The 165,025-nt window shown below is 29.0% G+C and carries 151 protein-coding genes, 1 other RNA gene and 2 riboswitches; of the genes, 59 read left to right on the top strand and 93 right to left on the bottom strand.

Annotated elements, in window-relative coordinates:
• Positions 1-301: Wzz/FepE/Etk N-terminal domain-containing protein (locus I6E17_RS04535; protein WP_235235843.1), on the bottom strand; the 301-nt coding region annotated here is incomplete at its 3' end.
• A 360-nt stretch (positions 302-661) separates the two neighbouring features.
• Here I6E17_RS04535 and I6E17_RS04530 point away from each other — a divergent pair.
• The 18 genes from I6E17_RS04530 (at position 662) to era (ending at position 18,395) form a co-directional block, all read left to right on the top strand.
• Positions 662-1,258 (top strand): hypothetical protein, encoded by a 597-nt coding sequence (locus I6E17_RS04530; RefSeq protein WP_235235841.1) that lies wholly within the window; start codon positions 662-664, stop codon positions 1,256-1,258.
• A 179-nt stretch (positions 1,259-1,437) separates the two neighbouring features.
• On the top strand, positions 1,438-4,851 hold the full coding sequence (locus I6E17_RS04525) for a DNA polymerase III subunit alpha (RefSeq protein ID WP_235235839.1): 3,414 nt from the start codon (positions 1,438-1,440) through the stop codon (positions 4,849-4,851).
• 71 nt (positions 4,852-4,922) lie between these two features.
• The gene (locus I6E17_RS04520) at positions 4,923-5,345 is read left to right on the top strand and encodes an acetyl-CoA carboxylase biotin carboxyl carrier protein (RefSeq protein ID WP_176829640.1); all 423 of its coding nucleotides are present in this window, start codon (positions 4,923-4,925) and stop codon (positions 5,343-5,345) included.
• Between the two features lie 24 nt (positions 5,346-5,369).
• Positions 5,370-6,710, top strand: coding sequence for an acetyl-CoA carboxylase biotin carboxylase subunit (gene accC / locus I6E17_RS04515; RefSeq protein ID WP_176829639.1), 1,341 nt, complete (start codon positions 5,370-5,372; stop codon positions 6,708-6,710).
• A gap of 76 nt (positions 6,711-6,786) precedes the next feature.
• Positions 6,787-7,152, top strand: a complete 366-nt coding sequence (locus I6E17_RS04510) for an Asp23/Gls24 family envelope stress response protein (protein ID WP_176829638.1) — start codon at positions 6,787-6,789, stop codon at positions 7,150-7,152.
• A 22-nt stretch (positions 7,153-7,174) separates the two neighbouring features.
• On the top strand, positions 7,175-7,684 hold the full coding sequence (gene amaP / locus I6E17_RS04505) for an alkaline shock response membrane anchor protein AmaP (RefSeq protein ID WP_176829637.1): 510 nt from the start codon (positions 7,175-7,177) through the stop codon (positions 7,682-7,684).
• Between the two features lie 11 nt (positions 7,685-7,695).
• Complete coding sequence (locus I6E17_RS04500; protein WP_176829636.1) at positions 7,696-7,905, top strand: DUF2273 domain-containing protein; 210 nt, start codon at positions 7,696-7,698, stop codon at positions 7,903-7,905.
• Positions 7,906-7,920: 15 nt separating this feature from the next.
• Complete coding sequence (nusB, locus tag I6E17_RS04495; RefSeq protein ID WP_176829635.1) at positions 7,921-8,316, top strand: transcription antitermination factor NusB; 396 nt, start codon at positions 7,921-7,923, stop codon at positions 8,314-8,316.
• Between the two features lie 106 nt (positions 8,317-8,422).
• Entirely contained in the window at positions 8,423-9,553 is a 1,131-nt protein-coding gene (locus tag I6E17_RS04490; RefSeq protein ID WP_176829634.1) for a cyclically-permuted mutarotase family protein, read from the top strand.
• 82 nt (positions 9,554-9,635) lie between these two features.
• Positions 9,636-10,232 (top strand): hypothetical protein, encoded by a 597-nt coding sequence (locus I6E17_RS04485; RefSeq protein WP_176829633.1) that lies wholly within the window; start codon positions 9,636-9,638, stop codon positions 10,230-10,232.
• A gap of 92 nt (positions 10,233-10,324) precedes the next feature.
• Positions 10,325-11,146: a transketolase gene (locus tag I6E17_RS04480; RefSeq protein WP_176829632.1), complete on the top strand. Its 822-nt coding sequence runs from the start codon at positions 10,325-10,327 to the stop codon at positions 11,144-11,146.
• 36 nt (positions 11,147-11,182) lie between these two features.
• Positions 11,183-12,109, top strand: coding sequence for a transketolase family protein (locus tag I6E17_RS04475; protein ID WP_176829631.1), 927 nt, complete (start codon positions 11,183-11,185; stop codon positions 12,107-12,109).
• 151 nt (positions 12,110-12,260) lie between these two features.
• Complete coding sequence (locus tag I6E17_RS04470; protein ID WP_235235838.1) at positions 12,261-13,091, top strand: cell division protein FtsX; 831 nt, start codon at positions 12,261-12,263, stop codon at positions 13,089-13,091.
• Positions 13,088-14,194 carry a murein hydrolase activator EnvC family protein gene (locus I6E17_RS04465; protein ID WP_235235837.1) on the top strand — a complete coding sequence of 369 codons (1,107 nt, stop codon included), beginning with the start codon at positions 13,088-13,090 and terminating at the stop codon, positions 14,192-14,194. Before I6E17_RS04470 ends, I6E17_RS04465 begins: the two co-directional genes overlap by 4 nt.
• A gap of 20 nt (positions 14,195-14,214) precedes the next feature.
• Complete coding sequence (locus I6E17_RS04460; protein ID WP_235235836.1) at positions 14,215-15,027, top strand: NAD(+)/NADH kinase; 813 nt, start codon at positions 14,215-14,217, stop codon at positions 15,025-15,027.
• Positions 15,021-16,682 carry a DNA repair protein RecN gene (gene recN / locus I6E17_RS04455; RefSeq protein WP_235235835.1) on the top strand — a complete coding sequence of 554 codons (1,662 nt, stop codon included), beginning with the start codon at positions 15,021-15,023 and terminating at the stop codon, positions 16,680-16,682. Before I6E17_RS04460 ends, recN begins: the two co-directional genes overlap by 7 nt.
• Before the next feature lie 3 nt (positions 16,683-16,685).
• Positions 16,686-17,498 carry a tyrosine-type recombinase/integrase gene (locus I6E17_RS04450; protein WP_235235834.1) on the top strand — a complete coding sequence of 271 codons (813 nt, stop codon included), beginning with the start codon at positions 16,686-16,688 and terminating at the stop codon, positions 17,496-17,498.
• 3 nt (positions 17,499-17,501) lie between these two features.
• Positions 17,502-18,395, top strand: coding sequence for a GTPase Era (era, locus tag I6E17_RS04445; protein ID WP_176829626.1), 894 nt, complete (start codon positions 17,502-17,504; stop codon positions 18,393-18,395).
• Between the two features lie 72 nt (positions 18,396-18,467).
• On the opposite strand, the gene I6E17_RS04440 is transcribed toward era, so the two are convergent.
• From I6E17_RS04440 to trpS, 3 genes are all read right to left on the bottom strand, one after another.
• Entirely contained in the window at positions 18,468-19,784 is a 1,317-nt protein-coding gene (locus I6E17_RS04440) for an NCS2 family permease (protein ID WP_235235833.1), read from the bottom strand.
• Between the two features lie 34 nt (positions 19,785-19,818).
• A riboswitch (purine riboswitch) is annotated at positions 19,819-19,920 on the bottom strand.
• Positions 19,910-20,401, bottom strand: a complete 492-nt coding sequence (locus I6E17_RS04435; RefSeq protein ID WP_235235831.1) for a nucleoside deaminase — start codon at positions 20,399-20,401, stop codon at positions 19,910-19,912. (Overlaps the previous riboswitch by 11 nt.)
• Before the next feature lie 232 nt (positions 20,402-20,633).
• A complete protein-coding gene (gene trpS, locus I6E17_RS04430) occupies positions 20,634-21,614 on the bottom strand; it encodes a tryptophan--tRNA ligase (RefSeq protein ID WP_235235829.1) in 981 nt (326 codons plus the stop codon).
• Between the two features lie 398 nt (positions 21,615-22,012).
• On the opposite strand from trpS, the gene I6E17_RS04425 reads away from it, so the two are divergent.
• The 8 genes from I6E17_RS04425 to I6E17_RS04390 all read left to right on the top strand — a co-directional run bounded on the left by I6E17_RS04425 (position 22,013) and on the right by I6E17_RS04390 (position 30,376).
• Positions 22,013-22,960, top strand: coding sequence for an ROK family protein (locus I6E17_RS04425; RefSeq protein WP_235235827.1), 948 nt, complete (start codon positions 22,013-22,015; stop codon positions 22,958-22,960).
• Between the two features lie 119 nt (positions 22,961-23,079).
• On the top strand, positions 23,080-23,523 hold the full coding sequence (locus I6E17_RS04420) for a PTS sugar transporter subunit IIA (protein ID WP_176829621.1): 444 nt from the start codon (positions 23,080-23,082) through the stop codon (positions 23,521-23,523).
• A 437-nt stretch (positions 23,524-23,960) separates the two neighbouring features.
• A complete protein-coding gene (gene putP, locus I6E17_RS04415; RefSeq protein WP_235235824.1) occupies positions 23,961-25,403 on the top strand; it encodes a sodium/proline symporter PutP in 1,443 nt (480 codons plus the stop codon).
• Between the two features lie 391 nt (positions 25,404-25,794).
• Complete coding sequence (locus tag I6E17_RS04410) at positions 25,795-27,252, top strand: UDP-N-acetylmuramoyl-L-alanyl-D-glutamate--2,6-diaminopimelate ligase (RefSeq protein WP_235235822.1); 1,458 nt, start codon at positions 25,795-25,797, stop codon at positions 27,250-27,252.
• A gap of 1 nt (position 27,253) precedes the next feature.
• A complete protein-coding gene (gene kdsA, locus I6E17_RS04405) occupies positions 27,254-28,096 on the top strand; it encodes a 3-deoxy-8-phosphooctulonate synthase (RefSeq protein WP_176829618.1) in 843 nt (280 codons plus the stop codon).
• Positions 28,097-28,228: 132 nt separating this feature from the next.
• Positions 28,229-28,387, top strand: a complete 159-nt coding sequence (locus tag I6E17_RS04400; protein ID WP_235235820.1) for a DUF2147 domain-containing protein — start codon at positions 28,229-28,231, stop codon at positions 28,385-28,387.
• Between the two features lie 186 nt (positions 28,388-28,573).
• Positions 28,574-29,371 (top strand): zinc transporter ZupT, encoded by a 798-nt coding sequence (gene zupT / locus I6E17_RS04395; protein ID WP_235235819.1) that lies wholly within the window; start codon positions 28,574-28,576, stop codon positions 29,369-29,371.
• 21 nt (positions 29,372-29,392) lie between these two features.
• Positions 29,393-30,376 carry a D-cysteine desulfhydrase family protein gene (locus I6E17_RS04390; protein ID WP_235235817.1) on the top strand — a complete coding sequence of 328 codons (984 nt, stop codon included), beginning with the start codon at positions 29,393-29,395 and terminating at the stop codon, positions 30,374-30,376.
• Between the two features lie 109 nt (positions 30,377-30,485).
• Here I6E17_RS04390 and I6E17_RS04385 read toward each other — a convergent pair whose 3' ends face one another.
• From I6E17_RS04385 to hpt, 10 genes are read right to left on the bottom strand one after another with little or no spacing between them, the layout of a single operon-like run.
• Entirely contained in the window at positions 30,486-31,394 is a 909-nt protein-coding gene (locus tag I6E17_RS04385) for a DMT family transporter (protein ID WP_235235848.1), read from the bottom strand.
• A gap of 41 nt (positions 31,395-31,435) precedes the next feature.
• Positions 31,436-35,767, bottom strand: coding sequence for a PolC-type DNA polymerase III (locus I6E17_RS04380; RefSeq protein WP_235235815.1), 4,332 nt, complete (start codon positions 35,765-35,767; stop codon positions 31,436-31,438).
• A 37-nt stretch (positions 35,768-35,804) separates the two neighbouring features.
• Entirely contained in the window at positions 35,805-36,368 is a 564-nt protein-coding gene (locus I6E17_RS04375; RefSeq protein WP_176829614.1) for an RNA methyltransferase, read from the bottom strand.
• A 5-nt stretch (positions 36,369-36,373) separates the two neighbouring features.
• Positions 36,374-36,895, bottom strand: a complete 522-nt coding sequence (locus I6E17_RS04370; RefSeq protein WP_176829613.1) for a gamma carbonic anhydrase family protein — start codon at positions 36,893-36,895, stop codon at positions 36,374-36,376.
• Positions 36,895-37,623, bottom strand: a complete 729-nt coding sequence (gene trmD / locus I6E17_RS04365) for a tRNA (guanosine(37)-N1)-methyltransferase TrmD (protein WP_176829612.1) — start codon at positions 37,621-37,623, stop codon at positions 36,895-36,897. The genes I6E17_RS04370 and trmD overlap by 1 nt, the downstream gene beginning before the upstream one ends.
• Before the next feature lie 53 nt (positions 37,624-37,676).
• Entirely contained in the window at positions 37,677-38,216 is a 540-nt protein-coding gene (gene rimM / locus I6E17_RS04360; protein WP_176829611.1) for a ribosome maturation factor RimM, read from the bottom strand.
• A 13-nt stretch (positions 38,217-38,229) separates the two neighbouring features.
• A complete protein-coding gene (locus tag I6E17_RS04355; protein ID WP_176829610.1) occupies positions 38,230-38,469 on the bottom strand; it encodes a KH domain-containing protein in 240 nt (79 codons plus the stop codon).
• A gap of 22 nt (positions 38,470-38,491) precedes the next feature.
• The gene (locus I6E17_RS04350) at positions 38,492-38,731 is read right to left on the bottom strand and encodes a DUF4911 domain-containing protein (protein ID WP_176829609.1); all 240 of its coding nucleotides are present in this window, start codon (positions 38,729-38,731) and stop codon (positions 38,492-38,494) included.
• Between the two features lie 19 nt (positions 38,732-38,750).
• Entirely contained in the window at positions 38,751-39,545 is a 795-nt protein-coding gene (gene rsmA / locus I6E17_RS04345; protein ID WP_176829608.1) for a 16S rRNA (adenine(1518)-N(6)/adenine(1519)-N(6))-dimethyltransferase RsmA, read from the bottom strand.
• A gap of 15 nt (positions 39,546-39,560) precedes the next feature.
• Positions 39,561-40,085, bottom strand: a complete 525-nt coding sequence (gene hpt / locus I6E17_RS04340) for a hypoxanthine phosphoribosyltransferase (RefSeq protein WP_176829607.1) — start codon at positions 40,083-40,085, stop codon at positions 39,561-39,563.
• Between the two features lie 180 nt (positions 40,086-40,265).
• On the opposite strand from hpt, the gene I6E17_RS04335 reads away from it, so the two are divergent.
• From I6E17_RS04335 to I6E17_RS04315, 5 genes are read left to right on the top strand one after another with little or no spacing between them, the layout of a single operon-like run.
• Positions 40,266-40,970, top strand: a complete 705-nt coding sequence (locus tag I6E17_RS04335) for a PASTA domain-containing protein (RefSeq protein WP_235235813.1) — start codon at positions 40,266-40,268, stop codon at positions 40,968-40,970.
• Between the two features lie 21 nt (positions 40,971-40,991).
• Positions 40,992-41,885, top strand: coding sequence for a ribosome small subunit-dependent GTPase A (rsgA, locus tag I6E17_RS04330; RefSeq protein WP_268825935.1), 894 nt, complete (start codon positions 40,992-40,994; stop codon positions 41,883-41,885).
• On the top strand, positions 41,872-42,513 hold the full coding sequence (gene rpe, locus I6E17_RS04325) for a ribulose-phosphate 3-epimerase (protein ID WP_176829604.1): 642 nt from the start codon (positions 41,872-41,874) through the stop codon (positions 42,511-42,513). Before rsgA ends, rpe begins: the two co-directional genes overlap by 14 nt.
• A 4-nt stretch (positions 42,514-42,517) precedes the next feature.
• Entirely contained in the window at positions 42,518-43,195 is a 678-nt protein-coding gene (locus tag I6E17_RS04320; RefSeq protein ID WP_176829603.1) for a MarR family transcriptional regulator, read from the top strand.
• Positions 43,196-44,827 carry an Rqc2 family fibronectin-binding protein gene (locus tag I6E17_RS04315; protein ID WP_235235811.1) on the top strand — a complete coding sequence of 544 codons (1,632 nt, stop codon included), beginning with the start codon at positions 43,196-43,198 and terminating at the stop codon, positions 44,825-44,827.
• A gap of 55 nt (positions 44,828-44,882) precedes the next feature.
• Here the strand turns inward: I6E17_RS04315 and pfkA are convergent, their stop codons facing one another.
• From pfkA to accD, 3 genes are all read right to left on the bottom strand, one after another.
• Complete coding sequence (gene pfkA / locus I6E17_RS04310; protein WP_176829601.1) at positions 44,883-45,848, bottom strand: 6-phosphofructokinase; 966 nt, start codon at positions 45,846-45,848, stop codon at positions 44,883-44,885.
• 143 nt (positions 45,849-45,991) lie between these two features.
• The gene (locus tag I6E17_RS04305; RefSeq protein ID WP_235235810.1) at positions 45,992-46,936 is read right to left on the bottom strand and encodes an acetyl-CoA carboxylase carboxyltransferase subunit alpha; all 945 of its coding nucleotides are present in this window, start codon (positions 46,934-46,936) and stop codon (positions 45,992-45,994) included.
• Between the two features lie 17 nt (positions 46,937-46,953).
• Positions 46,954-47,838 carry an acetyl-CoA carboxylase, carboxyltransferase subunit beta gene (accD, locus tag I6E17_RS04300; RefSeq protein WP_235235809.1) on the bottom strand — a complete coding sequence of 295 codons (885 nt, stop codon included), beginning with the start codon at positions 47,836-47,838 and terminating at the stop codon, positions 46,954-46,956.
• A gap of 127 nt (positions 47,839-47,965) precedes the next feature.
• Here accD and I6E17_RS04295 point away from each other — a divergent pair, with 127 nt between their 5' ends.
• Genes I6E17_RS04295 through I6E17_RS04285 form a run of 3 tightly spaced genes read left to right on the top strand, consistent with a single transcriptional unit; the run spans position 47,966 to position 50,026 of the window.
• Positions 47,966-48,700 carry a chorismate mutase gene (locus tag I6E17_RS04295; protein WP_235235808.1) on the top strand — a complete coding sequence of 245 codons (735 nt, stop codon included), beginning with the start codon at positions 47,966-47,968 and terminating at the stop codon, positions 48,698-48,700.
• 17 nt (positions 48,701-48,717) lie between these two features.
• On the top strand, positions 48,718-49,350 hold the full coding sequence (locus tag I6E17_RS04290; RefSeq protein ID WP_235235807.1) for a hypothetical protein: 633 nt from the start codon (positions 48,718-48,720) through the stop codon (positions 49,348-49,350).
• Between the two features lie 31 nt (positions 49,351-49,381).
• A complete protein-coding gene (locus tag I6E17_RS04285; RefSeq protein WP_235235806.1) occupies positions 49,382-50,026 on the top strand; it encodes a toxin-antitoxin system YwqK family antitoxin in 645 nt (214 codons plus the stop codon).
• 66 nt (positions 50,027-50,092) lie between these two features.
• Here I6E17_RS04285 and I6E17_RS04280 read toward each other — a convergent pair whose 3' ends face one another.
• From I6E17_RS04280 to I6E17_RS04090, 40 genes are all read right to left on the bottom strand, one after another.
• Positions 50,093-50,590, bottom strand: a complete 498-nt coding sequence (locus I6E17_RS04280; protein ID WP_235235805.1) for a GNAT family N-acetyltransferase — start codon at positions 50,588-50,590, stop codon at positions 50,093-50,095.
• Positions 50,591-50,877: 287 nt separating this feature from the next.
• Positions 50,878-52,503, bottom strand: coding sequence for a Na/Pi cotransporter family protein (locus tag I6E17_RS04275; protein WP_176829595.1), 1,626 nt, complete (start codon positions 52,501-52,503; stop codon positions 50,878-50,880).
• Between the two features lie 107 nt (positions 52,504-52,610).
• Positions 52,611-53,117, bottom strand: coding sequence for a GNAT family N-acetyltransferase (locus I6E17_RS04270; protein ID WP_235235803.1), 507 nt, complete (start codon positions 53,115-53,117; stop codon positions 52,611-52,613).
• A 138-nt stretch (positions 53,118-53,255) separates the two neighbouring features.
• Positions 53,256-53,654, bottom strand: a complete 399-nt coding sequence (locus I6E17_RS04265) for a universal stress protein (protein ID WP_235235801.1) — start codon at positions 53,652-53,654, stop codon at positions 53,256-53,258.
• A gap of 101 nt (positions 53,655-53,755) precedes the next feature.
• A complete protein-coding gene (locus I6E17_RS04260) occupies positions 53,756-55,105 on the bottom strand; it encodes a WG repeat-containing protein (protein WP_235235800.1) in 1,350 nt (449 codons plus the stop codon).
• A gap of 106 nt (positions 55,106-55,211) precedes the next feature.
• Positions 55,212-56,411, bottom strand: coding sequence for a CaiB/BaiF CoA transferase family protein (locus I6E17_RS04255; RefSeq protein WP_235235799.1), 1,200 nt, complete (start codon positions 56,409-56,411; stop codon positions 55,212-55,214).
• A gap of 353 nt (positions 56,412-56,764) precedes the next feature.
• Positions 56,765-57,736, bottom strand: a complete 972-nt coding sequence (locus tag I6E17_RS04250) for a hypothetical protein (RefSeq protein WP_235235798.1) — start codon at positions 57,734-57,736, stop codon at positions 56,765-56,767.
• 54 nt (positions 57,737-57,790) lie between these two features.
• A complete protein-coding gene (locus I6E17_RS04245; RefSeq protein WP_235235797.1) occupies positions 57,791-59,068 on the bottom strand; it encodes an MBOAT family O-acyltransferase in 1,278 nt (425 codons plus the stop codon).
• Positions 59,069-59,494: 426 nt separating this feature from the next.
• Entirely contained in the window at positions 59,495-60,652 is a 1,158-nt protein-coding gene (locus I6E17_RS04240; RefSeq protein WP_235235796.1) for a Coenzyme F420 hydrogenase/dehydrogenase, beta subunit C-terminal domain, read from the bottom strand.
• On the bottom strand, positions 60,652-61,728 hold the full coding sequence (locus I6E17_RS04235; RefSeq protein ID WP_235235795.1) for a polysaccharide pyruvyl transferase family protein: 1,077 nt from the start codon (positions 61,726-61,728) through the stop codon (positions 60,652-60,654). Before I6E17_RS04235 ends, I6E17_RS04240 begins: the two co-directional genes overlap by 1 nt.
• Before the next feature lie 142 nt (positions 61,729-61,870).
• Positions 61,871-62,161, bottom strand: a complete 291-nt coding sequence (locus I6E17_RS10045) for an EpsG family protein (protein WP_419180976.1) — start codon at positions 62,159-62,161, stop codon at positions 61,871-61,873.
• 274 nt (positions 62,162-62,435) lie between these two features.
• The gene (locus I6E17_RS04230) at positions 62,436-63,215 is read right to left on the bottom strand and encodes a glycosyltransferase (RefSeq protein ID WP_235235794.1); all 780 of its coding nucleotides are present in this window, start codon (positions 63,213-63,215) and stop codon (positions 62,436-62,438) included.
• 11 nt (positions 63,216-63,226) lie between these two features.
• Positions 63,227-64,240 (bottom strand): alcohol dehydrogenase catalytic domain-containing protein, encoded by a 1,014-nt coding sequence (locus tag I6E17_RS04225; protein ID WP_235235793.1) that lies wholly within the window; start codon positions 64,238-64,240, stop codon positions 63,227-63,229.
• Complete coding sequence (locus tag I6E17_RS04220; protein WP_235235792.1) at positions 64,233-64,955, bottom strand: 2-C-methyl-D-erythritol 4-phosphate cytidylyltransferase; 723 nt, start codon at positions 64,953-64,955, stop codon at positions 64,233-64,235. Before I6E17_RS04220 ends, I6E17_RS04225 begins: the two co-directional genes overlap by 8 nt.
• Positions 64,952-66,073, bottom strand: coding sequence for a CDP-glycerol glycerophosphotransferase family protein (locus tag I6E17_RS04215; RefSeq protein ID WP_235235791.1), 1,122 nt, complete (start codon positions 66,071-66,073; stop codon positions 64,952-64,954). The genes I6E17_RS04220 and I6E17_RS04215 overlap by 4 nt, the downstream gene beginning before the upstream one ends.
• Complete coding sequence (locus I6E17_RS04210; RefSeq protein WP_235235790.1) at positions 66,073-67,272, bottom strand: glycosyltransferase family 4 protein; 1,200 nt, start codon at positions 67,270-67,272, stop codon at positions 66,073-66,075. Before I6E17_RS04210 ends, I6E17_RS04215 begins: the two co-directional genes overlap by 1 nt.
• A gap of 13 nt (positions 67,273-67,285) precedes the next feature.
• Positions 67,286-67,930: an acetyltransferase gene (locus tag I6E17_RS04205; RefSeq protein ID WP_235235789.1), complete on the bottom strand. Its 645-nt coding sequence runs from the start codon at positions 67,928-67,930 to the stop codon at positions 67,286-67,288.
• Positions 67,931-67,988: 58 nt separating this feature from the next.
• Complete coding sequence (locus tag I6E17_RS04200) at positions 67,989-68,264, bottom strand: hypothetical protein (protein ID WP_235235788.1); 276 nt, start codon at positions 68,262-68,264, stop codon at positions 67,989-67,991.
• Entirely contained in the window at positions 68,243-68,653 is a 411-nt protein-coding gene (locus tag I6E17_RS09985; protein ID WP_235235787.1) for a hypothetical protein, read from the bottom strand. Before I6E17_RS09985 ends, I6E17_RS04200 begins: the two co-directional genes overlap by 22 nt.
• Positions 68,650-69,258 (bottom strand): sugar transferase, encoded by a 609-nt coding sequence (locus I6E17_RS04190; RefSeq protein ID WP_235235786.1) that lies wholly within the window; start codon positions 69,256-69,258, stop codon positions 68,650-68,652. Before I6E17_RS04190 ends, I6E17_RS09985 begins: the two co-directional genes overlap by 4 nt.
• Positions 69,259-69,260: 2 nt before the next feature.
• Positions 69,261-70,514: a DegT/DnrJ/EryC1/StrS family aminotransferase gene (locus I6E17_RS04185; protein WP_235235784.1), complete on the bottom strand. Its 1,254-nt coding sequence runs from the start codon at positions 70,512-70,514 to the stop codon at positions 69,261-69,263.
• 143 nt (positions 70,515-70,657) lie between these two features.
• Positions 70,658-72,133, bottom strand: a complete 1,476-nt coding sequence (locus tag I6E17_RS04180; protein ID WP_235235783.1) for a lipopolysaccharide biosynthesis protein — start codon at positions 72,131-72,133, stop codon at positions 70,658-70,660.
• An 88-nt stretch (positions 72,134-72,221) separates the two neighbouring features.
• A complete protein-coding gene (locus I6E17_RS04175) occupies positions 72,222-74,366 on the bottom strand; it encodes a polysaccharide biosynthesis protein (protein WP_235235781.1) in 2,145 nt (714 codons plus the stop codon).
• A 290-nt stretch (positions 74,367-74,656) separates the two neighbouring features.
• Positions 74,657-75,955 carry an ATP-binding protein gene (locus I6E17_RS04170; protein ID WP_235235779.1) on the bottom strand — a complete coding sequence of 433 codons (1,299 nt, stop codon included), beginning with the start codon at positions 75,953-75,955 and terminating at the stop codon, positions 74,657-74,659.
• A gap of 243 nt (positions 75,956-76,198) precedes the next feature.
• Positions 76,199-76,548: a transfer-messenger RNA gene (gene ssrA / locus I6E17_RS04165) on the bottom strand.
• 58 nt (positions 76,549-76,606) lie between these two features.
• Positions 76,607-77,047 carry an SsrA-binding protein SmpB gene (gene smpB, locus I6E17_RS04160; protein ID WP_176829180.1) on the bottom strand — a complete coding sequence of 147 codons (441 nt, stop codon included), beginning with the start codon at positions 77,045-77,047 and terminating at the stop codon, positions 76,607-76,609.
• A 343-nt stretch (positions 77,048-77,390) separates the two neighbouring features.
• Positions 77,391-79,520: a ribonuclease R gene (rnr, locus tag I6E17_RS04155; protein WP_235235777.1), complete on the bottom strand. Its 2,130-nt coding sequence runs from the start codon at positions 79,518-79,520 to the stop codon at positions 77,391-77,393.
• Positions 79,517-80,086 carry a bis(5'-nucleosyl)-tetraphosphatase (symmetrical) YqeK gene (gene yqeK, locus I6E17_RS04150; protein WP_235235774.1) on the bottom strand — a complete coding sequence of 190 codons (570 nt, stop codon included), beginning with the start codon at positions 80,084-80,086 and terminating at the stop codon, positions 79,517-79,519. Before yqeK ends, rnr begins: the two co-directional genes overlap by 4 nt.
• Positions 80,087-80,158: 72 nt before the next feature.
• A complete protein-coding gene (locus I6E17_RS04145) occupies positions 80,159-80,779 on the bottom strand; it encodes a GerMN domain-containing protein (protein WP_235235772.1) in 621 nt (206 codons plus the stop codon).
• Between the two features lie 14 nt (positions 80,780-80,793).
• On the bottom strand, positions 80,794-81,816 hold the full coding sequence (locus I6E17_RS04140) for an N-acetylmuramoyl-L-alanine amidase family protein (RefSeq protein ID WP_176829184.1): 1,023 nt from the start codon (positions 81,814-81,816) through the stop codon (positions 80,794-80,796).
• A 93-nt stretch (positions 81,817-81,909) separates the two neighbouring features.
• The gene (gene yajC / locus I6E17_RS04135) at positions 81,910-82,179 is read right to left on the bottom strand and encodes a preprotein translocase subunit YajC (RefSeq protein WP_176829185.1); all 270 of its coding nucleotides are present in this window, start codon (positions 82,177-82,179) and stop codon (positions 81,910-81,912) included.
• Between the two features lie 95 nt (positions 82,180-82,274).
• Positions 82,275-83,438 carry a molecular chaperone DnaJ gene (gene dnaJ / locus I6E17_RS04130; protein WP_176829186.1) on the bottom strand — a complete coding sequence of 388 codons (1,164 nt, stop codon included), beginning with the start codon at positions 83,436-83,438 and terminating at the stop codon, positions 82,275-82,277.
• A 23-nt stretch (positions 83,439-83,461) separates the two neighbouring features.
• Positions 83,462-84,340 (bottom strand): aldose 1-epimerase family protein, encoded by an 879-nt coding sequence (locus tag I6E17_RS04125; protein WP_235235771.1) that lies wholly within the window; start codon positions 84,338-84,340, stop codon positions 83,462-83,464.
• Positions 84,341-84,352: 12 nt separating this feature from the next.
• Positions 84,353-84,823 (bottom strand): methylated-DNA--[protein]-cysteine S-methyltransferase, encoded by a 471-nt coding sequence (locus I6E17_RS04120; protein ID WP_176829188.1) that lies wholly within the window; start codon positions 84,821-84,823, stop codon positions 84,353-84,355.
• 85 nt (positions 84,824-84,908) lie between these two features.
• Complete coding sequence (dnaK, locus tag I6E17_RS04115; RefSeq protein WP_176829189.1) at positions 84,909-86,732, bottom strand: molecular chaperone DnaK; 1,824 nt, start codon at positions 86,730-86,732, stop codon at positions 84,909-84,911.
• Positions 86,733-86,810: 78 nt separating this feature from the next.
• Positions 86,811-87,380 carry a nucleotide exchange factor GrpE gene (gene grpE, locus I6E17_RS04110; protein WP_235235770.1) on the bottom strand — a complete coding sequence of 190 codons (570 nt, stop codon included), beginning with the start codon at positions 87,378-87,380 and terminating at the stop codon, positions 86,811-86,813.
• 11 nt (positions 87,381-87,391) lie between these two features.
• Positions 87,392-88,423: a heat-inducible transcriptional repressor HrcA gene (hrcA, locus tag I6E17_RS04105; RefSeq protein ID WP_176829191.1), complete on the bottom strand. Its 1,032-nt coding sequence runs from the start codon at positions 88,421-88,423 to the stop codon at positions 87,392-87,394.
• 304 nt (positions 88,424-88,727) lie between these two features.
• Entirely contained in the window at positions 88,728-89,519 is a 792-nt protein-coding gene (locus I6E17_RS04100) for a hypothetical protein (RefSeq protein WP_235235769.1), read from the bottom strand.
• Between the two features lie 20 nt (positions 89,520-89,539).
• Positions 89,540-90,337 carry a hypothetical protein gene (locus I6E17_RS04095; RefSeq protein ID WP_176829193.1) on the bottom strand — a complete coding sequence of 266 codons (798 nt, stop codon included), beginning with the start codon at positions 90,335-90,337 and terminating at the stop codon, positions 89,540-89,542.
• Positions 90,338-90,434: 97 nt separating this feature from the next.
• On the bottom strand, positions 90,435-91,370 hold the full coding sequence (locus I6E17_RS04090) for an SPFH domain-containing protein (protein WP_419180975.1): 936 nt from the start codon (positions 91,368-91,370) through the stop codon (positions 90,435-90,437).
• A gap of 277 nt (positions 91,371-91,647) precedes the next feature.
• Here I6E17_RS04090 and I6E17_RS04085 point away from each other — a divergent pair, with 277 nt between their 5' ends.
• The 7 genes from I6E17_RS04085 to thiE all read left to right on the top strand — a co-directional run bounded on the left by I6E17_RS04085 (position 91,648) and on the right by thiE (position 97,292).
• Positions 91,648-92,223: a TetR/AcrR family transcriptional regulator gene (locus I6E17_RS04085; protein WP_176829195.1), complete on the top strand. Its 576-nt coding sequence runs from the start codon at positions 91,648-91,650 to the stop codon at positions 92,221-92,223.
• 52 nt (positions 92,224-92,275) lie between these two features.
• Positions 92,276-93,628, top strand: coding sequence for an OmpP1/FadL family transporter (locus I6E17_RS04080; RefSeq protein ID WP_235235768.1), 1,353 nt, complete (start codon positions 92,276-92,278; stop codon positions 93,626-93,628).
• Positions 93,629-93,704: 76 nt separating this feature from the next.
• Positions 93,705-93,807: riboswitch (TPP riboswitch) on the top strand.
• 101 nt (positions 93,808-93,908) lie between these two features.
• Positions 93,909-94,121, top strand: a complete 213-nt coding sequence (gene thiS, locus I6E17_RS04075; RefSeq protein WP_235235767.1) for a sulfur carrier protein ThiS — start codon at positions 93,909-93,911, stop codon at positions 94,119-94,121.
• 115 nt (positions 94,122-94,236) lie between these two features.
• Positions 94,237-95,013, top strand: coding sequence for a thiazole synthase (locus tag I6E17_RS04070; protein WP_176829198.1), 777 nt, complete (start codon positions 94,237-94,239; stop codon positions 95,011-95,013).
• Entirely contained in the window at positions 95,013-96,119 is a 1,107-nt protein-coding gene (thiH, locus tag I6E17_RS04065; RefSeq protein ID WP_176829199.1) for a 2-iminoacetate synthase ThiH, read from the top strand. The genes I6E17_RS04070 and thiH overlap by 1 nt, the downstream gene beginning before the upstream one ends.
• A gap of 10 nt (positions 96,120-96,129) precedes the next feature.
• Positions 96,130-96,666 (top strand): sulfur carrier protein ThiS adenylyltransferase ThiF, encoded by a 537-nt coding sequence (gene thiF, locus I6E17_RS04060; protein ID WP_235235766.1) that lies wholly within the window; start codon positions 96,130-96,132, stop codon positions 96,664-96,666.
• Complete coding sequence (gene thiE, locus I6E17_RS04055; RefSeq protein ID WP_235235763.1) at positions 96,663-97,292, top strand: thiamine phosphate synthase; 630 nt, start codon at positions 96,663-96,665, stop codon at positions 97,290-97,292. Before thiF ends, thiE begins: the two co-directional genes overlap by 4 nt.
• A gap of 80 nt (positions 97,293-97,372) precedes the next feature.
• Here the strand turns inward: thiE and I6E17_RS04050 are convergent, their stop codons facing one another.
• The 3 genes from I6E17_RS04050 to I6E17_RS04040 form a co-directional block, all read right to left on the bottom strand.
• The gene (locus I6E17_RS04050) at positions 97,373-98,053 is read right to left on the bottom strand and encodes a TIGR02206 family membrane protein (RefSeq protein WP_235235762.1); all 681 of its coding nucleotides are present in this window, start codon (positions 98,051-98,053) and stop codon (positions 97,373-97,375) included.
• A 17-nt stretch (positions 98,054-98,070) separates the two neighbouring features.
• Positions 98,071-98,679, bottom strand: coding sequence for a viroplasmin family protein (locus tag I6E17_RS04045; protein WP_235235759.1), 609 nt, complete (start codon positions 98,677-98,679; stop codon positions 98,071-98,073).
• 113 nt (positions 98,680-98,792) lie between these two features.
• Positions 98,793-99,608 (bottom strand): MerR family transcriptional regulator, encoded by an 816-nt coding sequence (locus I6E17_RS04040; protein WP_235235757.1) that lies wholly within the window; start codon positions 99,606-99,608, stop codon positions 98,793-98,795.
• 108 nt (positions 99,609-99,716) lie between these two features.
• Here I6E17_RS04040 and I6E17_RS04035 point away from each other — a divergent pair, with 108 nt between their 5' ends.
• The 5 genes from I6E17_RS04035 (at position 99,717) to bioB (ending at position 105,776) form a co-directional block, all read left to right on the top strand.
• Positions 99,717-101,081 carry an MATE family efflux transporter gene (locus tag I6E17_RS04035; RefSeq protein ID WP_235235756.1) on the top strand — a complete coding sequence of 455 codons (1,365 nt, stop codon included), beginning with the start codon at positions 99,717-99,719 and terminating at the stop codon, positions 101,079-101,081.
• Between the two features lie 289 nt (positions 101,082-101,370).
• Entirely contained in the window at positions 101,371-103,986 is a 2,616-nt protein-coding gene (locus I6E17_RS04030; protein WP_235235754.1) for a cation-translocating P-type ATPase, read from the top strand.
• Between the two features lie 29 nt (positions 103,987-104,015).
• Complete coding sequence (locus tag I6E17_RS04025) at positions 104,016-104,381, top strand: hypothetical protein (protein ID WP_235235753.1); 366 nt, start codon at positions 104,016-104,018, stop codon at positions 104,379-104,381.
• Between the two features lie 62 nt (positions 104,382-104,443).
• Positions 104,444-104,650, top strand: a complete 207-nt coding sequence (locus tag I6E17_RS04020) for a hypothetical protein (protein ID WP_176829208.1) — start codon at positions 104,444-104,446, stop codon at positions 104,648-104,650.
• Between the two features lie 148 nt (positions 104,651-104,798).
• Entirely contained in the window at positions 104,799-105,776 is a 978-nt protein-coding gene (gene bioB, locus I6E17_RS04015; RefSeq protein ID WP_235235751.1) for a biotin synthase BioB, read from the top strand.
• Positions 105,777-105,836: 60 nt separating this feature from the next.
• Here bioB and phnW read toward each other — a convergent pair whose 3' ends face one another.
• The 5 genes from phnW to I6E17_RS03990 are packed head-to-tail and all read right to left on the bottom strand — an operon-like array spanning position 105,837 to position 111,559.
• The gene (gene phnW, locus I6E17_RS04010) at positions 105,837-106,964 is read right to left on the bottom strand and encodes a 2-aminoethylphosphonate--pyruvate transaminase (RefSeq protein ID WP_235235748.1); all 1,128 of its coding nucleotides are present in this window, start codon (positions 106,962-106,964) and stop codon (positions 105,837-105,839) included.
• 24 nt (positions 106,965-106,988) lie between these two features.
• Positions 106,989-107,792 (bottom strand): phosphonoacetaldehyde hydrolase, encoded by an 804-nt coding sequence (phnX, locus tag I6E17_RS04005; RefSeq protein ID WP_176829211.1) that lies wholly within the window; start codon positions 107,790-107,792, stop codon positions 106,989-106,991.
• A 10-nt stretch (positions 107,793-107,802) separates the two neighbouring features.
• Positions 107,803-109,518, bottom strand: a complete 1,716-nt coding sequence (locus I6E17_RS04000; RefSeq protein ID WP_176829212.1) for a putative 2-aminoethylphosphonate ABC transporter permease subunit — start codon at positions 109,516-109,518, stop codon at positions 107,803-107,805.
• A 2-nt stretch (positions 109,519-109,520) separates the two neighbouring features.
• Positions 109,521-110,501 carry an ABC transporter ATP-binding protein gene (locus I6E17_RS03995; RefSeq protein WP_235235746.1) on the bottom strand — a complete coding sequence of 327 codons (981 nt, stop codon included), beginning with the start codon at positions 110,499-110,501 and terminating at the stop codon, positions 109,521-109,523.
• A gap of 32 nt (positions 110,502-110,533) precedes the next feature.
• Positions 110,534-111,559, bottom strand: a complete 1,026-nt coding sequence (locus tag I6E17_RS03990) for a putative 2-aminoethylphosphonate ABC transporter substrate-binding protein (RefSeq protein ID WP_235235744.1) — start codon at positions 111,557-111,559, stop codon at positions 110,534-110,536.
• Positions 111,560-111,757: 198 nt separating this feature from the next.
• Between I6E17_RS03990 and I6E17_RS03985 the strand changes: the two genes are divergently transcribed.
• From I6E17_RS03985 to I6E17_RS03965, 5 genes are all read left to right on the top strand, one after another.
• Positions 111,758-113,044 carry a hypothetical protein gene (locus I6E17_RS03985; RefSeq protein WP_235235742.1) on the top strand — a complete coding sequence of 429 codons (1,287 nt, stop codon included), beginning with the start codon at positions 111,758-111,760 and terminating at the stop codon, positions 113,042-113,044.
• Between the two features lie 240 nt (positions 113,045-113,284).
• A complete protein-coding gene (locus tag I6E17_RS03980) occupies positions 113,285-114,004 on the top strand; it encodes a DUF5058 family protein (protein ID WP_176829216.1) in 720 nt (239 codons plus the stop codon).
• Between the two features lie 26 nt (positions 114,005-114,030).
• Positions 114,031-114,723 (top strand): hypothetical protein, encoded by a 693-nt coding sequence (locus tag I6E17_RS03975; RefSeq protein WP_176829217.1) that lies wholly within the window; start codon positions 114,031-114,033, stop codon positions 114,721-114,723.
• A 21-nt stretch (positions 114,724-114,744) separates the two neighbouring features.
• A complete protein-coding gene (locus I6E17_RS03970) occupies positions 114,745-115,863 on the top strand; it encodes a M20/M25/M40 family metallo-hydrolase (protein ID WP_235235740.1) in 1,119 nt (372 codons plus the stop codon).
• A gap of 18 nt (positions 115,864-115,881) precedes the next feature.
• A complete protein-coding gene (locus I6E17_RS03965) occupies positions 115,882-117,201 on the top strand; it encodes a M20 family metallopeptidase (RefSeq protein ID WP_176829219.1) in 1,320 nt (439 codons plus the stop codon).
• An 85-nt stretch (positions 117,202-117,286) separates the two neighbouring features.
• On the opposite strand, the gene I6E17_RS03960 is transcribed toward I6E17_RS03965, so the two are convergent.
• On the bottom strand, positions 117,287-117,619 hold the full coding sequence (locus tag I6E17_RS03960) for a DMT family protein (protein WP_176829220.1): 333 nt from the start codon (positions 117,617-117,619) through the stop codon (positions 117,287-117,289).
• Between the two features lie 134 nt (positions 117,620-117,753).
• Positions 117,754-119,154 (bottom strand): potassium/proton antiporter, encoded by a 1,401-nt coding sequence (locus I6E17_RS03955; protein ID WP_176829221.1) that lies wholly within the window; start codon positions 119,152-119,154, stop codon positions 117,754-117,756.
• Positions 119,155-119,359: 205 nt separating this feature from the next.
• Between I6E17_RS03955 and I6E17_RS03950 the strand changes: the two genes are divergently transcribed.
• On the top strand, positions 119,360-120,088 hold the full coding sequence (locus I6E17_RS03950) for a hypothetical protein (protein WP_235235738.1): 729 nt from the start codon (positions 119,360-119,362) through the stop codon (positions 120,086-120,088).
• Positions 120,089-120,146: 58 nt separating this feature from the next.
• Here the strand turns inward: I6E17_RS03950 and I6E17_RS03945 are convergent, their stop codons facing one another.
• The 3 genes from I6E17_RS03945 to I6E17_RS03935 are packed head-to-tail and all read right to left on the bottom strand — an operon-like array spanning position 120,147 to position 125,757.
• A complete protein-coding gene (locus I6E17_RS03945) occupies positions 120,147-123,203 on the bottom strand; it encodes an efflux RND transporter permease subunit (RefSeq protein WP_176829223.1) in 3,057 nt (1,018 codons plus the stop codon).
• 12 nt (positions 123,204-123,215) lie between these two features.
• A complete protein-coding gene (locus I6E17_RS03940) occupies positions 123,216-124,340 on the bottom strand; it encodes an efflux RND transporter periplasmic adaptor subunit (RefSeq protein ID WP_235235736.1) in 1,125 nt (374 codons plus the stop codon).
• Between the two features lies 1 nt (position 124,341).
• The gene (locus I6E17_RS03935; protein WP_235235734.1) at positions 124,342-125,757 is read right to left on the bottom strand and encodes a TolC family protein; all 1,416 of its coding nucleotides are present in this window, start codon (positions 125,755-125,757) and stop codon (positions 124,342-124,344) included.
• 233 nt (positions 125,758-125,990) lie between these two features.
• Here I6E17_RS03935 and I6E17_RS03930 point away from each other — a divergent pair, with 233 nt between their 5' ends.
• From I6E17_RS03930 to I6E17_RS03905, 6 genes are all read left to right on the top strand, one after another.
• Positions 125,991-126,677: a pseudouridine synthase gene (locus I6E17_RS03930; protein ID WP_235235732.1), complete on the top strand. Its 687-nt coding sequence runs from the start codon at positions 125,991-125,993 to the stop codon at positions 126,675-126,677.
• Positions 126,678-126,693: 16 nt separating this feature from the next.
• Positions 126,694-127,194 carry a GDSL-type esterase/lipase family protein gene (locus tag I6E17_RS03925; protein ID WP_235235730.1) on the top strand — a complete coding sequence of 167 codons (501 nt, stop codon included), beginning with the start codon at positions 126,694-126,696 and terminating at the stop codon, positions 127,192-127,194.
• A 30-nt stretch (positions 127,195-127,224) separates the two neighbouring features.
• The gene (locus I6E17_RS03920; RefSeq protein ID WP_235235729.1) at positions 127,225-128,052 is read left to right on the top strand and encodes a putative RNA methyltransferase; all 828 of its coding nucleotides are present in this window, start codon (positions 127,225-127,227) and stop codon (positions 128,050-128,052) included.
• Between the two features lie 261 nt (positions 128,053-128,313).
• Positions 128,314-129,636 carry a YjiH family protein gene (locus tag I6E17_RS03915; protein WP_235235727.1) on the top strand — a complete coding sequence of 441 codons (1,323 nt, stop codon included), beginning with the start codon at positions 128,314-128,316 and terminating at the stop codon, positions 129,634-129,636.
• Positions 129,637-129,846: 210 nt separating this feature from the next.
• On the top strand, positions 129,847-131,193 hold the full coding sequence (locus I6E17_RS03910) for an MATE family efflux transporter (protein WP_328225657.1): 1,347 nt from the start codon (positions 129,847-129,849) through the stop codon (positions 131,191-131,193).
• A gap of 30 nt (positions 131,194-131,223) precedes the next feature.
• Positions 131,224-131,694: a CAP domain-containing protein gene (locus tag I6E17_RS03905; protein WP_176829230.1), complete on the top strand. Its 471-nt coding sequence runs from the start codon at positions 131,224-131,226 to the stop codon at positions 131,692-131,694.
• A gap of 81 nt (positions 131,695-131,775) precedes the next feature.
• On the opposite strand, the gene I6E17_RS03900 is transcribed toward I6E17_RS03905, so the two are convergent.
• From I6E17_RS03900 to I6E17_RS03800, 21 genes are all read right to left on the bottom strand, one after another.
• Positions 131,776-133,968, bottom strand: coding sequence for a helix-turn-helix transcriptional regulator (locus I6E17_RS03900; RefSeq protein WP_176829231.1), 2,193 nt, complete (start codon positions 133,966-133,968; stop codon positions 131,776-131,778).
• A gap of 158 nt (positions 133,969-134,126) precedes the next feature.
• Complete coding sequence (locus I6E17_RS03895; protein WP_176829232.1) at positions 134,127-134,702, bottom strand: LUD domain-containing protein; 576 nt, start codon at positions 134,700-134,702, stop codon at positions 134,127-134,129.
• 13 nt (positions 134,703-134,715) lie between these two features.
• On the bottom strand, positions 134,716-135,354 hold the full coding sequence (locus tag I6E17_RS03890; RefSeq protein ID WP_235235723.1) for a lactate utilization protein: 639 nt from the start codon (positions 135,352-135,354) through the stop codon (positions 134,716-134,718).
• Positions 135,355-135,382: 28 nt separating this feature from the next.
• On the bottom strand, positions 135,383-136,813 hold the full coding sequence (locus tag I6E17_RS03885) for an MFS transporter (protein WP_176829234.1): 1,431 nt from the start codon (positions 136,811-136,813) through the stop codon (positions 135,383-135,385).
• A 31-nt stretch (positions 136,814-136,844) separates the two neighbouring features.
• Positions 136,845-138,035, bottom strand: coding sequence for a glycoside hydrolase family 88 protein (locus tag I6E17_RS03880; RefSeq protein ID WP_235235721.1), 1,191 nt, complete (start codon positions 138,033-138,035; stop codon positions 136,845-136,847).
• A gap of 19 nt (positions 138,036-138,054) precedes the next feature.
• Entirely contained in the window at positions 138,055-139,464 is a 1,410-nt protein-coding gene (locus I6E17_RS03875) for a sulfatase (protein ID WP_235235719.1), read from the bottom strand.
• 247 nt (positions 139,465-139,711) lie between these two features.
• Complete coding sequence (locus tag I6E17_RS03870) at positions 139,712-142,123, bottom strand: polysaccharide lyase 8 family protein (protein ID WP_235235718.1); 2,412 nt, start codon at positions 142,121-142,123, stop codon at positions 139,712-139,714.
• A 26-nt stretch (positions 142,124-142,149) separates the two neighbouring features.
• On the bottom strand, positions 142,150-146,109 hold the full coding sequence (locus I6E17_RS03865) for an autotransporter outer membrane beta-barrel domain-containing protein (RefSeq protein ID WP_235235717.1): 3,960 nt from the start codon (positions 146,107-146,109) through the stop codon (positions 142,150-142,152).
• 293 nt (positions 146,110-146,402) lie between these two features.
• Positions 146,403-147,365 (bottom strand): OmpG porin family protein, encoded by a 963-nt coding sequence (locus tag I6E17_RS03860; protein ID WP_176829239.1) that lies wholly within the window; start codon positions 147,363-147,365, stop codon positions 146,403-146,405.
• 274 nt (positions 147,366-147,639) lie between these two features.
• Positions 147,640-149,211 carry an extracellular solute-binding protein gene (locus tag I6E17_RS03855; RefSeq protein WP_176829240.1) on the bottom strand — a complete coding sequence of 524 codons (1,572 nt, stop codon included), beginning with the start codon at positions 149,209-149,211 and terminating at the stop codon, positions 147,640-147,642.
• 217 nt (positions 149,212-149,428) lie between these two features.
• Positions 149,429-150,265, bottom strand: coding sequence for a 5-dehydro-4-deoxy-D-glucuronate isomerase (kduI, locus tag I6E17_RS03850; protein ID WP_235235716.1), 837 nt, complete (start codon positions 150,263-150,265; stop codon positions 149,429-149,431).
• 59 nt (positions 150,266-150,324) lie between these two features.
• Complete coding sequence (kduD, locus tag I6E17_RS03845; RefSeq protein ID WP_235235845.1) at positions 150,325-151,098, bottom strand: 2-dehydro-3-deoxy-D-gluconate 5-dehydrogenase KduD; 774 nt, start codon at positions 151,096-151,098, stop codon at positions 150,325-150,327.
• A 240-nt stretch (positions 151,099-151,338) separates the two neighbouring features.
• Positions 151,339-153,300, bottom strand: a complete 1,962-nt coding sequence (locus I6E17_RS03840; RefSeq protein ID WP_176829243.1) for a polysaccharide lyase family 8 super-sandwich domain-containing protein — start codon at positions 153,298-153,300, stop codon at positions 151,339-151,341.
• Positions 153,301-153,538: 238 nt separating this feature from the next.
• Positions 153,539-155,536, bottom strand: coding sequence for a polysaccharide lyase family 8 super-sandwich domain-containing protein (locus I6E17_RS03835; protein WP_235235715.1), 1,998 nt, complete (start codon positions 155,534-155,536; stop codon positions 153,539-153,541).
• Between the two features lie 210 nt (positions 155,537-155,746).
• Positions 155,747-156,421 (bottom strand): deoxyribose-phosphate aldolase, encoded by a 675-nt coding sequence (gene deoC, locus I6E17_RS03830; protein ID WP_235235714.1) that lies wholly within the window; start codon positions 156,419-156,421, stop codon positions 155,747-155,749.
• 31 nt (positions 156,422-156,452) lie between these two features.
• Complete coding sequence (locus I6E17_RS03825) at positions 156,453-157,643, bottom strand: phosphopentomutase (protein ID WP_176829246.1); 1,191 nt, start codon at positions 157,641-157,643, stop codon at positions 156,453-156,455.
• A 22-nt stretch (positions 157,644-157,665) separates the two neighbouring features.
• Entirely contained in the window at positions 157,666-158,376 is a 711-nt protein-coding gene (deoD, locus tag I6E17_RS03820) for a purine-nucleoside phosphorylase (protein ID WP_235235712.1), read from the bottom strand.
• A gap of 22 nt (positions 158,377-158,398) precedes the next feature.
• On the bottom strand, positions 158,399-158,797 hold the full coding sequence (gene cdd, locus I6E17_RS03815) for a cytidine deaminase (RefSeq protein WP_176829248.1): 399 nt from the start codon (positions 158,795-158,797) through the stop codon (positions 158,399-158,401).
• Positions 158,798-158,818: 21 nt separating this feature from the next.
• A complete protein-coding gene (locus tag I6E17_RS03810) occupies positions 158,819-160,042 on the bottom strand; it encodes a NupC/NupG family nucleoside CNT transporter (RefSeq protein ID WP_176829249.1) in 1,224 nt (407 codons plus the stop codon).
• Positions 160,043-160,073: 31 nt separating this feature from the next.
• Complete coding sequence (gene udp, locus I6E17_RS03805) at positions 160,074-160,853, bottom strand: uridine phosphorylase (protein WP_176829250.1); 780 nt, start codon at positions 160,851-160,853, stop codon at positions 160,074-160,076.
• Between the two features lie 220 nt (positions 160,854-161,073).
• Positions 161,074-161,817 carry a GntR family transcriptional regulator gene (locus I6E17_RS03800; protein ID WP_176829251.1) on the bottom strand — a complete coding sequence of 248 codons (744 nt, stop codon included), beginning with the start codon at positions 161,815-161,817 and terminating at the stop codon, positions 161,074-161,076.
• A 297-nt stretch (positions 161,818-162,114) separates the two neighbouring features.
• Here I6E17_RS03800 and I6E17_RS03795 point away from each other — a divergent pair, with 297 nt between their 5' ends.
• On the top strand, positions 162,115-163,464 hold the full coding sequence (locus I6E17_RS03795) for an MATE family efflux transporter (protein WP_235235710.1): 1,350 nt from the start codon (positions 162,115-162,117) through the stop codon (positions 163,462-163,464).
• 89 nt (positions 163,465-163,553) lie between these two features.
• On the opposite strand, the gene I6E17_RS03790 is transcribed toward I6E17_RS03795, so the two are convergent.
• Complete coding sequence (locus I6E17_RS03790; protein ID WP_235235709.1) at positions 163,554-164,552, bottom strand: esterase-like activity of phytase family protein; 999 nt, start codon at positions 164,550-164,552, stop codon at positions 163,554-163,556.
• 54 nt (positions 164,553-164,606) lie between these two features.
• The gene (locus tag I6E17_RS03785) at positions 164,607-164,867 is read right to left on the bottom strand and encodes a hypothetical protein (RefSeq protein ID WP_235235707.1); all 261 of its coding nucleotides are present in this window, start codon (positions 164,865-164,867) and stop codon (positions 164,607-164,609) included.
• Positions 164,868-165,025: the final 158 nt, after the last annotated feature.

Genomic DNA, 165,025 nt, shown 5'->3' with positions numbered 1-165,025 from the left:
CATTTATTTCTTTATTACTAATAAAACCTTCTAATCTTTCTATATTAATTTCTAATTCATCAAAAGTAAAAGTTTTATCTTTTTCTAATAATACCATATTTAAAAAATTATTTCTTAATATAATTTCTGCTGAATAGATTTTAGGCTGATTATTTTTATAAAAAGCAAAACCACTTGCTATAATAGTACATAATATTGTTATTACAATAACTATTTTTCTTTCTTTGATTATTGTTTTTAAAAGTTCTGTTAAATCAATTTCATCTTCTTCATATTGTTTTTCAATATCATATCTTTCCATTTTTTCTCCTAATATTCTTAATGTATATAAATTTAAAAATTTTTATACATATAGTTATCAATGGGAAAATGCTTATTTTATTAATAATTTTCTTTAAAAATATATAATAATATGATATTATTATAAGTAAATTTAAAAGTATAAAAATTTTTAAGTTTTTATACACTTTACTATAAATCTGTTTTATTTTTAATTATATCATAAAAAAATTTTTTAAAAGAAAGAATCTAATTCAAAGGAAGAAATTCTATAAGCAATATTGAACAAGAATTTATATCATTAGAAGATAAAGTTGAAATACAAAATATTTATGAAGAAATCAATTTTTTAAAACAAATAAATCTTACAAAAATAGAAAATATGGTAAAAGATTATAAAATAACAAAAAACCCAAATGAACTTATGATAAATTATAGACAGAAGCTTCTTGATTTAGAAAAACAAAAAGAGCTTGCTACAGGAAAAATACAACAGCTTGAATCAATGATAAAAGCTTATAAACTAGATGATAAAAATATTGTTATAATGAATAATGGAAATTCTGAAAAAATTAATACAAATACTGAAAACTACTATACAGAATTTTTAAGACAACTAGCTGATGAGAAAATCAAACTTTCAAATATCCTAGTAGAAATTAAAGATATCAATAAAAAAATGAACCAAACTTTAAATACTGATTCTTCAAAAATAGAAGAAATTAATAAAGAGTTAAACTCTGTAATTACTTCTGCAAATATAAATTTTGAAAAAATTAATAATCTTACTGTTAAAAATTATAATAAAAAATATTCAGATATAATAAAAATAACAGAATCTGTAACAACAAAATCTTCTTCAAAAACTATGTTTATTACTCTTATAGGATTTATTCTTGGAGGATTTTTAGGTATATGCTATGTCCTTATTAGAAATTTTATTTTTGAAGAAAAGAAAAAACAAAAAAACAATATTTAAATATTTTTAAGACATAATTCAAAAAAGGGATATAATTAATAACTTATATCTCTTTTTTTATTTTGTTTCTCCCTCTTTGTTCACTGTATAAATTCAGATTACTATATTTTTTCAGATGATTTTTAATTTGGAATAATGTATAATATATGGTAAGTAAAACTGATTAAGGAGGAAAAATTATGAAAGATACTTTTACACATCTGCATTTACATACAGAATACAGCCTTCTTGACGGTGTAGGAAAAATAGATGATTATTTAAAAAGGGCCAAGGAACTTGGCATGAAAAGTATAGCTATCACTGACCATGGAAACATGTTTGGTGCTATAGAAATGTATAAAAAAGCAATAAAAAATGGAATAAAACCTATCATAGGAATAGAAGCTTATATCTCTGAATTTGAAAAAGAAAAAAAAGAGGGAAGAAATTTCCATCTTATTCTTCTTGCAAAAAATGAAAAGGGATATAAAAATTTGATGAAAATAAGCTCTGAGGCATATATCAACGGATTTTACTATAAACCAAGAATAGATAAAGAATATTTAAAAAATCATAACGAAGGAATTATTTGTCTTTCTGCTTGTATGCAAGGTGAAATTTCAAGAAGAATTCTTGACAGAGAACCTGAAGAAAATATTGAAAAATCTGTCACATCTTATATAAATATTTATGGAAAAGATAATTTCTATATTGAAATTCAAGGAAATGGTATTGAAGGACAAAAAGAACTTAATAAGCAACTTGCTGCCCTTGCAAAAAAAAATAACATAAAGCTTGTGGCTACAAACGATACTCACTATGTACAAAAAGGCGATCATACTCTTCAAGATATTATGATATGCATACAGACAGGAGCAAAAATTTCTGATGAAAAAAGAATGAGAATTGAAACAGAAGAGCTCTATCTAAAAAGCAGAGAAGAGATGATAGAATCTTTAGGAGAAGAATATACAGAGGCTGTTGATAACACAACAGAGATAAGCAGTAAATGTAATTTAAATATTGATTTTGGAACTTTTAAATTTCCTTATTATGAGCTCCCTACATGTACTAAAAACATTGAGGATTTACTTAGAAGACTTGTTTATCTAGGGCTTGAAAACAGATATCCAAGTGGACTCACTGAAAAAATTTTAGAAAGAGCAGAATATGAACTTTCTGTTATAAATAAAATGGGATATGCTGAATACTTTGTTGTTGTTTGGGATTTTATTACTTATGCAAAACAAAAAAGAATTCCAGTAGGTCCAGGAAGAGGTTCAGCTGCAGGAAGTCTCGTATCATATGCTCTTAAAATTACAGATCTTGATCCTATAAAATATAATCTTATTTTTGAAAGATTTTTAAATCCTGAAAGAATATCTATGCCTGATATTGATATAGATATTTGTCAAGAAAGGCGTCAAGAACTTATTGATTATGTTACAGAAAAATATGGAATGGATAAAGTAGCACAAATTGTAACTTTTGGTACTCTTAAAGCAAGAGCTGCCATTCGTGATGTAGGGCGTGTTCTTGATATACCCCTTTCAAAAATAGATAAAGCTGCTAAACTTATTCCATTCAATTATTCAATTGATACAGCTTTAAAAAACATACCAGAACTAAATAAACTATATACAACAGACAAGGATATTAAAAATGTTATAGATATATCCTCAAGAATTGAAAATAAAGTAAGACATACTTCTATTCATGCTGCTGGAATAGTTATAACAAAAGATCCTCTTAATGAAACTGTTCCTCTTTACTGTGATAAAGATAATGTTATTTCTACACAATATCAAATGAAAGAACTTGAAGACTTAGGTCTTTTGAAAATGGACTTTTTAGGACTTAGAAATCTTACGAATATTCAGAGAGCTGTTGATTACATTGAAGCTGATACAGGAGAAAAAATTATTCTTCATGATATTCCTCTTAATGTAAAAGAAGTTTACGACATGCTTTCAAAAGGAGATAGTTTAGGTGTGTTCCAACTTGAATCTAATGGAATAAGAAGGATCCTTACTAAACTTAAACCAGAAAGATTTGAGGATATCATCGCTCTTCTTGCTCTTTACAGACCAGGACCTCTAGGATCTGGTATGGTTGATAACTTTATTAACTGCAAAAATGGAAGAGAGGAAATAAAATATCCTCATGAATCTTTAAAGAATATTCTTCAAGAAACTTATGGAGTCATCCTTTATCAAGAACAGGTAATGAAAATTGCTAATATTATGGCTGATTATTCCCTTGGAGAAGCTGATCTTTTAAGAAGAGCAATGGGAAAAAAGAAAGCTGAAATCATGGATGAAAATAGAGAAAAATTTATTTCCCGTTCTGTTGCAAAAGGATATTCTGAAGAAAAAGCTACAGAAATTTTTGACCTTATTGATAAATTTGCAGGATATGGGTTTAATAAATCCCACTCAGCTGCATATGCTCTTATTGCATATTGGACTGCTTGGCTGAAAAAAATGTATCCTAAACATTATTATGCAGCACTGATGTCTTCTGAAATAAGTCATATAGAAAACATTGCTGTCTATGTTGAAGATGCTAAAAATCATGGAGTAAAACTTAAATTTCCTGATATAAATAATGCTGCATCAAAATTTAAAGTTGATAGCAATGGAATTATATTTGCACTGTCTGCTATAAAAAATGTTGGAGAAAAAGTTGCAGAAGGAATAAAAAAAGAGTATGATGACAACGGCGAATATAAAACATTTGATGATTTTATATTTAGAACAAAACAATTTGGTATGAATAAAAAAGCTGTTGAAGCTCTTATTTATTCAGGAGCATTAGATGGTGTTCCTGGAAATAGAAAAGAAAAAATAGAATCTTTAGGAAAAGCTCTTGAATTTGCAACAAAAAGACTTAAAGAAGACGAAATACAACAGATGAATCTTTTTGGTGAAGCTAAATCAAGTATAAATGGTTTTTCTCTTGCGAAAACAGAAGACTATTCTATGGATGAAAAACTTGAAAAAGAAAAAGAATTTCTTGGCTTTTATTTCAGTGCTCATCCTCTTGATAAATATAAAGCTATTCTTGAAGCATATAAAAGTGATAAGATACAAGATATAAAAGATGAAGACGATAATAGACCTGTAAAAATTTTTGGAATTTTAAGAGATACAAAAAAAATAATTACTAAAAAATCTGGAGAAATAATGGGAGTCTTTGAACTTGAAGATTATTTCAATAGAATTTCAGGAATTATTTTTCCAAAAGATTTTTCTAAAAATATCGGAAGTTTTTTAGAAGGAAACGTTGTTTTTATATCTGGTTTTCTTCAAACAGACTATTTTAACGGTACAGAAAATAAAAAACTTATAGCTAGAGAAATTATTTCAGCTGATGTTCTTGCGTATGAAAAAGGATACACTGTATATATTCTTGTAAAAGATGATGACAAAGGAAAACTTCCTAAATTAAAGAGAATTCTTCACTCTTATAGAGGAGAAGCTCCTGTAAGTCTTGCTGTAAAAACAGAAACTGAAAAAAAAGTTGTAAGAACAAAAACTTATGTATCACCTACAAATGACTTCATTAAAGAAATAATAACCCTTATGGGAGAAGGGAGTATAGTTATTAAATAACAAATGTAATTTAATCTTGATACATTTTTAACGGTATGGTAAAATTAGTAAAACTAAAACAGGAGGTTTCCGTGGATAAAGATAAGCAGTTAATAGATGAATTAATCAGAATTCTTAGTGAAAAAGAACTTTCTGAAATTAATTTTGAGGAAAAAGATTTTAAAATAAAAATTAAAAAAGATTTGACTGAAGAGATACAGACTGAAACAATTGAAGAAGAAATTGTTCAAGAGCCTGAAAAAGATGAAAGCATAAAAGATATAAAATCAAGCAACATAGGAAAATTCTATTTCTATGATAAAGATGGCAAAGCAATTATTTCAATAGGACAAAGTATAAAAGCTGGACAAACTATAGGATATATCTCTACTGTAGGAATAAAAACGCCTATTAAGTCAAAAATTGCTGGAACTATTGAAGATATTCTTCTTAAAAATGGAGAAGCGACAGATTATGGAAAGATACTGATAAGAGTTAAACAGTTATCTGACTAAAGTTTTGTATTGGAGGAAAATTAATTGAAAAAGATACTTATTGCAAACAGAGGAGAAATAGCTGTAAGAATAATAAGAGCTGCAAAAGAACTTGGTATAAAAACAGTTGCAGTATATTCTGAAGCAGATAAAGAAAGCCTTCATGTTAAACTGGCTGATGAAGCTGTATGTATTGGTCCTGCAAGTGTGGGAGAATCATATTTAAAAATACCTAATATCATAGCTGCTGCTGAAATAACTGAAGCAGACGCTATACATCCAGGATATGGATTCCTATCTGAAAATGCCCGTTTTGCAAAAATATGCAGAATTCACAATCTTATCTATATAGGGCCAAGTCATGAATGTATTAAAAATATGGGAGACAAAGCCACTGCAAGACAAACTGCAATAGATAATAATGTCCCTGTAACAAATGGAACTGGTATTATCACAAATATTGAGGATGCTAAAAAAGAAATTGCAGAGAGAATAGGATATCCTGTTATGATAAAAGCTACTGCTGGTGGAGGCGGTAAAGGTATGAGAATTGCCAGAAACGACAAAGAACTTGAAAGAAATGTCGTTGCTGCTCAAAACGAAGCTGAAGCTGCTTTTAATAATCCTGATGTTTTCGTTGAAAAATATGTTGAAAATCCTAAACATATAGAAATTCAAATTCTTGGAGATAAACATGGAAATGTTATTCATCTTGGAGAAAGAAACTGTTCTATACAAAGAAGACATCAAAAGCTTATAGAAGAATCACCTTCATTTGGACTTCCTGAAGAAGTAAGAAAAGAAATGGGTGAAGCTGCTGTAAGACTTGCAAAAGCTATAGGATATGATTCTGCAGGAACGCTAGAATTTCTTGTAGATGATAAAAATAATTTCTATTTTATGGAAATGAATACAAGAATTCAGGTTGAACATACTGTTACTGAAGCTGTAACTGGAATTGATATTATAAAACTTCAAATTGCTCTTGCTGAAGGAGATATTCTTAATATTTCACAAGAAGATGTAATTCTTGATGGACATGCTATAGAATGCAGAATAAATGCTGAAGATACTGAAAATGGTTTCCTTCCTTCTCCTGGAAAAATTACTAAATATATAGCTCCAGGTGGAATAGGAGTAAGAATAGATTCACATTCTTATCAAGGTTATGAAATTTCTCCATATTATGATTCAATGATCGGTAAAATAATTACATTTGGTATGGACAGAGAAGAGGCTATTACAAGAATGGAAAGAGCTCTTTCTGAATATGTTATAGAAGGAGTTGACACAACAATTCCTTTCCATCTTCAAGTCCTTAAAAATAAAAATTATAGAAAAGGAAATGTAACAACTGCTTTTATTGAGAAAGAATTTGGGTTATAATATAGGATATAAAGGAAACAACTTTTATATAGGAAATCATAATACAAAATAATTACATTTGTAAGGAGGACACATTATGAACAATCTAGGAAATATAAAAATTGCAGATGATGTTGTAAAAGCTATTGCTGCCAAAGCGACTGAGGATGTAGAAGGAGTTTACAAACTTGCCGGAGGTGTAGCTGACGAAGTAAGTAAAATGCTTGGTAAAAAAAGAGTAACTAACGGTGTAAAAGTTGAAGTGGGAGAAAAAGAATGCAGTATTGATACTTTCATCATAATTGATTATGGTTATCCTATTTCTGAAGTAGCTAAAAAAGTTCAAGAATCTGTTTTAAAAGCTGTATCTGAACTTACTGCACTAAAAGTTGTTGAGGTAAATGTATTTGTACAAGATATAAAAATCCATGAAGAGAATACAGTAGAACCTGAAATTTTATAAAATTTTAAAGGGCGTGATATTTATGCTTAGAAAAGTTATATTCTTTTTTGCATGGTTAGGGATATTTGTTCTATCAATTGTAGGAATTGTTTATGTAGCAGTTCCTGGATTTCTTGTTAAATTCAATATAGATGGATTTATGTGGAATGCAGCTGTTGTTGTTATTTCACTTATATATCTTTTTATATCTCTTTTAAAATTTACTTCACTTTTTTCTAAAGAAGAAGGTTATGTTATAAAAAATGAAAACGGAGAAGTAAGAATCTCTATTGATTCTATAAAAAATATTATAAAAGAGATTTTAAACCGTGACAAAGATGTAAGAAATGTAAAAATAATCTGCGGCAGAAAAGGTAAAAAACATACTGTTACTATTTATATGGACATGGAAACTAACAAAAGTATTGCTGAAAAAACTTCTGAAATACAAAATGCTGTTAAATATGAACTTCAAGACAAACTTCAACTTGATGTAAATGTTGTTGAAGTTAAAATCAAAAAACTTTCATTAAAAAACAGCCCTAATGCATAAGAGGTGATTTCATGCTGGAAGATATGATAGTTTCTTTTATAGAAAACAGAAAAAAAATATTCGGTGCTGTTGCAGGATTTATAATCGCTGTCCTTTTAGTTGAGTATGGATTAATTTCTACAATTTTCATACTTTTAGTTACTTATCTTGGTTACAGAATAGGAGACAGCACTGTTATTAAAAAAATAAAAAAGAAAATAATTGAAAGATTACAAGATTAATTTAAAGGGGACAAAATGAGCAGAAGGCTAGCTAGAGAAGAATTATTTAAAATTGTATTTGAATCAGAAATAAACGGAAAAGATTTAGACACAGTTTTAGCCTCTTACTTAGAAAGAGAAAATGAGGTAGAATTAAATGAGAAAGGAAAAGAATTTTTAGTTGAGTATGCAAAGGGAATTTCTGAAAATCAAGATAAAATCCTTGCAGAACTTGATGAAAAAATGGAAGGATGGAGTTTTGAAAGAGTAGGAAATGTTGAAAAAGCTCTTTTAAAAATATCTGTTTACGAAATCTTATTTAAAGATACTCCAAAAGAAATTATAATTAATGAGGCTGTAGAGCTTGCTAAAAAATACGGTGATGTTAAAACTTATGAGTTTGTCAACGGAGTTTTAGCTAAACTTGTATAGTTTATAAAAAAAATAGCAAAATTTAAAGATAAGCTGGAAATAAAGTTTTTAATAAAATTTTATTCTCCAGCTTTATATTTATTCTTAAAGAGGTAGAGGTATACAAATGAAAAAAATTTTAACAGGATTAATTATTTGTGGAATTTTCACAGGTTGTTTCTCTTCTCCTGTAAAAAATCCAGAAGTAGAAAAACAAATTGCATGGGAATATGCTGGTTCTCTTCCAGCTCCTGAAGGATATAATAAAAATATAGGATTATCAGGCATGATGGCAGGTAATATTGAAAACTTTGTAATTGTTGGAGGAGGAACAAATTTTCCTGAAAAATCTATTCTTGACGGGGGAGAAAAAAAGTTTTATTCAGATATTTTTATTTTTGAAGATATAAATGATTCTCTTTCTATAAAAAATCATATAAATTTTAAAAATACTATTGGTTATGGTGCTTCTGTTAAAAATGAAAAAGGAATATTTTATATTGGAGGAAGCTCTAACTCTGAAGCAGATAATGACATTTTATTTTTCTATATGGATAAAGAGAAACTTGCTTATAAAAAAATCGGAGATTTACCTTTTTCTTTCAGACAGGGAGCTGCTGTTGAAAAAGATGGAAAACTATATATTATTGCAGGATTTCAAAATGGAATACCTACAAATAAAATGTTTGAATTTGATATAAATTCTGGAAAAATTAAAGAACTTCCATCTGTTCCTGGAGCAAAAGGAAGAACTCAATGTATAGCACAAATTCTAAATGATTGTATCTATGTTTTTAGTGGAGGTAATCTTACTGCTTTTACTGACGGATATAAATATAATTTCAAAACAGGAAAATGGACAGAAGTATCTTCTGTTGAATATAATGGAGAAAAACTTTCTCTTCTCGGTGCTTCTTCTGTTAAATTAAATGAATATGAAATGCTTGTAATAGGAGGATTCAACAAAGAGGTTTATGATAATGCAGTTAAAAATATGGGAATTTTAAGAGGGCAAGAACTTTTAAAATTTAAAGCTTCTTATTTTGAAAAAGATCCAGAAGAATTTAAATGGAATAAAAATATATTAATTTATAATGCAAAAACAAATAAATGGAAATCAATAGGAGAACTTCCTTTTAATGCTCCTTGTGGAGAAGGACTAGTGCTTATTAAAAATAAAATTTATTCTATTGGAGGAGAAATAAAACCAGGAATAAGAACTTCTAAAATATACAGAGGAGAAATATTAAAAAAATAAAGGCATAAATTTTTTAATTTAGTGATTTTTTTCTAAAAATATAGTAAAATAGAAATGTATGAAACATTAAACGGAGAGATATATGGAAATATTTTTAGAATATGTGGACAAAGTGGGTCTTATAGGTATAATCGTAGCTATTACAGCTTTCCTTACTGGAATTAAATTTCCAGACTGGGATTTTAAATTAAAGCTGCAGCACAGAAGTATTTTAACACACAGTCCACTTTTTTTATTTCTGCTTATTGAACTTTATAAAAAAGAAAAAAATGATACTTTCAGATTTTTCATAGCAGGATTTGCTTTAGCTCTCGCAGTTCATTTTATTTTTGATTTTTTTCCAAAAGGCTGGAGCAGAGGAGCTCTTCTGCATATTCCTATTGCAAGAATCGCTCTTTCTCCAAAAATAAGTAAAATTCTTTTTATGCTTTCAATAATAATATCAGTATACATTACTGTTAATATGACAAAATCATTTGAAGAATTTCTTTTTTTAGGAATTCTTGCTCTTTGGACATTTCTTAAGCATACAATTAAAGAAGAAAAATTTTTCAGACCTTGTATTCTTTTTACTTTAATCTTTCTTTTTATAGGAAGTTTTAAATTTGATGAAATAAATAAAAATCTGAATAAAAGCAGAAAATATATTATAAGCTATGTAAAAGAAATAAAAAAATAAAATTTATTTCTTTTTAGATGCACCTATTTTCTTGACAATTTTATTACTGAAATAATATAATTTAATTAAATATATATTTGAAAGGAGAAAAAATGAAGGATATTAATCTTTTATCAAAAACAGCAAACGAACTTAGAAAAAATGTTGTAAAAATGATTTGCAATGCTAAATCAGGACATCCAGGAGGGTCTTTATCTGCAGCAGATATTGTCACTACATTATATTTTTCTGAAATGAATGTAGATCCTAAAAATCCAAAAATGGAGGACAGAGACAGATTTGTTCTTTGTAAAGGACATGCAGCTCCTGTACTATATGCAGCACTTGCAGAGAAAGGATATTTTGAAAAAGATTTATTAATGACTTTAAGAAAATATGGTTCACCTCTTCAAGGTCACCCAGATATGAAAAAACTTCCTGGAGTTGATGCTTCTACTGGTTCTCTTGGACAAGGACTTTCTATTGCAAATGGAATGGCTCTTGCAGGAAAACTTGATAAGAAAAATTACAGAGTTTATGCTCTTTTAGGAGATGGAGAACAACAAGAAGGACAAGTATGGGAAGCAGCTATGACAGCAGCTCATTATGGACTTGATAATCTTTGTGCTTTCCTTGACTCAAACGGTCTTCAAATAGACGGTGAAGTTGAAAAAGTTATGAATGTTACACCTTTAGAAGAAAAATGGAAAGCTTTTGGATGGCATGTTATTGAAATAAACGGACATGACTTTAAAGAAATTATTGATGCTTTAGATGAAGCTAAAACTGTTAAGGGAAAACCTACAATGATTATAGCTAAAACTGTTAAAGGTAAAGGAGTTTCTTTCATGGAAAACCTTGCATCTTGGCATGGAAGTGCACCTAATGCAGAACAAGCTGAAAAAGCATTGGAAGAATTATCTAAAAACGACTAAAAAATTGCAGGAATTTACCTAGGAGGAGATTAGAAGATGATAAAAAAAGCGACAAGAGAAGCTTACGGAGAAGCTTTAGTTGAGCTTGGAAAAATAAATGAAAATGTAGTAGTGTTAGATGCAGACCTATCTGGATCTACAAAGACAAGTATGTTTAAAAAAGCATTCCCTGAAAGACATTTCAATGTGGGAATAGCTGAAGCTGATCTTATTGGAACAGCTGCTGGTTTTGCTGCTTGTGGAAAAACAGCTTTTGCTTCAACATTTGCTATGTTTGCTGCTGGAAGAGCATTTGAACAAATAAGAAATACTGTAGCATACCCTAAATTAAATGTTAAAATAGCACCTACTCATGCAGGAATATCTGTAGGAGAAGATGGAGGATCTCACCAATCTGTTGAAGATATAGCTATAATGAGAGCTATTCCTGGAATGGTTGTTTTATCTCCTGCTGATGCTGTTGAAACTAAAAAAATGGTTTTTGCTGCTGCTGAATATGATGGACCTGTTTATATCAGAATGGGAAGATTAAATGTTCCTGTTTTATTTGATGATAACTATGATTTCCAAATTGGAATTGCAAACACATTAAGAGATGGTAAAGATGTTACAATAGCTTCTACAGGTCTTATGACTGCTGAGGCTCTTAAAGCTGCTGAAGAACTTGAAAAAGAAGGAATTTCTGTAAGAGTTATAAATGTAGGAACTATTAAACCTCTTGACGGAGAAACAATATTAAAAGCAGCAGAAGAAACTAAATTTATAGTTACTGCTGAAGAACATTCTGTTATAGGAGGACTTGGTTCTGCTGTGTCTGAATTTTTATCAGAAGTTCACCCTACTAAAGTTAAAAAAGTAGGTATCTATGATAAATTTGGTCAAAGTGGAACTGGAGAAGAACTTCTTCAAAAATATGAACTTACTGCAGAAAAATTAATATCTGTTATAAAAGAAAACTTATAATAAGTATATTTAATTAAAATAATTCTAAAAGCTGAATAATAAAATTTTCTATCTAAAAATATCAGCTATTTTTAAATCTTGAAAATTTTATTTTCAGCTTTATTTTTAAATTAAATTTTATCTATACTATAAAGAAAGGCAGAGTGCTGTTATGTTTAAGACTAATGAAAAAAGAGAAATTAATAATTTTACCGGAATAAGAAGAGGATTCTTTGGAATAATTGCTGCTGCTTTTATTTTCAATATGTTCTTTGCTGGTTTTTTAAATATCTCTTCTCATATAAAAGAACTTAAAAATAAAAATTTCATAATGGCTGAACTTCAAAGCAGCCTTTCTCAGTCTAAAAAAGAAGAACTGGAACAAAAATTTTTAAACCTTAAAGAAGTTCAAAAAGTTACATATGTAGACAGCTACACAGCTTTTCAAGATCTACAGAAAAATTTAGGAATAGTTATACCAAAAGGAGAAAATCCTCTTCCTGATTCCTTAAGAATATATTTCAAAAATGCAGAAGATGTTGAAAAACTTCAGTCTGTTCTTGAAGAAACTCAAGAAATAAAAGAATTTTTTATTGATGGAATATATATATCTGAAATAAATAACAGAGTAAGAATTCTAAATCTTTTCGGTATAATTTTTGCAGCAGGTATAGTCTGCTCCCTTTTTATTCTTAACTCTGTTTTCAAATTTCAAATTGAAACAGATTATCTTATAAATATTATGACAGACAGCACAAATCCAAGAAATCGTATTAAGGCTAAAAATATAAATTTACTTCCTTTTACTGTTGCTGTGTTTATAAGTCTTTTGCTTTTCTTTAATTTTTATGTCATAGTAAGAAAAGCATTAATTCAAGGAGTAATTTTTACAGATGTGCTTAGTCTTTTACAAATACTTTATCTTCAGACAGGGGCAGCTGTTCTTATAGTTCTTTATGCTTGGTTTATGCCCGTCTATAAAAGAACAGGAGTCAAAAGATGAAAACAGAAGTTATGAAAAAAACTCTGGTTTTTTTTCTTGCTTTATCTTTTGCAGCTTCTGCAGCTTCTGTTGATGATATGAAAGCACAGCTAAAAAAACTAGATAATGAAATAAAAGCTAAAAATGAAAGAATTGAAAATATAGATATAGAGAAGAAAACAATAGCTCAGCAAATAGAAGAAATAAAAAAAGATATTGAATCTATTGAAAGAGATAAAGATAAAATAGAAAAAGATATTGAAGTGGTTTCAAAAAATATTGACTATGGACAAAGAAATATGACTTTTAATTCAAATGAGCTTCAAAGAAAAAAAGCTCTTTTTGATGCAAAAATTATTGCTTGGTCAAGGAGAAGTAAAAGTCATACTGGCTTTGAAGAAGAAAGTGTCATTAAAAGACAGTTTGCAAGAGTTCTTTATGAAGATTTAAATAGAATGACAAAAATTAAAGATGTTCAAGCTAATATTGCCACTGTTAAAGCTGACATTGAAAAAGAAAAAAGAAAACTGAGCTCACTTAAATCACAGCTTAATGATAAAAAAAATCAGATTGCAAAAAAACAACAGCAACATAATGCACTTATTCAAAAGCTGAATTCAGAGAAAAACAGCCATATAAAAACTATAAGTAATCTTCAAAAAGAAAAACAAAGAATAGAAAAAGAAATTGAAGATATCATTAAAAAAAGAACTACAATATCAAAAGATGTTGATTTTGCAAAAGCACAAAAGAATTTAGGAAAAGCTGTCAAACCTGCAGCAGGAAATATTGTTGTCAGATTTAAGCAGGAAAAAGCAAAATCAGTTCTAAGCAACGGTATTGAAATAAACTCAAATCTTGGTAACAGAGTAAGAGCTTCTATGAAAGGAAAAGTTATATATGTTGATAAACTTCAAGGACTTGGAAAAGTTATCATGATAGACTATGGATATAATACCATAGGTGTCTATGGAAATATAATTTCAGCAAAAGTTAAAGTAAACCAAAGAGTAGAAGCTGGAGAACCTATTGGAATTCTTGGCCTTTCAACAGAAGGAAAACCAAATTTATACTATGAAGTAAGATTTAATCTTAAACCTATAAATCCTGAAATAATGTTTTAGTTCTGCCTATAGGAGAGACTATGAAAAAATGTGTTATTTTTTATAATGAAGAAAAAAGCAGTGCTGTTATCTGCTTTAATAAAGTTAAAAAATTTTTAACAGAAGAAAATGTTGAAATTCTTTCTGAAAATTGTATAGAAAAAGCTGATTTTGCAGTAGTAATAGGAGGAGATGGAACTCTTCTCCGTGCTGCTCAGAAAATTATAAAAAATGAAAATATTATAATTATTGCTGTAAATGCTGGTAGTCTTGGATTTCTTACAGAAGTTAAGGCAGATGAAGCTGTTGATGCATGTAAATTATATCTTTCAGGAAAATATAATATAGATAACAGAGGGCTTCTTGACATATGGGTTAATGGAGAAAAAAGATCTGTTCTCAATGAAGCTGTTTTTTCAAATGGAGGTATGGCAAGGCGTCCTGTTAAAATAGGACTTTATTCTGATAAAGGAAAAATAAATTCATACAGAGGAGATGGAGTAATTATTTCTACTCCTACTGGTTCTACTGCTTATTCTCTTTCAGCAGGAGGACCTATTATTTCCCATTATCTTGATGCTGTTTTAATAACTCCTATTGCGCCTCATAATCTTACTACACGCCCTATTGTAATAGATATAAAAAGAGAAATATATGTAAAAGTTGAAGATGATCCTGAAAGTAAAAGAGAAAGCTATATAATTGCTGATGGAGATTCATGGAAAAAGATAACCAGAGATGATGACATTAAAGTAAAATATTCTGACAAAAAATTAAAACTTCTTTGTCCTGAAAACAGAAATTATTATTCTGTACTTAAAGAGAAATTAAAGTGGGGAGATAATCTATGTTAAAAGAACTTCAGATAGAAAATTTAGCTATAATTGAAAAATTGGATTTAGAATTTGGAGACGGACTTATAACTCTTACAGGGGAAACAGGAGCAGGAAAATCCATAATTTTAAGTGGTATAAATCTTCTTATTGGAGAAAAAACAAATATAGAAATGCTCCGTGATGGAGAAAAACTTCTGGTTGCACAAGGAGTTTTCAGTGTAAACAAAGAGCAGGAAAAAGAACTTGAAGAACTTGGAATAGAAGCTGAAGAGGGAGAAGTAATTGTAAGAAGAACAATGGACAGCAAAGGAAAAGGAAAAGCCTTTGTAAATAATATGAGAGTTCCTGTCTCTGGACTTAAAGAAATAATGGGAACACTTGTTGATATTGTAGGGCAACATTCACATCAAATGCTTCTTAACAAAGAAAATCACATAAAGCTTCTTGATAAATTCACTGAAGATGAAACAAAAGAAATAAGAAAAAATCTTGAAACTGCTCTTGATGACTTTACAAGACTTGACAGAAAAATTGAAAGAATTGATGAAGAAAAAAAAGAACTGAGAGAAAAGAAAGAATTTTATGAATTTCAACTTGATGAAATAGATAAAGTAAGTCTTGTTAAAGATGAAGATGAAATTCTTGAAAATGAATATAAAAAACTTTTTAATGCTGGAAAAATAAAAGAAAAACTTTCTATGGCTGAAGCTTGTCTTAAAAATGGTGAAGTTAATGCTTTAAGCATAATATATGCAAGTAAAAAAAATATAGAATCAATAGCTGACTATGGAGAAGAATTTCAAGAAAATCTTGAAAGATTAGAAAGAGTTTACTATGATCTTGAAGACTGTGTCAGTTCTATGGAACGCCTTAATGAAGAAATTGAAGTTGATGAAGGAAGACTTGAAGAAGTTATTTCAAGACTTGATGCTATAGGAAAATTAAAAAATAAATATGGAAGTACTATTGAAGAAATTTTAGAATATAGAACTGAAATAGATAAAAAACTTAAAAATCTTGATGAAAGTAACTTTCAAGTAAAAAAACTCATAAAAGAAAGAGAAAAAGCAAAAGAAAATTATTGGAAATCTGCACTTGAATTAAGAGAAATAAGAAAAAAATGTATTAAAAAAATAGAAGAACAGCTTGGAGATGAGCTTACATATCTTAATATGAAAGATGCAAAATTTGAAATTTCTCTTGAAGAAAAAGATACTATGACAAAAAATGGTTCTGATAACATAGAATTTTTTATTTCTACAAATGCAGGACAAAAACCAAAGCCACTTCAAAAAATTGCTTCTGGTGGAGAGGTCAGCAGAATTATGCTGGCTCTTAAAGTTATTTTCTCTCATGTTGATAACATTCCTATCCTTATTTTTGATGAAATTGATACAGGAGTTGGAGGGGAAACTGTAAGAAAAATTGCAGGAAAATTAAAAGAAATTGGAAGGAATGCACAGGTTATATGTATTACCCATTCACCTGCTATTGCTTCTAAGGCTTCAGAACAGTTCTTTATTGAAAAGAAAACAGAAAACGATAAAACGGTCACAACAGTAAGAAAGCTTGATGATAAAGGCAGAGTTAATGAAATTGCAAGAATGCTTGCAGGAGAAAATGTTTCAGAAGCTGTTATAAGTCATGCAAAAGAATTACTGTCAGAGGAGTAATTTATGGAACAAGATTTACTTGAAAAATTTTTAAAAGCATCATATGAAAAACAAACTGTTTCAGAGATAAGTCTCAGCATGTATAAAAAAGATTTGGTTGATTTTAAAAATTTTTTAGGAGAAAAATCATATGAATCTGCAAATAAGAATGATATAGCAGATTATATAAAATACATGGAAAAAAAATATCTTGAAAACTCTATTATCCGTAAAGTAAGTTCTATTAAAAGTTTTTATAAATTTCTTTTAAAAATAGGAGTAATTTATGAATCTCCTGCTGAAATGATTAATATGTCAAGAAAGGAGAAGAAAACTCCTGAAAGAAAAATAGAACTTAATGAACTTAAAAGTATTTTAGATTGCTGTGGAGAAGACAGCAAAGGGAAAAGAGACAGAATTATTATAAAACTTCTTTCTGAAACAGGAATGCAGATAACAGATATTCTTAATCTTAAACTTTCTGAAATGGAAGAAAAAGATTACCATTCTTTCGCTGTAAAAACAGGAAATGAATATATTATTGCAGAACTTACAGAAGAATCCTCTTATGAATTAAAGGAATATGTAACAAAATATAGAAATAATATAGTAAAAGATACTTATGATGATAAAATTTTCTGCGATTTAAGCAGACAAAATTTCAGAGCAAGATTTATAAAATATGCTGAAAAAGCTGGACTGGAAAGAGGAGTTCTTCCTCATATGATAAAAAATAGATGTCAATATGAAAGACACGAAGCACCTTACGAAAAAAAAGATGAACTTTTAAAAAAAATAAAAGAAGAATATATTAGAATAGGAATAGGAGATGATTAATCAATGAAGGCTGGATTTATAGCAGTTGTAGGAAGACCTAATGTTGGAAAATCTACACTTATAAACAAACTTGTAAGTGAGAAAGTTGCTATCGTTTCTGATAAAGCAGGAACTACAAGAGATACTATAAAAGGAATATTAAATGTAAACGGAAACCAATATGTTTTTATTGATACTCCTGGAATACATAAACCTAAACACCTTTTAGGAGAATATATGACAAACAGTGCTGTCAAAATTCTTAAAGATGTTGACCTTATTCTTATGATTCTTGATGGGACTCAAGAAATAAGCACTGGAGATGAATTTGTAATGGAAAGAGTCATGGAAGCGAGAAGAACTCCAAGGATTCTTGTCATAAATAAAATAGACAAACTTACAGATGAACAGCTTCAGGCTAAAAAAGAAGAGGTTGCAGAAAAACTTGGAAAATTTGATGGAATAGTTGAAATTGCAGGAGAATATGGTATTGGTCTTGCTAAACTTTTAAATGCAATAGATCCATTCCTTGAAGAAGGAATTCAATATTATCCTGAAGATATGTATACTGATATGCCTGTTTACAGAATAATTACTGAAATAGTAAGAGAAAAAATTCTTCTAAAAACAAGAGATGAAGTTCCTCATTCTATTGCTATTGAAATAATAAATGTTGAAAGAAGAGAGAATGGAAAAGATAAATTTGATATAAATATTTATGTTGAAAGAGATTCTCAAAAAGGTATTATTATTGGAAAAAATGGAAAAATGCTTAAAGAAATAGGTACTGAAGCAAGAAAAGAAATAGAAATTCTTCTTGGAAAAGAAATATATCTTAACCTTTGGGTTAAAGTAAAAGAGGACTGGAGAAAGAAAAAACCTTTCCTTAAAGAACTTGGATATTTTTCAGAAGATTAATAAAATTTTTAAAATCTCTATAATAAAAGGGCTAATTTCTCAGCCCTTTTATTTTTATATTTATATAATTTTTTAAATCAGTAAGTTTATAACAGAAAGAGCTCCTATTACCCACATTGTTAAAGAAATCTTTTTAAAATCCATACATGCTACATTTATTATGATATAAGATATAAATCCAAAACTAAGCCCTATAGCTATACTATGAGTCATAGGCATAAAGATTATAGTCATAAATGCAGGTATTGATTCTTTCATGCTTGATAAATCAAGATGTGCCACATTTCTAAACATAAATATTCCTACTATAACAAGAGCTGGAGCAACTGCAAAAACTGGAATAGCTTCAACTATTGGTGCTATAAAAAGAGCAAGAAGAAAGAATAATCCAGTAAATATAGAAGCAAGACCTGTTTTAGCTCCTACTTTTATACCTGCTATTGATTCCCCGTAAGTTGTAACTGTACTTGTTCCTAAAAGAGCTCCTATAATTGTAGATGAACAGTCAGCAAGAAGCATTCTTCCAAGACCTTTCTTTCTCTCTTCTTCATTTCTGAATTGTACTTCTTTATAAGTGAACATAAGAACACTTAGTGAGTCAAAAAGATCTATAAACATAAATGAGAAAATAGCTCCAAGAAGACTTACTTTCATTACTCCAAATACATTAAGTTTAAATAGAAGTGGTGACATGCTTGGAGGAGTTGATAAAAGTTTTTCAGGCATAGGAACTTCTCCTAGAATCATTCCTACTATTGAAATAACAATAATACTTATAAGTACTCCACCTTTTACTTTTTTCATATCAAGAATATACATTAAAAATAAACCAGCAAATGAAAGAGCAACTGGAAGTGTAACAGGTGCTATTTTTACAAGAGTTTCAGGATTTGCTTCTATTATTCCCATACTCTTAAGCCCTATAAGTGAAAGAAAAAGTCCTATTCCTACTGTTGCTGCTGTTGAAAGCTGCTGAGGAATAGAATTTATAATTTTTTCTCTTATTCCACATATTGCAAGTACAAGATAAAATACTCCAGAAAAGAATACTACTCCAAGAGCATCTTGCCAAGATATTCCATTTCCCATAACAAGTGTAAAAGTAAAGAAAGCATTAAGTCCTACTCCTGGAGCAAGAGATATAGGAACATTTCCTAAAATTCCTCCAAGAAAAGAACCAATTGCTGTTGCAACACATGTTACAGTTACAAGAGCCCCTTTATCCATACCTGTAAGTGAAAGAACTGCCGGGTTAACAAATATAATATAAGATATTGTTAAAAAAGTAGTAAGTCCTCCAAAGAACTCGCTTCTTATACTCCCTCCTCTTTCTGAAATAAGAAATTTTTCATCCAGAAACTTAACTATTCCGCTGTTATTTTGTGACATTTTTTATATTTCCCCCTTAAAAATTTATGGGGCAGACTTTATTAAGTCAGCCCGTAGTAGATTTATTTATGGTAAATCTGTAGAGACTTTTGATCCTTATTATCAAAATTATACGAGCGTCTCTCTTATTTATTCCAATATCCTATATGAGCTCTTGCTATTTCTTTTGCAAGTTCTTCATCTGCTATAGGTCCGATTACTTCAATTGGTTTTTGCCCTTTTGCAAGTATCTCTCTGCAAGGCATATCAAATGTAGGATTATCTTCATCTGCACCTGTAAGAGCAAGAAGATCTTTCTCACTTATTCCATAGACTATTCTTCCTACATTTCCCCAATAGATAGCACCTGTGCACATACAACATGGTTCAGCTGTAGAGTATAAAGTACAATCCCATAAGAATTCTCTTGAATAAAGTTTTACAGCTTTTCTCATTGCAGTTGTTTCTGCATGACCTGTACATTCTTTTTCAGTAACTTCAATATTTCCTGATTCAACAATAATATTTCCCTCTTTGTCAACTATTAAAGCTCCAAAAGGGTGATTCCCTGCTGCAACAGCTTCATCAGCAATTTCAATACATCTTCTGATGTATTGAAAGTGGTCTAAATTTGTCATTTTTTCCTCCTGAAAATAAAAAATTATAAAATAAAAAAAGCAGCCTCATGGGCTGCCATATATTTTTACTCACACTCCACCCATGCAAGATGAGCAGTTTCTACACCTGCCTAATGAGTCTCTTGTGGGCGCCATGTTACCTATTTGTTTTTGAATGAACATGAAAATATATTAACTGATTTTTACAATGTTGTCAACAAAGAAATATTTTTGAAATAAAAATTTTTTTCTTTTATTTGTAGATATTTCCCATTAGACCTACTATTTTTTTAGCTTCTGATATTTTTTTACTTGCTATTGCACGAGCTTTTTCTGCACCTTTTCTCAATATTTCATCTACAAGCTCAGGATTTTTTGCAAGTTCTTCTCTTCTTGCACGAGCTTCTCCAAAATATTCAAGAATCATTTCAAGAAGTTCTTTTTTAGCATGACCGTATCCATAATTTCCTGCCATAAATTTATCTTCCATCTCTTTTACTTGTTCTTTTGTTGCAAAAAGCTTATAAAGAGCTGTTATGTTATTATCAGGATTTTTAGGCTCTTCCAATGGAGTTGAATCTGTTACAATACTCATAACCTGTTTTTTTAAAATATTTTTTGGAGCAAACATATTAATTACATTTCCATATGATTTACTCATTTTCTGCCCATCTGTTCCAGGAACTACTGCCACACTTTCAAGTATCATAGGTTCTGGAAGTTTAAAAAAGTCTGTTTTATATTGCTGATTAAATTTCATTGCAATATCTCTTGCAAACTCAAGATGTTGCTTTTGGTCTTTTCCTACTGGGACAACATCTGAATCATAAATTAAAATATCTGCTGCCATAAGAATAGGATAAGTCAAAAGTCCAGTATTAGGAAAAAATCCTTTTGCTATTTTGTCTTTGTATGAATGCCCTCTTTCCATAAGTCCTACAGGGGTAACATTTGATAAAAGCCATGAAAGCTCTACATGCTCAGGAACATCTGACTGAAGAAAAAGTGTAGATTTTTCAGGATCAAGTCCTAATGCAAGGTAATCAAGAATAATATTTCTTGTACTTTCTCTTAAAAGTTCTGGATCTGTAAGAGATGTAAGTGAATGGTAATCAGCAACAAAATAAAATCCTTCAACCTTATCTTGATTTTCTATAAATTGTTTCATAGCTCCAAAATAGTTTCCTAGGTGAAGAGTTCCACTTGGCTGAATTCCAGATAAACTTCTTTTCATAAAATCCTCCTAAAAATAAAAATGTATCTATTCATTTTCTTTGAACATATAAATTCTGACAAAAAAGCCTGTGATAAAAGTACCACAGGCTAAACTAATTTATTTTTTAGATAGTGATACAATTTCATTTAGTTTTACATTACAAAATGGTTTGTATCTTTAACTTAATACAAACTTTTTCTAGCACCACCAATATGAAATTGCGTAATAATTTATTTTCATGACACTACCTCTTTAACTTTTCAATAAAATTAGTATATCACTATATTTTTTATTTATCAAGAGGTTTGTAATTTTTTCTTTCCTACTGTATGAAAATAATTTAAAGTTTATTGCTAAAAATAAAAATATTAATTATAATGTCAATATATGAGTATATTATGAACGGAGGAATATATATGAGTTATATTGCAGGTGTTGATATTGGAGGAACAAATACAAAAATAGGAATTGTTACTGAAGAGGGAGAAATTCTTGTAAAAAAAAGTATTAAAACTCTTTCTCTTGAAGGTGCTGAAAAAACAATGACAAGAATATGGGAAACTATAAAAGAACTTTTAAGCACTCTTAATATAGATGAAAAAGATTTAAAAGGAGTTGGAATGGGAATTCCAGGCCCTGTTATGAATAAAAAAGTCGTTGGATTTTTTGCAAACTTTCCATGGGAAAGAAATCTTAATGTTTCACAGATGTTTGAAATCATAAGTGGAAAAACTACAAGACTTGACAATGATGTTAATGTTATCGCTCTTGGAGAAGCAAAATATGGTGCTGGAAAAGGGGCAAGCTCAAGTGTAACTATTGCTCTTGGAACTGGAATCGGAGGAGGGATCTATGTAGATGGAAATCTTATCTCTGGATTTACTGGTGCAGGTGGAGAAATAGGACATATGAAACTTGTAAAAGATGGTAAACTTTGTGGATGTGGACAAAAAGGATGTTTTGAAGCTTATGCTTCTGCAACTGGAATAGAAAGAGAAGCTGTTTCCAGACTCCTTGTTAATAAAACAAATCTTCTTTATGAAAAAATAAATGGAGATATCAGTAAGCTTGAAGCAAAAGATGTATTTGATGCAGCCAAAGAAGGAGATGCTTTTTCTCTTGAAATAGTAGATTATGAAGCTGAATACCTTGCTATGGGTATAGGAAATATTTTAAATATTATAAATCCTCAAAAAGTTATTCTTGGAGGAGGAGTTGCTCTTGCAGGAGATATTCTTCTTGACAGAGTAAAAGATAAACTTCCTAAATATGCCCTTGCTGTAACTCTTAATGATTTTAATATTGTCCTTGGTACTCTTGGAAATGATGCAGGAATAAAAGGAGCTGCTGCCCTTATTTTATAGATTCTTCAAAAAGATATTGTTCCTTATATTATAGTTTTAATAATTTTAGCATAAAATATTTTAAGATTAAAAAAAATATGGTATAATTAAGAGAACAAAACGGCGGGAGATGATACTTTATGTTAGAAAAAGATATAAGAAGTAAAGTTAATATAATTGATAGTATTGAAAATTGGGAAAACGCTATAAGACTCGCTGCAAAACCTTTGCTTTTAGATAATTCTATAACAGAAAATTATGTAAGATCAATGGTAAACAATGTAAAAAAATTTGGAGCATACATTGTAATCAACGATACAATAGCTCTTGCACACTCAAGACCTGAAGACGGAGTTTCAAGAAACTGTCTTTCTCTTTTAAAAATTAATGAAGGTGTAGTGTTTGATGAAAATCTTGGAGATAAGGTTTATCTTATCTTTGTTCTTGGTGCTGTAAGTAATAGAAGTCATATAGATATACTTTTAAAACTTATGGAAATAATTGACAACCAAGATATGATAAAGAGACTTATTGAAGCAACAAGTATAAGTTCTCTGATTGAAATACTTGAAGAAGTTTTATAAAAATTTGACATTTAAATTAAAAGTGTGTATAATCAGATTTATACAAAATAAAATTAAAGGAGATAAAAAATGATTAAAAAAGTTTTACTTTCAATTACTCTTAACCCCATGGTTCCGTAGAAGGAATTTGTGTTTGTGATTTTTCATAGATGCAAATTCATTTTGTGATTAAAGACGGATTGAATTTGCGTCTATGGAACTGTAATTGAAGAAAAAACTTAATTTATATTTTTTATTTCTTAATTATGAGACCATTTAGACGCATATAAGTATGCTCTGAATGGTCTTTTTATTTTAATTAAAACTTTATGGAGGATAGATATTTATGAAAAAAATAAAAAACAAATTTCCCGAAAGGGTAAAAGCAGAAATTAAATACTATATAATTGGAGAAAAAGATAAAATTTTAGAATGATATTTTTAGGAGGAAATTTAAAATGGCAAAAATTGAAACTTTAGTTACTTTTGGAATATATTTATTATTTTTAATGGGTGTAGGAGTTTATTTTTATAAAAGAACAAAAAGTTCTGAAGATTATATAATTGGTGGAAGAGGACTTGGTTCTTGGGTTACAGCTCTTTCTGCACAAGCCAGTGATATGAGTGGATGGCTTCTTATGGGACTTCCTGGTGCTGTTTATCTTTCAGGTATGAGTCAAATATGGACAATTATTGGACTAGCACTTGGAACATATTTAAACTGGAAATTTGTTGCTGCAAAATTAAGAGTTCAAACAGAGGAAACAGACACTATGACTATTCCAAATTTTTTAAGCAGAAAATTAGGAGATGAAAAAGGATATATAAGAACATTTTCTGCTGTTGTCATACTTTTCTTTTTTACAGTTTATTCTGCTTCAGGACTTGTTGCTGCTGGAAAACTTTTTGAAAGTATACTTGGAATAGATTATAGAACTGCTGTCCTTATTGGAGGATTCACTATTATATTTTATACTTTTATGGGAGGATATCTTGCTTGCTGTTGGACAGACTTCTTTCAAGGAGCACTTATGTTCTTTGCAATTATAGTTGTTCCTACTGCTGCATACTTCCATGGAGGTAAAATTGATGGAATACAGTCTGCTATGGAAGTAAGAAATATTTCTTTAAGAATTTTTAACGGAGGAGGAACAGCAGAAATTCTTACAATGATTTCATGTATTGCATGGGGGCTTGGATATTTTGGACAACCTCACATTCTTATAAGATTTATGAGTGTTAAATCTGTTAAAGAACTTACAAAAGCAAGACACATAGCTATGATATGGGTTGTTATTTCACTTATTGGTGCTGTGGCAGTAGGAATTACAGGAATTTCAGTTTTTAAATCTGTTAATGAACTTGGAGGAGATTCTGAAAAAATATTCATATATCTTATTTCAAAACTTTTCAATCCTTGGATAGGAGGAGTTCTTCTTGCTGCAATTCTTTCTGCAATAATGTCAACTATAGATTCTCAGCTTTTAGTTTCATCTTCAACACTTACTGAAGACTTCTATAGATATATTAAAAAAGATGCAAGTGAAAAAGAAAAAATCTGGACTGGAAGAGCTGGAATAATTCTTATTTCTGCTATAGCTTACATACTTGCATTAAATCCAAATGCTAAAGTTCTTTCAATGGTTGCTTATGCATGGGCTGGATTTGGAGGAGTTTTTGGTCCAGCTGTTCTTATGACTTTATATTGTAAAAAACTTAATTGGAAAAGTGTTTTCAGTGGAATGATTGCTGGAACTATTGCCATTATTTTATGGAAATATTTAGGATATGGGGATTATTTATATGAAATTATACCTGCTTTCATTCTTAATGGAGCTGTAATTTATATAACAGAAAAAGTTTTCTTTGGAGTTAATGAAAAAAGTCTTGTAAGAAATTAATTTTTTATAAAGGGCTGTTACATTTTCTAATTTATACAAATAAAATTTTAGAATATTGAAAATATTTTTGTAATTTATGAAGTGAGTTGAACGCTGAAAAATGACACTGTCTGAGTGAAACGAGTTTGTCATTTTTAGTGAAACGAACAATATAAATAAAAAATATTTTCACAAGATAAAATTTTATTTTTATAGATTTGTAACAGTCCTTTATCTTTAATTTCTATCATGTACAAAAAAAATGAACAAAAATATTATAAACTATATAAGAAAATATACCGTCAAAGATAAAAGTATGAACATAACAAATATATTTTTGGAGAATTCAAGAGAAATAATAAATATTATATAATATAGTATTGAGATATAAAACAACAAGGAGAGTAGCACAATGGAAATAAAAAGAATTTTAAATGGAATAGATTATGAGATACTTCAGGAAATAAACCAAGATTTTTCTGCAAAAAGTATGGAATATGATTCAAGAAAAATAAATAAAGGCGATATTTTTATTGCTCTTGAAGGACATACTGTTGACGGACACAACTTTATAGAAAAAGCTGTTGAAAATGGAGCTGAAACAATTTTTGTATCTAAAAAGGATATTCCTCTTATTGAAGGAATAAATTTCTACTACATAAAAAATTTAAATGAAGATATGGGAAAAATTGCTTCAAACTTTTATGGTTATCCTCAAAATGCTCTTAAAATAATAGGAGTTACTGGAACTAATGGAAAAACAACTACAACTTATATACTTGAAGCTCTTCTTGGAGAAGACAAAACAGCAAGACTTGGAACTGTAGAATATAAAATAGGAGATGAAATAATTCCTGCTCCAAATACAACTCCTATGTCACTTGATATTGTAAAAATGTGTAAAAAAGCTGCTGATAAAAATTTAAAATATTTAGTAATGGAAATTAGTTCTCACGGACTTGAACTTGGAAGAGTAAATATGCTTAAACTTGATGTAGCTATATTCACAAATCTTACAGAAGATCATATGGACTTCCATAAAAATATGGAAAATTACTTTAATGCTAAGAAAAAAATATTCTCTCTTTTAAAAGATACAAGAAACTCTGTTATAAATATTGATGATAAATATGGACAAAAATATATAGAATATACAAACGGACTTTCTTATGGACTTGAAAAAGGAGATATAACAGGAAAAATTGAACATATTTCAAGACATGGTCAAAAAGTTGAACTTAAAATATTTAATAATAAATATGAAACTGAACTTAAACTTCTTGGAAAATTTAATCTTTATAACCTTCTTGGTGCAATCGGAGCAGTTAAGTGCATGGGTATGAAAGATGAAGATATCCTTGAAAAAATAAAGTATATACATGGAGCTCCAGGAAGATTTGAACCTGTAAATATTGATGCAGATTTCACTGTTATAGTTGACTATGCACATACAGGAGATGCCCTTGAAAATATTTTAAAAAGTGTAAATGAATTAAAAACAGGAAAAGTTATTTCTGTGTTTGGATGTGGAGGAGACAGAGACAGAGAAAAAAGACCTGTTATGGGAAGAATTGCTGAAAAATACAGTGACTTTACAATTGTAACTTCTGATAATCCAAGAACAGAAGATCCTCAAGAAATCATAAGAGAAATTGCTGCAGGTCTTCAGAAAGATAACCATGTAATTCAGCCTGACAGAGCAAAAGCAATTGAGATAGCAGTGCAAAATGCAGAAAAAGATGATATAATAGTTATAGCTGGAAAAGGTCATGAAACTTACCAAATTATTGGAAGAGAAAAAAGACATTTTGATGACAGGGAGGCTGTCAGAGAAGCTCTGGCTAATCTAATTTTAAGAGGAGAAAAATAATATGATAGAAAGCTTACAAATGACAAAAGAAGTAAAAGTCGGAAATTTTACAATTGGAGGAAATAAGAGATTTGCTCTTATAGCCGGACCATGTGCCATTGAAAGCGAAGAAATGTCTCTTGCAGTAGCAAAAAAAATTAAAGAAATTTGTGACAAATTAGGAATAAATTATATTTTTAAATCTTCTTTTGACAAAGCAAACAGATCTTCTATTCATTCTTTCAGAGGTGTTGGAATGGAAGAAGGGCTTAGAATATTAAAAAAAGTTAAAGATGAAGTTGGAGTTCCTGTTATAACTGATGTACATGAACCTTGGCAATGTGAAAAAGTTGCTGAAGTTGTAGATATGCTTCAAATTCCTGCTTTTCTTTGCAGACAGACAGATCTTATAATTGCAGCAGGAAAAACAGGACTTCCTGTAAATGTTAAAAAAGGACAGTTTCTTGCTCCTTGGGATATGAAAAATGTTGTGACTAAAATGCAGGAAATAGGTAATGAAGGAGTTCTTCTTTGTGAAAGAGGAAATGTTTTTGGATACAATAATTTTATTGTTGATATGAGAGGACTTTTAGAAATGAGAAAATTTGGAGTGCCTGTTGTTTTTGATGCAACTCACTCTGTACAAATCCCTGGAGGACTTTCAAGCTGCTCTGGAGGGGAAAGAAAATATGTTTTCCCTCTTATGAAAGCTGCTCTTTCAATAGGAGTTGACGCTATATTTGCTGAAGTTCATCCTAATCCTGACAGTGCTCCTTGTGATGGGCCAAATATGCTGTTCCTTGATGATTTAGAACAAGTTCTTACAACAGCTGTAAAACTTGATGATATTGCAAAAGGATTATAAAATAAAAAAGCTGCTGCTGAAATTTAAAATTTGCAGCAGTTTTTATTTGAAGATTTACTTTCACAAATAAAAATCTTTTAATTTTATTCTAAATATGTTTACTCTAAAAAATTTTGTGATATAATAAAACATATGTTATTTTATTTTAATGACAAATTTGAAAATGGAAAAATCTATAATCCTATCAACGGAAAAACATACAACAGCTATATGAAACTTCAAGATGATGGAAAACTTCTTGTTAAAGGTTCTATTGATAAAAAGGGACTAATAGGAAAAAAACAGATTTAGACAAGATATGAATAATTAATTTTAAGCCAAAAATACATTTTAAAATTTTTTCTCTATAAATTTTGTATTTTTGGCTTTTATTTTTTTAATAATTCCTTATCTTTTTAGTAATTAAATATGTATTTAAAATATCAGAATTTATGGTATAATAATGATAGAATAAATTTACACAAAAAGGAGACTAACATGGAAACAGGAAATATCTTAACAGCATTTGCATTGACTTTGGCTGCAGGTCTTGCAATGGGAATAGGAAGTATTTTTTCCTTTGCAGGGAAAAAAAGTAATAATAAATTTCTTTCTGCCTCTCTTGGTTTTGCCTGCGGAGTTATGATATATGTAGCATTTATTGAAATTTTTCCTGAAGCAAGAGAAAGCCTTGCTGAAGGATTTGGAGAAACAAAAGGACTGTGGTTTGCTATTACTTCATTTTTTGCAGGAATGATTTTTATGATTTTTACAGAAAAATTCTGCCTGAAAGAACATGAAGAAAAAGAAGAAGAACATGAAGACTGTTGTCACTGCTGTAACAATAAATCATTATATAGAATGGGGGTTATGACTGCTCTTGCCATTGCTATTCATAATTTTCCTGAAGGTATTGCAATATTCACTTCTGTTTTAAAAGACACTGCCCTTGGCTTTTCTGTGGCAGCTGCAATAGGAATACATAATATTGCTGTCGGTATTGCTGTATCTGCACCTATATATTATGCTACAGAAAATAGAAAAAAAGCCTTTGCCTTTGCTTTGTTTTCAGGACTTTCTGAACCTTTAGGTGCTGTATTTGGATATATTCTTTTAAGAAATTATATGGATGAGATTTTCTTTGGAATACTTCTTGCAGCAGTATCTGGAATTATGGTTTACATTTCTCTTGATGAACTCCTTCCATCAGCACAAAAAAATGGAAATCATCATACTGCAACTTACAGTATGATATTTGGAATGGCTGTTATGGCTGTAAGCCTTATTCTTATTTAAAAATTTTTCGGAGGTAAGAAAATGATATCAAAAAAATTAAAACTTGGAAATTTTCCAACAAAAATTGAAAGACTAGAAAAACTTTCTACTATGCTTAAAGAAAATATTTATATAAAAAGAGATGATCAAACAGGAAGTGAAGTTTCAGGAAACAAAATAAGAAAGCTTGAATTTTCAATAAATGAAGCTATAAATAATGACTGTGACACTCTTATTACATGTGGAGGAATCCAATCAAATCATGCAAGGGCTACTGCTGCTGCTGGAATAAAGCTTGGACTTAAATCTGTTCTTGTTTTAAGATCTGATGAAACACCTGAAATGGAAGGAAACTACCTTATTGATAAAATAATGGGAGCAGATATAAGAATTATTTCCAGTGAAGACTACAGAGAAAGAAGACAGGAAATAATGGAAAATATCCTTAAAGAACTTGAAGAAAAAGGCAGAAAAGGTTATATAATCCCTGAAGGAGCTTCAAATGGAATAGGAACTTTTGGATATATAAATTGTTTTAAAGAAATTCTTGATCAGGAAAAAAAACTTGGAATAACTTTTGATACAATAGTTACTGCAGTAGGATCAGGAGGAACTTTTGCTGGACTTTATCTTGGAAATAAACTTACAGAAAGTAATAAAAAAATTGTAGGAATAAATGTATGTGACAGTGCAGAATATTTTAAAGATAAAGTGTGCTCTATTCTTGAAGAAGTAAAAACTTATATTCCTGATAGAAAATTTGAAATTACAAAAGATGATATGCACATAATAGATGGATATGTAGGAGATGGATATGCTCTAAGCAGACCAGAAGAACTTGAATTTATTTGTGATTTTGCTGAAGCAGAGGGAATAATACTTGATCCTGTATATACTGGAAAAACTATGAGAGGACTTTATACTGAACTTAAAAAAGGAACTTTTAAAGACTCTAAAAATATTTTATTTATTCATACTGGAGGAATCTTCGGACTTTTCTCTAAAAGAAATCAATTTGGATTTTAAATAACTTATAAAATTTTATAAATTTTTATAATAAAACAAGGATTGTTGCATTTTCTAATCTATAAAAATAAAATTTTAGAATATTGAAAATGCAACAATCCTTAATTTTTTATTTTTGATTTTTACTTATCTTTAATATTGCAAAAATAAGAGCAGCAGCTCCTGCAAACTGCACTGGTGTAAGAAGATGTCCATTAAAAATATAATCAAAAACAACTGAAGATATAGGAAAAGAAAGTTCACATATTGTTGCAACACTTGCATCAATATATCTAAGTCCTCTGTAATAAAGAAGAATAGCCCCACTTCCACTTGTTATTCCTATAACTGCAAATATCAGCCATTCAAAAGGTGTCACACTAAATATAAGGTTAAGCTGACTTTCTGAAAGAACAATAAATAAAGTTATTACAGTTGTGAAAAAATATCTTGTATAAAGTGCTGTAACAAAACTTGAATGACTTAATATTCTCTTTCCAAAAACAGTAGCACTTCCAAATGAAAATGCTGCAAGAAGAGCATATAAAACAGCTTTCCATATGTTGCTTGAACTTACCTCTACCATTCTTGGCAGAGTAAATTCAAAAGTCATTATATATCCTCCAATAAGTGCAAATATAACCCAGCTTAAAAAATTCTTTCCAAGTTTTTCTTTTAAAATAATCCTTGCTAAAATAAGAGCAAATATAGGTTGTGCTTTTTGAAGAAGAGTAACCACTGTAAGATGCTGAAAGTTTACAAGGAACAAAGATTTTACTATTGAAAGAGTTCCTATACATCCTCCAAAAAGTGCCACAAGAAAATAAAACATTATATCTTTTTTAGGAAGAGCTGATATATTTTTCATTTCCCTCTTTCCTATGAAAATACTCATTACTAAAAAAGGAAGGCAATGTACCATAAACACCACAAAAGGAACTTTTAAATGGAACAGCCTAGGAGTAAGAACTATTGAATCAAATCCCCATAAAGAAGCTGCAAAACACACAAGGATTGTTCCTACATATTTTTTATCCATTTTTTTTAAAGTAAACATCATTTTTCTCCTGCTTTTAAAATTTAGAAAAGTGTAATCTGGTTAGTATCATTTAGCCCTTTTATAGCATCTAAACTTTTTAATTTTTCAATTATTGTTGAAGACATTTTTGTTCTTCTTTTTAAATCTTCATAAGAAAGGAATTTTCCCTCTTCTCTTTCTTTAAGAAGATTTTCAATTACAGCCCCTCCAAGACCTGCAATTCCTAAAAGAGGAACTCTTATTTTTCCATCTTCAATTGTAAATCTGAAACCTTCAGACTTATAAAGGTCTATACCTAAAAACTCATATCCTCTTGCATGCATTTCTGTTATTATTTCACAAAGTGCAAGCTGAGTTTTCTTTTTAACATCCAGTTTAACTTCTTTCTTTAATTCATTCATTTTTTCTTTAAGAGATTTTTCATTTCCCATAATTTCAAAATCAAAATCTTCTATTTTTCTTGTAAGGTATGCTGCATAAAAGGCAAGAGGATAGTGTACTTTAAAATAAGCTATTCTCATTGCCATCATAACATAAGCAACAGCATGTCCTTTAGGGAACATATATTTTATTCTTTTACATGATTCTATATACCATTCTTTTATGTGGTGCTCTTTCATAAGATTTGAATATTCTTCCCATTGTTCAGGTTCTTTAGAAGGTCTTCCTTTTCTTACAAATTCCATTATTTTAAATGCTTTTCCCTTATCAAGCCCCTGAGCTATAAGATAGTTCATTATGTCATCACGAACTGTTATTATATCAGAAAGTGTTGCTTCTCCACTTCTTACAAATTCCTGAGCATTATTAAGCCATACATCTGTTCCATGAGAAAGCCCTGAAATTCTTACAAGTTCAGCAAATGTTTTAGGAAGAGTATCCACTAGCATCTGTCTTACAAAAGAAGTTCCAAATTCAGGAACACCAAATGTTCCTACAGTTGAATCTATTTGTTCAGGAGTTATTCCAAGAGCCTCTGTTCCTGAGAAAATTTTTAAAGTTTCTGGATCAGCAATAGGAATATCATAAACATTTACTCCTGTGTATTCCTGTAACATTTTTATTGTTGTAGGATCATCATGCCCAAGTACATCAAGTTTTACAAGCTGTTCATCCATTACATGATAATCAAAATGTGTTGTGATAGACTCATTTGTCATATCGTTGGCAGGATGCTGTATAGGACAGAAATCAAATACAGATTTTTCACCAGGAACAATAACCATTCCTCCTGGATGCTGTCCTGTGGTTTTCTTTGCCCCTTCACATTTAGCTGCTTTTCTTATAATTTCAGCTTTACTAACATGAAGATTATTATCTTCATAAAATTTCTTTACATAACCAATAGCATTTTTTTCTGCTAGAGTTGATATTGTTCCAGCTTTAAATACATTTGATTTTCCAAAAAGTTCTTCACAATATCTGTGAATTTCTGATTGATACTCTCCTGAAAAGTTAAGGTCAATATCAGGAACTTTATCTCCATTAAATCCCATAAATACTTCAAAAGGTATAGAATGTCCATCTCTTCTTAAAGGCCTTCCACATTTTGGACATATTTTTTCAGGAAGGTCTACTCCTGCTCCTGGTTTATCTGTAAATTCTGAATATTTACATTCTGGATTATCACAGATATAGTGAGGATATAAAGCATTAACTTCTGTTATCCCCATCATATAAGCTACTAGTGATGAACCTACTGATCCTCTTGAACCTACAAGATATCCATTATCTAAAGATTTTTTTACAAGTTTTTGTGCAGAAAGATATAAAACTGAGAAACCATTTCCTATAATAGCATTTAATTCTCTTTCAAGTCTTGCACTTACAACTTCAGGAAGAGGATTTCCATATATTCTGTATGCCTTTTCATAGGTCATACTTCTTACTGTTTCTTCTGCATTATCAAGATGAGGTGGGAAAAATCCACTAGGTATTGGCTGAATTTTTTCTGTCATATCTGAAATTTTATTAGTATTTTCAACAACTATTTCTTCAGCCTCTTTTTCACCAAGATAACTGAACTCTTCAAGCATTTCATCTGTAGTTCTAAAATAAAAACCATTATCTGTCATATATTGGCTTGCTTTAAATACATTCCCACTTCCATAAAGAAGAATACTTCTTATATCCTTTTCTTCTTTATCAAGATAATGGACATTTGAACTTGCTGTAACAAGAATATTATGTTCATGACATATATCATAAAAATATCTGTTCATTTTTTCAACTGCTTTATAAGAAGAAAGTCTGTTAGTTCCATCCTCATCAATAAATTCATTATAAGCTTCTTTAGGAAGAAGCTCTACATAATCATAGAAATCAATAGCTTTTTCTACATCTTTAAAATTATAATCAAGATAATCTAATACAAGTTCACTTGTATTCATAAAATGCACTGTATTTGAAGCACCTATTATAAGTCCCTCTCTCAGTCTTTTTAAATCACTTCTTGTTACTCTTGGTTTTTTATTTCCAAAATTATCTTTATGAGCTATTGATACAAGCTGATACATATTTTTTAGCCCTGTAAGATTTTTTACAAGAACCATTACATTTGATGTATCTTGTTTTTGAATATTTAGAGGAAAACCTCCATTTATATCCTTTATATTTTTTATTCCTTTTTCAAGATATTTTTCAAGGAAAATTATAAACATTCCTGCTGTTGCCTGAGAGTCATCAACTGCTCTATGGTGATTTTCAAGAGCAACACCAAGTTTTTTTGTAAGACTTCCAAGTCCATATCCTTTTAAGTCAGGCATTACATCTCTTGCCATTTGTAGAGTGTCTATAACAGAAGGATCATAATCTATTCCCATTATTCTTTTGCATTCTCTTCTTATAAAACTCATGTCAAATCTTGCATTATGAGCAACCATTGTAGCATCTCCTACAAACTCTAAAAATTTAGGAAGCACCTCTTCAATAGTTGGCATATTTGCAACCATAGAATTTGTTATACTTGTAATCTCCTGTATTTTTTCAGGAATTGGCATTCCAGGGTTTATGAGCTGAGAAAAACTATCTACAATTCTTGTTCCCTGAACTTTTATAGCCCCTATTTCAATTATAGGATGTTCATGTGAGTTAAGTCCAAAAGTTTCAAGGTCAAATACTATAAAAGTTTCATCTTCAATTAATTTATCTTTAGGATTTTTTACCATTGGTTTTTCATCATCAACCATATACATCTCACATCCTAAAATAACTTTGAAGTTTTCGTCTTTCTTAGTTTCTTTATATGCAAAAGGGAAGGTATGAACAACTGAATAATCTGTTATTGCCATACTTGTATGTCCATAAGATTTAGCTCTTTTTATAAGATCTTTTATATCTGTAACCCCTACCATTTCACTCATCTTACTATGAGTATGAAGTTCTGCCATTTTTACAGGAGCTTTATCTTCTTTTGTTTGTTTTGAATATTCAAGTTTATTTATACTGCTTAACATAAGAATTTCTTCATTATCATCAAACTTATCTATCTGTTTTCTTCCATTTACTTTTATATAATCTCCAACTTTTACATCTATGTCTTCCCCTTTAGAAAACATTTTAGTTGTAACTGAATTAGAGTTATCTGTAATTCTTATTGTGTAAAGAATATTTCCTGTTTTTAATTCCCTTTTATCAACATTAAAAACTTCTCCTTCTAATACACAAACATCATTTTCATAGATTTCTCCAAATTCATCAAGAGGAATAGAAGTTCCTTTTATATCTTTTGTTTTTCTGCTTGAAACAGCTGTGTATCTCTGTCCTTGAGACATATTATCACTGCTTTGTTTCTGAGAAACTGAATTTTTAAGATTTTCTTCATCCATTTTTTTAGTAAGTGTTATCATAACTTCATCAAGCTTACTGTTTGCAGCTTCCAGCTCTTTTGAAAAATCTCCAGGAACAAAATGTACCTGAAAATCTTTTATTCCATATTCAGATAAAAGAGATTCTAATTTTATATTTATTTTTGACTCGTAAAGAGTTTCTATAGCTAGTTCATTCTTAAGTTCAATAATAATTTTTCTCTCTTCTATTTTTATTCTGTATAGATAAAGAAATGACCTTGATACTGCATTTTTCTTTTTAAGTTCACTGATTACTTTCTCTGTAATCTGCATAAGGTCATTTCTTGTTATTTCATTATTTTCATATTCTATTTCAAATTCTATGCTCAAACTGTCTCCAAACTTTTTATGGAGGTCATTACAGACTAAATCAGTTTCGCATATATAACAAGGTCCTCCAAGAGTGCAGAAAATTTTAAGCTTTTTTACTCTCTCATCAAACATTATTTCTTTAACTTTTATATTTTCAGCACCTGCATTTTTAAAAAAATCAGATCTTGTTTTTATAGTAACTCTCTTTCCCATTCTATATATCCTCCAAAATTAAGAAACAGAGCTGGGATTAATTTTCTCCCAAAACTCTGTCTAAGATAATAGCAACAGCGGCTCTTACAGAAAGGTGATTATATTTTGTATTCCCTCTTATAGGCTCTAAAATATAATCAGACATATCCATAACTTCCTGAATTAATCCCCAACCTGTACCAAAAAGGAAAAGATAAGGTTTGTCATCTGAAAATACTTTTTCAGAAAGCCCTTTGTAGCTTATTGAATTAGGAAATGTGTGGGCAGATGTTGTTATTATTACAGGCTTCTGTCCTTCTCTTGCCTCTATATCTGCAATACATTGTTCTATTGAATCTTTTACTCTTGTTATTGTAAATGCAGATTCTCTGTCTTTATTGTATTCTCCTCCAGTTCCATCTTGCCAATATCCTATGATTCTTTCTGTTAATTGTTTTTGAGCCTCTACAGGAACAATAAGATTATATTCTTTTACATCATATGTTTTACAGCTTCTTGATATATCATGAATATCAAAGTTTGTAACAGAAGTGCATACAACTTCTTTTCTTTTATTATAAACAGGGTAGTGTACAAGCCCTAAATATATTTTATCTCTCATCTGAATTATTTCACCCTTTCTAATTTATTTGCATAAACATCTATTTCATCAACATAAAGATCAGCAGCATCTTTTAAATATTCCTGCTGTTCCTTTGGAAGTTTTTTTACACTTTTTGCTGGACTTCCTATAATAAGAGTTCCCTCTTCAGCTTTTAATGAAGGAGTTACAAGAGAATGAGCTCCTACAAGAGAATTTGGTGGAATTACAGCACCATTAAGAATAGTAGATCCCATTCCTATTACACAGTTATCCCCTATTGTGCATCCATGTATAATGCAGTTATGACCAATCGTAACATTTTTTCCTATCACTACATCATGCCCTTTATCTCCATGAATTGTGACATTATCCTGAATACTTGTTTTTTCTCCCACATATATACTGCATACATCTGCTCTCATTACAGCAGAAAACCATATAGATACATCTCTTTCTGTTGTAACTTTTCCTATAAGAGCAGCTGTATCTGCAATAAAATTATTTTCTCCTATAACAGGTTCAAAACCATTTAGTCTGTATATCATTATTTATCCCCCTCTGCTAATTCTTCAAGAATTTCTTTCATAAACTTTGCTTCCTCTTTAGAAAACTTTCTGTTTTTTAAAAGGTCGGGACGCCTTAAATATGTCCTTTTAAGACTCTCTTTCATTCTCCAGTCTTTTATTTTTTTATGATTTCCTGAAATTAAAACATCAGGAACTTTAAGCCCCATATACTCTGCTGGTCTTGTATACTGAGGATAATCCAGAAGTCCATTGAAAAATGAATCATTTTCATAAGATGCTTTTGTAATAACACCTGGAATAAGCCTGGCTACTGCATCAATCATTACCATAGAAGGTAATTCTCCTCCTGTAAGCACAAAATCTCCTATTGAGACTTCCATATCCACTTTATTTTCAACAACTCTTTCGTCTATTCCTTCATAATGTCCAGCTATTATAGTTATTTCTTCCTCATCTTTCAGCTTAAGAGCAAGTTCCTGATTAAATGTAACTCCTTGAGGAGAAGTATAAATAACTTTTCCTCCACATTTTTCCAAGGCTCTGAAAAGAGGTTCAGGTTTCATTACCATTCCTCCCTCTCCTCCAAAAGGAGTGTCATCAGCCTGCTGATGTTTGTCAAAACAAAAATCTCTTATATTTATAATATTTATCTCTATAAGATTATTTTTTACTGCTCTTCCTATTATACTTTGTGACTTAAAGGCTGTAAAAAGTTCAGGAAATAAAGTTAAAATATTTATTTTCAAAATTTTTTCTCCTTTAGCAGAACTTAAATAAATTATATTTAAACTAATATAGTTTAATCAAGCTCATCATTTTCTGAAACACTTCCCTTAACTTCTCTCATTCCTTCAAGAATTTCTACATAAATTTCTTTTTTCTCAAAATCTATATCTTTTACAAAGTTCTCAATATTTGGAATAAGAGTTTCTGTGTTTTCATCTTCAACTACAATTATATCATGTGCTGCTGTATCAAAAACATCAACAACTTTTCCGATACTTTCATTTTCTGCTGTTATAACAGTCATTCCTAAAAGGTCTTCAAGAAGGTATTCATCTTCAGACATACCTAGAATATCTCTATTTATTTTTATAAAACTTCCTGCAAGAAGATTTCCTTCTGTCTTATTTGTGATTTCTTCAAACTCTATTACAACCTTATCTCCAACAAGATTTGAAAGTTTTTTTACACTTAAGATTCTTTTTTGCCCATCAGGTTTTTCTGCCATAACTCTCTCACCAACTATAATTTCAGGAGTGCTTAAACTTATATTAGCTTTTACAGCTCCTTTAAGATGGTGAGTTCCTGTTATTTTTCCAATAGTAACCAGATCCATTAAATCACCAGACCTAGTCTAAAAATTCTACATTGACATTTAATTTATCTTTTACTCCTGCAGCTTGCATAACTCCTCTTATTGCATTTGCAGTAAGTCCATTTTTACCTATAACTCTTCCCATTTCTCCTTCAGCAACATTTACTTTAAAGATAATAGTATCATCTATAAGTTCATAAGTAATTCTTACTTCATCTTGTTTTTCAACAAGTCCTTTTAAAATATAACTTAACAGATTTTCTAATTTTTCCATTCTGTACAAATCCTCCTAAATCTTAAAGGACTCCTTTCCAAAGTCCTTCTTCAAGTATTTCAGCTTTCACATAATTTTTTCCTAAATCTAAAATTATATCTCTTGCTAGATCTTTATAATCTGTTGTGCTTATAATTGTGATAAGTCCTCTCTGAGCATCATTTGTTCTTACAACTCCCACTTCTTCATAAGCTTCTATTATTTTATTTATAAAGTCTATATCTTCTTTTCTGCTTTGTATTTTAAATTCGTAGCTTTGCATTAATCCTCCTGAAGCAGTTTTAATTTTTTTCAAAACATTCTGCCAGTTTTATAAATTGCTCTATTGTTAAATTTTCAGCTCTTTCATTTGGAGAAATATTCAAAAGTTCAAGTTTTTCTTTTACAACATCTTTTGAAATTCCAAGTGTTGAAAGATTATTTACAATATTTTTTCTTTTATTTGAAAAAGCAGCTTTTACATATTTAAAGAATATATCTTCAGGAATAAGCTTTTCGTATCTTCTGTCATTGTAAAACTTGATTGAGATAAAACCTGAATCAATTTTAGGCACAGGATTAAAGAACTCTTTAGGAATAGTAAAAAGATATTCACCTGTTCCATAATATTCAACAGCAAGAGTAAGAACACTTCTTTCTTTTCCTGAAGAAGCACAGACTCTTTCTCCCACTTCTTTCTGCACCATAAGATATGCTTCGTCTATTTTGTCTCTGTTTTCAATAAGTTTATTTATAATAGGAGATGTTATATAGTAAGGTATATTGGCAACTACTCTTGTATGAGGAGCAATAACTTTATCAAGTTCTACTTTCAGAATATCTTCCATTATAAGATTGAATTTTTCATTTCCTGCAAATTTTTTTCTTAAAATTTTTTCAAGATCTGTATCTATTTCAACACATGTAACTTTTTTTGCTTTTTCAAGAAGGAGCTCTGTTAAAGCTCCTTCTCCTGGTCCTATTTCAAGAATTTCTTCATGAGGCTCTATTTTAGAAACCTCCATAATTTTTTCCAGCACAGCGTTCTGATCAGTTAAAAAATTCTGACCGTATTTCTTTTTATGCTTAAACGACATCATAAACTCCGTTTCTTATTTTTTTACAAATTTTCCAACAAAAGGAATGTTTCTGTATTTCTCATCAAGGTCTAATCCATATCCAACAACAAATTCATCAGGAATTTCAAATCCTACATATTCCCCTTTAACTTCCACTAATCTTCTGCTTGGTTTATCTAAAAGTGTACATACTTTTACTGAATTTGGATTTTTCTTACTTAAGAAATCTTTTACATTTACTATTGTAAGACCTGTATCAATAATATCCTCAACTATAAGAACATCTTTTCCTGTAAGATCTAAATCAACATCTTTAAGGATTTTTACAACTCCTGTTGAGTTAGTTCCACTTCCATAACTTGATACTTTCATGAAATCAATTCTTAAATCAAGATTTATTGATTTTATAAGATCAGACATAAACATTACAGAACCTTTTAAAAGCCCCACACATACCAAATTTTTACCAGCATAATCTTTTTCTATCATTGCTGCTAGTTCACTGATACGCTCTTCAACTTTCTCCCTAGAAATTAAAACCTCAACAATACCTTCCATTTTTTCCTCCTAAAACATTCTATCTTAAATAATTTTTGATTATAAAAATCTGTGGAATAATACATTTTATTTTATCATTTAACACAAGTTTTAGCAAGTAATTATTGATATTTTGAGGTTCATATGTTATCATTTTAGTAAACGAATTAAATTCTTTCAGAAATAAATTTAGGAGGATAAATGAAGAAATTTTTCATAATTTTTTCTTACATCTTATCATTCTGCCTTATTATGTTTTTTGGAATAAATATATTTTTAAATAACTATTTTAATAATTATTTTTATAAAACTCCAAACCTTATCGGGCTGACTGTTGAAGAAACAGAAAAAATGATACCAAAAGGAACTGTAGTTGTAGCAGTAGCAGGTAAAGATTATTCAAATCTGCCTGAAGGTCAAATCTTCATGCAAGAACCTGTTGAAAATAAAGTTGTAAAAAGAGGAAGAACTGTAAAAGTTTGGGTAAGTGCTGGAGAAAATTATTTTGAAGTTCCTGACTTTTATGGACAACAGCTTTTTGAAGTCCGTTCTCTTTTAGAAGAAAAAGGAATTAAAATAAAAGAAATTTCAAGAACAAATTCAGATCTTGCATACAACTGTGTCATTGCTACTACTCCAAGAGCTGGAAGCATTGTAGATATGAATGAAGGAATATCTATTCTTGTAAGTAGCAGAGCATCTTCAAAAACAGTAAGAGTTCCAGATGTTGTAGGATATACTCTTAATGAAGCTACTGCCCTTATTAAATCTCAGTCTCTTTTTGTAGGAGAAATTACAAAAATGGAAGTTCCTGGACTTGAAAGTGGAATAGTTGTTGATACTAGTATCAGTGCAGGAAGCAGAGTTTCTGCAGGTTCAAATATAAATCTTGTGATAAGTAAATAATATAAGGAGATGAAAAAATCGTTGATTAAAGGAAGAGTAATAAATAAAATTCAGGGATTCTATTATGTTGATGACGGTACAGAACAACATGAATGCAGGCTAAGAGGAGTTTTAAAAAGAAAAGACAAAAAAGATAACTGTGTTGTAGGAGACTATGTTGAAATTTCTGAAGATAATTTTATTATGAATGTCTTTGAAAGAAAAAATATAATCAACAGACCTCTTGTTGCAAATATTGATTATCTTGTTATTCAGTTTGCTGCAAAAGATCCTGAAATTGAGCTGGATAGGTTAAACAATCTTATTCTTAACAGCATTTATCACAAAATCTCTCCTATTGTTGTTATAAATAAAACAGATCTTTTATCTGAAGACGAGAAAGAAGAACTTACTGAAAAACTTTCTTATCTAAAAAATATAGATATACCTTTATTTTTAGTTTCAACACTAAAAAATGAAAATATTCATAAAGTAAAAGAAATTATAAAAGGAAAGACTACTGCTTTCGGAGGACCGAGTGGTGTAGGAAAATCAAGTATTTTAAATATTATACAAAATAAAAAAGAACTTGCTGTTGGAGAAACAAGCAAAAGATTAAAAGCTGGAAAACACACAACAAGAGACAGTAATCTTATAGCACTTTCAGAAGGAGGGTATGTTATTGATACCCCAGGATTTTCTTCTTTGGAACTTCCTCCCATTGAAAATGCTGAAGAACTTGTATCTCTTTTCAAAGAATTTACTTTTGAAGAGGGATATTGTAAATTTCTTGACTGCTGCCACATAAATGAACCAGGCTGCGTCATAAAAGAAAAAGTAATGCAAGGAAAAATATCAAAAATAAGATATGATTTTTATAAAAAAGTATATGAGAAATTAAAAAACGAGAGGTGGAACAGATATGAAAAATATTAAAATTGCCCCTTCTATACTATCAGCTGATTTCAGCAAACTTGGGGAAGAGGTTAAAGCAATAGATAAGGCTGGTGCAGATTGGGTGCATATTGATGTAATGGATGGAATCTTTGTACCAAACATAACTTTTGGACCAGCTGTAATGAAATCAATAAGAGACAAAACTGACCTTGTTTTTGATGTTCATCTTATGATAACACAGCCTGAAAGATATATTGAGGACTTTGTAAAAGCTGGAGCTGACATGATTACTATTCATGTGGAATCTACACTTCATCCTCATAGAGTTATACAACAAATAAAATCTTATGGTGTAAAAGCTGGAATAGTTCTAAATCCAGGAACTCCAGCAGAATCTGTTAAATATCTTATAAATGATGTTGACATGGTTCTTGTTATGAGTGTTAATCCAGGATTTGGAGGGCAATCATTTATTGAAAGTGCTGTTGAAAAAATAAAAGAATTAAGAGCAATGAATCCAAATGTTGACATTGAAGTTGACGGAGGAATTACTGATGAAACAATCGGAAAATGTATAAAAGCAGGAGCAAATATCTTTGTTGCAGGTTCTTATGTTTTCAAAGGAAATTATGCAGAAAGAATAGCCAACCTGAAAAAGGAGGGATAGTTAAATGTCATCTTACGGAAGAAAAGTAAATACTGTATTTGAAAATTTCTATAAACTATTTTACGAATCAGAAGATTTAGCTCTAAAAAGAGGAATTAAATGTCTTACTCATACAGAACTTCATATTATTGAAGCTATCGGAAAAGATTCAGTTACAATGAACGAACTTTCTGACAGACTTGCAATAACAATGGGAACAGCAACTGTTGCAATAACAAAATTAGGAGAAAAAGGATTTGTTGTAAGAGCTCGTTCAAGTACAGACAGAAGAAAAGTTCATGTTTCTCTTTCAAAAAAAGGTCTTGAAGCTCTTAACTATCACAATAATTATCACAAAATGATAGTTTCAAATATAACTGAAAATATAGATAAAGATGATCTTGAACATTTCTTGAAAATTTTTGAAAAAATTCTTGAAAACTTAAAGGGACAGTATGAATTTTTAAAGCCTCTTCCTGTAACAGAATTTAATGTCAAAGAAAAAGTTTCAATAGTTGAAATTAAAGGAACACCTATAGTACTTGACTATTTCAGAGAACATGGAATTGAACATTACACTGTTCTTGAAATAGCTGAAACAAAAGAAGCAGATAAAATAGCTCTAAAAAAAGCTGACGGAACTATTTTAGAGATAAATATTTTAGATGCTAAAAACTTAATAGGAATCAAGGCGGAAGATTAATTGCTTTATCTTGACGGGATATCTATCTCTAAAATAAAAGATGAACTTATAAACTGCCTTCAAAGCAAAAGAGTTGGAAAGATTTTTCAAAATTCAACTCTTTCTTTGTCTATACACTTTGGCAGAACTTCATTATTTTTCTCTTGTAATCCGTCTCTTCCAATATGTTATATAAACGAAGATAAAGAGGAAAATTTTATGGAAGAAAACTCAAACTTTCTTCTGCTTTTAAGAAAATATCTTTTAAATGCTTCTCTTTCAAATATAGAGCAGCTTGGTTTTGACAGAATTTTAAAATTCCATTTTTCAAAACTTAATGAACTTGGAGAAATAAAAAACTATTTTCTTTATTTTGAAATTATGGGTAAACATTCAAATATTATTTTTACAGACGAAGAAAATAAAATAATTTCTCTTCTTAAAAAGTTTTCCTTAGAAGAAAATTCTCTTCGTATTCTTTTTCCTGGAGCAGAATATGTTCAGCCTGTTGTGGAAAAAAAGATAAGCCCACTTGAAATAGAAAGCACTATCTTTGAAGATTATCTTGAAAATAGTAATGTTTTTCATAAAGTGGAAGGACTTGGAAAAAGAACACTTGAATTTATTCATTCTTATGATGATTTAAAGAAAATACTAAATGATAAAATAGCTCCTAAAATCTATTTTAAAGAAGATGTTCCTGTTTTTGCTTCTGTTTTAAATATAGAACCTAAAGCATGGGACAGTGTAAAAGAATATAAAAATTTCAGTGAAATGGTAAATACATATATTAAAATGTGCTCCCTTTCAAATTCTTATAATCTTTTAAAAACAAGACTTATTTCTTCTGTACAAAAAGAAGTTAAAAAAACAGAAAAGATTATTTTAAATATTGAAAAAGATATTGTTCTTATGTCTGATCACGAAAAATATAAAAATATAGGAGATATTTTAGCATCTGTTTTATATTCTATTAAAAGAGGGGATAACTCTGTAAAAGCTTATGATTTCTATGAAAACAAAGAAATTATAATTCCCCTTGATCCACTTTTAAATCCTCAGGGAAACCTTAATAAGGTATATAAAAAGGCTTCAAAAATGAAAAGAGGTCTTGAAATAAGCAGAGAGCGTCTGATATCTTTTAATCAAAAAATTATTTATTTGGAAAGTGTCCTTTCTTTCATAGAAAAGTCTTCAGACCTTAAAGGGCTTAAAAATATTGAAGATGAACTTATTGGTGAAAAAATAATTAAGCCTAAAGAAAAAACTCCAAAAAATAAAAGCAAAAATAAAGAAAGTGAAAATTATGGAACTGCAGTTATAGGTGAAAAAACTGTATACTTTGGAAGAAATAACAAAGAAAATGATTTCCTTACTTTTAAATTTGCAAGAAAAGACGACATTTGGTTTCATGTTAAAGATATACCAGGATCACATTTTATTGTAAAAAAAGAAGATTTTAGTGAAGATGATAGTTTTGTTAAAAAAGTTGCCCTTTATGCTGCTTTTTATTCAAAAGCATCAAAGGGAGATAAAGTTACTGTTGAATACACTGAAAAGAAAAATCTTAATAAACCAAAAGGAGCACCTTTAGGTTTTGTTACATATAACACAGCAAAAACTGTTACTGTTATAGTTCCTAAAAGTTTATAATTGTAAAAAAGGACTGATGTAATTAAAACTACTCAGTCCTTTCATATTTTTTATTTTATCTTGATAAGATATCTGCCATACGATATAATTCTATTACATCGTTTTTCTTAGTTCCTTCCCAAGCATAAGAGATTTCGTGAGTAACTACATGACCATCTTCTATTCCAATCATTACTCCTCCCTCATCTGCTTCTAAAACTTCAACTGCTTTTGCTGCAAGTCTTGTAGCAAGAACTCTGTCACGACCACTTGGAGTTCCTCCTCTTTGAACATGTCCAAGTACAACGCTTCTTACTTCTGTTGATACTCTTTTCTTAAGCTCTTCTTCTATCTCATTAATATTTCCTACACCTTCAGCAACAAGAACTATATCATGAAGTCTTCCTGTATTTCTTCTTTCTTGAATTTGATATGCAAGCATTTCAATAGGGTTCTCCATTTCAGGAATAAGAAGTCCATCTCCTCCTCCTGCAAGACAAGCATGAACTGCTAAGTCTCCTGCTCTTCTTCCCATTACTTCAACAAGAATTGTTCTTTCATGAGATGTAGCTGTATCTCTTAATTTAGAAATTGCATCAAGTATTGTATTTAAACAAGTATCAAATCCTATTGTAAAATCTGTTCCTATAATGTCATTGTCAATTGTTCCAGGAAGACCTACAACTTTAAATCCATGTTCTTTAGAAAGAAGATCTGCCCCTCTGTAAGAACCGTCTCCACCGATAACAACTATTCCTTCTATTCCTCTTCTTTTTAAATTTTCTGCTGCTATTGCTCTGAATTTAGGATCTTTGAACTCTGGACATCTTGCTGTTAATAAAGCAGTTCCTCCTCTATCAATTATCCCTGAAATAAAACGCCCATCCATTGGAAATATTTCATCTCTAAGCATTCCGTGATACCCTCTTCTTACCCCGTATACTTCCATTCCTTTGTACTGTGCCATTTTTGCTGCTGCTCTTATAGCTGCATTCATACCAGGAGCATCTCCACCGCTTGTTAATATAGCTATTCTTTTCATGCTCTTTTCCCTCCTAAAAAATTTATAAGTTAATTTTTTATTTACAAAATAATAAAAATTACAGCAGAACTTTTTTTCAAAAACATCTTTTTTCAAAATAATTCTTGATTATTTAATAATCTGCTCATTATTAAATAACAGTTCTACTCACCCATAAAAAATCCAATTCTTCTAAACTTATTATATCTTTTTTCAAGTAAAGTATCTATTTTTATTTTTTCAAGTTCAGAAATTGATAATAAAACTACTTTTTTTAGGTTAATTTCTGCACATTTTGGATCTTTATGTGCTCCTCCGAAAGGTTCTGGTATTATATCATCTATGACACCTAGCTTTTTCAAGTTCTGAGCTGATATTTTCAAATTCTTTGCAGCTTTTTCAGCAAGGCTTCCATCTTTAAAAAGTATCGCTGCACATCCTTCTGGAGAAATTACAGAATAAACTGCATGCTCCATCATATATACTCTGTCAGCTACACCAAGAGCAAGAGCTCCTCCACTACCACCTTCTCCTATTACAACTGCAATTATTGGAGTTTTCAGACCAGACATTTCCATTAAGTTTCTGGCAATAGCTTCTCCCTGACCTCTTTCTTCAGCTTCCATTCCAGGATAAGCTCCTGATGTATCTATTAAAGTAAGAACAGGTATATGAAATTTTTCTGCCATTTTCATAAGTCTTAAAGCTTTTCTATATCCTTCAGGATTAGACATACCAAAATTTCTCTCTATTTTTTCTTCAACAGTTCTTCCTTTTTGAATTCCTATTACCATAAATTTTTTATCATCTATTCTGCAAAGACCTCCTACAACAGCACTGTCATCTCCAAAAAGTCTGTCTCCATGAAGTTCAACAAAATCTGTTGTTATTTCATTTATATAGTCAAGAGCATAAGGTCTTTCAGGATGTCTTGCTATTGAAACTTTATCCCAGTCATTAAGCTTTGAATAAGCTTCTTTTGATTTTGCAGCATATATTTTTTTCTGTTTTTCTATCTCTTTTGATAAATCAACTTCTTTTTCCTCTGCAAATTTTTCAAGTTCTTTAATTTTATTTTCTATATCCAAAAGTTCTTTTTCGTATTTCACAATAAACCTCCGTAAATTTATACAATATTTCTTAATATTTTTACAAGAGTAGCTTTCATATCTTCTCTTTTTGTAATAATATCAATCATTCCATGTTCCAGTAAGAATTCACTTGACTGGAATCCTTTAGGAAGTTTCTGTTTTATTGTTTCTTCTATAACTCTTTTTCCTGCAAAACCTATAAGTGCATTAGGTTCTGACATGATTATATCTCCAAGCATTGCAAAAGAAGCTGTTACTCCTCCTGTAGTTGGATTTACTGGAATTGATATAAAAGGCTGTCCTGAAGCTTTAAGTCTTTCAACTGCTGCTGAAGTTTTAGCCATCTGCATAAGAGAAACTATTCCTTCGTACATTCTAGCTCCTCCTGAACTTGACACCACTATAACTGGAATTTTTTCTGTAATTCCTCTTTCTATAGCTCTTGTTATTTTTTCTCCAACAACAGAACCCATACTTCCTCCAAGGAAACCAAAGTCCATAACAGCTATACTTACTTTTATCCCTTCAATGTTTCCTATTCCTGAAACTACTCCTTCATTAAGTTCTGTTTTTTCTTTTGCAGAAGCAAGCTTTTCTTTATAACCTTCAAATTCAAGAAAATCTTCACTTGTAAGATTTGCATCCATCTCTTCAAATGAACCTCCGTCTATAAGAAGTTTTATTCTGTCTCTTGCCCCCATTTTATAATAATAATCACAGTTCGGACATTTATGCATATTTCTTCCGATATCTTTTTTTATTATTATCTCAGAACATCCTGGACATTTTTCCCAAAGCTCTGATACTTCCTCTGTTATTCCGCTTTTTTCTTTTTCTTTTTCTATAAATACTTGTGGTTCTTCATTCTCTTTTAAAGTCAGTGTTGCATATTTCTTTTTCTTTAGAGAAAAAAACTTCATTTTTCTCCCTCCTTAATTTTTTTATACTGCATTTAATTTTATAGGATTTTTAATTATATTTCAATATTAAATTGCTTTTAATTACATTATAATATAAAATAAATTCATAAACTTTTATAAAATGTAGGTGATTAAAATTAATAACGATTTAAAAAATTTGCGTATTACTCTTGATAATATCAATAATAACATAGCTGCTCTTATTTCAGAAAGAGTTGAGACTGTAAAAATGGTAGGAAAAATAAAAAAACAGAAAAAAAATTTTTATGTTCCTGAAAGAGAGAAATTTATCTTAAAAAATCTTTCAGAAAAATTTCCTGAACTTGATAAAGAAATTATAAAAAGTCTCTTTACTCAAATTATTTCAGGATGCAGAAGCTATGAAAAGATATTTGAAATAGGTCTTAGGGAAGATGTCCATTCTCTTTCTGCTCTTATAAGCATTTTGGGCACATTTACATCCAATCATTTCTTTAAGGATAATGATTCTTTAAAAGAAAAATATAAATCCTTAGACTATATCCTTATCAATTTAGATGGTAATTTTGTTCCTTTAGTTGAAAATATTCAAGATATTTTTACAATAAACTATTGTGAAAATAAAAATGGAAAATTTCTGCTTATGGGAAAAACAGAAAATTCTGAAATCATGTCAGGAAAGATAGGATTTTTATTGAAAAAAAATAACTTTGCCAAAATAGAAGATAGATTGTATAATCATCTATATAATACATATATTCTTTCAGAGGAGTATCTATATCTGGAAATTAATTTTTCTGATGAAAAAGACATTCAAAATATAAAAGAAATGCTCTCTGTTCCTTATAAATATATGGGAATATATCCTGACAACAATTTTTAGTTTTTGGAGGTTTTGTAATGAAAAAATTTTTAGTTTTATTTATTGCTGTAATAATTGCAGGATGTACTAATCTTCCTTCAACTCTTACTCCTGTTGGAATCAGTGTAGTCTCTCAGGAAAAAATAGCTGCTGCTGTTTCAAAATCAGAACTTTATGCAGTAGGAAGCTCTAAAATAGATACAGCAGGTTCTTTTGTTGCTGAAGGAAAAGCCAGAACTCAAGCAAGAGAAAATCTTAAAACAAAAATTTCAAATGAAGTTGCTACAATATTCAACAGCTATATGCTTAATGTAGATGCAAATACTAAAAAAGTATATACAGCAGCTCTTCCTGATTTAAGAAATTATACAACTGATACTCTTCTTTTAAAAGCAACAGAAAAAATTGCTCTTGTTGATGACAACAGATCATATGTTGCTCTTGCTGTAAAAAAAGAAGATATTGCCAAAGAATCTAAATTTGTATTTACTGAATACACTTCAAGTGTTATAAAAAGACTTGAAAATATAAAAACTCTTGTAGGAAACAGCAATGCTGGAATCCCTATTGAAATAGACAGTGTTCCTGTTTCTGTTCCTTCTGAAACAGAAAACATTGTTAATACAAGAAGTAATTTTCCTTCTATTGACGAAGATCCGTTATTCAATTAATTAAGTTAAATAAAAAAGGAAGGCATTTATAATGGTAAAAAAATTATTTTTCTTTCTTGCTGTACTTTTTATAGCAGGATGCTCAAATACTCAAAATCAATTAAAAGATATGGAAAATGCTGTTTTTTCTCTTGATAAAACAAATTCAGGAAGAGTATGTGCACTTTATCCTGATAAACAAAATATTAAAACTTTCGGTACTCTTATAAATGGAAAACTTCAAGGGAGATACACTGAATATTATAAAAATGGCTCTCCTCTTTTAATAACATATTATAAAGATGGAAAGCAAAACGGAACTGCTAGAAAATTTTATGAGAATGGAAATATTCAAATAAAAGGTTTTATGAAAGATGATCTTGCTGAAGGAAAATTTACATTTTTCTATGAAGAGGGAGGACGCAGTTCTATAAAAAACTTTAAAAATGGTATCTATAATGGTTATTATATGGAATTTTATCCTAATGGTGCTGTTAAAGTAAAAGGAAATTACGATAATGGTTTTAAAAATGGTCTGTTTTCTTTCTACAATAATGAAGGAAAAAAAATTCAGGAAGGACAGTATCTTAACGGTATAAGATATGGTGTTTGGAAAAACTTTGATGCTTCAGGAAAAGTTGTTTCCTCTGTTAATTATAAAGATAAAGGATATATAACTCCTGAAGATAGAATCTAGAATATAAAAATATTTATTAAATCTAAAAAAGCTGCCTAAGATATAAATCCTAGCAGCTTTTTTATTTTAATGGACAACTTCACTTCTTCTTTCCATAAGAATTGAATCTTGCCATCTGTCATGTTTATCTTTTGCTATTTTTTCCCTGTATCCTACAAGTCTGAATCCACAGCTTTCATGGAGTTTTCTGCTTGAAAGATTATTTGCTAAAATAACAGACTGAAGAGTCCAAATGTTATTTGCTTCAGAAACTTCTATAACCTTTTGAAGAAGTTTTTTTCCTATACCAAGAGATTTATAATCTTCGTGGACATAGATGCTAACTTCATTTACACCTGCATAATCTTCTCTTGCTGATGTAGCACTTAAAGTTACCCATCCTACAATCTTCCCTTCATATTCTGCAACAAGTCTTCCTATTTTTGATTTAGCCTTGTCCCAATATTCAAAGTCTGGAACATTTTTCATAAAAGTTGCTGTTCCACTGTCTATCCCCTGTTTATATATAGCCTGTACTTCTTCCCAATCTTCATCTCTCATTTCTCTTATTAAAACTTCACTCACTTTTCCTTCCTCCTAAGTTTTGTGTAAAATATTTTAAATATCTTAAGCCAAAATTTTTCGGATATCAGATATAAATTTTTATGCAAACTTAATAAATCTTTTAGAACGGCTTCTTGTATATAATATTTAGGAGCTTATCTATTAGAAAAAGTTTTTGCTTAATATTTCATATATATAATGATAATACAAATAAGAAGAAATTAAAAATATATATTATTTATAATATATCTATTAGTTTTTTTAATAGCTGATTTTTTGGTTTTTTCAAGTTTCTTATCTATAATTTTTTATCTTGTGAAAACTTCAATAACATTAAATATATGGTCTCTTATTCTTCTATAGTGATTTAAGATATCCATATAACTTGTACTGAACATAGCTGACGCTTCAACTTTTGCTGTATTTTCAAGGTGATATGTTCTTGTTTCTCTAAATTTATCTGTAATATGATTTGCAAGAGCAATTGCTTTTATAAACATTTCTCTGTCTTTTGTTTCATATGCTGTATTTACATTTTGGAAAAGTGTGCTTACAGCATTATTAAGATACATTAATTTTTTAATTTTTTCTTCACTTAAAACAATTTCATTGTCATGAAGTTTTCTAAGTGTTTTTGCAATTCTTACAAGATAGTCACTGATTGTTTCATATTCATCACAGATTTCAAGATTAAGTCTTGTTTCTTCCTTCATATTTTCATCTAAATCTTTATTTAAAATTTGGAAGTTTACATCTGTTATTTCTTGCTGATAAATATCAAGCTTATCTTCTATTTCTTGAAGTTTTCCAACCTGCTGTTCACTTATATCTTCTTTTTTTCCATATACTTCTTCTAAAGTAAATATCATTTCTTTTATATTTTGTCCCATATTAAGAACTTCTATTTTAGTCTGACCTACAACTACACTTGGTGTTCCTATCATCAGTTTATCAAGTTGTGTAACTTTTTCTGATGAACTGCTATCATCTTTTACAATAAAACATAAGAACTTAGCAAGATATCCTACAAAAGGCGTAAATAATATTACATTAATCACATTAAACATTGTATGTGCTGTTGCTATAGCCATAGTCATATTTACTGTAGGATCTGCAAAATTTTCTAAAAATTTAATATAAAATGGGAATATTGTAGTTGCCCATAAAACTCCTGTTATATTAATTATAGTATGAGCATAAGCTGCTCTTTTTGCATTTGCATTTGCATTTAATGTTGCAAGAATTGCTGTAACAGTAGTTCCTACATTTTCTCCTAAAACAAGTGCAACTGCTGTATTGTAATCAATAAGCCCTTGAAGAGCAAGAGTTATTGTAATACCTAAAGTTGCTGAAGATGACTGCACAATTCCTGTTATAAGTGCTCCTATACATGCTGTTTTTACTACACCAAAATATGTATCAGCATTAAACATATGGAACAGTCTTATAAATTCAGGCATACTTCTTACAGGTTTTAAACCATTACTCATAAGTTCAAGACCTAAGAATATCATTCCAAGTCCCATTACTGTAAGAGCTCTTGTTCTTGCTTTGTCTCCTTTTAAGAAAACATAAGCAATAGCTGCTGCTCCTGCAATAGGAAGTCCATATTTTCCTATATTTAAAACAAGAATCCAACCTGTTATTGTTGTACCAATATTTGCCCCTAATATTACCCCAAGTCCTTGCTTAAGTGTTAAAAGCGAAGCGTTTACAAACCCAATTGTCATTACAGTACTTACAGAAGATGACTGTACAAGCATTGTTACAAAAAGCCCCATAAGAACTGCTATTACTCTATTTGTTGTAAGCACTGCCAGTATTTTCTTTAATCTTTTTCCTGCAAGTTTCTGCATTCCCCCTGACATATTTTCCATTCCGTATAAAAATATCCCAAGTCCTCCAACGATTTTACATAAAATCTCTAAATACATTTTTCCTCCCTGAATTTTTTCTGAATATTAAATCCATGTAAAAAAATTTTAACAATTTTTTACACGACATTCAAATTTGTTTACAATATTTTTACATTGGAAATATATTATAGTACTTTTTCATAAGCAAGTCTTTCACTGCCATCTTCAACATATATAATTCCACAATATTCAAAACCATTTTTAAGGATTAGTCTCTGCATTGATTTGTTGTCTTGATGAGTATCTATTCTTATACTTTTTATTTCTTTTCCTCTGCACATTTTTTCTGCTTCTTTTACAAGAATACCTGAAAGTCCTTTTCCTTTAAGAGAACTTCTTACAGCTACCCTATGTATTACTGCATAAGGAGTATTTGTTTTCCAGCTTCCTTTCTCTATTATAAGATAATTTTTTTCTCCCCTGAATGAAATTGCACATGAAGCTATTATTTTTCCTTCTTCATCACATAAGACATAGTTTTCTCCCTCTTCTATATCTTTTAAAATACTTTCTTCATTTGGATAACCATTCTGCCACTGATCTATTCCATTATTTTTGAAATAATCTTTTGCTTCATTGATTATTTCCATTATGCTTTTCACATCTTTTTTTTCTGATTTTCTAAATAACATTATCTCTCCCTTAATTTAATAAATTATAAAATACAATATTGCTTTTTACTAAAAAAATCCCTGCATTGAAAAATAGTTCATTATTAATGTAATAAACAAAATTAATAGAACTATTTTTCATTAACAGGGTAAGTTTTTTTATTCAGGAACTATCATTACAATACAAGGAGCATTTCTCACTACATAACTAGTTACAGAACCAATCATACGAGTAAGCCCTTTTTTCGTTGATTTAGTCATTATAATGATATCTATGCTGTTCATTATAGCTCTTTTTACAATTTCGCTTCCTGGATCAATAAGCCCAAATTCACAAGTCAACTTATATCCCATAAGCTCTTTTACAGCAGGAGCTGTCATTCTCTGCATATCTTTTTCAGCTGCTATAAGGTCTTCTTCCATAATCATGTTCTTAACATCCTCTTTTATATACAAAAGAGTAATCTCAACTTCATCTTTATTATAAAGATTTTTCACAAGGTCTATTGAATGCATGCTTCTTTCTGTTCCGTCAAGCGGTATAAGTATTTTTTTCATAACAATCCTATCCTCCTTTGAGATGCAGCCACATAATAAATTTACTCTCGTAAATTCTTTACTTATTTTTCTATAGTTTTTTAAAATTTCCTTTTTTAGATTTAATTAAAAAGATATATTTTTTTCTTAAGATTAAGCTGTCCATTATCTTTCCATTCTTTTTGAATATCTGAAAGCTTTACTGAAAGAATTTCTTTTCCTGCATAATTAAATATTTTTACATTATCTTTATCTATAACTTTAAGAGCATTATCTCCAAAAAATGTTATGCTGTAATATTTTGCAGGTATTATTTCCCTTCCTTTTTTATCAAAAACACCTACTCCTTTTTCTGTTCTTAATATATAAATATTATCTTTTATTCCTATTACTTCCATATATTCAGGCATAACAACAACCTGTCCTTTTATATCTATTACTCCTTCTTTCCCGTCAATTCTGAAAATTGCTCTGTCTTTATAAAAAGGAGTTAGTTCTTTAAAAGCTGCAGGAACAACTATATTTTCCATTCTATCCATATATCCATAATTTTTTCCCTCTTTAAAAAGAATAAGGTCATCTTCTTCAAGGGAAAGCATCTGATATTTAGGCTCTATAATAACATCTCCCTCTTCATTTATAACACCCTCTCTGCCATTTCTATCCTGAATAACTGCCATTTGATTTGTAAAATCACTTACAACTTTATATCCAGAACCTATAAGTTTCATGTCATAACTTGTAAGATTTAAAAGAAAATCATCTTCTCCTTTTTTTACTATACTCATATGTGGGCAGAAAGATAAAACTCTGTCATATTTATCTGAAAGATCCAACTTTGCTTCAGTGAAATCATTATCGCTTCCTATTATGTGATACTTTCTGCTTTTTTCTGTAAGTCCTATATATGTTTTTCTGTTAATCTGATTAAGAGCTATAAATTTAGGAGAAAGTATTGTATTTCCAAAAGAATTTGCCACACCATAAAACATTCCTTTTTTTACAATATATTTTCCATATTTCGTCTCTGTAATTCCATCATATTCAAGAGGCAGAATAATATTATTTTTCCAATTCACTATCCCCCATTTTCCAGCTTTACATACTATGAAATTTTTAGCATATTTTACATATTTTACAAAATCATATTCAAGAGGAATTATAATATCCTGATGTTCATTTATAACTCCTGTTTTCTTTCCTCTTTTTACAATACTATGCCCATTTTCATTAAATTTTTCTATGCTGTCCCACACAGGATCTGCAGCTATAGTTGTATCTATTCTCATAAGTCCGTATTTTCCGTTTTTCTTTATTATAAAAACTCCATTTTCAAATTTTCCCACTTCTTCTATATCTTCAGGAATTTCTACATATGGATATTTTGGGTATATAGTTTCAGCTTTTTTAAAAACAAAAAATACTAAAACAACAAAAATAGCTGAAAATACTATTATTGTTTTCTTTCTCAATAAATCACCCCATTTTATCTTATTCTTATATTAAATTATACCTTAATTTTTTTATTTAATGAATAGATTTTATATAATTTTTTATGAATAAGATAAACACAGAAAATTATTTTTTATAAATTCCAACAGCTTTTTTTTCTTCAAATTTTTCTATTTCTTCTATACTGTATCCCATTTTTTTTAAAATTTCCTCAGTATGATATCCTAAAGGATAACCTGTTTCTTTATACTCTATAGGACATTCTGAAAGCTTTAAAGGTGTTCCCATCTGTTTTACTGTTTTTTCTTTTTCCCCTGCAACTTTTACATCATTTATAAGATTTCTCGCTTTTATATGTTCATCTTCAAGAAAAGCTTCTTTCAATGTAAGCACAGGTTCAACACATACATCTTGTCCTTTAAAAATTTCATTCCATTCTTTAAGATTTTTTTCTAAAATTCTTTTTCTTATCTTTTCCTTTAAAGAATTTACATTCTCAGGCATAACTGTTTCAGATATAAGTTCAGGAAGTTCTATACACTCACAAAAATTTTTCCAGAACTTAGGCTCAAGAGAACCTACACTTAAATATCTATGATCTTTTGTTTCATAAAAATCATATGCACTTCCACCATTAAGTCTTGTTTTCTCTCTTTCAGGTTCTGCACCATTTACTAAAAATGCTGCTCCTTCCATTGCATTAAAAGGAATAAGTCCATCAGCCATAGAAATATCTATATATTGCCCTTTTCCTGTTATCGTTCTATGATATACTGCTGAAAGAATACCTATTACAGAATAAAGAGAACCTGCACCTATATCAGCCATCTGCATATTTGTAAGAACTGGCCCTGTTTTTTCTCTTCCTGAATAATTCATATTACCACTTCTTGCAAGATAATTTATATCATGTCCTGCACTATCTCTCATAGGCCCTGTCTGTCCATAACCTGTAAGAGAGCAATATATCACTTTTGGATTCACTTTTTTAAGTTCCTCATAACTAAGCCCTAAACGCTCCATAACTCCAGGTCTGAACTGTTCAACTACAATGTCATATTCTTTTACCAGCTCTTTAACTATATCCACTGCTTCCTTTGTTTTTAGATTCAAAAAAATATTTTTTTTGTTTCTTCCAAGCCATGCCTGATTTGCAGAAAGATTTGTCCCTTCTATATAAGGAGGATAGTCTGCTACTATATCAGCTTTATCTGGTGAACTTATTTTTATAATATCTGCTCCTAAATCTCCAAGTATAAGTGTTGCAAAAGGCCCTGGAAGTAGTGTTGAAAAATCAAGTATTTTTAACCCTGTAAGTGCTCCCATTTTTTATCTCCTTTCAATATTTGCTGTTTTTTATTTATATCTTAACATAGTTTTATAAATTTATCATAGATATATAAATAAAAAATGAGACAAATGATTTTTCAGATAGAAATAAATTTATTTGCCTCATTAATTATATTGTTATACTAAAATATTATCTATATAGTCTCTTTTAAAAATATATTTATAATAATTTTTTTATATTATAAATATAAATTATAATAATTAATATTATTTTTTATTTTAATTTTATTAATTATTTTTATAGAAATATATATTATAATATCTTTTACATAGATAATATTTAAATTTAGCTATTAAGAATAATATAAAATTTACATATCTTTTAAAATTTATTTTTTATTTACTATACAAACAAAATCATTAGGAATATTAACTACTTCTTCTGTTCTAAATTTATCTTTAAAAATAGTTTTTAATATCATTTCACCTACTATTATTCTAAAATGACTTGTTTCATACCAATAATAATTATTTTTTGAAATGCTATTATTTGAACTAAAATCAAAAATCTCACTTTTTAAAGTTTTAAATATTTTTTCTTTTATTGCAATACATTCTTTTTCATTATTATTTATAAAAGCTGTACTATGAAGAGGATTAAAAATAAAAATTACTTTTATTCCATTCTTTATACACAAGTTTTCTATATCTTTCAAAGTTTCTATATTTTTATCTATATTGATAAAATTTTTATTTCCATAACTTGTTTCTAAAAAAATTTTTTTAGAAATGTGCTGTTCTACATTTTTTTCTATTTCTTTTTCTATAGAGATTGTTTTTTCTGTTATATTTGAACCTGTTTTATAAATATTACTATAATCATTTGAGTAATTTCTTTTTATAATTTCTTTTAATGTTAAAAAATTATAGCTGTTTAAAGGATTAATAAAAAGATAATTTTTTAATATTTCTTTATTTGATAGTTCTTGATAAGGAATTCTCATAGGTTGGCTAAAATGTTCTCTGTCATCTACTTTAAAAGATATATCATCTATTCCTATTATTATCATATTTATAGCTACATCGTTTTCTATAAAAGTATTTATTGTTTTTAACCATTCTTTTGGAAGTCCCTCTGAATAAGTCATATTATAAAATCTGTATCCTGATATTTTTTCTACTGGAATTACTCCTACTCTTGAAGAACCAAAAATAAAAGCATCATACTTATCTTTATTTTTTAAAATATATTTTGTTTTTAAATAATTCTTATTTGGTTCTAATATTTGTTTACTTATGTCTTTTTTAAATATACCATAAGGATCAATAACAAAATTAATACCTAATAAACATATTAACAAAATAAAAATTTTTAATAATATAAAATAGAATCTTTTTCTCATTTTATTTCCCTTCTAAAAATTAAAATATAAAAACACACTAATATTATTAAAAAGTAAAATAGATAAGGAAAATAAAAAAGCTATTTTCCACTCTATATATTGAGAAAAAATATTTTTATTATTTTCAAAACTATTTTTAAAGAAAAACGCAATTAACATTGAAGTTATTAAAACTATTATATTAGTTATTGTTCCCATATTACCACTGGCAAAAGTTCTGTAATCCAAAGTCATTTCTTTTATTTTTTCTAAATGTGTCATCATATAAATCAGACTTGAAATATCAACCATTCCTTTTAATACTTTAACTGCACTTTGTAAGTTTTCTGCTCTGAAAAACACCCAAAATATATTTACTAAATTTATCGTAATAAACCAGCCAATTAATTTAGGTAGTTTTCTTTCAGTATTTTTCCAAATTCTATGGATTAATATACATATTCCATGTAACATTCCCCAAATTACAAAGTTCCACCCTGCCCCATGCCATATTCCACTAGCTAGAAATACTATAAAAAGATTTCTTAAAGTTTTTAGTTCTCCTTTTCTATTTCCTCCTAGAGGGATATACAGATAATTTGTCATAAATCTTCCAAGAGTAATGTGCCATTTTCTCCAAAATTCCTGAATGTTAGTTGATTTGTATGGAGAATTAAAGTTAATTGGAAGAATAATATTAAACATCATTCCTATTCCCATTGCCATATCACAATACCCGCTGAAATCAAAGTAAAGTTGCAATGTATAAGATACTGATGTAAGCCATGCCTCTACAAAATTTAAACTTGCCATCATATCAAATCCTGCATTGGCAAAATGAGCTATTGTATCTGCTATTATTACCTTTTTTGCAAGTCCTATTGAGAACATATAAAGTCCCCTATTCATATTTTCCCAATTTACTTTTTTATTTTTTTCACTTTCAAATTGAGGAAGCATTTCTGCTGGAAGAACAATAGGTCCTGCAATCAGTTGTGGAAAAAATGTTACAAATAAACAATAACTTAAAAAATCATAATTAAGATTTTTTCTGTGATAACTATCTACTACATAAGAAAGTTGCTGGAATGTAAAAAATGATATTCCCAAAGGAAGCATAATATGCAATAGATTAAAATTAGTTTTAAAAATATAATTTATATTTTCTATAAAGAAATCATAATATTTAAAATATCCTAATGCTCCAAGATTAAATAATACTCCAAATATTAATAAAACTTTTCTTCTGATAACATTATTAGCTTTCATATTAAGTTCAGTACCAATAAAATAGTTTACAAGTATTGACACAATAATAAGTATCAGATATGATTTATTAAAATAGGAATAAAAATAAAGTGAAGCAATAACAAGCCAAGACTTTGCTAAGATATTCTTATTATATTTATTTAATAGAAAATATATTATCAAAGTTATTGGTAGAAACAAAAAAATAAATTCATACGAATTAAATAACAATTTTTCCTCCAAAGTATAAAAAATTATAATTATTTTTACAGTCTGAAAAATTAAAAATCAGACTGTTTTTTTATATAAAAAATTAATAGTATCACAAAAATTTATTATAATTTTCTCTTTAAAAATTAGTATAAAAACTTATAAGTTTTTATACTTAAATATTGCTTATATAGTGAAATATAAAAAATATTGACGACAGGGAAGAATTGATAAAAAAGAACCTATCTTTAATTTATTTGCCATCAAACTAAACTTCTTTTATAAACTTTTTTTTATAAACCTTAAAATTCTTATTGGAAAACTTAATATTCTTTTTATTCTTCTTTCCATTAGACTTGGAACTCTGAAATATTTATTTGACAATTCATTAAAACTTAATTTATCAAAGTCTTTATAGAACATATCTCTTTCTTTTGGTCTTGTACAACTTTTATAAAAAGACTGATTTCCTTTTATTCCTGTTTCAAGAGAAACCTCTTTAAAAAATATTTTATTTTTTATTTTGGAAAATATCTCTTCTCCTTTTTCGTTATTTGTAATTACAAGTGATACTCCGTTTTTGTTAAACAGTTCTTTAGGAACTCCCCAAAAATCAGCTAAAGTTATATCTGCTTCTCTTTTTTCTCCATTTTTTGTTCCTTTAAATTTACAAGCATAACATGGTTCATTAAGATAAATATCTTTCAAAAAACCGAAGAAAAATTTATCCATGTAATGGTAATTATTCTTTAATATATTAGTATAATATATTAAAGAAAAATTTATCCACCCAGTCCCCTTACTTCTGAAATCTACTTTTGTTACAGGATTTTTAAACTCTTCATCACAATATTTTTTATAAGATTTATATGAGGGCATTCCATGGCAAATTAAATCTACAGTTATTAAATTATCGCTTTTTACTATTTTATTTAAAGCTGCAATCTGACATGGTGTCCCTGAAAATAAAACCTTTTTATTATTTTTTAAGTCTTCAACTACATTTTTATATGAATTTCCCACAAAACTTGGAAGATATTTAGAACCTCTTAAATCTTTTAAATCTTCTTTTTTTTCTATTCTTTTATGCTTTACATTTCCATTTTCCCAAGAAGCGCCATAAATAATTCCATTTTTGTTTAAAATTTCAAGTGCCATTTCTGAGAAAATTCCACCTGAAGAACTGTTTAATAAAATTTCTTTACTGTTTGACCATGCTCCATAGACTTTTACATATTTATTATTATTCCTATTTTTTATTACAGGACACACTTTTTCACATTTCCCGCATTCAATACAATTTTCCAAAATATTTGGTTTATAAAATCCCTCTTCATCATATTTCATTTCTATTGCATTCACAGGGCAGATGTTATAACAGCCAAAACATCCTGTACATTGTTTATTTCCTATAATATTTATTGCTGTTTTTTTCATTAATCCTCCAATGCTTTTTTCAAAAAATCCATTGAGTATTTTCTGTGAACTTCCAATTTTTTATCAACTTCGTTATAGTCTATTTCTTTATCTAAAATTTTACTTTTTACTACATCTTTAATATCTGTAAAAAATCTATCTTGCAAACCTACTCTATTTAAAAGAGTTTCAAGTCTTGCAACTCCTCTTGCTTTATTTGCCACAACAACAAATTTTTTATGAAATATTAAAGAAAATACCGTACAGTGAAAAGAGTCTGTTATTATAAATTCAGCATCTTTTAAATATGTAAGCCACTGAGAAACTTTATTATAAAAAGTTATATCTCTTCCTAAAATTTTAAATGATTTCCCTTTAATATAATTAATATTTGCTTTCAAATAATCTGCTATATTTTGGCTCTCTCTTTTTAATTCTGCTGTATCATCTAAAAGCATATGAGCAATATATTTTTTCTTTAAATGACTTTTATCCTGCCAATCATCTAAAATTAGCTGGTAATCTTCTCTTGAAATCATAAGAGTTGGATCAAGAACACAAACTACATTATCTATTCCAAAAGTATTTTTACAAATATCTATTCCACTTTCTTCACGAACTGAAATATGATCAAATCTTTTAATTAATGGTTTAATTTCTTCTGTTAATTCAGGAGTTCCTTCCCAATAATCAACTCCAAAACTTGCAGCATAAGCTATTTTCTTTTTATTATCATTTACAAAATCAAAAAAATAATGTAATGATTTTTTTTCAAACCATATGGGACGCCAAACTTGATCACTACCTACTACAAAAATATCAAATTTATTATTTAATTTATTAAACTCTTTTATATCTTTTATTTTCTCTGTTAAATTTAAAAATTTATTATTATATTCTCTAAAATTTCTTGTTGTAAAAAAAGTTAATAATCTCCCTTTTAAATTTAAATTAGTTGGATTAAAATCAATTATTTTTATATTTTCAGTTTTTAAAATTTTATTTAATAATTTTCTACAAGCATAAGATTGTAAACTAGCTCCAAAATTTTGATTACTTGCCCATTGAAATGTTAATATCCCTATTCTCATTTTCATATTATACATAGAAAACTATATATACCTCCCTATAAGTCAATTTTTTTATTTTCTAGCAATACTAAAATACTTAAAACAATAAATAAAGATGCTATTGAACTTCTTAATACATTAAACATTGAAAAATAAAAGTCATTTGTTGTTATTGATAAAAAAATGAATAATGGATATTTTTTATAAAAAACTTTTTATAAAAGATATTAAGTATTTTATAATATAAAATTATTTGTATCATAGCTACTGTTATGAACATAACTCTTTCATTGTCAAAAAATTTTTTTAAATGCAATATTAAGATTTTAAAAAGAGGACCTCTTGAATAATTAAAATTTATTTTTTGATTAAATATTTCTATATAACTATAGTAATCTGTTCCTATCCCATTTTGAAAAGCTAATATTAAAAAAATAGGAAAGATTTCTAAAAAAACTATTATTTTTTTATTTGATATTTTTTTAAAAATAGGATATGTAAAAAGTATATAAAGTAATATTAAATATAATATGTTTTATCCTCTTTCTTTTTTAGGGAACTACTTATTTTTTTCAAAAGGAAATATAATTTGAGTTTTCTAATAAAAAAACTAAATTTTTTATAATAAAAAATTATAATTTTTCCTTTTAAATTTATAAATTTCATATTTTCAAACATTTTTCCATAAATATTTATATACTTTTTAACATCTTCTTTTGAAACTTGATTAGGATTTAGCAAACTAAAAAAAACATTTTTAATTCCTGAATAATAAAAATTTTGAAAAAATATTTCATTACATATTTATCTTTTAGAAAATTATTCTTTTCTAAATAATTATAAATTTCTAAAAAACTAATTTTACTGTCTAATTTTTTATCTAAATTGTAAATAGAATTATTTCCATGTAAAATATAATTATATAATGGTCGTTGTACTATTGAAATCTTTTTTGTTAAAACTAGATTTTTAAAAGAAAAAACTAAATCTTCACAATAATGTGTTTTTAAAGGAAATTCTATTTGATTATTTTTTAATAAAGATTTCTTAAATAATTTATTCCATACATATGATGGTTTATTTCTTATATCTAAATATTCATATTTGTTTTGTGGTATAAATAAGTTTTTTTTATCTGAAAAAATATATTTAAAACCACATATAACTATATCTGATTTTTCTTTTAATACTTTATTATACATCTTCTCATACATTTCTTTTTCTATATAATCATCACTATCTACAAAAGCAACATACTCTCCCTGTGCCAATTGTATTCCTAAGTTTCTTGTTGCACTACAACCTATATTTTTATTATTTATGTATTTTATTTTTTCAGGATATTTTTCTACATATTCCAAACAGATATTATGTGAATTGTCTGTTGAACCGTCATTTATTAAAATTATTTCAATTTCTTGCAATGTCTGGTTTACAATACTTTCTATACATTTTCTTAAAAATTTTTCTGTATTGTAAATTGGAACAATTACACTTACTTTTATTTCACTCATAAAAAAATCTCCTACAAATCCCATTTAAAAACTGTCTTAAATGGATTACTTAAATCCTTTCTAAATATTTTATGGATATCTTCTATCGTTTTTAGTTCTTCTTTCTCTTGAATTATCATTTTTAATCTCATTTGAAATTTTTCATCTTGCATTAGTTCCACTGCTTTTTCAAAATCTCTATATCCTGAACGGCTACATCCAACAAAAGTAAGTCCTTTTTCTAATACATCTCTTGTATTTATAGGAACTTTATTTTCACTTACTCCCATTAATATTACAGAACCTTGAGGCTTTATATATCTTATTATGTCATCTATTGCATAACTGCTTCCCTCTCCTCCTGCACATTCAAAAGCATGGTCTATTTTATAATTTTCAGGAATGTTATCTACTAAAATAGTTTCATCTGCAAAAGAGAAAAGAGAAAGTTTTTCAGGATTTTTTCCAAAAATTATTATCTTAGAATTTGGAAATTCTTTTTTTAAAATATTAGAAACTACAAAAGCTAAACTTCCATCTCCCCATATTCCTATTTTTTCTTTATTAGAATGAGATATTTTTTTAAACCTTTCCAGAGCATGAGTTCCTACACTTACAAATTCTGTTATCGCTGCTGTTTCAAGAGGAATATTTTCAAATGGAACTAATCTGTCTTGCGGAATATTTATATATTCCCTCATAAATCCATCATAACCGCTTGATAAAAATTTTGCTCCCTCTCCATAATTTTCATAAATTTCTTCATTAAAATTTCCCGGAACATTTGGAATTAAAACAACTTTCTGCCCTTTTTTAAATTTTTTAGATTTATCAAAAACAACCTCCCCGCAACATTCATGTATAAGAGCCATTGGAAGTTTCTTACTCAAGATTTTTTTATCTCTATTTCCTGTATAATATCTTTGGTCTGCATGACATATTGCCATATACAGTGGTTTTACTATCACATCACTATCAAAATTTATATTTTCATATTTTATTGAAATTACTCTCGGACTGACTAACTGATATACATAATTAATCAATTAAGTTTCCCCCTATCATAGCCTGAGCTATTTTATAATCACTTGGAGTTGTTATTTTAAGATTTGATATTTCACCATTTACAAGATACACAGGATAATTTTTTACAACACAAATCTTACAGGCATCTGTTAATATTTTCTTTTCATCTTCAGAAAGTTCATTATAAAGTTTTTTCAAAATAGAAATTTTAAAACTTTGTGGAGTTTGTCCTTGATACATAAATTCTCTGTTTGGAATTTCAGAAATAATTTCTTTATTATTTGAAACAACTATTGTATCAATAGCAGGAACAACAGTATCACAAGCTCCATATTTTTTTGCAAATTCTATATTTTCATTTAATATTCTTGATGTTACAAAAGGTCTTACTGCATCATGAGTTACTATTATATTATTTTCATTTTCTCCAAACTTCTTTTCTATATCATTTACAATATTCATAATAGTTTCATTTCTGTCTTTTCCCCCTGAAACTAAAACTATTCTTTTTTTATTGTCTTCATCAAAAATATATTTATTGATTAAATCTTCCATATATAAAATCCAGTCTTTATGAATTCCTATATATATATAATCAAATTTTTGACATAATAACATTTTTTGTAATGTATGAATAATTATTGGTTTATCTCCCAATAATAGAAATTGTTTTGGCATATCAGTAATATTCATTCTTGAGCCAATACCACCTGCTAAAATTGCTCCAAATATCATTTTTCTTCCTCCCACAATCCAATTTCTTTTAAAACTCTTTCTGTAGAATTTCCATCAAAAGGATTAAAGAAATATCTTGCAAATTTTTCTATTCTTTCTAAATCCCAATCTTTATTTATAATTGAATTTATTACTTCTTCTGTTGTATAGTTTATTTTATTCGGAATAAATTCATAATAGTTATAATAAAATCCTCTGTCTTTAATATATTCTTCAACATCATAAGAATAAAATAAAATTGGTTTCTTCATAATTGAAAATTCAAATATTATTGATGAATAATCACTTATTAAAATATCTGATACAATTAATAAATCTGAAACCTGTTCATATTTACTAAAATCATATGAAAAAATATTATCCACTGAAATATCATCTTTTTTAATGTTTGGGTGTAGTCTTAAAAATAAAACATACCCTAATTTTTCCAACTTTTCTTTCATTAATTCAATATCTAATTTTAATTTAAAATCACCTTTGTCGTTATCCCTAAAAGTAGGAGCATACATTATTATTTTTTTGTTTTTTAATTCAGGATATTCATTAAAAAATCTTTCTTTCACTTTTAATTTTTCATCTTCTTTAAAAAATATATCTGCTCTTGGCATTCCTAAATTCTTAACTTTTAATTTATCTATTTGGAATGCCTCGGTGTAAACATCTATCACTTTATCAGAAGAAACACTTAAAATATCTATTACTTTATTTTTTTTTATATGGTAATCTTTTTTTTCTAGTTCTATACTATAACCAAACTTTTTAAATGCACCTGCTCCATGCCATAATTGAATATTAAGTTGAGAATATCTTTTGGGTAAAAAATTAAAAAAACCTTCATTTGCAATTAAATATTTAGCTGTAGCTATATGAAAAAGTCCCCTCAAATCAAAAAATGAATAATGTTTTAAATTTGGATATTTTACATTACTTTTATAAAATTCTACTAAAATAAAAGAATATTCTTTATAGTTTTGCAATTTTTTAAAAACTGCTCCACAATTTCCAGACATTTTTTCTCTAGTTCCTTCTATAAAGACTATTTTTTTATTATTTAGTTTATTTAAAGTAAAAAACATAAATAATGTTTTAAATATAAATTTAATTATATTTCTTATCATTATTTCTCTCCTAATATTTTTTTTATTTTTTCAAAAATTATTTTATAGCTTTTTTTTCTGTCAAATTTTTCTTCAGCAAATTTCTTACAATTTTTAGAGTATTCTTCTAATCTTTCTTTATCTTTTAGTATTTCTAAAATTTTTTCCTTTAGCGATTCAGAATTTTCAGGAATATAATTTAAACCCAATTTTCTATTTTCTATAAGATTTAAAACTTCTTTTGATTGACAACAATTTAATATTGGTAACCCTGCTGAAACATAATCTCCAAATTTATTTGTTATTGTTTGCAAAGCTTTTCCTCTAATAGCATTTAATGCTATATCACTATTTTTTAAATAATCTATCATATCTTCATAAGGTAACATTCCCTTAAAAAATATTGTTTTATCTAATAATCCCAATTCCTCTGCTTTATCTTTTAATTTTAAAAATTCTGGTCCATCTCCTAAAATATATAATTTTATATTCTTATTTTCTTTTAACATGTCAAAAGCCAAAATTGCTGTCATAATATCATAACTATGACTTAATGTTCCTATATAAGTTATCCAAATTTCATCATTTATTTTTTTAAATTTTACATTATCAAATTTATTTCCTTCTGCCCCTATATATACAGGTATAAATTCTTTTGCTTTGCTATTTTTTACTCTTCCTCTTTCTACATATGTTTTCGATACTCCTATCATCAAATCAGCCATCCTATATATTGCATTAGCATATAATGTAAATGGATACATCAATATCTTTACAATATAATTATCTGTATTTATTCCTGCTGATATAGATTCAGGCCAAGTATCTTGTATGTCTAAAACAAAAGGAATATTATTTTTTTCAGCATATTTTCCCATAAAAAATGCTGATGTCATCATAGGATATGCACAATAAATCAAATCTGGTTTTTCCATTTTTTTAATTTTTTTCTTTAAATTTAAAGCAAAAGTTATATGCGAAATTGCTCTTTTTACTGAAATATTTTTCTTATAACCAGTTTCGTGTATTAAATGAACATTATAAGAATATTTATTTTCTACACTTTTATCACAAAATTCTTTTTTTATATGGATAAAATCAGAGGTAAATAAATGAATTTCATAATTTTTACTTAACTCATTTGCAATATATTGAAATCTATTTCTATTTTTTATATTTTCTATCTCTGTAAATGGGGCCATTACCCAAATTTTTTTCAATTCTTTCACCCCTTTAATTTTTCTTTACTATTCTTGCAGGATTTCCTACAACTGTAACATTATTTTCTATATCTCTTATTACAACTGTTCCTGCTCCTACTATTACATTTTCTCCTATTGTTATTCCTTGAATAACTTTGGTTCCTGTTCCTATTGTTGTATATTTTTTTGTTATTGTATTTCCTGAAAGATTTACACTTGGAAGTATAGTTGCATAATCTTCAATAATTGAATCATGTCCCACTGTACAGTCGAGGTTTATTATTACATGATTTCCTATTTCAATATTCACTGTAATAATTGTTCCTGCACAAATAATCGTTCCTTCTCCTATTTTTACTTTTTCAGATATAATTACTGATGGATCTATTAAAGTGGCAAAATGTACATTTGAGTAATCTTTTAATTTTTCAGTAATTTTTTCTTTTATCTTTGCTGAGCCAATAGAAATAACTACATAAACATCTTCACTTAAATTTTTAAGATATTCACAACCACCTAATACTTTGTAGTCATTTTCTATCTTCCCATGTAAAGATTTATTGTCATCAATAAATCCTTGAATATCCCATATTTTTTCTTTTTCATTTATACGATTTATAAGCCATAATACTTCTCTGCCAAATCCACCTGCTCCAATAATATATAATTTTTTCATGCTGCAAACCTCTTTACAGCATTTTTCTTGACTTCTAAATATAATATTTTACTAGGGTTTACCCCCCCCCATTCATTTTTTCTATTTTCATTTCAAGCCTTTCTGCAGGTATTCCTACATATGTTCCTGCCTCATTTATATTTTTTACTACTACTCCACCTGCACCTATCAGACAGTTATCACAAACAAAAACATTATTTTTTACAGCTGCTGAAATTCCAATCCAACTGCATTCTCCTATTGTTACTGTTCCTCCTGTTTTTGCATTAACTGATATATGAGTATAATCTCCTACCCTGTTATCATGCTCTACTATGCAGGAAGTAAAATACAATGCTTTCCTATTTTTGAATAAGAATTTATCACAGCATTAGCCATTACAACCGTTCCTTTTTCTATTTTCACTTCATTTCCTATTACTGCCATAGGATGAATTGCTGTATAGTAATTTAATTCTGAATATTTCTCTGCTATCTTTTTTCTTACCAAGTTATTTCCAACAGCGATAATATATTCATAATTTTTATTTTTAAATTCTTTTATTAAATTTGTATTTCCTAAAACAGGAATATTAAATATTTTTTTGTATTCTAAATCTTGAAAATTATCATCTAAAAAACCAATAATACTAAGTTCTTCTTTTAAAATTTCTTTTCTTTTTAAAATAATATCAGCAACTACTTTTGCATGTCCTCCAGCACCAATAATTACAATATTTTTCACTTTATTTCACCTGTAAATTTTTCCATAGTTGCATTTCCTTCTTGTGATATGCCTTCTTTAACAACTATTTTCTTTATTGTTAAAAAAACTATTTTCATATCTAAAAGGAAATTTAATTTATCTACATATTCAATATCATATTTAAATTTTTCTTCCCATGATATTGCATTTCTTCCATTTACTTGTGCCCAACCTGTTATTCCTGGTCTTACTTCATGTCTTCTTTTTTGTTCATCATTGTATCTTTCAAGATATTCAACTAAAAGTGGTCTAGGACCTATAAGGCTCATATCTCCTTTTAACACATTTATAAATTCAAGTATTTCATCTAAGCTTGTTGCTCTTAAAAGTTTTCCAAATTTTGGAAGCCTTTCTACATCAGAAAGTAGTTTTCCATCTTTATCTTTTGCATCAGTCATACTTCTAAACTTATACATTGTAAATATTTTCCCATTTAATCCTGGTCTTTGTTGTTTAAAAATAACAGGAGAACCTAGTTTTCTTTTTACTAATATTGCTACTACAATGTATAGCCACCAAAAACATAGAATAAATCCTAAAGAACAGATAACATCTAAAATTCTTTTAAAATATTTTCTATACATTTTTATTCCTCAAAACACTTTCTTATTATTTCTATTACAATATCTTGCTCTTCTGGTGTCATTTTATTATCGCTTGGAAGGCATAATCCTCTTTCAAATATATCCATTCCAATATCAAGTGGTCTTCCATCTTTTCCTAACATTCCACCAGAGATATAAGCATTAGTTTTTGCTCTTCCGCTTCCTTCTCTTGTTACAAATCCATTCATTCTATAGATTGGCTGCATATGCATTGGTTTCCAAATCGGTCTTCCTTCAGCATTATATTTTGCAAGAGTTTCCAGTATCTCTGTAGGACATGATTTTCCTTTTTCAGAAATATATAATGCTTCATTTTCTCCACGAACTTGTTTACACATTGCATCTTTATCAATTATCATGCAACTAAGCCAAAAGTTAGGAACTGAATTTATTTCATCAAAAGGATTCATTTTAACAGGAAGTCCTTTAAATCCCTCTTTATATCTTTCATAAATAACTTTTTTCTGCGCTATATGCTCATCAAGATGTGGAAACTGTCCTCTTACAACTCCTGCGATAACATTACTCATTCTATAGTTGTAACCAATCTCTTCATGTTGATACCATGGGGCATTTTCTCTCGCTTGAGTTGACCATTTTCTCACTTTTTCAGCAGCTTCTTTACTGTTTGTAAGAAGCATCCCTCCTGATGAACCTGTTATTATCTTATTTCCATTAAAAGAAATTACATTATAATTTCCAAAAGTTCCTGTTTCTTTTCCTTTGTATGTTGCTCCTAAAGATTCTGCAGCATCTTCAATCAAAGTTGCTCCATGTTTATCACAGATATTTTTAATCTCATCTATTTTTCCTGGAGTTCCATATAAATGAGCGACTACTACAACTTTTATTTCTGGATATAATTCAAATGCTTTTTCTAAAGCAACTGGATCCATATTCCAAGTATCGTATTCTGTATCAATAAATACAGGAATTCCACCTTCGTATACAACAGGGTTTACTGTTGCACAAAATGTCATATCAGAGCAAAATACTTTATCACCTGGTTTAACTCCTGCAAGTTTTACTGCTAAATGTAAAGCTGCTGTTCCTGCAGAAAGAGCCACTGCATATTTACAACCTATTTTTTCACAAGCTAATCTCTCTACTTCATTAATATTTTCTCCAACAGTAGACATCCAATTCGTTTCATAGGCTTCTGTAATATATTTAAGTTCTTCTCCGTGCATAGTAGGAGTGCTAAGCCACACTTTTTTTTCAAAAGGTTTTATCATTTTTATCCCCCTTACAAATTTAAAATTATTAATTACTTTATAATTTTTTTAATTTCATTCATCTTAAAATTCCTTTTTACAAATTTATTTTCTAAGATTTTAAATACTTTAACTTTTGTCTTTTTATTTAATTTTATTAAATCTTAATTAACTTTTAAAGATTTTAAATTTTTTCTAAAATCTCTATTAGTTAAAAATATAATAAATGTAATTATAAAAGTTAAACTTCCTACTATTATTCCTTGTGTTACCCACTCAAAGCAAGAACTAACACTTTTTAAAGAAATAAATTTAAATACAAAGTTACAACTCCATAATGAAAAAATCACTAAAACTAAGTAATTTCCATAAATTCTTATATAATCTTTTATTCCCTTGTTAAAGCATCTTTTAAATACTAAAATTGGTTTATAAGTTAATACTACAATTACATTTGAAGCTATAGTACCTATTATAATTCCATCTAATCCTAGTTTTAATCCCAATACTATTGATACTGTTAAATTTATAACACTTTCTAAAATTGGAGATTTTATATCATCAAAAAAACCTGCTCCTGATTTAAAAATTTCTAAATTTCCTCTAAATAAACTTATCAATAAATTAATGCATATTAATTTTAAAGTAAATTTATTTAAAATTAAATCACTTCCAATCCATAGTTCAACAAATGAATCCATTAATATAAAAGTACAGTAAGCAAAAATTACAGCAATAAAAGAAAATAAAATATTATATTTCTTAAAGCAAATATAAACTTCTTGTTTTGTATGTTCAGCTATGTATTTTCCTATTTTAGGAGATAATACATTTAAAAATATATTTGTTATTGTTGATAGAACTTGGCATACCATCTGATAACTTGCGTATATTCCAACTATTTTCAAATTTACAAATTTTGAAATAAGAATTAAGTCTGTATTAAATACTATTAACTTACCAATCTTATGCCAAAATAAATTTTTTATATCATTTTTTATTCCTTCATATTTTTCTTTTACCTTACTTATATAAGAATATTTTTTTCTATAATGTCTTCTAAAAAACATCCATTGAGTTAATCTATATAAAATCATTAATAAAATATAAATAAAAAATGAGTGGAATCTTATTATACAAAAAATTTGTATAACTCTTAAAACAAATTCACTTATGCCTTGAAGGGTTCTTACATATAAAAACTCTTGATTTGCAGTAAATAAAATTATATATTTTATAAAAAAATAACTTAAAACCGTATTTAATACATATAATATCCAATAAAAATAGATTTTATTTGAAAATTCTGATATCTCTATAAAAAAAGGAATGGCTGGTATACATAAAACTCCTAGCCCAAATAATAAAATTCCTATTTTATTATATATATTTTCTATAGTATTTACAATTATACTTGCCTGCTTATAATTTTTTTCTGCTAATGGTTTATATAATGCAAAAGCTGAAGCTGAGCCAAGTCCCAATTCAACAATATTAAGATAAGCCAATAACTGAGAAAATAACTTCATCATTCCTAAAGTTTCTATTCCCATATAATAAATAAAATATCTATTTTGAACAAATCCCATTAGGCTTAAAGTTATTGTAAATATAAAATTTAATATTATTTCTTTTTTCATTTATATTTAACCTATCCCTTAAAAGATTATTTTTATGTTATTAATTTTAATTTAGAATAAACTTTTTTAATTCTATTTCTCCCTCAATTTATTCATATTTAACTTCTTTATAAGACACAACAAGTTGTTTCATAACTTTTTTAATCTCATCAATATTTGGATTTTTTATACATTCTTCCAATTTGTCAAAGTATTCAGTTATATCAACTACACCGTCTTCTATTTTTGTAATAAATATTTTTTTATTCTCTGTCTTTATTGCAGAATTTACATCATAAAGAAGCTCTTCAAAAAGTTTTTCTCCAGGTCTAAGTCCTACAATGTCAATTCCTACATTTGCATTAGAAAGTTTTATCATACTCATTGCAAGATCATAAATTTTTACTGGTTTTCCCATATCTAGAATAAATATCTCTCCACCTTTTCCAATTGCTCCAGCTTCTATTACAAGCTGAGCTGCTTCAGGAATAGTCATAAAATATCTTGTTATGTCTTTATGAGTTACTGTAAGATTTTTTCCCTCTGAAATAAGTTTTTTAAATATTGGAATAACTGAACCATTACTTCCTAAAACATTTCCAAATCTTACTGCCATAAATTTTGTATTTTTAGAAACTTTATTCATATGTTCTATTACAAGTTCACAGGCTCTTTTACTTGCTCCCATAAGATTTGTAGGATTAACAGCCTTATCTGTAGAGATAAGAACCATTCTTTCTACACCATATTTATCTGCACACTCTGCAACTTTCTTAGTTCCAAATATATTATTTTTTATAGCTTCTTCTGGGTTATGCTCCATAAGAGGTACATGTTTATGAGCTGCTGCATGGAACACTACATTTGGTTTGTATTTATTAAAAAGAAATTCAAGTTTATCTTTTTCCCTTATATTACATATTTCAGAAACTAAATCTAAATTTGGATATTTTCTTTTAAGTTCCAATGCTAAAAAATATGTATCATTTTCATTTACATCAAGAGTTACAAGTTTTTTAGGATTAAACTTTGCTATCTGTCTTGCAAGTTCAGATCCAATACTTCCAGCTCCTCCTGTAACAAAAATAATTTTTCCTTCAATAAGTCCTCTTATGCTTCCATCGTTTATTACAATCTCATCTCTTCCAAGTAAATCTTCAATTCTTACATCTCTTATTTGTGAAGCAAGAGATTCATTATCTAAAATTTCTGATATAGTTGGAACTGTTTTTATTTTTACTCCATCAAGTTTTTGAACTCTTTCAACAATTTTTCTTATTTCAAGGCTATGAATAGATGGAAGAGCAAGTAAGATATCCTCTATCTTTTCATTTTTTACTATCATTTCAAGACTATCTTTATTTCCTAAGACTTTAATATTATATATTTCACTTCCTATTTTCTTTTCATCATCATCTATAAATCCAATAAGTTCATACGGAAAATATGGATTAGTCATAGATTCTCTTGCAAGAATTGCACCTGCTTCTCCTGCACCATAAATTAAAGTTCTCTTTATATCTTTTGTATTCTTATGAGGTCTTCCATAATATCTTTTAAGTCTGAAAATATATCTTCCAAAAAGCTGCATAGATATTGAAAGAATTATAGTCATCATAAGTGTTGTATCTGGAAAACTATGAACATTACTTATATACATAAAAATAGCAAAAATAATGGCTGTTGCAGTATTTAAAACTAAAATATTTAAAACATCAAGAATATTTGTATAACTCCAGCTTTTTTCACTCATATTTTTATATACATATCCAACAAGAAAAATTCCAAGATATGTTATAATATATTCTATTTTTATATATTCATCCCATACAAAAGAAAACTTAAGAATAAAGGCTAAAATAATTCCAATAATAACACTTAAAGAATCTATAAGGAACTTAATTAAATTTCTCTCATTAAGAAACTTTGGTGCATATCTGTTATTTTTCCCATAAGATAATTTTTTTAATATTCTATATATAATCATTTGAAAAACAGAAAAAACTAAAAATACTGTAAAAATAGAAATATTTTTATAGAAAAAAATAAATATCATAAAGATAATGATATTTATAAAAATAGGATTTTGTTTAGATTTTTTATTAAACTGTAAATTATCAGTGGAATAGTAAAAAAAAGTAAGAACAGCAAAAAGACCATACACAGCTGTATTAACACTAAACCCCATAATTTTAAACATTATTTGATAAACAATAAAAAGTAAAGCTATATAAATAAATGCAAGTTTATCCATTGACTTCTCCCTTAAAGTTTTTTTATTTTTCTTATAACTTTTAAATAAATTAAAAATTCTTTTATAAGTATATTGATTTTTTCATTTTATTATACCATATTTTTATAAATTTTTATTGTTTTTATATTTTTTATTTTTTTCTACCAAAAATATATCATATATAATTCTTTCATCTTTTATTTTTAATAATACAACTGCAATAAAAAATCACCTTATAAAAACTAAACAAAATTTTAGTTTTAAAGATGATTTAATTATTTCTGTTATACTTATAAAAATCTATAAAAAACTTAAATGCAAAATATAGCATATAAAGGAACACTCTTTATTCCATTTTCAAATCCAAAATTCTTGCTTGAAACCTTTATAGCATATTCTGGCTTATATTTCTTTATATAGTTTTCAAGGCTTTTTGCTCTTGTGTTATCTGCTGATTTAACTTCCACAGGAATTATTTTTCCCTCTCTCATTATTATAAAGTCAACCTCTGATGTCCCTTTTGGAGCTTTCCAATAGTATTGAGTATACCCGTTAATATTTAGATGAACATTAACATAATTCTCTGTCATACCACCTTTGAAATCATTAAGTTCTTTAGAAAGATACAAAATATCTTCAGGAACTATTTCTTTCTTAGCGCATAAAAGACCTATATCTGATACATAAATCTTAAATGAATCTACATTCTTATAATTTTCTAAAGGCTTTTGTATATCTTCAAGACCATATATTTTAGAAGTTATTCCAGAAAGAGTAAGCCATTCTATTGCATTTTCAAATTCAGAAGCTCTTCCTCCTGTTTTAACCAATTTATATTGAAATCTTGTGTTCACTTTAGAAAGTTGAACTGTAATGTTATCATAAACAAGTCTTGTTTTTTTAATTTCATTTATTACATTGTATTTACTCATATCGTTAAGATAGCTCAGTAAAATCATATCCTGCGTGTGTCTTATTAAAGTATAGTTCCCTGTTTCTCTGAATTTACTAACACATTCAGGCATTCCACCAACAACTAAATATTTTCTATAATATTCCATTGCAACATCATGTAAAACTGACGGCATAGAGGTATTTTCTTCAAAAGATTTTTTTATAGCTGCTATAAGTTCATCTTCTCCCATTGCCATTAAGAACTCTTCCATATCCATAGGATATAAAGTTTTCATATCAACTTTACCTACAGGAAAAGAAAACTGCTGTCTGTTTACTGCTATTCCTAATAAACTCCCTGCAACTACTATATGATATTCAGGAGCTTGCTCACAAAAATATTTAAGTGAAGTCAAAGCTCTTTCACAAAGTTGTATTTCATCAAAGAATATAAGAGTTTTTTCTTTTATAATAGTTTGATTAGAAAGCCTTGAAAGAATTGGAATCAAGTAATCAGGGTTTATGTTTTCTTCAAAGGTTTCTTTCAACCTTGTATCTGTCTCAAAGTTAAAATATGCCACATTTTCATATTCTTGCTTTCCAAAAGTAAGAACAGAATGAGTTTTGCCCACTTGTCTTGCACCTTGTAAAATAAGAGGCTTTCTATATGGACTTTCTTTCCATTCTTTTAAGTATCTAAAAATTTTTCTATACATGAAAACAACTCCTTTTTTATTTCTATTATATCTTTTTTGGAATAAAATGTAAATTACATATATTAATAAACATTATTTTTTGATAAAATAGTACCTATTTATACATAATTAGTAAAAAAGATAGTTATTCCTTAATATATAAAAAAAGCCACACCTATCACTTGAATATCCTCAAGAAAGGTGTGGTATTTTATTATTATATAGACATTTTTATAATAATTCTTACACAAATATAACTAAAAATGGTGGAGCTGACGGGAATCGAACCCGTGTCCAAAACATAAAGCACCATAAGCTTCTACAAGCTTAGTCTGCGATTAATCTCATACTACCCAACTGCACAGACACAGACAGATAATACCAGTCTTTTTAATTTCCTCAAAACATCAAGACTCTGCTCTGAGTAATCCGTAAATTTGGTTATACCCCTTGGAATTCTCTTAACGGCCTTGAGAAAACCGGAGCAGCTGACTTTATTAAGCAGCTAAAGCGTATTCGTTGTTTCCATCTAAAACGATGAGTTGACCTCTCACAGCGGTCACCCTGACCTGCTGCCTATGACCTTCATGCCCTGTCGAAACCTTTGCAGCCCCAATATTCAATTTTTTATTGCATTATATTATAACACTTCTTTTTTATTTAATCAATATTTTATCTTACTTTCAGCATTCTGTCCATATCTCTCTTCTGGTCTTTTTTAGCAATACTTTCTCTTTTATCATATGTTTTCTTACCTCTTCCCAGAGCTATATCAACTTTTACATATCCTTTTGAAAGATGAACATTAAGAGGAACTATTGTATATCCCTTCTGAGTTACTTTTTCATGGAATTTTTTAATTTCTTTTTTATTAAGAAGAAGTTTTCTTACTCTTTTTTCTTCAGGATTATATACACTTCCATATTCCCAAGGAACTATTGACATTCCCATAATAAAAACTTCCCCATTTATTATTCTTACAAAAGCTTCTTTTATACTTACTTTTCCTGCCTTTGCAGATTTTACTTCGCTCCCTACAAGTTCAATCCCTGCTTCCAGTGTATCTTCTACAAAGTAATCAAAATATGCTTTTTTATTATTTGCTAATATCATGCTTCCTCCATATATATCTTAAAAAGCTTGTTCATTTTCTTTGTACAAACAAAGAAAACGAACCAAAAGAAAATTGCTCTGCTACTAAAAAAATTTCTATTTATTTTGCTCGTTTCATTAAAAATGATAAACTCGGGCTTTGCCCTCAAACATATCATTTTTTAACATTCAACTCACTGCATAAATTACGAAATTTTTTTCAATGCAGGAAAATTATATTTATAATAAAGAGGCTTTGGGAAAGAATTATATTAATGTAAAAAATAAAATTTTATTTTTATAATACTAGCTGTTCTTTCCCAAAAATCACTCCCCTGCCAAGGCTTTTTAATTTTTATCTTTTTTATCTTCTAAGTCCTGTCATAAATTCTTCTGTATAAGGGGCAACTTCTATTTCAAGTTCTGCCATATCAGATCTTACAACTATTACATCAAGTCTGTCCCCAAGGCTATATACAGCACCATTATCTTTATCAGTCATTATATAATTTATTTCATCAAATTCATAGTAGTGAGGTGAATTTGTTACATCCCACATACATTCAACAAGTTCATCTGTCTCAATAAATACTTTTCTGTTAGAAAATCCAGTAATTGTTCCTTTAAATACTTCTCCAACTTTATCAAGCATAAATTCAACAACCTTAATTTTTACACTTTCCTCTTCAGCTTTCATTGCATCTCTTTCTGTTTTAGAAATTGCAAGACAAATTCCTCCAAGAGTTTCTTCAAGTTTTTTAATATATTTTTCTTTAGGGTATCCATGAAGGACTGATCCTAAAATTCTGTGTATCATAAGATCTGAATATCTTCTTATAGGTGAAGTAAAGTGTGTATAATAGCTTGAAGCAAGACCGAAGTGTCCTACATTTTCAGGAGTATATCTTGCTTGTTTAAGTGCCATAAGTATCATTTTATGAACTATAAGGCTTAAACCTTTTTCTTTGGAATCTTCTATTATTGCCTGAAACTTTTTAGGATGAATTCCTTCTGCTGAATGAATTCTATAACCAAATTTTCCTAAAACATCATTAAGAGCTTCTATTCTTTCACTGTCAGGCTTTTCATGTGTTCTGTAAATACTTGGAATCTCTAGCCAGAAAAGTTTCTCTGCAACTGCTTCATTAGCTTCAATCATAAAATCTTCTATTACTTTTTCAGCTTCTCCTCTGTCTCTTCTTCTTAAATATTCAACTTTTTTATTTTCATCAAGAACAACTTGAATTTCAGGAAGCTCAAAGTCAATGCTTCCTCTTTTATATTTTACATCTCTTATAATTTTTGAAAGTTCAAGCATTGTAAAGCACATATCTTTTATGCTTTCATACTCTTTTGTAATTTCTTCGTCTCCCTCAAAAATTTTATTTACATTGTCATAAGTCATACGAAAAGCTGTTTTTATTACAGATTTATATGTATCAGCTGAAACAACTCTTCCTTCAGGAGTTATTTCCATATCACAAGTAAAAGTAAGTTTATCTTCATTGGGATTTAAAGAACATATTCCATTTGAAATTTCTTTTGGAAGCATTGGAAGAACTCTGTCTACAAGATAAACTGAATTCCCTCTCTTAAGTGCTTCTTTATCAAGAGCTGTCCCTTCTTTTATATAGTGACTTACATCAGCAATACTTACTATCAGTCTATAGTTTCCATTTTGAAGCTTTTCTGCATAAACAGCATCATCAAGATCTTTTGCATCTGCTCCGTCTATTGTTATGATAGGAAGATTTCTTAAATCTCTTCTTCCTTGAAGTTCTTCTGAAGAAATTGTTTGACTGATACTTCTTGCTTCTTTCAATACTTCTTCAGGAAATTCAGGATTTAACCCTGTTCTTTTTATAAGGGCTTCTATCATTACATCACTGTCTAAAGGATTTCCAAGTTTTTCTATAATCTTTCCTTCAGGCTTTCTTGTTTTATCTCCCCAGAAATCAATTTTTACAAGAACAAGATCTCCATCTCCTGCCATCTTTAAAAATTTCTTAGGAATATATATATCCTGTCCAAAAGAGTGTGTAGGCACTACAAATCCGAAATCTTTTCTTTTTGAAAGAATTCCTACAACTGTATCCCTTTCTCTTTTAAGAATTTTATAAACTTCTCCCTCTTTTTTTCCTTTTTCAAACTTACTTTCTGTTATTCTTGCAAGAACAGTATCTCCATTAAGTGCTCCATTAAAATCTCTTCTTGGAATAAAAATTCCTTCTGTTTCTGTATCAACAAAGGCAAATTTATTTTTTACAACTGAAAATACCCCTTTTACAATTCCAACATTTTCAGGAGTATTATATCTTCCTTTATTATTTTTTACTATTTCCCCAGCTTCTATCCACGATTCTATAATCTCTCTGTTTTCTTTTTTAAATTTAGGAGACCAGTTCAATAAGCTGTAAATCTCATCAAGAGTTAAAGATTTTTTTCTTTCATTTAAACATTGTTTTAATTTTAATAAATCTTTTTCTATATTCATTTTCTCATCTCCCTTTCTTTTAATAAGCTGTCTCTCATCTTAATTGTATTTATATGTATTATACCACCTTTTTCCTCTAAATATTCTGTTTTTCTGTTAACTTCCATAATAATTCCTGAATCTAAATCTTTAAGAACTTCTGCTCTTATTTCATCTACACAAGGATAATTTCTTCCTTCTTCAACAGCATCTCCTATATATACTATTTTTTCAAGAAGGCTCATATTTTCTCTCCCAATAGTATGATACTTAATAGCATTTAAAATATCTTCATCTTCTATGTTAAATTCTTTTTTAGCAACCATTGCTCCTGCAAATCCATGAAGAATTTCAAGAAGAGTTTCATATCCTTTTATTTCAGGTACATCTTTACACATATCCTTTAAAATTTCAATATTTGTTTCTTTCATATAGTCATGAAGAAGGGCTGCTATCCTTGCTTTTTCTATATTTTCACCATATTTTTCAGCAAGAATCACACACATTTTTTCAACTCCAAGAACATGTTTAAATCTCTTTGCTGATAGCTTTTCTTTTACTTTTTCTCTCAATTTATCTATATTCATTTTCCTTTTACTCCTTTTTTCTAAAAAAAGCTGTTGTATTATTGTAAGAATAAAATACAACAACTTTTATTATTAAATATCTTTTTTATATGTATAATCTTTTAAAAGATTAGCATATTTTACTTTTTCTAAATCAGCATTATTTATAAGAATTCTTACGCTTTCTATTCCATTTATATTAGTAAGAGTATTTACAAAAGAATAGATTATAAGAAGTTCTGATTTAGCATTTTTTACATTATCAAAAATCTTTTCTGGCAAATCCAAATATATTTTTTTATCCGTCACATAATAACTTACATCTTTTAATTCTACTAAAGGCACAGTTCCTGTTTCCTCAAGTTTTTTTACTGTTGCTGTAATTGTTGCTTTTAAAAGTTCATCTTTTGATTTAACTTTTGGAATTAAAATTTCTGTATCTTTAATACTGTTATTTTCAGGATAATATATGTATATTTTATCATTAACTTCTTTAGGAGCTTCATCTGTTCTTGTAAAAACTATTTCAGGAACTTTTGCTCTTGCTTCCATTCTATTGTTTACAAATCCAAGAATAACTACAATTCCCCACATTACTCCCATTATTATATATCTTTTTCTTTTTTTTATGCTCTCTTCCTTTAATTTTTCTTCAGGTGTTTTTTCTATATTATTTTCTGATTTTAAATTTTCTTTTTTCATTTTATTAAACATTCCTGTCTCCCAAATTAATAAAAATATTTTCTCACATGCTCAGCAATCTTTTGAGCCATTATTTTTTGATTTGTTTTATTTGTCATTTTTCTATGATCTTCAGGATTTCTTATAAATCCAAGTTCTATAAGAATACCTGGACTGCTTATTCCTCTTAAAACTGCAAAGTTTGCTCCATGTATTCCTCTGTTTTTCATTCTCATTCTTGCAGAAAGATCTTTATTAAGTCCCTCTGCCAGTTTTATTGATTTTTCTTGATTTTTATTATATGCTATCTGTCCCATTATCTGAACTATACTGTTTGTATCTTCACCATATTTTGCTCCAACACTGTTTTCAAAATCAGCTATTCTTTCAGCATAAGGAGATGATTTTTTAGAAAAATAAAATATTTCCATTCCACTAAGTTTTGAATTTTCAGCAGAGTTTATATGAACACTTATAAAAAGATCTGCTCCAACTCCATTTGAAACTTTGCTTCTGTTTGTAAGAGTTATAAACTCATCACTGTCCCTTGTCATAACAACATTAAAATCTTTTTTAAGTTCATCTCTTAAATATTTTCCAACAGCAAGGGCTATATCCTTTTCTTTCGTTCCATTTATTCCAACAGCTCCAGGATCTTTTCCCCCATGTCCTGGATCAATTACTACAGTATACTGTTTATTCTGAGCATTTTTAGAAAAATCAACTACAACTCTGTTTGGATTTTTTCTTAAAGACACTTTATGAAATATATTCTTTTTAAGAGTTACAAAATATCCACTGGAAGTTCCATAATCAACTCTTTGAACTTTTTCTACATATCTAGGAAGTCCATTTCTTGTACTTTTATCCTTTGATGAAGCATTTCCTATGTCTAAAAAAAGAAGCCTGTTATATTCATCATAATCTGTGGAATAAGCAGGAGCATCTTCACTTAAATCAAATACCATTTGAGGAGGATATTCATTAAATCTTACCTTTTCCACCACTGATCCAAACGAAAAAACTGCTGCTGTAAAAAACAGCAATACAGCAACTATTTTTTTGTACATTTTCTGTTTCCTCCTGACTCATTCCATAAATTACAAAAAAGAGGACAACATCAAATAAAATATTCAAGCTGTCCTCTTTAATTTTTTATTTAACTATTTTAAAACTACTGCTACTGCTGATTTTCTTATAGTAAGGTTAACACCTTTATCTACTCTTATTTGAATAAAATCATCTTCAACTGATGATACAGTTCCTTTTATTCCTCCAATAGTAACTATTTCATTTCCTTCTTTAATAGAATCAAGCATTTCTTTTTGTTTCTTTTGTTTCTTTTTGTTAGGTAATATCATAAAGAAATAGATAATTGCAATCCATACAGCAATCATTATGAAAGTACCATATTTTGCTAATATTTCATTCATACTTTTAGTTTCCTCCTAGAAATTTTTGTGCTTTATCAACCTAAAGTATACCACAGACAAAGCTATTTTTCAATAATTGATTGATTTCCCTTATTTTATCCTCTAAAGAAATCTTTGAATCTGTCTATAAAGCTTTTATTCATTTTATAATTTTTATCTTTTAAACTTTCATCAAATTTTTTCAATAATTCTTGTTGATCTTCATTAAGATTTGTAGGAACTTCTATTATAATTTTTACAAGTTGATCTCCAGGGGCATAACCTCTTGGATTATTTATTCCTTCACCTTTTAATCTGAAAACTTTTCCATTTTGAGTTCCTGCAGGAATTTTTATGCTTTTCTTTCCTTTTAATGTAGGAATATCAACTTCTCCTCCAAGAGCAGCTTTTGCAAAAGTAATAGGTATTTCACAGATTATATCATCTCCATGTCTTACAAAGAAATCATGTTCTTTAACATGAATGAAAATATATAAGTCCCCGTTTGGTCCTCCTTCTCTGCTTGCATCTCCCATTCCTGTAAGTCTTAATCTTTGTCCATCTTCTATTCCTACTGGAATTTTAACTGTTTTCTTTACAGTTTCTCTCTCAAGACCTGTTCCATTACAACTTTTACATTTTTTCTCAGGAATTTTTCCTTTACCTTTACACTTATCACATTCTTCTACACTTTGGAAATCTCCGAAAATAGTTCTTTGATTTACTTTTACTCTTCCTGTTCCGTTACATTTATCACAAGTTTTCATGTTGCTTCCAGGTTCTGCACCTGTTCCATTACATGTTTTACATTTTGCTTGTCTTCTATAGTTTATCTCTTTTTCAACACCTTTTGCTACATCTTCAAGAGTTAAAGTTACATCAACTCTTAAATCTGCTCCAGGTTCAGGTCCTCTTCTTCTTGAACCTCCTCCTCCAAAAGGACTTCCTCCACCGAAGAACGAAGAGAATATATCTTCAGCATTTCCGAAACCTTCAAATCCGCCAAAGCCACCGAATCCTCCAGCTCCTCCGCCTCCATTTTCAAATGCAGCATGTCCAAATCTGTCATATTTAGATCTCTTATCAGGATCAGAAAGAACCTGATATGCTTCGTTTACTTCTTTAAACTTTTCTTCAGCCTCTTTTTTCTCTTTTTCGCTGGCATTGCTGTATTTATCAGGGTGATATTTCATAGCAAGTTTTCTATAAGCTTTTTTAATATCATTTTCACTGGCTGTTTTCTCTACCCCTAAAAGATCATAATAATCTTTTTTGCTCATTTTCATTTCCTCCAAACTAAATTTTAAACCTCAAAAATAGTGATTTCTATGGCTCTTTTATATATTTCTTTTCCTTTTATTTTTTCAATTCCTGTTTTTTCTTCAAGTTTTCCAGAACAATCATCAAAATCAGAAATTCCATTCCAAGATTCAAAACATACATATTCTGCTCCAGGAATATTCCAGAAAGCTATATATCTGAATCCATCATATTCAAATCCTATTTTTCTGTTATTTTTCGTATTCTTTAAGTATACTGTTTTTGAGTTTGTTTTTTCAAATATTAATGCATCATTTATAAATCTTTCTTTACTTAGATTCATTATCTTGCCATTAAATATATTTTCTGTCTTTCCTGATGCAATAAGAGCTCCATTTAAAACTTTTGCATCTCCTTTTTCATCTTTTTCAAATTCAATATAATAATCTGAATAATCAAGTCCATCTTTTAAAGGTGTTGAAAATGCAGGATGTGCTCCAAGAGAAAAATACATTTCTTCTTCTCCTAAATTTTCCACTCTATATTCTATTCTTAATTTTCTTCCTTCTAAAACATATTTCATGAAAAAATTAAATTCAAAAGGATAAAGTTTTTTAGTGTTTTCGTTTGAACTAAATACAAATTCTATAAAGTTTTCTCCTTCATCTGACACCTTATGTTCATAGTCTCTAGCAAAACCATGTTTAAAAGGAAATTCATAAGTTTTATCTCTATATGAATATCTGCTGTCTTTTAATCCTCCTACAAAAGGAAATAATACAGGAGAAGATTTTGCCCAGAATTTAGGATCTTTCTGCCACATATATTCTTCATTTGTTTTTAAATCTTTTATACTTGTAAGTTCTGAACCGAAACTATTTATTTTAACTTCTAAAAAATCATTCTTTAATGTATGTTCCATTAATTTTCTCCCTTATATGTTATTTTTTTCCAGTTCAAGCAGATATTCTTTTGTTTTTATTCCTCCACAGGAACTGAAGCCGTTCATTGTACCTTTTTTCCCTATCACTCTATGACATGGAATTATTATAAGTATTGGATTATCTCCATTTGCCTGCCCAACTGCTCTTGCTGCTTTTGGATTTCCTATTCTCTTAGCTTGCTCACCATAAGAAATTGTTTCTCCATATGGAATTTTTAAAAGTTCATTCCATACTTTTTTTCTGAAATCACTTCCTTGAAGATCAAGCTTTAAATCAAAAGTTTTTCTTTTTCCTTCAAAATATTCTTGAAGCTGTTTTTGGCATTTCTCTGTTTCAGGACTTTTTATTATAAAAATTTCAGGCTTTTTATCTGTAAGAGTTACAGAGCTTATTCCATCTCTTTCTTCTTTTATGATAAAGTATCCTAAATCTTTATGTTCAAGATAATCTATACCTTTCATAATCCCTCCAAATATTTCCGTATATAAAGTAAATTGGGAATAGAGAACCCTCTATTCCCAACTAAATCTTATAACTTAACTGTTATTAGTCTACTATTTCAGCGTCCTCTATATCATCATCTTTTTTAGCATTGTTTGCTCCTGCTTGACCTGCTGCACCAGCTTGTTGTTTTGCCTGAGCTTCTTTGTAAACTTCTTCAGCTAGTTTTTGTGCTACTTTTGATAATTTTTCTATTGCTGCTTCAATTGCTGCTTTATCTTCTTTATCTTTAACTTGTTTTAATTCTTCAAGTGCTGCTTCAATTGCTTTCTTTTCTTCTTCTGTTACTTTTCCAGAGTGATCTTTTAAAGTATTTTCAGTAGAAGCTATTAACATGTCAGCTTTGTTTCTTGTTTCTATTAATTCTTTGAATTTTTTATCTTCAGCTTCATTAGCTTCAGCATCTTTTTTCATTCTTTCAATTTCTTCAGCAGATAAGTTAGTTGAACCTGAAATTGTTACTGTATTTTCTTTACCAGTTCCTAAATCTTTTGCTGATACATGAACTATACCATTTGCATCAATGTCAAATGTAACTTCAATTTGAGGGATTCCTCTTGGTGCTGCTGGAATTCCTTCAAGGTTAAATTCTCCTAATTTATGGTTATCAGCTGCTTTTGCTCTTTCACCTTGTAATACATTGATTGTAACTGCAGGCTGATTGTCTACAGCTGTTGAGAATACTTGAGATTTTTTAACTGGGATAGTTGTATTCTTTTCAATAATTCTTGTGCAAACTCCTCCAAGAGTTTCAATTCCTAATGATAATGGTGTTACATCAAGAAGTAATACATCTTTAACATCTCCCATTAAAACTCCACCTTGAATTGCTGCTCCTGCTGCAACAACTTCGTCAGGGTTAATTCCTTTATTTGGTTTTTTACCGAAGTAAGATTCTACCCATTCTTGAACTGAAAGCATTCTTGTTGATCCTCCAACTAATAATACTTCGTCAATGTCAGATGGTGATAATCCTGCATCAGAAAGAGCTGTTCTTGTTGGTCCTTGAGTTGCTTCAACAAGATCTCTTGTTAAGTCATTAAATTTTGCTCTTGTTAATTTCATTTCTAAGTGTTTTGGTCCTGTTGCATCCATTGTAATGAATGGTAATGAAATTTGAGCTTCCATCATTGTTGATAATTCTTTTTTAGCTTTTTCAGCTGCATCTTTTAATCTTTGGTAAGCCATTTTATCATTTGATAAGTCAATTCCTTGTTCTTTTTTGAACTCAGTTACTAACCAGTCAATTATTTTTGCGTCAAAGTCGTCTCCACCTAAGTGGTTGTTTCCTGCTGTAGCAAGTACTTCAATAACTCCGTCTGCTATTTCAAGAATAGATACATCAAATGTACCTCCTCCTAAGTCAAATACAAGAACTTTTTCATCTTTGTTTTTGTCAAGTCCATAAGCAAGAGCTGCTGCTGTTGGTTCGTTTATAATTCTTTTTACTTCAAGACCAGCAATTGCTCCAGCATCTTTAGTAGCTTGTCTTTGAGCATCTGTAAAGTAAGCTGGTACTGTGATAACTGCTTCTTTAACTTCTTCTCCTAAATATGCTTCAGCATCTTTTTTTAATTTTTTAAGAATCATTGCTGATATTTCTTGAGGAGTGTAATCTTTTCCATTGATATGTACTTTGTAATCAGAACCCATATGAGTTTTAATTGATAGTACTGTAGAAGTAGGATTTGTTATTGCTTGTCTTTTTGCAATTTCCCCTACAATAATTTCTCCGTTATCTTTTATATTTACAACTGATGGAGTAGTTCTTGCACCTTCAGCATTTGTTATAATGCTTGCAGAACCTCCTTCCATTACTGCCACACAAGAGTTTGTTGTTCCTAAGTCAATTCCTATAATTTTTGCCATTTTAATCTAGCCTCCTAATGTATCCTTAAAATTAATATTTTACATTTTTAATTATTGTTTTTAAATATATTTTTTAAACTATTTCTTACAAACTTTAACCATTGAAGGTCTTATAACTTTACCCTTCATCTTGTAACCTTTTTGAAGTTCCATAATGATTTTGTTGTCATCATGTTCAGGACTGTTTTCAACCATAACAGCCATATGTTCATGAGGATCAAATTCAACATTTTCTGTATTTATTTCCTCAACACCTTCTGACTTCATAATATCTTTTAAATTTCCAAGAATAATTTCAACACCTTTTACAAGTCCATCAAAGTCTTTTGTTTGAGCTGCTGAATTTATTGCTCTTTCAAGATTATCTATTCCATCAAGAAGTCTTGTTACTATTTTTTCTGCAGCATATTTTCTAAGCTCTTCCATTTCTCTTTCTTTTCTTTTTGTAAAGTTTTGGAAGTCAGCCTGCTTTCTCATATATGATTGTTTCCAGTCATCAAGCTCAGCTTTAAGCTTTTCTATTTCTGCATTTTGTTTTGTCTCCTCTGCTTGTTTATCATTTGTTTCATCAGTAATTTCTGCTTCAGGAGTCTCCATAGTTTCCTTTTCAATTTCCTCGTTTAATAATTCTTTATCTTGTGCTGACATTTTTCAACTCCTTATCTTTTTTTATTTTTATTATTTGATAATAGCTTTTCGCTGTTTACTACTTTTTCTACCTCACTGCTTACATATTGAATAAGTCCCATTGTCTTTGAATAAGGCATTCTCTTAGGACCTATTACTCCAATTACACCTTTTGCATCTCCTTGCTTATATACTGAATATACAAAACTGTAATCCTCAAGTCCTTTAATAGGAAGTTCATCACCTAGGATTACATTTACCTCTCCGTCTTCTGTGTGTCTTGAATTTACCATTTCTTCAAAAATTTCTTTTACATCTTTTTTCTTATTAAAAAGTTCAAGAACATCTAAAACATCACTGACATTTTTATCTTTAAAAATACTTGATGAATTATCTACGAAAAGTCTTCCTTCTATATCCTGATATATTTCTTTTTCAAGATCTGCATACTTTTGATAATTTGTTTTTATGAATTCCTCAATTTCATAGCTTTTTATACTATTAGTCTTGATTTTTTCATTTAAAGTTTGAGATAATTTTTTTAATTCATCTTTTGTGATACTTTCTTCAAGCTTTATTTTTTTAGTTACTACACTTAAATCTTCTGTAACTATTATTGCCAAAATAATATAATCATCTATATGAACAAGCTCTATTTTTTTTATTCTTTCTTTTCTATAGTCAGGCTCTATAACTATTGAAGCATAAGATGTAAGCCTTGAAAGAAGAGAAGATGTCTGTTGAAGTATGTTATCAAGTTCATTTACTTTCTTTTCATACTCTATATTTATTCTATTTTTTTCTTCTCTTGAAAGTTTTTCAATTTTTAATAGCTCACTTAGATAATATTTATATCCAAGATCTGTAGGAATCCTTCCTGAAGATGAGTGTGTCTTTTCTATAAAACCTCTGTCTTCAAGGTCTGACATTACATTTCTTATTGTTGCTGAAGATAAATCAATATTATATCTTTTTACTAGAGTTCTGGAACCTATTGTCTCTCCAAATCTCAGATAAAAATCTATTATGGCATTTAAAACTAATTTTTCTCTGTCTGTCAACATACCACCTCATCCTCCTGTTAGCACTCATTTATTAAGACTGCTAACCACATACATAATTTACTATACTTTTATTTTTTTGTCAATATTTTTTTAGCCACATTTATATCTACCTGCTAAAATCAACTTATAACTTATTATTTTTTCAATTTATAAAACAGTAGCCACCAGCTAAAAATTTTTTCAAAAAAACAAAAAAGGCTGTTACATTTTCTAATTTATAAAAATAAAATTTTAGAATATTAAAAATATTTTTATATATTTGCAACAACCTCTTATATTTCTATTTCTCAAAGAAAAATAATAATTAACTATGATATTCAAGTATATAAATTATGTCCTGCTCTGTGTCTGCAAAGGCTATAGCAGTTCCTCCCCAGCATGTAAATCTAAACCCTTCTGCTGCACACACTGCCATATCAGGAGAAAGTCTGTATCTATTTTCTAAATTATATTTTATATTTAGAAAAAATTCCTCAATGCAGTAAGATATATCTTCAATAGAAAGAAGAATGTCACTTTCATCATGTCCATAATTTTCTGTAAGCTCATTTATATGACAAAATTTTCCTGTTTTTTCAAAATAATATTTTGTAAATTCATAACAATAAAAAGCCTCTGCAAAATACTGTGGATCTTGCTCTTTAGTAAATCTTGCAGTATTTTTTATAGTCTCTTTATTTTTTGTATAATACTCTTTATAGCCTACTTTGTTTTCAAAATAAATTTCTTTATTTTTAGAAAAATCTTTTTTTAAAACAGAATAAAGTTCTGTAAAATTTGAATTTCCAAAAGTTTCTGTTTTTCCTAAAAAATGATATTTACCTTCTGAATATTTAAATCCCCAAAAATGTCTCTCAGAATTTAAAAATACTTCTTCAGGAAATATTCCATCTGTTGAAAGAAGGTGAATTATATATTCTTTGCCTAAAATGTGTTTTTTCACACTTAAAAGAGGCTTAAAATAGCATTCAAGACTTGGATCATGAAAAACTTGAGCTGCAGGGGGAAACAAAGTTATACCATTAAATTTTTCTTCATCTGATTTTTTTATTATATTCTTTTTCATTTCTTTCTTTTCTGATTTTGTTAAATTCATAAATCACACCCCGTATTTACCTAATTTTCAGCACCAAGCAATCTTTTTAAACCTGCTTTAGGAAGGCTCATTATTTCAAGTCCTTTAGTAACTCCATACATTAAAATTTTTGTTCCATATCCTACATTTTCAGATGCTGTCACTTCTTTACCTTCATACAGTTTTCCATTTTCATTAGTATAGTATCTCACTTTTGACTTTGTATATCCTTCAAGATGTTTTTCAAGAAATAACGGACTGTTTACAGAAATAATATCCAATTCCATATCTCTTATCTTTTCATCAAAATAATTTTCACGGCAGTACTTAAGTTTTACATAATGAAGAGCATCCATTACATAATAATTTTCATTTTCATTTGCTATTATATGAAGCTTTTTATCCTGAAGATTCCATATAATTTCTCCAAGAGTAACAGCTTCATCACTGTATTTTCTAATATCTGAATATCCATCTTCTTTTATAAATTTTTTATAAAAATCATTTGTCATTTTTTCATAACTTTCAAAATTATAAATTATAAATATCTTATTTTTTCCCTGAACAGCCCTTTCATCATAAAAATAAAGTATTTGCTCTTTATCATCAAGAATAAGTTCTCTTGGTATTCTTAATTTTTTTGCAATAAGTTCCTTTTCAGAAATATCAGAAATATTTCTATCAGGTTCATTACTTGTTATCATAAAACCTACAAGAATTTCTCCATTTTTTACATAAGGAGCATAAATTCCCTGTGTCTTTCTAGGTTTTTCAATTATGGTGCTTGTACAGCCACAAATTATAAATGTGAATATAAAAAATAAAAAGATTTTTTTCATTGCTTTTTCTCCTAAAGTTTAAGTAAGTGTTTCCTAAATATTTCCAGTAAAATTATTTCTACAAAACTAAAAATTCAAGCAAGATTTTTTTATTTTTCTATTTATTAACTTCTTCCTTTTTTAGCATTTCTCCAAAAACTGATGTGAAAGAAGCAAGATTTTGAAGTTCTGAAGGTATTATAATCTTAGTTGACTGACCATCTGCCACTTTTTCAAATGTTTCCATTCCTTTAAGAGCAAGAACTTCTTTAGTTGCTCCTGCTTCATTTAAAGCAACAATAGCTGCTGCTTTCGCTTTTTGAATAGAAAGTATTGCTGCTGCCTGTCCTTCTGCCTCTTTTTCAAGACTTTGTTTTTTAGCCTCAGCTCTTAAAATAGCTGCTTCTTTTTCTGCTTCGGCTCTTAAAATTTGAGATGTTTTTTCTCCCTCTGCCACAAGTATTGCTGCTTCTTTCTGTCCTTCTGCTCTTCTTATTGCTTCTCTTTTTTCTCTTTCAGCTTTCATCTGTTTTTCCATAGCATCTTGAATTTCTCTTGGAGGAATTATGTTTTTAAGCTCTATCCTGTTTATTTTTATTCCCCAAGGATCTGTTGCTTCATCAAGAACTGCCCTCATTTTTGTATTGATTGTATCTCTTGAAGTAAGAGTTGTATCAAGTTCCATTTCTCCTATAATATTTCTAAGAGTTGTAGCTGTAAGGTTTTCAATAGCACTCATTGGATGCTCTACTCCATAAGTATAAAGCTTAGGATCTGTTATTTGAAAATATACAACAGAATCTATCTGCATTGTAACATTATCTTTTGTAATTACAGGCTGAGGTGGAAAATCTATAACCTGTTCTTTAAGAGAAACTATTTTTACAATTCTATCAACAAAAGGCATTAAAATATTAAGCCCTACTTGCCATGTTGTAAGATATCCTCCAAGTCTTTCTATAACATATGCTTTAGACTGAGATACTATTCTTACATGAAGTGCAAGAAGAACTATTATTAAAAATATAAATATAAAAATAAATAAAATGCTCACTTTTTTCCTCCTTGTAATACTTTTTTCTTTTAGAATATTATACTATAATTCTCTTTTCATTTATATCTTTTAATTTATTTTTTCTTTTTTTACAAAAATTTTATAATAATGTTATGAAATATTTTAAAACAGTGTTATGAAATAATTTTTTATATACTTCTATATTGTTTGAATTTACTATTGATTTAAAACTTTTTTTACGATATAATAACTTTTGTAATTGTTATAAAATAATAAAAAAATATCATTACTTTGTTATGAAATTTATGGAGGAGGAATGGCAAGAAATTTAAATTTTTCTAAAGAAGAAATTTTAAATGTTACCTATAAAATTCTTATTCAGGACGGAATGAAGAGCATTACTGCAAGAAATATTGCAAAAGAACTTGGATCTTCAACTATATCTATTTATTCTAATTTTGGTTCTATGACAAATTTAAAAAATGAACTTTCAAGAATGGCTAAAAATAAACTTCTTGATATTACAAAAATAGAATATACCGATCAAGGGCTTTTAAATATTGGAATAGGAATATGTATATTTGCCAAAAAAGAAAAAGCTCTCTTCAGATCTATTTTTTTAAGAGAAGATCTTTCAAAAGATTTTATAGATGAAATAATAACAGACTTAAAAAATCTTATTATTGCAAGTTTCAGAGCAGATGAAAGATATAAACATCTTCCTGATAAAGCTATTGAATGGATGCTTAAAAAAGGTTGGTGGTTTGTTCATGGTTATGCTTCTTTAATCTGTTCAGGTTTCTATAATCCTTCTGATGAGGATATAGAAAAAGAATTAAGAGATATGGGATCTGTTATCGTTCACTCATGTATAGACAGAAATATTTCTTAATTTAATTTTAGGCTATGTTATTTAATTTAAACTTTAATATATAGGGGGACTAATGAAAAAATCTTTAATAATTTTATCACTTTTAGCTTCTGCAAGTGCTTTTGCAGGAAGTATTGACTATCTTGCGCAACAGGATGCAGAATATTTTGCACACCCTGCTATGATAGGTAAAGTTGGAGTATCAGGGGCATACTATAACCCTGCTGGAACTGCTTTCCTTGAGGATGGGCTTTATATTCAGCTAAACTCACAAACTTTATTTAAAAATTATGAAATGCAGACAGAAATTAACAAAAAATTAAATCACGAAAGTGACCATCCATCTGCTTTTGTTCCAAGTTTACAAATGGTAAAAAAAGAAGGAGACAGATCATATTTCTTACATGCAGGAGCTGCTGCAGGTGGAGGAACAGTAAAATATAAAAACGGAATCTCTGCTTTTGAAGTAATTGGACAAGAAATAGAAAATGGATTAATTGAAAAAGGATTAGTTGGAAGTAAAGTTGAATATTTAAACGGTTCTACTGTTAATGGTTCATCTTATTATATTAATACAACTTTTGGAATGGCTCAAAAAATCACTCCTAAATTTAGTGTCGCTGGTGGATTAAGATTTATGTATGCAATGAGAGAACTTAATGGTAAAGCTAATTATGAATTAACTACACCTAATTTTACTGGAAATAATAATTTAGGTAGTGCTCTTTCTGGAGATGTAAAAGTAGATATAGATTCTGAGAGAACTGGTTGGGGAGTTGGAGGAGTATTTGGTTTCCACTATCAACCTACAGAAAAATTAAATATTGGTTTTAAATATGAAACAGAGGTTGAATTAAATTTAGATGCAGATGGAAAAGTTGATACTACTTCTTCTCACCCTGCTTTTGATACAGGAAAAGGAGGGATTGTTGATAATATTGATGGGAATTTAGAAGCTCACCCTGTTATTGCTGAATGGCTTGAAGATGACAGAAGAAATCTTCCTGCTATGATGGCTCTTGGAATTTCTTATGAACTTACAGACAGAATCACACTTCTTACATCTGGAAACTATTACTTTATAAAAGATGCAAACAGAAATGGATGTTATGAAAACTATGACAATGGATATGAAATTTCTGTTGGAGTTGACTATAAATTAAATGATAAATGGACTTTAATGGCAGGATACCAATACACTGATACTGGAGCAAATGAAAGAACATATAAAGATACTGACTTTGCCCTTGATGCAGATATGTATGGACTTGGAGTTAAATATACTCCTGATGAAACAAAAGAATTTATAGTTTCTTATGCTTATGTTGACTACAAAAATGGAACTGCTAAAAATGGTGATATAGAAACTACAACATTTAAAAAAGAAGTAGATGCAATAGGACTTTCAGCTATATTTAAATTCTAATTCTTTTTCAAAAATATAATTCTATTGACAACCTAAAAATATAATTATATAATTTTAAATGGAAAAAATAATAAATACATGTTACTAGGGGAGCCTTAACCGGCTGAGAGGAGATTCGTTCTCGACTCTTATTACCTGAACTGGATAGTGCCAGCGGAGGGAAGTATTAAAACTACTTTACTTTTATAGTATGGCAGATTTTAAGCTCTAACTTCGGTTAGAGCTTTTTTTATACCTTCGTCATTGTATTTTATTATAAAAAAATTTTTAAGGAGGTAAAATGGAAATCATACTAAATGGTAAAAAGATTCCTCTTGAAAAAGAGATGACTGTGGCTGAATTTATTCAGAATCTAGGAAAAGAAAAAAATATGAACCTTTCAGGTGCTGTTGTTCTTATAGATGATAATGTAATAAAAAAAGCCGACTGGGATAAATCCTTTGTAAAAGCTGGAGCTGCTGTTGAAGTTCTTGCATTTGTATCTGGTGGATAATATATAATAAAAATAAAATTTTATTTTTATTTAATTACTTTTACCCACTTAATTAAAATGCAGAATAACTTCAATAACAAAACAAAAAATAGAAAATTGGATTCGGAGGAATAAAATGGATAAATTAGTTTTAAAAGGACATGAATTTGAAAGCAGACTGCTTACAGGAACTGGTAAGTTTTCTGATAAAAATCTTATTGCCCCTATGCTTGAGGCAAGTAAATCAAACATAATCACTATGGCACTTAGAAGAATAAATTTTGAAAATCCAAAAGAAAATATTCTTAACTATATACCAAAACATATAACTTTACTTCCAAATACTTCAGGAGCAAGAAATGCAGAAGAAGCTGTTAAAATTGCAAGAATTGCAAGAGAAGCAGGATGTGGAGATTTTATAAAAATTGAAATTATAAACGATATGAAATATTTAATGCCTGATAATGAAGAAACTGTAAAAGCTACAAAAATCCTTGCTGATGAAGGATTTATAGTCCTTCCTTACATTATGCCTGACCTTATCACAGCAAAAAAACTTGAAGAAGCTGGAGCTGCTGCTGTAATGCCTCTTGGAGCACCAATAGGATCAAATAAAGGGCTTCTTACAAAACCATTAATAGAAATGCTTAATGATAACAAAAGACTTCCAATTATTGTTGATGCAGGAATAGGAGCTCCTTCACAAGCTGCTGAAGCTATGGAAATGGGAGTTGACGCTGTTCTTGTTAATACTGCAATTTCAACTGCAGAAGATCCTGTTATGATGGGAAAAGCGTTTGCTATGGCTGTTGAAGCTGGAAGAATGGCTTACCTTGCTAAACTTGCAAAAACTTCTAAATATGCAAATGCATCTTCACCTCTTACAGACTTCTTATTCAGAGGTGACAAATAATGGGATTTTATGATGTCATTACACAGTGGAAAGATTTTGACTTTGAAAGATATTTTGCAGAAGTTACTGATGACGATGTTCTTAACAGTATCTATAAAGAAAAACTTACTGAGTATGATTTATTAAATCTTCTTTCTCCAAAAGCAAAGAATCATCTTGAAAGAATGGCAAGAAGAGCTCAGGAAATTAAAACACAACATTTTGGTAATGTTATTTCTCTTTATATGCCTATATATATTTCAAACTTCTGTACAAATAACTGTGCTTACTGTGGATTCTCAAAGAAAAACCATATTGTAAGAAAACACCAAAATCTTGAAGAAATTGAAGAAGAAGCAAAGGAAATTGCAAAACAAGGTGTTGAACATATTCTTATGCTTACAGGAGAAGCACATGGACTTGTTACTTTAGAATATTTAAAAGATGCTGTAAAAGTTCTTAAAAAATATTTTAACTCTGTCTCAATAGAAGTTATGCCTCTTGAAGAATGGGAATACAAAGAATTAGCTGATATTGGTGTAGATGGACTTACTGTTTATCAAGAAACTTATGATGAAGAAATTTATGATAAAGTTCACTTATCAGGTAAGAAAAAAGATTATCATTTCCGTCTTAACACTCCTGAAAGAGGAGCTAAGGCAGGACTTAGAACAATAGGAATAGGACCTCTTTTTGGACTTAGTGAAATTAAAAAAGAAGCTTTCTTTGCTGGACTTCATTTAAAATATTTAACAGATAAATATTTAAATTCATCTTTTGCTATTTCACTTCCAAGAATTAACCCTGCAGAAGGAGGATTCCAACCTGATCATCCATTGGACGATATCACTTTCGTTCAGTTTATGACTGCATTCAGACTTTTCCAAGTAAAAGCTGATATAAATATTTCTACAAGAGAAATTGCAAGTTTCAGAGATCACTTAATGCATATGGGAATTACAAAAATGTCTGTAGGTTCAAAAACAGATGTTGGAGGATATACTGAACATGATCCGTCTACATGCCAATTTGAAATAAGTGACAACAGAAGTGCTGAAGAAACTATTCAAGCTATAAGAGACAACGGATTCCAGCCTATATATAAAGACTGGCAGCAAATTAAATAAGGAGAAAATTATGAAAATAGGAATTGCAGGCTGCGGAGGAATAGGTTCAAATGTTGCCTGCCATCTTGTAAGAGCAGGAGTTGACCATTTAAAATTTGGAGATTTTGATAAAATTGAAAAATCTAATTTAAACCGTCAGTTTTTCTTTAAAAATCAGATAGGACTTTATAAAAGTAAAACTCTTGCTGAAAATCTTTCTGCTATAAACCCAGAAGGAGAATTTCAATGGGAAATTATAAAGTTTGACAGAACAAACATTAAAGATTTTTTTGCTGAATGTGATATTGTCGTTGAGGCTTTTGACAAAAAAGAAAATAAAGCTATGCTTATAGAAGAACTTCTTCCTATGGGAAAAATTATTGTTTCTGCCTCTGGAATAGGGCATTGGGACACTAACAAAGTAAGTATAAAAAAAATCGGAAAAAATCTTACTGTTATAGGAGATTTTGAAAAAGATACTGATGATTATAAAACTTATTCTCACAAAGTGGGAATGATTGCTGCTATAATGGCAGGAACAGTTCTTGAAAAAGGAGGATATTTATGAGAGAAAGAATAATTATTCCTCAAGGAATTTATGGAATAACAGGAGATAATTTTGCCCATGGAAAAAGCAATCTTGAATGTGTAAAAGCTATGATTGAAGGTGGAATAAAAATTATCCAATACAGAGATAAAACTAAATCAATTAAAGAAAAAGTTAAAGAAGCAAGAGAAATAAGAGAGTTATGCAGAGAACATGGTGTTGTTTTCATTGTAAATGACCATGTTGATATTGCTATTCTTGTTGATGCTGACGGAGTCCATATTGGTCAAGATGATATGGATCCAAGTGATGTAAGAAAACTTATAGGAGACAATAAGATAATTGGACTTTCAACTCACTCTGAAGAGCAAGGAATGAAAGCATATCTTAATCCTGATGTTGATTACATTGGAGTTGGACCTATTTTCCCAACAACTACAAAAGATACTGCTCCTGTTGGTCTTGGATATTTAGAATATGCAGTTAAAAATCTTCACCTTCCTTTTACAGCCATTGGAGGAATAAAAGAACATAACCTGCATGAAATAATTTCAAGAGGAGCAAAAAATGTCTGTCTTGTAAGTGATATTGTAGGAGCTGACGATATTGCTGAAAAAGTAAGACAACTTCAAAAACTTATAAAATAAAAAATTATAATAAAATTTTTGCCGTTAATCCCTTACCTATATAAAAGCCAGACTAAGCATTTTAGTCTGGCTCTTTATTATTATATATTTGTATATTTAAAATGTCTCTTTCTAAAAGGAAGATAACATAAAAGTCCTAAAACAACATAGATTATTTCTACTATTATTATGTAGTGAGGCCACGGACCAAAATAATCAAGTGGTGACTGAAAAGCAGGCTTATAATTTATATACATATAATTTGTTCCTAGAATTTCATTTATTTTAAATACAATTCCTGCAAAAATATTTATCCACACAAAAGAAGCAAAAAATCCTTTAAGTGTAGGTCTGTATCCTGAATAAACCATTTGATATACTACTGCAAAAAGTATAAAAAAGTGAGTAACAAAAAAACTTATTCCCACAAAATTAGGAAAACCTACCCTTGAATCAGGGAAAAGAATAGCTGCCACAGCTCCTATTGACCAATAATAAATTATCTGAAAAACATTCTTTGAAGGAAAAATCATTGTTATTACAGCTAAAATCAATGTCACATTACAAAGATGAATAGGTATAAGCTGCTGTATTGTTTCTCCGTACACTCCATTTCTTATTACCAGTTCTGCTGTTTTCATTATGACAATAAAACATGAAATCACTGTTGCAAAACTCTTTTTTGAAAAAAACTGAGACACAAAAAGAATAATCAAATAAAAAAGAAGATACCCTCCTATGCTCAGAATATGTTCTGTTGAAAAAAGACCAAAATGACTCATTCTGTTCCTCCTGTATTTTATTTATGAAACCCTAAATCTGCTGGATTATAATCTCCTGATATATGGGTAATTGTTCCTCCTATACTTTCAAAAAACTCCCTTTTCTTTTTTACTTTTAATGCAAGTTCATAAGTTTTTGGAGTTACATTATCTTTCTTTATAAATCCCTTTGACCAATAATCTATCACAAGGGAACTGTCTCCATATATATTAAACATTCCTTCTTTAACTGCTATTTCTATTGCAAAATTTATTCCTGCAAGTTCTCCCATATTATTTGTTGAACCTAGAGGCATAAGAAAATTTCCAAATTCATTTATTCTATTTTCAGGAAGATATCTATTAAGAATAGAATTTCCATCTTTAAAAGTTACTCTTACTTCAACTCCTATCCCTCTTCCTGTTCCTGCATCAAAATATATTCCTTCTGGAAGTTCTTTTTTTATATCTTCTTTCTTTATGTATTCAGCTCCAGCTTCAAGCCATTTTTCAGCTTCATCTCTCGTTTTAAAAGATTTATAACGAGCTTTGTTTCCTTGAACAATCTCTTTACATTTATCCCAATTGTCGCATATACCTTTAATTTCTGAAGAAATAATATAATATGCATAATATTTTTTTGCCATAATACCTCCATTATAATAAAGATTATAACTTGGAATTCTATATTTTTCAAGAACTATATATTTATGCTTTCATTTTCTTTGAACATATAAAAAATATGCTCATTAAAAATTCTTTATTTATATGAAATAGGAATTTGTATTTCCATATAACTTCCTGCCCCTTTTCCTAAAAATATAATTGCATCTGAAGATATCTCTCTGGAATCTCCACTTATTTTATAGCCTTTTTCTTCTATAAAGTCTATCAACTTACGATAAGTATATTTTATATTATCATATATATCCACATGTTTCATTGAAACAAAAGTTCCTCCTTCAATAATTTTCACATTTGGATAGTCAAAGTCCAAAGGAATTATTGCTCCAATATAATTTATCATTAAATCACTTTTGTAATTTATATTTTCTTTAAAAATGGAAGAAAAAAACTTCATAGTTTCAAAAGGTAAATCTTTTACAATATTATTAAGTTTTTTAGCAGCAATTTCATATTCAAAAATATCATAAGGATATTTCACTTCAACAGGAATTATTTTTATTTTTTCTAATTCTTTTATTATAGGAACAGGATTTTCACTTTCAATAATTTTATTAAGTTCATATATTTTTTTCTCAATAGCTTCTTTTGATTTTAAAAGTTCTGAAATTTTTCCTTCTATATCTAAAATTTTTTCTTTTAAAAAAGAAAGGCTCTCTTCAGGATTTCTACTTTTAAAATATTCTTTTATATTATTAAGTGAAAATCCTGAATTTTTTAAAGAAATAATAAAATTAAGTCCTGAAAATTGATCTCTTGAATAATATCTATACCCATTTTCATTATCAATGAAAGCTGGCTTAAAAATATCTATTTTATCATAATATATAAGAGTCTGCCTTGAAATATTAAAAAATTCTGCAATTTCACTTATTGTATAAAATTTTTTCATAAAAATTCTCTCCTAAAAAATTAAAAATTTTTATTGACTATATAGTATACTATATAGTTTATAATGACAATAGTCAAAAAATTTATATTTATTTTATAGAGGTAAAAAATGAAAAAAGTCAGTCTTGAAAATGGAAGTGTGAAAAAACTGTTCTTCAGTTTTGCTATTCCAAGTATTATTGGTATGCTTATTGTATCTATGCAGATGATGATAGATGGATTTTTTATTGCTAACACTGTAGGAGCACAAGGTCTTGCTGCAATAAATCTTTCTATCCCTGTTGTAAACTTTGTAATGAGTACTGCAATGATGATTTCTGCAGGAGGAGGGGTTTACTGCTCCATCGCTCTTGGAAATAACCAAAAAAGAAAAGCTAATGAAATATTTTCTTTTACATTTGCAACTTATATTACAATCTTAGGAAGTCTTGCTCTTATAGGAATTATCTTTATTGATGAAATTATAAATATTCTGGGAGCAACTCCATCTTTGGCACTTATGGTAAAACCATATCTTTTAACTATGCTTACTCTAAATATTTTTTATAATTTTCCTATTTTTACAGAAACATTTATAAAAATAGCAAACAAGCCTCAATTTGTTTTTGTAAGCTGTTTCACTTGTTTTACTGGAAATGTGATAGGAGATTATATCTTTATTGTTAAACTTGGAATGGGAGTTTTCGGTGCAGCTCTTGCAACTTGTTTAGCTGATGGAATTGCAGGGCTTATTCTTATGAGACAATATATAAAATCAAGAAGTGCAGTTTCTCTTGTAAAACCAAAAGGAGATAGAAACCTTTTAGGAAAAATTTTATACAATGGAAGTTCTGAAATGCTTACTGTTGTCTCAAGTGCTGTTGCAACTTTTATTTTCAACCTTATTTTAATGAAAAGAATTGGAGAAATAGGTGTTTCTGCACTTACTATTGTTTTTTATGTAAACTCTGTTGTTAATATTTGCCTTTATGGACTTTCTCAGGCTCTTCAGCCTATAGTTTCATATAATCTTGGAGCAAAAAGAATTGATAAAATAAAAGAAGTTCTAAGAACTGCTTTTATAACAGGAGCTGGAATAGGAATTTTCTTTTTTGTTATTATGAAATTAAAAAGCTCTTTTATTGTAGATATGTTTTCCAAGGGGAATAAAGAACTTGAACTTCTTACAAAAGAAGTTTTAAATATTGTTGTATTTCAATATCTTTTTTCTTTTGTAAATATAACTGCAAGTTCATTTCTTACTGCTATAGAAAAGCCTCTTGAATCAGGTGTAGTTGCTTTTGCAAGATCTCTTGTTTTTACAGCAGGATTTCTTCTTACTCTTCCTCTTATTTTAGGAAACACAGGTTTATGGCTTGCTCTTCCTGTAGGAGAATTTTTCTGTATGACAGTAAGTATCCCTCTTATGATTTTTTCTTACAAAAAAATAAAAACTAAAATTATGAAAAGCATTGACAAATCAGCTAAAATATAATACTATAAATTAAATATCAAAGGGGAGTAGTTGATAATCACAGTGTCAACAATCACGGTTAATCTTTAGGGTTAATCTGGTACTGTGAACCTAGTTTCACTTAGTAGGTAACGAGACTTTTAATATAATTTTTTGGTGTGCCCAGAAAATTATATTGGGAGTCTTTTTTTTCTATGTAAAAACAAATTAAGAAATTTTATTTATTAGGTTTATTAAATTTCTTGATTTACTTATCTATATTAAATTAGCAAAAAAATAATTTTTAAAAATTTTATAAAAGGAGTAATGTATGAAAAAGTATTTTTTTAAATCAACGGAAGAAGTCTTAAAAGAATTTTCTGTTACTGAAAAAGGTCTTACTAAAGAAAAAGCTGAACTTTCTAGAAATCTTTATGGTGTTAATGAACTTCAAGAACACGAAAAAGAAAAAGCATGGGTTATTTTTCTTTCACAATTTAAAGACTTTCTTGTAATAATCCTTATCATAGCAGGTATTATTTCTATGATGACTGGAAATATTGAAAGTACTGTTGTTATTTTTGCTGTTATTATTATGAATGCAATTTTAGGAACTGTTCAACATTTAAAAGCAGAGTCATCTCTTGAAAGTCTTAGAAACATGGCATCTCCAAAAGCAAAAGTAGTAAGAGATGGAATAAAAATAGAAATACCTTCAAAAGATGTTGTTGCTGGAGATATTGTTTATCTTGAAGCTGGAGATATTGTTCCTGCTGATGGAAGAGTCCTTGAGAGTTTCTCTCTTATGGTAAATGAAAGTTCTCTTACAGGAGAATCTGAAAGTGTTGATAAATTTTCAGAAGCTATAGCTGAAGAAAATATTCCTCTTGGTGATCAAAGAAATATGGTATTCTCAGGAAGCCTTGTTACATATGGAAGAGGGGTTGTTATTATAACAGCTGTAGGTATGAAAACAGAGCTTGGAAAAATTGCAAGTCTTATGAAAGAAACTAAAGATAAAGCTACACCTCTTCAAGTTTCACTTGATAATTTTGGTAAAAAGCTTTCTATATCTATTCTTGTTCTTTGTGGTGTAGTTTTTGCAATAAACCTTTATCATGGAGTAAATCTTCTTGAATCACTTCTGTTTGCTGTTGCTCTTGCTGTTGCAGCGATTCCTGAAGCTCTTGGTTCAATAGTTACTATAGTTCTTGCAATAGGAACTCAAAAAATGTCAAAAGAAAATGCTATTATTAAAAAACTTAAAGCTGTTGAGGGGCTTGGTTCAATATCTGTAATCTGTTCAGATAAAACAGGTACTCTTACTCAAAATAAAATGACTTCAAAGAAAATCTATGTAAATGATAACCTTGTTAATGCAGAAGATATTAATATAAATGATAAATATCAAAGAATGCTTCTTGATTTTGGTGCTTTATGCAGTGATGCTGTTAGTGAAGGAGGAAAAGAGATAGGAGATCCTACTGAAGTTGCTCTTACAAATCTTGTAAGAAAATTTGGTTTAAGTGAGCTTGACATCAGAAAAGAATATCCAAGACTTTCTGAAATTCCTTTTGATTCTGATAGAAAACTTATGAGTACTCTTCATAAAATTGACGGTAAATTCTACATGGTAACAAAAGGAGCTCTTGATATCCTTCTTAGAAGAACAAAATATATCTATGACTCTAATGGAATAAGACCTGTTACAGATGAAGATATTGTTAAAATTGAAAATACAAACTATGAACTTTCAAGCAATGGTTTAAGAGTTCTTGCATTTACATTCAGAAACTTTTCTCTTGAAAAAGAACTTACAAAAGAAGATGAAAATGATTATGTTTTCCTTGGACTTATCAGTATGATTGATCCTCCTAGAGAAGAATCAAAAGAAGCCGTTAAAAATTGTCTGAAAGCAGGTATAAAACCTGTTATGATAACAGGAGACCACAAAGTTACTGCTGTTGCAATAGCTAAGGAAATAGGAATATTTAAAGAGGGAGATGAGGCTCTTAACGGAATTGAATTAAGTTCTATGACTGAGGAAGAACTTCATGAAAGAATTGAAAAAATTTCTGTTTATGCAAGAGTTTCTCCTGAAGATAAAATAAGAATCGTTTCTGCATGGCAAGCAAGAGGAAAAATTTGTGCTATGACAGGAGATGGAGTAAACGATGCTCCTGCTCTTAAAAAAGCTGACATTGGTATTGCTATGGGAATTACAGGAACTGAAGTTTCAAAAGATGCTGCTTCTATGATTCTTGCTGACGATAACTTTGCTACAATAGTAAAAGCTGTGGCAACAGGAAGAAATATTTATGCTAATATAAAAAATTCTATAAGATTCCTTCTTTCTGGAAATATGGCTGGAATTCTTTCTGTTTTCTATGCTTCAATAGCTGGACTTGCAATGCCTTTTGCACCTGTTCATCTTTTATTTATAAATCTTGTTACAGACAGTCTTCCTGCTATTGCTATTGGAATGGAGCCTGGAAAAGATAATGTTCTTGAAGAAAAACCAAGAGATATAAATGAACCTATCCTTGATAAAAATCTTTCTGTTAAAATTATGCTTGAAGGATTCCTTATAGCTGTATTTACTATGACTGGATATTATATTGGTCTTAAATCAGGAGGAGCAGGAGTTGGAAGCACAATGGCATTTGCTATACTTTGCCTTGCTAGATTATTCCATGGCTTCAACTGCAGAGGAAAAAATAGTATAATAAAATTAGGACTTATGTCAAATATTTATTCAGTTCTTGCATTTTTAGTAGGCACTTTCCTATTAAATGTGATATTATTTAATCACAGCATTGGAAATCTTTTTGAAGTTGCTGAACTTACTGGAAAACAATTTATGTATATCTATATCCTTGCATTTATACCTACTATAGTAGTTCAGATATGCAGATTCATAAAATATGATTTAAAAGAAAAAAACTAAGACTATGAAAAAATAAAAGGAGCAGAGATATGAATTTTAAGAAAAATATTTTATATTCTAAAAAATTTATAATATTTTTATTTATGATTTTCTCATATGCAGTATCATATTCTGCTCCATTTTCTAACTCTTCTGAAATAAAAAAAGAAACAGAAAAAACTTTTATTATAAAAACAGAACCTCATAACCCTGTTGAATACTATATTGCTGCAGGAAAAACTGATACAGCAGTACATTTTTATGAAAATAAAAGTGAACTTCTTATCATTCCTCAGAAAATAAAAGATTTTTTTGTTGAAGAAGAATATGCAGAGTATATTAAGCCCTATGCTGAATCTTTGCTTTCAGATCTTTATGATATAGCTACAGATATAACCCGTTCCATGAGAAATTAAAATTTTTCGGTTAAACAAAATAAGAACTAAATTTAATCTTTATTTAATCGGAGGAAATTACTATGGGAACTATGAAAACAACATTAACTGATGACTTAAGAAATGACAGAGCCCGTTATCTTAGAAATCTTGAAAAAAGCAGAAATGAAAAATACTATAAAATGGATACAGAAGCTGTTGTAAGCTCTTATGCTATCTTTTTTGCTTATGTGGGAATATGTTTGTTTTATCTGTATCTTTTCTGTGAATATCTTCTTACATTAGTGTAAATATAAAATTAATTAAAGAAAGTAAGCTGTTGCATTTTATAAATTATAAAATACAACAGCTTTTTTAATGTTAACCTTTCTCTTAATAAAAGTATACTTTTTTATATATTCTTTTTAAAATATATTAAGCAGGAGGTTTGATATTATTATGAACTTTGATATAAGAAAATATATTGATAAAGAAATAACAAAAAAAGAAGCATTTAATCTATGTAATTTAAAGGGAAATGACCTTCTTTATCTTTTTGCTGCAGCAGATGAAGTAAGAAATAAATATTGTGGAAATGTTTTAGAAATATGTACAATTACCAATGCCAAATCAGGAAAATGCAGTGAGAATTGTAAATTCTGTGCTCAGTCTGTTTTTTATAATACAGGAGTAAAATCATATCCTTTAAAAGATAAAGAAACTTTAAAAAAAGAATTTTATGAAGCATATAAAAATGGAAGTACAAGATTTGGAATTGTGACAAGTGGAAAATCTTTTGAATATGGGACTTATGATTTTAATGTAATTATTGATTTTATAAAAGAAATTATGTCTGAAAAACCTGAAGCTGAAATATGCTGTTCCTTAGGACTTCTAGGAGAAAAGGAAATGTCAGCCCTTAAAAAAGCTGGAGCTTCAAGATATCACTGCAATATTCAGACTTCTTCTGAAAAATATTCTGTTTTTGCTGCTTCTACACACTCTTTTGAAGATAGAATTAATACTGTTAAAAATGCTCAGAAATCTGGGCTTCAAGTATGCTGTGGAGGAATTATAGGAATGGGAGAAACATGGGAAGACAGAATAAATATGGCATTTGCATTAAAAGAACTTAATCCTCAGGGAATTCCTATTAATATTTTAAATCCTATAAAAGGAACTCCTTTAGAAAACAGAAATTTTCTTTCTCCTGAAGAAGTTTTAAAAACTATTGCTATTTTCAGACTTATTTTAAAAGATAAAAATATAAAAATAGCTGCTGGAAGAGAAAGTGTTTTTAAAGATTTCATGGGAAGTGGTTTTTTATCTGGGGCAAATGGAATGCTTACAGGAGGATACCTTACAGTAAAAGGACGAAATATTGAAGATGATCTTAAATTTATTAAAAATATTGAAAATTTATGGAATAACATATAGTATAAATTAAAAGAAAGTGCTGTATTCCTATTTATAGGTTTGCAGCACTTCATTTTTATTTTATTTCCAGTCTATTGATTTTTTTACAGCTTCAAGAAGTTCTCTTATATCCTGAGAATAAACCTCTCCAATATTTCCTATTCTAAAGCTTTCTATTTCTGTTACTTTACCAGGATATATTACAAATCCTTGCTTTTTAAGATTTTGGTAAAATCTTTCAAAATTATATCCTTCTGATTCAGGAGCTATAAAAGATGTAATTATAGGAGACTGATATTCCTCTGAAATAAGAGTTTCAAATCCTAGTTCTTTCATTCCCTCTCTTAAAATCTTATTATTTTCTGTATATCTAGCTTCCCTTGCCTTTATTCCTCCCTCTTCTCTTAATTCTGCAAGTGCCTGATAAAAGGCTCTCACTGTATGAGTTGGAGAAGTAAAACGCCATTTTCCATGATTCTCTTCCATTGTTTTCCATTGATTATATAAGTCAAGTGAAAGGGAACGAGCCTGACCTGAACATTTTTCAAGAACATCTCTTTTACATATTATAAATGAAAATCCTGGAACACCCTGAATACATTTATTTGAAGAACTAATTATAAAATCTGCCTGAAGTTCTTCAAGGTCTATACATACTCCTCCAAAACTTGACATAGCATCAACTATAAAAGTTTTTCCAAATTCTTTTACTACTTTTCCTATTTCAAAAACAGGATTTAATATTCCACTTGTTGTTTCACTGTGAACTACTGAAACATGAGTAATTTCAGAATCTTCTTTAATAATTTCTCTTACTCTTTCAGGATTTACAACAGTTTTATCTCCAAATTTTTCTATTCTGAAATTAAGTCCTAAAACAGAAGCAATTTCACCCATTCTATTTCCATAAGCTCCATTTGCAAGAACAAGAAGTTTTCCTTTTTCTTTAGGAACTGCTGTTCCTATTACTGATTCCACTCCAAAAGATCCACTTCCTTGCATAAGAACTGCTGTATATTTTTCTCTGTTTTCTTCTTTTACACAAAGGCTTACAAGTTCTTTTCTTATATCCTCAACTATATTATTATAATCTTTATCCCATGTACACCAATCTTTAAGCATTGCAGTTCTTACTCCTCTGCTTGTACTTAAAGGCCCTGGAGTAAGTAAAAGATAAGGTCTTTTTAAACATTCATCAAGTCTATCCATTTTATTTCTCTCCCCCCTTAAAAGCTAAGCTCTTTCTCCCATTTGTAATCTATTATTTATAATTTCTACTGCCATAGGAACTTTTGAAATATCTTCAATAACCATATGTGCCCCTGCAGAAATCATCTTTGCAGCAACTTCTTCCATTTTTTCTTTAAGTTCTTCTTCAGAAAGATTTTTTACTTCTTCTTCAGTTAATCCAAGCTCACTGCTTCCTTTTAAAACTCCAACAGTCCATACTTTAGCATTTCTTCCCTCTTTTATATCTGATATTGTATCTCCTACTTTTAAAACACAGTCTAAATCACCTGTTTTTAAATAATCCATATTTTTAAATATCATATATGGATATGGTCTCCCTGCTGCAACAGAAGAAGGAGTGATATAAAAATCTGGTGAATATCCTTTTGCAGCTGCACCAGGAACTACTATATCCATCATTTCTTTTGTATAACCTGTTGTAGAACCTATTTTTATTCCACTGTTTCTAAGAAGTGTCACTGTTTCTATACAATGTGGAACAGGAGTTGTATATTCAGCAAGGATTTTAAAAAGTTTTTCCTCAAAATTTTTATACATTTCATTCACATCGTTCATATCCCATTTTCTTCCGTATTTTTCTTTCCATAAATCAGAAATTCTTTTTCCTGAAAGCATTGCTTTTATATGATCTATTTTTAAAAGCCCCATAGGTGCTCTTGCTTCTTCAAGAGTTACATCTATTCCTTTCTCTTTAAAAATTTCTAAAAATACTTTTACTGGAGCAAAACATCCATAATCAACAGTTGTTCCTGCCCAGTCAAAAATAACAAGTTCAATATTTTTCATTTCTCTCTCCTTAATCTTTATTTTTTAATTTTCTTCTTTTTAATACTTTCAAAATTATCTGATAAATTATTTTTATCACTATATTTGTTCCTAAAATTACAACTGACATTGCTGATGCCTTTGCTATTTCTCCTGCATCATCAAGGTTTACAACTGCCACAGCTAAGAGATTAAGATTTGAAGTATAAAGAAATACCAAAGCTGAAATTGTAACCATTGAATTTACAAAATAATAGAAGAATATTTCAAGAACTGCATCCATACACATAGGAAGTGTTACATGAATAAATGTTTTATACCAAGGTATTCCTATTGAAAGAGAAACTCTTTCAAATTCTTTATCTAATTTCTTTAAAGCTGTATTTGCTGTAAGAAATGATATTGAATAAAAGTGAATTACATTGGCAAGAACCATAATCCATATTGTTTTATACAGAAAATGAAAAGGATTTGTCACTGCAACATCTGTAAAAGGAATAGTAAAAGCCGTTTTATTAAAGAAAAATATAAAAGCTATACCTATTACCATTCCAGGAAGTGCAAGAGGAATTATTGATAAAAAATAAATCATCTTATCAACTATGGTTTTCTTTTCTTTTTTCTCTGTAAGATAAGCACTCATAAAAGTAAGAACTGTTCCTGCTATTCCTGATAACAAAGCCAATATGAAAGAATTTTTAAAAAATAGAAAAACTCCTCCGTTATAATCATAAAACTTAAAGTTTTTTAGACTAAAACTTAAATCATATGGCCATAGTTTTGAAAACGCTGAAACAAAAATTGTAACAAATACTGAAATAATACTTAGACAAATAATTGTCATATAGATGTAATAAAATGTATCTCTTATTTTATCTTTCTTAGGAACATATGCCTTTGATTTAGCATTAAATACAACACTTTGTTTCTTCTGAACTTTCTGGTCTATTATAAAAGCTATCACAGAAGGAATAAGAAGTATTATACTTACAACTGCTCCCATTGCCATATTGTTCTGTCCAACTACTTTTATATATACATCTGTTGCAAGGACACTGTAATTTCCTCCTACAACCTTAGGAGCTCCAAAATCTGTAAATGTCAGAATAAATGCAACTATAAACGATGATATAAAACCATATTTAATATTAGGAAGAGTTATTGTAAAAAACTTCCTTATATTTCCAGTTCCTAACATATCTGCTGCTTCATAAAGTCTGTAGTCAGTAACAGAAAGGGCTATATTAAGCACTAAAAATACTTGTGGAAATATAAATAAAACTTCTGCTATTATTATTCCTATTGGTCCGTAAAGATTAATATCAAATGCAAGAGATGGAAAATTATCAAAAAATCCAGTAGTAACTGCACCTTTTCTTCCAAACATATATACAAGAGCTATTCCATGCATCATAGTGGGAGCAAAAAGAGGAAGCATACCTATATATTTAAAAATCTCTTTAAACTTTATTGTTGTCCTTTGAATTCCATATGCAAATATAAAAGCTAAAATAATTGATATAACACTTGAAATCGTTGAAACAAACAAAGTATTTTTTAGAGAAATAATCATATTTCTGCTTGTAAAATAATCATAAAAATTTTTAAGTCCTACATATTCTCCACTGTTATTCTGAAAAGATTTACATATAAGCATTCCAATAGGAAAAATTATAATTATTATAAGAAATGCAAGAATAAATAAAGTGAGAATCTCTTTTATAATTTCATCTTTTGTTTTTTCCATTTTTACACCCTATTAAAATTCATATAATAATTTTTATCAATTTCTAGAAGAAATTTATTTCCTACACATAAATTTTTTTCATCTATCATTTCACAAGGAACTTCAACTTTTAAAAGTTCTTTATTATTTCTGAAAAATAATCTGTATGAAGGCCCTAGATATTCCCAGCTTTCTACTTCTCTCATAACAGTTTTGTTTTCTGTTTCGCTGTCTATTTCAGAAACTATTTTTATATGCTCTGGACGAATTGAATTTCCGTCACTTAAAAAATTAATTTTTCCAATAAAGTCTGCTACAAAAAGTGAGTTTGGTTTCTCATAAATCTCTCTTGGAGTCCCAACCTGCATAACTTCCCCTGACTGCATAACCATTATTTTATCTGATACAGAAAGAGCCTCTTCCTGATCGTGAGTTACCATTATTGTTGTAAGTCCTAATTTTTTCTGAAGCATCTTTATGTCATTTCTTAGTTTTTCCCTTACTTTTGCATCAAGAGCTGAAAGAGGTTCATCAAGAAGCAGAACATCAGGTTCAAGAGCTATTGCTCTTGCAAGGGCAACTCTTTGCTGTTGTCCTCCACTCATTTCATTTGGATATTTATTACTTATTCCTGCAAGACCTACCATTTCAAGAACTTCCAACACTTTATTTTTTATTTTATCCTTTGGCATTTTTTTATTTTCAAGTCCATAAGCTATATTTTCCCATACTGTCATATTTGGAAATAATGCATATGACTGGAATACTATTGAAAAGTTTCTTTTTGAAGGATGAAGATTTGATATATCTTTTCCTTTTAAAAATATATGTCCTGAATTAAGTTCCTCAAGACCTGAAATTGTTCTTAAAAGAGTTGTTTTTCCACAACCTGAAGGGCCTAAAAAAGAAATAAATTCTCCTTTTTCAATAGTTAAATTTATATTTTTTAATGCCTGAAATTTACCATAATATTTATTTACATTTTTTATTTCTAAATAACTCATCAATTCCTCCGTTTTCAAAGCACAGAACCATATTATTTTTGTTCTGCTTTAGCTCCGAATTTATCACTCCATTTATCAAGAATTTCATCTTTATGTGCTGCAAGCCATGAAAAATCATTTTCAACAAGATGAGATACAGGATCTTTTGGATATCCTTCAGGAACTGGATTTCCTATATCCACACTTGTAATTGCATATTGTGTTCCATACAGTTTCATCACTTCATCTGAAACAGCCCAGTCTAAAAATATTTTCGCTTCAGGTTTTATATTTTCTTTCTTTATAAGAGCATTTGCTTCTGAGTCCCAACCTGATCCTTCAGGAGGAAATACTACAGCTATAGGATTTCCCTCATTCATAAGTTTTACACAAGGATAATCATAAGATATTCCTATAGGATATTCTCCGCTTGTTGCCTGTTTTGCAGGTTTTGATCCTGAATGTGTATAAACTCCTATATTTTCATGAAGTTTTTCCATATAATTCCATGCATTATCTTCACCCATAATTTGTATAAATCCTGCTACTGCTAAAAATCCTGTTCCTGAAGAAGCTGGATGAGGCATTGAAATAAGACCTTTATATTCTGGTTTTAATAAATCTTCATATGTTTCAGGAACTGGAAGATTTAATTTTTTCATTTCTTCTTTATTTACTGCAAAAGTTGCCATCCATGCATTGTTTCCTACCCATACAGGAACTTCTGATGAATCTTTAAATCTTGGATTTACTCTTTCTATTCCTTTTGGAGCATAAGGCTCTAAAAGTTTTTCATTATCAAGCATTAAAAGTCCTGAAGCTGCTGTTCCCCATACAACATCTGCCTGAGGATTATCTTTTTCTGCTAAAATTTTAGTTATTACAACTCCTGTAGAATCTCTTGTTATGTTAACCTTAATATCTGGGTAATGTTTTTTAAAATTTTCTAAAAATAATGGAATTTGTTCATTTTCAAGTGCTGTATATACATTTATTTCTTTTACTGCTTTTTTGCTTTCTTCTGCACCACAACCTGTTAAAATAAGTCCTGTCAATAAAACTGCTGCTAATTTTTTCATTTTCATCCTCCAATGTTTAATTTTTAATAATTTTAGCACGACAATGTAAAAAAATTTTTTATCATATGTAAAAAAAATGTAATTTTTATATAGATATACCTCCTTCCTTTTAATATCATTTTTATTATGAATATCCTATTAAGTATGCTATAATTGTAATGAATTTTAATTTAATAATTTACACAGAGGTATTTATTTATGAAAATTGCAATAGTAGGAGCTCCAGACTCTGCTGAAAAAATTTATTCAGCTCTTGCTCCTTCGTATGAAGAGACAGACTTTATTATCCGTACTGCTGAAAGAGTAGAAGATATGATAAATCTTATTCAAGATATAGAAGAAGATGTTGATGGATTTTATCTTACTGGTACAGCAGTTTATTATGCTCTAAATGAAAAAACAAATATTACAAAACCTGTTGTTTATACTAAAAGAGGAATTACAGGAGTCATTAAATCATTTTGGGAATTTCAAGAAGATAAAAATAAAATTTGTAATTTAAAAGATATAAAGCTTGGTCTTGATGTAGTTGAAGAAAAAAATTTCCTTGAAGCTCTTAAAGAGTTTGATATAAAAATAAAAGATTATTATCTTCAAAAATACAACTATCACAAAACAGAAGCTGATTATCTTAAAGAATATCTAAATAAATTTAAAAATAAAAAAATTAACTGTGTTTTTACAGCATTTGGATATATCTATAAAGCCTTAAAAGAAAAAAATTTCCCCGTTTATAGACTTCAGGCAACCAATGTTGAAATCAGAGAAGAATTTAAAAATCTTCAGACTAGAATTAAAATGACTAAAGCAGAAAACAGCAGAATCAGTGTAGAAATAATAAAAATTTTAAAATCAGAAGGTATCTCAAATAACATACTTGCTGATAAAGTTCAGTTTGAAAAAGATTTACTTCAATATTCACAAGAGGTTGATGGAAGTATCCAGTCTGCAGGAAATGATGAATATCTTATTCTTTCTAACAAAGGACTTTTAAATAATCCTGAAAATATTAATATACTTCTTTCTATTATAAAGAAATATACTTCAAAAGGATTTGCTGCAGCTGTTGGAATTGGAGAAGGGAATACTCTTTTCTTATCAGAAAAAAATGCAAGATCTGCACTTAAAATAAGCAGCTCTGAAGGTCAAAGTAATATTTTCTTTTCAGATGGGACTCAAATAAAAGGGCCTTTAATGGAAAAAAGAGAGATAGTATATAAAAATTCATCTGATGAAAAAATATTAGAAATATCAAAAAAAACAGGAGTGAGTGCTCTTTATTTAGAAAAAATAAAATCTGTTATAAAAAGACAGGAAAAAAATTCTTTTACAAGTTCTGAGCTTGCTGAATTTTTAAACATCAGTGAAAGAAGCACAAATAGAATCATAAAAAAAATTATTGAAACAGGTTATGCTTCTGCAGTCAAATATGAAAATTCATCAGGAGCAGGAAGACCTAGAAGAAAAACAGAATTTCATTTTTAATACTTTTCTATAAAAGACAGAATTATTGAGTAAAATTCATATTCTGTCTTTTTTTTTATTATTTTTTCTATATTTTTATATAAAATAATAATATATTTTTACTATTTAAAAACATGTTTTTTGTATTTTATTAAGATTTTTTGTATTTTTTATTGACATTTAAAGAAAAATAATATATACTCATTTTATAATAAAAGTCCTATTAAGGACACAGACTAAAATTAAGTTTTGGGAGGAAATATGGAACATTTAGATCAATGGTTTTATGCAAAGCACCCTTTAATGTGGGCAGTTGCTATTTTTGGAGTGGCTCTTACTCTTATACAATCTACACTTATTATGAGAAAATCTATTAAAGCTGGTTATGAACTTGGTATCACTAAAGAAGAAATGAGAAGAGGAATAAAAACAAGTGCAATTTCAAGTATCGGACCTGCAATGGGAGTTGTTGGAAGCTTACTTGCACTTCTTGTTACAATGGGATCTGCTGTATCTTATGTTAGACTTAGTCTTATTGGTGGATCTAACTACGAGGCAATGGCTGCAAACTTCGGAGCAAAAGTTTTAGGTTCTGAACTTTCTACAAGTATGTCTCCTGTAGTATTTACAAATGCTCTATGGACAATGGCACTTGGACTTTTTGGATGTCTTGTTTTCGTTTTCTTATTCGGACATAAAATGGATTCTGTTAATAATCTTCTTACTAACGGAAGAAAAGCTCTTCTTCCAGCTGTAAGTCTTGGAGCTATGCTTGGATCTTTTGCATATTTCAATGTTGATAATGTTTTAAAAATAAAAACTAATCCTAGAGTAGCTTTATCTGCTATATTCGGTGCAGTAGTAATGTTTGCATGTCAAAAAATAGGAGACAAAAGTCCTAAATTAACTTGGCTTAAAGAATGGTCTTTAACATTTGCAATGTTTGGCGGAGCAATAGTTGCTACACTTATTGTAAGATAAAATTAATTGAGGAGGATTTTTAAATAATGATTAACGAAAATCAAATTTATGATAATTATTTAACTGGTATCACTAAAATAGGAAGAGCAACTATGCTTTTAGGAATGCTTGCTACTTTACTTCCTGCACTTTTAATGACTTTCTATTTTGGATATAATCCTGGTATTTCTGCAATAATTGCAGGAGCTGTTTGTCAGATTTCTGTTTCAGGAGCTTTCTGGTTCAGTGAACCTATAAGTTACTATCCAATAGTTGGAAGAGCTGGTTTATATATGACTTTCCTTTCTGGAAATACAGTTAATGTTAGAATACCTGCAGCTATTTCTGCACAACAAGCTTCTGGACATACTTCAGGAACAAATAAGGGTTCTATCATGGGAACTGTAGGTATGGGAGTTTCTGTATGGGTTTGTGCTATTCTTCTTACTTTATCTATTATTGCAGGAGAAGCTATTCTTTCAAAAGTTCCAGCTTCATTTATGACAGTTTTAAGTCTTATCATTCCTGCTCTTTTTGGAGGAATCTTTACTCAGTTTGCTATAAAATCTCCAAAAACTGGAGTTTTTGCTCTTGCAGTATGTTACATTATGATGCAGGTTGTTAAAATTCTTCCTGGAAACTTATCTTTCCTTATTACTGTTGTAGCTGTTTTCTCGTCTATTTATGTTGCTAAAAAACTAATGGACAAAGAATTAAAAAAAAAAGGAATAGAAGAGTAAATCTCTTTAAAGGAGGCTGTCTTGAACAAAGAAAGAATTATTGATGATTTTATAAAAATGATAAAAATTCATTCTCCTTCTAAAAAAGAAAAAGAGTTTGCTGATTACATGGTAAATCTTTTAAAAGAATTAGGAGCTGAAATATACTTAGATAATGGATTTAAAAATTATGGGGGAAATGCTCCTACAATATTTGCAAAAATAAAAGGAAATATTGAGGGAGAAGGAGTAACTCTTGCAGCTCATATGGATGTCATAGAGCCAAACTCAAATGTAAATCCAATTATTGAAAATGGAATCATAAAAACTGATGGAACTACCACTCTTGGAGGAGACGATAAAGGTGGAATTGCATGTATTGTTGAAACTTTAAAAACTCTTAAAGAAAATAATATATCACATGAAGATATCTATGTTCTTTTAACTCCTTGTGAAGAATCTGGGCTTCAAGGGGCTAAAAATGTTGACTGGACTCTTGTTCCTGAAAATATAAAACCTGCTAAAAATATGCTTGTTATTGACAATGCAGGAAGAGCTGGAATAATTGCTCATACTGCTCCAAGCAAATATGACTTTGAAATTACTTTCAAAGGAAGAAAAGCTCATGCAGGAATTGAACCTGAAAAAGGAATAAATGCTGTATGTTTTGCTGCCCATGCAATTTCTCAAATGAACATAGGGCGTATTGATTCTCTTACAACTTCAAATATAGGAATAATTAATTCTAATTCACCTACAAATGTTGTTCCTGACACTTGTTTTGTAAAAGGAGAAATCAGAAGCCATTCTGAAGAAAAAATTCTTGAAATAATAAAAGAATATGATTTAGCATGTAAAAAAGCTGCAGAGAAATTTGAAGGTACATATGAATTTAATTATATATGTGATTTCCCTACTTTAAAACCTAAAGATAATTTAAAATTTGCAAAGGAATTTGCTGCTGTTTATGAAAGCCTTGGAGTAGAAACAGAATTAAAAGTTATTGGTGGAGGATCTGACAGCAATATTTTTGCAAAAGAAGGATATAATTCCATTATTATAGGAGTTGGTATGAACAATGTTCATACTGTAGATGAATACTTGGAAATAGAAGAGCTTTATAAAACTACAGAAGCTGTTATTAAATATATTTCCAAATAATCAGAAAGAGGATTTCAAATGACAAAAGAAGAATTAAAAGAAAAAGTAGTAAAAGCTATTGAAGAAAACAAAGATATTATTATTGCTGCTGGAAGAAAAATATATTCAAATCCTGAATTTGGATATAAAGAGTTTGAAACAACAAAAACTGTAAGAGAATTCTTTAAAAATGAATTTAATATAGAAACTGAAGATAAAATTGCTTACACTGGATGCAGAGCAAGAATAAACGAAGATAAAGAAGGGCCTAAGATTGCTCTTCTTGGTGAACTTGATGGTATTTCATGCAGTGAACACTGTGATGCAAATAGTATAGGAGCTTCCCATACATGTGGGCATAATGTTCAAATTGCAGGTATGCTTGGAGCTGCTGTTGGTCTTATTAAATCAGGAGTGTATAAAGAACTTGATGGAAAAATAGATTTCATGGCAACACCTGCTGAAGAATTTATTGAGCTTGCATATAGAAGTAAATTAAAAGAAGAAGGACATATAAAATTTTTCGGTGGAAAACAAGAGCTTATAAGAAGAGGAGCTTTTGATGATGTTAATATGGCTATGATGTTCCATGTTCTTGACACTGGAGATAAAAAAGTTCTTACAGGTCCTGTAAGCAATGGATTTATTGGAAAAGAAGTTAAATTTATAGGTAAGGAAGCTCATGCAGGTTCTGCTCCTTATGAAGGAATAAATGCTTTAAATGCTGCAATGCTTGCAATAAATAATGTGCATGCTCAAAGGGAAACTTTTAAAGAAGCTGACAGAGTAAGATTTCATCCTATCATCACAAAAGGAGGGGATATTGTAAATGTTGTCCCTGCTGATGTAAGAATGGAATCATATGTAAGAGCAAGAACTATTGAAGGAATGATAGATGCCAATACAAAAGTAAACAGAGCCTTAATAGCAGGAGCTATGGCTGTTGGAGCTCAGATTGAAATAACTGAACTTCCAGGATATCTTCCTATTTTAAGACATGACAACATGGAAAAAGTTCTTAGAAAAAATCTTGAATATTTAGGTCTTAGCGATAATGATATTATTGAAGGTGGAGATTTTACAGGTTCTTTTGACTTTGGAGATGTCTCTCATATTATTCCTACTCTTCATCCTATGTTTGGAGGAATAAAAGGAGCACTACATACAAGAGAATATAAAATAACTGATGAGGAATATGCTTATCTCACTCCTGCAAAGGCAATGGCACTTACTGTTGTTGATCTTTTATTTGATGAAGCAAAAGAAGCAAAAAATATTCTTCAAAATTTTAAACCTGTAATGACTAAAGAACAATATCTTGCTTTCATGGAATCAAATGATAAAACTATAAAAGCATAATAAAAAAAGAATAATCATTTTTTTCATAAAACAAACCAACCATAAAGAAAAAAGGAAGCCTTTAAAGCTTCCTTTTTCTTTTTAATTATTTTTTAAACATAAAATATACAGCTCCTATCATACAGATAAAAGCATAAAGGTAATTAAGTTTTATTTCCTGTTTTAGATATAAAACTGAAAATCCTGCAAAGACTACAAGAGTAATTACTTCCTGAATTATTTTAAGCTGAGCTACTGAAAAAAATTGAGCTCCTATTCTGTTTGCAGGAATAGAAAAACAATATTCAAAGAAAGCTATCCCCCAGCTTAAAACTATTGTTATAAAAAGTGCACGGCCAGTATGCTTCAGATGTCCATACCATGCAAAAGACATAAAAATATTTGATATAAAAAGCATTACCACAGGTAAAAATTTCATCTCTCTTCCCCTTATCTATTCTAATTTATTTTTCATAACTCTAAGTTTATAACAAAAGCAGAAAATATTCAATAAAATTTAAAAAATATTTTAGCTTGTTTTATTTCTTTTTTCAAAAAATAAATATATACTGATTATCTCATTGAAAATAGTATCTGATCTCCTGGAAGAAGTTCTAAAGAACCATTTGGAGTTAAATATGAGTCTCCTCTCTTTACTGAAATAATATGCATTTTGGCTGAAAGATGAAGTTCTTTTATCTGTTTATTTGCATATTCTGAATTTCTTGTAAGATAAAGTTTTTTAACTGCCAGTTCTTCAAGTTCATCAACTTCAACTTCTATATCATCTGTATGACTTTCTTCTTCTAAAAGTCCCAGCCATTTTGCCACATGTTTAAGAGTCATTCCTTGTAAAATTACAGAAAATACAACCATATAGAAAATCATATTAAACATCATCTGTGCATTATCAAGATTTTCACTTACAGCAAAGATTGAAAATATAATAGGCACAGCACCTTTAAGTCCTGCCCACGAAATAAAGAATTTTTCCTTTCCTGTAAGTTTAAAAGGAATAAGCACTAAATACACAACTATAAATCTTCCTACAATTATAATTAAGATTGCAAGTATACTTCCTTTTATTATTACTGAAAGAAGCTGTGATGGAAATACAAGAAGTCCCAAAATAATAAACATGGTTATCTGCATAAGCCACGAAGCTACTCTCATATTTCTCATAAAATTAATTCTATATTCAAATCTTTCATTTCCAATAAATATTCCCATAATATATATTGCAAGGAATCCATTTCCTTTTAAAATTGTTGTCAGAGAAAAACATATAAACAAAAATGATACTATATGAATAATCATAAATTCTTCTCTTTTTATCTGCATAAGTCTGCTTATAGGAACTGTAATTTTTCCAAATAATGCCCCAAAAGCCAAACCTAAAACTATCTGTCTTATAAGAAAAATTATTCCCTGAAAAATGTGCATATCTCCTGATGTGGCTTTATACATTGAAAGAAAGAAAAGAATAAGTGCATATGCCATTGGATCATTGCTTCCTGATTCAATCTCTATTATTGTTCTTATTCTCTTTTTTAATTTAGATTCTCCTAAAATTGACATTACTGCAGCTGCATCTGTTGAAGATACAAATGCTCCAAAAATAAGTGATTCCATCATAGAGAAATTTGTTAAAAAATAAGTGAAAAGAGCTGCTATTACAGCTGTTAAAAATACTCCTAAGGTTGCAAGTATTCCACTTGGATAAAGTGCTGAAAGTGCATCTATCTTTTTAGTTTCCAATGCTCCTGAAAAAAGAATAAATAAAAGTGCAAAATTTCCTATATTCTGAGCTGTTGTAAAATCATCAAAATAGATTCCACCAATTCCTTCTGATCCTGCTACTATTCCTATAAACAAGAACATTATAAGCAAAGGCACTTGTGCTCTTCTGGCAATTCTTATAGAACACAGACTGAAAAATAATAAAATACCACAAATTAAAATTTTGTATTCCATAGTCCCTTAATCAACTCCTTATATATTTTTCCCTACAAATTGATTGTATCACAATTCAATACTGTTTTTGAACAAAAAAATATTTTTTCTGTTATATGACTTATCAGTCAAATTTATCTTGACTATATGGTCAAAATGGTTTATAATCTTCTGATGTAATAGTTTAATTTTTTTATTTTATGAGAGAATATCGGGGTTGAGAACATTGGCTAAGAAAAACATTAAGGAAATAAAAAGTAAGATTTTAAGCATGCTAGCTGAACATTATTCTGATTTCAAAATCAGGAAAGAATGTCTTTCTTTAATTCATGAAGGGCAGTTTGCTAATGCTGCTGTGTTCAGATATAAAGATGATAATAATTTAGATATTACTATAAAAGACTTTTCTGGTTCTCCTTGGATTATAAGAAACACTTTAGGAAAAATTTTTATTAACATTGAAGGGCATAGTATGATTAAACTTTCTGACAATCCTTCTGTTACAAAAGGAGTAGTTTTTCTTTCACCATATACTGTTGCTTTTAATTTTATTGAAGGAAAAGCCATAAAAGAATTTTCACATGGAGAAATTCCTAAGGAATTTTTTCTAACACTTGAAGAGAATGTAAAAAAAATGCATAAAAGAAATATTGTGCATTTAGATTTAAGAAATCTTGGAAATGTAATAATGAGTAAAGAGGGGTATCCTTATATTATTGACTTTCAATCTTGTATTTCTACAAAACATCTCCCTAAAAAATTAAGAAAAATTCTAAGAGATTCTGATATGACAGGAGTCTATAAATGTTGGAAAAATAGGTGTAGTGAACCTCTTGACAAAGAGAGAGAAGACTTTTTTAATGAATTTCAAAAAATAAGAAAACTTTGGGTGCTTAGAGGTTATCCTCTTCATAGATTTGTAAAACATCTGAAAGAAAAACTTTCACATAAATAAATTATAAGAAAAAGAGGCTGTAGATTTACAACAACCTCTTTTTATATAAAATTAAAAGTTAATTTTCACTTTCCTCTATGTGAAATGCCACAGAATAAACAACTGGAAATATAAACAGAGTAAGTATTGTTGACACAAAAAGCCCAAAAACTATTGTGGCTGCCATATCTCCATAAAGAGGATCTCTCATAAGAGGAAGCATTCCAAATATTGTTGTCACTGCTGCAAGGCTTACTGCTCTTATTCTGCTCACTGCAGAATCTATAAGAGCCACAAATTTATCTTTTTTAAGCACATTTATTTCATATCTTATTTCATCAACAAGAACTATCATATTTTTTATCATCATTCCTGAAAGAGAAATAACTCCTACTGCTGACATAAAACCAAAACTTTTTCCTGTTATAAAAAGCCCTGGAACAATTCCTATAAGACACAGAGGAAGTGTGGCAAAAATTAAAGCTGGTATTTTTACACTTGCAAATAAAAGCACACATATAAGGAACATTGCCATTACAGGAACTGGAACTGCCTCTAAAAGTGAATATACATTCTTAACTTGTTCTTTATATTCTCCCAGCCATTCCATAGAATATCCCTTAGGAAGTTCTATAGCTTCTATCTCTTCTTTAAATTCCTCTCTTACATCAAGAGCACTGACTCCAATAGGGACATCTGCCTGAACAGTCATTGTTCTCACTCTGTTTCTTCTCCATACTTGTCCCTCTTCAAATTTTAAGTTTCCATTTTGTATTATACTTGAAAGAGGCTGAGCTTCTAAAGTCATTCCCCATATAGGAGTCTGCTCTATATTGTTTATTTCATTTCTATTTTCTTCACTATGTTCTTTTAAAACAACTGTTACAAGTTTATCTTTATCTTTTAATTTTCCTATAGGCATTCCATCTCCTGTTCTCATAAGAGAGGTTGCCACATCAAAAGAAGTAAGTCCTGCTCTTGAACTGTCTGCCTGAGAATAATCTCCTTCCCATGTAAGCAGCTTATTTCTCCAGTCTGTTTTTATATTAAGAACATCAGGATATTTTTTCATAATATTTATTGCTTTATCTGAAAGATCTCTTAAAATCTCTGGATCTGGCCCTGAAAATGCAATTTCTAAAGGATACTGAACTGTTACTCCATTAGGATATTTTTTTACACTTACCATTACTCCAGGAAGATTTTCATTAGCAAAATCAAAAGCTTCCTGCCCTACTTTTTCAACACTTTTAACTTTATCCACATTTATAATAAGTTCTCCAAAAGATGTATTTGGCATTTCTGGAGTTGTAGAAACATAATATCTTGCAGGAGAAGCTCCTATTGTAGTTGTAATATTTATAACGCTCTCATTTTTCATAAGATGATTTGCTAATTTTCCTGCAGCTTCTTCAACTACATCTATTTTGCTTCCTTCAGGAACCCACATATTAATCGTAAATCCTTTTTTATCTGAATCAGGGAAAAATATCTTAGGTATTTTCAAAAATAATATTCCTGATAAAGCTAAAGCTATTAATACTGCTGTCAGAGTCAATTTTCTTCTTTTTAAAAGGAAATAAAGAAGTTTTCTGCATTTTTCATAAAACTTTTTCTCTCTTTCTCCTGGCTCTTTAACAGGTTCAGAAGCAAGATAAAGTTTACAATAAACAGGTGTTTGTGTAAGACATAAAACCCAACTCAGCATAAGGGAAATTCCTATTACCCAAAATGATGAACCTACATATTCACCTACATATGTAGGCATAAGATAAGCTGGAAGAAAGGCAAGAGCTGCTATTGCTGTTGCACCAAGAAGAGGCATTGCTGGTTTATGAGCTGCCTCTGAAAGAGCTTTTTCCATTTCCATTCCACTATTTTTATTTACAAGAACATTATCCACAACAACAATGGAATTATCTACAAGCATTCCCATTGCAATTATAAAAGAAGCAAGTGATACTCTCTGAAGATCTATTTTCATTGCAAGCATAAAAATAAGAGTTCCAAGTATAGAATATACCAGAGCACTTCCTATTATAAGTCCACTTCTCATTCCCATTGTTACAAGAAGAACTCCTACAACTGTTATAACAGATAAAATAAGATTTATTACAAAATTATTTATTGCTGCTGTTACAAGCTCAGGCTGATAATAAATTTTTTCAATATTTATACCAACAGGAAGTTTTTCCTTTAAATCTTCTATTTTTTTATCTATAACCTTTCCTGCATCAACTACATTTGCTCCAGCTTCAGGAGAAAGAGATATTCCCATTGCCATTTTCCCATTGAAATACATTTTCTGAGTTACAGGCTCTGTATATCCTTTTTTCAACTCTGCTATATCTCCAAGCCTTACAATTTCGTTAGTGCCATCAGGAAGTTTTTTAGAAAAAATTATCATATTTCTAAGTTTTTCTATATTTGTTATTTCATTGTTAAGATTAAGGTTTACACGAAGAGTTCCATAATCAACAGCTCCTCCCCCTGCTATAAGGTTTTCAGAAAGAAGAGAACCTGCTATAAGTTTTGTACTTATTCCAAGAGAATTTATTTTTTCTCTGTCTATTATAACTTCAACAACCTCACTTTGCTTTCCAAACTGAGCTGTCTGAGCTATTCCATTTATTGAATTCAATTCTTTTAAAATATAGTCTGTATATTTTGAAAGTTCTGAATAACTATAACCATCACTTGTTACTGCAAGAAATATTCCATACACTGCACCATAATCATCAAGAACTATTGAAGGAATTGTTCCAAGAGGCATATTAATCTGAGCATCTGATATTTTTTTTCTTACATTATCCCAATACTGATCCAACTTTTCACTTGGAACTGATTCCTGAAGTTTTATTTTTACTTGAGAATATCCTGGCTTTGAAACACTTTGAAGGTAATCTATATTAGGAATTTTCTGAAGAGCTTCCTCAACTTTATTTGTTACCTGAAGCTCTACTGAATGAGCATCCTGCCCTGGATACATGGTAATAACCAAAGCTTCTTTTATTTTAAACTCAGGATCTTCTAACTTTCCAAGTTTAAAATATGAAAAAAGTCCTCCGATAATTAAAAGAGCTACAAAGAATCTTACTACTGATGTATTTTTTATTGAGTAATCTATAAATTTCATATTAAACCACCTCTATAGCATATCTCCCACATTTGTTTCTGAGAACGGCTCAAGAAGATTTACTTTCTGCCCTTCTGTCAGTTCGTGAACTCCTTTAGTAACTATTTTTTCTCCTGCTTTTATTCCAGTAACTATAACCATTCCATCAGCATAAGGCTTTATTACATTTACATTTTTTTCACTTACCTGACCATCTTTATATACCCAGACTTTTATATCTCCTTTTTTTTCAAAAAGACTTTCTGCAGGAATTAAAATTCCCTTATCTAAGTCATTTGTGTTAAAAGAAATTTTAACAATTCCATTTGAATCTGATGGTATATTTTTAGTGTTACCTTCAATATCAAAGGTAACTGGATAAGCAAGCTTTACTGTTCCTTTTACTTTTCCTACATCAGAAAGTTTTAATTTATATTCTTTTCCATTATGAATAAAGACAGCTTCTGAAATATTATTCATCTTATCCATTTCCTTTTCAGAAACACTTATTCTTGCCCTGCTGTTTCCAAGTGAAGAAATTGCAGCAACAGGAATTCCTGCTCCTGCTACAGCTCCTGCTCCTAAAAACTTTTTACTGATATATCCACTGTAAGGAGCTTTTAAAAGTGTGTCTTCAAGCTGATTTCTGCTGTTTATTTCTCCTTGCTGTGCTGCCTGATACTGAGCAAGATTAGCAAGTTCTGCAGCTGTTGCAGCTTTTACTCCTGCAAGAGCTTCATCGTAAATTTTCTTAGGAACAGCCTTTTCTCTGTAAAGAGTTTCAACTCTTTTAAATTGTTCTCTAGCATTTACTGCAACAGCTTTTGCTGCCCTGTAAGCATTTTCTGCAGCTGCTGCTTTTCCTTTAGAAGCTTCAAGCTGAACTTCATAATCTCTTTTATCCATTTCAGCTATTATATCTCCCTCTTTTACATAGCTCCCCACTTCAACATTCATAGTTTTTATAGGTCCTGCAACTCTAAAAGCAAGGGGAGCTTCTTTTTCTGCTATTACAACAGCAGGATATTCATAAGTAAGTTTTTCAGGAATAAGAATTGCTTCTTTTGTTTCTACAGGTCTTATAATAGGTTCTGTTTTTTTACCACATCCTGCAAAAATAAGAACAACCATTATTCCAGCAATCAATTTAAGTCTCATTTTATTTTCCCTCCTCAAAAGGATTTTTTCCCATAGCTATTTTTAAACTTCCAAGAGCCATTGCATATTGAAAATCTGCTTTTTTCTTCATGCTCAAAGCATTTTCATAAGAAGAAAGAGCACTGAAATATTCCTCATCTCCTATAAGGTCTACACTTCTTTCAGCTCTTTTTTGACGAAGTCTTCCCTCTTCTGCTTTAAAATTAAGACTGCTTATATATCTTAATTCCTGAGCCTTTTCAACATTTTGATATGCTCTTGCTGTTTCAATAATTATTGTCATAAATTCTTTTTCAAGTTTTAATTCTGATATTTTTTCTCTTCTCACTGCTTTTTTATACTCATTTATATTTTTAAATCCATTAAAAATACTTAAAACTCCACTAACATTTCCATATAAAAAATCAGGATCTGAAAGAATTTCACTGCTATTATTTAAATATCCTCCCCCAAGAACTATTTTAGGAAGAAAATTAGTTATAGCTATTTTTTTTATATCACTGCTTACTTCTTTTCCTGTTTCTGTTATTTTTAAAATTTCATTCCCTGAAACTGCTGCATAAATACAGTCTTCCATTGAAGGAAGATTTTCTGGGAAAATAACTTCATCATCAAGTTCTACATCTTCAAGAGGATTAAGATTTAAAGTTCTCATAAATTTCATTTTAGCAGTTTTTAAATCTCTTTCATTTTCACTTAAAGCATATTCCTTAGCTTTAACAAAAGCTTGAGCTTTTTCATATTCCCAAGGAAGAACAGCCTCAACTTTTAAAGAAATTCTCACTTTATTTTCCAATTCCTTAGCTGATTTCACTTCATTTATAAGGGCTTCGTGTTCTGATTGAAGTGCAAGTATATAATAATATTCTCCCATAACCTGAAGCTGAAGCATTTTATCAGCAAATTTCTCTGCCAGTTCACTTATTTTTTCCCCTTTTTGTCTTGCACTGTAAAGGTACCATGTTGAAGGAACAAAAACAGGAATCTGAGCTGATACTCCAAAAGTATAAAAAGATTTATCTACAAATCTTGAAGGCATAGAAGATGGAAGTATAGCTCCAAGCATAGGATTTATACTTGATATTCCTGACTTTAAAGCACTTGTATCCACATCAAGATTTATTTCATCATTTAACTGAGTATATCCTCCCATAATATTAATAGAAGGAAGAAAATTACCAAAAGCTGTTTTTTTATCAAGAGAAGCTATCTCTCTTTCAAGACTTTTTACTTTTAAATCAAGATTTCTTTCTCTTGCTACAGAAATTGCCTCATCAAGAGATAAAGTTTTTCCATATACTGCAAGATATTCTTTTCCTGCAAGAGCTGATATTTTTTCGGCTGGCTCTTTAGTCTTTGTATTTGAACAACCTGCCAGAATTATAAGACAGAAGATTATTAAAAATTTTTTCTTCATAACAGCACTCCTTCTATGTTTTTTTATTCTGCCTGTAAAGTTAAAATAAAAATTACAAAAATATAAATTTTATAATATCTTATTACCTGATTATTATACCACTTTTGTTTTTAAATAAGCAAATAACTGTGTAATTTAATAAATTTCTATTTTATAAAAAACAAAATATATTTTGTTTCATCTTTATGATATAATTTTATAAGAAGTACATTTTTTATATATAAGGAGAATCAGTGAGACTTGAAAAATATCTTGTTCAGTGTGGAACTGGAAGCAGGAGAGAAATAAAAGAATATGTTCTTTCAGGAAGAGTTAAAATAAATGGTGTATGTGCATTTGATGAAGGAATAAATATAGACGAAACAGATGATATTATAACTATTGATGATAAAAAAACTAAAAAGAAAATATTAAAATATTATATTCTTTATAAAAAATCAGGATATGTTACATCTGCAAAAGATGAAGATAATCCCGTTGTAAATGATCTTCTCCCTGAGTGGGTTGATAAAAAAGCTCTTTTTCCTGTAGGGCGTCTTGATAAAGATACTGAAGGGCTTCTTCTTTTTACTAATGACGGTGAACTTAATTATAAAATGACACACCCTGATAAAAAATTCAGCAAAAAATATTATGCTGAACTAAGAAAAGAAATATCAGATGAAGATATAAAAAAAATAGAAGAGGGAATAGATATAGGAAGCCATAAATGTCTTCCTTCACATATTGAAAAAGTTGGAGAAAGATCTGTTTATATAACTATTTTTGAAGGAAAATATCATCAGGTAAAAAGAATGTTCAAAGCAGTTAATAATAAAGTTATTTATCTTAAAAGAACAGAATTTGGAAATCTTTCTCTTAAAGGAATGAACCCAGGAGAAGTAAAGGAAATTAAAAGGGAAGATATTTTTATTGATTAAAAAGAGGTATTTATTTATGGAAAAAAATATTATTTTTTTGGGAGACAGTATAACAGCATGGAATTCTCAGTTAAAAGAAATTGAAAACAGTGATAATTTTGGTGTTCCTGGATTTATTTCAAGGGATATTTTCTGGCAGCTTCAGGGAGATGATGAAGAAACAATATCAGGTCATACAGCTTGTCTTATGATTGGAGTAAACGATATTATGATGGGAATATCTATTGAAAAAATCATTATCAATGTTCAGGAAATTATTTCAATTCTAAAAAAAAGATTTGAAAAAATTATTCTTATTTCTGTTCTTCCTATTGATAATTTAAAAATGAATTATGAAATAAAAGAACTGAATAAAAATCTTAAAACTTTTTCAGATGTTGATTTTTTAGATGTTTATAATTTATTTTTAAATGAACATGAAATAATTGATTATAAATTTACAACTGACGGAGCACATTTAAGCAATTATGGATATGAAGTTTTAAATAAAGAACTTTTTAAAGTTCTGAATATATAATTACATAAATTACAACAGGAGTTAAATAAAATGATAATTTGCCCTATCTGCAAAGAAAAATTAATAAAAGAAGGAAGAACATACAGATGTTCAAAAAATCACTCTTTTGATTTATCAAAATCTGGACATGTAAATCTTCTTCTTGATAATCAAAAACACAGTAAAATGCCTGGCGACGACAAAGATATGGTTCTAAGCAGAAAGCATTTTCTTGAAAAAAATTACTACAAAGGAATTTCTGATAAACTTAATGAAATTATCCTTAGAAATATTCCTGAAAATTCAGATAAAAAAATAAATATTCTTGATATAGGATGTGGAGAAGGATATTATACTGGAAATCTTAAAAACTTCCTTGATAAAAATAATATTCAAAGTGAAATAATTGGAATAGATATATCAAAAGAAGCTGTTATTTCAGCTTCAAAATCTCATAAAGGAATTAACTGGATAGTTGCCAGTGCCACAAATATTCCTGTCTGCGATGAATCACTTGATTTTATAATCTGTATGTTCGCAAAAATAATTCCAGAAGAAAAAATGAGAACTCTAAAAAAGGGAGGAAAACTTATTATTGTTTCAACTGGAGAAAATCATCTTCTTCAAATGAAAGAAGTTGTTTATGAGAATGTAAGAAAAGATTTTTATTCTCCAATTGAAGATTTAAAAATATTTAAGTATTTAGAAACAATCAACTGCACTTACAAAACTTTTATAAGAGAAAATGAAAGTATAAAAAATCTTTTTAATATGACACCATATAGATGGAGAAGTCCAAGAGAAGGAATTGAAAGATTATTTTCCTTAAATGAGCTTGAGACTTTTGTTGATGTTAATTTTGATATTTTTACAAAATAAATATTATTTTAATATATAAATTTTCTTTGACATCATTCAAGAAATATAATATAATCAAAAGGTTGAAAAATAAAAAAAGAGGTTAGTCTGTTATTACAAAAGGAGCCTAAGGCTGATGGCTATGATACTTGTAAAAAAACGGATTAAATATTACGAAGCTGCCATAGTAATATGCTTATTTGATGAGTTCTCAGGGCATACCATTTTATATGTTATGCCTTTTTTATTTGGCAATGATAATAATTAACTTGGAGGTTTAAAATGTCTATACTTAAATTTTTATTCTATTCTATTCTTGGAATAATAGCATTTTTGGCACCTGTTACCATTGGAGGAGAATCATCAATTCTTATGGGGCATATTAAATCTATTCTCATAGATGGTTATTCTGAGAGTATAAAATATCTTATTGTTTTAGTTTCAGCAATAACTATTATAGGTACTATTATTGGAAAAATTAAAAAACAATTTAAAAATCCTGTTCTTCAGGAATTATTTATCTGTGGACCTATTAATGGAGCTGTAAGAATCGGAGGAAGTATTTTCTTCCTTATGGTTCACTTTGGTATAGGACCTAAAGCTGTCCTTGATCCAAATACAGGAGGAATGATGGCTGGAGACCTTCTTCCTTCTCTTATGGTAACTTTCTGTGTAGGAGTAATTCTTATGCCTCTTCTTACATCTTTTGGTCTTGTAGAATTTGTAGGAGTTTTAATTGCTCCTTTTATGAGAAAAGTTTTTAAAGTTCCAGGATATGCAGCTGTTGATGCTATAGCTTCCTTCCTTGGAGATGGTACAATAGGAATAGTTGTTACTGACCAGCAATATCAGAAAGGATACTATACTCAAAGAGAAGCTGTTATTATTGCAACTTCATTTTCAATAGTAGGTATTTCTTTTGCTGCTGTTGTTGCTGATTTCTTAAGATTTTCATCTATATTTATTATTTTTTATAGTACTATTGCAATTTCTACTGTAGTTGCTGGAGTAATTATAGCAAGACTTCCTTTGAAAAAATTTAAAAATGAATATTATGTTAAAGGAAAAGTTGAAGAAAAAGATATTATATCTTTCTCTCTTGCTCTTAGAAAAGCTGCTGCTGTTGCTGAAAAAGCAAAAGAACTAGAAATTATGATAGACTCTGTTAAAAAAGTGGCTGTTTTATATATAACTTTTATTCCTGTTATTATGTTTATGGGAACTGCAGGACTTATTGTTGCTGAATATACAAATATTTTTGGAATTATCTCTATGCCTCTTATTCCTTTTCTTCAGCTTCTTGGATTTTCAAAAGAAGTTGCAGGAAGTATGGCTCCTTCAATGATAGTTGGATTTTCTGATATGTATCTTCCTTCACTTCTTATAGAAAGTGTTCAAAGTGATATGGCAAGATTTGTTATTGGAACTCTTTCTTTTGCACAACTTATATTTTTAAGTGAAACTGGAATGATTTTGGTTGCTTCAAAAATAGGATTTACTTTCTGGGATGCCCTTAAGTTTTTTGTTCTTAGAACCATTATAACATTCCCTGTTATATATGGAATAGCAAAAATCCTTTTATCAATGGGAATTCTTCAAAATTAAAAAATATTATTTCTATATAAAAAAAATTTAAACTTTTTATTATATATGAGAGTCTTAAAATTAAAGTAATAAAAATCTCCCCCGATGAATTACAATAAAAACAGAGCTGTTTCTTATAAAGCAGTTCTGTTTTTATTTTATAATTTTTTAATATCATATAGATTTTTTTAATGATTTGATATAAAATACATTGTAAAATTAAAATATTTTATATTTTTTAGGGGAGGGGTTAAAATTAAAGAGAAATCATTTTTATCACTGGCATTTCCTATATTTTTGGAACTGCTTCTTGTTAATGTAGTTGGAAATGTTGATACTTACATGCTTGGAAAATTCAGTGATGATGCTGTAGGAGCAGTAGGAGGAATAAGTCAAGTACTTCTTATTCAAAACTCTGTCTTTGGTTTTATTTGTCTTGGAACAAGCATACTTACTGCACAATTTATTGGAGCTAAAAAAAGTCTTAAGATAAAAGAAGTTATTGCCACATCACTTCTTATGAATCTTATTTTTGGACTTATAATAGGAGCTGGATATATAATTTTTTCTGAAGCTATCATGAAAGGAATACATCTTCCTGAAAAACTTATGGATATAGGAAGAACTTACTTTAAACTTGTTGGAGGGCTTTGTGTCTTTCAAGCTCTTACTCTTACATGTGGAGCAGTAATGAAAAGTTTTGGAAATACAAAACAAAACCTTTTTATTAATGTAGGAGTCAATATATTAAATGTAATCGGAAATGGAATGTTTATCTTTGGTTGGTTTGGAGCACCTGTTCTTGGAGCAACAGGAGTTGGAATCTCAACAGTCTTTTCAAGATTTATTGGGTGCATAGTTGCTGTTTTTGTTATGAAACATTATTGCAATTTTAAATTTGATATAAGACTTTACAAACCAATTCGTTTTAAAATTATAAAAAATATACTTGGAATAGGAATTCCTACAGCTGGAGAGAATGTAGCATGGAATATAGGACAGCTTCTTGTTATGTCTATGGTAAATACTATGGGAATAGCAAGTATTACTGCAAGAACATACCTTATGCTTATATCAACTCTTATTATGACATTTTCAATAGCTGCAGGGCATGGTTCTGCTATTCTTGTAGGGCGTCATGTGGGAGCTCATAATTATAGAGAAGCTTATGACACTGCAATAAGAAGCCTTAAAATATCACTTCTTCTTGTAGGAGCTGTTTCTCTTATAATTACAATTTTCAGAGTTCCTGTCATGAGATTTTTCACAGTAAACCCTGATGTATTGGCTGTTTCAATGAAAATTTTCAGATGTATACTTATACTTGAAGTTGGAAGAACATTTAATATAGTTATTATAAATAGTCTTCATGCTGCAGGAGATATTAAATTCCCTATGGTTGCAGGAGTAGGTTCTATATTCTGTGTAGCAGTTTTTCTTTCATGGCTTTTTGGAATAAAACTTGGATATGGACTTCTTGGAGTATGGATTGCAAATGCTGCTGATGAATGGACAAGAGGACTTATTATGATGTGGAGATGGAAAAGTAAAAAATGGCAAAACAAAGGTTTTGTCTAAAAATAAAAAAATTTATGGAGGCAAAGTTCTATGAAAATAAAAAAATATTTTTCAAAAATTTTTATTTTTTTATTTATATTTATTTTTTCTGTGTCAGCTTTTTCTTCAGTAAGAACAGAGAAATCAGATATAATTAAAATGGTAAACAATGTAAGAGCAGAAAAAAATCTTCCACCTCTTGCTGAAAATAAAAAACTTAATGCACTTGCTGATAAGAAAGCACAGATTATGGCAAAAGAAAATAATTTAAGCCATACTGCAGGAGGATATAGTTCTTTTTCAGGAATACTTAAGGAAGCTGATGTTAAATATCTTGCAGCTGGAGAAAATATTGCAAGAAACTGGAAAACTCCTGACGATGTTATGAAAGCATGGCTTAAATCTTCAGGACACAGAGCAAATATTCTAAGTAATAAATTCACTCAGATAGGTGTTGGAAAAGCTGTTAATTCAAAAGGAGATGTTTATTGGGTTCAACTTTTTATAAAAGAAAGAAAATAAACATAAAAAAGGACTGTTGTATTTTCTAATTTATAAAAATAAAATTTTATTTTTATAGATTTGCAACAGTCCCCTTCTTATTTATTCTACTATTCCAAAATATTTTCCAGGTGATATACCTTCATATTTTCTGAATATTCTTATAAAAGTATTTGAACTATTATAACCTACCAGTTCAGCCAAATCTTTTATTCTTAAACCTTCATTTTCTTGCATAAGTTCTTTGGCTTTTTCTATTCTATAAATACTTAGATAGTTTTTAAAATTATCTCCCATTACTTTTTTAAATAAAACACTTGTATATTTAAAAGAATGTCCTAAATAATCTGCAAGATTTTCTAGTGAAATATCTATCATATAGTTTTCATCAAGATATCTTTCAATTTTTATTTTTACACTTTCAATATCATTTTCTTCTTCTATTTTAGTTAACTTACATATTTCAAGTATCTTAGACTGAAATACTTCTTTCAATTCAGCCCCATCATTTATTGCAAGAATTTCATTGATATTATAATCATTTACATCTATATTTTCATTTATTTCTTCAAGCTGAATAAATATTCTGTTCAAAGTATTATAAAGAAGAACTCCGAACTCTTTTATATATTTTTTATCCATAGAACTGCTGTTTTTTTCATTGAACATCTCGTCAATTATTCTTTTTACACTTATTTCATTTGAACTTAATGTTCTTAAAATAAGTTTTGATTCAAGCTCTATAGGATAATAATATTTATTAAAGCTATTCTCTTTTATTCTGTCTTGGAAAATAACTCTTTCTTGTTTAAAAATATATTTATAATCAAGTATTTTTTTAGCTGTTCTATATGCTTTAGGCATTTGTGAAATATCATCATAAACATTTGTTGCAACAACAGTGAATTTCAATCCAAAATTTCTATCAATATGACGAACAAGACATTTTAAAACTTCTTCTAAATCTTCTTTAGGAAGAAGCTCTTCCATTATAAATGCTATACTTTTATAATCTATATCCACGACTTCACATATAACCTCTTCTGAAAAATATTTTAAAATTAATTCCTTTGACATATTAAATTTATCAAAAATATTTTCCACTGATTCAAGATCATATATTTCCATTATCATTACTCTGTAATTTTTTACTTTAAATATTTCAGATTCTTCTTTAAGATTAGTAATATCACTGTGTTCTGAAATACCAATAAGATAATCTTTTATTTTTTTCTTTCTCTGATAACTTCTCAAAGCTGAAAGTCTTGTCTGAAGAGTCTTATTCATTGTTTCTATTTCTTCTATTCTATGTTCAATATATTCTAACTCTTTTTCATCTTTATTTTTTATATATCCCATTTTTTTAGCAAGTTCTTTCATAGGTTTTACTACAAGAGAAAGAAGAAGCATAAAACTTCCATATAAAATACCAATAACTAAAAATACTTTAATACTTTCTCCTGCAATTATTGCTGGAATATTTATAAGAGGCTGAAGATAAAATATTGTAAAATCAAAAGAAGAATCATAGAAAATATAAGCTCTTTTCCCTATAATTCTAGAAGTATAACTTCCTGATGTCATTATATTAAACTTATCTTTTTCAAGAATCTTTATTATACTTTTCTTTATTTCTGAAAGTTTTTTATTATTATCTCCAAGATTAAGAAGTTTCCCTCTGCTGAAAACATACCAGTTTTTTGCTTCTGGTATAAGTTCTCCAAAAAAAGCATTTCTATCTAAAGAAATTATATATGTTATTGTTTCATTATTTGGACTTATTTTTTCATCATTAAAATAAAGATTAATATTTCCTTTATATAAGTTCATAAATTTTTTTCTGTTTTTAATATCTTCTGGAAAATTAAGACTTTTAAAAAATGTTTTTTTATCAACTGTTCCATGAGGAGTAATTACAGATTCTGTCATACTGTCTGTAATATTTAGATAATATCCAACTTTCCCATAAATATTATTTCTTTTTTTCATATCTTTAAATAATCTAAGTCTGTTATAAGGAAGCTCATAATCATCAGATAAGCTCATTATATAATTTGAAAATTCATTGCTGGCTTTTAAATCATATAAAGTCATATTAACCATTTCTGATTTTTTTCTTATACTCTCATAAAGTCTTTCTGTTTTTATTTTTGTGTTTTCATTTATTTTTTCTATTTTATTATATGTATTTACTGCTATTATCACAACTGAAAAGATCATAACAGCTAAAAATGTCAATTTCTTCGTTTTATTTTTTAATTTTTTTCTTATCAACGAATTTATATCCTTTAACATATTTCCTTCCTTTGAAAAATAATTTTATTATCTGATAATTCATATATCAATAATTAATATATTATATCATTTTTTAAAAAGTTCCTACAATTTTAAAAAAAGCAAAAAACAGTTTTTCAGTATAAATTAAAATATTTCATACTGAAAAACTGAATTTATTAAAGCCCTGTATTTTCAACAGACATTACAACAGATATTCTCTTTTCAAATTTTTTCCCATTTTCAATTATCCCTATGCTGAAACCTTCATTTATGTTATTAAGTCTTCTAGCTCTCAGCTGATAATATTTTTCATTTTCTTTTATCTTATCAAATCCTGTATTTACATCTTTTATTATTTTATTTTCAGAAACAAGAACAATAAGATTTTCAGCTCCAAATAAAGCAGAACTTGTATTATAGTCTCCCACTATAAGAATCTGCCCATTTTCAGTTATATATTCTCCCTCTATAATAGCTGTATGAGCAGTAAGAGATTCTCTCTTTATTTTTTCACTTTCTCCCTTAAATCTGTCGTAAAAATTATATTCTCTCAATCTATTTATAAATTCTTTATCCATCAGTTCCCATGAATCCCCAAGAGCTGTTGTTTTTTCTTTGTCTAAAAGAGATAATATTTTTTCCTGTGCATCTTTCACAGAAAAAACTCTGTGTATTAAATATCCTTTATCTAAAAGAACACTGCTTAATCTATCCAGATTTTTCTCTTTATACCATCTTAAATTTGATTCCATATCTATTTATCACCTAGTATCCTAAATTATCATTAATAAATATGACATATGTTTTTCCAAATGGTCTGTTTCCACTATTTACTGCTGAAACAAAATTACACATTCTCATACCTGTTGTACAATCTTCACATTTACCGCTGTAATTGCACGGTGTTTTATGATTAAGCCTTTTTGAATTAAGAGGACCTGCATAATAAAGTCTTTCATATCCTTCGTGAATATCTTTTACAATTTTATTAATCCCTGTTATTACTATAACATTCTTTGGTCCGTATGCCATACCTGCAACACGGTTTCCTCCTGAGTCAATCTGCATAAGGAAGCCGTCTTCAGTAACAGCATTTGTTCCTGTTACTAAAAAATCACTTAAAAGCGATTCTCTCATGACTTTGACAGTGGCTTCCCATGTAGGTTGACTGAATCTTTCAAAAAACTTATATTTTTCTGTTCTGAATTTAGGTAAAAGCTCTGTCATATTTAATGTGACAGAGCCTCCCATACTTACAGAACTTCCTTCAGGAATAAGTTTAAGTGTTTTTTCTTCAGCTTCAAGAGGAGTATTTACAACTTCCACTTCAAATCCGTTTTCTTTTAAACTTTTTATTGTTTTTTCTAATTTATCTTTCATAAATAAAGATTTTATTTCTTCCATAACTTCCTCCGGAAATCTGCCAGATTTATTATTTAGTTTCTGCTGCTTCTTTAGCTTCTCTTCTTAATCTTAAAGTTTCAGCATTAGCGTCAACTCTTTTCTTAGAAAGAGGATATACAAACATAAACATTATAACAACAAGAGTGAAAAGTGTTGCAGGTGCAACTGTTGCAAGTCTATATATTCCATCTAATACTTCTTGAGTTTGTTCTTTTACTCCAGCTTGGAATCCTATAATTGCAAGAGCATATCCTACTAAACTACTTCCTAATGCTTGTCCTACTTTTCTTGAGAAAGAATAGATAGCATAAAGTGTTCCATCTTCTCTTTTTCCTGTTTTTATTTCAGCATCATCAATAACATCTATAATTGCTCCCCAAATTACATATCCGAAGAATGTTACTCCTGAAAATCCTATAGAAGCTATTCCAACATATACCCAAGGATTTTTTACATGTAAGAAACTTAGAATAGCAAATATAACTGCTGCAAATCCTACTGCTAAACTGATTGCTTCTCTTTTTCCAAGTTTTTTAACAATTAAAGTTACAACTGTTGCCATGCTAAGAGCTATTCCAAGTTTTATTGCATTATATGTTGAAAGAGCTGCTGGCATTTTAAAGTAATAAGCATATAAATAAGCATTTACTCCTCCAGTTAAAAGGTTACCGAATATAAGACATACAGTACCTCCTAAAATACCTATCATAGCACGGTTACTAAATATCATTTTCACTGATTTAAAGAATGAAATTCCTTCTCCTTTTGGTAAAGGTGGAACTTTAATACGCTCTGTTGTACAAGTATAACAAATATAGTAACAAATTATTGCTATTATTGAAATTCCTCCAGCCATAACTGGGAAGATATTTCCGTTATTTCTTATTAGAACTTGAGTAGCTCCATTATTTATTACACGCTCATAAATGATGATTGGTCCAAAGAATCCTATCATGAATTCACCTACATAAGCTCCTATAGCTCTGAATGTAATAAGTGATTGTCTTTCATCAGGTTTATCTGTAATAGCTGATGCCATTGCTCCATATGGAATATTTACTCCTGTGAAACAGATACTTCCATATAGAAGGTAAGTTATATACATATAAACTATTTTAAATGCCATAGGCTGATCTTTTAAAGCTGATTGATACATTAAAAAACTTGCTATAGCAACAGGAAGTGCCATTATTCTTATCCATTTTTTGAATTTTCCGTCTTTTCCCTGAGGAGTAACATCAATAATTCTTCCCATTGTAACATCTGTAAAAGCATCTATAAGTCTTGCTACAAGGAACATTGTTCCTACAACAGTTGGTTTCATTCCCCAAACTTGAGTATAAAAAACCATTAAGAACTGGCTTACAAATACCAGCATAATATCATTTCCAAAGTCTCCAAATAAATATCCAATTTTATCTCTCATACCAAAAGGTCTGATTGCTTTAGTCTGTTCCATTCTTTACTATTCTCCTCTATTATTTTTTATTCTACCAATATTTTTTCCATTCTGGTTTCATTATTCTTACAAGAGCTTCCATATAGAAGTAATCTCCCCATATACAACATTCATCTACGCCTGAACCGTTAGGTTTACTGTATACTGCTTGTGTAAGAAGTCCATTTGAATATTCTATATTTTTAGTTGTATATTTTGTAATAAGTGATTTCATTATAGAATTTACTGCATTTTCATATATCTTCTTATCTGGATCTGAATCAGGAAGGTATTTTATCATTTCAAGCATTCCACATACTGCTATTGCTGCTGCTGATGTATCTCTTTCTTCTCCTGAATTTTCATCAAACATAAGATCCCAATAACAGATATCATCTGATGGAAGATGATTTAAGAAATAATTTGTTACTCTCTTAAATAATTCTACAAATTTTTCATCTTTTAAATAGCTGTAAGCTAGTGGGAATCCATAAACTCCCCATGCTTGTCCTCTTGCCCATGCAGAGTCATCTCCTGCTCCTTGAGCTGTAACACCTTTAACAGGATTTCCTGTTTCCGGATCAAAATAGAAAGTATGATGTGTAGAGCTGTCTTCTCTTACTACTACTTTTGCTGCTGTATTTATATGTTTTGTTGCTATTTCTCTATATTTTGAATCTCCTGTAACTTCACTTGCCCAGAAAAGAAGAGGTACATTTAAGTTACAATCTATTATTAATCTATATGCTGTAGGATCATTTAAGTCTCCCCATGCTTGAATAAATTCACCTTTTTCTTTATATCTTCCAAGAAGATGATTTGCTGCTTTAAGCCCTGCTTGTTTTGCTCTTTCATTTCCAGTAATTTTATATCCTGCAACTACTGAAGGAGTATATAAAAATCCAAGGTCATGGTGATTTACTGCAACTTTATTTGTAATTCTTTCATCATAGCTTTTAATTTGGAAGAATGCTGTTTTTCTATATCTTTCTTCTCCTGTTATTTCATATGCAAGCCATAACATTCCTGTCCAGAATCCACTTGTCCAATCATCCCATTCTCCTCCATTTAGTATCCCTGGATAAACATAGTTTGTACTGCAAGGTCTTGGGAATGTGTTGATAAAAGTTTTTGTATTTCCATCTATTTTTTTCAGTGCTTCATGAAGAGCTCCGAAAAGCATTTCTTTTGGAAGTTCTGTTTCTTTTGAAAATTTCTCTCTTACTTCTTTAGTTAACTCCATTTTACCCTCCTAAAATTTATTAAAACTCAAACTTATCTTTGTACTTTTCTGCCCATTCTCTTAATTTTCCTTCAAGAAATTCTGCTATTTCATTTTCTTTACAATCTTTAAGTCTTAAAGGATTCATTTGATATGGATCTTTTATGTTGTCATATAGAAGTCTTTCTGTTCCATGTGACATAGTGTATCCTTTGTTTACTACATAAGTATGTTGCTTTGTTCTTATTGCTCTCCATCCATAAGCAACATTTTCTTTTCCATGTTCTTCAAATTCTTTTATTGCTCTCATTTGTCCAGGATATCCTGACATTATTGCAAAATTTTCTATATTATCTCCATGAAGAACCACTTCTTTTAAATCAATTCCTTCTACAGTTTCAGGAACTGGAAGATTCATAAGAGAAAGAATTGTAGGCATAATATCAACACCATTAAGAACATTGTCTGTTCTTCCTTTTATAAATCTGTCTCCATATTTTATTAAGAATGGAACTCCTGTTGATTCTTCAAACCAAACATGTTTACTCCATAATCTATGTGCACATAACATTTCTCCATGATCGGCTGTAAGAACTATTATAGTGTCATTATATATTCCATTATCTTTTAAGTTTTGCAGAAGTCTTCCAAAATTTTCATCTATTCCTGTTACAGCTGCAAAATATTTTCTCATTATTTCCTGATACTCATCATCTGTAAAGTTAAGTCTTGGATTTACTGCTCCTGTATGATCTGTTACCTCTGTAAGAAGTACATTAGGATTTACTTTAAATTTCTTTCCTGCATACATATTCACATATTTTTGAGGAACTAAGTCTAAAGGAGTATGAGGAGGATTCCAAGATACTACTAAAGAAAATGGTTCATCTTTATTTTCATTTATAAATTCAATAGCCTTATCTGTCTCATGTTCAACTGACCATTGATCTATATTTATCATTTTTTCATCATTATGCCAGTAATGAGGTTTTAAATGTTGATCATAAGTTCCATATGAATACCAAAAATCTACTCCATGTCTTCTTTTTCCAGGAGGAGTAAATGCATCCCAGTCTCTTGCTCCTGATACAGGTGCTTCACAGAAGTTCACTTCTGGACTATCTAAATGCCATTTTCCAATATATCCTGTTTTATATCCTGCTTCTTTTAAAACATCCATTAAAGTTATATCTGTTTCTCTTAGTGCTACTTCTTTTAATCCTGGTTTACAGTTAGTCCATACTCCATTTGTAACAGGATATGTTCCTGTGAACATTGTTGCTCTGTTTGGAGAACATAAAGGACAAGCACTCATAGCATTGTCAAAACTTAAAGACTCTTGTGAAAACTTATCTATGTTTGGTGTAATAACTTCGTCTTTTTCCATAAATCCCATAGCATCTCTACGCCATTGATCAGCAAAAACAAACAATAAATTTGGTTTTTTCATTTCCCACTCCTGCTTTCTTAAAAAAATTTTATTTTCATTTACATTCTGAGTATAGCGGTATATAAAAAAAATGTAAATCTTCACTATTCATATGGAATATTGCATATATTTTTCAGGCGGAATGAATTATTTATAAACACAAATACTGATTTTTCACAGCTTACAGCCAATTTTATATATAAAAAAACTAAAAAACCCACAGAAATATCTGTGGGTTTTGAAATAATTATTTCAATTTTTATTCTTATTATAGTTTTTTAAGTCTTATATGTTCTGAAGCTCCATTATTTCTTAAATCAATTTCTATTTTTGTTTTATCTTTTTCTGATTTTACTGTTATATTTTCAGATGAGCTATCTTCTAATTTATATTTTCCATCAATTTCAAAAATTGATTTATAATTTGAAAGTTGTGTAGGATCACTTACCCAAATATCTACAAAATTATTACTATCTTTCATTAAAAGAGATAATGTTGAATAAGATTTTATTCCTTGTTCTTTCATAGGAGTATCTTGCCAGAAGTTCATTCCAACTATTCCTGTTTTTCTATCTTTTATAATATGAGCCTTTTCATCTAATCTTATTATTTCAAATCTTGATGTATCATATTTATTAACTTCATCTTGTGAGTACATAGGTAGTATTATATAAGCAAATCCTGTTTTTCTTGGGTTTTTTCCATGATTAATATAGGCTGTAAAATAATCTTTTACTATCTCATCTTTTTTGGTTCCACCTATTTCAAGCCAGTTTCCTTTTCTTGTTTCTTTTTTTACTGTAAGCTGAGGAGCATATACTATTTTGTATCCTATATTTTCCCCTTTATAGTTTTCACTAAAGTTTAATGAAATATTTTCAGGATTTTCAATAACTGTTTCCTCTTTTATCTCTTTTCCATTTAAAATTATTTTACCATTTTTTATAATTCTATTATCAATAGTAGTGTGAAGTTCTCCATCATTGCTTCTTATATTTGAAGCAGCAACAAACATAGCTCCATCATCTGTCATAAAATATGATTTTTTCATTCTTGTTGCCTTATTCCATGAAATCATATCCATTCCAACAAATGATTCCTGACCATTTCCACTTCCTCCTACCCAAGCTTTTCCAGAAGTTTGAACTCTTCTTTCTCCAGATTTATCTCCTCTTTTATTTTGGCTATTTGTTACACCTGGAAGGTGAAGTCTGTCAACTGTAGGCCAAAACTCTGTAAAAGTTTCAGAATCATTTCCATAAATATATGTCATTCCATCCCCAATATACCAACCTTTTACATTTTCATTATTCATTGTCTCATAATTAGCAATTCTTGAAGAGTGCATTGAAAGAACGACTTTTCCACCTTTATCATTTACTGTAACTGCCCTGTCCATAGCTCCATAAATTTTATTTCCTTCAACTTTTAAAGTTTTTACATTTTTATCATTTACTATTTCTGTTATTATTGCTTTTGCAATCTTATTATTTATTTTTTCTGCAGTATTATAAGAATTATTTTCTTTGGCTACTGTTTTTATTAAAGATTTAATTTCATCTTTATATTCTTCTCCAGCTCCTACAGCAAGAAGAGAAAGTGAAGTAAGAAGATCTTTTCCTCTTGAAAGATCACTTGAATTATCTCTTGATGTTGCTCTTCCACTTACAGAATCATTTACTCCTCCGTTTATAAATAAATATTTATATCCATTTATAATAGATTCATAAACATTATCTATTCTTTCATCTTTTACTTCAAACTGAGTTCCATCTGCAAGCCATAAAACTGAACCTAACCCATCAAAAAGAACTGAGGCATAAGTACCATTATATGCAACATTTCCATGTTGAATAAATGAACCATCTCTATAAAATCCATCTCCCTCTGTTACATATTCACCTACATCTGCTACTGCTGTTGCTCCATCAATAACTTGAACTTTATCTTCCATTAATACTCCTCTTAAGAAAGAGATTATAGAAGTATCTATTCTATTTCCTCCTGTTGAAACTCTTTTATCAGGAGATGTTGAGTAAGATGCTGATGGGCTTACTCCTGAATATTGTGCATAAGGCTGAAAGTATTGAGAAGCTTTTAAATATTTCATTCTTTTTTCATAAGGAACATCATCATATAAAAGAATTAAAATATCATTTAAATGTTTTGGTATTCCAAGTTCCCATTGCCACCAGTTTCCTGTTTCAGGAAGTCCCTCATGATAAGCATTATCATAAAGCCAATCTAACATATTTATTAAATCTTCTTTTACTTTTGGTTGCTTATAGTATTTTGTATTTGGTGTTACATAAGCTTTTGCTATATTTTTAACCTCATCGTAAGTTCTCATAATGTGAACCCCGTTTGACATATCTTCATAACCTTCAAATACATATGTTTTATTTATATCTCTGTTTATTTTTGCATAAGATTTATCAGCTGCTTTATCATTAGATTCACATATTTCTTTAAATTCCTGTTCACTCATTTTTGAAATATCAGTTTTTTTAGGAATGCCTGATAAATAATATGCCCATTTTTCTCTTATTCTTTTATAATCTTCCTTTTCAGATTGATTTATTTCAATCTTTTTATTTTTATTAACACCAGCTTCTTTTTCTGCAGAGAAAGAAGTAATCGCCAATGTAAGCATCATAAATATTAATATTGTTTTTTTCATTTTTCTTTATCTCCCCTTTCCTCTGATTAAAAACTGTAGCTGAATCCAATATTAGGTCTGAATGAATAACTTCTTGTAATATCTCCATTTTTTGCTTTATTTTTAATATTTAAGAATGTTCCTCCAACATTCATAGTAAGCCCTGGAGTTACAGGATGATAGTAGTTAAATCCGTATCTTACTTCATAAGCTTCTCCACTGCTCTTATTTCCTTTTTTATCATCATACCATTGTCCGTTTCCTAAAGGAATTCTTGTATCAAATTTAAAACTTCCTCCGTTTCCAAAATAATAAATTACAGTAGGTCTGATTTGTCCAAGTTGATATCTTCCTGAAGTATTGTAGTCATAAAAATATTCTTTTTTCTTAGAATTCCATGATACTTTTCTATTTGAATTATCATACCATCTATCATCTCTAAAATAAATTAAGCTTAGTCTCCATTTAGGCATAAATCCTGTATAAACTATTCCATATTCATTTTCCATTAAGAAATCCATTTGAGAATCTCTATCCCCTGCATAGTTATATTCAAATATTCCTGTTGTTTTTCCTGTAAATGTAAATCCATTTCCAAGTTCATAAGTAAAGTTTGGAGTAAGTCTTAATTGGTGAACTTTTCTCTCTGTTCTTCTGTAATATGTTTGATTAAAGTTCTGTGGTTTATCTGACTCTTCATGTCTATACCCTATGTTTATTCCATATTTTCCTTTTGAATATGTATCTGTCCATCTTACTTCTCCATGAATTCTTGAAGCATGCATTTTAGCTTCATTTGACTTCATCCCTTGAAGCATTTTATTATTTTGATAATATCCCTCAAAATAATATCCCAGATTTGATTTCTTATCATTTAAACTTAAAGTAAATTTTGGTTTATAAATTGTAGAAGTTGCATAATCTCCACCATTTAACTTTCCACCACCATAATAAGTTCTGTCTGTGTCATCAAGAGTTTCCATCATTAACGATAAAGTTCCTCCCCATCTGTCTGACATAGGCTTATTATTTTCAATTCCATAGAATATTGGTCCAAAGATACCGTTGTCTCCCATTGTATCCATTTTATACTCAAAACCTGCACTTATCATATCTGCATTATACTCATCAGAAAACTTTGAAGTATATTTCGTATTAACAGCTAAATCTTCTGTTAAATTTAAAGCTCCAAATAAGCTATATGAAAATATATTTTCTCTTTCTGTTGTTCCCACTTTGTATTCATCTGTAATACCCTTCATATGTAATCTTTTTCCATCTTTAATATTTCCAACTTCTGTTTCCCAGTTTAAATCTGCTCCAATTCTATATTTTTTATCAAATATATACCCTGTATTTTGAACCATAAATCCCGCACTTGGAACTATTGAATAATATGATTTATCATTAGCAGCTCCATTTTTTCTCACTGCTAATTCTTTTGCTCCATCAAATTTCTTATCCTCATCTTCTGTTATCATTCCCTGCATGATTCTGTTTACATCAATTCCTGCATAAAAATGTGCTTTGTTATATAAATCATCTTTTAATGTATAAACAAGTGATGATCCCATTCCGACTGTATATGTAGGGTAATTTGCTTTAAAAACTTCTTCAGAAAGATTTCCTATTTTTACATTTCTTGTAACTCTATTATGAGTATATACAAAATTAGCATTTGAATTTAAAGACCATTTATCATTAAACTCATGATTATAGTATCCTCCAAAATATGCTGTATCAACATCAATATTTCCATTATCCTCTGCATCTGCTTTTCCACTTGAACCTCCATAAACAAGTCCAAGTTTTCCATTTGAAAGTATTTGTTTTTCAGAAATTCCAATTACTCCCTTTTCATTATATTTAACATCCATAAGACCTCCAAATCTATGGTTGTTATCTATATAACTTATGTCCTGTATCCAAGAACTTACAGGTCTTTTTATTAAATAATCTCTCGTAAGAGCTCTTTCTCTCATTGTATTTGAAAGTGTTCTTGAATTTACTGCTGCAATATCAACTGTATATCCATGAAGACCTCCTGAAAGCTGAGCCATTCCTTTATCAAATTCTTTTTGAGACAAGAATTGAAGTTCATTTGTATATAAGCTCAATTTTCCTTCATCAAGAAACTGTGCAAATTTATCTACTTGAGATTTTGAGGCTTCTCCAAATGTTTTTTTAGTAGCATACCAATTACCTTTTTTATCTTTTGAATAAGTCCAAATTGCTGTACTACTTGATCCTAAATAATCTAACTTATCATTAGTTATTTTTCCATCTGTAGCATCATTTAAAATAGTTGAAATATCAAATTTATTCTCTTTATTAGATTTAAAAGCAAATTTAACATTTTCAAGAATTATATCTTTATTGTTATCTACATTTATCATAGTTCCCAAAATATTTTCTGACGGATTTTCTACTTTTTTATTTTTTAAATCAATAATTAAATTTGAATTTTTTAATAAAAGATTTCCAGTTTCATCATTCTTTTTATTACTTTCATTATTTTTCTTATCAATATCATCTAATTTATTTTTTGATTCTGTTAAATAATCATTTGTACCTTTATTATATTCTAAAGCTATTGTTGAATTTGAAATAGAAACATCTCCTTCTCTTGTAGTTATAGCCTCATACTTTCCTACATTAAGCCCTTCATGATTTCCTTTTCCAAGAGTAAGAACATCAACACCTTCAGCTCCTAAAATTTTTCCTGTTATTTCACTTCCATCTTTTAAATATACAGTATTGTTTCCTGAAGCAGACACAATAGTATTTCCAATACCAGCATTAATTTTACCGCTGTTTATAAATACTCCGTTTGTAAGTTGAACTCCTGTACCTGTTCCATCTGTTGTTATAGTTTTTTCATTTATTGCAAATGTATCTTTTAATATATTTATTCCAATACTATTTTGAATAACTTTTACTGTCCCTTTATTTATAGCTTTTCCACTATTTCCTGTCTGTATTCCAATACCTTTATTTTGAGCATAAACATTTCCATTTTCATTATTAGTGAAAGTTCCTTTTGATAAAACTCCAATACCGTCTCTTTCTGCTACTATAGTTCCTTCATTTTCTACAGTTGCACCTGCTTTATTTATATTTATACCTTTTGCTTGATACGCAGAAGGACCGCCTACTCTTGTCCCTATTACATAAATTGTTCCTTCATTTTTGAAATTTGCGTTATTATTTAATACTACTCCACTAACTTCTCCTACAACTTCACTTTTATTATTTTTTAAAAGTTTATCTCCAGCTGTTACATTTATTATTCCTCTGTTAACAACTCCTTCTCCATCTTTGTTATTTACTTCTCCATCATCAATTTTAATTCCAACAGAAGCTGTTCCTTTTTCTATTTTTCCATTTTTATCATATTCTAAAGCAATTCCAAAGACATTTATCATACTATTTTCATTATTATAAAAATCTGAAGTTTGATTTTTTATATTTATTCCTATTCCACCATTTTTTACATCTATTATTCCGTTATTTTCTGCTTTTGCTCCACTATTTACAATGATTCCTATAGAATTTTTATTAGATACAGTTAACTTATTTTCATTTATAAATTTAGATGTTTTATCACCATTAGCTGCAATTCCTGTTCCACTATTAATAATTACTTCCCCTTTATTAACAGCTGTTCCTTTTTGCTTTATTTCAATTCCTATTCCTTTTTCTATTATTATTTTACCTTCTTCTGCATTAACAAAAATATTTTCACCTTTTTTATCTTTATCATAATACAAAACTATCCCTTTTGCTTTTTCACCATTTACTGTTATATTTAGTTTATTAGTTACTTTTGTTTTGTCATTTTCTTCTATTCCTTGATTAAGCTGATGCCCATTTCCTGAAAGAACAGGAAAATTTTTTGTTATATATTGTTCTTCTAGTTTTGCTTCATAAATTTCAGTTCCATATCCTGTTGTACTGATTAATACTGTCATCACTGCCAGTAAAAGTAATCTTTTTTCCTTTCCCATTTCGCCTCCATTTTAATTTTTAGCTTTTTTTTAATACTTTTAATTACTTTTTTAACTTTTCATTTCATTTTAATACAAATCATAGTATCATTATTTTTTCTTGAAATAAATAGTTATGATTCTATCAACATTTTTCCATTTTATTTTTTTACACTATTTTTTTATGCTTTATTTTTTTATTTTTTCTTATTTTAAAATAATTTTTGAAATAAAAAAACAAGAGAAGCATGGGTACACTTCTCCTGTTTTTTAACTCTATTTATAAATTTTTCAAAGAAAGGCTTATTTATTGACTAGAATTTATATACTAAACGCCCTGTATAGTAATACCAGTCTCTTTTCTTTACATTACCTTCATAAGTTTTTTCTCTTATTTCAGGTTCAACAGCAAAACCTACATTTACTGTAAAGCTTTCATCTATTTTATGTATAAAATCAAAACCATATCTGTTTCTTTTTACTTCTATTTTTCCTTTTTTATCATCTCTTGTAACCTGATCTCCAAGTATCTGAATTCTTCCATAAAGTTCAAGAGTATCTTTTTCATTTAATTTTAGAGCAAGTCTTGGTCTTATTTGCTGATGTCTCATTTTATCTCCATCATACTTACTTCTATGCTCTTTTTCCCATCCTTCTTCCCAATAGTCTGCCATAAAATACATACCTGGACTAAATCTATATGTAAATCCTACTCCTGTAATTTCATAACCTGTACTATTTCTTTGAATTTTTGATTTTTCAGGATTACGGTCATAAAATATATCTTTCATAAAATATACTTCTCCATGAAAATCAAGTTTATCTGTAATTTGATAAACAAATTTTGGAGCTATTCTATAGGAATTTACTTTAAAATCTGTTTTTCCTTTAGCTGTTTCTTGATACTGCCATCTGTCTCTTACTGTCACTCCAAGAGTTAATTTATCTGTAAATTTTCTTGAATACTGAATTCCAGGATATACTCTGTACATCTGCTTAGAATTTACCTCATCAAAAAGATAATCAGTTCCCCATTCAGCTTCACGAATTTCATATATAAATGTCCAGTTTGAATAGTCCTTATGTTTTAATATTCCATTTACTTTTTTTATCCATAACTGAGGTGGTGCATCTTCCTCTCCATAACTATGTGTATCTTCAACCTCAACCCTTGGAATAATACGCCCTGTCCATTTTGATTCCTTTTTAACATCTTCAGCATATAATAAAGAACAGAAAGCAAATAATGCTGCAAACACAAATATAATCTTTTTCATAATCTCTCCCCTAAGTAATATCAGACTTAAAATTTTATATCTGATATTTTGTTTCCCCATTTCATAGGGCTATTCTACATAATTTTTATTTAAAAATAAATCGTTATTATTCTATATTCTGTTTTCTATTATTTTCTATGTAATATAAGTATTTTTTAAAATTTATATTCTTTTTTCCACTTTATATATTCTATTTTCTGTAATAAAAAAAGAAGTAGAATTAAAATTATAAATTCTGCTTCTTTTTATATATTTTCTATTTTATATTATAAAATTATTTTTCCATAAATCTTTTATATGCCTGTCTCTGAATTTCCTCTGCTCTTTTAAGACCTACACTTCTTAAACGCCTCATATAATTTTTCCAGTCTTTATCAACATCAGATACTCCAAGTATCCATTTTTGTGTCATTTCTTCTGCTATTGAATAAAGTTGACTATCTATTTTAGAAAGTTCTGCTGTTTCTTCTTTTGTATATTTTAATATTGGCATATGAGATTTTACCACACCTGATTTTATATAAAGATCCATTGCAGAAACAGCTTCAGGATCTGCCCATTGTCTTTCATTTTCTCCATCCTGAAACATTCCTAGTCTGTATTGTGCTCCTTCTCCTCTTAATACCATAAGTGGAATAATTCCATCAGGATTTTTTAAGACTTTATCTGTAAACTTTGGTTTTCCATTTTCCATAACATATGTATCTCCTTCAACTCCAAAGTTCCACAGTCTTCTTCCTTCTTCAGTATACCAGAAATCAAAATATTTAATTATTTCAACTGGATTTTTAGCTGCTTTTGTTATTGACCATCCTCCAAGATAATTTTCCCTTGCAAATGATGTAGTTCTTTTTCCTTTATACTCAACAGGAAGAATTACTGAAAAATCAAATCCTGGAATAGCATTTCCAAGTCTGCTATTGTAGTTTCCTGTACTTGAAAACCAATCACATGTAAATCCTCCAAGATTATTATTTAAAATATAATCTCTTGAAGAAACATCTCTTGTAAATACTTCTGAATCAATAAGACCTTCTCTATACCATTTTGCAAGTTCTCTTATTGCATCTTTATATTCAGGTTCTGCTGGTCCAAAAACAGGGCCTTTTTCATCTTTGCTATACCAGCTGTATTCTGCCTTAAAAATATCTGCAAGAGATGAAATTATTTTTTTTGATGTATTTCCTCTTAAAAAAAGAGGTATTTCATCTTTAACTCCATTTCCATTAGGATCTTTTTCTCTGAAAGCTTTAAGGACAACATATAGTTCTTCCAATGTTTTAGGATCTTTAAGTCCCAATCTTTTTAACCAGTCTTTTCTTATATAATAACCTTGTGATGTACTTATGCTATCATAATCATTATAGTTTGGAATCATATATATATGACCATCAGCTGCAACTGCATCTTTTTTGTAACCTGGATTTTCTTCCCAGAACTTTTTTATATTTGGTGCATATTTATTAACAAGTTCTTCAAGGGGAATAACTTTTCCTTCTGCTCCTAATTTTTCTAGTTCTTCTGGAAGTTCATAAGCTATTATATCAGGAAGTTCTCCTGCTGCCATCATAAGATTGAATGCTAAAACTTCATCACTTTGATTTTTAGAAGCTATTCCTTTAAGTTTTATATTAGTCATTTCAAAAGCTTTATTAAAAACAGGAAGCTCTCCATTAAAAGCTTTTCCTAAATGAATTGCAAATATTGTAAATTCCTGAGGATTTTCACTTATGACTGTTCCTTCTGCCTTTTTTACAGATAATTTTTTACTATCACTTTCCTTGAAACTGCATCCTGCAAAACTGAAAAGAATAATAAATCCTGCAAGAAATTTTTTTAAATTCATTCCCTTCCTCCTAAAAAATTTATAAAAGCTGTTTTATTCTTTTAATAACTTTATTGCAATTTTTTTATATTATATTTTTAATAAAATTATAACATCAAATATATTTATTGCAAACAATTTTTTCATAAACAATTTAATAAATTTATTCTTAATACAAAAGAAAAAGAAGAGATATATAATCCCTTCCTTCTCATTATATAATAAGTTTAAAGCAGGCTTATCTTAAATCTTCCATAGCTACATGGTCCATATCTGTAAATGTTTGGTTTTCTCCAACCATTCCCCAGATAAATGTGTAGTTACTTGTTCCTACACCAGAGTGAATTGACCAAGATGGAGAGATTACTCCTTGTTCATTTCCAACGATTATGTGTCTTGTTTCTGTTGGTTCTCCCATTAAGTGGAATACTCTTGTTTCAGGTTGCATGTTGAAGTAGAAGTAAACTTCCATTCTTCTTTCATGAGTGTGGCAAGGCATTGTGTTCCACATATTGTTTGGCTCAAGAACTGTCATTCCCATAAGTAATTGACAAGATTTACATACTGCAGGGTGAACATATTGGAATATTGTTCTTTCGTTTGAGTTAGCAAGGCTTCCTAATTTAACAGGGTTTGCTTTTTCTATATCAATTTTTACGATTGGATATGTTGTATGTGCTGGAGCTGAGTTTACATAGAATTTAGCAGGGTTTTCTGCATCGTCAGATGAGAATGTTAATTCTTTAGAACCCATTCCTACATAAAGTCCGTCTCTTGAATTCATTTTGTATTCAACACCGTCAACAACTATTTTTCCAGGTCCTCCGATATTGATTACTCCAAGTTCTCTTCTTTCTAAGAAAAATTCAGAACCTAATTCTTTGCTTCCTTCAAGTTTAACTTCTTTAGTTACAGGCATGATTCCTCCTGCAATTATTCTGTCAACATGAGAATAAGTTAAGTTTGCATCATCTGCAACAAATATAGTTTCTATAAAGTAATGTTTTCTTAATTCTTCAGTTGTATAATGTTTTGAATCTTCTGGGTGATTTGCATATCTTACATCTAATTTCATTTATTAATTTCCTCCTAAAATAATTTAAACTTTTTATTTAATCTTTGTGACAGCTGTTATTATCTAACTAGCCATCCACCGTCAACTGCTAAAATATGTCCATTTACATAATCTGATGCTTTACTTGCTAAGAATACGATTGCTCCCATTAAATCAAATGGATCTGCCCATCTTTCAGCTGGTATTCTTGATAAAATTTCTGCATTTCTTTTTTCATCTGCTCTTATTGGAGCTGTGTTAGCTGTTTTAATATATCCTGGAGCTATTGCATTTGTTTGAATGTTTAATGGAGCTAATTCATTTGCAAATGCTTTAGTTATACCTGCAACACCGTGTTTACTTGCTGTGTATGGAGGTACAAATTTTCCACCTTGGAATGCTAACATTGAAGCAACATTAATTATTTTTCCTCCACCTTGTTTAGCCATTATTTTAGCTACATCTTGGCTTAAGTAGTAAACTGAGTTTAAGTTAATGTTTATAACTGCTTCCCAGTCAGAATCTTTATATTCAAGAAGAGGAGCTCTTCTTATAGTTCCAGCATTATTTACTAATATATCTATTTTTCCGTATACTTTTACACATTCTTCAACACAAGCTGTTACCTGAGCTCTGTCAGTTAAATCAGCTTGGAAGAAGTGAATTTTTCTTCCTTCTTTTTCTACTAATTCTCTTGTTTCGTCCCATGCTGTATCGTAAGTTACAACAAACATATCTGCTCCTGCTTTAGCAAGTGCTACAACATATGCTTGTCCTAATCCTGTGTTTCCACCTGTTACTATTGCTACCTTTCCTTTTAATGAAAAGAAATCCATTGAAAATTTGTCTAACATTTCATTCATTCCATTTCCTCCTTTTAAACTTATAATAAATTTTTAATTTTATATTATTTTTCTAAAACATTTTTTTATTTTATTTTCAAACCATCATCGCACTGAAATTATTACATAAGAATTTTTATTTGTAAATCTTCCATTTTATATCCACACTTTTCCACTTAGTTATTTTTTATTTCAATTTTCAATATAAAATATTATTTTTATTATTTTTTATATAATGAAATAATTTTTATTTTAATAGTTCTTAATATACATTCTGCTCTCTCTGTTATCATCTTTTCTGTATATTACACAGAATGGTTCTGTTAATTCTTCGGCTCTCCAATTCACTACATAATTACATTTTTCTCCCTTTAGAAGATGTTTATCCTCAGTTAAAGTAACTGCAAATTTTTCTCTCAAATCCTTTGTGTCTATATTTTTCATAACAATTGCCCATACAAAGTTTCTATTTATAGGATCTGTTCCATATTCCTTCCATACTTTAACAAAATAATATTCCCCTCTTTTTTCAACAGAAAGATTAATTTCTGTTTTTTCATAGAACATGTATATTCTTCCATCTATTTCAAGAAATTCTGTTTTTATTTTTATATCCCTATCTTTTATTTCTTTTCCATCTGCTTTTATTACTGGAATATTTTTAAATTTTCTATTTGCAACTGTTGTATAAACTTCACCTTTTCCTGTTATACAGCTTTCAGCAAATATAACTCCCCAGCTTACAAAAAACCATGATTTTCTGCTTGTTAAGTCTCCATTCCAGTTTATAAAGTCCATTCCTGCTGTTCCATAATAATGCCATTTAAGAGCTCCCGTCATATTTCTTTCAGCATATCCAGTTTTATAATTTCTCTGAGCATTAATATTTTCCATATTCATTTTTATTTCTGTTGTTCCTGGAATATAGTTATAATCTACATTTTCCCAATAATCTTTATACTGCTCTGTATCTTCGTCATAAAGGCAATATGCTCCATCTCCTGTGAACCAGTATTTACTTTTTTTTAAATCTCTACATTCATAATTTCCTACAGTGCTTGAATGCATTGCAATACCTATAGAATAATCTTTATTTCTTTTTATTACTCTGTCCATATTATTGCACACTATAACTTGATCTTTATATTCTTCTGTTTCTATATCATCTCTGCTTAAAAGTTCATTCATTTTACTGCATAAAAATGATGATTTTTCATTTTCAAAATATTTATAAGTTCTTTCTTTTTCTATCTCTCTTTTTACAACTTTTAATATTTTGTCTTTATATTCTTTTGGAGCACATATTCCTGCAAGAAGAAAAGCATTTATTATTTTATGCCCTATCTTATGATCATATTCTTTTTTTCCTGCAATTATATTACTGAAAGCTCCTTTAAAGAAAAATGGTTCAAAAGATTTAAGGATTATATCATAAAAATTTTTTATTCCTTTCAAATATTTTTCATAACCACTCTCTGATATAAGATAAATTATTTCTGCAGAACTATGAATTATTTCTGCTCCATCTCCTCCTGCATCTGCTATACTTCTGCTTAAGAAAGATCCGTCTCTGTAAAATCCGTCTCTATTAAGAGAACAACTGTCATCTTTATATTCCCAAACTTCAGATAAAGCCCCTAAGGCAAGAATCATTTCATTTTCATTTTTTGATAAAAGCCCCTTTAAAAAAGAAATCTTTACAGCTTTTGCCCTCCATGCTCCGTGAGAAAATCCAAAATTTTCCATATGATGTCCTATATATCTTGAATCTGGTTGAAAGTATTCTATTGTTTCAAGAACAGAATTAAATATTTTTTCTTTTAATTTTCCTTCTGTCATAATAAGAATATCAATTATTATAAGAGGTATCTCTATTTCAAATGTATACTGACTGTTTTCATTAATTTTAATATTTCTATTATAAAAATTTTCTTCTCCTTGTTTTAATCTTTCTTCTATCAATTTAAGAATATCCATATCATTATAATAATTAGTTCCAACTGATTTATAAGCTCTTGTAAGAATTAAAGTGTTTTCATAAAATCTTTTTATTTCTTCAATATTTTTTTCTCTCTCATCAAATCCCGAATTTTCATCTTCTATAAGTATTCTTGTAATACTTTGATTTAAAAAAGTAACAGTATCAACTGGAGTAAATCCATTTCCTTCAAGATACTCTCTTCTTTTGTTTAATATACTTATTTTTTCTATCATTAATTTTCCCCCGAATCTATTTATTATATATTAACAAATTAATATCATTATTTCAGAACACAAGTCAATCATCATTATTTCATATTTTTTAATTCAAAGTTTTTGCTAAGATTAATTCTTTATAATAGACCAATTGTGGAAAACTGCTTATTTTCTCATTTATAAAATAAAATTTATTTCCTTAATTTTTTACAATAAAAAAAGCCAGAGTTTTTTAAACTCCAGCTCATTTTATATTTTAATAATTATTATTTAGATATATTCTACTTTCCCTATTATCTTCTTTTCTATAAACTGTACAGAATGGTTCTACTTTTACTTTTGAATCCCAGTTAATTTCATAATTACATTGAATTCCATTAATCAAGTGTTTTCCTTCTGTTATTTTAACACCAAACTTTTCTCTTATTTCATCAAGAGACATATTTCCTTTATTCATTACAAGTCCCCATACAAGAGAACTATTTACAGGATTTTCTCCATGTTCAACCCACATTTTTACAAAACAGCAATCTTCTTTTTTCTCTATTTCAATATTTATTTCTGTTTTTTTGTAGAACATAAATATTTTTCCATTAATTTCAACATTATCTGCTTTTAATACTGCTCTTTCCTCATCTAAAATTTTTCCATCAACTTTTATTTCAGGAACTTCTTTAAATTTTCTATTTGCAATTGTTGTATAAACTTCACCTTTTCCTTTTATGCAACTTTCAGCAAATATTACACCCCAGCTTACAAAAACCCAAGATTTTCTACTTGTAAGATTACCATTCCAGTTTTCAAATTCCATTCCTGCAGCTCCATAATAATGCCATTTAAGACCAGCTGCACTTTTTCTGTCAAGAGGTTTATGTTCAGGATTTCTCTGAGCATCAACATTTTCCATATTCATTCTTATTTCTGTTGTTCCTGGAATATAGTTATAATCTACATTTTTCCAGTAATCTTTATATTGCTCTAAATCATTATCATAAAGATAATATGCTCCGTCTCCTGTATACCATCCTTTTATATTTTCTCCATTTCTAGTTTCATAATTTCCAATATTTGAAGAATGCATTGTAATTCCTACAGCATAATTTTCTGCTCTTCTCATTATTCTGTTCATTTTATTGCATATTACAAGTCTGTCTTTATATTCTTTTATTTCAATATTTTCTTCTAATAATTCTTTCATATGATTATAAAAGAAAGGAGATTTTTCATTTTCAAAATATTTATAGAAAGTATCTTTTTCAACTTCTGATTTTATAAGTTCAGCTAATTTGCTTTTATATTCTTCAGGAGCATCTTCTTTAATTAGAAGAAGCGAATTAAGCATTTCATGTCCTGTTTTGTGATCGTGGCTAGTATAATCTGAAATCCCTCTTCCATTAAGCATATCTGTAAATCCACCTTTAAAGAAGAATGGTTCAAAAGAAGTAAAAATTATGTCGTAGAAATTTTTAAGACCAAGAAGATATTTTTCATACTCTGTTTTTCTTACAAGATGAATAATTTCTCCTATTTCTCTTAAAATTATATTTCCGTATTTAGCAGTATATGGAATACTTCCATGATGAAGGAATGATCCATCTCTATAGAATCCATTTCTATCAAGAGAATAGCTGTCATCTTTATATGCCCATGCTTCTATAAGAGAATTAAGAGCAAGTTTTATTTCATCTTTATTATTTTCAAGTATTCCTCTTATAAGGGAAACTTTTACTGTTTCTGCTCTATGTTCTGCTGTTGAAAATCTAAGAGGAAGTTTAGTTGTATATATAGCTCCCTCATTGTTTCCTGAATATCTTGGATCTGGCTGAAAATATCTTCCAGAGTCCATAACTTCTTTCATTATATCTTTTGATATATCTTCATTCATTAAAACAAAAATATCATTTAAAAGCATTGGGATATCTATTTCCCATACCCACCAATTAGTATGTTCTGCACAATTTTTATTGTAGAAATACTTCTGCCCCATTGAAAGTCTTTCTTCAACTAACTTTAAAACATCTGCATTTTTTTCATATTCTGTTCCTTTTACTGTATATCCCTTTGCAAGAGTAAGAGTATCTTTATAGAATTTTTTTAAAAGATTTATATCTTTTCCTATTTCAGAATAATCAAATTTTTCTGATAATATTCTTTTTAACTCTTTGTTTAAAAAATCAAGTGTTTCCTGTGGAATCTTTTCAGCACCTGCTAAATATTCTTTTCTTCTGTCCAGCATAACTGTTCTTTCCATCATTTTTCCCTCCCCCAAAGCAGTTAATAAATTAATCAACTACTTTTTTGTTTCAAAACAATAATAAATATGTTCTTTTTTACTGTTTTTTATCTATTAATACATTATAATGTAAAAAAACAATATTGTAAAATAAAAATATATTCAAAATGAAAAAAAGAGCACAGCTTTTTTTTAAAGAACTGTACTCTTTTATATTTAAATAATTTTATTTTAATATGAATTGTCGTTTACAGGTTTTCCAGCTTTTGCTATTTTTACAAGTCTGCTAGTTCCAAGTCTTTCTGCCCCAAGTTCCATAAACTTTTCAGCATCTTCAAATGATGAAATTCCTCCTGCAGCTTTAACTTTTACATTTTCTCCTACATATTTTCTCATAAGAGCCACATCATCAAAAGTTGCTCCTCCTGTAGAAAATCCTGTAGAAGTTTTAATATATTCTGCTCCTGATTCAGTTACTATTTCACACATTTTAATTTTTTCTTCTTCTGTTAAAAGACAAGTTTCAATTATAACTTTTAAAATTCTTCCGTCACATGCTTCATGAATTTTTTCTATTTCTTCTTTTACAAGATCATATTTTTTATCTTTTAAAAGTCCAATATTGATAACCATATCAATTTCATCTGCACCATTTTCTATTGCATCTTTTGTTTCAAAAACTTTTACAGCAGTTGTGCTGTATCCATTAGGAAACCCTATTACTGTACAGATAGGAAGTTTATCTCCAACATATTCTTTAGCTTGCTTTACATAAGAAGCTGGAATACATGCTGAAGCTGCTTTATATTTTATTCCATCATCTAATATTTCTTTTATTTCTGCCCATGTTGCTGTTTGACCTAAAAGAGTATGATCAACAGCTGCAAATATTTTTTCTCTGTCCATTTTATCTCCTTTTATTTCAAAAAATTTTAATCTAAACTAGTTTACCAAGAATTGAAGTTCCTATTGTATTTTCAGGCATCTTAACATCAAAATTGTCTGCAATAGTTGCTCCTATAACAGCAAATGTTGAAGCTCTGTCAAGTTGTCCATGTCCTTTCATTGAAGGAGAGTAAGCGATAAAAGGAACTCTTTCTCTTGTGTGATCTGTTCCAGTGTATGTAGGATCATTTCCATGGTCAGCTGTTATTATTAAAAGATCATCCTCATGAAGTTTTCCTAAAAGTTCCCCAAGTTTTACATCAAATTTTTCAAGTTCTTGAGCATATCCTATAGGATCTCTTCTATGTCCCCAAAGAGCATCAAAGTCAACTAGATTTACATAACATAAACCTGTAAAATCTTTTTCTGCTATTTCTATTGTCTGTTCCATTCCATGAACTGAACTCTTTGATTTATATGCTTCTGTTATTCCTTCTGTGTCAAAAATATCATTTATTTTTCCAACTGAAATAACATCAAAATTACTGTCTTTAAGGGCATTTAAAGCTGTTCTTCCATATGGTTTTAAAGCATAGTCATGTCTGTTTGAAGTTCTTTTAAACTCCCCTTTTTTCTTTCCAACATATGGTCTTGCAATAATTCTTCCAACTTTCCATTCATCTTTAAGTGTAAGTTCTCTTGCAATTTCACAGCATCTGTAAAGTTCATCAAGTCCAAAAGTTTCTTCATTTCCACAGATTTGAAGAACTGAGTCTGCTGAAGTATATACTATCATATTTCCTGTTGCAATCTCTTCTTCTGCAAGTTCATCAAGAATCTCTGTTCCACTTGCACTTTTATTTCCTATTACTTTATGACCTGTTCTTTTTTCAAGTTCATCAATAAGTTCTTTAGGAAAACCTGTGTCTGTAAATGTTTTAAAAGGTTTATCTATATTAAGCCCCATCATTTCCCAGTGTCCTGTCATTGTATCTTTTCCTACACTTGTTTCATTCATTTCCATGAAATATCCAAGAGGATTTTCCACAGGACTTACATTTTTCATAGGGTGAAGATTAGCCATTCCAAGTTTTTGAAGATTAGGAATATTAAAAGTTTTTACACTTTCTGCAATATGACCAAGGGTATCAACACCTTTATCTCCAAATTTTTCTGAATCGTCCATTGCTCCTATTCCAAGTGAATCCACAACAATTGTGAATATTCTTTTATATTTTTTCATTTAAGATGCCTCCTTCTTTTTCTTAACAGAAAGTTTCAAGGGCAATTTTCATCATATTAACGAAAGCTGTCTGTCTCTCTTCTGCTGTTGCTTTCTTTTCAGATGTAAAGCTGTCTGATATTGTTAAAAGACAAGCTGCTTTTTTTCCAAGAACTTTTGCATTATGGAAAAGCGCAAAACTTTCCATCTCTACACAAGTACATCCATGTTTAGCACTTATTTCTTTATATCCGTCAACATTGCTTTCTGTATAGAAAACATCACTTGAGTGAATTCTGTCAAGATGAACAGGAATTTCAAGTCTTTCTGCTGTTTTCATTATTTTTTCATTAAGCTCTGCATCTGGATAAGTTACATCTTTATCATATCCATTTTGTGTTTTTGCAAAAGATGATTCACTCCATGCACTTTCTGCAAGAACAACATCAAAAAGATCAAGTTTATCTGTATAAGCTCCTGCTGATCCTACACGAACTATATTTTCAACTCCATATTGAGAATAAAGTTCATAAGAATAAATTCCTATTGAAGGCATTCCCATTCCTGAAGCCATTACTGTAATTTCTTTTCCTTTATATTCACCTGTAAAAGCAAACATATTTCTTACTGTATTTACAAGTCTTACATTTGTAAGAAATGTCTCAGCTATAAATTTTGCTCTTAAAGGATCTCCTGGCATTAATACATTTTTTGCTATTTCTCCAACTTTTGCTTGGTTATGTGGTGTAGGCATATTTTTTCCTCCTAATTTTTTTCTATAAATCATCACTTGTAAATGCCATAGGCATTAATTCTTCTATATTTGTAACAAGAACTTTCTCTCCTGTTCCAAGAACTATAGGAGTATCTCTCTTTAAAAGTTCAACAAGTACTTGTCTGCATGCTCCACAAGGAGTTATAAGTGTATTTCCTTGACCTACTATAGCCATACATTCAATATCGTCCTGACGATATCCAAGTGAATATACATGAAATAATGCACTTCTTTCTGCACAGTTTGTAAGTCCATAAGAAGCATTTTCAATATTTGCTCCTTTATGATATTTTCCATCTTTTGTTTTTACACATGCACCTACATGGAAATTTGAATAAGGTGCATAAGCATTATCCATAGCTTCATAAGCATTTTTTAGAAGTTCTGTATATTTTTCCATTTCTTTTTCTCCTTAATATAATTAGAACATTGTAATAAGTCCTACTATCATAGCACTTAAAACACTTACAACAAATCCTCCAATCATTGCTTTAAATACAAGTCTTGAAAGTACTCCTCTTTTTTCAGGACAAAGTGCTGCAATACCTGCAATACATATTCCCATACTTGAAATATTTGCAAATCCTGCAAGAGATATTGAAAGAATAAGAGCTGTTCTTTCTCCAAGTCCTTGAATAACCTGTCCTAATTGTTGGAATGCAACGAATTCATTAAGAACAAGTTTACTTCCTAAAAGCTGACCTGCAAGAAGAATATCATCTCCTGAAAGTCCCATTATAAATCCAAGAGGTGAAAATACATAAGCAAATATTTTTTCAAGGCTTAAACTTCCAATTCCAACTGCTCCACCTATTGCTCCAAGTATTCCATTTACAAGAGCAACAAGACCAATTATAGCTATAAGAGAAGCACCTATTGCCATTGCAGAGTTCATTCCATTCATAGCACCCTCTGTTACAGCACCTATAAGATTTTCATTGTCACCTTTATTATCCATGCTTACATCTTCAACATTTTTTGAAATTTCTATTTCAGGATAAATTATTTTAGAAACAGCTATACTTCCCATAGGAACAAGAGTACTTGCAATAAGAAGATATTCCATAGGTATTCCAAGAGCAACATATCCTCCTATTATTGTTGCTGACATACTTCCCATTCCAGAAACTAAAACAACCATAATTTCACTTTCTGTCATTATTCCAAGATATTTGCTTATAAGAATAGGGCTTTCAGTCTGTCCAAGGAACATATTTGCAACTGCAACGAAACTTTCAACCTGTGATGTTCCAAGAATTTTTCCAACACCTTTTCCAATTACTTTTACTATAAATCCTAAAATTCCAAGATAGTATAAAGCACCTACCAAAGAAGAAAGGAAAACTATATTTCCAAGAACTTGAGTTGCAAAAATAAATCCTGTAGGAGCTCCTGCAAATCCAAGGCTTCCAAATACAAATGATATTCCATCTTTTCCATAGTCAAGAACTCTTGTTACTACATCAGAAACTTTTGATACAACAAGTTTTCCAAGAGGGAATTTTACAAGTAAAAATGCAATTATAAACTGTACTGCCATGGCTTTTAAAATTATTTCTTTTTTTACAGCTTTTCTGTCTTTAGATATTACAAGCATCGCTCCCAGTATTATCACTATTCCTAAAATATTTATAACAGCTCTCATCTTTTTTTATCTCTCCTATATTTTATTAAAATTATTTTGCTGATTCTTTATCAGACTTAATTAAGTTACGGATAGCTTCCACAGTTACTTTTATTGCTGCTTCAGTATCATGAACAACAGGATTTTCAAGTCCAAGTTTTTCTCTTTCTTGATTTGCTACTACAAGGAAAGATGAACCTACACGGACATTTAAATAACTTCCTACTATAAATAAAGCTGCTGATTCCATTTCAGATGCTTTACATCCCATTCTTTTCCATGCTTCCCATTTATTTTCTAGCTCATAACTTACAGGCTTTGTTGAAGGTTCATGTTGTCCATAGAAAGCATCTTTACATTGAACAACTCCCACATGGTAAGTTTCTTTTAAAGTTTTTGCTGCTTTTACAAGAGCATTTGTTATATCAAGATCTGCAACTGCAGGATATTCTATTGGAGCATATTCTTTACTTGTTCCTTCCATACGAATTGCACCAGTTGCAATAACAATGTCTCCTCCCATTATTTCTGTCTGCATTCCTCCACAAGTTCCAACTCTTAGGAATGTATCTGCTCCACATCTTACAAGTTCTTCAAGAGCAATAGAAGCTGAAGGTCCTCCTATTCCTGTAGAAGTAACACTTACTTTCACTCCGTCAATATAACCGGTATAAGTAACATATTCTCTGCTGTCTGCCACAAGTTTTGCATCATCAAAATGTTTTGCTATTTTTTCGCAACGCTTTGGATCTCCAGGTAAAATAACATATTTTCCTACATCTCCTTGTCTTAAGCCAATGTGATATTGTAATCCTTCTTCTGCATATTTCATAATCTGCTACCTCCAATTTTTTAATTTTATACCGTTGTCTAAATTACATTCTTGTTGTTTATCAAGTTGTCTACTATTGTATGATATCATGCAAATTGTTTTAATGTCAATCGCTTTTTTGTTTTTTTTGAACATTTTTATAAACCAATTTTATTGTTTGTTTAACCTAAAAAAATAAAAAAACCAGAACACTTTTATGTGCTCTGGTATACTAATTTTCTTATTTTAATCTTCTGTCAATTATTATGCTGCCATTTTCCACAGGTATGTAATGCTTGTTGTATAGAACAGGATACTTATTTTTTATATGAATAGATTCTGCTAAAAGGTAGAATCTTTCACTTTTAGAAACAGTATACTTCATTGCTGAAACATTTCCAGCTTCAGAAAATGTAAGTTTTATTGAAGAATGTTTTGCTTTTTCATAAATAGTTTTATCTAAATATTCAAGAAGTTGATTCTTATCTGAAAGTTCTATTCCTGCTTCAGAAATAGTTTCAACTGGAATTGTTGAAAGAGTATAGGCTACTGTTTTTCCTTTTGACTTATACCATCTATCTGCAAAAATAACAACAGGAGTTTTTCTTTCTAAAACTTTTGCTGTATAATCTGATGAAGGCTCTATTCTAAATTCAAGTTCTACCTCATCTATCTCTTCAGTTACAGATGAATAAACAGGATGTTCAAGAGTTTCTAGACCTTTTTCTATCTTCACTCCTGATTTCATTACAAAATTTCCTTTTCCTTGCATATTTTTAATTATTCCATCTTCCTGAAGAAAGGCTAAAGCCTGTCTTAATGTTGTACGGCTTACTCCCATAGTCTTTGCAAGTTCTGGTTCTGTTGGAAGTCTGCTGTCCTGTACAAATTCCCCATCTTTTATCATCTGGAACAACTTATTATATACAGCTACACATCTCGGAATTTTTTTTGTTCCGTTTGTAAGTTGTTCAATTTTATTCATAGTTTAACACACCATCCCTAATGTTTAATTTAAAAAAATAACTTTTATATATTATATAATATTAGACAAGTTATTTCAAGAATAATTGTTTTAAAAACATCTTCTATATCTTTTTAAATATAAATATATCCGTTTTAAAACAAAATTTTATCAGATTATTGATTATTTTTTTCCCATGTGATATATTTAAATTAAATATAATAATTTTTGAGATTTTTTAAGCGTTTTTTATTGTTTTCAGTTTATATATTAAAACAATGAAAAGCGTTTTTTTATAATTTTTTATGGAGGTCTGATATGAATTGTAACGAAAATAAAATGGGCTCTCATAAAATTCTGCCCTTGCTTTTATCTATGTCACTTCCCCCTACAATATCAATGATGACAAGTTCTCTTTATAATATTGTAGATTCCATTTTTGTAGCAAGGCTTGGAAATAATGCACTTACTGCTGTTTCTTTAGCTTTTCCAATTCAGATACTTATTATAGCCCTTGCAATAGGCTTGGGAGTGGGAGTAAATTCATTTGTTTCTAGAAAATTAGGGGAAAAAGATTTTTCTGCTGCTGACAGTGCTGCATCACATGGAATCTTTCTCTCTGTTCTGCACTATATAATTTTATCTGTTCTTGGTATCATTTTTATAAAACCTTTTTTTAATATTTTTACAAAAAACAGTGAAATTTTTAATATGGGCTGTACATACACATATATAGTTACATTCTTAAGTTTTGGAATAATAATGCAAATAGGAATAGAAAAAACTCTTCAGGCAACAGGAAATACTCTTACTCCTATGTTCCTTCAAATAATAGGTGCTGGAACAAATATTATTCTTGATCCTATTATGATTTATGGATATTTTGGATTTCCTGAAATGGGAGTGACAGGAGCTGCTGTAGCTACAGTCTGTGGACAGATAATTGCTCTTTTATGTTCTCTCTATGTTATTTTTTACAAAAAACAAGAAGTTAAAATATCAATTAAAAATTTTAAATGGGATTCAAATATTGTAAAAAAAATATACAGTGTTGCTGTTCCTTCATTTTTTATAATATCAACAGGATTTTTTATGGTTACAGGTATAAATTATATCCTAACAGGAATATCTGCTCTTGCTGTTTCTGTTTTTGGAATATATTATAAACTCCAGACTTTTGTATATATGCCTACAAGTGGAATTACTCAAGGGGCTATGCCTATTATGGGATATAATTATGGAGCTGGAAATAAAAAAAGACTTCTTGAAACTCTTGATTACTCAATGCTTATCTGTGCTGTAATAAATTTAGCGGGAACTTTTCTTTTTTGGATTTTTCCAAAAGAGATTCTTTCCTGCTTTAATGCTTCTTATGAAATGCTTGAAATAGGAGTGCCTGCTCTTAAAATTATAAGTATAAGCTTTGTTGCTGGAAGCATATGTTTTATATTTTCATGTTTCTTTCAGGCACTTGGAATGGGAGGAGCTTCTCTTTTTATAACTCTTTTAAGACAATTTATTATTCTTTTACCTTTAGCTTTTTTTATGGGAAATATTTTTGGATTAAAAGGTGTATGGTGGTCATTTATAATTGCAGAATTTATAACATGTATATGCTCAATAATAATTTATAAACATCATTCTAAAAAAGATTCTGTTTTTAAATAAATTACTTCATAAAAAATAGCTGCTGCATTTTCTAATCTAGATTTGCAACAGCTTTTTTATATTTTATTCTTATTAAAATAGTTTATTTCCTATTTTAATTCTTTGTCCATTTGAAATATCCAAATTTGGCTCTCTCTTTCTGATTTACTATTTTGTGTCATTATTACTTTAGCTTTAGGAACTGCTTTTCCATTATAAGTAAATTCTTTTTTATTTCCATCATATATATAATCTTCCATATTTGAACTTTTATTATCAGGATCTTCCATTTTAGTTGCTATTCCAAAATCGTTATCATTGACTACAACTATTGTTTTTTTATCAGGTAAAACAGTCATTCCTTCGGCTTTTTCTATATCCCAGCCATATTCTCTTAAATCTAAAACCAATTCTTTTTTAACAGGTTTTAATTCTTTTAATTTTCCATATTCAAGATCCCCATTATTTCCTATTTCATCTGCTCCGTTTATATCTATCATATAAATAAGATTCTGCATCTTTCCATTTTGTTTTCCCTGTTCAATCACTAAAAATTTACCTTCTCCTATAGAACAAATATCTCCTATCTTAGCTGCCCCAAAATTTTTATACCCTTTATCAACTGGATAAGCATACATAACACTTTCTTTTGTCTCAGGATTAAATCTTACTATTCTTGTATATTCTGCTGTATTTTTTGTTTCTCCATTTATATTTAAAGGACTTTGTACAGCTGCATACACATAACCTTTTTCATCTATTGTAAGACCTTCAAATCCTCTGTTTGGCACTCTATATTTTAATATCTCAGGAAGCCCTTCCTTAGGCCCATATTTTTCTATTATTTTTCCATGTTTATCTGCTTTAATTATAAAAGGCCCATATTCATCACACAGCCAGAAATTTTCATCTTTATCAACTGCAATTCCTTCTGTATCCACTCCATCAATATCATCATTCAGTCTGCTCATATCAAAGTTTAATGGAATTTCTCCTATTGCACCTACAAGCCCTTCAGGAATAACTCTTCCTGAAATCTTTTCTCCAAAACTATTTCTTAAAGGAATACTTTTTACAATTTCAGCCTTATCCCCTTTAACTTTTATCACTCCTATGCTTGGAGTAAAATCAGGAACAGGGAAAAATTTTCCTGCTATTTCTTTTCAATTTTCTATATATTTAGGAATATCTCCATTTGGACCTCTGTCTGTTACAGCATAAAATTCTAAATTTCCGTCTTTATCCTGTCCTTTAAAAGTTAAAGCTGAACCATATCCAGGATTTATCCCTGTTATAAATTCTTTTTCTTCTCCATTATAGATTATTTTATAATCTCCTGAATTTACAATATATTTTTTTACATTTATAGACTCTGCATAAATCATTGTGCTTATAAGCATACTTAAAAAAATAATTTTCTTCATATTCAATCACCTCTTATATGCAGAGTATCATTTAAATATAAATTGCATATTAAAATAATGTAAAACTTAAGTAAATTTTTATACAAAAAAAGAGAAGGATTTCTCCTTCTCTTCTTACTATACCCATTAGGGTTTTACTATTTAGTTATTTCTGATAC

The organism is Fusobacterium perfoetens (genome assembly GCF_021531595.1).
GTDB lineage: Bacteria > Fusobacteriota > Fusobacteriia > Fusobacteriales > Fusobacteriaceae > Fusobacterium_B.
This window is presented reverse-complemented; position numbering and strand designations above follow the sequence as displayed.

Coding starts and splice junctions, on each gene's coding strand:
- thiE (WP_235235763.1), top strand. CDS start 96,663: ATGAGAGAAAGAATAATTATTCCTCAAGGAATTTATGGAATAACAGGA.
- I6E17_RS04035 (WP_235235756.1), top strand. CDS start 99,717: ATGAAAAAAGTCAGTCTTGAAAATGGAAGTGTGAAAAAACTGTTCTTC.
- I6E17_RS03895 (WP_176829232.1), bottom strand. CDS start 134,702: ATGGAATCAAATTTAAGATGGTATAAAGAGAAAAATCTGGATAGATTA.
- dnaJ (WP_176829186.1), bottom strand. CDS start 83,438: ATGAGCAAAAAAGATTATTATGATCTTTTAGGGGTAGAGAAAACAGCC.
- I6E17_RS04085 (WP_176829195.1), top strand. CDS start 91,648: ATGGCAAGAAATTTAAATTTTTCTAAAGAAGAAATTTTAAATGTTACC.
- I6E17_RS04045 (WP_235235759.1), bottom strand. CDS start 98,679: ATGGCAAAAAAATATTATGCATATTATATTATTTCTTCAGAAATTAAA.
- I6E17_RS03900 (WP_176829231.1), bottom strand. CDS start 133,968: ATGTTAAAGGATATAAATTCGTTGATAAGAAAAAAATTAAAAAATAAA.
- I6E17_RS04275 (WP_176829595.1), bottom strand. CDS start 52,503: ATGTATTTAGAGATTTTATGTAAAATCGTTGGAGGACTTGGGATATTT.
- I6E17_RS03995 (WP_235235746.1), bottom strand. CDS start 110,501: ATGAGTTATTTAGAAATAAAAAATGTAAATAAATATTATGGTAAATTT.
- amaP (WP_176829637.1), top strand. CDS start 7,175: ATGCTTAGAAAAGTTATATTCTTTTTTGCATGGTTAGGGATATTTGTT.
- I6E17_RS03985 (WP_235235742.1), top strand. CDS start 111,758: ATGAAAATTGCAATAGTAGGAGCTCCAGACTCTGCTGAAAAAATTTAT.
- I6E17_RS04170 (WP_235235779.1), bottom strand. CDS start 75,955: ATGTATAGAAAAATTTTTAGATACTTAAAAGAATGGAAAGAAAGTCCA.
- smpB (WP_176829180.1), bottom strand. CDS start 77,047: ATGATATTAGCAAATAATAAAAAAGCATATTTTGATTACTTTGTAGAA.
- I6E17_RS03855 (WP_176829240.1), bottom strand. CDS start 149,211: ATGAATTTAAAAAAATTTCTTGCAGGATTTATTATTCTTTTCAGTTTT.
- I6E17_RS04190 (WP_235235786.1), bottom strand. CDS start 69,258: ATGTATAGAAAATATTTTAAAAGAATTTTAGATGTTATCTGTTCTTTA.
- yqeK (WP_235235774.1), bottom strand. CDS start 80,086: ATGAATATAGATAAATTGAGAGAAAAAGTAAAAGAAAAGCTATCAGCA.
- I6E17_RS04425 (WP_235235827.1), top strand. CDS start 22,013: ATGAGTTATATTGCAGGTGTTGATATTGGAGGAACAAATACAAAAATA.
- I6E17_RS04100 (WP_235235769.1), bottom strand. CDS start 89,519: ATGAATTTAACAAAATCAGAAAAGAAAGAAATGAAAAAGAATATAATA.
- I6E17_RS04470 (WP_235235838.1), top strand. CDS start 12,261: ATGTTTAAGACTAATGAAAAAAGAGAAATTAATAATTTTACCGGAATA.
- I6E17_RS03925 (WP_235235730.1), top strand. CDS start 126,694: ATGGAAAAAAATATTATTTTTTTGGGAGACAGTATAACAGCATGGAAT.
- I6E17_RS03890 (WP_235235723.1), bottom strand. CDS start 135,354: ATGGAAGAAATAAAATCTTTATTTATGAAAGATAAATTAGAAAAAACA.
- I6E17_RS03945 (WP_176829223.1), bottom strand. CDS start 123,203: ATGAAATTTATAGATTACTCAATAAAAAATACATCAGTAGTAAGATTC.
- I6E17_RS04255 (WP_235235799.1), bottom strand. CDS start 56,411: ATGGGAGCACTTACAGGGTTAAAAATACTTGATTTTTCAACACTACTT.
- I6E17_RS04215 (WP_235235791.1), bottom strand. CDS start 66,073: ATGATAAGAAATATAATTAAATTTATATTTAAAACATTATTTATGTTT.
- rpe (WP_176829604.1), top strand. CDS start 41,872: ATGAAAAATATTAAAATTGCCCCTTCTATACTATCAGCTGATTTCAGC.
- deoD (WP_235235712.1), bottom strand. CDS start 158,376: ATGCCTACACCACATAACCAAGCAAAAGTTGGAGAAATAGCAAAAAAT.
- I6E17_RS04320 (WP_176829603.1), top strand. CDS start 42,518: ATGTCATCTTACGGAAGAAAAGTAAATACTGTATTTGAAAATTTCTAT.
- I6E17_RS04530 (WP_235235841.1), top strand. CDS start 662: ATGGTAAAAGATTATAAAATAACAAAAAACCCAAATGAACTTATGATA.
- I6E17_RS03865 (WP_235235717.1), bottom strand. CDS start 146,109: ATGGGAAAGGAAAAAAGATTACTTTTACTGGCAGTGATGACAGTATTA.
- I6E17_RS04510 (WP_176829638.1), top strand. CDS start 6,787: ATGAACAATCTAGGAAATATAAAAATTGCAGATGATGTTGTAAAAGCT.
- grpE (WP_235235770.1), bottom strand. CDS start 87,380: ATGTCAGCACAAGATAAAGAATTATTAAACGAGGAAATTGAAAAGGAA.
- I6E17_RS04030 (WP_235235754.1), top strand. CDS start 101,371: ATGAAAAAGTATTTTTTTAAATCAACGGAAGAAGTCTTAAAAGAATTT.
- I6E17_RS04370 (WP_176829613.1), bottom strand. CDS start 36,895: ATGATATACAGACTAAATGGTTTTGAACCTGTTATAGGAGAAAATAAT.
- I6E17_RS03935 (WP_235235734.1), bottom strand. CDS start 125,757: ATGAAGAAAAAATTTTTAATAATCTTCTGTCTTATAATTCTGGCAGGT.
- accD (WP_235235809.1), bottom strand. CDS start 47,838: ATGAAGTTTTTTTCTCTAAAGAAAAAGAAATATGCAACACTGACTTTA.
- era (WP_176829626.1), top strand. CDS start 17,502: ATGAAGGCTGGATTTATAGCAGTTGTAGGAAGACCTAATGTTGGAAAA.
- udp (WP_176829250.1), bottom strand. CDS start 160,853: ATGAAATATGCAGAAGAAGGATTACAATATCACATTGGCTTAAGACAA.
- I6E17_RS04095 (WP_176829193.1), bottom strand. CDS start 90,337: ATGAAAAAAATCTTTTTATTTTTTATATTCACATTTATAATTTGTGGC.
- I6E17_RS04525 (WP_235235839.1), top strand. CDS start 1,438: ATGAAAGATACTTTTACACATCTGCATTTACATACAGAATACAGCCTT.
- I6E17_RS04180 (WP_235235783.1), bottom strand. CDS start 72,133: ATGAAAAAAGAAATAATATTAAATTTTATATTTACAATAACTTTAAGC.
- I6E17_RS04020 (WP_176829208.1), top strand. CDS start 104,444: ATGGGAACTATGAAAACAACATTAACTGATGACTTAAGAAATGACAGA.
- I6E17_RS04285 (WP_235235806.1), top strand. CDS start 49,382: ATGGTAAAAAAATTATTTTTCTTTCTTGCTGTACTTTTTATAGCAGGA.
- dnaK (WP_176829189.1), bottom strand. CDS start 86,732: ATGGCAAAAATTATAGGAATTGACTTAGGAACAACAAACTCTTGTGTG.
- I6E17_RS04050 (WP_235235762.1), bottom strand. CDS start 98,053: ATGAGTCATTTTGGTCTTTTTTCAACAGAACATATTCTGAGCATAGGA.
- I6E17_RS04175 (WP_235235781.1), bottom strand. CDS start 74,366: ATGGATAAACTTGCATTTATTTATATAGCTTTACTTTTTATTGTTTAT.
- I6E17_RS04025 (WP_235235753.1), top strand. CDS start 104,016: ATGAATTTTAAGAAAAATATTTTATATTCTAAAAAATTTATAATATTT.
- rnr (WP_235235777.1), bottom strand. CDS start 79,520: ATGAATATAGAAAAAGATTTATTAAAATTAAAACAATGTTTAAATGAA.
- I6E17_RS03990 (WP_235235744.1), bottom strand. CDS start 111,559: ATGAAAAAATTAGCAGCAGTTTTATTGACAGGACTTATTTTAACAGGT.
- I6E17_RS03915 (WP_235235727.1), top strand. CDS start 128,314: ATGTCTATACTTAAATTTTTATTCTATTCTATTCTTGGAATAATAGCA.
- I6E17_RS03825 (WP_176829246.1), bottom strand. CDS start 157,643: ATGAAAAAATATAAAAGAATATTCACAATTGTTGTGGATTCACTTGGA.
- I6E17_RS04485 (WP_176829633.1), top strand. CDS start 9,636: ATGGAAATATTTTTAGAATATGTGGACAAAGTGGGTCTTATAGGTATA.
- I6E17_RS04145 (WP_235235772.1), bottom strand. CDS start 80,779: ATGTTTAATAAAATGAAAAAAGAAAATTTAAAATCAGAAAATAATATA.
- I6E17_RS04475 (WP_176829631.1), top strand. CDS start 11,183: ATGATAAAAAAAGCGACAAGAGAAGCTTACGGAGAAGCTTTAGTTGAG.
- rimM (WP_176829611.1), bottom strand. CDS start 38,216: ATGGATCTGGTTACTATTGGAAAAATAACAGGAACTCACCATCTTAAA.
- I6E17_RS03800 (WP_176829251.1), bottom strand. CDS start 161,817: ATGAATAAAATTGAACAACTTACAAACGGAACAAAAAAAATTCCGAGA.
- I6E17_RS04120 (WP_176829188.1), bottom strand. CDS start 84,823: ATGAAAGGTATAGATTATCTTGAACATAAAGATTTAGGATACTTTATC.
- thiF (WP_235235766.1), top strand. CDS start 96,130: ATGAAAATAGGAATTGCAGGCTGCGGAGGAATAGGTTCAAATGTTGCC.
- recN (WP_235235835.1), top strand. CDS start 15,021: ATGTTAAAAGAACTTCAGATAGAAAATTTAGCTATAATTGAAAAATTG.
- I6E17_RS04400 (WP_235235820.1), top strand. CDS start 28,229: ATGTTATTTTATTTTAATGACAAATTTGAAAATGGAAAAATCTATAAT.
- thiH (WP_176829199.1), top strand. CDS start 95,013: ATGGGATTTTATGATGTCATTACACAGTGGAAAGATTTTGACTTTGAA.
- pfkA (WP_176829601.1), bottom strand. CDS start 45,848: ATGAAAAGAATAGCTATATTAACAAGCGGTGGAGATGCTCCTGGTATG.
- kduD (WP_235235845.1), bottom strand. CDS start 151,098: ATGTTAGACAAATTTTCAATGGATTTCTTTTCATTAAAAGGAAAGGTA.
- I6E17_RS04205 (WP_235235789.1), bottom strand. CDS start 67,930: ATGAAAAAATTATATATTATTGGAGCAGGTGGATTTGGCAGAGAAGTA.
- I6E17_RS04375 (WP_176829614.1), bottom strand. CDS start 36,368: ATGAGAGATAAAATATATTTAGGGCTTGTACACTACCCTGTTTATAAT.
- I6E17_RS03955 (WP_176829221.1), bottom strand. CDS start 119,154: ATGGAATACAAAATTTTAATTTGTGGTATTTTATTATTTTTCAGTCTG.
- I6E17_RS04385 (WP_235235848.1), bottom strand. CDS start 31,394: ATGGATAAAAAATATGTAGGAACAATCCTTGTGTGTTTTGCAGCTTCT.
- kduI (WP_235235716.1), bottom strand. CDS start 150,265: ATGAAATTAGATGTAAGATATGCAAATCACCCAGAAGATTCAAAACAT.
- hpt (WP_176829607.1), bottom strand. CDS start 40,085: ATGGAAGGTATTGTTGAGGTTTTAATTTCTAGGGAGAAAGTTGAAGAG.
- I6E17_RS04270 (WP_235235803.1), bottom strand. CDS start 53,117: ATGTTATTTAGAAAATCAGAAAAAAAAGATGTGAAAAGCATAATGGAA.
- I6E17_RS04185 (WP_235235784.1), bottom strand. CDS start 70,514: ATGATAAAACCTTTTGAAAAAAAAGTGTGGCTTAGCACTCCTACTATG.
- I6E17_RS04355 (WP_176829610.1), bottom strand. CDS start 38,469: ATGGAAAAATTAGAAAATCTGTTAAGTTATATTTTAAAAGGACTTGTT.
- I6E17_RS03975 (WP_176829217.1), top strand. CDS start 114,031: ATGATTAACGAAAATCAAATTTATGATAATTATTTAACTGGTATCACT.
- yajC (WP_176829185.1), bottom strand. CDS start 82,179: ATGAATGAAATATTAGCAAAATATGGTACTTTCATAATGATTGCTGTA.
- I6E17_RS04460 (WP_235235836.1), top strand. CDS start 14,215: ATGAAAAAATGTGTTATTTTTTATAATGAAGAAAAAAGCAGTGCTGTT.
- I6E17_RS04290 (WP_235235807.1), top strand. CDS start 48,718: ATGAAAAAATTTTTAGTTTTATTTATTGCTGTAATAATTGCAGGATGT.
- I6E17_RS03960 (WP_176829220.1), bottom strand. CDS start 117,619: ATGAAATTTTTACCTGTGGTAATGCTTTTTATATCAAATATTTTTATG.
- deoC (WP_235235714.1), bottom strand. CDS start 156,421: ATGGACAGAGAAAAAATATTTGCAGCTGTTGATCATACTCTTTTAGGT.
- I6E17_RS04465 (WP_235235837.1), top strand. CDS start 13,088: ATGAAAACAGAAGTTATGAAAAAAACTCTGGTTTTTTTTCTTGCTTTA.
- I6E17_RS04420 (WP_176829621.1), top strand. CDS start 23,080: ATGTTAGAAAAAGATATAAGAAGTAAAGTTAATATAATTGATAGTATT.
- cdd (WP_176829248.1), bottom strand. CDS start 158,797: ATGGAAAAATATACAGAACTTCTAAAAAATGCTTATGAAGCTATGGAT.
- rsmA (WP_176829608.1), bottom strand. CDS start 39,545: ATGTCGTTTAAGCATAAAAAGAAATACGGTCAGAATTTTTTAACTGAT.
- I6E17_RS04140 (WP_176829184.1), bottom strand. CDS start 81,816: ATGTACAAAAAAATAGTTGCTGTATTGCTGTTTTTTACAGCAGCAGTT.
- I6E17_RS03885 (WP_176829234.1), bottom strand. CDS start 136,813: ATGGAACAGACTAAAGCAATCAGACCTTTTGGTATGAGAGATAAAATT.
- I6E17_RS04125 (WP_235235771.1), bottom strand. CDS start 84,340: ATGGAACATACATTAAAGAATGATTTTTTAGAAGTTAAAATAAATAGT.
- I6E17_RS04480 (WP_176829632.1), top strand. CDS start 10,325: ATGAAGGATATTAATCTTTTATCAAAAACAGCAAACGAACTTAGAAAA.
- I6E17_RS04000 (WP_176829212.1), bottom strand. CDS start 109,518: ATGGAAAAAACAAAAGATGAAATTATAAAAGAGATTCTCACTTTATTT.
- I6E17_RS03875 (WP_235235719.1), bottom strand. CDS start 139,464: ATGAAAAAACCAAATTTATTGTTTGTTTTTGCTGATCAATGGCGTAGA.
- I6E17_RS03810 (WP_176829249.1), bottom strand. CDS start 160,042: ATGAGAGCTGTTATAAATATTTTAGGAATAGTGATAATACTGGGAGCG.
- hrcA (WP_176829191.1), bottom strand. CDS start 88,423: ATGTTGACAGACAGAGAAAAATTAGTTTTAAATGCCATAATAGATTTT.
- I6E17_RS04410 (WP_235235822.1), top strand. CDS start 25,795: ATGGAAATAAAAAGAATTTTAAATGGAATAGATTATGAGATACTTCAG.
- I6E17_RS03785 (WP_235235707.1), bottom strand. CDS start 164,867: ATGAAGAAAATTATTTTTTTAAGTATGCTTATAAGCACAATGATTTAT.
- I6E17_RS03880 (WP_235235721.1), bottom strand. CDS start 138,035: ATGGAGTTAACTAAAGAAGTAAGAGAGAAATTTTCAAAAGAAACAGAA.
- putP (WP_235235824.1), top strand. CDS start 23,961: ATGGCAAAAATTGAAACTTTAGTTACTTTTGGAATATATTTATTATTT.
- I6E17_RS03965 (WP_176829219.1), top strand. CDS start 115,882: ATGACAAAAGAAGAATTAAAAGAAAAAGTAGTAAAAGCTATTGAAGAA.
- I6E17_RS04335 (WP_235235813.1), top strand. CDS start 40,266: ATGAAGAAATTTTTCATAATTTTTTCTTACATCTTATCATTCTGCCTT.
- phnW (WP_235235748.1), bottom strand. CDS start 106,964: ATGGATAGACTTGATGAATGTTTAAAAAGACCTTATCTTTTACTTACT.
- I6E17_RS04240 (WP_235235796.1), bottom strand. CDS start 60,652: ATGAAAAAAACAGCAATAAATATTATAGGAAATAAACAATGTACAGGA.
- I6E17_RS04230 (WP_235235794.1), bottom strand. CDS start 63,215: ATGAGTGAAATAAAAGTAAGTGTAATTGTTCCAATTTACAATACAGAA.
- nusB (WP_176829635.1), top strand. CDS start 7,921: ATGAGCAGAAGGCTAGCTAGAGAAGAATTATTTAAAATTGTATTTGAA.
- zupT (WP_235235819.1), top strand. CDS start 28,574: ATGGAAACAGGAAATATCTTAACAGCATTTGCATTGACTTTGGCTGCA.
- I6E17_RS04435 (WP_235235831.1), bottom strand. CDS start 20,401: ATGACAAATTTAGACCACTTTCAATACATCAGAAGATGTATTGAAATT.
- I6E17_RS04040 (WP_235235757.1), bottom strand. CDS start 99,608: ATGAAAAAATTTTATACAATAAGTGAAATTGCAGAATTTTTTAATATT.
- I6E17_RS04450 (WP_235235834.1), top strand. CDS start 16,686: ATGGAACAAGATTTACTTGAAAAATTTTTAAAAGCATCATATGAAAAA.
- I6E17_RS04380 (WP_235235815.1), bottom strand. CDS start 35,767: ATGGGAAAGAGAGTTACTATAAAAACAAGATCTGATTTTTTTAAAAAT.
- kdsA (WP_176829618.1), top strand. CDS start 27,254: ATGATAGAAAGCTTACAAATGACAAAAGAAGTAAAAGTCGGAAATTTT.
- I6E17_RS03795 (WP_235235710.1), top strand. CDS start 162,115: ATGAATTGTAACGAAAATAAAATGGGCTCTCATAAAATTCTGCCCTTG.
- I6E17_RS03840 (WP_176829243.1), bottom strand. CDS start 153,300: ATGATAGAAAAAATAAGTATATTAAACAAAAGAAGAGAGTATCTTGAA.
- I6E17_RS04265 (WP_235235801.1), bottom strand. CDS start 53,654: ATGAAAAAAATACTTATACCGCTTGACGGAACAGAAAGAAGCATGCAT.
- I6E17_RS04390 (WP_235235817.1), top strand. CDS start 29,393: ATGATATCAAAAAAATTAAAACTTGGAAATTTTCCAACAAAAATTGAA.
- I6E17_RS03870 (WP_235235718.1), bottom strand. CDS start 142,123: ATGAAAAAAACAATATTAATATTTATGATGCTTACATTGGCGATTACT.
- I6E17_RS04490 (WP_176829634.1), top strand. CDS start 8,423: ATGAAAAAAATTTTAACAGGATTAATTATTTGTGGAATTTTCACAGGT.
- I6E17_RS04220 (WP_235235792.1), bottom strand. CDS start 64,955: ATGATATTTGGAGCAATTTTAGCAGGTGGTATTGGCTCAAGAATGAAT.
- I6E17_RS03940 (WP_235235736.1), bottom strand. CDS start 124,340: ATGAGACTTAAATTGATTGCTGGAATAATGGTTGTTCTTATTTTTGCA.
- trpS (WP_235235829.1), bottom strand. CDS start 21,614: ATGAAAAGAAGTTTATCTGGAATTCAGCCAAGTGGAACTCTTCACCTA.
- I6E17_RS04440 (WP_235235833.1), bottom strand. CDS start 19,784: ATGTCACAAAATAACAGCGGAATAGTTAAGTTTCTGGATGAAAAATTT.
- I6E17_RS04070 (WP_176829198.1), top strand. CDS start 94,237: ATGGATAAATTAGTTTTAAAAGGACATGAATTTGAAAGCAGACTGCTT.
- phnX (WP_176829211.1), bottom strand. CDS start 107,792: ATGAAAAATATTGAACTTGTTATTTTTGACTGGGCAGGAACAACTGTT.
- thiS (WP_235235767.1), top strand. CDS start 93,909: ATGGAAATCATACTAAATGGTAAAAAGATTCCTCTTGAAAAAGAGATG.
- bioB (WP_235235751.1), top strand. CDS start 104,799: ATGAACTTTGATATAAGAAAATATATTGATAAAGAAATAACAAAAAAA.
- I6E17_RS03920 (WP_235235729.1), top strand. CDS start 127,225: ATGATAATTTGCCCTATCTGCAAAGAAAAATTAATAAAAGAAGGAAGA.
- I6E17_RS04080 (WP_235235768.1), top strand. CDS start 92,276: ATGAAAAAATCTTTAATAATTTTATCACTTTTAGCTTCTGCAAGTGCT.
- I6E17_RS04350 (WP_176829609.1), bottom strand. CDS start 38,731: ATGCAAAGCTACGAATTTAAAATACAAAGCAGAAAAGAAGATATAGAC.
- I6E17_RS03980 (WP_176829216.1), top strand. CDS start 113,285: ATGGAACATTTAGATCAATGGTTTTATGCAAAGCACCCTTTAATGTGG.
- I6E17_RS03905 (WP_176829230.1), top strand. CDS start 131,224: ATGAAAATAAAAAAATATTTTTCAAAAATTTTTATTTTTTTATTTATA.
- I6E17_RS04235 (WP_235235795.1), bottom strand. CDS start 61,728: ATGAAAATGAGAATAGGGATATTAACATTTCAATGGGCAAGTAATCAA.
- I6E17_RS04500 (WP_176829636.1), top strand. CDS start 7,696: ATGCTGGAAGATATGATAGTTTCTTTTATAGAAAACAGAAAAAAAATA.
- I6E17_RS03835 (WP_235235715.1), bottom strand. CDS start 155,536: ATGATGGAAAGAACAGTTATGCTGGACAGAAGAAAAGAATATTTAGCA.
- I6E17_RS03860 (WP_176829239.1), bottom strand. CDS start 147,365: ATGAAAAAGATTATATTTGTGTTTGCAGCATTATTTGCTTTCTGTTCT.